Source organism: Nocardioides potassii (assembly GCF_021648885.1).
Taxonomy (GTDB): Bacteria; Actinomycetota; Actinomycetes; order Propionibacteriales; family Nocardioidaceae; genus Nocardioides; species Nocardioides potassii.
Map to the genome: position 1 here is coordinate 228,315 of NZ_JAKJHZ010000007.1, position 230,686 is coordinate 459,000.

200 protein-coding genes and 4 tRNA genes (2 of these 204 only partly in view) are annotated in these 230,686 nt (G+C 71.9%); 82 read left to right on the plus strand and 122 right to left on the minus strand.

Translation table 11 applies throughout. The annotated features are described in order from the left end of the window. Positions 1-1,644, minus strand: partial view of a lysophospholipid acyltransferase gene (locus L2K70_RS11850; protein WP_236402153.1) — the 5' portion only. The gene continues 258 nt to the left of window position 1, outside the view; only the first 1,644 of its 1,902 coding nucleotides appear in the window; its start codon is at positions 1,642-1,644; its stop codon lies beyond the left edge, outside the window. 156 nt (positions 1,645-1,800) lie between these two features. Here L2K70_RS11850 and L2K70_RS11855 point away from each other — a divergent pair. Beyond that, positions 1,801-1,890: transfer RNA gene (locus L2K70_RS11855), tRNA-Ser, on the plus strand. 170 nt (positions 1,891-2,060) lie between these two features. Then, positions 2,061-3,098 (plus strand): zinc-binding dehydrogenase, encoded by a 1,038-nt coding sequence (locus L2K70_RS11860; RefSeq protein WP_236402155.1) that lies wholly within the window; start codon positions 2,061-2,063, stop codon positions 3,096-3,098. 33 nt (positions 3,099-3,131) lie between these two features. On the opposite strand, the gene L2K70_RS11865 is transcribed toward L2K70_RS11860, so the two are convergent. After that, complete coding sequence (locus tag L2K70_RS11865) at positions 3,132-3,599, minus strand: aminoacyl-tRNA deacylase (protein WP_236402159.1); 468 nt, start codon at positions 3,597-3,599, stop codon at positions 3,132-3,134. 78 nt (positions 3,600-3,677) lie between these two features. Between L2K70_RS11865 and L2K70_RS11870 the strand changes: the two genes are divergently transcribed. Genes L2K70_RS11870 through L2K70_RS11880 form a run of 3 tightly spaced genes read left to right on the plus strand, consistent with a single transcriptional unit; the run spans position 3,678 to position 7,743 of the window. Continuing rightward, complete coding sequence (locus tag L2K70_RS11870) at positions 3,678-4,337, plus strand: TetR/AcrR family transcriptional regulator (RefSeq protein ID WP_236402160.1); 660 nt, start codon at positions 3,678-3,680, stop codon at positions 4,335-4,337. A 59-nt stretch (positions 4,338-4,396) separates the two neighbouring features. After that, positions 4,397-6,901, plus strand: a complete 2,505-nt coding sequence (locus L2K70_RS11875) for an MMPL family transporter (RefSeq protein ID WP_236402163.1) — start codon at positions 4,397-4,399, stop codon at positions 6,899-6,901. Positions 6,902-6,933: 32 nt separating this feature from the next. Continuing rightward, positions 6,934-7,743 (plus strand): HAD-IIA family hydrolase, encoded by an 810-nt coding sequence (locus tag L2K70_RS11880; protein WP_443689306.1) that lies wholly within the window; start codon positions 6,934-6,936, stop codon positions 7,741-7,743. A gap of 154 nt (positions 7,744-7,897) precedes the next feature. Here L2K70_RS11880 and L2K70_RS11885 read toward each other — a convergent pair whose 3' ends face one another. From L2K70_RS11885 to L2K70_RS11915, 7 genes are all read right to left on the minus strand, one after another. Beyond that, entirely contained in the window at positions 7,898-8,140 is a 243-nt protein-coding gene (locus L2K70_RS11885) for a hypothetical protein (protein WP_236402164.1), read from the minus strand. 109 nt (positions 8,141-8,249) lie between these two features. Next, positions 8,250-9,167 carry a cation diffusion facilitator family transporter gene (locus tag L2K70_RS11890; RefSeq protein ID WP_236402165.1) on the minus strand — a complete coding sequence of 306 codons (918 nt, stop codon included), beginning with the start codon at positions 9,165-9,167 and terminating at the stop codon, positions 8,250-8,252. A 40-nt stretch (positions 9,168-9,207) separates the two neighbouring features. After that, on the minus strand, positions 9,208-9,993 hold the full coding sequence (locus L2K70_RS11895; RefSeq protein WP_236402166.1) for a hypothetical protein: 786 nt from the start codon (positions 9,991-9,993) through the stop codon (positions 9,208-9,210). Between the two features lie 2 nt (positions 9,994-9,995). Beyond that, positions 9,996-10,862 carry a DUF2705 family protein gene (locus L2K70_RS11900; RefSeq protein ID WP_236402169.1) on the minus strand — a complete coding sequence of 289 codons (867 nt, stop codon included), beginning with the start codon at positions 10,860-10,862 and terminating at the stop codon, positions 9,996-9,998. Continuing rightward, positions 10,859-11,830, minus strand: coding sequence for an ABC transporter ATP-binding protein (locus L2K70_RS11905; RefSeq protein ID WP_236402170.1), 972 nt, complete (start codon positions 11,828-11,830; stop codon positions 10,859-10,861). The genes L2K70_RS11900 and L2K70_RS11905 overlap by 4 nt, the downstream gene beginning before the upstream one ends. Before the next feature lie 56 nt (positions 11,831-11,886). Further along, the gene (locus tag L2K70_RS11910; protein ID WP_236402171.1) at positions 11,887-13,323 is read right to left on the minus strand and encodes a sensor histidine kinase; all 1,437 of its coding nucleotides are present in this window, start codon (positions 13,321-13,323) and stop codon (positions 11,887-11,889) included. Further along, a complete protein-coding gene (locus L2K70_RS11915) occupies positions 13,320-14,003 on the minus strand; it encodes a response regulator transcription factor (RefSeq protein WP_236402172.1) in 684 nt (227 codons plus the stop codon). Before L2K70_RS11915 ends, L2K70_RS11910 begins: the two co-directional genes overlap by 4 nt. A 90-nt stretch (positions 14,004-14,093) precedes the next feature. Here L2K70_RS11915 and L2K70_RS11920 point away from each other — a divergent pair, with 90 nt between their 5' ends. After that, complete coding sequence (locus L2K70_RS11920) at positions 14,094-15,356, plus strand: COG4705 family protein (RefSeq protein ID WP_236402173.1); 1,263 nt, start codon at positions 14,094-14,096, stop codon at positions 15,354-15,356. Between the two features lie 37 nt (positions 15,357-15,393). After that, positions 15,394-16,143 carry an ABC transporter permease gene (locus L2K70_RS11925; protein ID WP_236402177.1) on the plus strand — a complete coding sequence of 250 codons (750 nt, stop codon included), beginning with the start codon at positions 15,394-15,396 and terminating at the stop codon, positions 16,141-16,143. A 135-nt stretch (positions 16,144-16,278) separates the two neighbouring features. On the opposite strand, the gene L2K70_RS11930 is transcribed toward L2K70_RS11925, so the two are convergent. Beyond that, positions 16,279-17,622: a sensor histidine kinase gene (locus tag L2K70_RS11930; RefSeq protein WP_236402179.1), complete on the minus strand. Its 1,344-nt coding sequence runs from the start codon at positions 17,620-17,622 to the stop codon at positions 16,279-16,281. Then, positions 17,622-18,287 carry a response regulator transcription factor gene (locus L2K70_RS11935; protein ID WP_236402181.1) on the minus strand — a complete coding sequence of 222 codons (666 nt, stop codon included), beginning with the start codon at positions 18,285-18,287 and terminating at the stop codon, positions 17,622-17,624. Before L2K70_RS11935 ends, L2K70_RS11930 begins: the two co-directional genes overlap by 1 nt. Positions 18,288-18,414: 127 nt before the next feature. Here L2K70_RS11935 and L2K70_RS11940 point away from each other — a divergent pair, with 127 nt between their 5' ends. Further along, complete coding sequence (locus L2K70_RS11940; RefSeq protein ID WP_236402182.1) at positions 18,415-18,891, plus strand: DUF2231 domain-containing protein; 477 nt, start codon at positions 18,415-18,417, stop codon at positions 18,889-18,891. 53 nt (positions 18,892-18,944) lie between these two features. Next, positions 18,945-20,216, plus strand: coding sequence for an MFS transporter (locus L2K70_RS11945; protein WP_236402184.1), 1,272 nt, complete (start codon positions 18,945-18,947; stop codon positions 20,214-20,216). Between the two features lie 109 nt (positions 20,217-20,325). Here L2K70_RS11945 and L2K70_RS11950 read toward each other — a convergent pair whose 3' ends face one another. The 5 genes from L2K70_RS11950 to L2K70_RS11970 form a co-directional block, all read right to left on the minus strand. Next, a complete protein-coding gene (locus L2K70_RS11950) occupies positions 20,326-21,336 on the minus strand; it encodes an aldo/keto reductase family protein (protein ID WP_236402185.1) in 1,011 nt (336 codons plus the stop codon). A 10-nt stretch (positions 21,337-21,346) separates the two neighbouring features. Beyond that, positions 21,347-21,991 (minus strand): Pr6Pr family membrane protein, encoded by a 645-nt coding sequence (locus tag L2K70_RS11955; RefSeq protein ID WP_236402186.1) that lies wholly within the window; start codon positions 21,989-21,991, stop codon positions 21,347-21,349. Between the two features lie 39 nt (positions 21,992-22,030). After that, the gene (locus L2K70_RS11960) at positions 22,031-22,258 is read right to left on the minus strand and encodes a biotin/lipoyl-binding carrier protein (RefSeq protein WP_201933072.1); all 228 of its coding nucleotides are present in this window, start codon (positions 22,256-22,258) and stop codon (positions 22,031-22,033) included. 69 nt (positions 22,259-22,327) lie between these two features. Continuing rightward, positions 22,328-23,554, minus strand: a complete 1,227-nt coding sequence (locus tag L2K70_RS11965; RefSeq protein ID WP_236402187.1) for a hypothetical protein — start codon at positions 23,552-23,554, stop codon at positions 22,328-22,330. An 11-nt stretch (positions 23,555-23,565) separates the two neighbouring features. Then, the gene (locus L2K70_RS11970; protein WP_236402188.1) at positions 23,566-24,333 is read right to left on the minus strand and encodes a carbon-nitrogen hydrolase family protein; all 768 of its coding nucleotides are present in this window, start codon (positions 24,331-24,333) and stop codon (positions 23,566-23,568) included. A gap of 32 nt (positions 24,334-24,365) precedes the next feature. Here L2K70_RS11970 and mobA point away from each other — a divergent pair, with 32 nt between their 5' ends. The 4 genes from mobA to L2K70_RS11990 all read left to right on the plus strand — a co-directional run bounded on the left by mobA (position 24,366) and on the right by L2K70_RS11990 (position 27,026). Further along, a complete protein-coding gene (gene mobA, locus L2K70_RS11975; RefSeq protein ID WP_236402189.1) occupies positions 24,366-24,941 on the plus strand; it encodes a molybdenum cofactor guanylyltransferase in 576 nt (191 codons plus the stop codon). 40 nt (positions 24,942-24,981) lie between these two features. Beyond that, positions 24,982-25,305, plus strand: coding sequence for a DUF6457 domain-containing protein (locus L2K70_RS11980; RefSeq protein WP_236402190.1), 324 nt, complete (start codon positions 24,982-24,984; stop codon positions 25,303-25,305). 4 nt (positions 25,306-25,309) lie between these two features. Beyond that, the gene (locus L2K70_RS11985; protein ID WP_236402191.1) at positions 25,310-26,278 is read left to right on the plus strand and encodes an NAD(P)H-quinone oxidoreductase; all 969 of its coding nucleotides are present in this window, start codon (positions 25,310-25,312) and stop codon (positions 26,276-26,278) included. Between the two features lie 100 nt (positions 26,279-26,378). After that, positions 26,379-27,026, plus strand: coding sequence for a bacterial proteasome activator family protein (locus tag L2K70_RS11990; protein WP_303645863.1), 648 nt, complete (start codon positions 26,379-26,381; stop codon positions 27,024-27,026). 182 nt (positions 27,027-27,208) lie between these two features. On the opposite strand, the gene L2K70_RS11995 is transcribed toward L2K70_RS11990, so the two are convergent. Genes L2K70_RS11995 through serS form a run of 4 tightly spaced genes read right to left on the minus strand, consistent with a single transcriptional unit; the run spans position 27,209 to position 30,755 of the window. Next, entirely contained in the window at positions 27,209-27,781 is a 573-nt protein-coding gene (locus L2K70_RS11995; RefSeq protein ID WP_236402192.1) for a hypothetical protein, read from the minus strand. Positions 27,782-27,791: 10 nt separating this feature from the next. Beyond that, positions 27,792-28,613 (minus strand): HAD family hydrolase, encoded by an 822-nt coding sequence (locus tag L2K70_RS12000; protein ID WP_236402194.1) that lies wholly within the window; start codon positions 28,611-28,613, stop codon positions 27,792-27,794. Further along, positions 28,595-29,497, minus strand: a complete 903-nt coding sequence (locus L2K70_RS12005; RefSeq protein WP_236402195.1) for an HAD family hydrolase — start codon at positions 29,495-29,497, stop codon at positions 28,595-28,597. The genes L2K70_RS12000 and L2K70_RS12005 overlap by 19 nt, the downstream gene beginning before the upstream one ends. Next, positions 29,487-30,755 (minus strand): serine--tRNA ligase, encoded by a 1,269-nt coding sequence (gene serS, locus L2K70_RS12010; protein ID WP_236402196.1) that lies wholly within the window; start codon positions 30,753-30,755, stop codon positions 29,487-29,489. Before serS ends, L2K70_RS12005 begins: the two co-directional genes overlap by 11 nt. A gap of 59 nt (positions 30,756-30,814) precedes the next feature. On the opposite strand from serS, the gene L2K70_RS12015 reads away from it, so the two are divergent. Next, complete coding sequence (locus tag L2K70_RS12015; protein WP_236402198.1) at positions 30,815-32,389, plus strand: bifunctional phosphatase PAP2/diacylglycerol kinase family protein; 1,575 nt, start codon at positions 30,815-30,817, stop codon at positions 32,387-32,389. A gap of 30 nt (positions 32,390-32,419) precedes the next feature. On the opposite strand, the gene L2K70_RS12020 is transcribed toward L2K70_RS12015, so the two are convergent. The 6 genes from L2K70_RS12020 to L2K70_RS12045 form a co-directional block, all read right to left on the minus strand. Next, complete coding sequence (locus L2K70_RS12020) at positions 32,420-33,097, minus strand: response regulator (RefSeq protein ID WP_236402201.1); 678 nt, start codon at positions 33,095-33,097, stop codon at positions 32,420-32,422. Continuing rightward, the gene (locus L2K70_RS12025; RefSeq protein WP_236402204.1) at positions 33,094-35,619 is read right to left on the minus strand and encodes an ATP-binding protein; all 2,526 of its coding nucleotides are present in this window, start codon (positions 35,617-35,619) and stop codon (positions 33,094-33,096) included. The genes L2K70_RS12020 and L2K70_RS12025 overlap by 4 nt, the downstream gene beginning before the upstream one ends. Positions 35,620-35,623: 4 nt before the next feature. Then, a complete protein-coding gene (kdpC, locus tag L2K70_RS12030; RefSeq protein ID WP_236402679.1) occupies positions 35,624-36,208 on the minus strand; it encodes a potassium-transporting ATPase subunit KdpC in 585 nt (194 codons plus the stop codon). An 18-nt stretch (positions 36,209-36,226) separates the two neighbouring features. Then, positions 36,227-38,332 (minus strand): potassium-transporting ATPase subunit KdpB, encoded by a 2,106-nt coding sequence (gene kdpB, locus L2K70_RS12035; protein WP_268930487.1) that lies wholly within the window; start codon positions 38,330-38,332, stop codon positions 36,227-36,229. After that, positions 38,329-39,987 carry a potassium-transporting ATPase subunit KdpA gene (gene kdpA, locus L2K70_RS12040; protein ID WP_236402205.1) on the minus strand — a complete coding sequence of 553 codons (1,659 nt, stop codon included), beginning with the start codon at positions 39,985-39,987 and terminating at the stop codon, positions 38,329-38,331. Before kdpA ends, kdpB begins: the two co-directional genes overlap by 4 nt. A 197-nt stretch (positions 39,988-40,184) precedes the next feature. Continuing rightward, the gene (locus tag L2K70_RS12045; RefSeq protein ID WP_236402206.1) at positions 40,185-40,577 is read right to left on the minus strand and encodes a DUF4446 family protein; all 393 of its coding nucleotides are present in this window, start codon (positions 40,575-40,577) and stop codon (positions 40,185-40,187) included. Positions 40,578-40,646: 69 nt separating this feature from the next. Between L2K70_RS12045 and L2K70_RS12050 the strand changes: the two genes are divergently transcribed. The 8 genes from L2K70_RS12050 to L2K70_RS12085 all read left to right on the plus strand — a co-directional run bounded on the left by L2K70_RS12050 (position 40,647) and on the right by L2K70_RS12085 (position 47,375). Next, entirely contained in the window at positions 40,647-41,483 is an 837-nt protein-coding gene (locus tag L2K70_RS12050; RefSeq protein WP_236402207.1) for a prephenate dehydratase, read from the plus strand. Positions 41,484-41,576: 93 nt separating this feature from the next. Then, positions 41,577-42,176 (plus strand): TMEM165/GDT1 family protein, encoded by a 600-nt coding sequence (locus tag L2K70_RS21680; protein ID WP_236402210.1) that lies wholly within the window; start codon positions 41,577-41,579, stop codon positions 42,174-42,176. Continuing rightward, on the plus strand, positions 42,158-42,661 hold the full coding sequence (locus tag L2K70_RS21685) for a DUF6058 family natural product biosynthesis protein (protein ID WP_236402211.1): 504 nt from the start codon (positions 42,158-42,160) through the stop codon (positions 42,659-42,661). Before L2K70_RS21680 ends, L2K70_RS21685 begins: the two co-directional genes overlap by 19 nt. After that, complete coding sequence (locus L2K70_RS12065; protein ID WP_236402214.1) at positions 42,628-43,290, plus strand: GNAT family N-acetyltransferase; 663 nt, start codon at positions 42,628-42,630, stop codon at positions 43,288-43,290. The genes L2K70_RS21685 and L2K70_RS12065 overlap by 34 nt, the downstream gene beginning before the upstream one ends. A 158-nt stretch (positions 43,291-43,448) precedes the next feature. Then, a complete protein-coding gene (locus L2K70_RS12070; RefSeq protein WP_236402216.1) occupies positions 43,449-44,375 on the plus strand; it encodes a hypothetical protein in 927 nt (308 codons plus the stop codon). Between the two features lie 204 nt (positions 44,376-44,579). Continuing rightward, a complete protein-coding gene (locus L2K70_RS12075; protein WP_236402218.1) occupies positions 44,580-45,836 on the plus strand; it encodes an arginine deiminase in 1,257 nt (418 codons plus the stop codon). A gap of 44 nt (positions 45,837-45,880) precedes the next feature. Continuing rightward, the gene (locus L2K70_RS12080) at positions 45,881-46,255 is read left to right on the plus strand and encodes a cyclic nucleotide-binding domain-containing protein (protein WP_236402219.1); all 375 of its coding nucleotides are present in this window, start codon (positions 45,881-45,883) and stop codon (positions 46,253-46,255) included. Positions 46,256-46,262: 7 nt separating this feature from the next. Then, a complete protein-coding gene (locus L2K70_RS12085) occupies positions 46,263-47,375 on the plus strand; it encodes an adenylate/guanylate cyclase domain-containing protein (RefSeq protein ID WP_236402221.1) in 1,113 nt (370 codons plus the stop codon). Positions 47,376-47,684: 309 nt separating this feature from the next. On the opposite strand, the gene L2K70_RS12090 is transcribed toward L2K70_RS12085, so the two are convergent. From L2K70_RS12090 to L2K70_RS12105, 4 genes are all read right to left on the minus strand, one after another. Further along, entirely contained in the window at positions 47,685-48,617 is a 933-nt protein-coding gene (locus tag L2K70_RS12090; protein WP_236402222.1) for a DUF5926 family protein, read from the minus strand. 10 nt (positions 48,618-48,627) lie between these two features. After that, complete coding sequence (locus tag L2K70_RS12095; protein WP_236402223.1) at positions 48,628-49,464, minus strand: glycerophosphodiester phosphodiesterase family protein; 837 nt, start codon at positions 49,462-49,464, stop codon at positions 48,628-48,630. Between the two features lie 66 nt (positions 49,465-49,530). Beyond that, positions 49,531-49,896, minus strand: a complete 366-nt coding sequence (locus tag L2K70_RS12100) for a UBP-type zinc finger domain-containing protein (RefSeq protein WP_236402225.1) — start codon at positions 49,894-49,896, stop codon at positions 49,531-49,533. A gap of 17 nt (positions 49,897-49,913) precedes the next feature. Continuing rightward, the gene (locus L2K70_RS12105; RefSeq protein WP_236402227.1) at positions 49,914-50,375 is read right to left on the minus strand and encodes a DUF2087 domain-containing protein; all 462 of its coding nucleotides are present in this window, start codon (positions 50,373-50,375) and stop codon (positions 49,914-49,916) included. A 297-nt stretch (positions 50,376-50,672) separates the two neighbouring features. Between L2K70_RS12105 and L2K70_RS12110 the strand changes: the two genes are divergently transcribed. Next, entirely contained in the window at positions 50,673-51,164 is a 492-nt protein-coding gene (locus L2K70_RS12110) for a hypothetical protein (protein ID WP_236402229.1), read from the plus strand. A gap of 144 nt (positions 51,165-51,308) precedes the next feature. After that, the gene (locus L2K70_RS12115; protein WP_236402233.1) at positions 51,309-51,932 is read left to right on the plus strand and encodes a LysE family translocator; all 624 of its coding nucleotides are present in this window, start codon (positions 51,309-51,311) and stop codon (positions 51,930-51,932) included. Between the two features lie 40 nt (positions 51,933-51,972). Here L2K70_RS12115 and L2K70_RS12120 read toward each other — a convergent pair whose 3' ends face one another. Further along, positions 51,973-52,959: a TerC family protein gene (locus tag L2K70_RS12120; RefSeq protein WP_236402234.1), complete on the minus strand. Its 987-nt coding sequence runs from the start codon at positions 52,957-52,959 to the stop codon at positions 51,973-51,975. A gap of 195 nt (positions 52,960-53,154) precedes the next feature. On the opposite strand from L2K70_RS12120, the gene L2K70_RS12125 reads away from it, so the two are divergent. Next, complete coding sequence (locus L2K70_RS12125) at positions 53,155-54,579, plus strand: dihydrolipoyl dehydrogenase family protein (protein WP_236402235.1); 1,425 nt, start codon at positions 53,155-53,157, stop codon at positions 54,577-54,579. A 101-nt stretch (positions 54,580-54,680) separates the two neighbouring features. On the opposite strand, the gene L2K70_RS12130 is transcribed toward L2K70_RS12125, so the two are convergent. Beyond that, positions 54,681-55,883: an ATP-binding protein gene (locus L2K70_RS12130; protein ID WP_236402237.1), complete on the minus strand. Its 1,203-nt coding sequence runs from the start codon at positions 55,881-55,883 to the stop codon at positions 54,681-54,683. Positions 55,884-55,967: 84 nt separating this feature from the next. On the opposite strand from L2K70_RS12130, the gene zwf reads away from it, so the two are divergent. Continuing rightward, a complete protein-coding gene (gene zwf, locus L2K70_RS12135) occupies positions 55,968-57,473 on the plus strand; it encodes a glucose-6-phosphate dehydrogenase (RefSeq protein WP_236402239.1) in 1,506 nt (501 codons plus the stop codon). A 7-nt stretch (positions 57,474-57,480) separates the two neighbouring features. Here zwf and L2K70_RS12140 read toward each other — a convergent pair whose 3' ends face one another. Then, positions 57,481-57,744, minus strand: coding sequence for a hypothetical protein (locus tag L2K70_RS12140; protein ID WP_236402240.1), 264 nt, complete (start codon positions 57,742-57,744; stop codon positions 57,481-57,483). Positions 57,745-57,789: 45 nt separating this feature from the next. Here L2K70_RS12140 and L2K70_RS12145 point away from each other — a divergent pair, with 45 nt between their 5' ends. Then, positions 57,790-58,671, plus strand: coding sequence for an Fpg/Nei family DNA glycosylase (locus L2K70_RS12145; protein ID WP_236402241.1), 882 nt, complete (start codon positions 57,790-57,792; stop codon positions 58,669-58,671). 112 nt (positions 58,672-58,783) lie between these two features. On the opposite strand, the gene L2K70_RS12150 is transcribed toward L2K70_RS12145, so the two are convergent. From L2K70_RS12150 to aat, 3 genes are all read right to left on the minus strand, one after another. Next, positions 58,784-59,164 carry a ClpX C4-type zinc finger protein gene (locus tag L2K70_RS12150; protein WP_236402242.1) on the minus strand — a complete coding sequence of 127 codons (381 nt, stop codon included), beginning with the start codon at positions 59,162-59,164 and terminating at the stop codon, positions 58,784-58,786. Between the two features lie 91 nt (positions 59,165-59,255). Further along, positions 59,256-59,738, minus strand: coding sequence for a hypothetical protein (locus tag L2K70_RS12155; RefSeq protein ID WP_236402243.1), 483 nt, complete (start codon positions 59,736-59,738; stop codon positions 59,256-59,258). 55 nt (positions 59,739-59,793) lie between these two features. Beyond that, on the minus strand, positions 59,794-60,486 hold the full coding sequence (aat, locus tag L2K70_RS12160) for a leucyl/phenylalanyl-tRNA--protein transferase (protein ID WP_308195799.1): 693 nt from the start codon (positions 60,484-60,486) through the stop codon (positions 59,794-59,796). A 99-nt stretch (positions 60,487-60,585) separates the two neighbouring features. On the opposite strand from aat, the gene L2K70_RS12165 reads away from it, so the two are divergent. Then, on the plus strand, positions 60,586-61,263 hold the full coding sequence (locus L2K70_RS12165) for an EcsC family protein (protein ID WP_236402244.1): 678 nt from the start codon (positions 60,586-60,588) through the stop codon (positions 61,261-61,263). A gap of 4 nt (positions 61,264-61,267) precedes the next feature. On the opposite strand, the gene L2K70_RS12170 is transcribed toward L2K70_RS12165, so the two are convergent. Both L2K70_RS12170 and L2K70_RS12175 read right to left on the minus strand, forming a co-directional pair. Next, positions 61,268-61,804 (minus strand): NUDIX hydrolase, encoded by a 537-nt coding sequence (locus L2K70_RS12170; RefSeq protein ID WP_236402245.1) that lies wholly within the window; start codon positions 61,802-61,804, stop codon positions 61,268-61,270. A gap of 284 nt (positions 61,805-62,088) precedes the next feature. Further along, positions 62,089-63,351, minus strand: a complete 1,263-nt coding sequence (locus tag L2K70_RS12175; RefSeq protein ID WP_236402246.1) for an HNH endonuclease signature motif containing protein — start codon at positions 63,349-63,351, stop codon at positions 62,089-62,091. A gap of 140 nt (positions 63,352-63,491) precedes the next feature. Here L2K70_RS12175 and L2K70_RS12180 point away from each other — a divergent pair, with 140 nt between their 5' ends. Next, entirely contained in the window at positions 63,492-64,187 is a 696-nt protein-coding gene (locus L2K70_RS12180; RefSeq protein WP_236402247.1) for a hypothetical protein, read from the plus strand. A 12-nt stretch (positions 64,188-64,199) separates the two neighbouring features. On the opposite strand, the gene L2K70_RS12185 is transcribed toward L2K70_RS12180, so the two are convergent. The 9 genes from L2K70_RS12185 to L2K70_RS12225 all read right to left on the minus strand — a co-directional run bounded on the left by L2K70_RS12185 (position 64,200) and on the right by L2K70_RS12225 (position 74,800). After that, complete coding sequence (locus tag L2K70_RS12185; RefSeq protein WP_236402249.1) at positions 64,200-64,814, minus strand: maleylpyruvate isomerase N-terminal domain-containing protein; 615 nt, start codon at positions 64,812-64,814, stop codon at positions 64,200-64,202. 4 nt (positions 64,815-64,818) lie between these two features. Then, positions 64,819-66,009, minus strand: coding sequence for a hypothetical protein (locus L2K70_RS12190; protein ID WP_236402251.1), 1,191 nt, complete (start codon positions 66,007-66,009; stop codon positions 64,819-64,821). After that, positions 66,006-67,169 (minus strand): hypothetical protein, encoded by a 1,164-nt coding sequence (locus L2K70_RS12195; protein ID WP_236402253.1) that lies wholly within the window; start codon positions 67,167-67,169, stop codon positions 66,006-66,008. Before L2K70_RS12195 ends, L2K70_RS12190 begins: the two co-directional genes overlap by 4 nt. After that, entirely contained in the window at positions 67,166-68,251 is a 1,086-nt protein-coding gene (locus L2K70_RS12200; RefSeq protein ID WP_236402254.1) for a hypothetical protein, read from the minus strand. The genes L2K70_RS12195 and L2K70_RS12200 overlap by 4 nt, the downstream gene beginning before the upstream one ends. Before the next feature lie 81 nt (positions 68,252-68,332). Continuing rightward, positions 68,333-69,265, minus strand: coding sequence for a hydroxymethylglutaryl-CoA lyase (locus L2K70_RS12205; RefSeq protein ID WP_236402255.1), 933 nt, complete (start codon positions 69,263-69,265; stop codon positions 68,333-68,335). Then, a complete protein-coding gene (locus L2K70_RS12210) occupies positions 69,258-71,177 on the minus strand; it encodes an acetyl/propionyl/methylcrotonyl-CoA carboxylase subunit alpha (RefSeq protein ID WP_236402258.1) in 1,920 nt (639 codons plus the stop codon). The genes L2K70_RS12205 and L2K70_RS12210 overlap by 8 nt, the downstream gene beginning before the upstream one ends. Before the next feature lie 110 nt (positions 71,178-71,287). Beyond that, positions 71,288-72,889, minus strand: coding sequence for a carboxyl transferase domain-containing protein (locus L2K70_RS12215; protein WP_443689307.1), 1,602 nt, complete (start codon positions 72,887-72,889; stop codon positions 71,288-71,290). A gap of 19 nt (positions 72,890-72,908) precedes the next feature. Then, the gene (locus L2K70_RS12220; protein WP_236402261.1) at positions 72,909-74,096 is read right to left on the minus strand and encodes a sensor histidine kinase; all 1,188 of its coding nucleotides are present in this window, start codon (positions 74,094-74,096) and stop codon (positions 72,909-72,911) included. Next, positions 74,093-74,800, minus strand: coding sequence for a response regulator transcription factor (locus L2K70_RS12225; protein ID WP_268930488.1), 708 nt, complete (start codon positions 74,798-74,800; stop codon positions 74,093-74,095). Before L2K70_RS12225 ends, L2K70_RS12220 begins: the two co-directional genes overlap by 4 nt. A 398-nt stretch (positions 74,801-75,198) precedes the next feature. On the opposite strand from L2K70_RS12225, the gene L2K70_RS12230 reads away from it, so the two are divergent. After that, positions 75,199-75,750, plus strand: coding sequence for an SACE_7040 family transcriptional regulator (locus L2K70_RS12230; protein WP_236402262.1), 552 nt, complete (start codon positions 75,199-75,201; stop codon positions 75,748-75,750). Positions 75,751-75,772: 22 nt separating this feature from the next. Here the strand turns inward: L2K70_RS12230 and L2K70_RS12235 are convergent, their stop codons facing one another. Both L2K70_RS12235 and L2K70_RS12240 read right to left on the minus strand, forming a co-directional pair. Continuing rightward, a complete protein-coding gene (locus L2K70_RS12235; RefSeq protein WP_236402263.1) occupies positions 75,773-76,489 on the minus strand; it encodes an SWIM zinc finger family protein in 717 nt (238 codons plus the stop codon). Beyond that, positions 76,486-79,224 carry a DEAD/DEAH box helicase gene (locus L2K70_RS12240; protein WP_236402265.1) on the minus strand — a complete coding sequence of 913 codons (2,739 nt, stop codon included), beginning with the start codon at positions 79,222-79,224 and terminating at the stop codon, positions 76,486-76,488. The genes L2K70_RS12235 and L2K70_RS12240 overlap by 4 nt, the downstream gene beginning before the upstream one ends. An 80-nt stretch (positions 79,225-79,304) precedes the next feature. Here L2K70_RS12240 and L2K70_RS12245 point away from each other — a divergent pair, with 80 nt between their 5' ends. The 4 genes from L2K70_RS12245 to L2K70_RS12260 all read left to right on the plus strand — a co-directional run bounded on the left by L2K70_RS12245 (position 79,305) and on the right by L2K70_RS12260 (position 84,037). Further along, the gene (locus L2K70_RS12245) at positions 79,305-80,513 is read left to right on the plus strand and encodes a dipeptidase (RefSeq protein WP_236402266.1); all 1,209 of its coding nucleotides are present in this window, start codon (positions 79,305-79,307) and stop codon (positions 80,511-80,513) included. Positions 80,514-80,660: 147 nt separating this feature from the next. Continuing rightward, positions 80,661-82,241, plus strand: a complete 1,581-nt coding sequence (locus L2K70_RS12250; protein WP_308195800.1) for a DHA2 family efflux MFS transporter permease subunit — start codon at positions 80,661-80,663, stop codon at positions 82,239-82,241. A gap of 187 nt (positions 82,242-82,428) precedes the next feature. After that, the gene (locus tag L2K70_RS12255) at positions 82,429-82,794 is read left to right on the plus strand and encodes a YciI family protein (protein ID WP_236402271.1); all 366 of its coding nucleotides are present in this window, start codon (positions 82,429-82,431) and stop codon (positions 82,792-82,794) included. A 25-nt stretch (positions 82,795-82,819) separates the two neighbouring features. Then, entirely contained in the window at positions 82,820-84,037 is a 1,218-nt protein-coding gene (locus tag L2K70_RS12260) for an RNA polymerase sigma factor (RefSeq protein WP_236402274.1), read from the plus strand. A gap of 146 nt (positions 84,038-84,183) precedes the next feature. Here L2K70_RS12260 and L2K70_RS12265 read toward each other — a convergent pair whose 3' ends face one another. Then, positions 84,184-86,358: a RecQ family ATP-dependent DNA helicase gene (locus L2K70_RS12265; protein WP_236402275.1), complete on the minus strand. Its 2,175-nt coding sequence runs from the start codon at positions 86,356-86,358 to the stop codon at positions 84,184-84,186. Positions 86,359-86,441: 83 nt separating this feature from the next. Here L2K70_RS12265 and L2K70_RS12270 point away from each other — a divergent pair, with 83 nt between their 5' ends. Next, a complete protein-coding gene (locus tag L2K70_RS12270; protein WP_236402277.1) occupies positions 86,442-86,996 on the plus strand; it encodes a hypothetical protein in 555 nt (184 codons plus the stop codon). 4 nt (positions 86,997-87,000) lie between these two features. On the opposite strand, the gene L2K70_RS12275 is transcribed toward L2K70_RS12270, so the two are convergent. From L2K70_RS12275 to L2K70_RS12290, 4 genes are all read right to left on the minus strand, one after another. Continuing rightward, positions 87,001-87,501: a sigma-70 family RNA polymerase sigma factor gene (locus L2K70_RS12275; RefSeq protein ID WP_236402278.1), complete on the minus strand. Its 501-nt coding sequence runs from the start codon at positions 87,499-87,501 to the stop codon at positions 87,001-87,003. After that, complete coding sequence (locus L2K70_RS12280; RefSeq protein WP_236402280.1) at positions 87,498-88,448, minus strand: hypothetical protein; 951 nt, start codon at positions 88,446-88,448, stop codon at positions 87,498-87,500. Before L2K70_RS12280 ends, L2K70_RS12275 begins: the two co-directional genes overlap by 4 nt. Positions 88,449-88,481: 33 nt before the next feature. Continuing rightward, positions 88,482-89,489, minus strand: a complete 1,008-nt coding sequence (locus L2K70_RS12285; RefSeq protein ID WP_236402282.1) for an SGNH/GDSL hydrolase family protein — start codon at positions 89,487-89,489, stop codon at positions 88,482-88,484. Between the two features lie 90 nt (positions 89,490-89,579). Continuing rightward, positions 89,580-90,377: a 2-phosphosulfolactate phosphatase gene (locus tag L2K70_RS12290; RefSeq protein WP_236402283.1), complete on the minus strand. Its 798-nt coding sequence runs from the start codon at positions 90,375-90,377 to the stop codon at positions 89,580-89,582. Positions 90,378-90,524: 147 nt separating this feature from the next. Here L2K70_RS12290 and L2K70_RS12295 point away from each other — a divergent pair, with 147 nt between their 5' ends. Further along, positions 90,525-91,091, plus strand: coding sequence for a hypothetical protein (locus L2K70_RS12295; RefSeq protein WP_236402286.1), 567 nt, complete (start codon positions 90,525-90,527; stop codon positions 91,089-91,091). Positions 91,092-91,160: 69 nt separating this feature from the next. Here the strand turns inward: L2K70_RS12295 and L2K70_RS12300 are convergent, their stop codons facing one another. The 7 genes from L2K70_RS12300 to L2K70_RS21420 all read right to left on the minus strand — a co-directional run bounded on the left by L2K70_RS12300 (position 91,161) and on the right by L2K70_RS21420 (position 100,122). Next, positions 91,161-91,571, minus strand: coding sequence for a putative endonuclease domain-containing protein (locus L2K70_RS12300; protein ID WP_236402290.1), 411 nt, complete (start codon positions 91,569-91,571; stop codon positions 91,161-91,163). 738 nt (positions 91,572-92,309) lie between these two features. Continuing rightward, positions 92,310-94,223: a M13 family metallopeptidase gene (locus L2K70_RS12305; RefSeq protein ID WP_236402685.1), complete on the minus strand. Its 1,914-nt coding sequence runs from the start codon at positions 94,221-94,223 to the stop codon at positions 92,310-92,312. Between the two features lie 109 nt (positions 94,224-94,332). Further along, positions 94,333-95,310 carry an NADPH:quinone oxidoreductase family protein gene (locus tag L2K70_RS12310; protein ID WP_236402291.1) on the minus strand — a complete coding sequence of 326 codons (978 nt, stop codon included), beginning with the start codon at positions 95,308-95,310 and terminating at the stop codon, positions 94,333-94,335. Positions 95,311-95,415: 105 nt separating this feature from the next. Next, positions 95,416-96,642 carry a M15 family metallopeptidase gene (locus L2K70_RS12315; protein WP_236402300.1) on the minus strand — a complete coding sequence of 409 codons (1,227 nt, stop codon included), beginning with the start codon at positions 96,640-96,642 and terminating at the stop codon, positions 95,416-95,418. 9 nt (positions 96,643-96,651) lie between these two features. Then, positions 96,652-98,052, minus strand: coding sequence for an MFS transporter (locus tag L2K70_RS12320; RefSeq protein ID WP_236402301.1), 1,401 nt, complete (start codon positions 98,050-98,052; stop codon positions 96,652-96,654). A 16-nt stretch (positions 98,053-98,068) separates the two neighbouring features. Further along, complete coding sequence (locus L2K70_RS12325) at positions 98,069-98,629, minus strand: TetR/AcrR family transcriptional regulator (RefSeq protein WP_236402302.1); 561 nt, start codon at positions 98,627-98,629, stop codon at positions 98,069-98,071. Between the two features lie 20 nt (positions 98,630-98,649). Beyond that, positions 98,650-100,122 (minus strand): fatty acid desaturase, encoded by a 1,473-nt coding sequence (locus L2K70_RS21420; protein ID WP_303645864.1) that lies wholly within the window; start codon positions 100,120-100,122, stop codon positions 98,650-98,652. A gap of 268 nt (positions 100,123-100,390) precedes the next feature. On the opposite strand from L2K70_RS21420, the gene L2K70_RS12340 reads away from it, so the two are divergent. Both L2K70_RS12340 and ppgK read left to right on the plus strand, forming a co-directional pair. Further along, a complete protein-coding gene (locus tag L2K70_RS12340) occupies positions 100,391-102,052 on the plus strand; it encodes an alkaline phosphatase family protein (RefSeq protein ID WP_236402311.1) in 1,662 nt (553 codons plus the stop codon). Positions 102,053-102,141: 89 nt separating this feature from the next. Continuing rightward, positions 102,142-102,897 (plus strand): polyphosphate--glucose phosphotransferase, encoded by a 756-nt coding sequence (gene ppgK / locus L2K70_RS12345; protein WP_236402312.1) that lies wholly within the window; start codon positions 102,142-102,144, stop codon positions 102,895-102,897. A gap of 2 nt (positions 102,898-102,899) precedes the next feature. Here ppgK and L2K70_RS12350 read toward each other — a convergent pair whose 3' ends face one another. Then, positions 102,900-103,394 (minus strand): MarR family winged helix-turn-helix transcriptional regulator, encoded by a 495-nt coding sequence (locus L2K70_RS12350; protein ID WP_236402313.1) that lies wholly within the window; start codon positions 103,392-103,394, stop codon positions 102,900-102,902. Between the two features lie 101 nt (positions 103,395-103,495). Between L2K70_RS12350 and L2K70_RS12355 the strand changes: the two genes are divergently transcribed. Further along, positions 103,496-105,610, plus strand: a complete 2,115-nt coding sequence (locus L2K70_RS12355) for an MMPL family transporter (RefSeq protein ID WP_236402316.1) — start codon at positions 103,496-103,498, stop codon at positions 105,608-105,610. A 161-nt stretch (positions 105,611-105,771) separates the two neighbouring features. Here L2K70_RS12355 and L2K70_RS12360 read toward each other — a convergent pair whose 3' ends face one another. Continuing rightward, positions 105,772-107,151 (minus strand): NAD-dependent malic enzyme, encoded by a 1,380-nt coding sequence (locus L2K70_RS12360; protein ID WP_236402317.1) that lies wholly within the window; start codon positions 107,149-107,151, stop codon positions 105,772-105,774. 61 nt (positions 107,152-107,212) lie between these two features. Here L2K70_RS12360 and L2K70_RS12365 point away from each other — a divergent pair, with 61 nt between their 5' ends. Beyond that, positions 107,213-107,491: a GNAT family N-acetyltransferase gene (locus L2K70_RS12365; protein ID WP_236402318.1), complete on the plus strand. Its 279-nt coding sequence runs from the start codon at positions 107,213-107,215 to the stop codon at positions 107,489-107,491. A gap of 6 nt (positions 107,492-107,497) precedes the next feature. Here L2K70_RS12365 and L2K70_RS12370 read toward each other — a convergent pair whose 3' ends face one another. The 14 genes from L2K70_RS12370 to L2K70_RS12435 all read right to left on the minus strand — a co-directional run bounded on the left by L2K70_RS12370 (position 107,498) and on the right by L2K70_RS12435 (position 126,873). Beyond that, positions 107,498-108,535, minus strand: a complete 1,038-nt coding sequence (locus L2K70_RS12370; protein ID WP_236402327.1) for a hypothetical protein — start codon at positions 108,533-108,535, stop codon at positions 107,498-107,500. Further along, entirely contained in the window at positions 108,532-109,008 is a 477-nt protein-coding gene (locus L2K70_RS12375; protein ID WP_236402329.1) for a glutathione peroxidase, read from the minus strand. The genes L2K70_RS12370 and L2K70_RS12375 overlap by 4 nt, the downstream gene beginning before the upstream one ends. 24 nt (positions 109,009-109,032) lie before the next feature. Then, positions 109,033-110,070 carry a PASTA domain-containing protein gene (locus tag L2K70_RS12380; RefSeq protein ID WP_236402331.1) on the minus strand — a complete coding sequence of 346 codons (1,038 nt, stop codon included), beginning with the start codon at positions 110,068-110,070 and terminating at the stop codon, positions 109,033-109,035. Positions 110,071-110,082: 12 nt separating this feature from the next. Beyond that, on the minus strand, positions 110,083-110,385 hold the full coding sequence (locus tag L2K70_RS12385) for a hypothetical protein (RefSeq protein ID WP_236402333.1): 303 nt from the start codon (positions 110,383-110,385) through the stop codon (positions 110,083-110,085). A 38-nt stretch (positions 110,386-110,423) separates the two neighbouring features. Next, positions 110,424-110,918 (minus strand): hypothetical protein, encoded by a 495-nt coding sequence (locus L2K70_RS12390; RefSeq protein WP_236402336.1) that lies wholly within the window; start codon positions 110,916-110,918, stop codon positions 110,424-110,426. Beyond that, entirely contained in the window at positions 110,915-111,277 is a 363-nt protein-coding gene (locus L2K70_RS12395) for a response regulator (protein WP_236402354.1), read from the minus strand. Before L2K70_RS12395 ends, L2K70_RS12390 begins: the two co-directional genes overlap by 4 nt. Beyond that, on the minus strand, positions 111,274-111,753 hold the full coding sequence (locus tag L2K70_RS12400) for a chemotaxis protein CheX (protein WP_236402355.1): 480 nt from the start codon (positions 111,751-111,753) through the stop codon (positions 111,274-111,276). The genes L2K70_RS12395 and L2K70_RS12400 overlap by 4 nt, the downstream gene beginning before the upstream one ends. Continuing rightward, complete coding sequence (locus tag L2K70_RS12405; protein ID WP_236402356.1) at positions 111,750-112,139, minus strand: response regulator; 390 nt, start codon at positions 112,137-112,139, stop codon at positions 111,750-111,752. The genes L2K70_RS12400 and L2K70_RS12405 overlap by 4 nt, the downstream gene beginning before the upstream one ends. 2 nt (positions 112,140-112,141) lie before the next feature. Next, on the minus strand, positions 112,142-113,059 hold the full coding sequence (locus L2K70_RS12410; protein ID WP_236402359.1) for a CheR family methyltransferase: 918 nt from the start codon (positions 113,057-113,059) through the stop codon (positions 112,142-112,144). Further along, positions 113,056-114,198, minus strand: coding sequence for a chemotaxis-specific protein-glutamate methyltransferase CheB (cheB, locus tag L2K70_RS12415; RefSeq protein ID WP_236402360.1), 1,143 nt, complete (start codon positions 114,196-114,198; stop codon positions 113,056-113,058). The genes L2K70_RS12410 and cheB overlap by 4 nt, the downstream gene beginning before the upstream one ends. A gap of 26 nt (positions 114,199-114,224) precedes the next feature. Next, positions 114,225-115,916, minus strand: coding sequence for a methyl-accepting chemotaxis protein (locus L2K70_RS12420; RefSeq protein WP_236402365.1), 1,692 nt, complete (start codon positions 115,914-115,916; stop codon positions 114,225-114,227). Continuing rightward, positions 115,913-116,344: a chemotaxis protein CheW gene (locus tag L2K70_RS12425; protein WP_236402369.1), complete on the minus strand. Its 432-nt coding sequence runs from the start codon at positions 116,342-116,344 to the stop codon at positions 115,913-115,915. Before L2K70_RS12425 ends, L2K70_RS12420 begins: the two co-directional genes overlap by 4 nt. A gap of 8 nt (positions 116,345-116,352) precedes the next feature. Continuing rightward, the gene (locus tag L2K70_RS12430; RefSeq protein WP_236402370.1) at positions 116,353-118,692 is read right to left on the minus strand and encodes a chemotaxis protein CheA; all 2,340 of its coding nucleotides are present in this window, start codon (positions 118,690-118,692) and stop codon (positions 116,353-116,355) included. 240 nt (positions 118,693-118,932) lie between these two features. Continuing rightward, a complete protein-coding gene (locus tag L2K70_RS12435) occupies positions 118,933-126,873 on the minus strand; it encodes a PxKF domain-containing protein (protein WP_236402377.1) in 7,941 nt (2,646 codons plus the stop codon). Positions 126,874-127,082: 209 nt separating this feature from the next. Here L2K70_RS12435 and L2K70_RS12440 point away from each other — a divergent pair, with 209 nt between their 5' ends. Next, on the plus strand, positions 127,083-127,793 hold the full coding sequence (locus L2K70_RS12440; protein ID WP_236402379.1) for a hemerythrin domain-containing protein: 711 nt from the start codon (positions 127,083-127,085) through the stop codon (positions 127,791-127,793). 10 nt (positions 127,794-127,803) lie between these two features. Here L2K70_RS12440 and L2K70_RS12445 read toward each other — a convergent pair whose 3' ends face one another. The 5 genes from L2K70_RS12445 to L2K70_RS12465 form a co-directional block, all read right to left on the minus strand. Then, complete coding sequence (locus L2K70_RS12445) at positions 127,804-131,148, minus strand: ATP-binding protein (RefSeq protein WP_236402381.1); 3,345 nt, start codon at positions 131,146-131,148, stop codon at positions 127,804-127,806. Between the two features lie 41 nt (positions 131,149-131,189). Beyond that, entirely contained in the window at positions 131,190-133,742 is a 2,553-nt protein-coding gene (locus L2K70_RS12450) for an ATP-binding protein (protein WP_236402383.1), read from the minus strand. A gap of 36 nt (positions 133,743-133,778) precedes the next feature. Continuing rightward, positions 133,779-134,339 (minus strand): AfsR/SARP family transcriptional regulator, encoded by a 561-nt coding sequence (locus L2K70_RS12455; RefSeq protein WP_236402385.1) that lies wholly within the window; start codon positions 134,337-134,339, stop codon positions 133,779-133,781. Continuing rightward, positions 134,312-134,602, minus strand: coding sequence for an AfsR/SARP family transcriptional regulator (locus L2K70_RS12460; RefSeq protein ID WP_236402386.1), 291 nt, complete (start codon positions 134,600-134,602; stop codon positions 134,312-134,314). The genes L2K70_RS12455 and L2K70_RS12460 overlap by 28 nt, the downstream gene beginning before the upstream one ends. Before the next feature lie 102 nt (positions 134,603-134,704). Next, positions 134,705-134,791 (minus strand) — tRNA-Leu (locus L2K70_RS12465). Between the two features lie 307 nt (positions 134,792-135,098). On the opposite strand from L2K70_RS12465, the gene L2K70_RS12470 reads away from it, so the two are divergent. The 7 genes from L2K70_RS12470 to pknB all read left to right on the plus strand — a co-directional run bounded on the left by L2K70_RS12470 (position 135,099) and on the right by pknB (position 143,741). Further along, the gene (locus L2K70_RS12470) at positions 135,099-135,815 is read left to right on the plus strand and encodes an FHA domain-containing protein (RefSeq protein ID WP_236402387.1); all 717 of its coding nucleotides are present in this window, start codon (positions 135,099-135,101) and stop codon (positions 135,813-135,815) included. Further along, positions 135,808-136,284 (plus strand): FHA domain-containing protein FhaB/FipA, encoded by a 477-nt coding sequence (locus L2K70_RS12475; RefSeq protein ID WP_236402390.1) that lies wholly within the window; start codon positions 135,808-135,810, stop codon positions 136,282-136,284. The genes L2K70_RS12470 and L2K70_RS12475 overlap by 8 nt, the downstream gene beginning before the upstream one ends. Further along, positions 136,284-137,546: a PP2C family protein-serine/threonine phosphatase gene (locus tag L2K70_RS12480; protein ID WP_236402392.1), complete on the plus strand. Its 1,263-nt coding sequence runs from the start codon at positions 136,284-136,286 to the stop codon at positions 137,544-137,546. The genes L2K70_RS12475 and L2K70_RS12480 overlap by 1 nt, the downstream gene beginning before the upstream one ends. 13 nt (positions 137,547-137,559) lie before the next feature. After that, positions 137,560-138,966: an FtsW/RodA/SpoVE family cell cycle protein gene (locus L2K70_RS12485; protein WP_236402394.1), complete on the plus strand. Its 1,407-nt coding sequence runs from the start codon at positions 137,560-137,562 to the stop codon at positions 138,964-138,966. 64 nt (positions 138,967-139,030) lie between these two features. Then, on the plus strand, positions 139,031-140,491 hold the full coding sequence (locus L2K70_RS12490) for a peptidoglycan D,D-transpeptidase FtsI family protein (RefSeq protein ID WP_236402395.1): 1,461 nt from the start codon (positions 139,031-139,033) through the stop codon (positions 140,489-140,491). Further along, positions 140,488-141,966, plus strand: a complete 1,479-nt coding sequence (locus L2K70_RS12495) for a serine/threonine-protein kinase (RefSeq protein ID WP_236402399.1) — start codon at positions 140,488-140,490, stop codon at positions 141,964-141,966. Before L2K70_RS12490 ends, L2K70_RS12495 begins: the two co-directional genes overlap by 4 nt. Further along, on the plus strand, positions 141,963-143,741 hold the full coding sequence (pknB, locus tag L2K70_RS12500; RefSeq protein ID WP_236402401.1) for a Stk1 family PASTA domain-containing Ser/Thr kinase: 1,779 nt from the start codon (positions 141,963-141,965) through the stop codon (positions 143,739-143,741). The genes L2K70_RS12495 and pknB overlap by 4 nt, the downstream gene beginning before the upstream one ends. A gap of 68 nt (positions 143,742-143,809) precedes the next feature. On the opposite strand, the gene L2K70_RS12505 is transcribed toward pknB, so the two are convergent. Beyond that, complete coding sequence (locus L2K70_RS12505) at positions 143,810-144,562, minus strand: DUF881 domain-containing protein (protein WP_236402410.1); 753 nt, start codon at positions 144,560-144,562, stop codon at positions 143,810-143,812. 79 nt (positions 144,563-144,641) lie between these two features. Here L2K70_RS12505 and L2K70_RS12510 point away from each other — a divergent pair, with 79 nt between their 5' ends. Further along, the gene (locus L2K70_RS12510; protein ID WP_236402411.1) at positions 144,642-145,094 is read left to right on the plus strand and encodes a cell division protein CrgA; all 453 of its coding nucleotides are present in this window, start codon (positions 144,642-144,644) and stop codon (positions 145,092-145,094) included. Between the two features lie 289 nt (positions 145,095-145,383). Here L2K70_RS12510 and L2K70_RS12515 read toward each other — a convergent pair whose 3' ends face one another. Then, a complete protein-coding gene (locus L2K70_RS12515) occupies positions 145,384-146,334 on the minus strand; it encodes a rhomboid family intramembrane serine protease (RefSeq protein WP_236402414.1) in 951 nt (316 codons plus the stop codon). 21 nt (positions 146,335-146,355) lie between these two features. Beyond that, positions 146,356-146,868, minus strand: a complete 513-nt coding sequence (locus tag L2K70_RS12520) for a peptidylprolyl isomerase (protein WP_236402416.1) — start codon at positions 146,866-146,868, stop codon at positions 146,356-146,358. Between the two features lie 186 nt (positions 146,869-147,054). Here L2K70_RS12520 and L2K70_RS12525 point away from each other — a divergent pair, with 186 nt between their 5' ends. Continuing rightward, positions 147,055-147,843 carry a hypothetical protein gene (locus L2K70_RS12525; RefSeq protein WP_236402419.1) on the plus strand — a complete coding sequence of 263 codons (789 nt, stop codon included), beginning with the start codon at positions 147,055-147,057 and terminating at the stop codon, positions 147,841-147,843. A gap of 140 nt (positions 147,844-147,983) precedes the next feature. Here L2K70_RS12525 and L2K70_RS12530 read toward each other — a convergent pair whose 3' ends face one another. The 18 genes from L2K70_RS12530 to dnaA all read right to left on the minus strand — a co-directional run bounded on the left by L2K70_RS12530 (position 147,984) and on the right by dnaA (position 165,619). After that, entirely contained in the window at positions 147,984-149,018 is a 1,035-nt protein-coding gene (locus L2K70_RS12530) for a 1-acyl-sn-glycerol-3-phosphate acyltransferase (protein WP_236402420.1), read from the minus strand. Between the two features lie 4 nt (positions 149,019-149,022). Beyond that, positions 149,023-149,853 carry a patatin-like phospholipase family protein gene (locus L2K70_RS12535; protein ID WP_236402421.1) on the minus strand — a complete coding sequence of 277 codons (831 nt, stop codon included), beginning with the start codon at positions 149,851-149,853 and terminating at the stop codon, positions 149,023-149,025. 70 nt (positions 149,854-149,923) lie between these two features. Next, positions 149,924-150,304 (minus strand): DUF3817 domain-containing protein, encoded by a 381-nt coding sequence (locus L2K70_RS12540; RefSeq protein ID WP_236402422.1) that lies wholly within the window; start codon positions 150,302-150,304, stop codon positions 149,924-149,926. A gap of 10 nt (positions 150,305-150,314) precedes the next feature. After that, positions 150,315-151,064 (minus strand): SURF1 family protein, encoded by a 750-nt coding sequence (locus L2K70_RS12545; RefSeq protein ID WP_236402423.1) that lies wholly within the window; start codon positions 151,062-151,064, stop codon positions 150,315-150,317. Between the two features lie 35 nt (positions 151,065-151,099). Then, positions 151,100-152,335: an RNA polymerase sigma factor gene (locus tag L2K70_RS12550; protein WP_236402426.1), complete on the minus strand. Its 1,236-nt coding sequence runs from the start codon at positions 152,333-152,335 to the stop codon at positions 151,100-151,102. After that, entirely contained in the window at positions 152,332-152,664 is a 333-nt protein-coding gene (locus L2K70_RS12555; protein WP_236402428.1) for a YciI family protein, read from the minus strand. The genes L2K70_RS12550 and L2K70_RS12555 overlap by 4 nt, the downstream gene beginning before the upstream one ends. A 139-nt stretch (positions 152,665-152,803) precedes the next feature. After that, a complete protein-coding gene (locus L2K70_RS12560) occupies positions 152,804-153,358 on the minus strand; it encodes a P-loop NTPase family protein (RefSeq protein ID WP_236402429.1) in 555 nt (184 codons plus the stop codon). A gap of 259 nt (positions 153,359-153,617) precedes the next feature. Further along, positions 153,618-153,693, minus strand: a tRNA-Ala gene (locus tag L2K70_RS12565). Positions 153,694-153,751: 58 nt separating this feature from the next. After that, the gene (locus tag L2K70_RS12570; RefSeq protein WP_236402431.1) at positions 153,752-153,877 is read right to left on the minus strand and encodes a DLW-39 family protein; all 126 of its coding nucleotides are present in this window, start codon (positions 153,875-153,877) and stop codon (positions 153,752-153,754) included. 32 nt (positions 153,878-153,909) lie between these two features. Next, positions 153,910-153,983 (minus strand) — tRNA-Ile (locus L2K70_RS12575). Between the two features lie 67 nt (positions 153,984-154,050). Next, positions 154,051-154,611 carry a DUF3566 domain-containing protein gene (locus L2K70_RS12580; RefSeq protein WP_236402436.1) on the minus strand — a complete coding sequence of 187 codons (561 nt, stop codon included), beginning with the start codon at positions 154,609-154,611 and terminating at the stop codon, positions 154,051-154,053. A gap of 3 nt (positions 154,612-154,614) precedes the next feature. Then, complete coding sequence (gyrA, locus tag L2K70_RS12585) at positions 154,615-157,350, minus strand: DNA gyrase subunit A (protein ID WP_236402437.1); 2,736 nt, start codon at positions 157,348-157,350, stop codon at positions 154,615-154,617. A 56-nt stretch (positions 157,351-157,406) separates the two neighbouring features. Further along, on the minus strand, positions 157,407-159,506 hold the full coding sequence (gyrB, locus tag L2K70_RS12590; RefSeq protein ID WP_308195815.1) for a DNA topoisomerase (ATP-hydrolyzing) subunit B: 2,100 nt from the start codon (positions 159,504-159,506) through the stop codon (positions 157,407-157,409). A gap of 392 nt (positions 159,507-159,898) precedes the next feature. Then, the gene (locus L2K70_RS12595) at positions 159,899-160,468 is read right to left on the minus strand and encodes a DciA family protein (protein WP_236402439.1); all 570 of its coding nucleotides are present in this window, start codon (positions 160,466-160,468) and stop codon (positions 159,899-159,901) included. Further along, positions 160,458-161,603 (minus strand): DNA replication/repair protein RecF, encoded by a 1,146-nt coding sequence (gene recF, locus L2K70_RS12600; RefSeq protein WP_236402444.1) that lies wholly within the window; start codon positions 161,601-161,603, stop codon positions 160,458-160,460. Before recF ends, L2K70_RS12595 begins: the two co-directional genes overlap by 11 nt. Beyond that, positions 161,604-162,578, minus strand: coding sequence for a phosphogluconate dehydrogenase (NAD(+)-dependent, decarboxylating) (gene gnd / locus L2K70_RS12605; protein WP_236402446.1), 975 nt, complete (start codon positions 162,576-162,578; stop codon positions 161,604-161,606). A gap of 57 nt (positions 162,579-162,635) precedes the next feature. Further along, the gene (gene dnaN / locus L2K70_RS12610) at positions 162,636-163,769 is read right to left on the minus strand and encodes a DNA polymerase III subunit beta (RefSeq protein WP_236402454.1); all 1,134 of its coding nucleotides are present in this window, start codon (positions 163,767-163,769) and stop codon (positions 162,636-162,638) included. Between the two features lie 404 nt (positions 163,770-164,173). Further along, entirely contained in the window at positions 164,174-165,619 is a 1,446-nt protein-coding gene (gene dnaA / locus L2K70_RS12615) for a chromosomal replication initiator protein DnaA (RefSeq protein ID WP_372477486.1), read from the minus strand. 527 nt (positions 165,620-166,146) lie between these two features. Between dnaA and rpmH the strand changes: the two genes are divergently transcribed. The 6 genes from rpmH to rsmG are packed head-to-tail and all read left to right on the plus strand — an operon-like array spanning position 166,147 to position 169,249. Continuing rightward, a complete protein-coding gene (gene rpmH, locus L2K70_RS12620) occupies positions 166,147-166,284 on the plus strand; it encodes a 50S ribosomal protein L34 (protein ID WP_011758123.1) in 138 nt (45 codons plus the stop codon). Positions 166,285-166,309: 25 nt separating this feature from the next. After that, positions 166,310-166,660: a ribonuclease P protein component gene (gene rnpA / locus L2K70_RS12625; RefSeq protein ID WP_236402458.1), complete on the plus strand. Its 351-nt coding sequence runs from the start codon at positions 166,310-166,312 to the stop codon at positions 166,658-166,660. Next, positions 166,657-166,914 carry a membrane protein insertion efficiency factor YidD gene (gene yidD / locus L2K70_RS12630; RefSeq protein WP_236402460.1) on the plus strand — a complete coding sequence of 86 codons (258 nt, stop codon included), beginning with the start codon at positions 166,657-166,659 and terminating at the stop codon, positions 166,912-166,914. Before rnpA ends, yidD begins: the two co-directional genes overlap by 4 nt. After that, entirely contained in the window at positions 166,915-167,913 is a 999-nt protein-coding gene (gene yidC / locus L2K70_RS12635) for a membrane protein insertase YidC (RefSeq protein WP_308195802.1), read from the plus strand. A 50-nt stretch (positions 167,914-167,963) separates the two neighbouring features. Then, on the plus strand, positions 167,964-168,515 hold the full coding sequence (locus L2K70_RS12640) for a Jag family protein (RefSeq protein WP_268930491.1): 552 nt from the start codon (positions 167,964-167,966) through the stop codon (positions 168,513-168,515). Continuing rightward, positions 168,512-169,249, plus strand: coding sequence for a 16S rRNA (guanine(527)-N(7))-methyltransferase RsmG (gene rsmG, locus L2K70_RS12645; RefSeq protein WP_236402469.1), 738 nt, complete (start codon positions 168,512-168,514; stop codon positions 169,247-169,249). The genes L2K70_RS12640 and rsmG overlap by 4 nt, the downstream gene beginning before the upstream one ends. 190 nt (positions 169,250-169,439) lie before the next feature. Here rsmG and L2K70_RS12650 read toward each other — a convergent pair whose 3' ends face one another. Continuing rightward, positions 169,440-169,601 carry a hypothetical protein gene (locus L2K70_RS12650; RefSeq protein WP_236402695.1) on the minus strand — a complete coding sequence of 54 codons (162 nt, stop codon included), beginning with the start codon at positions 169,599-169,601 and terminating at the stop codon, positions 169,440-169,442. Positions 169,602-169,610: 9 nt separating this feature from the next. On the opposite strand from L2K70_RS12650, the gene L2K70_RS12655 reads away from it, so the two are divergent. Together L2K70_RS12655 and L2K70_RS12660 are read left to right on the plus strand one after the other, a co-directional pair. Then, entirely contained in the window at positions 169,611-170,408 is a 798-nt protein-coding gene (locus L2K70_RS12655) for a ParA family protein (RefSeq protein ID WP_308195803.1), read from the plus strand. Positions 170,409-170,469: 61 nt separating this feature from the next. After that, positions 170,470-171,477 (plus strand): ParB/RepB/Spo0J family partition protein, encoded by a 1,008-nt coding sequence (locus tag L2K70_RS12660; RefSeq protein WP_236402472.1) that lies wholly within the window; start codon positions 170,470-170,472, stop codon positions 171,475-171,477. Between the two features lie 105 nt (positions 171,478-171,582). On the opposite strand, the gene L2K70_RS12665 is transcribed toward L2K70_RS12660, so the two are convergent. After that, positions 171,583-172,356, minus strand: a complete 774-nt coding sequence (locus L2K70_RS12665; RefSeq protein WP_236402474.1) for a lysophospholipid acyltransferase family protein — start codon at positions 172,354-172,356, stop codon at positions 171,583-171,585. Between the two features lie 63 nt (positions 172,357-172,419). Beyond that, the gene (locus L2K70_RS12670) at positions 172,420-173,634 is read right to left on the minus strand and encodes a pyridoxal phosphate-dependent aminotransferase (RefSeq protein ID WP_236402476.1); all 1,215 of its coding nucleotides are present in this window, start codon (positions 173,632-173,634) and stop codon (positions 172,420-172,422) included. Positions 173,635-173,676: 42 nt separating this feature from the next. Here L2K70_RS12670 and L2K70_RS12675 point away from each other — a divergent pair, with 42 nt between their 5' ends. Further along, positions 173,677-174,321 carry a GNAT family N-acetyltransferase gene (locus L2K70_RS12675; protein ID WP_236402477.1) on the plus strand — a complete coding sequence of 215 codons (645 nt, stop codon included), beginning with the start codon at positions 173,677-173,679 and terminating at the stop codon, positions 174,319-174,321. Positions 174,322-174,366: 45 nt separating this feature from the next. Here the strand turns inward: L2K70_RS12675 and trxA are convergent, their stop codons facing one another. Continuing rightward, positions 174,367-174,690 carry a thioredoxin gene (trxA, locus tag L2K70_RS12680; RefSeq protein ID WP_201933333.1) on the minus strand — a complete coding sequence of 108 codons (324 nt, stop codon included), beginning with the start codon at positions 174,688-174,690 and terminating at the stop codon, positions 174,367-174,369. A 141-nt stretch (positions 174,691-174,831) separates the two neighbouring features. Between trxA and L2K70_RS12685 the strand changes: the two genes are divergently transcribed. The 18 genes from L2K70_RS12685 to L2K70_RS12770 all read left to right on the plus strand — a co-directional run bounded on the left by L2K70_RS12685 (position 174,832) and on the right by L2K70_RS12770 (position 203,295). Beyond that, entirely contained in the window at positions 174,832-175,269 is a 438-nt protein-coding gene (locus L2K70_RS12685) for a MarR family winged helix-turn-helix transcriptional regulator (RefSeq protein WP_236402478.1), read from the plus strand. A 53-nt stretch (positions 175,270-175,322) separates the two neighbouring features. After that, complete coding sequence (locus L2K70_RS12690) at positions 175,323-175,901, plus strand: hypothetical protein (protein ID WP_236402479.1); 579 nt, start codon at positions 175,323-175,325, stop codon at positions 175,899-175,901. Between the two features lie 242 nt (positions 175,902-176,143). Continuing rightward, positions 176,144-178,447 (plus strand): ATP-binding protein, encoded by a 2,304-nt coding sequence (locus L2K70_RS12695; RefSeq protein ID WP_236402480.1) that lies wholly within the window; start codon positions 176,144-176,146, stop codon positions 178,445-178,447. A gap of 34 nt (positions 178,448-178,481) precedes the next feature. Next, positions 178,482-179,126: a helix-turn-helix transcriptional regulator gene (locus L2K70_RS12700; RefSeq protein WP_236402482.1), complete on the plus strand. Its 645-nt coding sequence runs from the start codon at positions 178,482-178,484 to the stop codon at positions 179,124-179,126. Between the two features lie 166 nt (positions 179,127-179,292). Beyond that, complete coding sequence (locus L2K70_RS12705; RefSeq protein ID WP_236402484.1) at positions 179,293-185,343, plus strand: Ig-like domain-containing protein; 6,051 nt, start codon at positions 179,293-179,295, stop codon at positions 185,341-185,343. A 23-nt stretch (positions 185,344-185,366) separates the two neighbouring features. Then, on the plus strand, positions 185,367-186,341 hold the full coding sequence (locus L2K70_RS12710; protein WP_236402485.1) for an AAA family ATPase: 975 nt from the start codon (positions 185,367-185,369) through the stop codon (positions 186,339-186,341). A gap of 22 nt (positions 186,342-186,363) precedes the next feature. Next, the gene (locus tag L2K70_RS12715) at positions 186,364-187,686 is read left to right on the plus strand and encodes a DUF58 domain-containing protein (RefSeq protein ID WP_236402487.1); all 1,323 of its coding nucleotides are present in this window, start codon (positions 186,364-186,366) and stop codon (positions 187,684-187,686) included. After that, positions 187,683-189,995, plus strand: coding sequence for a transglutaminase TgpA family protein (locus L2K70_RS12720; RefSeq protein WP_236402488.1), 2,313 nt, complete (start codon positions 187,683-187,685; stop codon positions 189,993-189,995). The genes L2K70_RS12715 and L2K70_RS12720 overlap by 4 nt, the downstream gene beginning before the upstream one ends. Beyond that, positions 189,992-191,020 carry an RDD family protein gene (locus tag L2K70_RS12725; protein WP_236402489.1) on the plus strand — a complete coding sequence of 343 codons (1,029 nt, stop codon included), beginning with the start codon at positions 189,992-189,994 and terminating at the stop codon, positions 191,018-191,020. Before L2K70_RS12720 ends, L2K70_RS12725 begins: the two co-directional genes overlap by 4 nt. Further along, entirely contained in the window at positions 191,017-191,880 is an 864-nt protein-coding gene (locus L2K70_RS12730; protein ID WP_236402491.1) for a PP2C family protein-serine/threonine phosphatase, read from the plus strand. The genes L2K70_RS12725 and L2K70_RS12730 overlap by 4 nt, the downstream gene beginning before the upstream one ends. Then, a complete protein-coding gene (locus L2K70_RS21190; RefSeq protein ID WP_268930492.1) occupies positions 191,877-193,517 on the plus strand; it encodes an FHA domain-containing protein in 1,641 nt (546 codons plus the stop codon). The genes L2K70_RS12730 and L2K70_RS21190 overlap by 4 nt, the downstream gene beginning before the upstream one ends. Beyond that, entirely contained in the window at positions 193,514-195,070 is a 1,557-nt protein-coding gene (locus tag L2K70_RS12740; RefSeq protein WP_236402492.1) for a serine/threonine-protein kinase, read from the plus strand. The genes L2K70_RS21190 and L2K70_RS12740 overlap by 4 nt, the downstream gene beginning before the upstream one ends. Beyond that, positions 195,067-195,804, plus strand: a complete 738-nt coding sequence (locus L2K70_RS12745) for an FHA domain-containing protein (RefSeq protein WP_236402494.1) — start codon at positions 195,067-195,069, stop codon at positions 195,802-195,804. The genes L2K70_RS12740 and L2K70_RS12745 overlap by 4 nt, the downstream gene beginning before the upstream one ends. Continuing rightward, positions 195,801-200,210 (plus strand): type VII secretion EssC family protein, encoded by a 4,410-nt coding sequence (locus tag L2K70_RS12750; protein ID WP_236402496.1) that lies wholly within the window; start codon positions 195,801-195,803, stop codon positions 200,208-200,210. The genes L2K70_RS12745 and L2K70_RS12750 overlap by 4 nt, the downstream gene beginning before the upstream one ends. Before the next feature lie 113 nt (positions 200,211-200,323). After that, complete coding sequence (locus L2K70_RS12755; RefSeq protein WP_236402499.1) at positions 200,324-200,581, plus strand: WXG100 family type VII secretion target; 258 nt, start codon at positions 200,324-200,326, stop codon at positions 200,579-200,581. A 76-nt stretch (positions 200,582-200,657) separates the two neighbouring features. Beyond that, positions 200,658-201,623 carry a WXG100 family type VII secretion target gene (locus L2K70_RS12760; protein ID WP_236402501.1) on the plus strand — a complete coding sequence of 322 codons (966 nt, stop codon included), beginning with the start codon at positions 200,658-200,660 and terminating at the stop codon, positions 201,621-201,623. 11 nt (positions 201,624-201,634) lie between these two features. Continuing rightward, a complete protein-coding gene (locus tag L2K70_RS12765) occupies positions 201,635-202,258 on the plus strand; it encodes a hypothetical protein (protein WP_236402504.1) in 624 nt (207 codons plus the stop codon). After that, the gene (locus L2K70_RS12770) at positions 202,258-203,295 is read left to right on the plus strand and encodes a WXG100 family type VII secretion target (RefSeq protein ID WP_236402505.1); all 1,038 of its coding nucleotides are present in this window, start codon (positions 202,258-202,260) and stop codon (positions 203,293-203,295) included. Before L2K70_RS12765 ends, L2K70_RS12770 begins: the two co-directional genes overlap by 1 nt. A 28-nt stretch (positions 203,296-203,323) precedes the next feature. Here the strand turns inward: L2K70_RS12770 and L2K70_RS12775 are convergent, their stop codons facing one another. The 7 genes from L2K70_RS12775 to L2K70_RS21690 all read right to left on the minus strand — a co-directional run bounded on the left by L2K70_RS12775 (position 203,324) and on the right by L2K70_RS21690 (position 212,444). Further along, complete coding sequence (locus L2K70_RS12775) at positions 203,324-203,836, minus strand: hypothetical protein (RefSeq protein WP_236402506.1); 513 nt, start codon at positions 203,834-203,836, stop codon at positions 203,324-203,326. Between the two features lie 96 nt (positions 203,837-203,932). Beyond that, positions 203,933-204,946: a thioredoxin-disulfide reductase gene (trxB, locus tag L2K70_RS12780; RefSeq protein ID WP_236402511.1), complete on the minus strand. Its 1,014-nt coding sequence runs from the start codon at positions 204,944-204,946 to the stop codon at positions 203,933-203,935. 95 nt (positions 204,947-205,041) lie between these two features. After that, on the minus strand, positions 205,042-205,746 hold the full coding sequence (locus L2K70_RS12785) for a hypothetical protein (RefSeq protein ID WP_236402512.1): 705 nt from the start codon (positions 205,744-205,746) through the stop codon (positions 205,042-205,044). Between the two features lie 57 nt (positions 205,747-205,803). Further along, complete coding sequence (gene sigM, locus L2K70_RS12790) at positions 205,804-206,478, minus strand: RNA polymerase sigma factor SigM (protein ID WP_236402514.1); 675 nt, start codon at positions 206,476-206,478, stop codon at positions 205,804-205,806. Further along, the gene (locus L2K70_RS12795; RefSeq protein ID WP_236402516.1) at positions 206,475-208,415 is read right to left on the minus strand and encodes a protein kinase domain-containing protein; all 1,941 of its coding nucleotides are present in this window, start codon (positions 208,413-208,415) and stop codon (positions 206,475-206,477) included. Before L2K70_RS12795 ends, sigM begins: the two co-directional genes overlap by 4 nt. 77 nt (positions 208,416-208,492) lie before the next feature. Next, on the minus strand, positions 208,493-210,124 hold the full coding sequence (gene murJ, locus L2K70_RS12800; RefSeq protein WP_236402519.1) for a murein biosynthesis integral membrane protein MurJ: 1,632 nt from the start codon (positions 210,122-210,124) through the stop codon (positions 208,493-208,495). A 7-nt stretch (positions 210,125-210,131) separates the two neighbouring features. Then, entirely contained in the window at positions 210,132-212,444 is a 2,313-nt protein-coding gene (locus tag L2K70_RS21690) for a DUF6049 family protein (RefSeq protein ID WP_236402520.1), read from the minus strand. Between the two features lie 68 nt (positions 212,445-212,512). Here L2K70_RS21690 and L2K70_RS12810 point away from each other — a divergent pair, with 68 nt between their 5' ends. Further along, the gene (locus L2K70_RS12810) at positions 212,513-213,964 is read left to right on the plus strand and encodes a CCA tRNA nucleotidyltransferase (RefSeq protein WP_236402522.1); all 1,452 of its coding nucleotides are present in this window, start codon (positions 212,513-212,515) and stop codon (positions 213,962-213,964) included. Between the two features lie 104 nt (positions 213,965-214,068). On the opposite strand, the gene L2K70_RS12815 is transcribed toward L2K70_RS12810, so the two are convergent. The 6 genes from L2K70_RS12815 to L2K70_RS12840 all read right to left on the minus strand — a co-directional run bounded on the left by L2K70_RS12815 (position 214,069) and on the right by L2K70_RS12840 (position 223,167). Continuing rightward, complete coding sequence (locus L2K70_RS12815; protein WP_236402523.1) at positions 214,069-217,827, minus strand: PKD domain-containing protein; 3,759 nt, start codon at positions 217,825-217,827, stop codon at positions 214,069-214,071. A gap of 83 nt (positions 217,828-217,910) precedes the next feature. Next, on the minus strand, positions 217,911-218,849 hold the full coding sequence (locus tag L2K70_RS12820) for a carbohydrate ABC transporter permease (RefSeq protein WP_236402525.1): 939 nt from the start codon (positions 218,847-218,849) through the stop codon (positions 217,911-217,913). A 70-nt stretch (positions 218,850-218,919) separates the two neighbouring features. Then, positions 218,920-219,882 (minus strand): carbohydrate ABC transporter permease, encoded by a 963-nt coding sequence (locus tag L2K70_RS12825; RefSeq protein ID WP_236402527.1) that lies wholly within the window; start codon positions 219,880-219,882, stop codon positions 218,920-218,922. Then, a complete protein-coding gene (locus L2K70_RS12830; RefSeq protein ID WP_236402532.1) occupies positions 219,879-221,255 on the minus strand; it encodes a type 2 periplasmic-binding domain-containing protein in 1,377 nt (458 codons plus the stop codon). Before L2K70_RS12830 ends, L2K70_RS12825 begins: the two co-directional genes overlap by 4 nt. A gap of 189 nt (positions 221,256-221,444) precedes the next feature. Further along, positions 221,445-222,527, minus strand: a complete 1,083-nt coding sequence (locus L2K70_RS12835) for an inositol-3-phosphate synthase (protein ID WP_236402535.1) — start codon at positions 222,525-222,527, stop codon at positions 221,445-221,447. Positions 222,528-222,600: 73 nt separating this feature from the next. Further along, positions 222,601-223,167, minus strand: coding sequence for a PadR family transcriptional regulator (locus tag L2K70_RS12840; RefSeq protein WP_236402536.1), 567 nt, complete (start codon positions 223,165-223,167; stop codon positions 222,601-222,603). Positions 223,168-223,238: 71 nt separating this feature from the next. Here L2K70_RS12840 and L2K70_RS12845 point away from each other — a divergent pair, with 71 nt between their 5' ends. Both L2K70_RS12845 and L2K70_RS12850 read left to right on the plus strand, forming a co-directional pair. Then, positions 223,239-225,575, plus strand: a complete 2,337-nt coding sequence (locus tag L2K70_RS12845) for a transglycosylase domain-containing protein (protein WP_236402539.1) — start codon at positions 223,239-223,241, stop codon at positions 225,573-225,575. Positions 225,576-225,577: 2 nt separating this feature from the next. After that, entirely contained in the window at positions 225,578-226,852 is a 1,275-nt protein-coding gene (locus L2K70_RS12850) for a glycosyltransferase family protein (RefSeq protein ID WP_236402540.1), read from the plus strand. On the opposite strand, the gene L2K70_RS12855 is transcribed toward L2K70_RS12850, so the two are convergent. Both L2K70_RS12855 and L2K70_RS12860 read right to left on the minus strand, forming a co-directional pair. Next, positions 226,763-227,842: an alanine racemase gene (locus tag L2K70_RS12855; protein ID WP_236402541.1), complete on the minus strand. Its 1,080-nt coding sequence runs from the start codon at positions 227,840-227,842 to the stop codon at positions 226,763-226,765. The genes L2K70_RS12850 and L2K70_RS12855 overlap by 90 nt on opposite strands. After that, on the minus strand, positions 227,839-228,975 hold the full coding sequence (locus L2K70_RS12860; RefSeq protein WP_236402542.1) for a lipid II:glycine glycyltransferase FemX: 1,137 nt from the start codon (positions 228,973-228,975) through the stop codon (positions 227,839-227,841). Before L2K70_RS12860 ends, L2K70_RS12855 begins: the two co-directional genes overlap by 4 nt. A 283-nt stretch (positions 228,976-229,258) precedes the next feature. Here L2K70_RS12860 and L2K70_RS12865 point away from each other — a divergent pair, with 283 nt between their 5' ends. After that, the gene (locus L2K70_RS12865; RefSeq protein WP_236402544.1) at positions 229,259-230,518 is read left to right on the plus strand and encodes a hypothetical protein; all 1,260 of its coding nucleotides are present in this window, start codon (positions 229,259-229,261) and stop codon (positions 230,516-230,518) included. Then, positions 230,511-230,686: the start of a class F sortase gene (locus L2K70_RS12870; protein WP_236402546.1), read on the plus strand. The gene runs 469 nt beyond the window's last position; only the first 176 of its 645 coding nucleotides appear in the window; it begins with the start codon at positions 230,511-230,513; its stop codon lies beyond the right edge, outside the window. The genes L2K70_RS12865 and L2K70_RS12870 overlap by 8 nt, the downstream gene beginning before the upstream one ends.

Sequence of the window (230,686 nt, forward strand, 5' to 3'; positions counted from 1 at the left end):
GGCGAGCGAGTCCTGGAGCAGGTCGTCCTCGTCGATCGGGCTGTCGCCGCGGTCGGCGAGCCGGTCGGCCACGACGAGGTAGGCGTCCAGGAACGGGCGCAGCACGAGGTGCGAGAGGTGGGGGCGCGCGGAGACGAGCAGCTCGCGCGCCCTCGTCGGTGACAGGTCGCTGACGTCCTCGCCGACCAGCAGCTGGAGCTCGGTGCGCAGGTCGTCCTCGAAGCCGGCGCGGCCCGGGAAGAAGAACTCGAACTTGAGGAGGTCCCGCATCCGCTTGGCCTCCTCCCAGCCGACCTGCAGCTCGCCGCCGGCAGGCAGCTCTGCGTCGGGCTCCAGCTCGCTGACGGTGAGCAGCGCGAGCTCACCGATCGCGCGCTCGACGAGGATGTGGATGACCGTGTTGCGGTAGAACGCGGCGACCAGGTGCTGGTCGTCCCCGATCTTCCAGACCGGCTCGGTCCCGGCGTCGTACGCCGTCAGCACACCGCTGCGGGCCAGCTCGGCGAGCGCGCGGCGGATGGTCGAGCGGTCCCGCAGGTCGGCGGCGCCCGCGACCGGCCAGTGTCGCGCCTCGATGTAGGCCGCGAGCGGCTCGACGGTGTCGAGGACCTCGTCGACGGTCAGTGCGCGGTCGGCGCCGAGCAGCGCGAGGCTCACGATGGCCGTCACCGTCACCGGCGTGGCGCGGTTGAGCCGGTGGGAGATGTCGAGCGCGACCCGCTCGACGGCCGCGTGCCCGGTGACGCCGTCCGCCTCGAGCTCGGCCATCCGCTCGCGCAGCGAGAAAGGCTCGCCGACGGTGAGGTAGGCGCGGCCGAGGCGGTTGCGCTGGAGACGGGCGAAACGGACCAGCCAGCGCCAGTCCTCCGGGGTCTTCGTGGCGCCGCGCGCCTCGTCGGTCATCAGCGAGACCTCGTGGAGCTGGTCGTAGACCACGGACATCGGCACGACCTGGACGTCGGGCGCCTCGTCTCCCTCGACGGTGTCGGTGAGGTACTTCAGGATGCCGTGCACCGGCGGGCGGAGCTTGCCGGTGCGGGTGCGACCGCCCTCGATCGACCATGCGAGGTTGCGCTTGTTGGTCACCATCTGGCGGATGTAGGAGCGCAGGGCGAGCCGGTAGACCGGGATCTCCTGCGTCGAGCGGCGGATGAAGATGAGGCCCGTACGACTGGCGATGGTGCCGATGACGGGCAGGTTCAGGTTGGCCCCGCCGAACGTGTACGTCGGCGAGAACCGCCGGGCCGCCAACGCGTTGGGGATCACCATGCCGTCGAGGTAGGACCGGTGGCTGAACGCGAGCGCGAGGCTGTGGGAGCGGTCGAGGCGCTTGAGGGCGTGCATGTCGTCCTCGTCCACCAGCACGTCGTACGCCCGGAGGAACCACTCGCCCAGCCGCACCCACCCCTGCGCGGTGCGGTCGTCGTGGTCGGCGGCCATCTCGTGCAGGTAGCCCTTCGCCTCCTCCCAGACCTCCGCCTCGGGACGGCCCTGCTCGGTGGCCTGCTCGGCCACCGCGGCCTGGAACCGCTTGTCGTGGACGAGCTCGGTGACCTCCTGCGGCGGGGCGGCCGGGAGCCGCTCGCCGACGCTCCTCGGCAGCGCGGAGCGGGCCAGGTCACGGGCTCGTCGGACGGCAGTCACGTCTTCCCACCGCTCCTTCCCGCTCGCGCGCAACGGCGAGCACAGGTGTGCGCCGAAACGTACCGCCGCGCGCGCTCCCTGACCACGGCCCCGCGGGGATTCGCGGACCCGCTGCCGTTTTCCTGGTGCCCCACGCCCTCCGGTATGGTCTCCCGCGGTGGCGTGTCCGAGCGGCCGAAGGTGCAACACTCGAAATGTTGTGTGGGGTCACACCCACCGTGGGTTCAAATCCCACCGCCACCGCCATTGATCGGGCCGGTCCTCCATGGGCCGGCCCGATCTGTGCGTCTCGAGGACGTCGGTCGCAGACGCGCAGGCATTGGTGCTCGTACGACGCCCGCCCCACGCTCGCGCCCGTTCGGCCGTCCGACCAGTGCCCGCGCGTCTCCGTGATTCGCGTGCGGCAGGATCGCGGCATGCGCGCCGTGGTCGTCGACGAGGTCCGTTCGCAGCCCGAGGTGCGGGAGGTGCCCGATCCGTCGGCGCCGGCCGGCGGGGTCGTCGTACGGGTCGCGGCGACGGGGGTGTGCCGCAGCGACTGGCACGCGTGGGCCGGGCACGACGACATCGTCTTCCCGCACGTGCCGGGCCACGAGCTCGCCGGGGAGGTGGTCGAGGTCGGGACGGGCGTCGAGCGCTGGCGGGCGGGCGACCGGGTGACCGTGCCGTTCGTCTGCGGCTGCGGAAAGTGCGAGTGGTGCCGGCAGGGCGACGCGCAGGTGTGCCCCGACCAGCACCAGCCGGGCTTCACCCACTGGGGGTCCTTCGCCGAGCGCGTCGCGCTGCACGCCGCCGACACGAACCTCGTCGCGATCCCCGACGGCGTCGAGATGACCGCCGCCGCCAGCCTGGGCTGCCGGTTCGCCACGGCCCACCGCGCGCTCCTCGCCCGTGCCCGCGTCCGACCGGGCGAGTGGGTCACGGTCGTCGGCTCCGGCGGCGTCGGGCTCAGTGCGGTGATCATCGCCAAGGCCGTCGGTGCCCGCGTGGTCGCGGTCGACCGCAACCCCCAGGCCCTCGCCGCGGCCGCGAGCCTCGGCGCGGACCACACGGTAGTCGCGGACGGCACCGACGTACCGGCCGCCGTCGCCGACCTCACCGGAGGCGGCAGCCACGTCTCGGTCGACGCGGTCGGCAGCGAGCAGACCGGTGCGGACGCGATCCTCGCCCTCCGCCGCCGCGGCCGGCTCGCGCAGGTCGGCCTGCTGCCGCCGATCGAGGGCCACCCTCGGGTACCGATGGCGCGCGTCATCGGCTGGGAGCTCGACCTCCTCGGCAGCCACGGCATGGCCGCCGCCGACTACCCCGCGATGCTCGCGCTCATCGAGTCCGGCGACCTTCGGCCACAGCTGCTCGTCGAGCGGGTCATCGGCCTCGAGGAGGCGGCCGCCCTGCTGCCGGTCTTCGACTCAGCGATGGTCGCCGGGATGACGATCGTCGACCCCGCCCGCTGAGGTGGGGATCCATCACGCGCGGCACAGGAGCGGTCAGACCGGGTCGGTGACGTCCGCGACCTGCGCGTCGAAGTGGCGTACGACGTCGTCGGCGGCGAGCGTCGCGGCGACGCCGTGCCCGCCGGCACCCAGCGAGATCGTGCGGCCGACGATGCGTTCGTCGGCGACCACCGGCAGGGCGGCGCGTGAGCCGAACGGCGTGATCGTGCCGCGCTCGTAACCGGTCACCTCGCGGGCGGCGTCGGCGTCGGGCATCGAGATCCGGTTGACGCCGAGGAGGGCGCGCAGCTTGGGCCAGGAGATCTGGCGGTCGCCGGGGACGAGCACGAAGAGGTGGTCGCCCTCGCCGCGCCGCACGACCATCGTCTTCACGATCGCGGACGGGTCCACCCCGCGCGCGGCGGCGGCCTCGGCGAGCGAGCCGACCCGGCCGTGCCGGGTGACGGTGTGCTCCAGGCCGGACTCGGCCAGCGCGACGGTCGCGGGTGTCTCGTCGTCCACGGGTCGAGCGTACGACCGCGGGCGCAGGTGGACCCCGTCGATTCGGAACTATTTGCACTGAGTGCAACAATCGACGGCATGTCCACCTCGCCCGCCGCCGACGGTCGGGGCGCCCTGCGCCTCCAGCGCCGGGACGCCATCGTCGCGGCCGCCCGCACGCTGGCCGGGACGGGCGGGGCGGCCGGCTTCACGGTCGACCAGGTCGCACAGCTCGCAGGCGTCTCCCGGCGCACGGTCTTCAACCACTTCGCGACCGTCGACCATCTGCTGGTGGCGGTGTGCGAGCAGATCCTCGCCGAGGCGACGGCCGACATCCTCGCGCACGTGGACCGCGACACCTCGGCGCTGCCCGAGGGCGCCGCGGGTGGCTGCGCCGCGCTCGACGCGATGGGCGAGGCCGCGCGCCAGGTCGACCTGGCCTCCGCGATCGTCACCATCCACCGGATGCTCGGGTGCCCCGAGCCCGGGGACGACCGGGCGCAGGCCATCTCCCGCACGGCCTTCGACCACGTCGGCGGGCTGCTGCGCGAGCGCCTGCGCGAGCGGGCCCCGGGCCTCGACGCCGTCGACCTCGAGCTCGGGCTGTCGCTGATGTTCGCCGGGATCACGACCATCGCCGAGCTCTGGCTCGCGGCGCATCCCGAGCTCGAGCACGAGCTGACGCCGTCCGCTCGCGTGGACTGGGATCGGCTGCTCGACCGGCTCGTCCACCGACTCCGCACCGGCAACGCCGGCTGAGACCACTCCGGCAACAACACCGGCAACAGCACCAGCAACCGAAAGGCCACCCGTCCGTCATGGCTGAGCTCCTCTACCGCATCGGTCGCCTCGCAGCGCGCCGCCACTGGTCCGTGATCGGCGCCTGGCTCGCGGTGCTGGTCGTGACCGGCGTGACGTACGCGTCGTTCGCCGGCACGCTGTCGTCGTCGATCACCCTGCCCGACACACCGACCACCCAGGTGTCCGGGCAGCTGGAGCGCGACTTCGACGGCACCGGCGGGGGCAACGGCACGATCGTCGTGGAGTCCACCGACGGTTCGGCCCTCTCGACCGAGCAGCAGCGGGCTGTCACGGACCTCTTCGACCGCATCACGGCGGTCGACGGCGTCTCCGAGGTCACCGACCCCTTCGCCACGCAGCAGCGCGTCGACGACGGCGCACGAAAGGTGGCCGAGGGTCGTACGCAGCTCAACGAGGGGCTGGCGAAGCTGAGCCAGGCGCAGGGCCAGATCGACGGCGGCCGCGCGGCCCTGGAGCAGCAGCGGCGGCAGGCCCGCGCCAACGGCACGCTGGCCGCCGTACGCCCGCAGCTCGAGGCCGCGGAGCAGCAGCTCGACGACGGCCAGGCCGAGCTCGACCGCCAGCGCGCCAAGGTCGACGAGCAGCTCCCGCAGCTCGAGCAGGGAGAGACCCTGTCGCGGCTGTCGTCGGGCTACCGCACCGTCTCCGAGGACGGGTCGGCCGCCGTCGCCAACGTCGTCTTCGACGTCGCGATCAACGAGGTCCCGGTCGAGACCAAGACCGCCATCGAGGACCTCGTCGCGGACGCCGACATCGCCGGCGTCGCGGTCCACCCCTCGCAGGACATCGCGCAGACGGTCCCCTCCATCCTCGGCCCCGGCGAGGTCGCCGGTGTCGTGATCGCCGCGATCGTCCTGTTCCTCATGCTCGGCACGGTCCTCGGCGCCGCCCTGCCGCTCGTGACCGCGCTGCTCGGCGTCGGCGTCGCGTCGCTCGCCTCGCTGTCGTTCTCGGGCCTCGTCGAGTTCGTCTCCGTCACCCCGGTGCTCGGCGTGATGCTGGGCCTCGCGGTGGGCATCGACTACTCGCTCTTCATCATCAACCGCCACCGCCGCCAGCTCATGGAGGGCACCGAGCTCCACGACTCGATCGGCCTGGCCAACGGCACGTCCGGCAACGCCGTCGTCTTCGCCGGCGTCACGGTGATGGTCGCGCTGCTGGCGCTCAACGTCACCGGCGTCCCCTTCCTCGGGCTGATGGGCACCGTCGGCGCGGTCGCCGTGATGGTCGCGATCCTCATGGCCGTCACCCTCACCCCGGCGATCCTGTCGCTGGTGGGCCGGCGCATCCTCCGCAAGCGCGAGCGCACCAGCCTCGGCGCCGGCGAGACGTCCCGCGACGCGGCCATCACCGACCAGGACCGCCCGATGAGCAACCGTCGCGCGTGGTCGGTCCTCGGACTCGGCGTCGCCGTGCTGCTGGTCATCGCCGCACCGGCCACCCAGATGCGGCTCGGCCTTCCCGACGGCTCGACGCAGCCGCCGGACTCGCCCGCCTACCAGGCCTACGAGGTCCAGGCGGACAAGTTCGGCGAGGGCTCCAACGGCCCGCTGCTGGTCGTCGCCGACCTCCCCGGCGCCATCAGCGAGGACGACGTCACTGCCGAGCAGGCGACGATCGGCTCACAGATCGGCGACGTCTGGAACGTCCACGCCGTCGTGCCGATCGCCGCGTCCAAGGACCGTACGGCGCTCGCCTTCCAGGTGGTGCCCAACGGGTCGCCCACCGACCAGTCGACCGCCGAGCTCGTGCAGAACCTCCGCTCGACCACCCTCAGCACCACGTCGGGGGGCGACGTCACCCTCGGCGTCGCGGGCAACGCGAGCGCGGGCATCGACATCTCCGACCAGCTGTCCAGCGTGCTCCCGGTCTACCTGCTGCTCGTCGTCGGCCTCTCGCTGCTGATCCTGGTCGTGGTGTTCCGCTCGATCCTGGTCCCGTTGACCGCGACGGTCGGGTTCGTCCTGTCGCTGCTCGCCGCCTTCGGCGGGATCACCGCGATCTTCCAGCTCGGCTTCCTCGGCAGTGTCTTCGGCGTGCACGCGCCTGGCCCCGTACTGAGCTTCCTGCCCATCATCGCGACGGGCATCCTCTTCGGGCTGGCGATGGACTACCAGCTCTTCCTCGTCTCGGGGATGCGGGAGGCCTACGCCCACGGTGCACCGGCCCGCGTCGCGGTCCAGCACGGCCTGCGCGCCGGCCGGTCGGTCGTCACGGCCGCGGCGATCATCATGATCTCCGTCTTCGCGGGTTTCATCTTCTCCCACGACGCGACCATCAAGCCGATCGGCTTCGGCCTCGCCTTCGGCGTGCTGCTCGACGCGTTCGTGGTGCGGATGCTGCTCATCCCCGCCGCGATGCACCTGCTCGGCGAGGCCGCCTGGTGGCTGCCGACGTGGCTGGACCGGCTGCTGCCGGACGTCGACGTCGAGGGCGCCAGGCTCGAGCGGAGCCACGCGCCGCAACCCGACGCGGACGCCGCAGCGCCGGTGTCGTCGTAGGCGACCGCGCCGACGTGCCCGACAATGGTCCCGTGACCGAACCGCGACCCGTCCGCACCTGGCTGACCGACATGGACGGGGTGCTGGTCCGCGAGGAGGACCCGATCCCGGGCGCGAAGGAGTTCATCGCGAGCCTCCGCGAGCACGGCATCCCGTTCCTGGTGCTGACGAACAACTCGATCTTCACCCCACGCGACCTGCGCGTGCGGCTGCTGCGCAGCAGCGGCATCGACGTGCCGGAGGAGTCGATCTGGACGTCAGCGCTGGCGACGGCGCAGTTTCTGGACGACCAGCGTCCGGGAGGCTCGGCGTACGTCGTCGGCGAGGCAGGCCTGACGGCGGCGGTGCACGACATCGGCTACGTCATGACCGACCAGGACCCCGACTACGTCGTGCTCGGCGAGACCCGGACCTACTCGTTCGAGGCGATCACGCGGGCGATCCGCCTCATCAACGGGGGCGCGCGGTTCATCGCCACGAACCCCGACCCGAGCGGGCCGAGCGCGCAAGGGATGCTGCCGGCGACCGGCTCGGTGGCGGCGTTGATCAGCACGGCGACGGGACGCCAGCCGTACTTCATCGGCAAGCCCAACCCGCTCATGATGCGCAGCGCGCTCAACCAGATCGAGGCGCACTCCGAGACGACCGTGATGATCGGCGACCGGATGGACACCGACATCATCAGCGGGCTCGAGGCCGGGATGCGCACGATCCTCGTCGCCACGGGCGCGACCGAGCGCCACCAGGTCGAGGACTTCCCCTACCGCCCCACCCGGGTCGTCGACTCGATCGCCGACGTCGTGCCGCTCGTCAGCGAGATGTACCTGCCCGAGGACGTCTGAGTCCCTCCGGGCCTCACAGGACGAAGATCGCGATGACCACCGCGGTGATCAGCAGCGAGACCAGCAGGGATCCGGCACAGCCGAGGCGGTTGCTGAAGAAGAGGAACACGGCGCCCCCGTACCCAGGCGCCCTATCGTCATCCTCGGGGGTCGCCTATGCGGCGTGGCTCGGGAGCAGCCGGCGCACCAGGCGGCGCAGTGAGCTCTCCGGGGCCGTGGACCGCTGCAGCGGCAGCAGGTGGGTCAGTCCCTCGCGCTCGGCCATGAGCTGGATCGCGTCGTCCTCGTAGGACTGCGCCAGCTGCTCGGCCAGGTCCAGGTCGTCGCGGGCGACGGCACCCTCGATGGCGCGGGCGTAGGAGTCGTGCAGGTCGTTGAGCTCGTCGATGAGACGCATGGAACTCTCCTCGGTTCGGGTCCTCACCTCCAGTGTGGAGAACCGATTGGAACGATCCAAGACCTCGACCGTGTGAGATTGCCCAATGGCGTCCGTCACGCCGCTCGTGTCACCAGGTGGCTTCGCGGCACTCCCGGGCCGGACTCACCTCGACCTGGAGCGTCGCGTGCTCGATGCCGTGCACCTCGCGCAGCGTGGCCTGCGCCCCGGTCAGCACGGCCTGGGGATCCGCGCCGACCCCGGTGACGAGGTGGGCCGTCGCGACGTTCATCCCCGAGGTCAGCGTCCAGGCATGGAGGTCGTGCACCTCCGCGACGCCGGCGACCCCCTCGAGGTCGCGCACGACCGCGTCGAGGTCGAGGCCGTCGGGCGCGTGCTGGCCGAGGACGGCGAGCACCTCGCGACCGAGCATCATGGCCCGAGCCGCCACGAAGACACCGATCGCCACCGCGACGATGGTGTCCCACCGCGCGGCGCCGGTGAGGGCGACCAGGACGCCGGCGGCGATCACGCCGACACTGCCAGCGGCGTCGGCCATCACCTCGAGGTACGCACCCTTGACGTTGATCGACTCCTGCGCGCCGCCGCGCAGCAGCGCCAGGCAGACCAGGTTGACCCCCAGTCCGACGACGCCGACCACCAGCATCGGCCCGGAGGACACCGCGGCGTCGTCGCCGATGCGTCGTACGGCCTCCACCACGACGTAGACGCTGACGCCCAGCATGATGAGGACGGTGAACCCGGAGGCGAACACCTCGGCCCGGTAGGAGCCATACGTACGACGACCGCTGTCGTCGGGCCGGGTGGCGATCTTCGTCGCGACGAGCGCGGCGCCGAGAGCCACCACGTCGGCCGCCATGTGACCGGCGTCGGAGATCAGGGCCAGCGAGCCGCTGACCAGGCCGACCGCCAGCTCGACGCCGAAGAAGGCCGCGACGAGGCCGAAGGCGACGGCGAGGCGCCAGCGGTGCCGGCCACCTGCGTGCGCACCGCCGTGGGAGTGGCCGTGCGCGTGTCCGTGCCCCATCGATCCTCCGTCGAGCTGCCCTCGAGCTGGTCGCTCGATGCTAACCGGGCGGCATCTCCAGGGTGACCGGCTTGGTCGGTCCGACGCCTGTCGTCAGGTGGAAGGTGAAGGTCACCTCGGGCGCACGGTGCGGCACGGCGGTCGGGAAGGAGAACGTCTCGGTCTGCTCCTCGTGGACCGTGACGGGCACGGTGCCGAGGTCGGCGTCGCCGGCGGTCGCGGTGACGGTGCCTTGGCACCCACCGGCGCCCGTGCCGCAGGTGACCTGGATGGCCACGTGTCCCGTGCTGTCCGGGCGCAACGCCGTCGTCGTGACGCTGAGCAGCGAGGGGAGCTCAACGCCGGTCGGGGTGTTGTCGCCGTTCGGGTCGAAGCAGCCGTCGAACTCCGCGACCGGGTTGGTCACCTCACGGCCCTTCGTGTCGGTGAGCGTGGCGAACCCGACGAGCTTGCTCGGGGCGCTGGCCGTGTAGCAGCCGTTGCTGTGGACCTGCAGCTCGAGCTTGCCGTAGCCCTCGGGCGGCATCGGGTTGGTGGGATCGGTCCAGCTGACCAGGCAGTTCCAGTTGCTGCCCGCCCCGACGTCGGGCTCGACGGCACCGCCCTTGTCGCACATGGCGGAAGCGTGGAGGGACTCGGGGGTGATGCCCCCGTGGCCGAGGAGCGTGGCCCGCTGGGCGTACAGGTTCGAGAAGGTGGCCGGGAGCGAGCGTTCGAGGCGGGCACGGGTGATCGAGCTCCCGCCGCCCGAGCCGGCGACGACGGCGCCGCCGACCGCGAGCACGACGGCGATCGCGGCGACGAGACTGATGACGAAGCGACGCATGGTCAACCTCCGGTGATGTCGCGGTGGCGGACGACGAGGAAGGCGGCGAGCAGGCTGACCGCGGCCCACACGGCGCTGGTGGCGGCGCCGTCGAGGATCGGCCCGGTGAACCTGGGCTCCGCGAGGAGGCCGTGCCAGGCCTCGAACGGGGTGGTGAGCAGGTAGGGGCGGATCGCCTCGACGCCGCCCAGCGAGCCGACGAGCTGCATCACCATGGCGATCACGACCGGTGCGGCGATGCCGACCGCCGCGTTGCGCGACCAGACCGAGAAGAGCAGCGCCAGGCAGGTGAAGGCCACCAGTGGCGGCGCCATCGTGGCCCAGCTCGCGGCGACCAGTGGGAGGGCCGTCGACGGCTGGATCACCTGCCCGGACAGGCCGATCAGCGGCCCGTGCCCGACGATGAGCAGGCTGGCGCCGATGGTGGCCGCCGCCAGCAGGACGAGCGCGAGCAGCCCGAAGACGATCGCGACGACGACCTTGGCCCAGAACAGCCGGGACCTGCTGACCGAGCGGGTGAGAACGGTCTTCCAGGTGCCGTGCTGGTCCTCGCTGGCGAAGATGTCGCCGGCGACGACCGCGGTGACGAGCGGCAGGATCCACTGGCTGGCGAAGCCCAGGACGAGCAGGGCCATCGCGAAGCCGTTCACCGTCGAGAAGCGCCCGAAGAGGCTGTCCTTGGGCGGGCGAGACTGGGCGCCGACGACCACGACGACCGCGATCGGCGCGACCAGCGAGCCGATGAGGAGCGCCTTCGAGCGGAGCTGGGCCCGCAGCTTGCGGGTCTCCCAGCGGATCGCGTCACCGAGGCTCGCCTCGCGGCGTCGTACGTCGGTCCGCGCCGCCGGAGCCAGGGTCGCGGTGGTCATCGGACCACCTGCTTCTCACGGGGGAGGTGTACGTCGTCTGGGCGGGCGTCGGTGAGCATGAAGAACAAGGCGTCCAGGGGCGTGCGGGTGGGGGTGAAGGCGAGGAGCGGCACCTCGGCGCGGACGAGGTCGGCGACGTAGGCGGCGAGGTCGCGCTCCGACCCCGTCGCGACGAGACCACCCTCGGGTGCGTGCTCGACCCCGACCGCCGGGTGGCGGGTGCGGCCGATCGACATGGCCTGCGTGTCATCTCCTGTGCGGAGCACGTGGCCCGGATCGGGGGCCATTGCGCGCAGGTCGTCGATCGTGCCGTGGAACGCGACCGTCCCGCGGTTCATGATCGTGACGTTGTCGCAGATCTCCTCGACCTCGTCCATGTGGTGCGACGAGAGCAGCACCGTCAGGCCGCTGGCCGCGAGCCGCTTGACGAGCGCCCGCATGTCGCGGATGCCGGCCGGGTCGAGGCCGTTGGCCGGCTCGTCCAGCACCAGCAGGCCCGGGCTTCGCAGCAGGCTGGCGGCGACGCCGAGCCGCTGCCGCATGCCGTAGGAGTAGCCGCCGACTTTGTCGCCGTCGCGCCCGGTGAGGTCGACGACCTCCAGCACCTCGTCGATCCGCTCGGGCAGGCCGGAGCCGTCGAGCAGCGCGAGGCCCTCGAGGTTCTGCCGCCCGGTGAGGTACGGGTAGAACTTCGGGCTCTCGATGAATCCGGCCACGTCGTCGAGGGTGTGGACGCCGGCCTCGTCCCACGTCCGACCGAAGACGCGGATCTCGCCGCCGTCGGGCCGGATGAGCCCGAAGAGCATCCGCAGGAGTGTCGTCTTGCCCGCACCGTTGGGGCCGAGGATGCCGTACACCTCCCCCGGCGCGACGCGCACGGACACGTCGTCGACGGCCACGAGCGGGCCGTACATCTTGGTCACGCCGACGACGTCCACGGCGGCGCCGACTGCTGCTGTCTTGGTCATGTCGGACACCGTAGGAATCCGAGGATGAAGGAACGATGAAGAGCCGCGCGGGCGCCTCAGCCGACCAGCGGGAGAAGCACCGTCACCGTCATCCGCCGGTCGTGGCCGCACATGATGTCGGTCGCCACCCCGGTCGACGCGTGGTGCCCGTCGTGGCACAGCCGCAGCTCGCCTCCCGCTCGAGCGACGAGGTGCTCGACGAGGGACAGCCCCAGCCCCGCCCCTGGACGCGAACGCGCCTCCGGCGCCCGGCTGAACCTGTGGGTGGCCCGGGCCAGCATGTCCGCCTCCATCCCCGGCCCGGCGTCGGCCACGGTCAGGACGGCGTACGCACCGTCACGTCGTACGCCGACCCGGACCGGCGGCGCCCCGTGGGACAGACCGTTGGCGAGGAGGTTCGACACGATGCGGGTGTGGGAGTGGCCGTCGGAGGAGACGCGGACCGCGACGGCCGGGACGTTGAGCAGCACGTCCTCCGCCCGGTCGGGGTGGGCAGCGTGCCACCGCTCGACCTCGTGCAGCGCCACGCCGCCGAGGTCCGTGCCGCCGCCGTCGCGCCCGGTGTCCGGGTGGACGGTGTCGAGCTCGAGCAGCTGCTCGGCCAGGGCGGCGAGGCGGTCCACGTCGACGGCCAGCTCGTCGAGCACCGTCTCGTGCTCGGCCACGGTCCGCTGACGACGGCGCGCGACCTGGATGCGCGAGCTCAGCAGGGTGAGCGGGGTCCGCAGCTCGTGGCTCGCATCGCCGACGAACTGCCGCTCGCGGGCGAGCGCGTCGTCGAGGGCGGCCAGCATCTCGTTGAGGGTGTCGCCGAGGCGTGTCACCTCGTCGTCGCGCTCGGCGGGCACGTCGAGGCGCAGGTGGCTGGCGCCGGTCGCGATCTCGGCGGCTCGCCGCCGGTAGCGTTCGACCGGACGCAGCGCCGACCGCGCGAGCTGGTCGCCCACCAGCGAGGCGACCACCAGGGCGCCCAGCCCGGCGAGCCCCATCTGCAGCAGCAGCTCGCGCAGCGCCTCGTCCCGGTGGTCGCGCCGGACGCCGACCAGCAGGTAGGCGGCCGTGTCGTTCCGGTCGACGGTGCCTCCCAGCGAGGTGACCTCGACCCGGTAGGGGGTCCCGTCCACCGGCAGCATCGTGCCCACGTCGACGGTCGTCGAGCCGCTCCCGGGCAGGTCGGCTGCCGGCACGAGCGAACGATCGGGAGCGGGACCGCCTGAGTCGAGGACCGTGCCGTCCGCGTCGAGCACCTGCCAGCCGGTGCCGGTCGCGTCCGCGGCGTCGGTCCGGGCCACCGTGCCGTCGCTGCCCACCAGCGGGGTGATGACCGCGGTCGCCGACGCGAGCTCGGAGTCCAGGCTGCGGTCCAGGGCGTACTCCACCCGCCAGTAGACGACGGCCCCCGCGACGACGAGCAGCACGAGCATCGCTGCCGAGAAGCCTGCGACGAGCCGCACCCGCAGCGGCAGCGCCCGCAGGCGCGAGAGTGTCGTCACGACGTCCCCGGCGGGTCCAGCCGGTAGCCCGCGCCACGGACCGTGGTGATCGACGTGGTGCCGAAGGCACGGTCCACCTTGGCGCGGATGGCGGCGAGGTGCACGTCGATGACGTTGCTGCGCAGGTCGGTGTCCCCGTCCCAGACCTCATCGAGGATCGTGAGGCGCGAGACGACCCTGCCCGCCCGGCTCGCGAGCAGCCAGAGGATGTCGAACTCCCGCGACGACAGCTCGATCGGCACACCGTTCCGGCTCGCCCGCCTGGCGCCGGCGTCGACGACCAGGTCCCCGACTGTCACCGCCGGCTGGTCGTCGTACGACGCCCGCCGGACCAGGGCTCGCAACCGCGCGAGCAGCTCGTCGAGGTCGAACGGCTTGGCGAGGTAGTCGTCCGCTCCCGCATCGAGGCCGTGGATCCGGTCGCGGACCTCGCCGCGGGCCGTCAGCACGAGCACCGGTGTCGTGACGCCGACGGCGCGCAACCGGCGGCACACGGTGAGGCCGTCGCTGCCCGGCAGCATCCAGTCGAGCAGCAGCACGTCGGGCGGGTCGTCGGCGAGCGCGCGTGAGTAGGCGGCGTTTCCGTCGCTCACGGTCTCGACCTCCCACCCGGCCTCCAGCAGTCCTTGGGCCAGGACGGCGGCGAGCCGGACGTCGTCCTCGGCCACCAGCACGCGCATACGGCCACTGTGCACCGCCAGCCGTGAAGCAGCGCCCTCCCGGCCGCACCAGTCAGGTAGCGGGCAGGTTGTCGCCCGCACCGTGGTCGCATGACCACACGCACTGCTCCCCCGTCGAGCGCCCGGAAGCTGCTCAACAAGGTCCCCGAGGTCACCATCTGGTTCTGGGTGATCAAGATCCTCTGCACCACCGTCGGCGAGAGCTTCGCCGACTGGATCAACATGACGCTCGGCGTCGGGCTGGTGAACACCGCGATCCTCTTCACCGGGGTGTTCGCCGTCGTCCTCGCCATCCAGATGCGGCTGCGTCGCTACGTGCCGGCAGCCTACTGGCTGACGGTGGTGGTCGTGAGCGTCACCGGGACGCTCTACACCGACATCCTCACCGACCAGCTCGGGGTGCCCCTCTGGATCAGCACCACCGTGTTCTCGATCCTCCTCGCGGCGACGTTCGCGGTCTGGTGGGCGCGCGAGCGGACGCTGTCGATCCACAGCATCAACACCACGCCGCGCGAGGCGTTCTACTGGTTCGCCGTCCTCGTCACCTTCGCGCTCGGCACCGCGACCGGCGACTGGACGCTCGAGCTCACCGGCTGGGGTCCCGGACTCTCGATCCTGCTCCCGCTCGGCCTGATCGCTCTCGTCACCGTGCTCTGGGCCTCGGGCGCCGACGCGGTGCTCACCTTCTGGGTGGCCTACATCCTCACCCGACCGCTGGGCGCCAACATCGGCGACTTCCTCGGCGGCTCGAAGAGCGAGCAAGGGCTGGGCATCGGCACGTTCGGCACCAGCCTGATCTTCCTCGGCGCGATCCTGGCGACCGTCGTCTACCTCTCGTGGAGCAAGGCGGACGTCATCGAGGTGCAGGACGAGCCGGCATACGTCCCCACGTCCACGCCACAGCGACGTCGCGCCACCCTCGGCGTGATGATCGCGGCGGCGGTGGCGACCGTCGCTCTTCTCGCCTGGGCCGACGCGCAGCCGCACCAGAGCGCGCTCGCCGACGAGGGCCCGGCACCGTCCTGCAGCAGCGGCGCACCGCTCGACGAGGCCGCAGCGACGCGGCAGGTCGCGACGGACTTCCCGGCGGCATCGGTGGCCCGCTACCGGACCATCGTCGACGACGCCAAGAGCCTGGCCGACGGCGGGGACGACCAGGCGGCGGCGACGCGGATCACCGACCTCGAGACGGCGTGGGACGCCGACCAGTCGACGATCCAGCCGGCGAGCTGCCAGGCGTGGACCTTCGTCGACGGACAGGTCGACGACGTGCTGAGCGCGGTGCGCACCTCGCACCCCGACCGTGCGACCGAGGACCGGGCGATGACCACCTTGCTCACGACTCTCGGCTGACCCGGGCCGGCCCGACGCAGGCGACTACGGTCGGGTGGTGACCTCCGCCGTGGACTACGCCTGGTTCGGGGCCGGGCTGCTGGTCGTCGTGCTCGCGACGGTGCTCGTGGCCTGGCGTGCGGGCATCGGTCTCGGGTGGACGCCGCTCATGTCCCTGGCTCGTGCCGTCGTCCAGCTCGGCGTGGTCGCGCTGCTCCTCCGCGGCATCCTCACGGTGCCGTGGACGGTGGTCGCGTTCCTCCTGCTGATGCTCACCACGGCGTCGTGGACGGCGGCCGGTCGGCTGCGCGAGCTCTGGCACGGGCGACGGATCGCCGTCTCGGGCGTGGTCGTCGGTGCCGGCGTGGCCCTCACCCTGGTGTTCGCCCTCCGCCTGGTCGACCTCGAGGTGCGCTACCTGGTCGCGGTCGCCGGCATCATCATCGGCAACGCCATGAGCGCCGCGACGCTGTCTGGTCGCAACTTCCTGCGAGGCGTGCGCCACCGGCGCGACGAGGTCGAGGCCTGGTTGTCCCTGGGTGCGACCCCGGCCCGGGCGCACCTCGAGATCGGCCGGGAGGCGGTCCGCGAGTCGCTGCTCCCGAACCTCGACCAGACCCGGTCGACGGGCCTGGTGACCCTGCCCGGCGCCTTCGTCGGCGCGCTCTTCGGCGGCGCCAGCCCCGCTGTCGCCGCACAGTTCCAGCTCGTCGTGCTGGCCGGCATCGCGCTGGCGATGACGGTGACCGGGGTCGTCGTGACCCGCCAGCTGGGCCGCTCGCCCTACCTGCCGGCCGCGCCGTCCTGACAAGGGAACGGACCCACCACCCTCGGGGGGTTGGGGTGGCGGGCCCGCTCGTTTGCAGGCCAGCCCCGGGGGAAGGCAGGCCCGCTCAGCCTCATCGTGCGACAGCGAACCTGCACGCAACCTGACTGCTCGACGTCACCGACGCGGCAGGCGGAAGCGGAACCGCGCGCCCGCCCCGCCGGAGCCGTCCACCTCGACGTCCCCGCCGAAGGACTGCGCCACCCGTCGGGCGATGCCCAGGCCGAGGCCTGCCCCTCCACCGCCGGAGACGCCGGGCCTGAAGAGGGTGTCCCGGACTGCCGCCGCCACGCCCGGTCCGTCGTCGGCGACGACCAGCTCGACCCGGTCCGGGTGGTCGGTCGCCTCGACAACGATCATGCCGCTCGCGTGCCGGGCGGCGTTGTCGACGACCGGCGACAGGGCGCGTACGACGAGCGCAGCGGGGGCCGCGACCCGCGCCGTCGAGCCCGACGTCCGGTCGACGACCTCCGCCCGTCCGGCTGCGGCGGCGACGATCGCGGGCACGAGGTCCGCGACACGGCACCCGTCGCGCCCGGACGTCGTACGGTCGCGGGCGAGGTCGAGCAGCGTCGTGATCACGGCCCCCATCTCGCGGGCGGAGGCGGCGATCTGCTCGAGGTCCGCGCGCACCGTGGGGTCCTCGACACCGCGCAGCAGCGCGAGGTCGGCCGAGCCCTGGATGCCGGTCAGCGGCGTGCGCAGCTCGTGGGCGAGCTCGGCGGTCAGGCGCTGCTCCGAGCGGATCGCGGACGCGACCCGGTCGAGGAGGTGGTCGAGGGTCTCGCCGAGGGCGGCGAGCTCGTTGGTCGGCGGGCCGAGACCGAAACGGTGGGCGAGGTCGTGCTCGCTCCACTCCGAGGCGCGGTCGGCCATCACCGTGACCGGCTTGAGCGCCTGGGCCGTCACCCGCCACGCCATGAAGCCGGTGGCGGCGACGACCAGCACGCCGAGGACGACCGAGGCGAGCAGCGCGTAGAGCTCGGAGAGCTCGTAGGGCCCGGTCTCCTCGCTGGCGACCAGCACCCCCGTCGTGCCGTCGCTCGTCGTGAAGGGGGTGGCCAGCAGCTGGTTCTCGTCGTCGGCCGTGGGGACGAGGCGGGCCCGGTCGGACGTCGCCAGCCCGTCGGCAGCCTCCTGCAGTGTGCTCCCGAGCGACCCCGCGACCCGCTCGCCGGCGAGGTAGACCACCATGCCGGGCTGCAGGTCGTCCGACGACAAGGCCCGCGGGTCGTTCTCCTCCAGCGTGTCCACCACCGTCCGCGACCGGTCCTCGAGGACCTGCCGGATGTCGCGCTGGGCGGCGTACTCCAGGACGAGGTGGGTGCCGAGGATGACGACGATCATCGCCAGCGACATGAACCCGACGGTGGAGGCGACGATCGAGGTCCGGAACGACCGCGGCGTGAACCGGCTGCGGAGCCCGAGCGGCTCGTCCTCGGCACGCGCGGTCTCGTCCATCACCTCAGTGTGTAGCCGACGCCGCGCACCGTGGCGAGCTCGAGCGGTGAGTCGACCTCGCGCAGCTTGACCCGGATCCGCCGGACGTAGGAGTCGACGGTGTTGTCGCTGACGATCCCGCCGTGCGGCCACGCCGCGGCGACCACCGCGCGACGTCGTACGACCTCGCCGGGGCGCGAGGTGATGGCCGCGAGCATCCGGAACTCGGTCGGCGTCAGCATCGACTCCTTGCCGTTGCACGACACGGAGTGCCGCGCCGGGTCGAGGACGAGGTCGGTCGGCGCCTCGGCGACGACGAGGCGGCCGCGCTTGGCGAGGGCCTCGACGCGGGCAATCAGCTCGAGCACGTCGAACGGCTTGGGGAGGTAGTCGTCGGCGCCGGCACTGAAGCCCGCCAGCTTGTCGTGGACCGAGCCGAGCGCGGTCAGGAACAGGACGGGCGCCGACTGGCCGGCGCTGCGCAACGCCTGGCACACGTCGCGGCCGTCCGCATCAGGCAGGCCGATGTCGAGGATCACCACGTCCAGTGCGTCGTCCTCGACGAAGGTCCGGAGCGCCTCGCCGCCGTCGTGCGCGACGACGACCTCGTGACCGGCGAGACGCATGGCGTCGCCGACGACGCGCCGGATCGTCGCGTCGTCCTCGCAGAGTCCTATGCGCGCCATCGGGGCTCGCTCGGGGCTTCGGGGCACCTCACAGGCCAAGCGTGCCCCATCGTGCCTGCACAGAACCTGACTGCGCGCCGCGACGTGGTCAGGTTCGGTGCAGGTTCGTGCTCCTAGCGTCGGCGACATGTTCGACCTCATCAACGGCCTGCCGGTGCACCCGCTCGTGGTCCACGCCGTCGTCGTGCTCCTGCCCCTGGCCACCCTCGGGACCATCGCACTCGTCGTACGCCCCGCCTGGCGGCGACCCTACGGCCCGTTGCTGCTGGCGATCACGGCCGTGGCGACGGTGCTCATCCCCGTCGCCACGTCGAGCGGAGAGGCGCTGGAGAAGCACGTCGGCGACCCTGGCGAGCACGCCGAGCTCGGTGACCAGCTGATCTGGTTCGCCCTGCCGATGCTCGTCCTGCTCGCGGCGCTCGTGTGGCTCGACCGTCGTACGCCACCCGGCACCGACACCGCATCCCGCGTGCCGCAGACCGGTGCGCTCAAGGCCGTCGCCGTCCTCGCCCTCGTGGCGGCGCTGGCGACCAGCGTGCAGGTCTACCGCGTCGGCGACTCCGGCGCCCGGGCGGCATGGGGGGACCAGGTCGCGTCGAAGTGACCCCGGGGTGACCTGCCGCTCGACCCGGTAGGCCGGTCACCTAGCCTGCCGAGGTGGAGAGGCGACTGCTGGCGGACACCCGTCCGCTCGCCAACCCCCACTTCCGCCGGCTCTGGCTGGCCAACATCGTCACGGTCATCGGCGCCCAGCTGACCGTCGTGGCCGTGCCCGCCCAGATCTATGCGATGACCGGCTCGTCGGCCTACGTCGGCCTGACGGGCATCTTCGGCCTGGTCCCGCTCGTCGTCTTCGGCCTGTGGGGCGGTGCGCTGGCCGACGCCTTCGACCGCCGGACGCTCCTGCTCATCACGACGACGGGGCTGATCCTCACGTCAGCGGGCTTCTGGCTGCAGGCCGCGCTGGGGGCGGAGGACGTCTGGCTGCTGCTGTCGCTCTTCGCGGTCCAGCAGGCCTTCTTCGCGGTGAACCAGCCGACGCGCTCGGCCCTCCTGCCGCGGCTGCTCGACCACGACCTCCTGCCCGCGGCCAACTCGCTCAACATGACCGTGATGCAGGCCGGCGGCATCGCGGGCCCGCTCGTCGGCGGGGCGCTGATCCCGATCATCGGCTTCTCGTGGCTCTACCTGCTGGACACGATCACGCTGTTCGCCACCCTGGGCGCGGTGGTCGGCCTGCCCGCCCTGCCGGTCATCGGCACGGCCGTCGCCCCTGGGCTCGCGGCCGTCGTCGACGGCTTCCGCTACCTGCGGACCCAGCCGGTGCTGATGATGTCGTTCGTCGTCGACATCATCGCCATGGTCTTCGGGATGCCGCGCGCGCTCTTCCCCGAGATGGCCGACGTCGACTTCGGCGGTCCCAGCGAGGGCGGTCTCGCCTTCGCGCTGCTCTTCGCCGCGATCCCGCTCGGCGCGGTCGTCGGGGGCGTCCTGTCCGGCTGGGTGTCGCGCGTCGAGCGGCAAGGGCTGGCGGTGATCGTCGCGATCGTCGTCTGGGGCCTGGCGATGGTCGGCTTCGGCGTCGCGGCGATGCTGGCGTCGTACGCCCCCGCGCTGATGCTCGGGGTCGCGGTGCTCATGCTCGCGATCGGCGGTGCCGCCGACATGGCTTCCGCCGCGTTCCGTACGTCGATGCTCCAGTCCGCCGCGGCCGACGAGGTCCGCGGCCGCCTGCAGGGCATCTTCATCGTCGTGGTCGCCGGCGGCCCCCGCATCGCCGACGTCGCCCACGGTGCCACTGCCGCCGCCACCGGTGCGGCCGTCGCCGCCGCCGGTGGCGGGGTGCTGGTCGTCGTGCTGACGGTCGCCGCCGCCCTCGCCGTACCGGCCTTCGTGCGCTACCGCATCACGCGGCCGTCGTACTCCTGACCCGTCGCTCGTTCACCATGGGATGTCGGTGAATGTGCACTCCCCCGCGTCAATTGACGTGGGGAAGTGTCCGTTGGTCGACATCCCATGGTGAAGCAGCAGCGGAGCGTCAGACCACGCGGCCCTGGGGCGCGTTGGCCGCCGTCATCCCCGGGTCCCGTACGACGACCGCGCCGAGGGCGTCGTCGATCCGCTTCATCACGTCGTCGTCCAGCTTCACGCCGGCGGCCTTGACGTTGTCGGCGACCTGCTCGGGGCGGGAGGCTCCGACGAGGGCGGCGGCGACGTTGTCGTTCTGCAGGACCCACGCGATCGCGAGCTGCGCCATCGTGATGCCGCAGTCCTGGGCGATCGGCTCGAGGCCCTGGACGGCGGTCAGGACGTCGTCCTTCATGAAGCGCGAGATCATGTCGGCGCCGCCCTTGGTGTCCGTGGCGCGCGAGCCCTCCGGCGGGGCCTGGCCGGGCTTGTACTTGCCGGTCAGCACGCCCTGGGCGATCGGGCTCCACACGATCTGCGAGACGCCGAGCTCACGCGACGCCGGGACGACCTCGTCCTCGATCACGCGCCACAGCATCGAGTACTGCGGCTGGCTCGAGATCAGCTGGAAGCCGAGCTCCTTCGACAGCTCGACGCCGGCGCGGATCTGGTCGGCGGTCCACTCGCTGACGCCGATGTAGAGCGCCTTGCCCTGCCGCACCACGTCGGCGAAGGCCTGCATCGTCTCCTCGAGCGGCGTCTCGGTGTCGAAGCGGTGGGCCTGGTAGAGGTCGACGTAGTCGGTCTGCAGCCGCTCGAGCGAGCCGTTGATCGACTCCATGATGTGCTTGCGGGACAGGCCGGTGTCGTTCTTGCCCTTCGGACCGGTCGGCCAGTAGACCTTCGTGAAGATCTCCAGCGACTCGCGGCGCTCGCCCTTCAGCGCCTCGCCGAGGACGGTCTCCGCCGCCGTGTTGGCGTACACGTCCGCGGTGTCGAAGGTGGAGATCCCCTCGTCGAGCGCGGCGCGCACGCACTGCGTGGCGACGTCGTTCTCCACCTGGGAGCCGTGGGTGAGCCAGTTGCCGTAGGTGATCTCGGAGATCTTGAGACCGCTGTTGCCGAGGTATCGGAATTCCATTCCTCCGACACTAGCGAGGGGTGGGTCGCAGCCTCCGGTCGAGCCACCGGTAGAGCGCGAACAGCCCCAGGAACAGCACCGTGATGCCGAGGCTCACGACGACGACGGAGCCCCAGCCCTCCTTGTCGGCGTTGAGGAACGGGTAGGGCACCCAGCCGTTCACCTCGGCCACGACCAACGTCCACGCGAGCCACGCGATCGGCCAGAGGAGCCCGTACGCCGCCTCGCGCCACGTGGTCCGCGGGCGGGGTCCGACCCACGCCCAGGCCGCGACGGCGAGGACCGGCACGACCATGTGCAGCAGCTTGTCGACCACCCAGTTGGCGCCGTCGAGGTCGAGCAGCGGCCGCAGCAGGAAGAAGTGCACCAGGCCGGTGACCGTGATGCCGACGATGCCGGCCAGCCGGGCGACGCGCCACCCGGTCCGGTCGAGGAGCGGGTCACGCGCCAGCGCCGTCGAGGTGACCGCGACGAGGATGTTGCTCTGGATCGTGAAGTAGGCGAAGTACTGGTAGATCCGCTGCGCCAGGCCGGGCGGGTCCGTCTCGACGAGGATCGCCTCGCCGGTGAAGACGAGCACCAGCTGGAACACCAGCGCGAACCACGCGACGGCTGCCACGACGAGGTGGACGTGGCGGGCGCGCTCGGGAGTCATGGCAGGAGCGTAGGGCTCGGGCCCACCCGGAGGGAGGGGTCAGTCGAGGACCACCAGGACGTCGCCGTCCTGGACCACGTCGCCGACGGTGACCTTGACCGCGGTGACCGTGCCGGCGCGCTCGGCGAGCATCGGGATCTCCATCTTCATCGACTCCAGCAGCACCACGGTGTCGCCGGCCTCGACGCGGTCGCCCTCGGCGACCTCGATCGTCAGCACGTTGGCGACGAGCTCGGACACGATCTCGAGTGAGGTGCTGCGGGCCATGGGGCCGACGCTAGCGGTTACCGGTACGTAGCCGCTGATCGGCCGACCCGGAGCCTCACCGCCGCGGGCTCAGAGCTCGGCGAACCGGCGCGGCTCGGGCCGGTGGGGTCCGGCCTCCTCCGCACGGCGGCCGCGCCGGCCCTTGGGACCGGTGAGCGCGAGGTCGACGCGGATCACCAGGTAGCCGAGGACCAGGCCGAGCACGACCGAGTAGAGCGCCCGCAGCCCCGCCTCGGCGTACGAGCTGTCAGCCGCCATCAGCCCCGACGCGATCGGCACGGTCGCGGCGACGCCGAAGGCGCACACCCACCAGCCCTGGCGTCGGCGCGCGCGGACGTGGGTGCCCCACACGATGGCGGGGATGCCGAGCAGCACGACGAGCGGGCGCGGGAACGCGCCGATCCGCTCGGCGGTGTCGTCGGCGAAGTCGAGCACGGACGAGACGAAGGTCTGCGCGCCGTAGCGCCGGAGCAGCTCGGCGTAGGCCAGCGTCACGACGAGCACCGCGAGGCCGATCGCGACGATGACGAGCCCCCGGCGACCGAGGCCGTGGAGGCCGGCGCCGAGCCGGTAGACGATCGTGAACACCAGGGCCAGGGCGAGCAGCAGGGCTGCGATGTCGAAGCGCTCCGAGGCCACGGTGGGCTCGAAGCCGACGGCCGCGAAGGCGGTGACGACCGCGACCACCGCGGCGATGAGGGCCTCGCGCACGGCCTTGAGGAACGTCACCGCGGGCACGGTCACCATGACGGCGTACACGCTGCCCACGACGCACGTCAGCACCGCCGCACCCGTCGGCAGCACCCGGCCGCCGACCAGCAGGCTCGCCACGCCCAGCACGAGCGCGAGGCCGGCCGAGACCAGCGCGCGGCCGGCCGTACGGGTCGCGAGGAGCCAGGACAGCGAGGTCACCACGGCGACCGCACCGGCTCCGTCGAGCCAGGCGGGGAGGTTGCTCAGCCCGCCGATGGTCGCCTCGCGGCCCAGCACGCCGACGGCCGCCGACGCGGCCAGGGCGGCAACGCCGACCAGCAGCACCACGAACCAGGAGAGCAGCAGGACGGGCCGCGGCCCGTCGGGCGGGGGCGTCGGCCCCGTGGTCGCCACCGGGGTCGGCGCAGTGGCAGGCGCGGGGGCAGGCGTGGGACGCGGGGACGCCTCGCTGGCGGGAGGCGCCGGGGGCGCCGACGTCACCTCCGTCGCCGCCTCACGCCGGCGCCGGAAGCGCGACGGCGGTCGCTCCGCAGCCCGCTTGCCGCGGGACCCGCGGGGGCTGTCGGAGGAGGGGGAAGGCACGACCGAGGAGGTTACAGCCGGCGGTTGGCGAGGGACGGGTTGGTACGACGGGTCGCGAGCAGGTCGTCGCGGTCGAGGACGGCCTCGAACGTCGCCTCGCCGCCGGCGGCCTCGCCCAGCACCTCGCCCATCGGACCGATGACCGCCGAGTGCCCGCAGTAGCGCGGCTCCGGCTGGGCGGCGCCGACCACGAAGCAGGTGTTCTCGATCGCCCGGGCCGCGAGGAGCGTGCGCCAGTGCTCGACCTTGCGGGGGCCGGGCAGCCAGGCCGCGGGTACGACGATGACCTCGGCGCCCGCATCCACGAGGCTGCGCGCGAGCTCGGGGAAGCGCAGGTCGTAGCAGGTCATCAGCCCCACCCGCCACCCCGCGACCTCCACCACCACGGGCTCGGTCGCGCCGCCGCTGATCCGGTCGGACTCGCGGTAGCCGAAGGAGTCGTACAGGTGGATCTTGCGGTAGGTCGCGCTCCCCGTTCCGGCGGCGACGAGGGTGTTGTGGGGGCGCGCCGGGTCCTCGGAGACCTCGAACATCCCGGCCACGGTCGTGCACGAGGCGTCGTACGACACCCGGGCGAGCTCGCTCGCGAACGGGCCGTCGACCGGCTCGGCGAACTCGCTGACGTCGGAGCCCGCCTCCCCGAAGTCGCGCGCGAACGCCTCGGGAAGGACCACGAGGTCGGCGCCGGGCGTGACGCCCTGGGCCAGACGGGCCCGGTTGGCGGCGGGGTCGAGCCCGCTCGCCCACTGGTGCACGCGGACGCGCAGCTGGTCACCCATGAGGCCCAGCGTAGGGCTGCGAGACTGCCGCCATGGACCTCGACCTCACCGGCGGCTTCTGCGGGGTGGTGCTCGCGGGCGGGACGGCGGCGCGGATGGACGGCATCGACAAGGCCTCGGTCGAGCTGCACGGCCGCACGCTGCTCGAGCTCGCGGTCGACGCCTTCCTCGACGCCGACGAGGTCGTCGTCGTCGCGCCGGCGAGCGTGCCGACCGAGCGGCCGGTGACCTTCGTGTGCGAGGACCCGCCCCGCGGCGGCCCGGTCGCCGGGTTCCTCACCGGTCTCGATGCGCTGCTGCGCCGGCCGGCGCACGTCGGTGTGCTCGCCGTCGACATGCCGCGCGTGACCCCGGCGACCGTACGACGCCTGCGCGAGGCAGCGGCCGGGCGGGACGGCGCGTTCCTGGTGGGCGCCGACGGGCGCCGGCAGCTGGCCGGCGTGCTCGACGCGGCCCGCCTGGCCGCCGTACGTCCCGGGCACGAGGAGCAGCACGGCATGGCGCTGCACCGCCTGCTCGCGCCGCTCGACCTCGCGCTCGTGCCGGCCACCGGCGACGAGGCGGTCGACATCGACTCGTGGGCGGACCTGCGCGACCTGGGCGGGTGAGCCTTGCCGCACGGCGGTGTGCGTGAGCAAGATGGGCTTCGTGAACCTTCACGACTGGATCGATGAGCTGGCCGACGTGCTCGACGTCGAGACCGAGGTCGACGAAGGACTGATCCTTGACCTCGCCCGCGTCGCCGCGCACAACGTGCAGCGGACCGCCGCTCCCATCACCGCCTACGTGCTCGGCTTCGCCGCGGGGGCCGGTGGGCTCGACCCGGAGCAGGTCGAGCGACTGGCGGCCAAGGCACAGCAGCTCGCGGAGAACTGGGACCGGCCGTCCGATGCCCGCGACCCTGACGACGTGGACGACGACGTGCCCGACGACTCCACGGTCGACCACTCCACCGACCGCTACGAGGACTGAGCGCGTGCGAGCAGTCGTCGCCGCCGGCACCGGCGGTCCCGAGGTCCTGTCCGTCGGTGAGGTCGATGCGCCCCGCCCCGCCTCCGGCGAGGTGGTCATCGAGGTCGTCGCCACCGCGGTCAACCGCGCCGACACCCTGCAGCGACAGGGGTTCTACCCGCCGCCGCCGGGCGCGTCCGACACCATCGGCCTCGAGTGCAGCGGCCGGGTCGCCGAGGTCGGCGACGGCGTCACCGGCTGGTCCGTGGGCGACGAGGTGTGCGCACTGCTCGCGGGCGGCGGCTACGCCGAGCGGGTCGCCGTACCGGCCGGGCAGGTCATGCCGGTCCCCGGCGGCGTCTCGCTCGTCGAGGCGGCCTGCCTGCCCGAGGTCGCGGCGACCGTCTGGTCCAACGTGTTCATGACCGCGCACCTCACGAAGGGCGAGCGGTTCCTGGTCCACGGCGGCGCGGGCGGCATCGGCACGATGGCGATCCAGCTCGCGGCGGCCCGCGGCGCGGAGGTCTTCGCGACCGCCGGGTCGCCCGAGAAGCTCGAGCTGTGCCGCTCGCTCGGAGCGGCGCACGCGATCAGCTACCGCGAGGACGACTTCGTCGAGGTGCTCTCCGAGGCCGGCGGCGCCGACGTGATCCTGGACAACATGGGCGCGAAGTACCTCGGTCGCAACGTCACGGCCCTCGCCACCGGCGGGCGCCTCGTGATCATCGGCATGCAGGGCGGCGCCAAGGGCGAGCTCGACATCAACGCCCTCCTGCGCAAGCGCGCCTCGGTCACCGCGACCTCCCTGCGCGCCCGGCCCGTCGGGGAGAAGGCCGTCATCTGCTGCGGCGTGGTCGAGAACGTCTGGCCCCTCGTTTCAGCAGGCGCCGTGCGGCCGATCGTCGAGACGACGATGCCGCTCGAGGACGTCGCCCGCGCCCACCAGCTGATGGAGGACGGCAGCCACTCCGGGAAGATCGTCCTCACCCTCTGAGGTCCGTCGTGGGGCGGTGCGTGACGCGGCTTCTGCCGCCCTGGAATCCCCCTCACGCACCGCTCGAAGGGGCTCAGGCCGCCCGAACTAGGGTGGATCCATGACCGAGCAGCAGCAGCCCGAGTCCACCGACTCCCGGGGGGAGGACGTCGTCGTCGTGGTCGGCCCCGACGGCCAGCCGATCGGCACGATCCCGGCGAGCGCGTTGCCCGAGATGGCGCAGGACTCCGACAGGGACGGCGACGGCGACGGTGGGGGCGGCGAGCGCCACATCACCGAGCTGGTCGAGCAGCCGGCGAAGGTGATGCGCATCGGCAGCATGATCCGCCAGCTCCTCGAGGAGGTGAAGGCGGCGCCGCTCGACGAGGCCAGCCGCCAGCGCCTCAAGGAGATCCACGCGGCCTCCATCAAGGAGCTCGAGTCGGGCCTCGCGCCCGAGCTGGTCGAGGAGCTCGACCGCCTGTCGCTGCCGTTCACCGACGACAGCACCCCGTCCGAGGGTGAGCTCCGGATCGCGCAGGCCCAGCTCGTCGGGTGGCTCGAGGGCCTCTTCCACGGCATCCAGACCGCGATCTACGCCCAGCAGATGGCCTCGCGCGCCCAGCTCGAGCAGATCCGGCGCGCACTCCCCGCCGGCCAGGGCGGCCCGCACGGCCAGGGACAGCCCGTCGGGATGCCGAACATGCCCGGCGGCCAGCAGCCGGAGCCCGACGAGTCCAACGGGCCGGCCAACGGCATGTACCTCTGACACCCACCCCGGCCGACGGCGTGCTCCGGACGCGGTCCCGGCCCGGTGTAGTCCGCATCAGAATTCATCTCGCCAGGTCGTGCAGGGTGACGATTGATACGGACTACGCCGCGGGGGCGCGGGAGCCGGACGGGGCGCCGATGACCGATCGCGGCAGCCCGTCTGATGGGGACCACCGGCGGTCAGGCGCGGGACAGGCGGCGTACGACGACCAGGCCGAGGAGGCCGACGAGGACGGCCGCGGCCCCCGGCGCGGCGGCCCGGGCGAAGCCCGCTGGCGGCGACTGCTCCACCTTGGTGCGCTGCGCCGTCGGCGGAGGTGGCGGCTCGACCGCGGTGCCGGCGCCGAGGACGGCCTCGACCTTGTCGATCTTCGTCGGGTTGGCGGGGCCGCTGCCACCGCAGGCGTCGGCGGCGTACGGCGTCTCGGTGCCGGTCGCGAAGAAGATGTAGCTGGTCCCGACCCCGAGCTCACCCAGGCCGCAGGCGTCCCGGCCGCCGGCCGAGAGGATCTCGGTCTTCCGGTCGGGTGAGCCCTGGTAGGTGCGGCTGGCGGTGATCTCGTAGAGGAAGCCGTTGCCCTGCCCCTCGACCTTGTCGACCGTGCCGACGAAGACCAGGTCCGCCTTGGCCACCTGCTTGTCCAGGCCTGCCTGCTTGCAGGTGCAGTCCGCGGACGCCGGGGCGCTCACCGTGAGCACGAGCCCGAGGCACGTCAGCAGCAGGGCTGCGGCAAGGCGGACGGCTCGGAACACGATCGACACCCTAGCGATCCAGCCCGAACAGGTCGGCGAGCACCGTGGCGACGCCGTCCTCGTCGTTGGGGGGCGCGAGGTGGTCGGCGAGGTCGCGCACGGAGTCGTGGGCGTTCTCCATCGCGTAGGACAGGCCGGCCCACTCCAGCATCGGCAGGTCGTTGGGCATGTCACCGAAGGCCACGACGTCCTCCCGGCCGACCCCCAGCTCGGTGGCGATGCGCTCCAGCGTGGTCGCCTTGGTGACGCCCGCGGCGCTGATCTCGACGAGGGCGAAGGTCGAGGACCACGTCGTGGTCACCAGCTCGCCGACGGCCGCGTCGACCCGGCGCCAGAACTCCTCAGGGTCCAGGTCGCGGTGCACGACCAGCACCTTCACCACGTCGTCGACGTAGATCGACTCCCACGGGCCCTCATGGACCGTCTCGGTGTCGTCGGGGTGGCGGGGGAACCCGTCCTCGCGCGCCCAGCCCGAGGTGTGCTCGATGGCGAACGTCGTCCCCGGTACGGCGGCGCGCACCAGGTCGGCGACCTCCAGGCCGACCGCGCGGGGCACCGCGCTGAAGTCGCGCACCCGCCGCTCGGCGACGTCGTACACGATCCCGCCGTTGCTGCAGATCGCCAGTCCGTGGCCGCCGACGGCGTCCCAGAGCTGCTCCATCCAGCGGACCGGGCGCCCGGTGGTGAAGACGACGGGCACGCCACGCTCGTCGAGCTCGTCGAGCACCGCGCGCGTGCGGTCGGTGACCGTCCCGTCGGCGTGCAGGAGGGTCCCGTCGAGGTCGGTCGCGACCAGGCGGGGCCGGGCCCCGCTCAGCGAGGCGGGAACCATCGCGACATCTCGACCGCCGCGCCCTCGTCGTGGACGGAGTCGGTGACGAAGTCGGCGGCCGCCTTCACCTCGTCGACGGCCTGGCCCATCGCGACGCCGCGGCCGGCCCAGCGGAGCATCTCGATGTCGTTGCGGCCGTCGCCGATCGCGAGCACGTCGGCCGCGGTGAGGCCGCCGATGGCGTCGCACACGTGCTGGAGGCCCGACGCCTTCGAGACGCCGACGGGCGAGAGGTCCATCCAGGCGGTCCACCCGATGACGTAGTCGGTGCCGTGCAGGCCGAGCCTGGCCGACAGCTCGATGAAGTCGTCGGCGGTGGCCTCGGGGTCGCGGATGATGACGCGGCTGACCGGCTCGCCCACGATGTCCTCGACCCGCGTGATCACCTGCTCGCCGGACAGCTCGCCCTCCGGGAACACCCGGTTGACGCGGTAGCCGCCGACCTCGCGCTCCTCGACGGCGACGAGCGCGTCGGGGTGGTGCTCCAGCACCGCCGCGACGGCCGGGGCGGCGTCGAAGGTCTCCTCGTGCACGACCTCCATCGGCGGGTAGCGGAACACCACCGCGCCGTTGGACGCGACGACCCAGAGGCGGTCGGCGCCCTCGCGCGGGAGGTGCAGCAGGTCGGCGATCCGCGTCATCCCGTGCGGGGACCGGCCGCTCGACAGCACGATGTGCGCGCCGGCGTCGAGCGCACGGTGCACCGCGTCGTGGACCGGTGCCGTGATGGTCTCGTAGTCCTCGGTCTGCCCGTCGACCCACTTGAGCAGGGTGCCGTCGATGTCGAGCGCGACGACCTTGGGGGTCCAGTCGGCGGAGTGGTTGGGGTTCGAGCGGTCCTCAGGAGACTGAGCGGCTCGCTGCGCTCGCGGCTCAGTCTCCAAGGGGCTTCAGCACTTCCACGCCGCCCATGTAGGGGCGCAGCGCCTGCGGCAGGGTGACCGAGCCGTCCTCGTTCTGGTGGGTCTCGAGGATCGCGACGATCGCGCGGGTGACCGCCGTGAGGGTGCCGTTGAGGGTCGCGACCGGGGTGGTCGAGCCGTCGACGCGGGTGCGTACGTCGAGGCGCCGGGCCTGGAACTCGGTGCAGTTGGAGGTCGAGGTCAGCTCGCCCCAGCCGTTGCGGGTCGGGATCCAGGCCTCGCAGTCGAACTTCCGCGCGGCGCTCAGGCCGAGGTCGCCGGCAGCGGTGTCGATCACGCGGTAGCAGAGCTCGAGCTTGTCGAGGAACTCCTTCTCCCACGCCAGGAGCCGCTGGTGCTCGGCGTAGGACTCCTCGAGCGTGGTGTAGACGAACATCTCGACCTTGTCGAACCAGTGCACGCGCCAGATCCCGCGGGTGTCCTTGCCGTGCGAGCCGGCCTCCTTGCGGAAGCACGGGCTGAAGGCGGCGTAGCGCAGCGGCAGCGAGGCGGGGTCGAGGATCTCGTCGGAGTGGAAGGCCGCCATCGGCACCTCCGAGGTGCCGACGAGGTAGAGGTCCTCGCCCTCGATCCGGTAGACGTCGTCGGCCGCCTGGCCGAGGAACCCGGTGCCCTCCATCGCGCGGGGCCGTACGAGCGAGGGGGCCGCCGCCTGCACGAAGCCGGCCGCGCGGGCCTGGTCCATCGCCATGTTGACCAGCGCCAGCTGGAGCTGCGCGCCGACGCCGGTGAGGAAGTAGAAGCGCGAGCCCGAGACCTTGGCGCCGCGCTCGAGGTCGAAGGCGCCGAGCAGCTGGCCGAGCTCGACGTGGTCGCGCGGCTCGAAGTCGAACTCGCGCGGCGTGCCGACCTGCTCGATGACGGTGTAGTCGTCCTCCAGGCCGGCGGGGGCGTCCTCGTCGGCGATGTTGGGGATCGCGCGGATCGCGTCGTCCCAGGCCGCCTCGGCGGCGGCGCGGGCGGCCTCGGCCTCCTTGACCGCGGCGGCGAGCTCCTTCACCTCCGCGAGCAGGGCCTGCTTCTCCTCGCCCTGCGCCTTCGCGACGAGGGCGCCGCGGGCCTTCTGCTCGGCCCGCTTGGACTCGAAGTCGGCAATCGCCTGGCGCCGGGCGGAGTCCGCCGCGAGGGCCGTGTCCACCACGTCGTCGGACAGCCGACGCTTGGCCTGGGCGGCGCGGACGCGGTCGGGGTCGTCACGGAGGAGGCGAGGGTCGATCACGAACGAAGGCTATCCGTCCGGGCGTGGGGCAGCGGAATCGGTTTCGGCATACTGCGCGGGTGACCCCCGCCTCCCGCACCCGCTCCTTCGGCCTGGGCTTCCTGGCCGTGGCGCTCTTCTCGGTCCTCGGGTACCTCGTGACCCAGGACCGGGCGCCGCTGGACGGCTTCGACGTCTCCGGGAAGCGGCTCGAGGACTGGGCGGACGACTCGTCCCTCTTCATCGACTTCCTGCGGGTAGTCGAGGAGGCCTTCGGCACGATCGGCATGACCGTCCTGACCGTCGTCCTGGCGCTCGGGCTGCTCGTCCGGCGGCACCGCTGGGCCGCCCTGCTCGTCGTCGTGGTGATGACGGTGACCTCCGTGGCCACGTCGCTGCTCAAGGTCTGGCTGGGCCGGGACCGGCCCGACTGGCAGGACAAGCTGGGCCTGCTCAGCTCGTTCAGCTTCCCGTCCGGGCACGCGTCGTCGACAGCGGCGTACGCCTCCCTGCTGGTGATGCTGCTCGTCATCTTCGTGCGCCGCGCGAGCCTGCGCCGGCTCGGCATCACGCTGGCCGTCGGATGGTGGCTGCTCGTGTGCTTCGACCGGATGCTGCTCGGGCGCCACTTCCCCAGCGACGTGATCGGAGGGTCGCTGCTCGGGATCGGTGTGTTCCTGCTCGCCCTCGCGGTGATCGACCCGCGCCCCCGGTCGACCGCCGCCAAGGCCGACCCGCTGCCGGAGGTCTTCACCAGCGAGCGCCGCCTCGCGGTGATCCTCAACCCGATCAAGGTGGAGGACGTCGGCCAGTTCCGCTCGCTCGTGAGCGCGATGGCCAAGGAGTCGGGCTGGTCCGAGCCGACCTGGCAGTACACGACCGTCGAGGACCCGGGCACCGGGATGGCCGAGAAGGCGGCCGTGTCCGGCGCCGACCTCGTCATCGTGTGCGGCGGCGACGGCACCGTGCGCGAGGTCTGCGCCGAGCTCGCCGGCACCGGCATCCCGGTCGGCATCATCCCCGCGGGCACCGGCAACCTGCTGGCCCGCAACCTCGACATCCCGCTCTACATCCGCTCGGCCGTCGACGTCGCCCTCAACGGCCAGGACCGGGCGATCGACCTGGTGAAGGTCGGCGGCGACGGGCTCGAGGACACCCACTTCATGGTGATGGCCGGCATGGGCTTCGACGCCGCGATCATGGAGGGCGTCAACGAGGACATCAAGAAGAAGATCGGCTGGGTGGCCTACGTCGTCTCCGGCCTGCGGTCGCTGATGTTCCCCGCGATCAAGGTGGAGATCCAGATCGACGACGAGGAGCCCACGACGCACCGGGCACGCACGGTCGTCGTCGGCAACGTCGGCTTCCTGCAGGCCGGCATGCCCCTGCTGCCCGACGCCACGATCGACGACGGGATCCTGGACGTGGTGATCATCCACCCGCGCCAGTTCCTCGCCTGGATCACCGTCGCCATGCGGGTGCTGCGCAAGAGCCCGGTCGTCGACGAGACCCTCGACCGCCGTACCGGCTCGCGCGTGCGCATCAAGGCGTCGACCGACACGCCCCGCCAGCTCGACGGCGACTCCGTCGGCGAGGGACGCGAGCTGTCGATGGAGTGCATCCACGGCCGCCTGCTGGTCCGCGTCCCTCGCTGAGGTGTCCCCCGCCCGCGCTGTGACGACAGGTCAGCCGGCAGTGAAGCGGTAGCCCATCCCGGGCTCGGTGACGAAGAGCACCGGGCGGGACGGGTCGGCCTCGAGCTTGCGCCGGATGCTCGCCAGGTGCACCCGGAGGTAGTTGGTCTGCGTGTCGTACGCCGGTCCCCAGACCGCGGTCAGCAGCTCCGCCTGCCGCACCAGCCGACCGCGGTGCCGGGCAAGCACCTCGACGAGCTTCCACTCGATCGGCGTCAGGTGGATCTCCGCCCCGTCCCGGGTTGCGCGGGAGTCCGTGACGTCGAGGCGGAGTCCGTCGACCTCGACCACGAGGTCCGGCTCCTCGCGGCCCACGCGGCGTGACGTCGCCCGGACCCGGGCGAGCAGCTCCTCGATGCTGAACGGCTTGGTGATGAAGTCGTCCGCACCGAGGTCGAGCGCCTCGACCTTGTCGTCGGACTCCGAGCGGGCCGACACGACGATGACCGGCACCTGCGTGAACGAGCGCAGCTGCGTGAGCACCGCGATGCCGTCGAGGTCGGGCAGGCCGAGGTCGAGGAGCACGACGTCGGGCATCCGCTCCTCGACCACCTGGAGCGCCGAGCGTCCGTCGCCCGCGGTCTCCACCTCGTAGTCGCGTGCCCGGAGGTTGATCGACAGGGTGCGCCGCATCGCGGGGTCGTCGTCGACCACGAGCACGAAGGTCACGACGCCTCCTGGCGGGTCTGCGGGAGCCGGCCGGCCTGGTGTGCGGGTGCCGGCAGGTCCACGACGAACGTCAGTCCCCCGCCCGGCGTCTCCTCGGTGGCGATCGTGCCCCCCATCGCCTCCACGAGACCGTGGGCCACCGCGAGACCGAGGCCGACACCGTCCTGCTGGGGCACGTCGCCGAGCCGCTGGAACGGCGCGAACAGGCGTTGCTGGTCGTGGTCCTGGACGCCCGGCCCGGTGTCGGCGATCCGCAGCACGACCCGGTCGCGCGCCGTCGTGGCGTCCACCCGCACCTGCGCCGACGCCGGGGTGTACTTGAGCGCGTTCTCGCAGATGTTGGCCAGCACCCGGTCGAGGAGGCCTGCGTCGGCGAGCACCACGACCTCGGGATCCACCGCCACCTCGATGCGCTCACCGCCCGCGAGCGGCGCGATGCTGCTCCGCACGGCGGTGGCGAGGTCGACCTCGACCAGGACGGGGCTCACGGAGCCGGTGTGGATCCGGCTCATGTCGAGCAGGTTGGCCACCAGGGCGATGAGCCGGTCGGTGGACTCCTCGATCGTCTCGAGCAGCTCCGCGCGGTCCTCGGGGGAGAAGGTGACGTCGGTCGAGCGGAGGCTTGCGACGGCGACCTTGGCCGCCGCGAGGGGGTTGCGGAGGTCGTGCGAGACAGCGGCGAGCAGCGCCGTACGCGTCCGGTCGGCCTCCTTCAGCCGCGAGCGCTCCACCTCGGCCTCGGTCGCTCGCCGCCGATCGGCCATCACCTTGGCGTAGGCGGCATAGGCGTTGAGCAGGCCGCGGTCCGACGCCGGGAGCCGCGCACCGGAGAGCACCAGCGTGCTGCTCCCATCGATCGCAGCCACCATGTCCGCCCGGTCCACGGAGGACGGCGGCAGTCCACAGCTCGCCACGACCTCCTCCTCACCCGTGCCGCTCCGACGTACGACGGCCGCGCCGGCCGCGCCGAAGAGCCGGCACGCCGAGGAGAGGAGGCCCTCCACGTCGTCGCCCGAGGTCAGCAGGCTGTGGGCGAGCACGGTCAGCGCATCGGCCTCGGCCCGGGCGGCACGCGCCTGGGCGGTGCGGCGGGCAGCGGTGTCGACGACGCTGGCGACGGCGATGCCGACCGCGACGAAGATCGCGATCGTGACGACGTTCTCCGGCTCGGCGATGGTGAGGGTGTAGAGCGGCGGGGTGAACAGGTAGTTGAGCAGGATCGCGCTCACGAGCGCCGCGACGACAGCCGCGGACAGCCCCCCGATGAGGGCCGTCGCCACGACCACGACCATCAGCGACATCGCCTCGATGGGGAGTCCGTGGAGGTCGGCGGTGAGGTAGAGCAGGCCGCTGAGGACCACCGGCGCGACCACGCCGAAGACGATCCCGGCCACACGACGGCGAGTGCCGAGGTTGTCGACCGTCGGCCTCGCGGCCGACCGGCGGGCGTAGTCGTGCGTGACGATGTGCACGTCGATGTCGCCCGACCCGCTGACCACCCGCTCGCCCACTCCCGGCCTCAGCAGGGTCGACACCCGGCCGCGACGGCTCGCCCCGATGAGGACCTGGGTGGCGTTCTCGGCGCGGGCGAAGGACAGGATGGCGTCGGCGGGGTCGTCCCCGACGACGGTGTGGAAGGTGCCACCCAGATCCTCGGCCTTCGCGGCGAGCTCGGCCAGCCGGTCCGGCGAGGTCCCGGTGAGCCCGTCCTGACGGGTGACGTAGAGCGCCTGCCACTCACCGCCCGATCGGCGCGTGGCGATCCGGGCGGCCCGCCGCATGAGGGTCGATGACTCCGGCCCACCGCTGACGGGTACGACGATGCGCTCGCGGGTCGCCCACGTGGAGTCGATCTCGTGCTGGTCGCGGTAGCGCTCGAGACCCTCGTCGACGCGGTCGGCCAGCCAGAGCAGGGCCAGCTCCCGAAGGGCGGTGAGGTTGCCCTCCCGGAAGTAGCGGGACAGCGCGGCGTCGATCTTGTCGGCGGTGTAGATGTTGCCGTGCGCCATCCGGCGCCGCAGCGCCTGCGGGCTCATGTCGACGAGCTCGATCTGGTCCGCCGACCGGACCACGTGGTCCGGCACCGTCTCCCGCTGGCGCACCCCGGTGATCGACTCGGTCACGTCGTTGAGCGACTCGAGGTGCTGGACGTTGACCGTCGTGATGACCTTGATGCCCGCGTCGAGCAGGGCCTCGACGTCCTGCCAGCGCTTCTCGTGGGCGCTGCCGGGCGCGTTGGTGTGCGCGAGCTCGTCGACCAGCACCACCGCGGGCGCCCGATCGAGGATGGCGTCCAGGTCCATCTCCTCGATGGTCGTGCCGCGGTGCTCGACCGAGCGCCGTGGCACCACCTCGAGGCCCTCGAGCGCCTTCTCCGTCCTGGGGCGGCCGTGGGTCTCGACGTAGCCGACGACGACATCGGTCCCGCGGTCGAGGCGACGGTGCCCCTCGTCGAGCATCGCGTACGTCTTGCCGACGCCCGGGGCCGCGCCCAAGTAGACGCGGAGGCGCCCTCTGTCCATGCGATCAGTCTCCACCACGGGCGGCTGCCGCGAGGGCCACGTTGAGCTCGAGCACGTTGACCGCCGGCTCGCCGAGGAACCCGAACCCGCGACCCGTCGTGGCGTCGGCGATCAGGTCCTCGACGTCACCGAGCGGCAGGCCGTTGGCCCTCGCCACGCGGGGCGCCTGCAGGTTGGCGTACGCCACCGAGACCTGCGGGTCGAGACCGGAGCCGGACGCGGTGACCGCGTCGGCGGGCACCTCGGACTCGTCGACGCCCTCGCGGGCGGCGACCTCGGACCTGCGCTGCTCGATGCTCGCGACGAGGTCGGGACTCAGCGGGCCGAGGTTGCTCGGTGCCGAGGCGAGCGTGTCGTAGTCGTTGACGGAGGGGCGCGACATGAACCACTCCTGGCCCTCGAACTGCTGGCCGAGGAGGCGGGACCCGACCACCTGGCCGTCCACGCGGACCGGAGATCCGTCCGCCCGGTCGCCGAAGCCCTGTCCGGCGGCCCACACGGCGGCCGGGTAGAGGACACCGGTGAGGACGGTCATGACGAGGAGGAGGCGGAGACCGGCGAGGGACTGCCGGGAGAGGTCAGTGAGCATGTGGGTCACCAGGTCCTTCTAGGAGCCGAGTCCGGGGAGGGTGGACACGACCAGGTCGATGAGCTTGATCCCGACGAAGGGCACGACGATCCCGCCGAGCCCGAACACCAGGATGTTGCGGCGCAGCACCGAGGTCGCGGATGCAGCACGGAAGCGCACCCCGCGCAGCGCCAGCGGGATGAGCCCCACGATGACGAGGGCGTTGAAGATCACCGCCGACAGGATCGCCGACTGGGGGGTCGCCAGGTCCATCACGTTGAGCTTGTCCAGCGAGGGGTAGGCCACGACGAACATCGCAGGGATGATCGCGAAGTACTTCGCGACGTCGTTGGCGATGGAGAAGGTCGTGAGGGCACCTCGGGTGATGAGCAGCTGCTTGCCGATCTCGACGATGTCGATGAGCTTGGTCGGGTCGGAGTCGAGGTCGACCATGTTGCCGGCCTCCTTGGCGGCGGCCGTACCGCTGTTCATGGCCACGCCGACGTCGGCGGCGGCGAGCGCCGGTGCGTCGTTGGTGCCGTCGCCGGTCATCGCGACGAGCCGACCGCCCTCCTGCTCACGGTGGATGTAGGCCATCTTGTCCTCGGGCGTGGCCTCGGCGAGGAAGTCGTCGACACCGGCCTCCTTGGCGATCGCCTGAGCGGTGAGGGCGTTGTCGCCGGTGATCATGACCGTCCGGATGCCCATCGAGCGGAGCTCGGCGAACCGTTCGGCCATGCCTGCCTTGACGACGTCCTTCAGGTGGATCACGCCGAGCACCTGCCCGGCGCCGTGGCGGTCCTTGCGGCCGATCACCAGCGGGGTGCCTCCGGCTCGGGAGATCTCCTCGACGATGTCGTGCACCTCCGCGGGCTGCTCGGCCCCGAGCCAGGCCGCGATCGCCGAGCCCGCACCCTTGCGGACCTCCGTCCCGTCGGAGAGGTCGACGCCGGACATCCGCGTCTGTGCGGTGAACTCGACGAAGGTCGCGCCGGTCGGCAGGTCCCTGTCGTCGGCACCCTGCGTGAGCGCGAGGTCGACCACGGACCGGCCCTCGGGGGTCTGGTCGGCGATGCTGGAGAGCCGTGCCGCGTCGCGCAGCTCGTCGGCGCCAATCCCCGGCGCCGCGACGAACCGGCTGGCCTGCCGGTTCCCGTAGGTGATCGTGCCGGTCTTGTCGAGCAGCAGCGTGCTGACGTCACCAGCGGCCTCGACCGCGCGGCCGGACATCGCGAGGACGTTGACGCGCACGAGGCGGTCCATTCCCGCGATGCCGATGGCCGAGAGCAGGGCCCCGATCGTCGTCGGGATGAGGCAGACCAGGAGGGCGACGAGCACGACGACGTCCTGCGGCGCGCCGGCGTACTGAGCCATCGGGGCGAGCGTCGCGACCGCGGCCAGGAACACCAGGGTGAGGCTCGCCAGCAGGATCGAGAGCGCGATCTCGTTGGGCGTCTTGCGGCGCGAGGTGCCCTCGACGAGCGCGATCATCCGGTCGAGGAACGTCTCGCCCGCGGCAGCCGTGACCCGTACGACGATGCGGTCGGACAGGACGCGCGTCCCTCCGGTGACGGCGCTGCGGTCACCACCGGCCTCCCGGATCACCGGGGCCGACTCGCCGGTGATCGCGGACTCGTCGACCGAGGCGATGCCCTCGACGATGTCGCCGTCGCCCGGGATCACCTCCCCGGCCTCGACGACGACCCGGTCGCCCACCTCCAGCTGGGTCGCGGGGACCTCGCTCTCGGAACCGTCGTCGGCGAGGAGGCGGGCGACGGTGTCGGTGCGCGTGGCGCGCAGCGACGCGGCCTGCGCCTTGCCGCGGCCCTCCGCGACCGCTTCGGCGAGGTTGCCGAAGACGGCCGTGAGCCACAACCAGGCCGTGATCGAGATCGTGAAGACGCCGGGGTCGGCGACCGCGGCGACGGTGGTCGCCGCGGAGCCGAGGAGCACCAGGAACATCACGGGCGATCGCCACAGGTGGCGCGGGTCCAGCTTGCGCAGGGCCTCGGGCAGCTGCTGGCCGCCCTGGGCGAGGAGCGCGCCGACCGTGGTGCCCGCGGCGGGACGGTGGGTGTGGTGGGTGTGGTGCTCACGCGGATCCGGCGTGGGGGGCGTGATGGTGGCGCTCGGGGTGGTGGTCATACCAGGGCCTCAGCAATCGGTCCGAGTGCGAGCGACGGGAAGTAGGTGAGGCCGGTCATGATGACGATGACTCCGACCAGCATCCCGACGAACAGGGGCTTGTGGGTGGGGAGGGTCCCCGCCGTGGCGGGCACGGTGCCCTGCTCGGCCAGCGAGCCGGCGAGCAGCAGCACGAGCACGATCGGCACCAGGCGGCCGATGAGCATCGCGAGGCCCAGGGTGATCTGGAAGAAGTCCGAGGTGACCGTGAGGCCACCGAACGCGCTGCCGTTGTTGTTGGCAGCCGACGTGAACGCGTACAGCACCTCCGAGAAGCCGTGGCCACCGGAGTTGCCCATCGCCTCCGACGTCGGGTCCAGCGCGATGGCCACCCCCGCGCCTACGAGCACGAGCGCGGGCGTGGTGAGCGTGTAGAGCGCGACGTAGGTCATCTGCTGCGCGCTGATCTTCTTGCCGAGCAGCTCGGGGGTCCGGCCGACCATCAGGCCGGCGACGAAGACCGCGAGGATCGCCATCATCAGGATGCCGTAGATCCCGGCGCCGACGCCGCCCGGGACGATCTCGCCGAGCATCATGTTGACCAGCGCCGCTCCGCCGCCCACTGGCGTCAGCGAGTCGTGCGACGCGTTGACCGCACCGGTCGAGGTGGCCGTGGTCGACGCCACGAAGAGGGCCGAGGCCCACTCGCCGAACCGGGTCTCCTTGCCCTCCATCGCAGCACCCGCGGCCTGGGCGGCGGCGCCCTGGCCGGTGACCTCGGCCCAGGTCGCGGCGACCAGCGTGAGCGTGTAGAGGACGCCCATGACGCCCAGGATCGCCAGACCCTGTCGGCGGTTGCCGAGCATCGTGCCGAGGGTGCGGGTCAGCGCCACCGGCGTCACCAGGATCAGGGAGACCTGCAGGAAGTTGGTGTAGCTGCTGGGGTTCTCGAACGGGTGGGCCGAGTTGGCGTTGAAGAAGCCGCCACCGTTGTTGCCCAGCTCCTTGATCGCCTCCTGGCTCGCCACCGGACCGCCGGTGAGGACCTGGGAGTGGCCGGCCAGCGTCTGCATCGTCAAGTCGCTGAAGCTCTGCACCACACCACCCGCGACGAGGAGCACGGCCGCGACGAACGAGATCGGCAGCAGGATGCGGATGGTGCCACGGGTGAGGTCCACCCAGAAGTTGCCGAGGGAGCCGCTGCGTGAGCGGACGAAGCCGCGGATCAGGGCCACCGCGATCGCGATCCCGACGGCGGCGGAGAGGAAGTTCTGCACCGCCAGGCCCGCCATCTGGGCGGCGAAGCCCAAGGTCGACTCACCGGAGTACGACTGCCAGTTCGTGTTGGTCACGAAGGAGACCGCGGTGTTGAACGACATCCAGAACGGCACGTGGGGCAGGCCGCGGTCCATCGGCAGCACGGCCTGGCCGAGCTGGATCCCCATCAGGACGACGATGCTCACGAGGCTGAAGCCGACGACGCTGGTCGCGTAGGACCGTGCGCCCTGCTCGGCGTCGGGGCTGACGCCGCTGAGGCGATAGACGAGGCGCTCGACGCGCAGGTGGGTGGTGCTGGTGTAGACCCGCGCCATGTAGTCGCCGTAGGGGACGTACACGGCGGCGAGGAGCGCCACCAGGAGGGCGATCGTGAGGAGACCGCCAAGGGTGTCGGACACTAGAAACGCTCCGGGAGGACGAGCGCTGCGAGGACGTAGAGCGCGACGCACACGACCGCGACCACGAGGAGGCTGGACAAGAGGCTCATGCGCCGAGCGTCCACCGGCCGACAGCCGGCACCCGGCGTCTTGACGCGATCTTGGCGCCGGTTGACGCGCACTTGTCGGGCGTGTGGCCCGGGTCTCGCCGACCCGGGTCAGGGACGCGCGTGCTCGATCGCCTCTTCCTCCTCCGGCGAGAGCTGCTGCTCGCACGACCAGGAGGCGACCGACTTGGCGTACGTGCGGGCCTCGCTCCGCCCGTGGATGGAGGTCAGCACCACGCCGTGGCCGGCGTCGTCGAGCAGGGCGAGGCTCCAGCTGAGGTGGCCGCCGACGTCGCCGAAGGCGTCGTACCGCACCACCGAGAGGTGCCGCAGCGCGTCGCGGTTCTCGGCCTGGAGGGCCGCGACCTCCTGCCGGAGGCCGTGGACGTCCTGGGGCAGCGCGTCCACGCCGTCGCCGGCGGGGCGTGACGTCGTACGACGGAGGGCGAGGACGGCCAGCACGCAGGCCAGCGCGGCGAGGACGACGGCGACCAGATCGAGCATGCGGCGACCCTATGTTCGGCGGCTGGTCAGAGCCGGTCGGACACGGCGGCGCGTGGAAGACTCGCGGCCGTGACCCGCCGCATCGCCTACCAGGGAGAGCCCGGAGCCAACTCCCACCTGGTCTGCCAGCAGGCCTACCCCGACTGGGAGCCGGTGCCGTGCGCGTCGTTCGAGGACGCCTTCGCGGCCGTCGAGTCCGGCGACGCCGACCTCGCGATGATCCCGATCGACAACTCGATCGCCGGGCGGGTGGCCGACATCCACCACTTCCTGCCGACGTCCGACCTGCACATCGTGGGCGAGCGGTTCCTGCGCATCCAGTTCTCGCTGATGGCGTTGCCGGAGGCGAGCGTCGACTCGATCCGCACGGTCCACAGCCACGTCCACGCCCTCGGCCAGTGCCGCGGCGTGATCCGCGAGCTCGGGCTGACGCCGGTCGTCGCGGGTGACACCGCCGGCGCGGCTCGCGAGGTGTCCGAGTCGGGCGACCCGACGCAGGCGGCCATCGCCCCGCCGCTCGCGGCCGAGATCTACGGCCTGCAGGTGCTGCGCGAGGAGATCGAGGACGAGGACCACAACACGACCCGCTTCGTCGTGCTCTCGCGCGACTTCGAGCAGGCGCCGCGTGGCAACGGGCCGGTCGTGACGACGTTCATCTTCAACGTCCGCAACCTGCCGGCCGCGCTCTACAAGGCGCTCGGCGGCTTCGCGACCAACGGCGTCAACATGACCAAGCTCGAGAGCTACATGGTCGGCGGGCAGTTCACCGCCACGCAGTTCCTCGCCGAGGTCGACGGCCACCCCGACGACCCGCCGGTGCGCAACGCCCTCGAGGAGCTGGAGTTCTTCACCACCGAGGTCAAGGTGCTCGGCGTCTACCCCGCCGACGCCTTCCGGGCTTCGTAGCCGAGTCCTACGGTTGTCGGCCGAGATCTCGGCTGACAACCGTTGCGGTCACCGGATGTCCGGAGACTCCAGCCCCGGTGACAGACTCCCCCGGTGATCGATCTCCTCGTCGTGGCCCTCGCCTTCGGCGCCATCTTCGTCGTCGAGCTGCCGGACAAGACGTTCATCGCCACGCTGGTGATGTCGACGAAGATGCGACCGCTCTTCGTCTGGATCGGCGTCGCGCTGGCGTTCTTCGTCCAGACGGCCGTGGCGGTCGGCGTCGGCAAGGCCGCGTCGTTCCTGCCGGAGGACCTCATCCACGTCGTCGCGGCGCTGATGTTCGTGATCGGGGCGATCATCCTGTTCCGCGAGGCGCGCTCGGCCGACGAGGAGGAGAAGGAGTCCGAGGAGGAGTACGCCGCCCGGTCCACCGCGCAGGGCCTCCGGGTCATCGTGACGTCCTTCCTCGTCCTGTTCGCCGCCGAGTGGGGCGACCTGTCGCAGCTGCTGACCATCTCCCTCGTCGCGAAGTACGACGACCCGGTGTCGGTGTTCCTCGGCGCGTGGGGCGCCCTGCTGGCTGTCTCCGGCCTGGCCGTGATCGTCGGGCGGATCCTGCTCCAGCACGTCAGGCTCGCGGTCCTCCACTACGTGGGTGCGACGGTCTGCGTCCTCATGGCAGCCTTGACGGTGTGGGAGATGACTCGCTGACGCAGGTCCGGGACCGCTTCGTCGCCGTCAACGGCGACCACCCGATGACCCCCGAGGACGACGCCTACGTCCGGAAGCACTTCGTGCCCGCCGCGCCGGGGGCGATCGACCTCATGCTCGAGGGCCGCCTGCCGCTGCCGTCGTACGTCCTCTCGGACGGCACGCCGATGGTCCCCGCCACCCACGGCACCCTCGCGGAGGTGGCCGGCGGCCTCGACCGGCTGCACGACTGGTTCGTCGCCTTCTGGGACGACCGGGCGACCGGCGAGGAGGAGTGGGCGGCCTACCTCTCGGGCCAGTACGTCTGCCTCCGCGAGGTCACGCCCGCGCGGATCATCGCCAAGACCGAGCGGATCGCCGACGCGACCCGCGCCGAGGGCTGCTGCGCCGCGACCCGCACGACGAGGTCGGCCGCGGCCTGCTCGGCCAGGCGGTCGATGGCGTCCTCGCGGTGGCCGGGCTCGACGAGCTGCTGCTGCCCATGACGGCGTACGACCGCCTGCGGTTCGGCGGCCCGACGAGCCGGGAGCGGTGGGTGGACCGGATGCGCGCGGAGTACCTCACGCCGGTGCCGCCGGACCTGCCGCTGCGCACCGAGCGACTGGTGCTGCGGCCATGGCAGCCAGGCGACGAGGCGGCGTTCGCCGAGGCGTGGGCCGACGAGGACTACGCCAGCCTGCTGCTGACCCGCACGATGAACGCCGCGGAGGTCGCCGACATGGTCCGCCGCCGGATGGACCCCGGCGACGGCCGGTTCGTCGGGCTGGTGGTCGAGCACGACGGCGAGCCGGTCGGCGACACGATCCTGATCCTCCAGGGCACCGGCCTCAGCGAGGGCGAGATCGGCTGGACGATGATCCCCCGCCACGCCGGTCGCGGCTTCGCCACCGAGGCCGCGAACGCCGTGCTGCAGATGGGCTTCGAGCACTACGGCCTGCGCCGGATCGTCGCCAACCTCGACGCCCGCAACGACCGCTCCGCCGCCCTCTGCGAACGGCTCGGCATGCGCCGCGAGGTCCACCGGCTCGGCGACTTCTGGTCGAAGGGCCGCTGGACCGACTCCTACGAGTACGCCCTCCTCCGCGACGAGTGGCTGGCCACGCGCGGGCGCTAGGTGGGCGGGTTGCGCGAGCCCATCGCCGTACACGTGTCCGCGAAGTGGCCCGTGTGGGGCCGGTCTGGGGGCCACGTCTCGGACACGTGTACGCCGGCGGCGCCGGGCCTGTGGAGGACGGCCGACGCCCGGGCTCGGAGATCACGGAACCTGTGGTCATGGCCTTCGACCCCCAGCAGCCGTTCCTCCGCGCCGTCGGCCTCGAGAACGGCGTGACGCCCAAGGCGCTGCGCGGTCCCGGGTACCGGCGGCTGTTCCGCAACGTCTTCGTCGCCAGCGCGTCGGTGCCGACGCCTCTCCAGCGCGTCCGTGGAGCGCTCGCCCTGCAGGTGCCGGAGGCATGGGCCAGCCATGCCTCGGCTGCGCGGGTGAAGGGAGCCCCGATCCCGACGATCGCGGACGAGCACGTGAGCGTCCCCCACCAGAAGCTGCGCCGGCACCACCGCGGGCTGCGCTGCCACGTCGGTGATCCCGCGGGGGTCGTCTTCGAGAACGGCGTGCGCGTGTCGGGGGACGTGCAGATGTTCGTCGAGCTGAGCGGTCAGCTGACCCTCGTCGATCTGGTCGTCGTCGGGGACTGGCTGGCGCGCCGGCGCGGGGTGACGCCCGAGCAGCTGGTGCGCGCCTGTCGACGCAGCCGGCACAAGGACCGGCGCAAGGCCCTGGCCGCGGCTCGCTACGTCCGGTCCGGGGTCGACTCGCCGATGGAGACCCGGCTGCGCATGCTGCTGGTCCTCGCGGGCCTGCCGGAGCCGGAGGTCAACCTCAAGATCCGGGCGCAGGACGGAGAGGTGATCCGGATGTACGACCTCTGCTACCCGGCCGTGCGCGTGGCGGTCGAGTACAACGGCAAGCTCCACGTCGAGGTGATCGCGACCTGGGAGGCAGACCTCGAGCGGCGCGCGGACATGGACGACGAGGAGTGGCGCCTCGTCGTGGTGACCAGCTCGGGCATATACCAGGACCCGGTCCGGACGCTCCGGCGGGTGCACCGGGTGCTGCTCGCGCGGGGGATGCCGGATGTCCCGCTGCGCCTCCTCGACGACTGGCGACCGCACTTCCCGGGATTCGCCGACGCCGCGTGACGCCGTACGACCACACGTGTCCGCGACATGGCCCCCAAACCGGCCGCGCAAGGGCCACTTCCCGCACACGTGTCGCGGCGGGGCACCCGGGGCGCCGCGTGACGCCGTACGACCACATGTGTCCGCGACGTGGCCCCCAGACCGGCCCCGCAAGGGCCACTTCCCGGACACGTGTCGCGGCGGGGCACCGCTAGAGTCCGGGGCATGGTCTCGACCCCTGCTCCCCACGGCGCCGACAGCGAGGTCGGCCGGCTGGCCACCGTGATGCTGCACCGGCCCGGCAACGAGCTCAAGCGGCTCACGCCCCGCAACAACGACCGGCTCCTGTTCGACGGCATCCCGTGGGTCAGCCGGGCCCAGGACGAGCACGACGCGTTCGCCGCGACCCTGCGCGAGCGGGGCGTCGAGGTGCTCTACCTGACCGAGCTGCTGACCGAGACGCTCGAGAGCGAGCTGGCCCGCAACCACGCGATCACCAGCGCGCTGTCGGGCCTTCATCTCGGCGACACCATGCGCCGCTACCTCGCCCAGGCCCTGCGCGACCAGTCGCCCGCCGAGCTCACCGACACCCTCACCGCAGGCATCCGCAACGACGAGGTCCGCGGCGGCCACGGCCTGGTCACCAGCCTGCTCGACCCCCATGACTTCCTCATCGACCCGCTGCCCAACCTGCTCTTCACGCGCGATTCCAGCGTCTGGGTCCAGGACCGGGTGGCCGTGACCAGCCTGGCGATGCCCGCGCGCAAGCGCGAGACGCAGCTGACCGAGCTGATCTACACCGAGCACCCCCGCTTCGCCGGCACGCGCAAGATCCACGGCTGGCACAACGAGCACGTCGAGGGGGGCGACGTCCTGCTGCTGGCGCCGGGCGTGATCGCGGTCGGCGTCGGGGAGCGTACGACGCCCGCGGGCGTGGAGCGCCTCGCCCGCCAGGTCTTCCACGCCGGGCTCGCCCACACGGTGCTGGCCGTGCCGATCGCGCAGGAGCGCGCGACGATGCACCTCGACACGGTGTGCACGATGGTCGACGTCGACAAGGTCGTGATGTACCCCAACGTCGCCGACACGCTGCGCGCGGTCACCGTGACGATGGGCGACAGCGGCTCGGACGAGTCCGACCTCACGCTCGACGTGAGCGGGTCCGAGCCCTTCCTCGTCGCGGCCGCCAAGGCGATGCAGATCGACACGCTCCACCAGATCGACACCGGGCTCGACCCGGTGACGGCCGAGCGCGAGCAGTGGGACGACGGCAACAACACCCTCGCCCTCGCTCCCCGGGTGGCGGTGGCCTACGAGCGCAACGACGAGACCAACGACCGGCTCGAGGCGGCCGGCATCGAGGTGGTCAGGATCGCCGGGTCCGAGCTGGGCTCGGGGCGCGGCGGCCCGCGCTGCATGAGCTGCCCGATCTCCCGCGAGCCGCTGGCCGCGGACACCGGTGCGGCCGCCGGCGTGGAGTGAGACACATGCGCATCACGTTCCCCACGGTGGATCGTTGAACCGGCATGACTGACTCCATCCTGGACGCCCTCGACCCCGCCGACGCCAGGCGCGTCCTCGCCGCGGGCACCGAGCTGACGCTGCCGCAGGGCTGGTCGCCGATCGCCGCGGGCACGACGGCTGACAAGGCGTACCTCATCACCGAGGGCGAGGTCTCGGTCCGCAAGGGCGGCGTCGAGATCGCCACCCTCGGCCCGGGCTCGGTCGTCGGAGAGGCGGCCATCGTCAACCGCACCCTCCGCTCCGCGACCGTCGTGGCCCTCACCCCGCTCAAGGTCGTGCACTTCACCAGCGAACGGATCGAGCAGCTCGCCGACCAGGTGCCGGCCTTCGGTGCCGCCCTCCGCGCAGCCGCCGCAGGGCGGACGTCGGGGAGCTGATCCTGCGGTGGCCGACGAGCACGAGCCGCCCGCCGGCCAGGAGGCTGACCAGGACATTCCCCGGGACGGGCCCACCGCCGGAGGTCTCGAGGTGGGTGACGTCGCCCGCGTCGTCGAGGCCCACCTGCTCGGCGAGGAGCCGAGCCTGACGCGCGTCGAGGTCGCCGAGCGCGCCGGCGTGCCGCTCGACCTGGCCGAGCAGCTCTGGCACCAGCTCGGCTTCCCCCACCGCGGCGACGACGACGCCGCCTTCGCCGAGAGCGACGTCGAGGCCCTGCGGCTGACCTCCGACCTGGTCCGCCTCGGCATCCTGCCGACCGAGTCGCAGGCCGCCCTGGTCCGCACGTGGGGCCGCAGCTTCGCCCGGCTCGCGGAGTGGCAGACCACACTGCTCGCCGAGGTGGCCGCCGCGGGCGGCGACCCCGCCACCGCCCTGACCGGGCTCGCCTCCGACGTCCTCCCCCGTGTCGAGGCCCTCCAGACCTACGTCTGGCGACGGCACCTCGCCAGCGCCGCCCAGCACCTGCTCCAGGACGCCGACGGCCTGTCGAGCACCGAGGCCCGGCTCGCCGTCTGCTTCGTCGACATCGTCGGCTACACCACGCAGAGCCGCAGCCTCGACGGAGCCGAGCTCGTCGAGTGGGTGGACCGCTTCGAGCAGGACACCACGAACCTGGTCGTCGACCACGGCGGCCAGGTCATCAAGACCATCGGCGACGAGGTGCTGTTCACCGTGGCCGACCCGGCCGCCGCCGTGGAGGTCGCCCTCACCCTGACCGCCCGCGGCGACGACGCGGACGACCCCTTCCCGGCGGTGCGGGCCGGGATCGCCCACGGCACCGTCGTACGACGCCTGGGCGACGTGTTCGGCTCGACCGTCAACGCGGCCTCCCGACTGACCTCGGCCGCGCGTCCCGGGAGCGTCCTGGTCGACGCGGGCGTGCACGAGGCACTCACGCCGGACTCCGACGACGCCACCGACGGGACCCGCGGCGCGGGAGACCACGACGCCGACGGCATCGACGACGGGCCCACCTGGCGGTTCCGCCGCGTGCGCCGGGTGACGGCGAAGGGGTTCCACCACCTCGAGGCGTGGCGGGTGCGAGCGCCGAAGTCCTGAGCGCGGACCGGCATCCGATCGCGCCGTCTGGGTACCTCACCCAGCAAGTCCGCCCGGCATTCATGAGTGTCGGACGGACGAGGCCCGGGGGCTCAAGACGCGGGCTCCCGGGCCGCCACATGACGGGCGGTCACCTCGCCGAGCGGGCCCGGACAGAGCTCGGGCAGTGAAAGGCCCGGCCGTTGTCGACGGGGGAAACGACAACGACCGGGCAGCACCCAAACTACTCCGCCCGCGAGCGGCGACACAACCGTTGGCCCGGTTGTGTTCGCCAACTTCCTCGGCTGTGGCGGGTGCGTGGCCCGGGTATTACCGGATCGTCACCTGACGGTTGGCGAGTCCGGCCCGTGCGGAGCGCTCCTCGGCTGTCAGGTCGCCCTTGGCGAGCGCCGTCTCGAGGTCGGCGGCGAACCGGGCGGCCGGCTCCTCCAGCACCGCGGCACCCGTGCCGACGGGGAGGTCCCACACCGGGGCGAGGAGCCCGTGCGCCCGGAACATGCCGACGAACCGCGACCCCTCGGCGATCGAGTCCTGGCCCGCGGCGTGCAGCCGGGCGAGAGCGTCGAGCAGCTGGTCCTCGGGGTGCGGCATCACCCAGCGCAGGTGCTCCTTGCTGCCCACGCTCGTCCAGTACGCCGCCTCGACCGAGGTGAGTCGCGAGGTCGGCAGCACGCCGCCGTTGGCCTGCTCCAGCGCGGCCTCCATGGCGGCGTCGCGCTCGGGGATGTCGTCGATCCAGTACTCGAAGCCGTCGTGGACGGTGATGTCGAGGCTGGTGTCGCTGATCAGGTCCTGGATGCGCGGTCCCTCGCCGGGGTCGTTCGGCAGCCCGACGATGCCCGGCTCGTCGGTGGCGAGGGCGCGCTCGAGGACGGCGCCGAGGTCACGGGCGGGGTTGCCGTAGGAGTGCTGGACCTGCAGGCCGAGCCACACGTCGCCGGACTCGCGCACCATCGCCGGCGCCGCTCCGGGCAGCAGGGTGGCGAGGCGGATCGTGCGCCCGCCGTCCTTCAGCGTCAGCGGCGTGGTCGCCGCCGGGACCAGCTCGCGGAGCGCGATCACGTCGCACTCGCCGGGCATCCCCTCGAAGGGACGGGCCACGAACGTCGGGGCCGCGCCGCCGGCCGCGCCGTGGCACGCCTTGTAGCGCTTGCCCGAGCCGCACGGGCAGGGCTGGCGCGGGCCGACCTCACCCTCGGCGACGGGGGTGGACGTGCTGGGCTTGCGGGACTTCTTGGCCATGGCCGAGAACCTACTGGCCGAGCAGCTCCAGCATGTACTTCGGCCGGTCGCTGATGACCGCGCTGACCCCGAGGTCGAGGCACACGTCGAGGTCGTCGGCGGTGTTGACCGTCCAGACGTGGATCTCCCGGCCGGCCTTGACCAGGTGGCGCCCGAGCCCCGGGTGGTCGCGCAGCTCCTCGACACCGGGGCCGATGATCCAGTCGTCGGCCACCATCGGGCGCAGCACCGGCCAGTGGTGCGCCTTGTCGACGAGCATCACGACCTGCAGCTCAGGAGCCAGCCGCCGGATGCGGTTCATCGCGTTGAGCGAGAAGCTCATCACCCGGGCCGGCGAGTCGGCGCCGGTCCAGCCGAAGTCGCCGAGGGTCTCGACGAGGCGGCGCTCCACCAGGCCGCCGTACCGCGTCGGGTGCTTGGTCTCGATCGCCAGCTCGACGTGGCGGTCGTAGTCGGCGACGGTCTCGAGCAGCTTGCGGAGCGTCAGCACCTTCCCGTCCTGCGCGGCCCGCTCGGGGGCCTCGTCGTCGAGCTCGGCCCACGGGCTCTTCCACGACGCGAAGTCGAGCTCGTCGAGCTCGGCCAGGTTCATCGTCGAGACGATCCCGGCGTTGGACGCCGTGCGCTTCAGGTTGCGGTCGTGGACGCAGACGAGGTGGCCGTCGGCGGTCAGCCGGACGTCGCACTCCAGCCCCTCGGCGCCTTCGTCCAGCGCCTTCACGTAGGCGGCGAGGGTGTGCTCCGCGGTGTCGTGGCTGCTGCCGCGGTGCGCCACGACCTGCGGTCGCGTGCGCGTCTCTTCCTGGGGGCTCCGACGGGCGCGCCGGATGCGCGGCGTACGACGCATGGGGTGAGCATGGCACGCCCGCCGGGCCCGTCACAGCAGGCTCAGGCAGCGGGATCGGACAGCAGCTCAGTGGATGTGGTCGCGCCAGTCGTCGGGCACGCGCTCCGCCGGCCCCGGGACGGTCTGGTCCTCCGGGTGGTGCTGCGGGTCGGCCAGGCGGGGGCCGGTGAGGCCGACCGACCGCTCGAAGTCCCAGAACCAGTCCTCGCCGGGCTCGTAGCTCTGCATGACCGGGTGGCCCGTCGCCTCGAAGTGGGCCGTCGCGTGCTGGGCCGGACTGCTGTCGCAGCAGGCGACGTGCCCGCACTGCGCGCAGCGGCGCAGGTGCACCCACCACCCGCCGGCCGCCTCGCACTCCACGCACCCGGGGCCGGACGGGGCCACCCCGGGATCGATCCCTGCCTGAGGTCCCTCGCTCGTCCCCTGAGTCATGGCCACAGCCTGCCCCCTCAGCGACCGGCGAGGAAGCCCTCCAGCCAGTGCTCCTCCCAGGCCGGGATCTCCTGCCGCTCGATCACGGACCGCTCCGGCGCCCGGGCGGCGGTCCGGTAGCGGCCGTCCTCACGCTCGAGGTAGTGGTAGTTCACGAGCTCGCGGCGCAGGTAGGCGAAGTCCTCGTGCACGCCGAGCAGCACCTCGTTGACCTCCTTCTCGGAGTACTCGCGGCCCGGCTCGAACCGCCTCAGCACCTCGAGCAGCACGGCTGCGCGCACCTTGCGCTTCGCCGGCACCCGCTCGATGCGCCCGTCGGTGAAGAGCCGGCCGACCAGCCGCCGCTGCTCGGCGCGCGCGACGTCATACGCCTCCTCGCGCGCGCTCCGCTCGAGCGCGGCGCGGGCCGCCGTGTAGGTCTCGCCGGTCTCGGTCATGCGGGCGCGCACGACCTGCTTGAAGTCACTGTCCCTGGTCATCTCGATCGTCCTCGACTGCGCTGCGTCCCCAGCACGCCGCTGCAGCGGGCGTCATCGATGCGACTCATGGAGGTGGTGCGCCCGAGGATCCGCTCCCCTTCGCCACCTCGCTCGGGCTGGGGCCGATGCGCCTGGCTGGGCGTTGGACGACGCCCTCGGCCCTGAGTCTCCCAGAGACTCACGTGCCACGGCAAAGACCTTTCGCGGGGGTTGACCCGGCGCACGGCCTCCTGATCGGGTGGACGCCGAGCGGCGAGCCCATCGGGGGGTTCGCCACTGACGTACGGAGTCATGCGCATGCGCACCACGTCCAGCAAGATCCTCCTCACCCTCCTCGCCTCGCTGATGGCGGTGGCCGGTCTCGCCGGCCCCTCGCACGCGGTCACCAAGCTGACCGACTCCCAGGCGGCGAGCCAGCTCTCGGCCTCGGGCATCACCCGCGTCTCGTCGGGCGGCTGCACGACGCGCAGCATCTCGACCTGCACCTCCTACGAGCAGATCAACCAGGAGACGGTCAGCGGGATCAGGACCTTCAAGTCCGTCAGCGGCTGTGCCGTGACGATCACCGGCGGCACCGAGGTCGGGCACGCGTCCGGCACCTACAGCCACTACAACGGCTACAAGGTCGACATCAGCCCCACCACCTGCGTGTCGAGCTACATCACCAGCCACTACGCCTACTACGGCGTGCGCAGCGACGGCGCCACGATGTACCGCGCCGCGTCGGGCAACATCTACGCCCGCGAGAGCAACCACTGGGACATCACCTACTACACCTGCGGCTGCTGAGGAAGATCGCCGGTCGAGGTGCGAGGAGCCCCAGCGACGAGCCTCGAGACCCGCCGCGAGGGAGGGTTTCGAGGCTCGCTCCGCTCGCACCTCAACCGGCGAAACGCAGGTGAGCGAGGAGGGCTGTGGCCCCACACTGGGGCCATGCCGTCGTCCAACCAGTGGCTCGCCTTCCTCGTCGCCTCGATCCTCTTCATCCAGGTGCCGGGCCCGAGCCTGCTCTTCACCATCGGTCGCGCCCTCACGGTCGGCAGGCGCGAGGCGCTGCTCTCGGTGGTCGGCAACGCTATCGGCCTGATCGCCCAGGTCGCCCTGGTGGCATTCGGGCTCGGCGCGGTCGTCGCAGCGAGCGCGACGGCGTACACGGTGGTCAAGCTGCTCGGCGCGGCGTACGTCGTGTGGCTCGGCATCCAGGCCATCCGCCACCGCTCCGACGCGCGCCTCGCGATGGAGAACGCCGCGCCGGTCCGGCGCGGGCACCCGGTCCGGATCGGCTTCACTGTCGGCGCCACGAACCCGAAGACGATCGTCTTCTTCGTCGCCTTCCTTCCGCAGTTCACTGACCCGACCGGGTCCGTCGGCCCGCAGACGATGGTCCTCGGCCTGGTCTTCGGCGTGCTCGCGATGATCTCGGACGGAGCGTGGGCGCTGGCCGCCAGCGCTGCGCGGACGTGGTTCGCCCGGCGCCCCCAGCGGCTCGACACGCTCAGCGCCACCGGTGGCACGATGATGATCGGGCTCGGCGCCACGATGCTCACCGTCGACTAGCGAGCTCACCCCGGACGGCGTACGTCGCTCGCGCTGAGGGTCAGCCGACCGGCTCCGGTTCGTCGGCCCTGGCCGCCTTCTTCCGCTTGTTGGCGACCAGGCTGGTGACGACGGTGACCGCGAGGATGCCGACGATCACGAACAGCGACATCAGGGTCGGCACGTCCGGCACCGACGGCCAGACCAGGTGCGCCCAGTGCAGCACCAGCTTGAACCCGATGAAGCCGAGGATCGCTGCGAGCCCGTAGCTGAGGTGCTCCAGCGCGCCCAGCGCACCCTCGAGCACGAAGTAGAGCGCGCGGAGGCCGAGGAGCGCGAAGGCGTTGGTGACGAACACGAGGTAGGGGTCGCCCGTGATGCCGTAGACGGCGGGCACCGAGTCGACGGCGAACACCACGTCGGTCGCGAAGACGGCGACGGTGACGAGCGCGAACGGCGTCAGGGCGCGGGCGCCGTCCTTCAGGACCGTGAACTTCGCGCCGTCGTAGTCGTCGCTGACGGGCATGAAGCGCTTCATCACCTTGACCACGCGCATCTCGGACACGTCGACCTCGTGCTCGTTGCCCTTGATCGCGTCGCGCAGGAGCTTGACGCCGGTGAGCAGCAGCACCGCCCCGAAGATCAGGAAGACCCAGTCGAAGCGCGACAGCGCGGCGGCGCCGAGGGCGATGAAGATGCCGCGCAGCACGAGCGCGCCGACGATGCCGTAGAGCAGCACCCGCTGCTTGAGCACCTCGGGCACCGCGAAGGCGGCGAGCAGCAGCATGAAGACGAACAGGTTGTCGATGCTCAGCGTCTTCTCGACCAGGTAGCCGGTGTAGTACTCCAGCCCGCGGTCGCCGCCGTGCGCGTTCCAGACGTAGAGGCCGAACAGCAGCGGCAGCGCGACGTAGAACGCCGACCACGCCACCGCTTCCTTCATCGACACCTCGTGCGGGCGCCGGGTGGCGATGAAGTCGACGACGAGCAGGGCGAGCACCACGCCGATGGTCAGGAACCACAGGGTGGGGGACGCGATGGACGACATGGGTCTCCTCAGGATCGAGCTCCTGAGGTCTCCCCCGCCACGCCCTCGTGCTGTCGGGTGTGGCCGCCGACCGGGGCGCCTGTGGAGGCGCCGTAGTGACCGATCGGACGTTGGTGGGGTACTCCCCTCGTGGATGATTTTAGTTGAACCGGCAAGGGGATCCCAAGTCCGCGGCGTGCACGTATCGTCCACAGCATGGGAACGGACGTGGAGACACAGGAGTACGACGTCGTCGTCATCGGCGGTGGGCCTGCGGGCGAGAACGCGGCGCAGTACGCGGTGGAGGGCACGGGCATGACGTCCGTCGTCGTCGAGCGCGAGCTGCTCGGCGGCGAGTGCAGCTACTGGGCGTGCATGCCGAGCAAGGCGCTCCTGCGACCGATCACGGTGGCGGACCTGACCGGCGACCTCGGGGGCGTCTCGACCGCCCACGTGACGCCGAAGTCGCTGCTCGAGCGGCGCGACTACTGGGTCTCGAGCTACGACGACTCAGGCCAGGAGACCTGGGCGGACGGCGCCGGCATCGGCGTGGTCCGCGGCTCCGGGCGGCTCGTCGGCGAGCGCCGGGTGCGGGTGACCTCGTCGGCCGGTGACGTCGAGCTGGTGGCCCGCCGCGCGGTCGTCCTCGCAACGGGCAGCGACCCGGTCGTGCCCGCGATGTACGCCGACGCCCTCCCGTGGGGCTCGCGCGACGCCACCGCCGTGACCGAGGTCCCCGACCGGCTCGTCGTGGTCGGCGGCGGCGTCGTCGCCTGCGAGGCCGCGATCTGGATGCAGGCGCTCGGCTCCGACGTGACGCTCGTGGTGCGCGACCCGCGCCTGCTCGCGCGCACCGAGCCCTTCGCCGGCGAGGCCGTGCTCGCGGGCCTGCGCGAGCGCGGGATCACGGTGCACCTCGGCACCGAGGTGAGGGATGTACGCCGCGAGGCGCCGGAGGCGACCGGTGACGGCCGGATCCACGGAGGCACGGTCACCCTCGCCACGTCGGCGGGCGAGCTGGTCGCCGACGAGCTGCTCCTCTCGATCGGTCGCACGCCCCGGCTCGACGACGTCGGGCTCGACACGGTCGGCCTCAGCGCCGACGACGTGAAGGCCGGACGCCTCCCGGAGTGGCTCTACGCCGTCGGCGACGCGAGCGGCATGGCGCCGCTGACCCACTGGGGCAAGTATCGCGCCCGGGTCCTGGGCGCCCGGATCGCAGCCGCGTCCGAGGGCGAGGTGGCCTGGGAGCCGGACCGCGAGGCACCCGTCCCGCAGGTCGTCTTCAGCGACCCGGAGGTCGCGAGCGTCGGGATGACCGAGGCCGAGGCCCGCGAGGCCGGGCACGAGGTGGTGACCACCCGGGTCCCGACCTCGTCCGCCGCCGGCACCTCGCTCCTGCGCGACACGGTGGTCGGGGAGTCGCAGCTCGTGGTCGACGCGAAGACCCACCTGCTCCTGGGAGCCACGTTCGTCGGTGTCGAGGCCGGTGAGCTGGTCCACGCCGCAACGGTCGCCATCGTCGGCGACGTCCCCGTCCACGTGCTCCGCCACGCCGTGGCGTCGTACCCCACCGCGGCCGAGCTCTGGCTCCGCCTCCTCGAAGAGCTGCCCGCGGAGTTCCGCCGCCCGCCCCAGTAGCCGCTGGTTGAGGTGCGAGGAGCGCCAGCGACGAGCCTCGAAACCTGCGAGTGGTTTCGAGGCTCGCTCCGGTCGCACCTCAACCACCGACCACCGGAGGATCAGCCGCGCTCGCGCAGGTAGCGGCCGAAGTGGGGGACGGTGAAGGCGATGCGGCCGCGCTCGCCGGAGTAGACGAGCCCCTTCTTGAGGAGCGAGTCGCGCGCCGGCGAGAGGGACTGGGGCTTCTTGCCGAGCCGGGCGGCGACGTCGGCGCTCGGCACGGAGTCCTCGTCGCCCCCCAGACCGGACTGCGCCAGGGCGACGTCGGCCATCGCCATCAGGTAGTCGCGCTCCCCCGGTGTCGCGCGCTCGTAGCGCGAGCCGAAGAACCCGACGGCGAGCTCGGACTCGGCCTCGGGTGCCGCGACGGCGACGTCGGCGGCGGTGATCGGCGAGCGCGGGGCGAGGTCCCACACGGCCTTGCCGTAGGCCTGGATGAAGTAGGGGTAGCCGCCGGTGGCGTCGTACATCGCGGCGAGGGCGTCGGACTCGAAGGCGGCGTCCTCGTCGGCGGCAGGCGCCTCGAGTGCACGGTCGGCGGCCTCGCGGGCGAGCCGGTCGATGCGCTGGTAGCGGAAGAGCCGCTCGCTGTAGGACTTGCTCGCGCTGAGCACTGCCGGCAGGTGCGGCAGGCCGGCGCCCACCACGATCACGGGCAGCCCGGACTGGCTGAGCTCGTGGCAGGCGGCGCACAGGGCCGACACGTCGTCCGCGCCGAGGTCCTGCATCTCGTCGATGAAGATGCCGACTCCCTTGCCGACGTCGGCGGCGAGCCCGCCGAGGTCGGCGAAGAGCTCGACGAGGTCGATCTCGATGTCGCCGGAGTCGGCGCGACCCCGCACGGCCGGTACGTCGATGCCCGGGCTCCACTGGTCCTTGAGCTTCGCGGCCGTGCCGGCGTCGCGGTGCGCGAAGGACTTGATCACCCCGAGCACGTGGTCGACCGACTCCTCGTCACCGTGGCCGAGCTCGCGCACCGCCTGGTGCAGCGCGCTGCTGAGCGGCCGCCGCAGGCCCTGGCCGGGACGCGCCTCGAGCTTGCCGGTCCCCCACCCCCGGCGTACGGCGGCGCCGCGCAGCGCGTTGAGCAGCACGGTCTTGCCGACGCCGCGCAGGCCGGTGAGCACGAGGCTGCGCTCGGGCCGGCCCTTGGCGACGCGCTCGAGGACGACGTCGAACGCGGCGAGCTGCTCGTCACGGCCGGCGAGCTCGGGGGGGCGCTGGCCCGCGCCGGGGGCGTACGGGTTCCGGATCGGGTCCACGATCCGACGGTATCGGTGAATCTAAGGGCCACCGTAGACATCCGGATATTCGGCGAGTCACGACCGAGGTGCCACCATCGAGACGTGACCGACACGTCCGCGCACGTCCCCCAGACCATCTCCTACCCCGCGGAGTCGCGGCCCTCCTCGCGCTGGTCCCAGGACCACCTCGACCCGCACGTGGTCGTCCTCTTCGGGGCGTGCGGAGACCTGGCCCGCCGCAAGCTGCTGCCCGGCATGGCCCACCTCGTCCTGTCCGACCTCGCCCCCGACATCCGGATCATCGGGACCTCGCTGGAGGAGCACGACTCGGCGACCTTCCGGACGTACACGCGCGAGGCCGTCGAGCAGTTCGGCCTGCACCCGATGACCGAGGAGCAGTGGGACCTCTTCGACGACCGCCTGGAGTACGTCCCCCAGTCCGCCGGCCCCGAGGCGCTCGCCGCCGCGGTGGCCACCGCCGAGCAGGCCCTCGGCGAGGGCGTACGTCGTCTGCACTACCTGTCGGTGCCGCCCAAGGCGGCCCTGCCGGTCATCGAGATGCTCCGCGACGCCGACCTCGTAGCCCGCTCGCGCGTAGTGATGGAGAAGCCGTTCGGCACCGACCTCGCCTCGGCGATCCAGCTCAACGCCCGCGTCCACGAGACCTTCGACGAGTCGCAGGTGTTCCGGATCGACCACTTCCTCGGCAAGGAGGCGGCGCAGAACATCCTCGCGTTCCGATTCGCCAACGGGCTGTTCGAGCCGATCTGGAACCGCAACTTCATCGACCACGTGCAGATCGACATCCCCGAGACGCTCGGCCTGGACCAGCGCGCCAACTTCTACGAGTCGACCGGCGCCTACAAGGACATGGTCGTCACGCACCTGTTCCAGGTGCTGGCCTTCGTCGCGATGGAGCCGCCCACCGCGCTCGAGCCGCGGGCCATCTCGGAGGAGAAGAACAAGGTCTTCCGCTCGCTGATGCCGATCGAGCCGAGGGACGTCGTGCGCGGGCAGTTCACCGGCTACACCGACCTCCCAGGCGTCTCGCCCGACTCCGACACCGAGACCTTCATCGCCATGGAGTGCCGCCTCGACAACTGGCGGTGGGCGGGGGTGCCGTTCTACCTGCGGACCGGCAAGCAGATGGCCGAGGGCAAGCGAATCATCTCGATCGCCTTCCGCGAGGCACCCCGCTCGATGTTCCCCGCCAACTCCGGCGTCGGGTCCGCGGGGCCGGACCACCTCACCTTCGACCTCGCCGACGAGTCCAAGGTGTCGCTGTCGTTCTACGGCAAGCGCCCCGGTCCGGGGATGCGGCTGCAGAAGCTGTCGATGCAGTTCTCCACCGGCGAGACCGAGGCCGCCGGTGACGTGCTCGAGGCCTACGAGCGGCTGATCCTCGACGCGATGCGCGGCGACCACACGCTCTTCACGACGGCGGAGGGCATCGAGTCGCTCTGGGACCGCTCGCGCCAGCTGCTCGAGGACCCGCCGCCCGTGAAGCCGTACGCGCCGGGGACCTGGGGACCCAACGCCATCCACCAGCTCGTGGCGCCGCACGCGTGGCGGCTGCCGTTCGAGCGGGAGTGGCGAGCGAAGAAGTAGGCCTGGTTCAGCCGGCCTGCGGCGGCCGCTCGACCCGCGCGACCCGCTCGCGCGCGGTGTCGTACGCCTGGTCGAGGCCCTGGCGCAGCAGCGCGATGAGGTCGGGCACCTCGTCGGCGGCGAGCCGGAAGGTGCCGGCGCACACGTTGTCGCGCCACAGCGACAGCACGACCAGCTGCGACTCGTGGTGCCAGGTGACGCGCAGCGAACGGTCCTCGCCGCGCGGGTCGAGGAAGACCGACCCGGTGCGAGGAGTGCGCGGCTGTGCCATGGGTCATTCTGACCCCGACCGAGGTGATCTGCCTAGACTCGCAGCGTGCCAGAGCTGCCCGAGGTCGAAGCCCTCGTCCAGGACCTGCGCGGTCGCCTGGTCGGCCGCGCGATCAGCCGCGTCGACCTGACGGCGTTCAGCGCGCTGAAGACGTTCGACCCGCCGCTGCACGCGCTGCACGGCACCCTCGTCGACGACGTGACGCGCCACGGCAAGTTCCTCGACATCGACGCGAGCGGCGTCCACGTGGTCATCCACCTCGCGCGGGCGGGCTGGATCCGCTGGCGCGACGAGGTGCCGGCCCTGCCCGCGCGGCCCAACAGCAAGAACCCGCTCGCCGCGCGGGTGGTCATCGACGATCCCGACCTCGACGTCCAGCCGGGCCTCGACATCACCGAGGCGGGCACGCGCAAGGGCCTGGCGATCTACGTCGTCCGCGACCCGCAGCAGGTCGAGGGGGTCGCCCGGCTCGGGCCCGACCCGCTCAGCGACGACTTCACGGTCGAGGTGCTCGGCGAGATCCTGCAGCGCGAGGGGCGCAAGCAGGTCAAGGGCGTGATGCGGATGCAGTCGATCATTGCCGGCATCGGCAACGCCTACTCCGACGAGATCCTCCACGCCGCGAAGATGTCCCCCTACAAGCCGGCCAGCAGCATCGAGGGCGACGAGCTCCAGGGGCTGTACGACGCCGTGCGCGGGACGCTGGGCGACGCCGTACGCCGCTCGAGCGGGCTCGCCGCGAGCGAGCTCAAGGGCGAGAAGAAGACCAACCTGGCGGTGCACGGCCGGACCGGCGAGGCGTGCCCGGTGTGCGGGGACGTCGTGCGCGAGGTGTCGTTCGCGGACTCCAGCCTGCAGTACTGCGCAACCTGCCAGACCGGCGGGAAGCCGCTGGCGGACAGGCGCACGTCGAAGTTCCTGAAGTAGCCGACGGGCCCGAGGGTCCGGGCAGAGCGACGGGCGCCGGTCCGACCCACCCCCGTGAAGTCCGACCGGCGCCCGGCTACGTCAAGCGTACCTTGACTCTGCGCGAATCGTCTCACGCCGTGTGCGTCTTGTCTCCACCTTTTCTGGCGAATCGCTCCCACGCGGCCTGCCGCGAGACGCCCAGGGTGCGGCCGATCTCGGCCCAGGAGATGCTGCGCTCGCGCAACAGGTCGACCCACTCGTGGGCGAACGCGGTGTTCTGCTCTGCCGACGCCATGATCTGCGGGAGCGTGGCGAGCAGCTCCGCGTCGGACATCGTGTCCCAGGGGAACGTCCCCTTCCTGGCGGCCATCTCCTCGGGGTCGTGCAGGATCGCGTGGAAGTCGTCGACGCAGGACACGCAGATCTGCGCACCCAGACCGCCCACGAGCTGGAGGTCCTTGCTTCCCGGTTCACCGCAGAACGAGCAGATCTTGCCCTCGCGCGTGATCATCTGACCCTCTCCGTCTCCCCTCGACCGATGCTACTCGCCCGTACCTGACCGAGAAGAGGTCGTTCGGGTGGTCCGGCACCCCCCGTCCGGGCTAGCCGGAGCCCGGCAGCTCCGGCATGTCGATGTCGTCGAGGGGGTTGCCGCAGGTCTCGGTGAGGTACTTCTCGAAGGCGTCCGCCTGCTTCTTCGCCTCGGCCGAGGCGTCCTTGCCTCCCGCCTCGAGCTCCTCGAGCTTCTCGATCGAGAAGTCGGAGGCGTCGATCTCGCCGGCCTGCTCGACGACCGCCTCGAAGCCCTTGCGCGCGTCGTCGGAGATCCCCTCGGGCGTGCCGACCTCCTCGAGCTTCGCGCCCCAGTCCTTCACCGCCTTCGCCATCTGCTCGTCGCTGGGCAGCACCGGTTCGGACACGTCGTCCGGCATCAGGTCCTCGAGGAGGCTGGACTGCGTCCGGCAGAAGTCCTTCTCGCTCGCGTCGGTGGGAGCCCCGCCCCCGGCCCCTCCGCCGCAGGCGGACGCGGCGGCCCCGACGAGGAGGGCAGCAGTGCTGACGGCGAGACGGGTGCGGGTGGCCATGTGTCCCCTTGTTCTTCCCTCGGTGGCGTTCGGACGGCGCCCACCCTTGCGCGTCTCACCCCCGGTCGTCCACCCGGAAGGGTGACGGCACCGGGAGGCGCAGGCACCCCTCGAGCGCCTCGAGGTACTCCGCTCGCGGACGTCGTACGACGCCCAGGGTGGCGAGGTGCGGCGTCTGCCACTGCACGTCGAGGACCCGGCGGTCGGCATGCTCGTCACGGAGCAGGTCGACCAGCGCGAGCAGCGCGACCTTGGACGCGTCGCGCTCGACGTGGAACATCGACTCGCCCGCGAAGAGGCCGCCGACGCTGACGCCGTACAGCCCTCCGGCGAGGCGGTCGTCGCGCCACGCCTCGACCGAGTGCGCCCAGCCGAGGCGGTGGAGCCGGCCGTAGGCATGCCGGAAGTCGTCGTTGATCCAGCCGTCGGGCCGGTCCGGGCTGCCGCAGGCCGCGACCACCTCGTCGAACGCGGTGTCGATGCGGATCTCGAAGTCCCGCGCGGAGCGCCGCAGCGATCGCGACACCCTCATCCCGTCGAGAGGCAGCACGCCGCGCTCGACCGGGGAGAACCACCCGAGGTGCTCCTCGGCGTCGAGCGTGACCGGCATCGGGAAGAGGCCCAGGCCGTACGCCGTCACGAGCGTGCCGGGCTCGAGGTCCGCGCCCACCGCGACGAGGTCGTCGTCGGGGTCCCACGACGAGCGGGGCGGGAACCCCCACGGCGTCGGAGCGGGGGCGATCGGCACGACTCCGAACGTAGTCCACGACCCGAGGCCGCCCCGCGCGTCGCGCGAGCACCGCGGCGGCCGGGTCGCGCGACTGGCGGCCGACCGTACGATCGGGGCATGGGCCTCAAGTCGACCGTCGGACGCCAGCTCGCGCCGCGCATCCAGGACCTCGCTCCCGGACTCACCTCGGGCTTCGTCCGCGAGGCGCTCAACCGTGCGATCGACGGCGTCGGTCCGCTCGCTCCCGCGGCCGCCGCTGCTGACAAGCAGCTGACGGAGCAGCGTGGCAGCGTCGAGCGCGCGATCCACGAGGTCATCGAGAACAACGTCCGGATGGCCGGCGCGCAGGGCTTCCTGACCAACGTCGGCGGCCTGGTGACGATGGCGGTGACGATCCCCGCCAACGTGACCGGCCTGGCGCTGCTCCAGTGCCGGATGGTCGCCGGCATCGCGCACCTGCGCGGTCACGACCTCGACGACCCGCGCGTGCGCAACGCGATCCTCGCGCTGCTCCTCGGCGAGGACCAGGTCCACGACCTGGTGAAGCGCAAGAAGATCCCGAGCACGCCGATGGCCCTCGCCACCGCGCCTGCCCACGACCCGACGATCGACGGCGTCATCTCGGCCGTCGTGGCCAGCGACATCATCGCCCGGGTCGCAGGCAAGCGGCTCGCGACCACCGTCGGGCGCCGGGTGCCGGTCGTCGGCGGCGTGGTCGGCGCCGGGGCCGACGGCTACGCGACCTGGAAGATCGGGCGGTACGCCGACCGCGAGCTGCTGCCGCGCAAGCGCTGAGCCCTCAGGCCAGCAGCCCCAGCGTCTCAGCGTGGAGGACGACCTCGGCATGGATCGGGTCGTCGACCCACAGGTAGTCGGCCGCCTCGAGCACCGGCAGCGTGAGTACCTCGACGACGTCCTCGCCGTCCGGCGGATTGAGCGGCTCACCCGTGATCTCGACGCGAGCGACGGCATAGGCCCAGTACGAGCGTGGGTGCGGGAAGTGCGGCCGGTACGGCTGCTCCCGTTCGCTGTCCACCTCGTGGGCCGAGAAGTGGTGGAGGTCGCCGAGCAGGGTCGCGCCCGCCTCCTCCAGCAGCTCGCGGCGGGCAAGGTCGGTCAGCGCCTCGCCCTCCTCGCGCGTGCCGCCAGGCAGGAACCGCCAGCCCTCCGCACTTCGACAGACCACGACCTCACGGTCGTGTGTGAGGGCGACGAGATGCAGCCGGGTGACCAGCTCGTGCTTCGCGACGCCGGTGACGTACCTGGTCCTCGCCCGGGCGTAGTCGACGTAGGTCTCGCCGGCGAGCGCGGGGAAGCGGGCGTCCGGGTCGTCCACTCCGTCATTGTGCACGTGGCTGGGCGGTCCCTCCCGTGGCAGCACTCACGGCATGCCGAAGCTTCCCCAACCAGTTCTCGAAGTTGCGTGGAGACACCGAGGGGAGACCGGCAAGATCCACTACCGCTTGCGACGTCCCGACGGAGGCACCAGGCACCTGAACACCCGAGACGGTGACCCTCTGCCCGAGGTTCTCGAACAACACCTCGCTGCCATTGGCTACACAGGTCCCAAGAGCTCCGACGAAGACTCCGGCGAGCATTGACACGTTTGAGCGCCTGCTCTCACGTCCGCCTGGTGAAGAGCACCTGTCCGTGCTTGTCGAGACCGTGCTGGAACGCCGGGTCGTGGACGAGCCGGTGGTGCTTCGGGCACAGCAACCGGCCCGCCGCCACACTCGTGCGTCCACCGCGCGCCCACGCGTCGTCGTGGTGGGCGTGGCAGAACGCCGGCGGCGCATCACAACCGGCCGCGGTGCAGCCGCCATCGCGCACACCCATCGCGACCCGCTGCGCCTCGGAGTGGAACCGCCGCCTCCGGCCGACGTCCAGCACCACCGACGGCCCACCCAGCACCACCGGGACGATCCCCGCCCGGCACGCGATCCGACGCGCCTCACCCGCACTGATCCGACCACCCGTGTCCAGGGAGGCGGCCTTCAGCCCACCGGTCAGGGTGTCGACGTCCATCGTCACCACCACCGTCGCCGGCACCCCACCCGCCGACGGCACCGACGCCTCGGGGCGGGACTCGATGTAGTCCACGAACGCCAGACCCATCCGGTGCCTCGTCACACCCCGTTCGACAGGAGCCGCGCCCACGGCATCGCCACCCGGATCGCGGCGGAACCGGCTCGGGAACGCGATCGCCAACAGGTGCTTGCGCAGCACCTCCCCGTGCAGGGTCGGGATCGAGAACCGGCCATGGGACTGCCCGTGCCCGTCGTCGACCATCGTGAACGACGCCCTCGCCCTCGCGTCCGCTTCCTCCGCCTCGAGGCGGCGGGCCTCCTCCGCATCGGCCGCGACCGGGTCGACCACCTCCAGGACCCGACGACCCAGCACCCGCAACGCCTTCGCGTCGTGCTCGACCGCCTTGTCGAGCAGGAACCGTGTCGCATCCGCAGCCACCACCTCCGACACGTCGACCGGCAACGCGTCCACCGCATCCACGACCACCCGCGCCTGATCGAGCCGCAGGTCACCGGACGCGAGCGCGGCAGCCACGCCGTCGTACCGCTCCAGCGCAGACGCAAGGGATGACAACCGCTGCACCTCGGCCTGCGTCACCCGCGTCTCCCGAGCCCACCAGGCGTGCGTCGACAGACCCACCTCCGAGCCCGTACCGACCGCCGTCGCCTGCCCCAGCACCCGCACCAGCAACGCATCCAGCTGCGACCGCGCCCGCGTCAGCAGCACCAACGCATCACCAGCCTCCGCCGCCGACATCGACCACACCGGCAGCCCCGCCACCACACCCAACGACACGCACAGATCACGCGCAAGAGCGGTGACCCGGTGCTCCTCGGACAGTGGGATCGCTGACATGCCTCCACCCTCGAGACCACCACCGACACTTCCGGAGACCGACGAACAACCCTGTGGAGAAGCCCGGAATGTGCGCCGCTGTGGACGTTGAACGGCCCGACCGTGGGGTGTGAGCCACTCAGTGACGGAGGATGGAACCCATGCCGGGCTACCAGGACCTCGTCGGCGAGGCCCGCACGACGAATGACGAGAAACGGCTGCGCGCGCTGAGCACCCACCGGGTCACCGCGGTGAGGACGGCCGTTGCAGGAAATCCAGCGACCCCCGTGGACGTGCTCGAGGTGCTCGCCGAGGACAAGCACCACCTGCCCCGCTACGAGGTGACCAGCAACCCCCGGCCCGAGGCCGTTGCCGTGTCGATGGCGGCACGGCGATCGGACGTGCGCGTCATCCTCGCTCAACGGCACGACCTGCCGGCCGAGGTCTACGAGGCACTCTTCTCCGACCCTGACCGGCAGGTCCGTGAGAGTCTTGCCACCTCGACGGACAGGGCGGACCTCGTCGCGCGCTTCGCCCAGGACGAGGAGGTGTCGCTACGGGCCCTTGCGGCCATCCACCCGCTGTGCAGCGATGCAGACTTCGAGCGGCTGTCGCGCGATCCGTCGAACCGGGTGCGAGCGACCGTGGCCGGCGAGCGCCGGCGGCTCAGCGAGGACATGGTGCAACGCCTCGCGCGCGACCGCTCGGCCAACGTGCGTTGGCACGTCCTCACCCACCACCGCGATCGGAGGGACCTCGCCGAGCTCCTCGCCCAGGACGCCGACGAGATGAATGCGGCGCAGGCGCGGCACCACCTGGCTGAGCTGGACCGGCGAGACGGGAAGGCGCCCACCTGAGCCCATGCACGGCTAGAGGACGCTGAAGCCCTCCGGCAGCGGGCCGCGGCCGAGAGAGCCGCGGAGCAACGGGCCCGCGAGCCCGCCGGACGCGGCGAGGGCGGCGACCAGTTCGAGGGCGACGGACGCCGGCTCGGCAGGAGGGTCCGCGGGCAGGTCGAGCGCCCAGCAGAGGTCGACGGTGTGGGCGACGAGCTCGAAGGTGCGGGTCGGCAGGTAGTCCGACAGCCGCATCCCGCCGGCGATGGTCTCGATGACCTCGTCGCCGGAGCAGGCAGCCACGAGCGGGAGGACGCGCGACGCGATGCCGGCGACCGACGCCGCGGGGTCGTCACCGAGCGCCGTACCGGCGTCGCGGCCGCGGTCGGCGACACCCGGGCCGTTGGCCAGCTCGCGCGTCACCTCGAAGTAGGCGACGGAGGAGGGGACGTCGACGGACGCCGCGGGACGCGCGAGGTAGGCCTCGACGGTGAGCAACGACCTACTCGTGTGCCCGACCAGGCTGCGCAGGTCCCACTCGCCCAGGCCGGGGGATGACCACGAGCGGTCGACGCGCGCGGCCGTCGCGACGAACCAGTCCGCGGCCTCGGCGAAGGCGCGGCAGGAGTCCTCCCACGGGTGGGCCATCGCGCTACGCCCGTCCTCGTGCCCGCCGGTAGACGTCGAGGGCGCCGCGGCCGGCTGCGCTGTCCTCGAGCGAGGTCACGATCCTGCGCTTGACGCGGTACGACGGCGTGAGCCGGGCCCGGTCGCGCTCCTCGCGGGCCTCGCGCAGCTCCTCGTGGAGCCGCTCCTCGACCGCACGCAGCCTGGCCCCCTCGACCAGCAGCGCCGAGATGGTGTCGAGGGCCGGCGGCAGCAGCTCGTCGGCCGGGACGGTGTCGGGGTCGGCGAACGTGCCGAGGTCGGGGCCGAGGAGGTCGTCGAGCGAGCCGCTGACGTCGTACCCCCGCTCCGACATCGCGCCGACCCAGTCGCGGCACAGGGCCTGCGCCCAGGCGTGGTCGTCGGGCGGCAGGCCGAGGCGGGCCGAGGCGACACCGCGCGAGAGCGTCTGGTGCGCGAGCAGCTCGCGGACGAGCGGGCGGTAGTCGGGCGGCGCGATGATCGAGGTGACCCGCTGGTTGATCGTGCGGAGCAGCGAGGTCTCGGGCACGCCCAGCGAAGGGTTCTCCCGCTCGGCGGCGAGGTCGAGGTCGAGCCCGTCGAGGCCGAACGTGCGGGAGAACCGGCGCCACAGCTCGCCACGGTCCGATCCCGACGGCGGCACGGTCACGAGGTGCACCTGCGAGGGAGGCAGCGACGCGCCCCAGCGGTCGAGGATGTCGGGGATCTCCTGCACCGCCCAGAACCACGAGCCGATCCTCGAGTCGCGCGCCGGGTCGCGGATCGTCTCGAGGAACGCCGCGTAGGTGATGTGGCTGCGGTGCTTGACGTTCTCCTGCCACTCCGCTGGGATCTGGCGCACGAGGTCGCGCACCGACAGCACCAGGTGGACCTCGGCGTCGCCCAGCGACTCGAGCGCGCGGGCCACCTGCGTCGGCGTCGCCCGCGCGAAGATCTCGTGGCTGACGATCGCCGTGCCGTGCCAGTCGCGCACCTGCTCGGCGAGCCGGTCCCAGGCCCCGACGGCCTCGGTCTCCAGGCCGCCCCACGGCAGCGTCATCAGGTCGAGGGCGGCGAGGAAGTGCGCGTCGAAGCGGTCGGCCGGGTAGAGGATGTCGTGCTCGCGCAGGACCTTCTGGTTCCGGAAGAGGACGTCCTGGAGGTACGACGTGCCGGTCTTGGGACAGCCCACGTGGAGCAGCACCCGCTTGCTCACCGCTCCACCTCCTCGTCGCCCTGGTGACCGCCCCGGCGCTCGCGCCAGCCCGGGTCGACGATCATCCGGATCGCCAGGTCCAGCACCTGCCGGTCGTCCGGTCCGGTTGCGCCGGAGGGTGCCCCGGCGCGCGGCTCGAGGCCCGCGAGGTCGCCGACGACAGCGTAGCCAGCACGCTGGACGGCGCGGACGGTGCGGGCGGCGGACCGCTCGACCCACTGGTGCTCGCGAGCCGGTACGCCGACGGGTGCGACGCCGCTGTCCGGGATCCGCCGCTGCAACGTCCGCATCAGCCCCGGACGGTCCTTGCGGTCGACGCGGAGGCCCACCACGGCTGCGACGCGGCGGGCCAGCTCGGCCTGGTCGGCGCCGGGCACCCGTACGGCGGGCAGGGACCGGACCCCTGCCTGACGGGGGAGGAGGTCGAGGTCGGTGACGACCCGGACGAAGGGGCGACGTCCGCCCCAGCGCTGCACGGAGGCCACCAGGTCGGCGCGCGCCGGCAGCTGGTCGCGCTCGCGCCAGAAGCGCAGCCACTCGGCCCACGGCGTCGCGCCGGTCTCGAAGCAGCGCTGCGTCCAGGTGTGGGCGAGCAGCTCGTCGAGCGGCCGGCCGATCGCGACGACGAACGGCCGTGGACCGCCCTCCGGACGACCCTTCCCCAGCAGGTGCTCCCGCGTGGCGGCCGCGACGAGCGGGTCGCCGACCAGCCGGACGCGGCGCCGCCACGGACGCGGCCAGCTCGTCGCCACCGGGTCCGGGCCGAGGGCGACGAGGTCGTCGGCGAGCACGACGCTGGCGACCCGGAGCAGCTCGTGTGCGCTGACCGTCGCGGGGTCGACGGGGGCCGGCCCGAAGCCGCGGTGCGCGGCGCCGACCAGCGCCAGGTCGGCCTTTCCGCGCCCCGCCGCGGGTGCGGCCAGGACGCGGTCGGCGAGCCGAGTGCGCTCGCGGTGGCGGTCACCACGGGACCCCGCGCTCGACCCCGCGGCGAGGTTGATCCGCCGAAGCAGCTCGAGCTGCTGGGCGCCGGGGAGCGGCCCGGGCAGGGGCGCACCGGCGCCGGACCACGCCAGCCAGGGCGTCGTACCGCCGTCACGCAGGTGCGCGACCCAGCCATGGGCGCGTCCTGCTCCGTCGGCCTCGGGCAGCGCGGTCAACGGTCGCGCAGCCGGCGTACGGTCTGGCGGACCTTGTCACCCACGGTGTCGCCCGCCGCGCGGCTGGCGGCCTCCTGGGTCATCACCGTGAGCGCGTCAAGGGCAGCCCCGAGCTCCAGCTTGGCACGCACACGATCGGGGTTGTGCCACGCCTCCCCGTCGGCCGGGCGACGCGGGCGCAGGTCCTCCGCGTCGCCGATCACGTCGACGCCGCTGCCCTTGATGTGGTCGATCCAGAGCTGGGCGCGCTCCTCGGCGAAGTCGAAGCGGTCGGGAGGGAGGCGCACCGGGATCGCCGCGCGGGAGACCAGCACCTCCTGGGCGAGCACCTCGCGGATCAGGTTGTCGTAGGCCGGCTCGCGCCACACGCCCAGCTCGAGGCGGCGGTTGAGCTTGCGCAGCAGCGAGGTCTCGGCGATGCCGAGCGACCGGTTGTCGCGCTCGGAGTCCAGCGGCGCCCAGGCGGGGTCGATGCTGAAGGCACGGCAGAAGCGCAGCCACAGCTCGTCGCCGTTGGGGCCACGGTCGTGCGGGACGGTGACCACGTGCACCCGCTCGGGCGGCAGCTTGGCGCCCCACTGCGACAGCACGCGCGGGAGGTCCATCGCGTTGAAGAACCAGGTCTGGCCACGCTCGACCTTGGTGAGGAAGCGCTTGAACGGCCACTTGCGGCCCTGCTTGATCGACTCCTGCCACGCGGCGGGCAGCTGTCGGCCGAGGTCGCGCGCGGAGTAGACGACGTGCACCTCGTTGCCGGCGAGGTCGTTCATGGCCTTGGCGATCTTGTCGGGCTTGGCACCCGCGAGGATCTCGTGGCTGATGACGACGTTGCCGTCGGCGCGGTTGACCCGCTTCACCATCGCGTCCCACGCACCGTGGGCGTGGCCGGGAGCGCCGCCCCAGTCCTGGTCGAGCAGGTCGAGCGCCGCACGGAAGTGGAACAGGTCGGAGCGACCACCACGCCCGACCGGCACGGTCACGCCGTGGCGGCTCAGCGACGACGCGTTGAGCAGCAGCCGGTCCTGGAGGTACGTCGTCCCGGTCTTGGGCGCACCGATGTGCAGGTGGACGACGCGACTCATGCCGCTGATTGTGCCCGAGCCGGGACAGTCCAGTGACGGTTGGCTGCCCGGACGCGCTGACGACAGCCATCCGTCACTGGACTACCCCACCGAGCCGAGGGCGCGTACGACGGCGCTCGGGCTCGGGCGGCCGAGCTGTCCGGCCATCCAGACGCTGGTGCCGACGACGGCGTCGAGGTCGACGCCGTGGTCGATGCCGAGCCCGGTCAGCATCCAGACGAGGTCCTCGGTGGCGAGGTTGCCGGTGGCCGACTTCGCGTAGGGGCAGCCGCCCAGGCCGCCGGCGCTCGCGTCGAACGTCGTGATGCCGGACTGCAGCGCCGCACACGTGTTGGCGAGCGCCTGGCCGTAGGTGTCGTGGAAGTGCATGGCCAGCCGGTCGGTGCCGACGCCCGCGTCGGCGAAGGCCGCGACGAGCGCGCTGACGTGGCCGGCGGTCGCCACGCCGATGGTGTCGCCGAGGCTGAGCTGGCTCGCGCCGAGGTCGAGCAGCCGCGTCCCGGCGCTGACGACCTGCTCGATCGGTACGGCGCCCTCCCACGGGTCGCCGAAGCACATCGAGACGTAGGCCCGGACGTCCATCCCGGCATCGCGGGCGCGCGCGACGGTGGGCTCGAACATCGCGAACTGCTCGTCGAAGGTGCGGTTGAGGTTCTTGCTCGCGAAGGTCTCGGTGGCGCTGCCGAAGATCGCGATGTGCTCCAGGCCGAGCTCGAGCGCCCGGTCGAGCCCGCGCTCGTTGGGCACCAGCACCGGGAGGTGGCGGCCCTCCTCGCCGAGGCCGGCCATCAGCTCGGCGGCGTCGGCGAGCTGCGGCACCCACCTCGGGTGCACGAAGCTGGTGGCCTCGACGACCGGCAGGCCGGCCGCCAGGAGGCGTCGTACGAACTCCGCCTTGACCTCGACCGGGACGATCGCCTTCTCGTTCTGCAGGCCGTCGCGCGGACCGACCTCGTAGATCGTGACCCGCTCGGGCATCCCCTCGGCGGGCACCCGCATGGGGAGCTCAGTCATCGGACGCCTCCACCGTGAACAGTGCGGCGCCGAGCTTGACGAGGTCGCCGACGCTCGCGCCGACCGCCGTCACCGTGCCGGCGAACGGTGCCTTGAGCGCGAGCTCCATCTTCATCGCCTCCATCACCCCGAGCGTCTCACCCTCGGCCACGGCCTGGCCCTCGGCGACGTTGACCGCGAGCACGGTGCCGGGCATCGGCGCGAGGAGCGTGCCGTCGCCGACGGCCGAGGCCTGGTCGCCGAACGGGTCCGGTCGGTGCCACACCCACCGCTGGCCGCGGTGCACGACGTCCACGACGTCGCGCTGGACGTTGAGCACCGCCTGCTCGGCGCGATCGTCGACGACGAGGTGCACGGTGTGGTCGGCGGCCGACACCATGCGTACGGCGTGGTCGACGCCATCGAGCGAAACGGTCCCGCGGGAGCGGTCGACGAGCACGGTCCTGTCGCCGAGCACGACGGTGTCGGCCGCCGGCTCCCCTCCCATGCGCCAGCCGTCGGCCCGCCACGGACCGGCGGTGCCCGGTCCGACGTGCATCGTGTCGAGCAGGACCTCGGTCCACGCACCGAACACCAGCGCGAGGGAGTCGTCGGGCGCGGGCACCTCGTGGTGGTCGAGCCAAGCCGTGTCGATGGTGGTGTCGCGGAACTCCTCCGACGCGGCGAGCGCGCGGAGGAAGCCCGTGTTGGTGGTGATCCCGAGGATGGCCGTCGCGCCCAGCGCCTCGACGAGCGCCTCCCGGGCGGCCTCCCGGTCGGGTCCCCACGCGATGACCTTGCCGAGCATCGGGTCGTAGGAGGTGCTGACCTCCTGCTCGGGTTCGAGGGCGTGGTCGACGCGGACGTGGTCGCCGCTCGGCCACCTCACGATGGAGGTGCGTCCGGCCTGAGGGAGGAAGCCGTGGAAGGAGTCCTCGGCGTAAACGCGGGCCTCGATCGCGTGACCGTCGAGCGTGACGGCGTCCTGGGCGAAGGGCAGCGGCTCGCCGCCCGCGACGAGGAGCTGGAGCTCGACGAGGTCGACCCGCTCGCCGTCCACCCGGACGACCTCCTCGGTGACCGGGTGCTCGACCTGGAGACGGGTGTTCATCTCGAGGAAGAAGAACTCGCCGGTCGCGTTGTCGAGCAGGAACTCGACGGTCCCGGCGCCGACGTAGCTGCACTGCTGCGCCAGGGCGACCGCGGACGAGGTGATCGCCGCTCGCTGCTCGTCGCTGATCGTCGGGGCGGGCGCCTCCTCGAGCACCTTCTGGTGCCGGCGCTGCGTCGAGCAGTCGCGCTCGAAGAAGTGCAGGACGGTGCCGTGGCTGTCGCCCATCACCTGCACCTCGATGTGGCGGCCGGACTCGACGTACTTCTCCACCAGGATGGTGTCGTCACCGAACGACGACCGCGCCTCGCGCTGCGCGGCGGCGAACGACTCGTCGTACTCCGCCGCCGAGCGCACCACGCGCATGCCCTTGCCGCCACCGCCGGCCGCGGCCTTGACCAGCACCGGGTAGGCGAAGGACGTGTGGTCGTCCTCGAGCGAGTACGACGGCACGACGGGCACCCCGGCCGCCACCGCGACCTCCCGGGCGGCGTCCTTGCGGCCCATCGCGTCCATCACGTCGGCCGACGGCCCGACCAGGGTGATGCCGGCCTCGGCCAGCGCGCGGGCGAACGGCGCCCGCTCGGACAGGAAGCCGTAGCCCGGGTGCACGAAGCCCGCGCCCGACTCCCGCGCGGCCGCGACCACCGCGTCGATGTCGAGGTAGGACCCGACCCTCACCACCCGGTCGGCCTCGCGCACGTGCGGAGCGTCGGCGTCGAGGTCGGTGTGGATGGCGACCGTGGCCCAGCCGAGCCGCTTCGCCGTGCGGATCACGCGTCGCGCGATCTCGCCGCGGTTGGCGATCAAGAGGGTGTTCATTGGTCTCCTTCGACCTGCGCTGGTTGAGGTGCGAGGAGCGCCAGCGACGAGCCTCGGAACCTGCGTGGTTTCGAGGCTCGCTTCGCTCGCACCTCAACCGCCGATGGGTGCTACATCCTGAAGATGCCGTAGGACGGCTCGGGGATCGGGGCGTACGACGTCGCGGCGAGGGCCATGCCGAGCACGCGGCGGGTGTCGGCGGGGTCGATGATCCCGTCGTCCCAGAGACGCGCGCTGGCGTAGTAGGGCGAGCCCTGGGTCTCGTACTGCTCGCGGATCGGGGCCTTGAAGGCCTCGACCTGCTCGTCGGTCTCGAGGTCCCCCCTCGTGTCGTTGCGCACCGTCGCGAGGACCGACGCGGCCTGCTCGCCGCCCATCACCGAGATCCGCGCGTTGGGCCACATCCAGAGGAAGCGGGGGTCGTAGGCGCGCCCGCACATGCCGTAGTTGCCGGCGCCGAACGAGCCGCCGATGACGACGGTGAGCTTGGGCACCACGCTGCACGCGACGGCGGTGACGAGCTTGGCGCCGTCGCGCGCGATGCCGCGGTTCTCGTACTCGCGCCCGACCATGAAGCCGGTGATGTTCTGCAGGAAGACCAGCGGGATCTTCCGCTGGTTGCACAGCTCGATGAAGTGCGCGCCCTTGAGCGCCGACTCGCTGAAGAGGATCCCGTTGTTGGCGACGATGCCGACCTCGTGGCCGTAGATCCGGGCGAAGCCGCACACGAGCGTGTCGCCGTAGAGCTTCTTGAACTCGTGGAAGCGGCTGCCGTCGACGACGCGGCGGATCACCTCACGCACGTCGTAGGGCGTGCGGGTGTCGGTCGGCACGACGTCGTAGAGCGACTCGGCCGGCTCGTGCGGCTCCTCCACCTCCGCAGCGGGCTCGCGGTCCGGGCGGACCGCGGGCAGCGTGTCGACGATCGAGCGGACGATCGCTAGCGCGTGCGCGTCGTCCTCGGCGAGGTGGTCCACGACGCCGGAGGTGCGGGCGTGCACGTCGCCGCCGCCGAGGTCCTCGGCCGTGACGACCTCTCCCGTCGCGGCCTTCACCAGCGGCGGGCCGCCGAGGAAGATCGTGCCCTGGTTGCGCACGATCACCGTCTCGTCGGACATCGCCGGGACGTAGGCGCCACCGGCCGTGCAGGAGCCCATGACGCTGGCGATCTGCGGGATCCCCCTCGCCGAGAGGTTGGCCTGGTTGAAGAAGATCCGGCCGAAGTGCTCGCGGTCGGGGAAGACCTCGTCCTGCATCGGCAGGAAGGCGCCGCCGGAGTCGACGAGGTAGATGCACGGGAGGTGGTTCTCCGCGGCGATGGCCTGCGCCCGGAGGTGCTTCTTGACCGTCATCGGGTAGTAGGTGCCGCCCTTGACCGTGGCGTCGTTGGCCACGATCACGCACTCGCGGCCCGAGACGCGGCCGATGCCGGCGACGACACCGGCCGACGGGACGGCAAACTCGTCCTCGGAGCCGGCGGGGCCGTACATGCCGTAGGCCGCCAGCGGCGCGATCTCGAGGAACGGGCTGCCGGCGTCGAGCAACCGGTCGACGCGGTCGCGCGCGAGCAGCTTGCCGCGGTCCGTGTGCTTCTTGCGGGCACTCTCCGAGCCGCCCTGCCGGACGCGGGCCAGGCGCGCACGCAGGTCGTCGACGAGCTCGCGCATGGTCGGGGTGCTCACCGTGGTGGGCGCTGTCGTGGTCTCGGACACGCGGCTAGGTTAGCGATCGTTAACCTGATGCGTCCAGTGACGGGAACTCCCCGTGGACGGTGGTGCCGCGACCCGGCTGCGAGGTCACGGTGAGGGTGCCGCCGGCGGCGGCCATCCGCGCCTCCATCCCCAGCAGGCCCCCGGGATCGGTGTGGTGGCGGTCGAAGCCCCGGCCGTCGTCCGTCACGCTGAACGCCAGGTGGGGCTGCCCGCGCAGGGTGACGAGGACCGACTCGGCGTGGGCGTGCTTGGCGACGTTGGTGAGCGCCTCGAGGATGCAGAAGTACGACGCCGCCTCGACCTGGGGCGTCTGGCGCTCGTAGCCGGACACCTCGAGGGTCACCGGCACGACCGAGCGCCGGGCCGTCGCCTGGACGGCGATCGCCAGGCCGCGCTCGGTGAGCAGCGGCGGGTAGATGCCGCGCGCCAGCTCGCGCAGCTCGACGAGGACCTCGCGGTTGTCGGTCGCCAGCCGGTCCAGCAGGCCGGAGGCTCCCTCCGGCCGTCCGGCCTGCAGCTCCTTGCGGGCCCGTTCGATGGTCACGCTCATCGCGAGCAGGCGCTGCTGGGCGCCGTCGTGGAGATCGCGCTCGATGCTGCGCCGGGCGGCGTCGGCGACCTCCACGATGCGGGTGCGCGACTCCTCGAGCTGCTCGGTCCGCTCGTGGAGGCGGCGGTAGGCGTCGCGCACCAGGTAGATCACGACGACGACGACGCTCGGCAGGGCGCTGGCTGCGACGATCGCATTGACCCACCACACGTCGTCGAGGGTGGCGGGTCTCCGGTACTCCGCGAGCGCGACGAGCGCCGAGCTCCCCAGCACGGCGAAGGTCCCGAGGCCGTCGAGCCAGCGCCGGGGGACGTACGGGATCGCGACCAGCATCGGGACCAGGACCAGCATCGTCGTCAGCGGGACGAGGATCGGGGTCGCCCACGTGCCGCCGACGGCGAACACCCCGGCGGAGACGGCCAGCGCGCCGATCGCACCCTCGCTCCCCCACCGCCGCGCGAGCGGCGCGCTCGCGACGGCGAGGACGATCGAGACGGCCATCACCGCGAGGTCGACCAGCACGGTCGTGTGTCGGAACCCGGCGACGTACACCACCGCGACGCTCACCGTCGCGACGGTGAGCGCGACGACGTTGATCCGGAGCAGGCGGCCGAGCGCCGGGTCGAGCGCCTCCCACCCGGAGAGCAGGCGTGTCATCGCGGCCGTGACGCGCCGCCCGTGACCCCGCCGCCGACGCCGGCCTCGCTCAGGAAGACCAGGGTGGCCGCGACCCGGCGGTGCACCGGTGAGTCGGCCGGGAGGTCGAGCTTGGTGAGGATCGAGTTGATGTGCTTCTCCACCGCGCGGTCGGTGACCACGAGGTCGTGCGCGATCGCGCCGTTCGTCATCCCGCGCGCCACCATCGAGAGCACCTCGAGCTCGCGCGGGGTCAACCGGTCGAGCAGCGAGTCGTGCCTCCTGGTCCCGGTCGCCACCAGCGCGTCGACCACGATCTGGTCGATCACCGACCCTCCGGCCGCCACGGTGCGGAGCGCGGCCACGAGCTCGTCGACGTCGGCCACGCGCTCCTTGAGGAGGTAGCCGCGACCGTCGCTGCCCTCGCGCACCAGGTCCAGGGCGTACTCCACGTCGGAGTACTGGGTGAGGGCGACCACGCCGGTCCCGGGGTGCGTACGGCGCAGCTCCGCAGCCGCGCGGATCCCCTCGTCGGTGAAGTCGGGAGGCATCCGGATGTCGGTCAGCAGGACGTCGGGCCGGTGCGCGTCGACGGCGGCGAGGAGCTCCGGGAGGTTGGTCGCGGTCGCCACGACGTCGATGTCGTCGAACCCCTCCAGCAGCGCGAGGACCCCGGCGCGGAGGAGGTCGCCGTCCTCGGCGAGGACGACGCGGATCGGCGACATGGCCGCACTGTAGTCACGGGACGCGGACCCCGTCGGTAGAGCAGGCACCACCTCTGGACCACCTCCCGACCACGCGCGCGAGGAACCCGTCGTCCCCCGGCCTTGCACCCTCCTGCCCCGAAACTGCGGGCAAAGGTGGTGGTGCCACCACTGGATTTCCCCGGGAGCGCGAGCAAGACTCGGGAGAGCTACGAGGTGCGTTGATCGTGGGGATCAGCCGGAGGGCCGCTGCGGGGGTGCGGTCGCGTCGGAAGCACCTAGGGGAGGCACGTGTGATTCCGCTCGCCGTCTGGGAGCAACCGAAACGACCGCTGCGCCGCGACGTGGTGCTGCCGGTGCCGCGACCATCGGGCGACGGGATGGACCTCGAGGGGTTAGCAGGCTCTAACCTCGACGACGTGACCAGCCGCCGCCAGCAGATCCTCGACATCGCGGCCGAGCTCTTCGCCGCGCGCGGGTTCCACGGCGTGTCCGTGTCCGAGCTCGGCGCCGCCTGCGGGATCTCCGGTCCTGCTCTCTACAAGCACTTCGAGTCCAAGGACGCGGTGCTGGCCGAGATGCTGGTCAGCATCAGCGAGACGTTGCTGGCCGAGGGCCGCTCGCGCGTCGACGGCGCCGAGGGGCCGCGTCAGGCGCTCGAGGCGCTCATCGAGTGGCACATCGAGTTCGCCCTCGACCACCGCGCGCTCATCGTGGTCCAGGACCGCGACTGGAGCAGCCTGCCCGACGAGGCACGCGAGCGCGTCCGCGCGCTCCAGCGCGCCTACGTCGACGTCTGGGCCACGCAGGTCCGGCGCCACGACACCTCGCTGAGCCCCGAGGCCTCGCGCACCCGCGCGCACGTCCTGTTCGGGCTGCTCAACTCCACCCCGCACAGTGGCCGGCTGCCCGACCCGCAGATGCACGACGTGCTCCGCGAGATGGCCCACGGGGCGCTCGGTCTCGCCTGACCGAGCGGGGGCCGGCGTCGGCTCACCAGGCGTCGAACGGTCGGTCCAGCTCCAGCAGCCGGGCCGCTCGCACCGCTGCGTCCTCGGCGACGACCAGGTCGTCGACCGCGTCCGGCTCGAGCGCGTCCGGCCCTGCACTGGCCGTTGAGTCTCCTGGAGACTCAGGGTCGAGCGCGGGGCGGGTGAGGCGGTGCAGGTCGCGCAGGACCCGGTCGCGCGACAGCCCGCGCAGGTGGGTCAGCACGAACGGGTCGCCCTGGATGAGCCATGCCAGCTGGGTGAGCACGGCGAGGGCGTGCGGGCACGGGTCGAGCCAGCCCTCGCAGCTGCACGCCGACCCCAGCTCGCCGCCGTACGGCAACAGCTCGACGCCGGCCTCCTCGACCGCCTCCACGAAGGCGTGCGGCAGCTGCCCGGCCATCAGGGCCGCGATCCGGCCGGACTCCGCGGCGACCAGCTCGGTGAACGCGGCGGCGTCGGACTCGTCGAGGACCGGAACGGTCACCTCGACGGTGTACGCGTCGTGCCCGTCGGTCACGGCGGCCACCGCACCGCCCTCGGTGACGGCGATCGAGCCGACCGAGCCGGCCCGCGCCAGCGCCCTCCCGGCACGCAGGTCCTTCTCGCCGAACGCCGCCTCCTCGACCGCGCGCAGCACCGCCTTGCTCCACCACGTGCCGGCACCGCCGCCTCGACGGGGAGGCAGCCGGGGATGGGTCGTGGTCGTCCCGTCGCTCATCGGCGGAGCCTCACCAGGTCGTGGAGCTCGGCGTCGGACAGCTCGGTGAGGGCGGTCTCGCCGTGGGCGAGGACCGAGTCGGCGATCGAGCGCTTGCGGGTGAGCAGCTCGGCGATCTTCTCCTCGATGGTGCCCTGGGTGACGAACCGGTGCACCTGCACCGGCTTGGTCTGGCCGATCCGGTAGGCGCGGTCGGTGGCCTGGTCCTCGACGGCCGGGTTCCACCAGCGGTCGAAGTGGAGGACGTGGTCGGCGGCGGTGAGGTTGAGCCCGGTGCCGCCGGCCTTGAGCGAGAGCAGGAAGACCGGGACCTCGCCGGCCTGGAAGCGCGCGACCATCGCCTCGCGCTCGCGCACGGGGGTGCCTCCGTGGAGGAGCTGGTGCGGCACCCCCGTGGTGCCGAGGTGCCGCTCGAGCAGGCGCGCCATGGCGACGTACTGGGTGAAGACGAGGACCGCGCCCTCCTCGGCGACGACCGTGCCGACGAGCTCGTCGAGGAGCTCCAGCTTCTCCGAACGACCGCGCAGCTTGGGGTTGGGCTGGCGCAGGTAGTGGGCCGGGTGGTTGCAGATCTGCTTGAGCCCGGTGAGCAGCTTGAGCACGAGCCCGCGCCGGGTCTCCTCGTCGGCCTCCTCGATGCGGCGCATCGACTCGCGCACGAGCGTCTCGTAGAGGACCACCTGCTCGCGGGTCAGGCCGAGCAGGTGGTCGGTCTCGGTCTTCGCCGGCAGCTCGGGCGCGATGCCGGGGTCGGACTTGCGGCGGCGCAGCAGGAACGGGCCGATCAGGTCGGCGAACTGCCGCGCCTTGGTGGGCTCGAGGCCGGACTCGATCGGTCCCGCCCACACCTTGCGGAAGGCGTTGCGGCTGCCGAGCAGGCCGGGGATCGCCCAGTCGAGGATCGACCAGAGCTCGGTGAGGTCGTTCTCGACGGGCGTGCCGGTCAGCGCCACGCGGGCCGTGCTGGGGATGGTCCGCAGCGCGCGGGCCGCGGCCGACCGCGAGTTCTTGATGTGCTGGGCCTCGTCGGCGACCACCAGGTCCCACGGCACCTCGGCGAGCAGCTCGGCGTCGTTGCGCATCGTCCCGTAGGTGGTCAGCACGAACCCGCTGACGCCGTCGAGGTCGCGGGCGCTCCCGTGGTGGCGTCGTACGGGCACGCCCGGCGCGAAGCGACGGATCTCCGCCTCCCAGTTGCCGAGCAGCGACGCCGGGCACACGACGAGCGTCGGACCCACCTGATCGGTGGTCGAGGTGCGAGCGGAGCGAGCCTCGAGACCACGCCCCTGCCGGTGGAGGTGCAGCGCGATGACGGTGATGGTCTTGCCGAGACCCATGTCGTCGGCGAGGCAGGCACCGAGGCCGAGGCCGGTGAGCTCGGCCAGCCAGCTCAAGCCCCGCCGCTGGTAGTCGCGGAGGTCGGCCTGCAGCGTCGGCGGTACGTCGACGAGGTCGCCGGTCGCCGCAGCGTGGAGACGGTCGCGGACCTTCAGCAGGCTGGCTCCGACGACCGCCTCGTAGGGGACGTCCTCGACGTCGACCACGCCGGTCAGCGTCACGGCCAGCGCCTGCACCGGGGTGATCGTGCGGATCAGCCGCTTGCGGGCGCGCTTGATCACCGAGGAGTCGACGGCGACCCAGTTGTCGCGCAGCTTGATGATCGGGCTCGTCGCGCGCGAGAGCTCGTCCATCTCGTCCTCGGTCAGCTCCTCGCCGTGCAGCGAGAGCTGCCACTCGAAGCCGAAGAGCGCCTGCGGCCCGAACAGGCCGTCCTGCAGCGGCTCCTCGCGGGACCCGGTCGCCGACCTCCCGCCCCCGAGCTCGACGCGCTGGGTGACGTCGCGGTCGAGGTACTTCGGCCACATCACCGGGTGACCGGCCTCGGTCAGGGCGGCCGCGCCGCTGTCGAGCAGCGACAGGATCTCGTCGGAGTCGAGCACGATCTCGTCGGGTACCCGCAGGTCGAGCAGCCGGTCGAGCACCGGCCAGGCGTCGGCGGCCGAGCGCAGCGCGATCGCGGCATGGGTGCGCGCCCGCTCGCCGAACCCGTGCGCCGCGTCGGGACCGGTGTCGGCCCAGAGCTCGGAGGCGTCGGCCATGTGGGCCGCGTTGTCGACCGCGTGCACCTGCAGCACCAGCCGTACGGCGCCCGCGACGAGCTCCTCCTCGTCGGCCTCGATCCGGAAGGAGATGGAGACCAGGTGCGGGCGGTCGTCGCGGCCGCGCGAGCGGATCCGCGCGATCCGCCGCTGGAGCTGGTCGCTGAAGTCGTCCGGGGTGGACGTTCGCGGTGCGGGCCGCGCCGGCAGACGTGCGCCGTGGCGCGAGCGCCCCGGCGTCGTACGCGGCATCGTGTCGACGACCGCGTCGAGCAGCCCGCGGACCATCCCCTCGGCGGTCGCCGCGTCGAACCCGTCGCTCGCGCGCGAGCGGGCCAGGTCGGCGATCCGTCGCTCGTCGGCCGCGTCGAGCCCGGCGACCTGCCAGTGCCGGCCGGCCGGGTCGGGCGCGAAGCGGCCCGAGGCCACCAGCTGCAGGCCCATCAGCGCGGCGCCCGCGAGCAGGGCGACCGAGGGGTGCAGGTCGTCCTGGTCGCGCACCTTGCCGAGCACGGGCAGGGCGCCGCGGATCGGCATGACGATCGTGCGCCGGTCGTCGGTGAACTCGATCGAGCCCTCCCGGGGCGGCTCCCCCACCAGCAACCTGGCAGGACCGGTGACCGGGACAAAGCTCATGCGACCTCCGGGGTGGTACGGGCAACAGGACGCTAACGCGCGGCACCGACAGGGAGTTCCCGGCCACTACGGTCGGTGGCATGACCTCCGACCTGGACATCTCGGCGCTGCTCGCGGACCACCCGGTGATCGACGGGCACAACGACCTGCTGTGGGAGGCGCGCGAGCAGGTGCACTACGACTTCACCCGCCTCGACGTCGGGACCGGAGGCACGCCCACCCACACCGACCTGCCGCGGATGCGGGCCGGCGGGGTGGGCGCGCAGTTCTGGTCGGTCTACGTGCCGACCCGGCTCGCCGGTGACGACGCCGTCAGCGCGACCCTCGAGCAGGTCGACGCGGCGCGCCACCTCACCGGCTCGTACGACGACCAGCTGGCGTGGGCGACCACCGCCGACGAGGTCGAGGCGGCGTGGGCGTCGGGCCGGATCGCCTCGCTCATGGGCGCGGAGGGCGGCCACTCGATCAACTGCTCGCTCGGCACGCTGCGCCGCCTGCACGAGCTGGGCGTGCGCTACCTGACGCTCACCCACAACGCGAACACCCCGTGGGCCGACTCGGCGACCGACCGCCCGGCCGTCGGCGGGCTGACCGCGTTCGGCCGCGAGGTCGTGCGCGAGATGAACCGCACCGGGATGATGGTCGACCTCTCCCACGTCTCGGCCGACACCATGCGGGCGGCGCTCGAGGTGTCCGAGGCTCCGGTGATCTTCAGCCACAGCTCGGCGCGGGCCGTCACGGACAGCCCGCGCAACGCGCCCGACGACGTGCTCGAGCGGATGGCCGCCGGCGGTGGCGTGTGCATGGTGACGTTCGTGCCGAAGTTCGTGAACGCGGCCTGTGCGGACGCGCACCGCGAGATGGTGGCGGCCGCGCTGGCGGAGGGGATCCTCGAGTCGGACGGCGTACGCTTCGCGGCCTTCGAGGCGACCTGGGTGGTCGACCACCCTGCCCCGACCGCGACCCTCGCGGACGTGGTCGCGCACTGCGAGCACGTGCGGGAGGTCGCCGGGATCGACCACGTCGGGCTCGGCGGCGACTACGACGGCGTCGCGGTGCTGCCCGCCGGGCTCGAGGACGTCTCCACCTACCCGGCGCTGCTCTCGGCGCTCGCCGACCGCGGCTGGTCGGCCGACGACCTCGCCCGGCTGACGTGCCGCAACACCCTGCGGGTGATGCGGGAGGTGGAGGAGACGGCGCGCCGGATCCAGCAGGAGCGCGGCCCGAGCCTGGCCCGGATCGAGGACCTCGACGGCGTACCGGCTCTGGAGTCACCGGACATCCGGTGACCGCAACGGTTGTCAGCCGAGATCCGGGCCGACAACCGTAGGACTCGGGCACGAAGGTCCGCTCGTTCCCCGAGGAGTGACCCTCCCACCGTGCCGGGACGGCAAAAGGATTGGTTCGTTGTCCGAGGCAACAATTACCGTTGCCCGGTGACCGACACGCAGATCCAGTCCGGCGAGACCGTGCCCGACAGCTCCGACAAGCTCGACAAGGGCGTCCTGATGGTGGCCGGTGTGGTCGTCCTCGGCGCCATCATGTCGATCCTCGACATCACCGTCGTCTCCGTCGCGCTCAACACCTTCCAGGAGGAGTTCGACGCGACCGCGGCCGAGGTCGCCTGGACGATGACCGGCTACACGCTCGCCCTCGCGAGCGTCATCCCGCTGACCGGGTGGGCCGCCGACCGGTTCGGCACGAAGCGGCTCTACCTGCTCGCGGTGGTCCTGTTCACCGCCGGCTCCGTGCTGTGCGCGACCGCGACGTCGCTCGAGCTGCTCGTCCTCTACCGGGTGCTGCAGGGCCTCGGCGGCGGCATGCTGATGCCGCTCGGCATGACGATCCTGACCCGCGCCGCCGGCCCCGAGCGCGTCGGTCGCGTCATGGCCGTCCTCGGCATCCCGATGCTGCTCGGCCCGATCTTCGGTCCCATCCTCGGCGGCGCGCTCATCCAGTCCGCCTCGTGGCACTGGATCTTCCTGATCAACCTGCCCATCGGCATCGCGGCCATCGTCTACGCCTGGGTGGTGCTGCCGAAGGACGAGGTCGAGCCGTCGGAGAGCTTCGACTGGCTGGGCATGGTGCTGCTGTCCCCCGGCCTCGCGGCGTTCCTCTACGGCGTCAGCTCGATCCCCGAGGAAGGCACCGCGATGGCCGCCCGGGTCCTCGTCCCGGCCGTCGTCGGCCTCGCCCTGATCGTCGCGTTCGTGCCGTGGGCACTGGCGAAGCGCAACATCCACCCGCTGGTCGAGCTCCGCCTGTTCTCCAACAAGAACATGACCGTCGCGATCATCGCGATGAGCCTGTTCGCGATCGCGTTCTTCGGTGCCTCGCTCCTCTTCCCCCTCTACTTCATCCAGGTCCGCGGCGAGGGCACGCTCTTCACCGGCTGGCTGCTGGCCCCGCAGGGATTCGGCGCCATGATTACGATGCCGATCGCCGGCATCCTGGCCGACAAGATCGGCCCCGGGAAGATCGTCCTCACCGGCGTCACGGTGATCACCGTCGGCATGGCGATGTTCACCCAGATCGGTGCGGACACCTCCTACGTCTACATCCTCGGCGCGCTCTTCATCATGGGCCTCGGCATGGGCGGCACGATGATGCCGATCATGACCGCCGCGCTCGCGACGCTGACCGCGCACAACGTGGCCCGCGGCTCGACGCTGCTCAACATCACCCAGCAGGTCGCCGCCTCCATCGGCACGGCGCTCTTCTCGGTGATCCTCACCAACCAGATCAAGGGCAGCGACACGATCGCCCAGGCTGGTGCGGTGCGCGGCGCCGCCGGGAGCGACGACCCGTCAGCCCTCGCGCGGGCGGCCGAGCAGCTCGGGATCGACCCCACCTCGCTCGAGCAGCTCTTCGCCCGTGCCACCTCCGACCTGGCCGACTCGTTCGCGACGGTGTTCATCGTCGCGACGGTCCTGGTGGCGTGCTGCCTGATCCCGGCCGCCTTCCTGCCCCGCAAGAAGGTCGCGCCGGTCGACCCCACGGCGATGATGGGTCACTGACCCCGCACCGCCACGTCGTACGACGACCGCGGCCCGTCCTCCTGCGTGGAGGGCGGGCCGCTGCCGTTCGACGGAGCATGATGGCTCCCAGAAGTTCTTCCGCGAGAGCTGTCGATTTCCGGCTCCGGGCGGCGACGGGCTCGTGACAGGCCCCGACCGGCGGGGCCACAGCACGAGAGGCACCACCATGAAGTACGTCCTGATGTACACCTCCCGCCCCGACCTGGCCGCGGGCACCGACCCCGAGGCCGCGCAGGCGATCTACAAGCGCGTCTACGACTGGTTCGGTGAGAACGCGGGCGTGATGGCCGACTCCGGAGCCGAGCTGCTCGGCGTCGAGACCGCGACCACCGTCCGGCACTCCCCCGACGGCGCGGTCGTCGTCGACGGCCCCTTCAGCGAGGCCAAGGAGGTGATCGGCGGTTTCAGCGTCATCGACGTGGCCGACATGGACGCCGCCATCGCGGTCGTGAAGACGTGGCCGATGCTGGACCTGCCGGGCGTGGCCGTCGAGATCCGTCCGATGGTCGAGGACTACTCGCAGTTCGAGTGACCAGCGGCGCGGACCGGGACGGCCCATGAGCACCACGGACGACCTCCTCGCGCGGACCCTGCGCGAGGAGGCCGGACCGCTGGTGGCGTGGCTGTCCCGACGCTTCGGCGACTTCGACCTGGCGGAGGAGGCCGTGCAGAGTGCGGTCGTCGAGGCGCTGTCGACGTGGCGCCGCGACGGCCCTCCGCAGCGCCCCGGCGCCTGGCTCCAGGTCGGCGCGACTCGCAACGCGATGGACGGGATGCGGCGGCGCGACCGTCAGCGGGCACTGGGCACACGGGTCGACGTACCCGCGCACGACGACGGCGCCCACGCCACCGACGACCGCCTCGCGCTCCTCTTCGCGTGCTGCCACCCCGCCCTCGCCCCGGAGGCGCGGCTGGCACTCACCCTTCGAGCAGTCGTCGGCCTCACCACTCCCCAGATCGCGCGCGCGTTCCTCGTGCACGAGAGCACGCTCGCGCAACGGATCGTGCGGGCCAAGCGCAAGATCGTCTCGGCACACATCGCGCTCTCCGTGCCCTCCGAGTCCGAGTTGACCGAGCGGCTCGCCGACGTGCTCGCCGTGGTCTACGTGATGTTCAACGAGGGCTTCGTCTCCTCGGCCGGCGCCACGCAGGACCGCGACCTCGCCGCGGACGCCGTCTGGCTCGCCGGCGTGATCGCGACCGCGCTTCCCGACGAGGCCGAGGCGTGGGGCCTGGCCGCGCTCCTCACGATCCAGCACGCCCGCAGCCGGGCGCGTTTCGCCGACGGTGACCTCGTCCTGCTGCGCGACCAGGACCGCACGCTGTGGGACGCGGCGGCAATCGCCGAGGGTGAGCGGTTGATCGAGCGCGCAGCCTCGCTGCGTCGGGCCGGCCCGTACCAGCTGCAGGCGGCGATCGCCGCCGTGCACGCCACCGGACCCAGCTGGGCGGAGACGGACTGGCTCCAGATCGCGCTGCTGTACGACGAGCTCGCGCGCTTTGACTCCTCCCCCGTGGTCCAGCTCAACCGGGCGGTCGCCCGCGCCCAGGTCGTCGGGCCGGCCGAGGCGCTGGACCAGCTCGACCACCTCGCCGAACGGCTGGAGGACTACCACCTGTTCCACGCGACTCGCGCACAGCTCCTCAGCGACCTCGGCCGCGACGACGAGGCAGCGACTGCGAACCGACGGGCCCTCGAGCTCACCACGAACGATGCCGAGCGCCGGCTGCTGACCACCCGCCTCCATCGGCGACGTCTTGATGACGGGTCGTGACCGGGTCTGCGTCACACCGATCACCACCCATGGGTGCCCGTTCGCATGACGCTGCGGGGTCCCGGGCTCGGGCGTCATGCGAAGCGTGAGGTATCGGTGCGGGTTCGTACGACCCTCGCGGCGTCAGCCGAGGGCGTCGAGGGTGGTCAGCCCTGGATGGCCAGGGCGAGGGGCAGTACGGCGCTCGCGCCGGCCTCGCGGATCGCGGTGGCCGCGACGGTCAGCGTCCAGCCGGTGGTGACCTGGTCGTCGACGAGGAGCACCGTGGCACCCGGCGGGACGTCGGCATCCAGCCCGCCCCGGCGCCGTACAGCGGCGACGCGCTGCGCGGAGTTGGTCTGGCCGGCCCGGGGAGGGACGGCGTGGTCGCGGATCGCCCACGTGCCGACGACGGGGACCTGCATGACGCGGGACAGGCCGTCGGCCAGGTCGCGGCTGAGCGTCGGCCGAGTCGCGGACTCGACGACCACGATGGCGTCGGGGCGCGACTCCCACTCGGGCGCCCAGTCCTTCATCACCTCCATCACCGCCTGCGCGAGCGGCGGCGGGACGGGGCCGTCGGGGGTGTCCTCGCGGAACAGCGCCCGGAGCGACTGCCCGTGACCGAGGTCGGTGAGCCGGGCGACGGCACGCCCGGTCTCGGCGCCCTCCGCGATCTTGCCCTTGAGGTCGAGGCCGAGGTTGGCGAGCGCGGTCGGCCACATCTTGCGCGGCTCCACCGCGACGCCGGGACGCGCGAGCCGCTCGCCCGCCTCCGCGACGGACGCCTCGCTGACCTCGGTCGAGAGGGTCAGCCCCCCGCAGTTGTCACAGCGCCCGCAGTCGACGGCCTCGGGGTCGTCGAGCTGCTCGCGCAGGAACCGCATCCGGCACTGGTCGGTCGCGAGGTAGTCGAGCATGGCCTGCTGCTCACGCTCGCGGGCCTCCGAGACCCTCGCGTAGCGCTCGGCGTCGTAGTCCCATGTCCTGCCGGTGGCGACCCAGCCGCCCTGGACGCGCTGGACGGCGCCGTCGACGTCGAGCACCTTGAGCATCGACTCGAGCCGGTTGCGGCCGAGCTCGACGCGGGTCTCGAGGGTGGCCGTGGACATCGGCCGGTCGGACTCGGCGAGCGCGGCGAGGGTCTCGCGCACCTGCTCCTCGCGCGGGAAGCCGAGCGAGGCGAAGTAGGCCCAGATGTCGCGGTCCTCGACCTGTGGCAGCAGCACCACGGTCGCGTCGTCGGTGCCGCGGCCGGCGCGGCCGACCTGCTGGTAGTAGGCCACCGGCGACTGTGGCGCGCCCAGGTTGATCACGAAGCCGAGGCTGGCGTCGAAGCCCATCCCGAGCGCGCTGGTGGCGATGAGCGCCTTGACCCGGCCCTCGACCAACGCCTGCTCGAGGGCGTGCCGCTCGTCGGGATCGGTCTGGCCGGAGTAGGCCGCGACCTCGAGACCGCGGTCGCGGAGATAGCCCGCGACCTCCTGGGTGGCCGCGACGGTGAGGCAGTAGACGATGCCGGACCCGGGCTGCTCGGCGAGGTGGTCGGCGAGCCACGCGAGCCGCTGCTGCGGCGTCTTCAGCCGGACCACGCCGAGCCGCAGCGACTCACGGTCGAGGGTGCCGCGCTGGACGAGGACCTCCTGGTCTCGTGACGGGCGCTGCGCGCCCTCCTCGACAGGCGGGGTCTCCGCGGAGCCGTGCACGCCCAGCTGCTCGGCCACGTCGGCGGTCACGCGGGCGTTGGCGGTGGCCGTGGTGGCGAGCACCGGGATCCCCGACGGCAGCTCGGCGAGGAGCGTGCGGAGGCGGCGGTAGTCCGGGCGGAAGTCGTGTCCCCAGTCCGAGATGCAGTGGGCCTCGTCGACCACCAGCAGGCCGCAGGTCGCCGCGAGGCGGGGCAGTACCTCGTCGCGGAAGCCGGGGTTGTTGAGCCGCTCCGGGCTGACCAGCAGGACGTCCACCTCGCCGGCCTGGATCTGCTCGTGGATCGGCTGCCACTGGTCGATGTTGGTGGAGTTGATGGTGACCGCCCGGATGCCGGCGCGCTCGGCCGCGGCGATCTGGTTGCGCATCAGGGCGAGCAGCGGGCTCACGATCACGGTCGGCCCGGCTCCCGCCTCGCGCAGCAGCTTGGTCGCGACGAAGTAGACCGCCGACTTGCCCCACCCGGTGCGCTGCACGACCAGGGCCCGCCGCGCGTCGACGGCGAGCGCCTCGATGGCGTCCCACTGGTCCTCGCGCAGCACCGCGTCGTCGCGTCCGACGAGGGCGCGCAGGTGGCGCTCGGCCGCGGCGCGCGCGGAGCGTCGTACGTCGTCGGTGACGGCGGCGGAAGTCATGTGTCCTGTCTACCAACCACCACCGACGCCTGCACCGGCGCATCCACAGGGGCGCAGGCCCGTCCCGTCTAGGGTGGCGCGCCATGGAGAGCCCGCGCGACGCGTCGTCCTCGGCCACCGTCCTCACGCCGCGGCCGCTCGTGCGCACCCTCGCCCTCTGCGTGCTGGTGCCAGGGGCCGTCCTGGCTCCTTCGACCTGGCTGGCCGGTGGTGAGCACCGCGGGATCCTCACCGCGGCGGTCACGTTGCTCATGGTGCTGCTCCCCCTGTGGGCGCTGTGGTGGCTGACCGGTCGCACGATCGTCGTGCACCCCGACCGTGTCGTGGTGTGCCGTGGAGGCCGCGAGGTGCGCACCTTCGCGTTCGACGACCTCGTCGAGGTCCGGCCCGGCGTCGACGGGTCGGCGGGCGCCGCGACCCCCGAGTTCTGGAACAAGTCCGTCACCGTCATCGGCCGCACCACCTCCGGAAAGCGACGCGGGCTCACGGTGACCGCGCAGACGGTCGAGAGCATCGACCCGCTGCTCGTGGCGCTCGTGCCCGTGGTGGCACGTCGTCCGGGCCTGCTGCCCCACGCGGTCCACCGCACGCTGTTCGACGAGCTCGTCGCGGACCTGGGCGGACCCCAGCGCGAGTGACGACCTAGCCCGCGCTGACTCGCTCACCCATCCGGTCGCGCAGGGTCGCGAGCCCGCGCGAGGAGTGGCTCTTGACCGTGCCCTCGCTGATCGACAGCTCGCGTGCGGTCTCCTCGACCGAGAAGCCGAGCCAGTAGCGCAGCACCACCGTCCGTCGTTGCATGGGCGGCAGCAACCGGAGCTCGGTGAGGAGCTCGAGCCGGTCCTCGGTCGCCGGACCGCTGCGAGCCGGACCGTCCAGCAGCTCGACCGGCACCGACGAGCGGCGCCGGTGCCACTGGCGACGACGCTGGTCCAGGTCCGCGTTGACGATGATGCGGCGCGCGTATGCCTCCTCGCGACCGGTTCCACCCACCCGCGGCCACGCCAGGTAGAGCTTGACCAGCGCCTCCTGCAGCACGTCCTCGGCGCGGGCGTCGTCACGGCAGACGGCGTACGCGATCCGGCGCAGCACGCCCTGCCGTGCGTCGACGAACTCGACGTAGTCGGCGTCGTAGGCCCTCACTTCCAGTTCCCCCGCAGCATGGTGAGGAAGGAGGCGAAGTCGGGCTCCACGTCAGCGGGCCAGTACTGGTACCAGGGCGCACCCTCCTCCGGGTCCACGCCGACGACGTAGAACGTCCGACCGGCGTACTCCACCTCGGCAGCTCCGGCCCGGGTGTGGGTCACCCGACCGGAGCCGAGGTCCACCTCCGCCTCACGGTGCACGACGGTCACGCCCGGTGCCCCGGCGACCATCCGGCCGGTCACCGTGTCGGCGAAGTGGGCGAACCGCTCCGCGAGGGACGGTCGGTCCTGGGCGGCCGCCGTCGCAGTGTCCACCCACAGCTCGAAGTCGTCCGTCGTCCAGCCCGGCGCGTCCATGAAGCCGCCGTCATCGGGCGACGTCCACACCCAGACGACGTCGTCCTCCATGTCCTCGGGCGCACAGGTGCACGTCGCCTCCACGGCGATCGAGGGCTCACCACCGGCCTGGCCGTAGGTGAGCGGGTTCACCACCGCCCGCTGGACGGAGGCATCCGGGGCGATCCAGAGCCGCCCGTCCGGCGCGTAGGACACGGGGCCGTGGCGGCCGTACTCCTGCGCCCACGACGGGATGTCGTCGGTGGTGAACCACTCGACCCCCTCGAGGCCGGGCTGCGCCTCGAGCGGGTTGTTGGGCTCGGGCGCGACGAAGTCCGGGTCGTCGGAGTAGTCGATCGCCGGGGAGGTGGCGGGCCGGGATACCGACGGCTGCTCTGCGATCGACGACTCGCGACCCTGCCCGCCCATGCCGAGCACGGCGACGGCCGCGACCACGGCCGCTGCCGCGACGGGTGCCGCCGCGGCCACCGCGACCGTACGACGACGACGTGCCCGCCGGCCCCGCTGGAGGTACGCCTCCGCCGGGGCGGCGGGCAGGTCGCCGAGCTCGTGGTCGAGACGGGTCAGCAGGTCGGTCTCAGGACTCATGTCCCCTCGACGGCCCGGCATGCCCGGAGGTTGTCACGAGCGCGACTTCTCCATGAACCGCTCGATGTCGACACCGGCCTTGCGTGCTGCCCTGCGAGCGGCGGGCGTGGTCAGGTCGGGGGCGACGAAGACCTCCGGCGCGATCGCGCGGTCCGCGTCGGCGTACTGCTGCTGGAGCGCCGCCTGGTCGTCACCGCTCGCGGCCGAGGCCGCCACCACCTGGGAGGTGGCCGCGACGGCGGCGCCGGTGAGCAACGGGCTGACAGTGGGGGTGTAGCCGTTGGCATGGCCGGTCGTCTTGGGGTGGTAGCTCTCGCTGATCGGGTTGGAGAGGCCGTTGATCCACTCGTCCGAGTCGCAGACGGCGTGGCCGACGAAGCGGCTGGTGGGGTTGGCGAAGGAGAAGCCGGCCGCGGAGGCGGCCGTGGCGAGGCGGCTGTTGAGCAGGTCGGCGGTCTGGTTGAGCCGCGACTCCTCGGCCGGGGAGAACCAGGTGAAGGCGTTGCAGTCCTCGCCGTTGAAGATCCGCGGGTAGCCCACGACCACCACCTTGGCGTAGGGCGCGCGGCTGCGGATGCCGGAGTAGAGGGTGCTCAGCCGCGACGGCAGCGTGGTGTTGATGAACGACTGGGCGGTGTTGATCGCGCCGTCGCAGTTGCTCATCCAGCCCGGCTGGGCGCACTCGGTCAGCACGTCGGCGAAGCCGGCGTCGTTGCCGCCGACCGAGATGGACACGTAGCTCGTCGCCGAGGTGAGCGCGGACAGCTGCGTGTTGGTGACGTCGGCGACCGTCGCGCCGGAGCAGGCGCGGAAGTTGAGTGCGTAGCCGCGGGCCGCGGCGATCAGGCTGGGATAGGCCGCCGTGGAGCGCTGGCAGCTGGTGCCGTCGGCGATGTAGGAGCGGGTGCCGGTGCCCGAGGAGTAGGAGTCGCCGAGGGCGACGTAGGACGGCGCGGCGGCGTGGGTGGCCTGGGCCAGCAGCGGCGTGACGAGGCCGGCGAGTGCGGCGCCGAGCACCGCGATCCGAGACGTGCGGTTCATCTGGTGGTCCTCCGAGACAGGGGCCACCCGAGTGTGGCCACCGTCACACTAGGGACTGGCGCGCTCCGCCACCAGACCCGATCGGTCGGCTCAGTCGCGGACCCGGCGCAGCGTCGGCCCCGTCGGCCGGAGCTCCGTGGCGTCACGGAACGACTCGCCGACCAGCACCGGCACCACCTCGCTGACGTCGCGCTGCCCGGCGATCTCCACGTCGGCGACGAAGCCGGCCTCCGCGAGCTCGACGCCGCTGGCGCAGGTGAGCAGGTCGTCGGGCAGCTGCACCGCACGCCAGGCAGCGGCGGCCATCCGGGCCTCCGGGCTGGCGACCTCGTCGTCGTGGCCGAGCGCGTCGAGGACCGCACCCGCGCCCCACAGGTCCTCGACCGCGGGCCGGAGCGTGTCGTCGTACCACCGCTCACCCGCCGGTACGACGACCACGCTGGCGCCGTCGGCGACCCGGGGTGCGAGCCAGCGCGCGACCGCGCCGGCGTTGCGCAGGCACGCACCCACGACCTGCGCCCCCGTGTCGGCCAGGGCGAAGGCGATGGTCGAGCCGTTGGGCGAGGGCAGGACGAGCCGCTCGATCCCCTCGACCTCGGCCAGGCTGGCGGGCGAGAGGGACACGTGGCGAGCGTTGCCGCGCGACAGCGCCTCGAAGCGTCCGACCGCGAGGGTCGCCCCGTGGCGCATCGCGTGCTCGGCGGCCCGCGCGTCGCGCCAGCGGAACGGGAAGACCTCGATGCCGCGCTCGAGGGCCACGCTCAGCGTGGTGGTGAAGGAGAGGACGTCGACCACGACGGCGTAGTCGGCCGGGACGGCGGTCGCACCGGTCGGCCCCCACTCCATGCGGACCCGCGAGCGGGACTGGTCGTGGCCGGGCAGTGTCACGGACTCATTGAACCGCCCGTCGTGGGGGTTCGGGAACTTTGCCGTTGGTCGGCCCCGGATTGCCCGAATCAACCGCGCGGGCACGCACGTGACCGTCCTTACTCTCAATATGCACTCGGGGTCCACAACACACCTACAGGAGTCACTGTGATCGGAACACCCCGTACGGCACTGACCGTCGCGGTCGCTGCCCTGGCCCTCGTGCTGGCGGCCGGTACGGGCGCGACCGCGTCGCTCATGATCAGCGGCAAGCAGATCAAGGACAACTCGGTCACCAGCCAGGACATCAAGAACAACAGCCTCAAGGTCAAGGACCTGTCGGCCAAGGCGCAGGCCAAGCTCAGGGGCCGCACCGGCGCCACCGGCGCCCGCGGCCCGGCCGGCCCCGCCGGTCCCGCAGGCAGCGTGGGCCTGCCCGGTCTCCAGGGGATCCCCGGCCTCAGCGGCTTCGACGTCGTCACGGTCACCCAGAACATCCCGGCCCTGTCCGGGCTGGTCGGTGGCACGGGCCAGGTCTCCGCGGCCTGCGCCGCGGGTCAGAAGGCGATCTCGGCGACGTCGTCGTACGCCTCCGCGCCGCTCGACCAGCTGGGCAACCTGCTCAGCCAGGTCACGCGCACCGCCGACGACGCCTTCACCGCCAGCGGTCTCAACCTCAGCCTGACCCAGCGCACGCTCACCCTCGACGTGGTCTGCGCGAACGTCGCCGGCTGACCGGACCTCACCTACCGGACGGTCGTGTCGTCAGACCGCGAGATCACGACACGACTGTCCGGTAACACGTCAGCCTGCTCTGGGATCGGGCAGATTCTCGTAGTACATCGCTGCAGCCTCTCGCTCGCTCAGCCAGGTGTCGAGGTCGCCGCTCGAGGAGAGGAGTCGCCATCGTCGCGGCAACGAGGGCCGCGCCAGGGCCCGCTGCCGTACGGCGACCAGCCGGGGCGCGAGCGTCGCCGCGTCCAGCGCCTGGCGGCCGGTCACGCGCGCCACCTCGAAGCCGACCTGGCGCAGAGCCTCCTCCATCGTGATGTCCCACGCCTGGCGCCCGGCGTCGCGGTGGTCGGCGCCGTCGACCTCGATCACTGCCTCTGCGTCCTCGTCGCCGAGGTCGACCTCGCCGATGCGCAACCCTTCCGCCGTGATGACCACGCGATTCACCAGCAGGCGTGGCCAGCCGGCGTCCTCCTCAGCCACCGTCCGCACGCGAACCTCCATCGGGGATCGGATGCCCCCTCGCGCCCGCGGGATGGCCCACTGCACCACGGCCCGGCGCCGGGCGCTTCGATGGGCTTGGGCATAGGCGATCACCCTCTGGAGGGAGGTGATCCGACCGGCGAGGGCCGACTCGAGGACGACCAACGCCTCCCCGCGGGTCGTGCCTGCGCATCTCGTCGAACACGGCGCGCTCAGGCACCACGACTCGTACGCCATGACGCCGCACGACCTCCCACTCGGCAAGCGCCTCGAACGACACCGCGACCCCCGGACTACGCCGCATGGATCCGCGTGGACCGACCACGATCCCGACCGGTTGCTCGGTGACGCCGTCGACGCCCCTCCCGTCGAGGAAGGCTGCACCGTGCAGGAGACAGGCGGCCCACCCCGTGACGGCGGCGTACGCCGGCATGCGGGCGGCCCACTCCACGACGCGCTGCTGGGGCAGCGTGCGGTCGACGGTGCTCGGGACGTACAGCCCCGCACCCGTCTGGGTCCAGCCCCGCCCACGTGCACACCCCGGCGTCAGGTCGTCGCCGAGCCGCCGGGGATGGACCACCGCCACGCGCGCCGCAACGGGATCCCACCGGTGCCTGGCCACCCCGCAGGCTGCACCAGGACGACGTACCTCTGCTGGCGTCCTCCACAGGCCGCCGCTACCGGACAGTCGTGTCGTCAGACCGCGAGATCACGACACGACCGTTCGGTAGCGCTGGGTCACCAGATGCGGACGCGGTCCTCGGGGTCGAGCCAGAGGCCGTCGTCGGGCTGGGTCTCGAAGACCTCGTGGAACTCGTCGAGGTTGCGCACGATGTTGGCGCGGAACTCGGCGGGGCTGTGCGGGTCGATGGTGAGGTACTGCAGCTCCTGCTCCTTGCGGCGCTTGGTGCGCCACACGTGGGCCCAGTTGAGGAAGAGCGTGCGGCGGTCGTCGACCGAGGCGTTGCCGTCCTTGCTGATGACGTAGGCCTTGTGGGCGATGGTCAGGCCGCCGAGGTCGCCGATGTTCTCGCCGACCGTGAGGCTGCCGTTGACGTGCTCGCCGGGCAGGGTGCGCGGCTCGAACTGGTCGTACTGCGCGACGAGCGCCTGGGACTTGGCCTCGAAGGCGGTCTTGTCCTGGGCGGTCCACCAGTCGTGGAGGTTGCCGTCGCCGTCGTACTGCGCGCCCTGGTCGTCGAAGCCGTGGCCGAGCTCGTGGCCGATGACGGCGCCGATGCCGCCGTAGTTCTCGGCCTCCTCGGCGTCGGGGCTGAAGAACGGCGGCTGCAGGATCGCGGCCGGGAAGCAGATCTCGTTGGTGCCCGGGTGGTAATAGGCGTTGACGGTCTGCGGCAGCATCAGCCACTCGTCGCGGTCGACCGGCTGGCCGACCTTCTCGAGCTGGCGGTCGGTCTCGAAGGCCGAGGCCGCCGCGACGTTGCCGAGCAGGTCGTCGGCGGAGACGGTGAGCGCGGAGTAGTCGCGGAACTCGCGGGGGTAGCCGATCTTGGGGTAGAAGCGGTCGAGCTTGTCGAAGGCCTTCTGCTTGGTGTCCTCGCCCATCCAGTCGAGCGTCTCGATCGAGCGGCGGTAGGCCGTGACGAGGTTGGCGACCAGCTCGTCCATCATCTGCTTCGACGTCGGCGGGAAGTGGCGCGAGACGTAGACCTTGCCGACCGCCTCGCCGATCGCGCCCTCGACGAAGTCGACGCCGCGCTTCCACCGGGCGCGGAGCTCGGGGGTGCCGTTGAGGGTGCGGCCGTAGAAGTCGAAGTTGGCCTGGACGAACTCGTCCGGGAGGTACGGCGCCGAGCTGCGCACGATGCGCAGGTGGAGCACGTCGCGCCAGGTCTCGATCGGCGTCTCCTCGAGCACCGTCGAGAGGTGGGAGAAGAAGTCGGGCTGCATCACGATCGTCGTGCGCAGCGTCTCCTCGGTGCCGCCGAGGCCGGTGACGTAGGTGACCCAGTCGAACGCCGGGCACAGCTCGCGCAGCTCGTCGAGGGACTTGTGGTTGGTGGTCTTCTGGACGTCGCGCGTCTCGGCGGCCTCCCAGTGGCCCTCGGCGACGCGGGTCTCGTAGGCCAGGATGCGAGCGGCCGCGCCGGCCGGGTCGGCGTGCTGGCTGAGGGTGAGCAGCGTCGTCAGGTAGTCGAGGTACTTCTCGCGGATCTCGGCGAACTTGTCGTCGCGGTAGTAGGACTCGTCGGGCAGGCCGAGGCCGCCCTGGGCGAGGTAGACGATGTTCTTCGAGGCGTCCGCGCGGTCGGGGGTGATGTAGGAGCCGAACAGGCCGGGGCCCCCGATGCGCTCGAACATGCCGAGGAACGCCGCGAGCTCGGTGAGGTCGGACACCGAGCGGGCCCGCTCGAGCAGGCCCTCGATCGGCTGCAGGCCCTTGGCCTGGATCGTCTCGGTGTCCATGAAGGAGGCGTAGAGGTCGCCGATCTTGCGCTCCTCGTCGTCGAGCTCGTCGGCCGGGCGGTCGGCGAGCTCGGTGATGATGTCGCGCACCTGCTGCTCGGCGGCGTCGGCAAGCGCGATGAACGCGCCCCAGCTCGACTTGTCCGAGGGGATCTCGGTGTCCTGCAGCCACCGTCCGTTGACGTGGCCGAAGAGGTCGTCCTGGGGACGGATGTCGGGGTCCATGCCCGCGCGGGCTGAGTCGAGGATCGTCACGTGGGCGACCCTAACCCCGGGCACCTACCGCGTCGTCGTACGCACTGGCAAGGTTCACCGGCACCGTGGTCCAGACCGGTCAGCGCACCCGCACGACCGACTTGCCCAGCGTGCGCCGCTCGTCCATGTCGACGAGTGCCTGCCCGAAGTCGGCGAGGTCGTAGGTCGCGCCGATCGGCGGCCGGACGACCCCGGACCCGATCATCGGGGCGAGGCGGTGCCACTGCTTCTGCATGTAGCCGGGACGGGTCATGGCGTAGGCGCCCCAGCCGACGCCGCGGACGTCGGTGTTGCCGAGCAGCAGCCGGTTGACCTTGACCTCGGGGATGCCCTGGCCGGCGGCGAACCCGACGACCAGGATCCGGCCCTGCTCGGCCAGGCAGCGCAGCGAGTCGGCGAAGGCGTCACCGCCGACGACGTCGAGCACCACGTCGACGCCGCGGCCGCCGGTGAGCTCCTTGACCGCGTCCTTGAAGTCCGGGCCGATGACGACCTCGTCGGCACCAGCGGACCGCGCGAAGTCGGCCTTCTCCTGCGTGCTGACGACCGCGATGGTGCGGGCGCCGAGGCCCTTCGCGACCTGGAGGGTGGCGGTGCCGACGCCGCCGGCGGCGCCGTGGACGAGCACCGTCTCCCCCTCGCGCAGGCCGCCGCGCTCCTCGAGCGCGAAGAGGGCGGTCAGGTAGTTCATGGGCAGCGCAGCGCCCTCGTCGTACGACATCGCGTCGGGCAGCGCGAAGGTGAAGACCACCGGGTTGGCGACCTGCTCGGCCGCCCCGCCGTGGAGGTTCACCCCCGCGACCCGCTGGCCGACCGTGAAGCCGCTCGACTCCGGCGCTCCCGGGTCGAGCACGACGCCGGCGAAGTCGACGCCGAGGGTGAACGGCGGCTCGGGCTTGAACTGGTACTCACCGCGGCTGAGCAGCAGGTCGGGGAACGAGACGCCGACGCTGTGCACCTCCACCAGCACGTCGTGCGCCCCCGGGGTCGGCTCGGGCACCTCACGCACCTCGACGTCGGACGGACCGGTGAGCGTGACGACCTGGACTGCCTTCATGGGGGCAGCCTACGGATGCTGGAGTCACCGGATGTCCGGTGACCGCAACGCTTGTCAGCCGAGATCTCGGCCACGAACCGTAGGACTCGGCCACGAAGTACGGCGTCAGCCGGCGCGCTTGATCTCGCTGAGCTCGAAGTGCATCGGGTCGGTGTAGCGCCAGTCGCCGCCCCAGGCGAAGCCCCACTTCTTGAAGATCGCCACGACGGCGCGGTTCATCTCGCCGACCGTGCCGCGGCCGTTGCTGGGGACGTTGAGGTCGAGCGCGAGGCCGAACGAGTGGTTGGACAGCGTGGTGGTGTTGGCGATGAAGCGCGGGTAGTAGCAGCCGGCGTACTCGCCGGGGTGGATCTCCGAGGCCAGCCCGGTCTGCTGGACCTCGAGCAGCGCCGCCCGCAGCTGGGGGAACAGGTCCTTGTGGCACGTCACGTCGCCGAGGATCGGCACCGGCTCGGTGCGGATGTTGGCCGCGACCCACGACGAGTCGGGCGCGATCCGGCCGCCGCCGATCACGCGGTAGCGATAGGTGCCGACGACGTTGCCGATGCCGCTGCCGGTGGGGATCGCAGTGAGGGTGGCGCCGGGGTCGAGGCCGATCTGCGAGGCGATGTCGAGCATCTGCACCGACGCGTCCTTGCCGACCAGCTTCTCCAGCGGCTTGCGGATCGTGGCCGGCGTGATCTTGTCGGTCGAGATCAGCAGGCCGTTGTCGGTCGCCATCCCGATGTCGCCGGCCCAGGCGGTGTTGACGACCATGTCGATCGTGGGGATCTGGGGGGTGTAGGCCCCCACGTGCAGGGTCGGGGCCGAGTCCTTCGAGCCGAGGCGGATCATCCCCGCCTTGTCGACCAGCCGCTTGGCGACCTTCTGGTCGATCGCCAGCTCACCACCGGCGACGCGGTCCCAGCCCTCCTGGAAGTCGGCGACCTTGGCCTCCGTGAAGTTGCGGTAGCGGCCGGGATCGACGGAGGCGACCGTGAGCACGCGGTTCTCGAGGCTGACCTGACCGAGGCCGATCCGCTCGGTGTGGGCGACGCCCTTCAGCTTCTCGATCTTCTTCACCAGGTCGGCGTCGATCTCCTTGTCCCACTGCACGAGGATGTCGGCGCTCCACAGCCGACCGTCCCGGCGGCCGGGCGGGTCGACGGCGTGCGCCGGGTCGGCCACCGGCACGGCGGGCTTGGTCTGCTTCGCCGACTTCGGCTTGCCGGTGCTCGACGAGGCCGCCGGGCTCGGGTCCGGGTCCTTCGCGTCGTCGCCCCCGCTGCACGCCGACAGCGCGAGGACGAGAACGGCGGTCGCCGCCGCCCCCACCCCCCGTCGTACGCGCATGGACAGACCTTACGGAGCCGGTGTCCGGACCCGGTGGGGAATGGCGAACCAGGAGACCACGCCACCCACGACGAGCAGCACCGCGCAGGCGACGATCGCCCGGTCGTACGACGCGTCGAAGACGATCGGGTCGCGGTAGTCGTCGCCGGCCAGGCCGACCGCCATCGGGAGCGCGGCGACGGCGAGCAGCGAGCCCGCCCGGGCGACGGCGTTGTTAATCCCGCTGGCGATGCCGGTGACCTCGTCGGGTGCGGCGGCCAGCACCGTCGCCGTGAGCGGCGCGACCATCAGCGCCAGACCGAGGCCGAAGACGGTGAGCCCGGGCAGGACGTCGCGCCACCAGACGACGTCGGGACCGGCGGCGAGGAGCCAGAGGGTGCCGGCCGCCATCACCATGGGGCCGAACGTCATCGGGATCCGCGGGCCGATCCGCTCGCCGAGCGCGCCGCCGCGCGCGGCGAGGAACAGCATGCAGACGGTGATCGGCAGGGTCGACAGCCCGGCCTCGAGGGCGTTGTAGCCGCCGACGGTCTGCAGCTGCAGGACGAGGAAGAACAAGATCGCGCCGAGCGCCGCGTAGACCAGGAGCGTCATCGCATTGGCCGCGCTGAAGGTGCGGTCGGCGAACAGGGCGAGCGGCACCATCGGCTCGCGGGTACGACGCTCCACCACGACGAACGCGATCGCGGCCACCACTCCCACGCCGGCCGCCCACCACGTCGCGCGACCGCCCGCGTCGGTCAGCGCCCAGGTGGTCCCGGCGAGCGCGAGCGACGCCAGCGCGGCTCCGGTGACGTCGAAGCGCGCGTGCGCCCGCGGGTCGCGGGTCTCCGGCACCCAGGTCTGCGCGAGCCAGACGGTGAGCGCCGCGAGCGGCAGGTTGATCAGGAAGATCCAGCGCCACGACGCGTGGTCGACCAGCAGGCCACCGACCAGCGGGCCGAGCGCGGCCGCGATCCCGCCGAGCCCGGACCACGCCCCGATCGCGCGGCTGCGGTCCTCGGAGCGGAAGGCGCCCTGGATCATCGCCAGGCTCCCCGGCGTCAGCAACGCCCCGCCGATCCCCTGGAGCACCCGCGCGGCGATGAGCACCTCGGGGTTGGGCGCGATCCCGCACAGGAGCGAGGCCAGCGCGAACCAGACGGTGCCGATGACGAAGACCCGTCGCCGGCCGAGCCGGTCGCCGAGCGAGCCGCCGAGCAGGATGAGCGAGGCGAGCGAGAGGAAGTAGCCGTTGGTGATCCACTGCAGCTGCTCCAGCGACGCACCCAGGTCGTCGCCCATCGTGCGCAGCGCGACGTTGACGACCGTGCCGTCGAGCAGCGTCAGACCCGAGCCGAGGGTCGCCGCGGCGACGATCCCCCGCGCGGTCGGCGTACCCCACTCCACCCCAGCAGCGACTCCGCTCACGCGGAGAGCCTAGGACTCAACCGCTCAGCACCCGGTCGGCGAGCCACGCGATGTCGGCACCGGTCTCCTCGGGGGAGGACGACGGCTGCATGACGTGGCTCAGCACCACCCGGACGACCATGTCGATCGCGGGGTCGAGGTGGGCGGGGTCGATCCCGGGACCGTACGGCTCCACGCGGGCGCGCACGACCTCCTTGGCCACGCCGAGCAGTGAGCCGGCGTTGGTGGTCAGCAGCGGGAGCAGCTCGGTGTCGGCGCCGTGGGTGGCGCTGACGACGGCGTGCAGGAGCGTGTTGGCGCGGGCGTAGGTCAGCACGTCGCACACCGACGTCTCGATCGCACGGGTGAGGTCGTCGGGCTCGGCGTCGAAGGCCCGCTCGACTATGCCGAGGAAGCGGGCGAGCTCCTCGAGCACCATCGCCTCGGCGAGCGCCGGCTTGGACCCGACCTCGTTGTAGACGGTCTGCCGGCTCACGCCCACGGCCTCGGCCAGGCGTGCCATGGTCACCGAGGCCCAGCCCGACGTGGTGATCATCTCGACGGCCGCCGCGACGATGCGGTCGCGGGTGGAGGCCATGCGCGCAGTGTAGGAGCCCCCTAGGCGACGGACCGCTCGGGCTCGACCGGCACGAAGTCGACCTTCTCGCGCACGCCGCAGTCCGGGCAGCACCAGTCGACCGGGATGTCGGCCCAGGCGGTGCCGGCAGCGAAGCCCTCGTGCTCGTCGCCGGCAGCGACCTCGTAGACGTACTCGCAGCCCGGACAGCGCGCGGCCAGCACCTCGTCGACGGCGCCCGGGAGCACCTCGGCCGCGACCCGGGCGGCCTCGACGCGGGCGGCGTGCCCGGCGGCGTCGTACCGCTCGAGGTACTTCTCACGCTTGCGCGGGCTGATGTTGGCGAGCGTGACGTCGCCGCCGAAGTGGTCGACGACGCGCTGGTCCATCACGCGGCGCCAGACGGCCGGGACGATGGCCAGCACGATCATTCCGGCGTAGCCGGTCGGCAGCACGGGGCTCTCCTCGAAGTCGCGCAGCGACTGGTAGCGCCGGGTGGGGTTCGCGTGGTGGTCGCTGTGGCGCTGCAGGTGGTAGAGCAGCACGTTGGTCGCGATGTTGTTGGAGTTCCAGCTGTGGCCGGGAAGCACGCGCTCGTAGCGCTGGCGGTCGCCCTCGCCGACCTTCTGGCGCAGCATCCCGTAGTGCTCCATGTAGTTGACGACCTCGAGGAGCGAGAAGCCGACGATCGCCTGGATCACGAGGTACGGCGCCACCTCGAGGCCGAACGCGGCGAGGACCGCGGCCCAGAGGACCACCGACATCAGCCACGCGTTGAGCACGTCGTTGTCGAGGCGCCACGGGCTCTGCTTGCGCCGGGCGAGCCGGCGCTTCTCCAGCCGCCAGGCCGACTTGAGGGAGCCGCCGACCGTGCGCGGCCAGAACTGGTAGAAGTTCTCGCCCAGGCGGGAGCTGGCGGGGTCCTCAGGAGTGGCGACGCGGACGTGGTGGCCGCGGTTGTGCTCGATGTAGAAGTGGCCGTAGAAGACCTGCGCCAGCGCGATCTTCGACAGCCAGCGCTCGTTGGCCTCCTTCTTGTGGCCGAGCTCGTGGGCGGTGTTGATGCCGATGCCCCCGATGCAGCCGATCGAGATCGCGAGCCCGACCTTGTCGACGGTGCTCAGGGGCGTGTCGGCGAGCACGCCGAAGGCGTCCCACCCGCCGACGACCGCCATCGCGCCGAGGAAGCCGACGTACTGGATCGGGAGAAAGAGGTAGGTGATCCAGCGGTAGTAGCGGTCCTCCTCGAGCGCCTCGATCACGTCGTCGGGCGGGTTGGACCGGTCGAGACCCGCGATGAGGTCGATCGCCGGGACGATGCCGAGGATCACGATCGGCCCGACCCAGAAGAAGACGCCCCAGCCCGTGGCGACGTACCCGCCGAACGCGACGAAGGCGAGGCTCGGCACGACGAGGCCGATCAGCCACAGGTAGCGCTTGCGGTCCCTCCAGAGCTCGGTGGTGCCCTCGGGCACGGTGCCACTGGGGGCGAGACGGGTGGGGTAGCCGGGCATCTCACGATCTCCTGCGTCGGGGTTTACACGACCATAGGATGTGTAAACCATTTTGACAAGAGGTGGGCATCTGTAAAGCAATGGAGTCGCCGGATGTCCGGTGACTCCTACGCTTGTCAGCCGAGATCTCGGCCACGAACCGTTGCGGTCACCGGACATCCGGTGACCGCAGAGGAGGCGGTCTGGTCTCCCTTCCCGGGGGACGGCGGGAGGGCTAGATTGCCGGGATCGACCGCGGGTGTGGGTCCGCACGACTCCAGGAGTGCTCATGGCCCGTCGCCGCCTGCTCGTGTCCCTGACCGCCGCCGCCTCGCTGGCCGCGATCGCCGCCGTCGGCTCCCCGGGCGCCGCGGCGAAGCCGAAGGCGAGCGCGCCGGACAAGGTCGTCATCATCGTCGTCGACGCACTCAGCAAGCAGATCGTCGAGAAGTACGACATGAAGAACGTCGAGAAGCTGATGCAGCAGGGCGTCGACACCCCGAACAGCTACCTCGGCCACACGGGCTCGGTCACCGTCGTCACCCACAACGTGATCACCACCGGGATGCAGCCCCGGCACATGGGGTGGACCAACGAGGGCTACCGCGACGTCGCCGGGCTGCTCGGCGCGCCGGGTGGGCTCTACCTCACCAGCAACTTCGGCGCCGCGCAGATGACGCCGCTGCAGAAGGCGGCCGGCGCCCCGCACCTGTCCGACTACCTCGACGACACCGGCAAGGTCTTCACGGTGAGCCCCAAGGGGTACGCCGCCTACGGCCTGAGCGGTCCGGGATCGGCGAACACCTCCGTGATCACCTTCGGCAGCAAGACCTGTCCCGTGCCCGGCGACACCACCGGCGCGACGCAGCGGCGCCGCGCGCCGACCGGCGTCAACGTGCCGTCGTACATCTCGGCCGACTGCGGCTCGCGCTACGTCGTCGCGCGCGACACGATCTACGACACCGGCCAGCTGCCGGCCTCGCTCTACCCCGCCACCGACGACCGCTACGTGGTGGGCCACGACCCGGCGCACCGCGGTGGCGACGTGTGGGCGACCGACGCGGTGCTCGACATCATGGGCCACGAGAAGGACGGGTGGAGCGGGATCTTCGTGAGCCTGCCAGGGGTCGACAAGGCGGCCCACATGTGGGGAGGAGTCAACGACCCCGAGGGCGCGACGCCCGGCTACGACCCGATGACGCACATGGAGTACGCCACCCGCACCGCCGACGAGCAGGTCGGCCGGATCATGCGCGCCCTGAAGGACAGCGGCGAGCTCGACAGCACCCTGGTGGTGCTCACCGCCGACCACGGCTCGGTCGCGGCGGACGCGGGCCACTTCCACGGGACGCTCGGCGAGGGCAACGACTACGGCTACTACAACTGGTACTACGGCGACCCCGAGAACGACGTCTTCTACGACAAGCCGCAGCCCGCGCTGCGCCCGCTCGTCGAGACCGGCAACGTCGGCTTCGCCTACAGCGACTCCTCGCTGAACGTGTGGCTGGAGGACCAGACGTCACCGAAGGTCGAGCAGGCCGCCGACCTCATGGAGGTGATGCCGGACGTCACCGCGGTGTGGCGGCGCGACGGCGACCACTTCACCCGCGTGACGCCGGTCCGCTACGAGCTGATGGGCCGGGCGGAGAGGGCGTGGTTCGACGCCAAGGCGCAGGAGCTCGTCGACACCCAGGCGGCGCCCTACGGACCGGACCTGGTCGCCACGCTGCGCGACGACACGACGTACTCCGTCCTGGGTGACCACGGCGGGATCCAGCGCTCGGCGCAGCAGGTCCCGATCGTCTTCGCCGGGTCCTCCCTCTCGCACCGCGACCTCGATGCCGAGGTGAGGTCCATCGACATCATGCCGACGGTGCTGGCGGCGATGGGGATCACGCCCAGTTTCACCCCCGACGGGACGGCCTACCCGCTGCCTCGCAAGAACAAGTAGGGCGCGGGCCGCGTCGCGGGCCGACGGTGGGAGGAGCGCTGGGCGGGACGGTGCTCGCGGTGGTGACGAGCACCACTAGGCTCGTCCCCATGGAGCACCCCATCGGCATCGACTTCGGCGGCACCGGCATCAAGGGCGCACCCGTGGACCTCGGGCGCGGTGACTTCGCACAGGACCGGGTCCGCATCGACACCCCCAGGCCCGCCGACCCGCAGTCGGTCGCCGCGGTCTTCCAGAAGATCGTGGACAGCTTCCCCTCGTCGACCACGCCCGTCGGCGTGACCGTGCCCGGCATCGTGCGGCGCGGCGTGGTGCTGTCGGCCGCCAACATCGACAAGTCGTGGATCAAGGAGGACGCCGACGCGATCTTCACCGAGGCCCTCGGTCGTGAGGTCCACGTCGTCAACGACGCCGACGCCGCCGGCCTGGCCGAGGCGGAGTACGGCGCCGCGAAGGGCCGCGACGGCCTGGTCATGGTCATCACGCTCGGAACCGGCATCGGTTCCGCCCTCATCTGGGACGGCGAGCTGGTGCCCAACACCGAGATGGGCCACCTCGAGATCGAAGGCGCCGTGGCGGAGTCACGCGCCGCCACGAGCGCGCGCGAGCGTGAGGGCCTGTCCTGGGAGGACTGGTCCGACCGGCTGACGACGTACTTCCGGCACCTCGAGCGGCTCTTCACCCCCGACCTCTTCGTCGTCGGTGGCGGCGTGAGCAAGTCGTGGGAGAAGTTCGGGCACCTGATCGAGATCGAGACCGAGATCATCCCCGCCAGGCTCGAGAACCGCGCCGGCATCGTCGGCGCCGCGCTCGTCGCTCACCGCAAGGCCGGCCAGGAGGACTGACCTCAGACCGGTTCCGGTCCGGTCACCTGCTCGAAGGCCTCGGTCGCCCCCCGGAGGTAGCGCTCGACGACCGCCTTCTCCTCGTCGGTGAACTGTCCGTCGAGCCGGTCGAGGGCGACGAACATCGGCAGCAGCTGGCCGACCACCTCGCGGCGTCCCGACGCGGTGAGCACGAGCTGCGTACGACGTCGGTCGTCGGGGTGCGGCTGCCGCTCGACGTGGCCGTGCGAGACGAGGCGGTCGACGATCCCCGTGGCGGCAGCGGTCGACACCTCGAGCCGACGGGCCACCTCGGCCGGTCCGATCTGCTCGCGCGTCAGGTGCTCCAGGGTCGCCAGCTCGGTCAGGCTCATGCCGGCCCGACGGGCGACGACGTGGTTGACCCGGCCGCCGGCGAGGACGAGGTGACGCAACGCCTCGAGGGTCGGCGTCTCCTCCCAGCCCGCGGGCGGACCACCGGGGACGGCTCCGGGGTTCGGCTGCTGGTCGGACGGCATGCGCAGAGTGTCCCCCCTCGCCAGGTTGCACGGCGGATCGATGATCGCTAACTTGCTTAGCAACATACTTCGTGAGTGACCTCATCGTAAGGGACGCAATCATGGGCAGGACCACTTCTCGAGCGGCTCGGTTCATCGCGGGACGGCGCACGGCGTGGCTCGTCGCCCTCGTCCCGCTGCTCATCGCGATCGCGGTGCTGGCCCTCGTGCCGGAGGGGGAGCGGGACGCGAGCCCGACCGACACCCTGCCCGCCGGCGCCGACAGCACCCTCGCCGTCGAGCTGGCCGACCGGCTGCCCGAGGACGAGGGACAGGTCGCCATCGTCCTGTGGACCGCCGACTCCGGAGAGCTCGATCGGGCCGCCCAGGAGGCCATCACCCAGCAGGCGGTCGAGCTGCTGGAGAAGAGCGCCGACGAGTCCGGCACGGCGGGCGGCGATACCGGCGGGCCGCCCCCGGGAGCCGGTGAGTCCGGCCAGTCGGGCCAGTCGGGCCAGTCGCCCGTCGTCGTGGCGGAGGACGGCACGGCCGCGTTCCTCGCGCTGCCGGTGACCTCGTCGTCGGCGACCGACAACATCGACAAGGTCGAGGACCTGCGCTCGGAGCTCCGCGCGGACGCCCCGGACGGCGTCACGGTCCAGGTGACCGGCCCGGCCGGGATCCAGGCAGACATCGGGCAGGTCTTCGACGGCGCCGACTTCCGGCTGCTGCTCTCCACCGCCGCAGTCGTCGCCTTCCTCCTCATCATCACCTACCGCAGCCCGACCCTCTGGCTGGTGCCACTCATCGTCGTCGGCGTCGCCGACCGGCTGGCCGCCGTGGTGTCCACCAACGTGCTCGAGGTCGCCGGCCTCGCCTGGGACGAGTCGACGGTGGGCATCCTCAGCGTGCTGGTCTTCGGCGCCGGCACCGACTACGCCCTGCTGCTCATCTCCCGCTACCGCGACGAGCTCAAGACCAGCGACTCGCGCCATGAGGCGATGGCCCACGCGCTCGCCCGCACGACGGAGGCCGTCGTCTCGAGCGCGACGACGGTCGTGCTCGGCCTGCTCACCCTGCTGCTCTCGGCCATCCCGACGACCCGCGGCCTCGGCGTCGCGTGTGCGGTCGGCGTACTGATCGCGGCGACGTTCGCGCTCGTCGTCCTCCCGGCCGCGCTGGTGCTGTTCGGCCGCTGGATCTTCTGGCCGCGCGTGCCGCACGTCGGCGACACGGTGCTCGTCGAGTCGAACTCGCTGTGGCACCGCGTCGGCGACGCCGTCTCTCGCCGACCGCGCACCTTCGTGGTGGGCACCGTCCTCGGCCTCGCCGTGCTGGCGTCCGGCACGCTCTCGATCACGACCGGCCTCGACCCGGCGGACCAGTTCCTCCAGCGACCGGAGGCGATCTCCGCGGCCGAGCGCCTCGGCCAGTCCTTCCCGGCCGGCACGAGCGACCCGGTCCAGGTCGTCACCCGCGACCAGCCGGAGCAGGTGCTGGAGGCGGTCGAGGGGGTCGACGGCGTCGACTCGGCGCGGATCACGACCAGCGGCGACGGCATCGCCCGCATCGACGCCGTACCGGACGCGGCGCCCGGCAGCGACGCGGCGCAGGCGGTCGTGGTCGACGTACGCGCTGCGGTCGCGGACTTCACCGACACGTACGTCGGTGGTGGCGACGCGGAGTCGCTCGACGCCGGTGACTACGCCGCCAGCGACCGGCTCGTCATCCTGCCGTTGATCCTCGCGCTCGTGCTCGGTGCGCTGCTCCTGCTGCTCCGCTCGATCGTCGCGCCGCTGCTGCTGGTGGCGACCGTGGTGGCGACGTACGCCGCCAGCATGGGCGCGTCGTGGTGGCTGTTCCGGACGGTGTTCGGCTTCGACGCGATGGACACCGGGGTGCCGCTGCTGGCCTTCCTCTTCCTCGTCGCGCTCGGCGTCGACTACAACATCTTCCTCGTCACCCGGGCCCGCGAGGAGGCGCGCGAGCACGGCACCCGCACCGGGATGCTGCGCGCGCTGACGGCGACCGGCGGGGTGATCACCAGCGCGGGCATCCTGCTGGCGGCGGTGTTCGCCGTGCTCGGGGTGCTGCCCCTGGTCGTGCTCGCCCAGCTCGGCGCGATCATCTTCGTCGGCGTGCTGCTGGACACCCTCGTCGTCCGCACGGTGCTGGTGCCCGCGCTCGCGCTGACCCTCGGCGACCGCTTCTGGTGGCCGCGGAAGGTGACGGGCTGAGCGTGCCCGGCGGGAGTCACCGCTGAGCCGGTGACTCCTGCACATCCGGGGCGTTGCAACGGCCGGTCCGCGACAAACTCCCCCCACCTGCGTGACAGGGGAGACAGGAGGGGCCGAATGGCACGAGCGGCGGGCGCCGGCGCGCAGCCTCAGCGGAGAGGTCAGCTCTCCCGGCCGCTGATCGCCGAGGCGACGCGCTTGGTCACGTCGGGGTGGAAGACACTCGGGATGATGAAGGCCGGGTGGAGCTCCTCGGCGCTGACGGTGTCGGCGATGGCCTTCGCGGCGCGGAGCAGCATGTCGATCGTGACGTCCTCGGCGCCGGCGTCGAGCAGCCCGCGGAAGACCCCGGGGAAGGCGAGCACGTTGTTGATCTGGTTGGGGTAGTCCGAGCGGCCCGAGGCCACGACGGCGGCGTACTTCCCGGCCTCGGCGGGGTCGACCTCCGGGTCGGGGTTGGCCAGGGCGAAGACGACGGGCTTGGGCGCCATCGTCGGGATCCACTCGGCGTCGAGGATGTTGGGCGCGGAGACGCCGATGAAGACGTCGGCGTCGACCAGCACCTCCTGCAGCGACCCGGTCGCGCGGCGCGGGTTGGTGGCGTTCGCGAGGTCGGTGTGCGCGGAGGACAGCGAGGAGTCGTCGGCGCAGAGCGCGCCGTCGCGGTCGACGACCACGACGTCCTGCGCACCGGCGGCCAGCAGCAGGGTGACGATGGCGGTGCCGGCCGCGCCGGCACCGGACACCACGATCCGGACGGCTTCGAGGTCCTTGTCGACACAGCGCAGCGCGTTGGTCAGCGCGGCGAGCACGACGATCGCGGTGCCGTGCTGGTCGTCGTGGAAGACCGGGATGTCGAGCGACTCCCGCAGCCGGCGCTCGATCTCGAAGCACCGCGGGGCGGCGATGTCCTCGAGGTTGATGCCGCCGAAGCCCGGCGCGATCATCTCGACCGCGCGGACGATCTCGTCGGTGTCCTGGGTGGCCAGGCAGATCGGCCAGGCGTCGATGTCGGCGAACCGCTTGAACAGCGCGGCCTTGCCCTCCATGACGGGCATCGCTGCGCCCGGGCCGATGTTGCCGAGGCCGAGCACCGCCGAGCCGTCGGTGACGACGGCGACCGAGTTGCCCTTGATCGTGAGCTTGCGGACGTCCTCGGGGTTGTCGTGGATCGCCATCGACACGCGGCCGACACCGGGGGTGTAGGCCATCGACAGGTCGTCGCGGGTGCGCAGCGGCACCTTGCTGTTGACCGAGATCTTGCCGCCGAGGTGCAGCAGGAAGGTGCGGTCACTGACCTTGTGCACCGTCACGCCCTCGACACCGGCGACCGCGGCGACGAGCTCCTCGGAGTGGCTCGCGTCCGAGGCCGAGCACGTCACGTCGACGACCAGCCGGTCGTGGCGCGACTCGGTCACGTCGATCGCGGTGACCACGCCGCCGCTCGCGGCGATCTGGGTGGCGACGGCTCCGACGACGCCGTGGTCGGGTGCGGTGTACAACCTCATGGTGATCGAGTACGACGACGCGGTTGCTGCCATGCCGTGCACCCTTCCCCTCCGCCGGGGTTACGCACAAGTCACCTGCGCCTAGGCTCGGGTTGTGGACATAGTGTTCGTCGACTCCCCCGACCATGACCGCTACGAGCTGCGCGACGGTGACGCCCTCATCGGGCTGATCGCCTACCGGCTCCACGGCGACACCATCACCCTCGTGCACACCGAGGTGCGCGACGAGTACGAGGGGCAGGGCCACGCCGCGCGGCTCGCCCGCGGCGCCCTCGACGACGCCCGTTCACGCGGGCTGACGGTCGTGCCGTCGTGCCCCTACGTGGCGTCGTACATCGAGAAGCACCCGGAGTACGCCGACCTGGTGGCGTGAGCCGCCTCAGCGCACGACGCTGTCGGTGATCGTCCGGCTCGCGCCGAGGAAGAAGATCCCGGGGAGGGTCTCGAAGCCCTCGCTCGGGTTGTCGGTCAGCCGCGAATCGTCGATCGTGAGCGTGCCGGTGCGGTCGTTGGACACGAAGAAGATCGCTCCCCCGCCCTCGCGGGCGTGGTTGTCACCGAACGACGAGCCCTCGATGCGCAGCTGCATCGCGTTGCCGTCGAGGTAGATCGCCCCGCCCGAACCACCGCCGGGTGTGCCGCTGCGCTGAGGGTTCGCGCCACGTCCGACGGCCCGGTTGTGGGTGAACGTCGACGCGGTGATCGTCCACGAGACGCCGATGCTGCTCAGCGCCGCGCCGTTGCTGCACCGGCCACCGGTGAAGGTCGAGCGGCGGACGACCACGGCACGGTCGGCGTACTGGTCGAGGACGCGGACCGCACCGCCGCCGACGTCGGGACCGGCGCGGTCGCAGCGGTTGTCGACGAACTCCGAGTCCAGGATCTTCAGCCGGCCGCCGCGCGCGAAGATCGCGCCGCCCCCACCGCCGTCGGTCGTCTCGCCGGTGGCGTTGCCGTCGGCGAACCGCATCCGCCTGACCACGAGCCGTGGCTCCGCCTGGTCGTCGCAGTGCGACGTCGTCCAGACCTGCGCGCGGTCGCAGGTGTTGAGGTAGAGGATGCGGCGATCGCCCCCGCCGCTGAGCGTGACGAGGCCGCCGCCGTCGAGCACCACCTTCGCCGAGGTGTTGACCACCTTCGCGGTGCGCTTCATCTCGATCGTCACCGGGTCCGCGCCGCAGTCGAACGAGATCGAGCCACCTCGCGCCACGGCCCGCACGACCGCGCGCGACGTGCACGCCGCCGGGGTGCCGGTCCCGACGACCGAGCCGGCACGGGCATCGGTGGTCGCCGTCCGGGCCAGTCCCTCGGTGGTCGAGGTGCGAGCGGAGCGAGCCTCGAGACCACCGGCACCGGCTGGCACGGCCGACGCCACCACCGCGACCACCGCCGCGGCGAGGACGCCGGCCGACCTCACAGCGCCTTCTCGATGTCCTTGCTGAGCTTCTCCGGCTCGGTGGTCGGGGCGTAGCGGTCGATCACCTGGCCGTCACGGCCGACGAGGAACTTGGTGAAGTTCCACTTGATCTTGCTGCCGAGCAGTCCGCCCTTGGAGTCCTTGAGCCAGTCGAAGAGCGGGTGCGCGCCGTCGCCGTTGACCTCGACCTTGCTGGACAGCGGGAACGTCACGCCGAAGTTGCGCTCGCAGAAGTCGGAGATCTCCGCCTCGTCGCCCGGCTCCTGGTTGCCGAACTGGTCGCACGGGAAGCCGAGGACGACGAAGCCCTGGTCGCCGTAGGTGTCCTGGAGCTGCTGGAGGCCTTTGTACTGACCGGTGAAACCGCACTGGGAGGCGGTGTTCACGACGAGGACGACCTTGCCCGCGTACTGGGAGAGGTCCATGTCCGTGCCGTCGATCGCGGTCGCCGAGAAGTCGGAGAGAGTCGTCATGCTCCCGAGTCTGCCAGCCGGTGCTCAACCCCCGTCGGCAGCGCCGCGGCCGTCGAGGTCGTCGAGGTCGTCACGCGTGCGCACCCATGGCGGCGGTCCGAGACCCGTGCCACCCGGGATGACCACCGAGACGACGGCGATCGCGCCGGCAACGTCCTCGAAGAGGTCGATCGTCAGCTGGCACACCTCCCCCTGCCCGTCCTCCCGCGGATCGGCGTCGGCCGTGAGCACCACTCGCGTCGGGTCCGGTCCGACCCCGGACGGTCGCGGCGTCGGCACCGCGCAGGTCACCGGAGGCAGGGGCCCGCGCGTGATCGAGACGACCGGCTGTCCGAGGTCGTTGGCCACGGGACGTACGACGCTGGCAACGACCGGGTCGCGCACCCGCCACCTCCAGTCGGGAGCCGTCGCCGGCTGCCGCCCGTCGGCCGTGCCGGCCGGTTGCCCGTCGACGTACAGCCGCACCTCGCGCGCCAGGCGGGGACGGCCCGACCCGGAGACGAGGAACCGAAGGAAGGCCCAGGCCTCGTCGCGCTGGACGGTGTCGCGCGGGCACGTCCACGCCGGGGTGGCCGTGGCCACGACGGTCACCACCTGCTCGGGCCGGACGGCCCCACCGGCGGGCGGCACGGACCCCAGCACCTGGCCGGCCGGGTCGCACTGGGGCACGGGATCGATCCGCGACGCGATGCCGATGCTCCTCAGGGCGACGACCGCCTCCTCCGAGGTGAGGCCGACCAGCGAGGGCATCGTCCCCGCCTTCCGCTCGACCTCCTCCGGGTCGGGCCCCGCCGTCAGCAGCGGGACCGCGAACGCGGCGGCGACGACCACGACCAGCGCGGCGATCGCGAGAGTGGGCCCGCGGGACGGTCGGCCGAGCACCTCGTCCCGCAACGCCGGTACGACGACCTCGTCGGGGTCGGCGGACCGGAGGATCCGGCGACGCTGGGCCTCGATGACGCGGTCCACCACCTCGGCGGCGCGATCGGCCGGCACACCCAGCCCGGCCGCCACCTCGACGAGGTGGTGGTGGCGCGCGGCGCGGTAGTCCTCGAGGTCCATCGAACGGTCCGATCAGTCCAGGGCGTCCAGCTCGGCCAGCGCCGACTCCCAGCGCGCACGCCGCTCGGTGTCGTCCTGCTCCCACCAGGGCGTGCCGCGCTCGCCCAGCCCGACCTTCGCCAGCTGCGTGCGGTGCCGGGCGGCGGCGAGCTCGTCGTCGTCTGCCGCCGTCCGCACGCCCGAGCGGCCGCGGCCCAGGTGCGACTTGAGGCGCGCGAGCGCGTCGTCGGGGATCGCGGGGTCCGTACGACGCCAGCGCCGGCCGTCGACGACGAGCCACTTCTCGTCGTCGGTCGGCTCGTCGGTGGAGGTCACCCCTCGAGGATGCCACTCACCCGCGTGGGCGCCGAGGGTCAGCGGACGCCGACCACCGAGAGCCGCCCGGCGCCGTACTGCGGGACGGTGACCTGGAGGTCGAGGCGGCGGCCGGGGGTCGCCACGTCGGCCAGCACCTGCGGGTGCGGCCAGCTGTCGACGTGGTGGACCGCGTCGAGCCTGACGTGGGGTGCACCCTCGGCGTTGACGAGGGCGGACATCACGTTGAGCACCTCGGCGAGGTTCTCCTTCAGCATCGGCGAGAGGTCACGCTCGGCGATCGCGTCGGACGCGCCGCCGGCAGGCATCAGCCCGACGGCGGCACCGGCCCAGGCCGACAGGGCGAGGTCCATGACCGCGACCACGCGCGTGGCCTGCTGGTCGTCGACGTAGACCGCGAAGGTCGACCCGACGGACGAGTCGCCGGTGAACGCGTCGGAGAGGACCACCTCGACGTCGCGACCCAGCAGGCCGGAGAGGAGCTCGCGCACCTCCATGGCGTTGGGCGTGCGGGCCAATGTCCACTCGCTCATGCGACCACGGCGTCCAGCTCGTCGCGGAAGGAGTCCGCAGTGAAGGGCTTGGCGATGAGGAACAGTGCACCGGAGGACATCGCGCGCTGCACCATCTCGGGGGTGCCCTCGGAGGTGACGAAGCCGAACGGCACCTGGTCACCGTTCGCCCGCAGCTCCCGGAGCAGGTCGATGCCGTTCATCTCGGGCATGTTCCAGTCCGACAGCACGAGGTCGGGGGCGTGGGTCCGGACGAGCTCGAGCGCCACGGCTCCGTTCTCGGCCTCGATGAGGTCGTGGCCGCCGTAGCCGGCCTGACGCAGGGTGCGGATGACGATCTGGCGCATGACGCGGCTGTCGTCGGCGATGAGGATCTTCATGCGGGGCTCCTGAGGGAGTGGAGGTCGCGCCCCTCGGCGGACCAGACGCGGACGGTGACGGGGTGGTCGGCCCACCAGAGCTCGGTCCGGCAGATCTCGACGCTCGGCTGGTCGGGGTGCTGGTGGTCGGTGACCTCGGGCAGGCCCAGGACGCAGCCGTCGACCAGCAGGCTCTTGACGTTGCCGCCGAGGACGTTGACGAGCTCGCCGACGGCATCACGCACGTCGTCGTCGTCCACGTCGTCGTCGTGGAGCATGCGGCGGGTGAGGTCGTGCGCGGCGGCGCGCGAGACCTCGAGGGTGATCCAGCCGTTCCACGCCCCTCGCACCGAGACGGAGGCGTGGAGCACCCCGGAGCGGCCGTGGTCCGGGTCGCCCGGGCGGTCGTGGTCGAGCAGGAAGGCGGCGAGCACGTCACCGCCGAGCAGCTGCAGGTCCTCGGGCGTCACCGGGGACTCCTGGGCGAACGCGCTCATGCCGCACCCCTTCCCGGCTTGACGCCGAGGTAGTCGAGCTTGTCGACGAAGGCCTCCGCCGAGAAGGGCTTGATCAGGTACTCGTGGGCACCGGCTGCGAGGGCCCGGACGATCTGCCCCTGCTCGGCCTCGGTGGTCACCATCATCAAGGTGACGTCGCGCAGGCCGTTGTCCGCGCGGACCGCCTTCACGAAGTCCAGCCCGTTCATCACGGGCATGTTCCAGTCGACGGTCGCGAGGACCGGCAGGTCGTCGCGGTTGCTCGCGAGCACCTCCAGCGCCTGCTGGCCGTCGCCGGCCTGGAGGACCTCGAACCCGAGGTGCTCGAGCTGGCGAGCGAGCATCATCCGCATGGTGCGGGAGTCGTCGATCACGAGAGCATGCATGGTCAGATCGCTTTCTGTCGGGTCGCGGGGCTCACGCCCGAGAACGTGCGGGGCGGCGGGGCGGCCGGGGCGGCCGGGGCGGCACCGGTGGCAGCGGTGGCCGGAGGTCCGGGGCGGTTGAGGGTCAGTCGACCCACGGGCGTGCGGTGCCACGACTCGTCGATGCCGAGCGTGGTCTCCGCACCGCCGAGGAACAGGTAGCCCTCGGGCGACATGGCCTTGCGCACCCGGCCGAGCACGGAGCGCTTCGTCGGCTGGTCGAAGTAGATGAGGACGTTGCGGAGGAACACCAGGTCGAAGACCGGCATCAGCGGCAGCGGGGCGGCCAGGTTCAGCACCTGCGCGCGCACCATCGAGCGCAGCTGGTCCGAGACCTGCCACTGGGTGCCGACCCGCTGGAAGTGCTTGACCATCAGGGGTGCCGGCAGCCCGCGCCCGATCTCGAGCTGGCTGTAACGGCCCTCCCGCGTCCTCGCCACCATGCCGGGCGCGATGTCGGTGGCCAGGATCTCGACCTGCCACCCGCGCGGCACGACGTGCTCGGCCATGAGCATCGCGATCGTGTACGCCTCCTGCCCGCTGGAGCACGCGGCGGACCACACGGTGATCTTGCGGCGCGTCGCCGTACGGGCGAGCAGGTCGGGGATGACGTGCGAGACGAGCACGTCGAAGGGTTCGCGGTCGCGGAACCAGGAGGTCTCGTTGGTGGTCAGCGCCTCGACCACCTCGGCCCTCGCGCCGTATCCGCCAGGGGACTGCAGGAACGCGACGTACGCGTCGATCCCGGCGGGGCCGTGGGCGCGGGCCAGCGGCTGGAGCCTGGCCTCGACGAGGTACTCCTTGCCCGGCTCGAGCACGATCGCCGCCTCGCGGCGCACGAGGTCGGCGACGTAGGCGAAGGACTGGCTGGACAGGCTCATGCGGGGGCCGCCTCTCGGGGGACGTGGGGACCGCGACGGCCGAGGCGGACGCGGTCGACGATCATGGGACCGATGTGCGCCAGCGGCACGACCTCGGCGGGCAGCCCGGCCACCACGACCGCACGTGGCATGCCCCAGACCACCGAGGTCGCCTCGTCCTGCACGATGGCCGCGCCGCCGGCGGCGACCACCTCGGCGCAGCCGCTCGCTCCGTCCGAACCCATGCCGGTGAGCACGACGGCCAGGACGTTGCCGCCCCAGGTGTCGACCACCGAGCGGAACATGACGTCCACCGCGGGCCGGCAGTAGTTCTCCGGCGTCTCCTGGTCCAGGGTGGCCACCACGGACTGGGTGGCCGCCGACCCCCGGAACCGCAGGTGGTGGTCGCCGGGGGCGATGAGGACGGAGCCGGCGACGGCGGGGGTGCCCGCCTGGGCCTCCACGACGTGCAGCGGGACCTTGCCGTCGAGGCGCAGGGCGAACTGTCGGGTGAAGACGGGGGGCATGTGCTGCACGACCACCACCGGGACCGGGAAGTCGTCGGGGAGGGCCGCCAGCACGGTCGACAGGGCGTCGGGTCCGCCGGTCGAGGCGCCGATGGCGACGACGTCCACGCGCCCGGTCGGTGGCCGTGTCGTGGAGGACGACCGGGACGTCGGGGAGAGGGGGGCAGCCGCCGTCCGCCTCAGCGGAGCGACCCGGTCGAGGACCGGACGACCCGAGAGCACCTTGCTGCAGAGGTGGTGGATCTTGGGCACGAGCTGCTGCCTGACCGCCTCCATCGACGCGGTGACGCTCCCGACGTTGGCCGGCTTCGTCACGTAGTCGCTGGCGCCGAGCTCGAGCGCGTCGAGCGTGGCGTGGGCACCCCGCTCGGTCAACGTGGAGAACATGATCACCGGCAGCCTCGGGTGGGCCGGACGCAGCTCGCGCAGGGTCTGCAGCCCGTCCATCACCGGCATCTCGACGTCGAGGGTGACGAGGTCGGGGTTGACCTGCGCGATCTTCGCGAGCGCCACCCGGCCGTTGGCAGCGGTGCCGACCACGTCGATGTCGGGGTCGGAGCCGAGCACGTCGCTCACCAGGCGGCGTACGACGACCGAGTCGTCGACGACCAGCACCCTGATCTTCCTCGCCATCATCGTCCTCCCGACCCGCTGGCGCGTCAGAACCGGAACTGCCCGACGAGCGAGCGCATCTCGGCCGCCATGCGGGCGAGCTCGTCGGCGGCCTGGCTGGTGCTGGTGGCGGCCGCCTGGGTGTCGGAGGCACTGCGCGCCACACCGGTGACGTTCTGCGCGATGTCGGTCGAGCCGGTCGCTGCCTCCGCCACGTTGCGGCTCATCTCGTTGGTGGTGGCGGTCTGCTCCTCGACCGCGGACGCGATCGTGGTCTGCGCGTCGTTGATCTGGCCGATGATGTCGGCGATCTCCGCGATCGCGGCCACGGCGGCCTCGGTGTCCGCCTGGATCGCCTCGATCCGGCGCCCGATGTCCTCGGTCGCCTTCCCGGTCTCCTGCGCCAGCTCCTTGACCTCGTTGGCGACCACGGCGAAGCCCTTGCCGGCCTCACCTGCCCGCGCCGCCTCGATGGTGGCGTTGAGGGCGAGGAGGTTGGTCTGCTCGGCGATCGAGTTGATGACCTTGATGACGTTGCCGACCTCGGCGGAGGAGTCGCCGAGCTTGGCGACCGTCGCGTTGGTGGACTCGGCCACCACGACCGCCTGGGCCGCGACGCCGGCGGCGTTCGACGCGTTCTGCGCGATCTCGAGGATCGACGCCGACATCTCCTCGGTGCCCGTGGCCACCGTCTGGACGTTGCGTGACACCTGCTCGGCCGCAGCGGAGACCAGCCCGGCCTGCGACGACGACTCCGACGCCGACCCGCTCATCTGACCCGACACCGCCGACAGCTCCTCCGACGCCGACGCCAACGACTGGGCGTTGTGGTCCATCTGGCCCATCGTGGTGCTCAACCGCTCGAGGGCGGCGTTGAGCGACTCACCCATCCGGCCGACCTCGTCGGCCGAGTCGACGGTGAGTCGCTGGTCCAGGCGACCGCCGGCCACCTCCTCCAGCACGGCCACGGTCCGCTGCAGCGGGCGCGCCACGAGGCGTCCGATCCACAGCGCCAGGGCGATGCCGAGCAGGCCGGCGACGACCACCAGGCCGATGACCAGGAGCCGGGAGGACGCGTAGGCCGAACGGGAGTCGGCGAGCGAGTTCCTGGCGATCCCGTTCTCGAGGTCGATGACCGCTTGGAGGTCGTCGGCCAGCTGGTCGCGCAGGGGGTCGAGCTTGTCGTGCTTGACGGCGGCCGCCTGGGCCTCCTTGCCGGCGGAGAGGAGCGCGAACACCTCGTCGTCGCGGACGGACCGGAACACCGGGAGGTCCTTCTCGTACTGCGCGATCACGTCCTCGCGCCCGGTGGTGTCCATGGACGTGTAGAGGTCCCAGTTCTTGTTGACGTCGGCGACGAGCGCGTCCAGCTCGGCCTGGAGCTCGGGGGTGACCTCACCCGCCCCGATGGCCTCCTCGATGGTCGCCGACACCAGGGCCTGGTCGGTGCGCACCTGGGCGACGTACACGCTGGACTGGAAGCTGTGGGAGTACAGGCTCTCGAGGCGGTGCTCGGTCGAGGCCAGCTGCTTCACGCCCAGGGCACCCACGACGGCCATCAGCACGACCAGCAGCAGGTACCCGGCGAGGATCTTGCGGGCGACGGCGAGGTCGCGGAACCGGGCCAGCGCTCCCCGCCGGGCGACTGGACGAGCGACGGGCGACACGGGACCGGTGGTCCGCTGCGGACGCACGGGCGCGTCGGCCTGCTGGCGCGGAGGAGCGGTCAGGACGGTCATGAGGTTCCTCCGGGGGTGACTGCCCGCTCGGTGTCGAGCAGGAGCATGAGGTGGTCGTCGAGCTTGCAGACCTGGGTCACCAGGTCGCGGATGGTGGTCGGCACGGTGTCCGGCGGTGTCTCGAAGGAGTCCCGCGAGGGTTCGAGGACGTCACCGATCTCGTCGACGACGAGGCTCACGACCCCGCCGTCGGGCGTCTTCACCACGACGTTGACCGAGGGAGCGCCCTCGTCGCGCGGCTCGAGCCCCAGGCGCGAGCGCAGCTCGAGCGAGGTGACGATCTGGCCTCGCAGGTTCAGCAGGCCGGCGATGTCCTCGTGGGCGAGGGGCACCCGGGTCAGCCCTTGGGCGCGGAGCACCTCCTGGACCGAGGAGACCGGTACGCCGAACAGGTGGCGGTCGAGGGTGAACGTGCAGTACTGGGACATCGGACCTCCTAGGCCGTCCGCGCCAGGCGGTCGGCGGACGGCAGTCCGGCGAAGACCTGGGAGATGTCGACGAGCTCGGTGACGTGGCCGGAGACGACGGCCGAGCCGGCACCCCCGGTGGAGTCGAGCGGCGTACGGGTGTCGAGGGTGGTCTCGACGATGTCCAGGATGGCCGCGACCACGACGCCCGCGCGCTGCTCGCCCTGGCGGCACACGACCACCTGCAACGTCGACAGGCCGGGGTGGCCGCCGTCGCCGTGCAGGACGTGGTCGAGGCGCACGAGCGGGAGGATCTGGTCGCGGTACTGGACGACCTCGTGGTGCCCGGCGCGCTCGACGCGGCCGCGCTCGATCTCCTCGAGGCGGTCGACGGCGGAGACCTCGATCGCCGCGCGCCGGCCGTCACCGAGCTCCACGAGCAGGATCGATGCCGCCGCCTCGCCGGTCTCGGCACCCGTCACGGTGCCGGCACCGAGCTCCGACTCGGGGCTCATCCCCGCCCGCCGGGCCAGTGCCGTGGCGTCGAGGATCAGGGCGACCGCTCCGTCGCCCATGATCGTCGCGCCGGCGTAGACGGTCTCGGTGTCGACGGCCTGCCTGGCCCGCTGGCCCGACCGCTCCGGCGCGGCGGAGGCACCGGGCAGGTTGCGCAGGTGGTGGCCGAGCGGCTTCACGACGATCTCCTCGGTGTCGAGGATGTCGTCGACGACCAGGCCGTACTGCTGGTTGTCGGCCTTGAGGACCACGATGTACGTCGTCTCGCGCTCCACGTCCGGCAGGTCGAGCTGCTCGCGCAGGTCGACGAGCGGCAGCAGCCGCCCGCGCAGCCGGTAGACCGGGGAGCCGTGGACGGTCTCGATCGCCGTCGCGGCCTGGGTGGCGTCGAGGCGGACGAGCTCGAGCAGGTTGGCCTGCGGGATGGCGAAGCGGTTGCTCGCAGCCGCCACGACGAGCGCCGGGATGATGGCGAGGGTCAGCGGGATCCGGATCCGGACGGTCGTGCCCCGGCCGGGCTCGCTCGTCAGGTCGATCGCGCCGCCGATGCGCTCGATGTTGGTGCGCACGACGTCCATCCCGACGCCGCGGCCGGACACGTTGGTGACGCCCTCGGCGGTGGAGAAGCCGGGCGTGAAGATGAGGTTGACCGACTCCTTGTCGTTGAGCCGCGAGGCGGTCTCGCGGTCCATCAGGCCCTTGGCGACCGCCTTGTCGCGCAGCTTGACGGGGTCGATGCCCGCACCGTCGTCGACGATCTCGATGTTGACCTGGCCGCCCTCGTGGAAGGCGCGCATCGAGAGCGTGCCGGTGGCCGGCTTGCCGGCGGCCTCGCGGTCCGCCGGGCTCTCGATGCCGTGGTCGATGCTGTTGCGGACCAGGTGCGTGAGCGGGTCGCGCACGGCCTCGAGGATGGTCTTGTCGAGCTCGGTCTCGCGGCCGTGGAGGACGAGGTCCACCGTCTTCCCGAGCTGCATCGACAGGTCGCGCACGACGCGCGGCAGCTTGCTCCACAACGTGTCGATCTGCTGCAGGCGCATCTTCATCACGCCCTCCTGCAGCTCCCCGGCCACCAGGTTGAGGCGGTGGGTGGTGCGGGCCAGCTCGACGTCCTCGCGGGTCGCGACCCGCTGCTGCATCTGGTTGCGGGTGAGCACGAGCTCGCCGACCATGTTCATCAGCGAGTCCAGCAGCGCGACGTCGACCCGGATGGTGCTGTCGGCCACCGAGCGGCGGCCCTCGCCGTGGTCCTCCTCGACCGGCGCCTGGACGACGGCCTCGGCCGCGGCCGGCTCGAGCTGGGGAACGACCTCGAGGACGGGAGCGACGGGCACGACGGGCTCCGGGTTGACCGGAGTGACCGGGGTGACCGGCGCGTCCGTCACCTCGACTGCCTCGACGGTTGCCTGGACGATTCCCTCGACGGCGTCCGCGACCGGTGCGGCGGCGGCGGGCTCGGCGGGCTGCTGGCCGTCGAGGACGGCCGAGAGGCGGGCGACCAGGTCGTCGTAGGTCTCGCTGCCCTCGTTGCCGGAGTGCTCGATGCTGGTGAGCAGTGAGCGGACGGCATCGACGACCTCCAGCAGCAGGCTGGTCAGCCCCGGGGTGAGGGCGATCTCGCCGTCCCGCAGGCGGGCCAGGAGGCTCTCCCCCACGTGGGTCACGGACTCGAGCACCGAGAAGGCCAGGAAGCCGCTCGTGCCCTTGATCGTGTGGATCGTGCGGAACACGCTGGCGAGCAGAGCCGTCGACGACGGGTCGCGCTCGAGCGCGATGAGGTCGCGGTCGAGCTGGTCGAGGTTCTCGTGGCTCTCGACCAGGAACTCACCGATGATCTCCTCGAGACCGTCCATGGCGTCCACCGTCGTCTCCGTCCGCAGGGAAATGGTTCGTGCAGGACCATGGATCGGCCCCTGCGGGCCCCACCTGAGCGACGCAGCGGCGTTCCGGGCCGAAGGTCCCGTCCGGGGCGGCCCGCACGACCCAGCAGGCATGGCCCGGTCGGGTGGGTGGATGGCCCGAGTGGGTGGTCGGGGCGAGCTGCGGACGCGCAGGACCCCGGCTCTCCCGAGCCGGGGTCCTGCCGTGGTGGATCAGCGGAAGCGGAACTCCGCTCGGTGCTCCGAACCGTCCTTGAGCCGCAGCACCAGCGTCCGGCACTGGCCGGCCCACGCCTTCGAGGTCTTCCAGACGTAGTGGTAGCGCTGGGTGGTCGGCTCGTAGGTCAGCACCGCCGCCCCCGGGGTGTCGGTCGACTCGATCGCGTCGTAGGTGCCCGCTCCCGAGCAGGTGGTCTGCCCGGACTGCGGGAACCCGGCCGCGAAGATGTCGAGACCGCGATCCCCACCGAGGGAGAACTTCACCGGCACGGCCTGACCCGCCTTGACCGTGTTGACCACGGGAAGGTTGTCGACCGGCTGGAAGAAGCCGTCCCAGGGCCAGCTGACCGGCGCCGGCGCGGTCACCCGCACCGTCACCGCTCGGGTCGTCACGGCCCCGTCGTCGTCGACGGCGGCCACCTCGACGACGTACGACCCGGGCTGGGTCCAGGCGTGGCGCAGGGTGCAGGTGCCGGCCGACGCGGTGCCGGTCGACTGCGTCCCGTCCTTCCAGTCCACGGTGCAGCGCACCGTGTCCTCGGGGACGTCGGAGACCTGACCGGTCAGGGCGAGCTCCTGCCCGACCGTGCGGTCCGCGACCGGGGCGACCACGAGCGTCGGTGCCACGTTGCGCACCGCCACCTCCACGATCCGCTCGACCACGGTGGTCCCGTCGTCGACCGACACGGTCACCCGGCGCGTGGCCGGTCCGTCGCCGACGGTGAGCCGCGCCGAGAGGCCGTCAGGGGAGACCGCCAGGATCCCGCCGTCGACGTGCCAGGTGGTCGTCACGTCGTCGTCCTCCGGGTCGGCGACCACGGCCCGCAGGTCGACCGTCGCGCCCTCGTCCGCACCGGCCGGGGCCTCCACCGACACCGTCGGCGGCTGGTTGGGCTCGGCCGCGCAGCTGGTCGAGCTGCCCAGGTCGAGGAGGAACGAGTCCAGCTCGGTGACGTCTCCGGGCACGAGGTCGTTGGCTGCCGACACGAGCATCAGCCAGCGCCCGTCCTCGGACAACGCGTGCCACGACGGCGTCAGCTGCGCCCCGCCGGTCTGCAGGCCGTCGCGCGGCTCGATGCTCACCCGCCGGGTGCGGCCGTCCTCGTGGAGGAAGACGTCCTCGGACTGGTTGGTGTCCCCCGGCACGAGGTCCGCCCGGGGGGACGACCAGACCGTGCGACGTCCGCAGGCGTCCAGGTCGAAGGCTCCCACCGCTCCGGTGCTCGTCAGCCCTCCGTCCGCCGTCGTCGAGAGCACGGTGGTGGCGCCGGTCGCGGCGTCGACCATGAGCACGTCGGACCGGGCGTCACGTCCTTGGAAGACCGCGAAGCGTGAGCCGTCGTCGTCCACCCAGCCGACCGCCTCGGCCCTCGTCCCGACCGGCATGGTGGTCGTCGTGAGGACTCCGTTGCGACGCACCTGCACGGTCCTGCCGTCCCAGCTCGCCCACGCGGCCGTGTGGCCGCCGGACGACCAGGGCGCGTGGACGTTCTGGTACGTGACCGGCAGCACGTCGAGCAGGATGTTCTCCCCGGACACGAGGTCGGCCTCGAGGAGGTAGGTGCACCCACGGTCGTCCGGGCAGGTCACCGGCTCGTCGCTGAGGGAGGCGTCGTCGGCCGAGAAGAGGACGCGCCCGTCGTCCGTGACGTCGTACGGCGAGGCGCCGTGCACGGCCGGACCCGACGGTCCACGCGACACCAGGACCGTGCGGTCGAGCTGCACGTCGCGGGCGAAGACCTGGCGCCACTGCTTGTCACCGATCCAGACGAGCTCGGTGAACAGCACCCACCGGCCGTTGGGCGACATGGTCGAGGCGTAGGCCGTCGGGCCGACCGGCGTCCCGTCGGGGCGGACCGTCACCACCTCGTGCTCGCCGGTGACCAGGTCGAGCACCGCGGACTGCTCCCCGGGCAGGGCCGGGTCGGTGTCCGGGTCCGAGTCGTCGGCGGTCTGCACCAGTGCCGTACGGCCGTCGGCGCCGAGGGCGGCGACGACGACCGGCTGGCCGCCGAGGGTGATCCGTCGCATCGCCCCGAGCTCCCGGTGCGGCGCGACGTCCACCCGGGCACTGACCACGGTCGAGTGCCCGGCCGCGTCGGTCACCCTCGCGCGCAGGCGCCCGTCGGTGACCGCTGCCGGGTACGTCGTCACGAAGGAGGACCTCGTCGGCTGCCAGTGGTGGTCGTCGACGACCCGCTGGCGCGAGGCGTCCCACGTGCCGTCGGCCTGGAAGTCCACGTCCACCCGTACGACGTCGAGGTCGGCGTCGTTGTGGTCGACCGTCACCCGCAGCGGGTAGTCGGCCTCGCCCCGGACGTCGAGGACCGTGGGTGCCGGCGCGGTGCCGGTCTGCACGAGCATCTCGGCGGTCAGGGTCGCCGGCGCGAGGTCGGCCGTGCCGGAGAAGGTGACGGTCAGCGGCAGCCGTCCGTCCATCACCGGGACGTCGAAGGTCACCGAGTTGCCCTCGGCGAGGTCGGTCGTCCGCACCTGGTCACCGAGGCGGTACTCCAGAGTGCCGCTGTCGACGATCGACGCGTCCTGTCGCAGGACCCGGACGGTGATCCGCTGGGGTGCGCCTCCCTTCAGGGTGGTCGGCGAGGTCAGGTCGAGCAGCGCGGACGCGCGGACGACGCGGATGGTCGTCGTGACGGTCTCGCTCCAGCGGTGCCCGTCCGAGACGCGCCACCGCACGGTGTCCGTCCCGGCGAAGCCCTCGTCGGGGCGGTAGCCGAACGGCGCCGTGCCGGACAACCGGCCGTGCTGGGGCTGCTCGACGACGTCGTACGCCAGCGCGGCGCCCTCGGGGTCGACGGCCCGCATGTGAAGCGGCGTGGTGGTGCTGCCGGGGACGTCCTGCGTGCCGGCGAACGCGATGGGCGCGTCGTCACCAGGACCGTCGTTCACACCGGTCACGTCGACGAAGGCGCTGACCAGTCGGGAGAACCCGCCCCCCGAGGCCCGCACGTCGACGACTGTCGGGCCGGACGCGACACCGGCGGTCAGACCGCTCCAGGTGCCGTCGCCCGCGACCGCGTCCCCGTCCGTGCCGTCGTCATGCAACGACGTGCCGGGGACGACCTGGCCGTCCCGGCCGGTGAACCAGGTCTGCACCTCGCCCGGCGTCACGGGGATACCCGTCACGCGGGCGGTGACGAGCACCTCCTCGGGCCCGGACTGCACGGCCGTGGCCTCGAGCCGGCTCGGCACCTGCTGCACCCAGGTCGACAGCGGCACCGTACGGCGGCGCGCGCCGTGGTTGACCACGGTGACGGTCCATCGACCGGCGGCCGGGTTGTCGGCCACCGCGGTGACGAACGGCGTCGGCCCGTGCACGTCGGGTGAGACGGAGGCGGGGCCGCCGTCGCGCTGGAGGCGTACCTCGAGGTCACCCGCCTCCGGAGAGGGGTCCGTGTCCAGCGCGGTGGCGAGCAGTCGCCCGGCCGCGGGGACCGGCACCTGGGTCGATGCGGAGGCGCCGGGCTCGAGCACCAGGTCGTCGCGGGCGACGAGCTGCGGCTGCTCGTCCGTGCCGGGCTCGGCAGCCAGCGCCGAATGCTGAGCGTCGACCGGCCTGCGGCCCTGGAGCCGCGGCAGGACGTACTGCGTGAACATCGCCTTCGAGGCGGTCATGTCGGTGTGCCAGGTCGCGAAGGTCTGCGTGTCCTCCATCCCACCCTGGCGCGCCGACCACGTGCTGACGACGGAGTCGGAGCCGCCGGGCCACCCGCAGGTGACCGGGATGACGTCGCCGATGCCCACCGAGAACGGCACGCCGTGCCGGGCGGTGACGACCTGGTTGAAGAGCCACATCGCATCGGTGCGGAGCTCGGCCGTCATCGGCACCCGGAAGAGGTCCGCGCAGGGCGAGCCGCCGTTGGGCGTGCCGAGCATGACCAGCCGCCGTACGGCGCGCGGGGCGGAGCCGGTCGCGTCCGAGGGCGGCGTCATGACGCCGTTGATGTAGGAGCGCGAGATCAGTCCGCCCATGGAGTGGGCGACGAGGTCGACCTGGAACGCCCCGGCCTTCCGCTGCGTCTGCGTGACGGCTGCTGCCAGCTCGTCCGCGTTGGCGCGGATCGGGCGGTAGCCCACGGGATCGGTGCGCATGGTGTCGACGGCCCTGCTCGTCCAGCCGTCGTGGGCGGCCTCGAGCATCGCGGGGTACGGCGCCCAGGTCGACGCGTCGCTGTTCATGCCGTGCACCATGACGACGGGGCGCGGCAGCACCGTCGTGGTCAGGGTGCGCTGGTCCCACAGCCCGCCGTCCTCCTCGACGGTGACGGTGAAGTCGACGGGACCCGCCTCGGCGCCCCGGTCCCACGCGAGCCCGTCGAGGGACACGGCGTCGGCGAGGTCGACGGACCGTCCGGGAGCGAGGGACACGTCGTGGGTGGCGACGACGTCACCGGACGGGTCGAGCACCGAGACGGTCCCCTCGTGCTGCTCGACGTCGTCGTTCTGCAGCGTCGTGAGGACCCGTGCCGGGTTGCCCTCGACGGCCGTGTCACCGGCACGGACGAAGGCGGTCGGGTCGGGCCACGCGGCTTCCTGCAGCTGGGCCCCCAGGCACAGCCGGCAGCCGGCGCCGTCCTTCATCAGCACACCGGTGCGCGGGCCGTCGGGTGTCCAGCCCTCGACGACCAGGGTGCCCTGGTCGTTGACGAGCTGGGTGCGGTTGAGGTGCAGGGTGCCGCCGTACTGTTGGACGAGGAGGTCGTGGAGGGCGCTGTCGAGGGTGATCCAGCGTCCACGCCACAGGCGCGCGATCATGGACCCGTCTGCCTCGACGAGGGCTCCGGCCACCTGGCCGGTGGCGTCGGTGTCGAGGGCGACCGTGTTCGCACCCAGGTCGACCAAGGGCCCCACCCCCGGCCAGCGCCACGCGTGCGGCAGCCCGTCGACCATCGCGGTGCCGGCGAGCACGCCGGCGTCGGAGACGCCGACGACGTCCGCGCCGCTCCAGCCGGCGGGAGGCGAGAGCTCGCGCCAGCCGGACCGTCCCCAGGAGAAGAGCACCGGCTGCCCCTGTCGCCGTGCGACGCCGGCGAGCAGCCCCTCGTCGTTGGTGTGCAGGTCGCTGGTCCAGGTCAGGTCCGGCGTGGAGGGGGTCAGCCGGGGGACCGCGTCGTACGACGCCCAGCGCGCGAGGTCGCGGCTGCCGTCGGCGTGCTCGACGAGCCCGACGACCCGGCCGTCGGCGCTGACCGCGGTCGGCGAGGCGACCATGAGCGGCGGGTGGGACAGCAGGATCTCGCGACCGTGGTCGCGCACGCAGCCACCGCCGCCGCACGAACCGACGGCCACGTCGATGGAGCTCATGGCGACCGGCATGAAGCCGTCACGGGTGTCGGCGAGCTCACCGTCGGAGGGACGGAACACCCAGGCGAGGTCCTCGCCCACGGTCGGCGTGTAGGTGCCGGCCACCAGGGAGGTGCCCAGCGACGTCGGACGCCAACCGGCGCCCAGGCGGGGCATGTGCACCCACCGGTAGTCGGTGTCGAGGTGGTTCTCCAGGACGCGCACCTCGACGTCGCCCTCCTCGGTGCGGACGGCCGGCGACGAGAGGACGAGGTCGAGGCGCTCCTCTCCCTCCACCAGCTCGTCGTCGCGCAGGGGCAGCGCGATGCTCGTCGTGAGCTCGCCCGCCGCGATGGTGACGACGCCGGCGCCCGGTCCCGACCAGTCGTCCGCCGACGCCGAGCCGCCGACCGCCCTCCAGTCGATCCGCACCGGCGTGGCCCGCGGCCGGTCGAGGCGCAGCTCCACCCGTGCGGTGTCGCCCTCGTAAGCCGCGGTGTCGCCCGCCGTGAGGCACGACGAGCGGACGAGCGTGACGTCGCCGGCGGTGTAGGTGAGGTCCGACCCGCACGCGGCCGAGCCGTCGAGTGCGCCGAAGCGACCGGTGACCGGGGAACCGGTGAGGATCGTGGCCTCGTCCTCCACGGCGTCGACGTCCTCGACCGAGAGGGTGCCGTCGAGCTCGACGGGACCCGTGACGGTCAGCGAGGACGAGGCGGGGTCCTCGATCGCGAGGGTGCCCTCCGGGTGCTGGGTGTAGTACCCGTCGACGGTGAGCGTCTCGTCCTCGAGGACGACGGTGCCCGTGTTGCGCACGTCCCCGACGAGGAGGCCGTGTCCGGACACCGCGCCGGAGACGTAGACGCCGGCGCCGTCCCCTCCGACCGTGCCGCCCGTGAGCACGAGACGACCCGTGCGCGTGACGTCGACGACCTGACCGGCGGTGACGGCGACGTCCCCGGCGACGTGGAAGGCGCCGACGAGGGTGAGCCGGCCGTCGATCCGCCCGTCGCCGTCCACCGTCGTACGGGCGGCGAGGAGGTTGCCTCCGCCCTCGACCGCGAGGTGCTCGGTGACCAAGGTGGTGGTGGTCAGGCGCGACGTCCCTCGCGCGACCAGACGGCGCGTGGTCAGCAGCGAGTCCGAGCCGGGCTCGCTGAGCAGGGACGCGCCGCCGAGGTCCACGAGGTCGGTGGCGAGCCAGCCGCCCTGCACCACGTCGAGCCGTCCCGCCTGACCGCCGTACGACGCAGTGACCGTGAGCGTGTCGACCTCCCCGTCGACCCGGGTGAGTCGGCCGTGACCTCCCACGGCCAGCACGGGCGTGGCGAGCATGTCCGTGGTGTCGGCAGGAGCGCGCAGCTCGCCACCGGTGCCGAGGTCCACGCGCGTCGTCGCGGCGAGCCGCGCGGCGTCGAGCCGACCGCCGTCGAGGGACACCGTCGTGGCGGAGACTCCGTGCGAGCCGAGGCTGAGCACACCGTCGCTGGTGACCTCGAGGCTCTGCGTGTCGAGGTCGGTGCCGAACGCGACCCGGGCCCGGTCGACGTCGACCTCGGCCGTCGACGGTGCCTGTCCCACGCTGGCGCGGGTGGCCGCGCCGGCGTACTCGGTCGCACCGGCGCCGGTGGCGGTCCCGGTCTGCACGACCTCGCCGCTCAGGACGAGACGGGCACCGCCGCCGACGCGAACGGGCCCGGTGAGGCGGACCGTGCCGGTCTCCGCGCCGAGGACGAGCAGCGTGTCGGTGGTGTTCGGGGTGGACTCGGTCGAGTCCGGCGTGATGGCCACGGTGGCGGGGACCTCGACCGTCTCGGGCCCGACGCGCCAGTCGGCGTCCGCCCGGACGGCGACCTCTCCGGCGAGGTGGAGCCGGCCGCGGCCGTCGATCGAGCCGCCGCCCGCGAGCTCGGTGGTACGCGCGACCTCGAGCGAGCCGGACTCGTCGATGACCATCTCGGCGTCCTGCGTGGCTCGCAGGTGCTGCGTCAGCAGCTGGCGGTCCAGGCGCTGGTACGGCGCCCCGCCGCGGCGGGCTTCGGAGACCAGCGCGGTGCGCTGCGGGTCCGCGTCGTCCGGCTGCCCCACGTAGGTGCGGCCGGTGCCGGTCAGGTCGCCGGCCGCCCAGCGGTAGACGCCGTCGACCCAGATGTCGCCGGGACCGGTGAGGGTGCCGGCGACCTGCTCGACGCGCCCGAAGCGGGACTGCCCCCCGAGCGAGAGCCGGCCGTCGACCAGCGTGAGGTCGGGTGCCTGCACGCCGCCCTCGACCACGAACGACGCGCGGTGCTCCAGGTAGAGGAAGAGCGGGGAGGTCGACACGATCGCCCCGGCGCGGATGATCTCGTCCGCGCCGGAGTGGACCGTGACGGTGACCCCGGGGCCCGCGTCGATGCACACCCGGTCGAGGGACTCTGGCACGACGCCGGTCGACCAGTTCGCGGCCGCGCTCCACTCGTCGTACTGGCCGGCTCCGGTCCAGGTGACGTCGCAGTCAGCGCCCGCCGTCGTCGGCGCCGCATCCGCGCCGGGCGCGACGAGCGCCACGAGGACGGCCGTCGCGCACAGCAGCGCGAGCAGGGGGCGCCGACGGGTCGGCGGCGGGGGGGTGGAGCGGCGGGTCGTGCGCATGGGTCACCTTCGAGGACGTGGTCGGTCGGGATGCGACCACCGTCGACGTCGCTCCTTGGGCCGCGCTTGTGCCGGTCTTGGGCCACGTGGACGCACCTCGGGCCTCGGCCCCAAGCCGCGCGTCAGTCGCGTGCAAGCAGCGCAGCCGAGCCTGAGGTCGGGCAGCGGGGCACCCGGCCCCGGCTGCCACCGACGTCGAGGAGAACGAGATGACCACCACCACGACCCAGCTCCTGCTGCCCGGCCAGGCCGCCGCCCACCCGGGGCCCGTCGACATGAACATCATGTACGTCATGCACCGCGGCTTCCGTCGCGACCTGGACCTGTTCACCGCTGCCGCTCGCGCCACGCCGGTGGAGGACCGCGGGACGTGGCGCCGGCTCGCCGAGAGGTGGGGCGTCTTCGCCGCGATCCTGCACAACCACCACGAGGGGGAGGACACCGCGCTGTGGCCGTTCCTGATGGAGCGTGCCGACGAGGACGACCGGGCGACCCTGGAGGCGATGGAGGCGGAGCACGCCGAGATCGACCCCATCCTGACGGCGTGCGCCGCAGGGCTCGAGCACCTCGCCGGCCATGCCGACGCGGACGCACAGCGCGCGCTCGTCGTACGGCTGACGGCCGCGCGCGAGCGGCTCGGGGCGCACCTGGCCCACGAGGAGTCCGACGCGATCGCCCTCATCCAGCGGGTGATGACGCAGGAGGAGTGGGAGGAGGTCGACCAGGCGTTCAAGGAGCACCTCACCCCGCGGCTGCTCCTGCAGATCGTGCCGTGGGGCCTGTCCGGGCTGCCGGACGAGGCGACGCAGTGGCTCTACTCGCAGCCGGGGGGCGCGGTCTACCGGCTCGTGGGAGCGCTGACCCGGCGTGGCTTCGCGCGTCGCGAGCGGCTGGCCTTCCGCCACGTGCCCGACGCGTGAGGGACCACGGTCAGAAGCCGAGCCGCCGCCGGACGCGGTCGAACCAGGCGGCGGCCACTGGCAGGTCCCACCTCTCCATCAGCGTCGCCGCCTCGTCGGCGTGCCGGGTGGCCAGGGCGAACTCGCCCGCCGCGTGCGCCGCGAGGGCGACGTAGGCATCGACCGGTCCCTCGACCGCACCCGAGCCGGCCTGGGTGCTCTGGCCGGTGAGGGGCACCAGCCACTCGTAGCAGCGGCTGCCAAGGTCGCGGTCGCCGACGTGGGCGGCGGTCTCGGCCGCAGCGGCTGCGTGGAGCTTGGAGAACCAGCTCTCCTCGAGCAGCTCGAGAGGGCGATCGGCGAGCCGGCGGCGCGCCTCCTCGACCTGACCGGAGCGCACCAGGGCCTGGCAGACCAGCGCGTCAAGGGGCAGCGGGGAGGACGGCTCCGCGGACACCAGGTACGGCACCAGGGCGGACGGGTCGCCCTGCCACACCGCGACGGCGAGGGTGGCCCCGAGCAGCGCCTCGTCCATCTGGCGGAGCGTGACGCGGGTACTGGCGTCCTCGAGCCTGCGGCGCGCCTCGACCGCCTCCTCGGCCCGGCCGGCCATCGCCAGCCAGCCGACCACGAGGCTGTCGAGCACCACTACGCCGTACGTCAGCCGGAGCCGCTCCGCCTCGGCGCGCGCCCCCGCCTCGGTCTCCCACATCTCCGCGACGCGACCGAGCTCGCCGAGGACCACGGTGTGGAGGGTCGAGCTGGAGACGAACCGTGCGCCGTCCCCCAGCACGAGGCTCACTTCGGTCGCCTCGCGCGCCCAAGCCTCACGCTGCGGGGCCGTGCTCGGACGCTGGGCCGAGATGAAGGCGGCCAGCAGGGCGTCGACGAGCAGGGACCCGTCCCCCAGCCGTCGGGCCATCGCGATCGCCTCGTCGGCGAGGGCGGCCCGCTCCTGCGCGCTGGACTCGTAGTAGAGCTCGGCCGAGAGCGCGATCATCGCGCGGCAGCGCAGCGGCGAGTCCGTCCCCGACAGCTCCTCCAGACACTCCCGCAGCGCGGCGACCTGACGGTGGTGCACCTCCCCGTAGCGCGTGGTCTGCCAGAAGGCGCCGGCGGTGAGGGCGGACGCCGCGCGGATCCTGAGCTCGACGTCACCGAGCCGCTCGGCGAGGTCGAGCGCCTCCTCCGCGCTCTGCTCGAGGGCCGTCCACCGCCCGCTCGACCACTCGGCCTCGCCCCGGAGCATCAGCAGCTCGAAGAGCTGACGCTCCTCGAGGCCCGCGTCCGACCGCGCGGCCCCGACCGCCTGGTCGAGCAGGGCAGCGGCCTCGTCGTGGGCGTGCAGGTGGCGCGCGACCTCGGCCGCCCGCTCGAGCGCTCGCCAGGCGCGGTGGGCGTGTCCGGGTCCGGCGGCGAGCCAGTGCCGGGCGGCCTCGGTCTCCCGTCCGGTCACCGCCTCGAGTGCCTCGGCGACCCGCGCGTGCGCCCGGGCGGCCCGGCTCGCGCCGAGGCCGTCGTACACCGCCTCCCGGACGAGGGCGTGTGAGAAGGACCAGACGTCGACGTCGTCCTCGCGCACCAGGCCGGCGGCGCGGGCGGCGTCGAGGTGGTCGAGCACGGCGTCCTCGGTCGTGTCACCGCCGCCGGTTCGCGCCGCGGCGAGCGTGGCCGCCAGGTCGAAGGTCCGGCCCACCACGCTCGCCGCACGCAGCGTGGTGACCACCGGCGCCGGCAGCCGCTGGATGCGGCGGGTGACCACGTCGCTCACCGTCGACGGCGTGGTGCTCGAGCCCAGCAGCGAGGTCAGGCCGTCGTCCCTGGCCAGCCGGGCGAACTCCACGAGGTAGAACGGGTTGCCGTCGGTGCGCCGCGCCAGCGCCTCCACCTCGTCCGGGGCGGCCGGGCGCTCGCAGACGGCGCTCACGACCTCGGCCACGGCGGTCTCGTCCAGTCCGGCGAGGTCCAGCCGGACCCCGTGGGCCCGCGCGATCGCCTCCGCGACGTCGGCCAGCGCGTCACCCACGGCGGCGGCGCGCCAGGTGGCCAGGACGAGCACCCGTCCTCGCGCCACCGTCTCGACGAGATGGCGCAGCACCCGCAACGTTGGCACGTCCGCCCACTGCAGGTCGTCGAGGACCACGACGATCAGCTCGCTCCGGGCGGCGTCGCGCACCTGGCGCACGACGGTGTCCCACGTGCGGAAGGCCGCGCCCTGGTCCTCCTCGGGATCGACGTCGAGGTCGTGGCCGAGTCCCTGCAGCACCTGGCGCCACGGCCACAGCGGGGGTGCGCCCTCGTCCTGCGAGCACCGGCCCACCAGCAGGCGGGCGCCCCTCCGCACGGCGCGGGCGGCCAGCTCGGTGCAGAGGCGGGTCTTGCCGATGCCCGGCTCGCCCGTCACGGCCACGAACGACGGTGTGCCCGCGGTGGCCGCGCGCAGTGCCTCCTCCAGCTCCGCGAGCTCGGCGTCCCGCCCCGCGAGGGGCCAGGCGGGGAGGGCGAGCGGTCCGTCCACCCGCGCGGCGACGTGCGGCGTCGCCGTCGCCGTCGGTGTGCCGGCGAGGTGCTTCGCCTGCCAGGCGAGCTGCGGGTCCTGCCGCAGCATGCGCACCTCCAGCTCGCGCGCCTCGGGAGACGGCTCGACGCCGAGCTCGTCGTCGAGCAGGCGAGCGTGCTCGCGCAGGGCGGCGAGCGCGTCGCCCTGTCGGCCGGACGCGTAGAGCGCCAGCGCCCGGAGCAGCCACAGCCGCTCACGGGTCGGGTGGGCAGCCGCGAGGGCTTCGAGCTCGGCCGCCGCCGTGGCCTGCCGGCCGAGGGCCAGCGCGATGGTCAGGTGGTCCTCGAGCGCCACCAGGCGCAGCTCGTCGAGGCGCGCGCGCTCCTGCCGTACGGCGTCGCGGTCGCCAAGGTCGGCGTAGGCCGGGCCGCGCCAGAGCGCCAGCGCGGCCTGCAGGTCCGAGTCCGCGAGCAGCAGCGCGTCCTGCGCCAGCCGCGGGGCGCTGAGCGCGTCGGGCTGGTCGAGGCGCCGGTTGACGTCGGTCACCACACGCTGGAAACGGACGGCGTCGACCGCGTCCTCCGGGACGTGCAGGGCGTACCCCGACCCGGCCGTCACGAGGACCTGTGCGCGCACCCGAGGTGCACGGTCGGGCTCGAGCTGCGTGCGGAGCCGTGCGATGTAGGCGTGGAGGGTCCCGGGAAGGCCCTCCGGCGGCTCGTCGCCCCAGAGCATGTCGACGATCGCGTCGAGCGAGACCGGCCGCCCACCGGCGAGGGTCAGCGTGGCGACGACCTGGCGCGGCTTCAGGTTCATCGGGACGACGCGGTCGTCCGCACCGACGACCTCAGTCGCACCGAGCACGCCCACCCTCACGGACCCGGATCCTAGGGCCACCCGGCCCGCGCGGGCAGGGTTCAGAAGCCGTAACGCTGCCGCTGTCGTTCCACCCAGTCGACGTGGGCCACGTAGCCCCATGCTTGCGCGACGGCCACCGCCTCGTCGGCGGCCCGCGCAGCTGCCCGATCATCTCCGAGGGCGTGCTCGGCCAGGGCGAGGAAGCTGGCCACCGGGCCTGCGGCGACCGCGATGCCCGCCAGTGCGATGCCCGCGCGGTGCTCGCGCAGCAGGTCGACGACCCGCGAGGCCATCGCGGCATCTCCCAGCGCTGCCGCCACCTCCGCGTGGTGAGCGGCCGCCCCGAGCGCACCCCAGTCGTCGGGCGGTGGCGGGATCGACGGGGCGAGGTCGGCCAGGTCGTCGAGGCGACCGAGCCGAGCGAGGGCAGCGCCGGTGATCGCTGCGGTCTGCAGCCGGCCGGCGTCGCTGCGTGCGATCGCCAGCCAGGTGTCGGCGTGCGCTGCCAGCACCGCGTCGTCCGCGAAGCCTCGCGCGAAGGCCACACCGACGCTGAGGAACGACTGGGCGGCGATGGTCGTCGAGCGCGCCGTCGCGAGGAGCTCGTCCTCCAGCGCGTCGGCCTCCTCGTCCCGACGCCGTGCCGCGGCGAAACCCAGCTCGACGAAGCAGAGCCCGATGAGGGCGAACGGCAGGCGTCGGCGGCGCGCGAGGGAGAACGCCTGCGCCATGAGGTCGTCGTGCTGCGACCGGTCGCCGCGGATCATCGCCAGGGCGGCGAGAGTCGTCAGGGCGAAGCAGCGCGACCCGTCGTTCGAGGTGGCCAGCGCCGCGTCGAGCTCGGTACGGGCGAGCTCCTCCATCCGTTCGAAGTGGCGGGGCCGCCACAGGGCGAGGTGCGCCGCCCGGGCGGCCCAGCACCCGAGGTCGTCATCACCGACCCGACGCACCATCGCCACGCCCTCGTCCACCAGCGCGACCGCCTCGGCGGTGGCGCTGTCGTCGTAGTAGAGCTGCGCGGCGAGCGCGAGCATGAGCCGCGCCCTCGTCCCGTGGTCGCCGGGATCTGCCGACCGCAGGGCCCACCGCAGGTCGTCGACGAGGTCGACGTCGACGACGCCCCACTCGGTCGGAGTCCACAGGGAGTAACGCGTCAGCGCTTCTGCGATGCGCGCGACGTCCTTCGCGTCACCGTCCACGCGGGCGAGCGCCACCGCCTCCTTGCTGGCCGAGAGCACCACCGGCATGCGTGCCGCCGCAGCGCCGGCGTCGGCGAGCGCCACCAGCAGGTCGAGGTGCTCGCGCCGCGTCCCGAACGGGTCGAGGGCGTGGCTCTCCACCGCCGACTGCAGGAGATCGGCCGACTCGCGGTGCGCCGACAGTGCGGCTGCCTCCTCGGCCGCGGCCGTCGCAGCGCGCCACGCGCTGGGAGCATGCACGGGCCCGGCGGCCAGCCAGTGGCGGGCGAGCTCGAAGGCGTGCTTGCCCCGCACCCGGGTGCCCGGAGGCATCGCCTCCAGCGCGTGGGCGATCCGTGCATGCACGCGCGAGAGCTGCGTGGGCGTCTGCCCCGCCAACACCGCATCTCGGGTCAGGGCGTGCTCGAAGCGAACCGCCCCGTCACCGACCTCCCGCACGAGGCCGACGTCCGCCGCCGGCTCGAGGAGGTCCTGCACGTGGGTCGGCGGACGCTCGGCGACCGCCGCGAGCACGAGCGGTGAGAAGGACTCGCCCAGGGCAGCGGCCAGCACTAGGAGGTCGCGCGACTCCTCGGGGACGTCCGCGAGCCGGTGTCCCACCACCTGCTGGACGGACGGCGGGACCTCGCCGTGCCAGTCGGGGTCGGTCGCGGCGAGGCGGGCGAGCTCGAGGAGGAAGAACGGGTTGCCGCCGGTGCGAAAGAGCCAGGCCGGAGCCAGGCCGCGCACCTCGGTGCCCGCGACGAGACCGACCAGCTCGGCCGCGTCGTCGGGCTCGAGACCGTCGACGCGCAGCTGGAGGCCGCTCGTCCGAGCCACCATTCCCTCCAGCTCGCGGAGCGCCGGTGGCGGGTCGGCCATCGGGCGCCGTGATGCGACCACCACCAGCCGCACCGGCCTGTCGAGCTGCTCGGCCGACTGCTCCGACGCACGGGCGATCAGGTGGGTGATCGTGCGCAGCGTGGGCACGTCTGCCCAGTGGAGGACCAAGAGGACCTCCCGGTTCCGGGCGAGCGACAGGACGAGCTGCGCCAGGCCCTCGCGCACCTCGAAGGCGGCCTCGAGCGAGGTGGCACCTCCCCGCGCCAGCCGAGCGACGAGGTCCGGCACGTCGGGCCTCGCCCCGCCGGTCGCGTCCGTGAGCTGGGCGACGAGCCGCGCCCACGGCCACAGCGGCGGCGCGTCGTTGTCCTCGCTGCTCGACGCCACGCCCACCACGAAACCCCGCTCGCGTCCCTCAGCCATCAGGGAGCGCAGGAGCGCGGACTTGCCGATGCCCGCCTCGCCGACCAGGAGGCCGGACACCGCGGCGCCGGCCCGGGCCCGGTCCAGCAGGTCGCGCAGCAGGCGCGACTCGCCGTCGCGTCCGACGAGACCCGCGCGGTCGGCCGGTGCGGGGACCGGTGCGAGCACCGCGGCGGGTGGCGGGCGCCGTGCGTCCGGACGCAGTCATCCCTCGAGCACGGCCGCGTCCTGCCGCAGGAGGGCCTCCTCGAGCGAGCGCACCTCGGGCGTCGGGTCGATCCCGAGCTCGTCGTCGAGGAGCCGCCGCAGCTCGCGGAGCGTCTCGAGCGCCTCGGCCTGCCGTCCCGAGCGGGCCAGCGCCAGGGCGTGCAGGCTCCACGACCGCTCGCGCAGCGACGACCGCTGGACCGCCTGCTCGGTCATGGTCACCGTGCTCGCGTGCTCACCGAGGGCGAGCATCGCCAGCACGAGGTCGTCCTCGGCCCGGGCGCGCGCCTCCTCCAGTCCTGCGCGCGCGACCATCACGTCGGGGTGGTCGGGGAGGTCGGCGTACGGTGTCCCGCGCCAGGTCGCCAGCGCCGACTCGAGGCTCTCCACCAGTTCCGTCAACCGCTGGCGCGAGGGCCAGTCCGGGTCCGGCCCGGTGCTGAGCATCGACGCCAGCGGTGCGAGCTCGCGGTGGTGCGCGCGAACGGTGTCGACGAAGCGGTGCGCGTCGACGTACGCCTCGCCGACGTTCAGGCGGTAGCCGTTCTCCACCGACACCAGCACGCTCGGGGTCGCGCGCGGCGCGAGGCCCGGCTCGAGGACACGGCGCAGCCGGAGATGTAGGAGTGCAGCGTGCCGAAGGCCCCCGCCGGCGCGTCGTCACCCCACAGCAGCTCGACGAGGCGGTCCGCGGTGCTCACCCCGACGCGGTCGATGACCAGCGCGGCCCCGAGCCCACGTTGCTTGCGAGCAGCCATCTCGAGGATGCCCGCGGACGTCTCGACCCGGGTGGGACCGAGCACGTGGATCGTGGTGGGCACGGCCGTCACCCTAGGACGCACCAGCCGCTCCGTCAGCAGTCTCGCCGGGCTGGTCCGGCCGAGGACGACGAAGGCCCCGGACGTCGTCCGGGGCCTTCGTGGTGGTGCGCGAGGGGGGAGTTGAACCCCCACGTCCTTTCGGACACACGGACCTGAACCGTGCGCGTCTGCCTATTCCGCCACTCGCGCGAGAAGCGGGCTCAGGCTACCCCACGGCGAGGAGGCCCTCCCAATCGGCCGGGGCGCCGACCATGACCCCCGGATGGACGCTCGACGCGCGGCATGGCGTACGTCGAGCGGCCGGTGGTCCGCTCGACCCCGGGGGTGCGCGCCCCGGCACCTCACCCCGCGGACGGGGCGGCACCCGCGCACCGGGAGGAGCGGCCGGTACGCTCGCTGCCACCGGCCGGGCGGTGTGTGCGGCCTGCCCACCACGACCCCGACCGACCACCCCCGATCGACGACAGCCGGACGACCGCGGACAGGAGGACCGGAAATGAACGCCCTGCAGCGCTTCGAGCAGCGGCTCGAGTCCGTGATCTCCGGCGTCTTCGCCCGCGCCTTCCGCAGCGCCGTGCAGCCCGTCGAGATCGCCGCGGCGCTCCAGCGCGAGTGCGACAACAACGCGCAGGTGATGAGCCGCCAGCGCCGGCTGGTGCCCAACGACTTCCACGTCGAGCTGTCCTCGACCGACCTCGAGCGGATGCTCGGCCTCGGGCGCGCGCTCGAGCAGGACCTGGTCGACCAGCTCCAGGACCACGCCGACGCGCAGGGCTACGTCTTCACCGGGCCCATCACCATCGCCTTCGAGGAGGCCGACGACCTCACGACCGGTCGCTTCCGGATCCGCAGCAAGGCCCAGGCCAGCGTCACCGACAACGACCACCGCACCCGTACCCGCACCTCGCACGCGACCCTCGAGGTCAACGGCACCCGCCACCCGCTGCGCCCGCCGGGCCTGGTGATCGGGCGAGGCACCGAGGCCGACCTGCGGATCAACGACCCGGGCGTGAGCCGTCGCCACCTGGAGCTCGAGGTCAGCCTCGACGGGGTCGAGGCCGTCGACCTCGGCTCGACCAACGGCATCCTCGTCGACGGCGCGAAGGTGGGCCGGGCGCGGCTGCGTGACGGCTCCACCATCAAGATCGGCCACACCGAGATGACGGTCCGCATCGACGGCGGCCGCGACGAGGCCGGGGGCTGGAATGTCTGAGCTCACCCTCTTCCTGATCCGCGCCGCGTTCCTCGCCATCCTGTGGATCTTCGTGCTGTCGGCGATCTCGGTGATCCGCTCCGACATGTTCGGCGCGCGCGTGCCCGAGACCGCCCGCGGGGGAGCGCCGGTGCCCGAGCGTCGCAAGGGCAAGGCGTCGAAGAAGCCGCGCCGCGGAGCGCCCACCCACCTGGTGGTCGTCGAGGGCGAGAACCCCGGCACCCGCGCCGAGCTCGCCGACGCGCCGCTGCTCATCGGCCGCGGCAGCGACGCGGCGATCAAGCTCGACGACGACTACGTCTCGACACGTCACGCGCGGGTCGCCGCCAGCGGCGACGAGTGGTTCGTCGAGGACCTCGGCTCCACCAACGGCACCTACGTCGGGCCGGTCCGCATCACGCAGCCCACCACCATCGGCCTCGGGGTCCAGGTCCGCGTCGGCAAGACCATCCTGGAGCTTCGGAAGTGATGTTCCTCCACTACTCCGCGATCTCCGACGTGGGACGCGTGCGCCGGGAGAACCAGGACAGCGGGTACGCCGGCCCCTGGCTGCTCACGGTCTGCGACGGCGTCGGCGGCGCTGTCCGCGGCGACCTCGCCTCGAGCACGGCCGTGCAGGCGCTGCGCAAGCTCGACCAGCAGCCCGACGAGGACATCCTGGGCCAGGTCGCGGGCGCCGTGCACCGCGCCGACGACCGGATCGCCGAGATCGTCGAGGAGGACCCGGCCCTCAACGGCACGTCCACGACCGCCACAGTCGTGCTCTTCGACGGCGACCGGTTCGGCGTGGGCCACATCGGCGACAGCCGCGCCTACCTCTACCGCCGCGGCGAGCTGCGCCAGCTCACCCACGACCACACCTTCGTGCAGTCCCTCATCGACGAGGGCCGGATCACCGAGGAGCAGTCGCGGACCCACCCGCACCGCAACCTGATCCTCAAGGCCCTCGACGGCATCCGCCACGAGGAGCCCGACCTCTTCGAGTTCCCCGCCGAGGCCGGCGACCGGGTGTTCGTCTGCAGCGACGGCGCGTGCGGCACCCTCACGCACGAGAAGATGAAGGACATCCTCGCCTCCGGGACGCCCGACTTCGCCGCCGTCGAGCTGGTGCGCGCGAGCCTCGAGGCCGGCAGCACGGACAACGTCACGTGCATCGTGGCCGACGTCTCGGAGGAGGCCCCGCCCGAGGAGCTCCAGCCGCTGCTCGTCGGCGCCGCCGCCGACCTGCCGCGCCGGATGCCGATCGGCGGCGGGGTCGCCGGTGCCGTCGGCGGGCTCTTCCGCGGACACCGCTCCGGCGACACGGGTGAGATCCCGCCGGTGGCCGGCGAGGACGTGCCCGCCGGTGCCTACGTCGCCGACCCGATCGACCCCGAGACAGCCCGCTACGCACCACGGGCGCCCGGCCGCTTCGGCTGGCTGCGCCGGCTGATGGTGGCCGCCGTGCTGCTCGGACTGGCCTGGATCGTGCTCGCGGCCGGGTGGTCGTGGAGCCAGCAGCAGTTCTACGTCGGCGACCAGGACGGCAAGGTCACGATCTTCCGCGGCATCGACGCGGACCTTCCCGGCTTCTCGCTGTCGCACGCCTACGAGACCACCGACGTCGACCTCGACCGGCTGAGCGAGATCGACGCCGAGGCCGTCCGCGAGAACATCGAGGCCGACGACCTCGACGACGCCCGCCAGATCGTCGACAACTACGCGGCGCGCCAGGACGTCGAGGCCGGGTGACGGGCGGGCTGCGATGAGTCAGACCGGATCCCTCATGGGCTTCGTGCACCGGCGTCGCCGGGGCGCGGAGCTGTTCCTGCTCGTCCTCGCGCTCGCCGTCGGCGTCGGTGCGTACGCCGCTGTCGGGCTCGGCGTCGAGGGCGCGGTCCCGGCCGACATGGTCGGCTACGGCGGCTGGCTCACCGGCCTGATCATCGCCGCGCACATCACGGTCCGCCTCGTGGCGCCGTACGCCGACCCGGTGCTGCTGCCGCTCGTGGCCGCCCTCAACGGACTCGGCCTCGCGGTGATCCACCGCCTCGACCTCACCTACGAGGCGATGGGCAACGACCAGCACACGTTCGCGCGCCAGCAGCTGATCTGGATGACCCTCGGCGTCGTGCTCTTCGTCGCCACGCTCGTCCTGCTGCGCGACCACCGGGTGCTGCAGCGGCTGACCTACACCGCCGGCCTGGTCGGCATCCTGCTGCTGGTCCTGCCGTTCCTGCCCGTCATCGGGCGCAACATCAACGGCGCGCGGATCTGGATCAACGTCGCCGGCTTCAGCTTCCAGCCCGGTGAGGTCGCCAAGGTCATGCTGGTGATCGCCTTCTCCGGCTACCTCGTGCTTCACCGCGACGCCCTCGCGCTGGCCGGCCGGCGGGTGCTGTTCATCGACCTGCCGCGCGGGCGCGACCTCGGGCCGATCCTGGCGATGTTCGGCGTCTCGATGATGATCCTGGTGCTGCAGAACGACCTCGGGTCGTCGCTGCTCTTCTTCGGGCTGTTCCTCGCGATGCTCTACGTCGCGACCGAGCGGCCCGGCTGGCTCGTCGTCGGCGGGCTGCTCTTCGCCGCCGGCGCGCTGGCGGCGTACACCTTTGTCGGCAACGTGCAGAACCGCTTCAACTTCTGGCTGCACCCGCTCGACTACTACGACGCCTCGCCGGGCAGCTACCAGCTGGTCGAGGCGCTCTTCGGCCAGGGCTGGGGCGGCCTGATCGGCCGCGGGTTCGGCAACGGCTTCCCCGAGCGCGTGCCGTTCGCCTACTCCGACTTCATCATCTCCACGATCGGCGAGGAGCTCGGGCTGACCGCGGTCATGGCGATCATCCTCTGCTACGGGCTCATCGTGGAGCGTGCCCTGCGCATCGCGCTGATCTCGCGCGACGGCTTCGGCAAGCTGATGGCCGTCGGCCTCGGCTCGATCGTCGCGCTGCAGGTCTTCGTCGTCATCGGGGGCGTCACAGGCCTGATCCCGCTCACCGGCCTCACCACCCCGTTCCTGTCCTACGGCGGGTCCTCGCTCGTGGCCAACTGGGTGATCGCCGCGCTGCTGCTGCGGATCTCCGACCAGGCACGCCGGCCCGCGCCGCGCCTCGACCCGGTCGACGACACGTCCGGTGACAGCGAGTCGACCCAGGTGGTGAAGCTCCGGTGACCGCGCCCGAGGTCCATCGCACCCTCCTCACCGAGGTGTGCCAGCCGATGACGAGGAGGGTCCGATGAACAAGCCGATCCGCGTCGTCTCCGTCTTCTGCCTGCTGCTCTTCCTCGCGCTGCTCGTCAACGCGACCTACCTGATGTACGTCCGCTCGGACAGCCTGTCGGCGGACCCCCGCAACCGCCGGGTCGTCACCGCGACGTTCTCCCGCGAGCGGGGGGCGATCCTCGTCGGCAAGGAGGCGGTCGCGCGCAGCGTGCCGTCCGACGACAAGTACAAGTTCCAGCGCACCTACCCCGAGCCGTTCAAGTACGCCCCCCTCACCGGCTACTTCTCGTGGTTCAGCCAGACGGGTGTGGAGCGCTCGCAGAACGCAGTGCTGTCCGGCGACGACTCGCGCCTGTTCGTCACCCGGCTGGTCGACCTGCTCAGCAACAGCGACCCCAAGGGCGGCAACGTCCAGCTGACCATCAACCGGGCCGCCCAGGACGCCGCGTGGAACGGCCTGCAGGCGTTGCCCGGCGACGCGGAGGGTGCGGTCGTCGCGCTCGAACCCACCACCGGCCGCGTGCTGGCGATGGCCTCGACGCCGACCTTCGACCCCAACGGCTTCGCCTCCCACGACTTCACGGCAGTGAAGGACTTCAGCGACAAGCTCAACGCCGACGAGCGCGAGCCGCTCATCAACCGGGGCATCGGTACGACGCTCCCGCCGGGGTCGACGTTCAAGCTCGTCACCGCCGCCGCGGCGATCGAGTCCGGCAACTACGACGCCGACTCGATGGTGCCGGGCGGCTTCCGGTTCCAGCTGCCCCAGTCGAGCGACACCGTCCCCAACTGGGACGGCGGCGACTGCGGTGGGCGCCGGATCACCCTGACGCAGGCCCTCGAGGTCTCCTGCAACGTCACCTTCCTGACCCTGGCCAACGAGCTCGGCAACGACGCGATGGCCGAGCAGGCCGAGAAGTTCGGCTTCAACTCCACCTCGCTCGAGGACCTCGGCGGCCAGGCGAAGTCCCTCTACCCGCGTGACATGGACGCCCCGCAGACCGCGTTGTCGGGCATTGGCCAGGCCAGCGTCACCGCGACGCCGCTGCAGATGGCGATGGTCGCGGCGGCCATCGCCAACGACGGCGACGTGATGCGGCCCTACGTCGTTGACGAGGTGCGCGCGCCCAACCTCTCGGTGCTCGACCGCACCGACCCGCAGAGCATCAGCAAGGCGATCTCCAGCACCACCGCCGACGAGCTCACCAAGATGCTCGTGTCCGTGGTCGACAACGGGACCGCGGCACCTGCCGCGATCCCGGGCGTGGAGGTCGCCGGCAAGACCGGCACCGCCCAGTCCGTCCCGGGCCGCCCGCCCTACGCCTGGTTCGTCTCCTTCGCACCCGCCAACGACCCCAAGGTCGCGGTCGCCGTGCTCGTGCAGTCCAGCGACACCTCCCCCGACGAGATCGGCGGTGGCGTGCTCGGCGGCCCGATCGCCAAGTCCGTGATGGAGGCGGTGATCTCGCCGTGACGGCGCTCGCGCCCGGCGGCCACGTCGACGAGGCCCGCCGCTACGTCCTCGAGTCCCGCATCGCCACCGGCGGGATGGGCGAGGTGTGGTCGGCGCGCGACACCGTGCTCGACCGGCCGGTCGCGGTGAAGGTGCTCAAGACCGAGTACGCCGACGACGCACTGTTCCGGCAGCGGTTCGAGACCGAGGCGCGCCATGCCGCCGCGCTCCAGCACCCCGGCATCGCGGCGGTCTACGACTACGGTGCCAGCTCGCTCGACGACGGCTCGTCGACGACCCGCCCCTACCTGGTGATGGAGCTCGTCGAGGGCCAGCCGCTCTCCGCCCTCCTGCGCCCGGGCGCGCCTCTCGACCCGGAGGTCGCCCGAGGCCTGCTCGCCCAGGCTGCCGACGCGCTCGGCGTCGCGCACGCTGGCGGCATCGTCCACCGCGACGTGAAGCCGGCCAACCTGCTCGTCACCCCCGACCGCCGGGTCAAGGTCACCGACTTCGGCATCGCGCGGGCCGCCGAGGGGATGGCGCTCACCCAGACCGGTGAGGTGATGGGCACGCCGGCCTACATCTCGCCCGAGCAGGCCGAGGGCGGCACGGCCACGGCCGCCTCCGACGTCTACTCGCTCGGCGTCGTCGCCTTCGAGTGCCTGTCCGGTCGCAAGCCGTTCGTGGCCGACAGCCCGGTGGCCACCGCGCTCGCCCACCTGCGCAACCCGGTGCCCGAGCTGCCCGGATCGGTGCCTGCCGACCTCGCCGCGGTCGTGCGCCGCGCGCTGTCCAAGGCGCCCGCGGACCGGTACGCCGACGGCGCGGACCTCGCGCGGGCGCTGCGCGACCCCGCGTCCGCCGCCACCGTCGTGGCCCCCGTCGTCGCCCCGCCCCCCGCCGACGGGACGCGGGTCATGCCGGCCGCCACCACCCCCGTCCCGACGCCCGTCCCCACGCCTGCCCCCGCACCCGCTCCGCCGGTCGCGGCCGCCTCGCGCGGACGTCGTACGGGCTCAGGGGTGCCGTGGGGACTCGTCATCGGCATCGCGGCGATCGTCCTCGCGGTGCTGGTCGCGGTGTGGCTCGGGAGCCGTGACACCGACCCGACCGCCGGCACCGACGAGCCGAGCCCGTCGCCGAGCCGGTCGTCGTCCGCTCCCCCGCCGGAGACCCCCAGCGAGAGCACGCCCACCGAGACACCCACCGAGACACCCACGGAGACCGAGCCCGCGCCGGCGACCGTCGAGGTCGACCCGGCGTCCTACGTCGGGCGCGACCACAAGGACGTCGAGAAGGAGCTGCGCGACCTCGGTCTGGAGCCCACCCCGGTCGAGCTGGAGAACCCCGGTGACCAGCAGGACGGCATCGTGGTCTCCGTGGAGCCGAGCGGCACGCTGGCGGAGGGCGACGCGGTGTCGGTGAGCTTCTACGGCAAGGCGAAGCCGACGCCCCCGGGACAGCAGAAGGACGAGGAAGGGAACCAGGACGGATGACGCAGCCGGAGCCGGTCGTGATCGGCGGCCGCTACGAGCTCGGGGAGCCCCTCGGGCGCGGCGGCATGGCCGAGGTGCGCAAGGGCAAGGACCTGCGGCTCGGCCGCACGGTCGCCGTGAAGCGCCTGCGCACCGACCTCGCCAGCGACGCCACCTTCCAGGCCAGGTTCCGCCGCGAGGCGCAGTCGTCGGCGTCCCTCAACCACCCGGCGATCGTCGCGACCTACGACACCGGCGAGGAGATGGCGACCGACGGGTCCGGCGTCGCCCAGCCCTACATCGTCATGGAGTGCGTCGAGGGGCGCACGCTGCGCGACATCCTGCGTGAGGGCCGCAAGATCCTGCCTGAGCGCGCGCTCGAGATCACCAGCGGCGTCCTTTCCGCGCTCGACTACAGCCACCGCGCCGGGATCATCCACCGCGACATCAAGCCCGGCAACGTGATGCTCACGCCGTCGGGCGACGTGAAGGTGATGGACTTCGGCATCGCCCGCGCCATCTCCGACGCGTCCTCGACGATGACCCAGACCGCGGCCGTCGTCGGCACCGCGCAGTACCTCTCCCCCGAGCAGGCGCGCGGCGAGACCGTCGACTCGCGCTCCGACGTCTACTCGACCGGCTGCCTGCTCTACGAGCTGCTCACCGGCCGGCCGCCGTTCGTCGGCGACAGCCCGGTGGCAGTGGCCTACCAGCACGTCCGCGAGCAGGCCCCGCCGCCGTCCGACCTCGACGACCAGCTCGACCCCGAGATCGACGCGATCGTGATGAAGTCCCTCGCCAAGCGCGTCGAGGACCGCTACCAGAGCGCGGCAGCCATGAAGGCGGACATCGAGCGCTACCTCGCCGGTCACCCGATCCAGGCACCGGCCGTCGTACCCGTCGCCGAGACGCAGTACGTCGCTCCGCCGCCCGACGCCACCACCACGATGGCCGCGGCCGCCGTGGGCGCCCCGCCGCCGCGCAAGGACGAGCCGCACCGCAGCCGCGCGGGCTGGTGGGTGCTGGCGGGCATCCTCGTCGTCGGCCTGCTGCTGGCGGGCGCGTACTTCATGAACGACCTGCTCTTCGACGACGCACCCACCCGGGAGGCCGTGCCCAACCTCGTCGGGCTGACCGAGGACGAGGCGCGGCTCGCCATCGTCGACAAGGGCTTCCAGGTCGGTCGGATCGATCGCGAGCCGTCCGAGACGGTGGCCGCCGACACGGTCATCGAGCAGAGCCCCAACCGCGACACCTTCCAGGACCCGGGCACGTCGGTCAGCTTCACCTTGTCGACCGGGAAACCGGAGGTCGAGGTGCCGTTCGTCGTGGGGAGCCCGCGCAAGGAGGCGCGAGCACAGCTGGTCGCGGCGAACCTCAAGGTGCGCTTCGAGGAGGCGGAGTCCGACGAGCCGCGGTTCCAGGTGCTCAGCACCAACCCGACACCCGGCACCGCCGTCGCCGAGGGCACCACGGTCACTGTCGTCTTCTCCGCCGGCCCCTCGAAGGTCCCCGACGTGCGCGGGCTCAAGCAGGGCGAGGCCGAGCGTGCCATCCGCGAGGCCGGGTTCGTCCCGGACGTCCGCGTCGACGCGACGTCCACCGAGCCCAAGGGCACGGTCGTCGACCAGATCCCGGTCGGCGGGACCCTCGACCAGGGCAGCACCGTGACGATCTTCGTCTCGGAGTACGAGGAGCCCCCCACGCCGACCGAGACCCCGACCGAGACGCCTCCGACCCCGACCGAGACGCCGACCCTCCCCACCGAGAGCCCCACGACACCTCCGCCCCAGTAGCCGGCCCAGCCCACCCGCTGGTCGAGCAGCCCGCGAGGAACGAGCGGGTGTGTCGAGACCCGGGTACGTCAGCCGGGGATCGGGGTCGCGTAGGTGAGGTCGAGCAGGCCCTCGTAGGCCGGCGCGACGGCCGACTCGAGCTCGGTCATGTCCCAGGACACGCCGCCGCCCTCGATGAACGTGTCGTCGCGGTAGGCCGCGAGCATCGGGTCGACGGTCAGCTCGGCCTGCATACGCGCAGGGTCGCCGATCCCCATGATGACGTAGGGCGGCGAGTAGGACAGGCCGTTGATCGTCACCTGGCTGCCGGAGCACTTGATGCCCGTCGTCGAGATCAGCCGCTGTCCCTGGATGGTCACCGCGACCGCGCCGGCGTTCCACATCGCGTTGGCGACGGCCTGGATGTCCTGCTGGTGGACGACGAGGTCGTTGGGTTCGCCCGGGTAGGCCTCGCGGGCCTCGAAGCTCGCGTCGTCGAGCGTGACCTGGACGGCCCGGCCGGCCTTCTCGGTCAGCCCGGCCGGATCGGTGAGCGTCGCGACCTCGCCCTGCACGCGCGCGACCGAGCGGTCCCCGAGGCCGGCGCTGAGCGCCTCGACCTCGGAGTTGAGCTCGGCGACCTGGGCGGTCAGGGTCCCGGCCTCGTCGCGCTGGGCGCGGACCACCGAGGCGAGGTCGGTCAGCCGGCCGCCCCGCAGGTCGAGCCCGTCGCTCTGCTGCGCGCTGACGCCGAAGATCGTCCCGCTCACCAGCACCACCAGCGGCGTGGCCACCCGCCAGGCGCGGCTGCGCCCGGGGGATGAATGGGGCTCGGGCGACATGCCGACTACGCTAACCCCCCGTCGGGCGCATCCCCGCGCCCACGCCCACGTCGTACCGTCGTCGAACCCAGGAGCAGCAGTGTCGAAGTCCAGCGCGATCGCCACCGAGGAGAAGACCTCACTCTTCTCCGTCAGGTTCCTGATCAGCCTGCTCCTGATCATCGCCGGCATCGGGTGGCTGGTCTTCTACTACACCCAGGCGCGCGGCAACCCGCTCGCCTTCCCGCCCGTCGAGGGCTCGCCCAAGGCGGTCGCCGACCTCGGCAGGTGGAACTACGCGATCGGCTTCGGCCTGCTGATGCTCGGCCTGATGGTGTCCGCGCACCCGTCCACCCCGCTGGGTCGCGGCCGCGGCGTCGTGGCGGCCATGCTCGGCTGCTTCCTCGTCGGCCTGCTGTGGATCTGCACCTTCTACGTGTTCTCCGACGACCTGTCCAAGATCTGGGTCTTCAACGACCTCGGCCAGTGGAACCTCGTCGTCGGCATCGCCTTCATGGCGGTCGGGTTCAGCTTCGCGACCAAGTGGGAGTAGGTTCTCCCTCGACCTGAGCGCTCCGCCTGATATTGGGCAGCGATCGGGTCCCGCGCCTCGAGCGGTGAGTGAGGCGCCTTCCTGGGGAAGGGAAGGCGTCTCTCTCACCGCTCGAGTCGATTTCGGGGCACCCGACCGAGCGGTCAGTTCTCCACACTGTGGATAACCGCTGTGGAGAATTACACCGGTGTAGTTGTCCACACCTGTGTGCAGACCTGTGGGAATTGCGGGAGCACGGCGAAGCCCCCGCCACCTCGTCGTACGACGGGGGTGCGGGGGCCGGGACGGGTCAGGACAGCGCCGCGACGCGGACCGCGACGAGGACGAGGAGGACCGCCAGGAAGGCAGTGAGACCGGCCGCCTGGACGACGGTCCGGCGCGCGACGGGCGCGTAGGCGACGATCGCCGCGACCAGGGCGCCGCCGACGATCCCCCCGAGGTGTCCCTGCCAGGAGATGTTGGGGACGGCGAAGGTGATGAACAGGTTCACCGCGAGCAGCGCGCCGATGCTGCGCAGGTCGGCGCGGACCTTGTGGGCGATCACGGCGTAGGCGCCGAAGAGGCCGTAGATGGCACCGGACGCGCCGTAGGTCACCCCACCCGGGGCCGAGAGCCACAGCACGGCGACCGAGCCCGCCAGGCCCGAGAGCAGGTAGAGCGCGAGGTACCGGGTGCGCCCCAGCACGGCCTCGAGCTGCGGGCCGAGGAGCCACAGCGCCAGCATGTTGCTCGCGATGTGCCAGATCTCCACGTGGAGGAACTGGCTGGTGACGAGCTGCCACAAGGCACCGTCCGCCACCCCGGGCACCCAGTGCCCGTCCCCGCCCGTGCCGAGCGTGCACAGCCGCTCGCCGACGGCGGTGGGGTAGTAGCCGCTGCTCGACAGCGACTCGCACGTCCCCCGCGGCACCAGGCCCAGCCGCGGGATCAGGTCGCTCCTGTTCCACCCCGTGGCGACGACCGCCAGCCACACGACGGCGTTGATGCCGACCAGGACGTACGACGTCAGCCGCGGGTCGGCGCTGCGCTCACCGCCGTACATCGCCCGGTTCTGGCGCGAGCCCTTGTTGGCCTGCTTGACGCAGTCGGGGCACTGGAAGCCGACCGCGGCGTCGCGCATGCAGTCCGGGCAGATCGGCTTGTCGCAGCGCTGGCAGCGGATCCAGGTCTCGCGATCGGGGTGCCGGTAGCAGGTCGGCGGCACCCCGGTCGCGGCCGCGCCCTCGGACGGCTCGGTCATCGGCGGGAGGTCAGGTGCGGATCAGTGCTCGATGGTGACGGACTCGATCACCACGGGCTCGGTCGGGCGGTCCATCGCGCCGGTGGAGGTGGTGGCGATGGCGTCGACCACGTCGCGGCTGGCCTGGTCGGCCACCTCGCCGAAGATCGTGTGCTTGCGGTTGAGCCACGGCGTCGCGGCCACGGTGATGAAGAACTGCGAGCCGTTGGTGCCCGGGCCGGCGTTGGCCATGGCGAGCAGGTAGGGCTTGTCGAAGACGAGCTCGGGGTGGATCTCGTCCTTGAACGTGTAGCCGGGACCGCCGGTGCCGGTGCCGAGCGGGCAGCCGCCCTGGATCATGAAGCCGTCGATGACCCGGTGGAAGCCGAGGCCGTCGTAGTACTTCTCCCCGCTGCGGCCCGCGTCGTCGCGGTAGTCCTTGGTGCCCTCGGCCAGGCCGACGAAGTTCTCGACGGTCTCGGGGGCGTGGTTCGGGAAGAGGTTGATGACGATGTCGCCCCGGTTGGTCTTGAGGGTCGCCTTCTGGTCGGCCATGGGATGTGTGCCTCTCGGATCTGGGCCAGGTCGGTCCTGGGGGTCGTTCTGTGCGACTCGATCCTGCCACGCGCGTCCCACTCCGGCGCGGGCACCCGTCGCGCTCCGTCCGCCCACCCGGACGGGGCTGGCCGCCCCTTGGTGTGCATGGTGAGATGGAGACTCACAGACACCAGGAGGTCACGCATGCCTTTCGGCCGCAAGAAGTCCCTGATGGACCGGGCCCACGACTACGTCGAGCAGCTCTCGGAGACGGTCACGGAGACGGTGATCCCCCAGCTGGAGCAGGCGTGGGAGCAGGCCGTGGACAAGGCCGGCCCCGCCATCTCCGACGCGCGGGACAAGGCCACGCCGCTGATCGAGGAGGGCCGGGCGCGCGCCGCCGAGGCCGCCTCCGCCGGTGCGGCCGTCGCCGCCGCGAAGACCGCGGAGGCCCGCGAGAAGGCCGCCCCGCTGCTGGCCGAGTACCGCGCCACGGCAGCCGACCGCGCGTCGTCCGCCGCCTCGGCCGCTGCCGAGCAGGCCGCCGCCGCCCGTGAGGCGGCCGTCGCGAAGGCCAACGAGCTGCGCGGCATCGAGCCCGAGCCCCAGGGCGGCAAGCTCAAGAAGCTCCTGCTGATCAGCGGGCTGCTCGCCCTCGGCGGCTTCGTCTTCAGCAAGCTGCGCTCCAGGCAGGACGCCGACGCCGGCTGGCAGTCGACGTACACCCCGCCGCCGGCGCCGAAGCCCACGCCCGCCGCAGCTCCGGTCACCCCGGCGACGACGACCGTCGACCCCGACTCGGACCCGCTCAACGACCCGATCGACCAGGTCACCGCCGACGACGTCGTGACGGTCGACCCGCCCGCCACGGACGACATCGGTGGCGGCGCCCCCGGCGAGGCGCTCAGCGACCAGGTCGAGGAGGCGCACGAGCCGACCACGCCGGACGCGCCCGCCGAGGTCATCGACATCGACCAGCCGGACAAGAAGTAGTCGCTGCTCCATCCTCGAGAGGTGGTCCACCCACATTGTCGTCGTACGTAATGTGGCTGGGCCACCGCTCGAGTCATGTCCGGAGGTGAAGCGGTGGTGGACCCACCATTGCCGCGGCCGGAACGTGGCTTGACCACCGCTCAGCCGTCGACCCGGTGCTCCTCGATCCAGTCGTCGACGCGCTCCCACCAGCCGTAGAGCCAGTCGATCCGCTCGTCGCGGCCCTCCGGGATCTCGTCGCGGGGCACCTGCCACCACCGCATGGTGATCTGCTTGTCCATCGGCAGCTCGCGCCACACGTCGCTCACCGTCACCAGGTGGTCGAGGCCGGTGTGGCCGACCATGAGCACGTCGGCGTCGGGTGCCGCGTCGAGCGCCGCCAGTACGCCGCCGGGCCGGGGCGCCAGGACGTGGGTCATCTCCTCCGCGCGCTGCGCCATCCGCTCGAGCCCGAGCCTGCGCAGCCGCGAGATCGCCCTCTCGCGGCGCTCGGCGGTGAAGTTGCCGCCCTCGGGGAAGATCACGAAGGCGTCGTCGCGGTCGAGGCCGGTCGCCAGCGCGGCGATCTGCGACTCGAGGTCCTCGCCGGCCACGGGGTCGGGCGAGATGAAGCGGGCCGGGATGCGCCGGAGCACCACGTCGATGGCCGGGTCCCAGGCCAGGGTGTTCTTCAGGACCACGCGCGGCTCGCGGGCGTACCAGTGCAGCAGGGCGTACATGAGGATGAACGAGTCGCCCGGGCCCGCGTGGCGACACAGCACCAGCACCGGGCGCTCGGGGATGCGCGGCGGGTGCGGCCCGTCGGTCCGGATCCGCAGCGCGAGCACCCGTCGCGCCTCCCGGAAGAAGACGATCAGCGTGCCCTGCACGAGGTCGTAGTGGATGCCCGCGAAGTACGGCGACCGGATGCGCCAGCCGAAGCCGCTGGCCAGCCACAGGCCCAGCATGACCGCGAGCAGCAGGCTCTCGAAGGTCAGGTAGACCACCGCGACCCAGAACAGGCGCAGGGCCCGCCACCGCCCGGGCAGGAGCGGCGACAGCGCGGCCGCCCCGAGCAGCCAGAGGGGCAGGGTCACCCAGATCGCCACGGTCAGCCCGATCACCGCGGGCGCGACGACCAGGCGCCGCAGCGCCCAGGTCCAGGGGCTCACGACCGGGCCAGCGGTGGGGCTCACGGGATCACTCGCCGCCGAGGACGTCGTCGAGGTAGCGGCGGGACGCGGCGTACGTCTCGTCGATGCGCGTCTGCACGCTGGAGAAGTCGCGATGGGCGAGGATCGAGTCGTCCCTGGCCGACGTGCCGGCCGCCGGCAGCACGTGGGCCTCGACGCCGTCGGGGATCGTCGCCATGTCGCGCATGAAGCGGTGCCGGCGGGCGACCTCGAAGCTGACCCGCGCGACCTCCCACGGTCGGGTCGGCACCGTGAGCGGTCGGTCGATGCGACCGACCTGGAGGACGAAGACGCGGGTCGCGCCCAGCTCGACGGCGCGGCCGACGGGGACGGAGTTCACCAGGCCCCCGTCGAGGAAGTGCTCGCCGTCGACCTCCGCCGGCGGCAGCAGTCCGGGCACCGCCGCGCTCGCGAGGATCGCCGGCACCAGCGGTCCACTGGTGAACCAGTGCTCGGCGGCTCGTTCGATGCTTGCCGCGCAGACCCCGAGCCTGACCGGCAGGTCCTCGAACGTCCGGTCCCCGAGCTCGTCCTGGAGCCGCTGGCGCAGCGGTCGAGAGGAGTAGATGTGGGTCCCGGAGGTGACGGCCCTCCGTACGGTGCGCAGCGGGCGGTCGCCGTACACGTTCCGGCTGCGCGCCGTCGCCGCCCACAGCTCGGTGAGCCGCTCGACCACGGCGAGGTCGGGCTGCGCCGCCACCATCGCGCCGTTGAGAGCGCCCACGCTCGTGCCGAGCACGAGGTCGGGCACGACCTCACGCTCGAGCAGTGCCCGGAGCATGCCGACCTCGACGGCGCCGAGGATCCCGCCGCCGCCGAGGACGAAGGCGGTCACCATGCCCCGACCCTAGTCACGCCCGCCTCGGCGGTTGAGGTGCGAGCGCAGCGAGCCTCGAAACCTCCGGGAGTCAGGCGAGCTCGGGATGCTCCGCGCGCACCCGCTTGGTCGCGCGGTGCTCGGCCCAGAAGGACAGCAGCGGGATCGTGCCGCACACCAGCGTCACCAGGGTGAAGGGGAGGTCCCAGCGGGCGCGACGCGAGAGCAGGAACGCGCTGAGCAGGAAGATCATGTAGAGCCAGCCGTGCGCCACGCCGAGGTAGGTCGTGATGAGCTCGCCGAGGTGGTTGACGTCGGAGCCGGGCGTCACCCAGGCCGGCGTGCTGTCGAAGACGCCCCACATGGGCGAGCCGTCGAAGTTCGCGAGCGGGACGCCGACGAGGCAGAGCACCACGAGCAGGACGCCGACGATCGTCGCCATCACGCGGTAGGCGGTGAGGTTGCGGGACACGACGGCCAACTTATCCGTCGACCGGTTGCTCGACGGCGGCGACCTCGGGCGCGATCTCGGGGGCCGTGGCGTCCTGGCGCCAGCGCCACCAGATGAAGGCCGCGAAGGCTCCGAAGATCCACCACTCGATCGCGTAGAGCAGGTTCCGGATGGCGGTGAAGCGGCTCGGGCTGGGCAGCGCCTCGAGCTGGGCGGGCTCCAGCCCGGGCCCGGGCTGCTCGCTCACGGCGTAGGCCGAGTAGAGGTCGACGTCGACGCGCTGGACCGCGTCGGCCACGCGGATCTCGGGGAAGACGTCGTCGTTCGGGTCGTCGTCGGTGACCAGGCTGCCCTCGGGCGCCTGGAGCCACCCGGTCACGTCGGCGCTGCCTGATGCTGCGAGCAGGGCCGGGTCCGGCTCCGCGGCCCACCCGCGTACGACGAGCACTGCCGCGTCGCCGACCTCGAGGGGTGCGACGGCCCAGTAGCCGTCGCGGTCGCCGTAGGACCGGTCGCGGACCCAGAAGCCGCCGTCGATCCACTCCCCCGCCATCTCGACCGGGCGGCCCACGTCCTGGCCCGGGAACGGATCGTCGCTGCCCATCACGTCGCTCAGCGGGACGGGTTCGACGTCGGTGAGGTCGCGCGCCTCGGCGGTGCGGTGCGCCTGCCAGGCGCCGTACTGCCACAGGCCGAGCGCCCCCGCAATGCCGACCAGCACCAGCGCAAGGGCTGCCGCACCGAGGTCGGTCAGCAGGCCGGGTCGGCGCGGGGCGGTCACGGTCCCGATTCTCCCAGCCGTTCCTGAGCGGATCCTCAGCGGCCGAGCTCGTCGCGCCGCCGGGTGAGGTACGCCGCCTCGGCGGAGTTGCCGGCCAGCGCGATCGCGCGGTCGTACGACGCCCGCGCATCGGCACTGCGGCCGAGCCGGCGGAGCAGGTCGGCCCGGGCGACGTGGAACGCGTGGTAGCCGTCGAGCTGCTCACCGACGGCGTCCACCTGGGCCAGCGCCACCTGCGGCCCGTCGAGCTCGGCGAGCGCGACCGAGCGGTTGAGCACGACGACCGGTGAGGGGTCGAGCCGGACGAGCTGGTCGTAGAGGGCCACCACCTGCGACCAGTCGGTGTCGCGGACGTCGCGCGCGTCGGTGTGGACGGCGTTGATCGCGGCGAGGACCTGGTAGCGACCCGGGGCCTCGCCGCTGGCGAGGCGCTCGCGCACGAGCCGGTGTCCCTCGGCGACCAGTGCCGGGTCCCACGCCCCGCGGTCCTGCTGGTCCAACGTGACGAGCTCGCCGCTGGCAGAGACCCGGGCCGGGCGACGCGCCTCGATGAGCAGCATCAGCGCGAGCAGCCCAGTCACCTCGCCGTCGTCGGGCAGCAGCTGGCGCGCCAGCCGGGTCAGGCGCACGGCCTCGCCGGTGAGGTCGGCCCGGACGGGGTCGCTGTGGCCGCCGGTGGGGAGGTAGCCCTCGTTGAACACCAGGTAGAGCACGGCGAGCACGCCGGCGACCCGCGCCGGCAGGTCGGCGGCGTCGGGCACCCGGTAGGGGATGCCGGCCGCCTTGATCTTCGCTTTCGCACGGGTGATCCGCTGGGCCATCGTCGTCTCCTGGACGAGGAAGGCGTGGGCGATCTCGGCGACCGTCAGCCCGCCCACCATCCGCAGGGTCAGCGCGACGCGGGCCTCCATCGCGAGGGCCGGGTGCGCGCAGGTGAAGAGCATCCGCAGCCGGTCGTCGTCGATCGCGCCGACCGGTTCGGCCGGACCGGAGAGCTGGTCGCTGAGCACCTGCGCCGCCTCCTCCTTCGCGTCGCGGCGGACCTCGCGTCGTACGCGGTCCAGGGCCTTGTTGCGGGCGGTGGTGGTGAGCCAGCCGCCCGGGTTGGGCGGCACACCGTGGACGGGCCAGTGCTCGACGGCGGTGGCGAACGCCTCAGCTGCCGCGTCCTCGGCGACGTCGAGGTCACCGAACCGACGGGCGATCGTGGCGACCACCCGGGCCCACTCCTCGCGGTGGACCCGGGCGATCGCCTCGTGGACGTCGCTCACGCGAGCCCGTCGAACGGACGCACCTCGATCTTGCGGTGGCAGGCCTTCGAGCCCCCCTCGGCGAGCCGGAGCGCGACGTCGAGGTCGGGCGCCTCGATCACCCAGAACCCGGCGAGGAACTCCTTGGTCTCGGCGAACGGGCCGTCGGTGATCGTGGTCTCGCCCGATCGGGCGTCGACCACGGTCGAGGCCTCGAGCCGCTCGAGACCGCCGGCGAAGACCCAGTAGCCGTCCTTCTTCAGCTGGTCGTTGAACGCCTCGACCGCACCGGGCTCGTCGGCGGGGCCGGGGTTGACGCTGTCGTCGATCACGGAAAGCAGGTAGTGCATGTCGGTCTCCCACCGTCGTCGGCGCCCCTGCTGGGCGGCCTCTCACGAGTACCACGAACGAGGGTGCGCCGATACGACAGCACGACTGCGCGGTGTCGGTGACGCGTCCCGTACGTCAGGGACACCGCGCAGGGGTCGGTCAGGAGGAGACCAGCTCGTCGACCAGCTCGGCAACCGTCCGCGCCGTGTCGAGGCGGACGATCGGGCCGCTGAACCTCGTCATCCACTCCTCGTGCAGCGTCCGGCTGCGACCGGGGAAGTCCGGCACCTCGTAGCCGGCCGCCCATGACACGAACTCCTGGTGCGCGGTCTCGAGGTCGCCGCCGGCGCGGATGCGGTCGCCGTACCGCACCGCCTCCCGGGCGCGCAGGCGCTGCAGACGTACGTCCGGGTCGAGGCTGCAGAAGACGAGCACGTCGACGTGGTCGAGCAGCGGCTCGCCCCAGCCCATCACCGAGCCGGTGAGCACCCACGCGCGCCGCGGCAGGAACATCTCCTGCATCAGCTCGAGTCGTCGGGCCTCGTCGCGCTTCTCGACGAATGGCGGGTCCGACGGCACCCAGAAGTAGTCGTCGGTGTCGGCGTGCGGCACCGACCAGCGGTCGGCCAACGCACGGCCGAGGGTGGTGGTGCCCGAGGCAGTCGCGCCGATGACCAGGACGCGGCACGGTGTCATCGAACGGGAGCCGTTCACGTGGTGGAGCCTAGGGGACTCGAACCCCTAACCCCCCGCTTGCGGAACGGCGGAGCCGCTACCCGTAGCGCCCAACGTCGTCTGGAGTGGTGGAGCCTAGGGGACTCGAACCCCTAATCCCCTGCTTGCGGAACGGCGGAGCCGCTACCCGTAGCGCCCAACGTCGTCTGGAGTGGTGGAGCCTAGGGGACTCGAACCCCTAACCCCCCGCTTGCGGAACGGCGGAGCCGCTACCCGTAGCGCCCAACGTCGTCTGGAGTGGTGGAGCCTAGGGGACTCGAACCCCTAACCCCCTGCTTGCAAAGCAGGTGCGCTACCAATTGCGCCAAGGCCCCGTGTGGTTTCGTGACGGTCGCTGCGCGACCTCCTCAACCAGCGGTCGAGCGGAGAGCCTCAGGCCTTGTGGACGGTGTCCGTGGCCTCGGCCCAGAGGGCCTGCTCGTTCTTGCCCTCGTCCATCTTCTTCTTCGCAACCAGCGCCCCGGCCGCGGCCAGGGCGATCAGCAGGAGCTTCTTCACGAGGTCTCCTCGCAGGTGGAAGGGTGATGGAGTGGGCCTAGGAGGACTTGAACCTCCGACCTCTTCCTTATCAGGGAAGCGCTCTAACCGTCTGAGCTATAGGCCCGCATGTGCCGCGCTGCGGCGACGCCGAAGATTACCTGACCGCGGTCAGGCGGTGCGAATCGAGGGGGTCACTTCTCGTCCTCGGCGAGCGTGACCTCGATGCCGCCGAGGAGCGCGGCGGCCAGGTTGTAGAGGAACGCCGTCAGCGTGGCGATCGCCGTCAGCAGGATCACGTCGATCACCGACACGATCAGCGTGAAGCCCAGCACCCGCGACATGCCGACGTAGTCGGTGACGTCGAAGCTGGAGTTGCCGCTGTCGCCCTCGACGATGCTGGCGACGGCGGAGTTGATCGAGTCCCACACACCGGCGGCGCCGAGCACCGACCACACCATGAAGATCGCCACGAAGGTGACGACGCCGAACGCGACCGACAGCAGGAACGACGTCTTCATCACCGACCAGGGGTCGATGCGGGTCAGCCGCAGGCGCGCCCGGCGGGGCTGGCGACCCGACGCCCGTGAGGCGCGGCGCCCGCGCGGCGACCCGGTCGCGGCGTTGGCGCGGTGCTCCTGCGCGGCGTTGGACATGGTGTCCTGGAGCCGCTCGGTCAGGGAGCGCCGCGCCGGCTGCTGCGCGGTCGGCGTGCGCCGGGCGGTGTCACCACCGGGTGCGGTGCGGTCCGACATGGATCACTCCTCGGTGGTGTCGTCGGCGTTGTCGTCAGTGCTCTCGGAAGGGGCTTCCACAGCGTCCTGGCCCTCGATTGTTGCATCGTCGACCACGTCGGGCGATTCGGCGGCGGCCGCTCGGGCACCTTCCTCGACCTCGGCGGCGCTCGCGGAGACGGCGTCGTCGACCGCCTCCTCGACCTTGGCCTCGACCGACCGGGCGACGACGGCGACCGTGTCGCCCGACTTCGGCGTCACGAACTTCACGCCCATCGTCGAGCGGCCGGTGGGGCGGAAGTTGGCGTCGATCGGGCTGCGGACGACCTGTCCACCGCTGGTGATCGAGAGGACCTCGTCGTCCTCCTCCACGATGAACGCGCCGACCAGGCCGCCGCGGTCCTCGTTGGACAGCGACATCGCCTTGATGCCGATGCCGCCGCGGGACTGCAGGCGGTACTCGCTGATCCGGCTGCGCTTGGCGAAGCCGCCGTCGGTGATCGTGAAGACGTACTGCTCCTTGACCTCGTCGGACTCCGACGCGTCGCCCTCGACGGCCTCCTCGGCCGCGACCTGCTCGGCGCGGATGACCGACATCGAGAGAAGCGAGTCGCCGTCCCGGAACTTCATCCCGCGCACGCCGCCGGTGGCGCGACCCATCGGGCGCAGCTGCTCGTCGTCGGCCTTGAACCGGATCGACTGGCCCTTGCGGGACACCAGCAGGATGTCGTCGTCCTCGTTGACCAGCTCGGCGCCGATCAGCTCGTCGTCGTCCTCGCGGAAGTTGATCGCGATGACGCCGGCCTGGCGCGGGCTGTTGTAGTCGCCCAGCTTGGTCTTCTTCACCAGGCCGGTGCGGGTGGCCAGCACGAGGTAGGGGGCCTGCTCGTAGTCGCGGATCGCCAGCACCTGCGCGATCTCCTCGTCGGGCTGGAACGACAGCAGGCCGGCGACGTGGCCGCCCTTGGCGTCGCGCGCGGCCTCCGGGAGGTTGTAGGCCTTGGTCCGGTAGACGCGACCTGCGGTGGTGAAGAACAGCAGCCAGTGGTGGTTGGTCGTGGCGATGAAGTGCTGGACGACGTCGTCGCCGCGCAGCGTCGCGCCGCGCACGCCCTTGCCGCCGCGCTTCTGCAGCCGGTACTGGTCGGCCCGGGTGCGCTTGGCGTAGCCGCCGCGGGTGATGGAGACGACGAGGTCCTCGTCGGGGATGAGGTCCTCCATGGAGAGGTCGCCGTCGGCGGCGATGATCTGCGTGCGCCGGTCGTCGCCGTACTTGTCGGTGATCTCCTTGAGCTCGTCGGCGACGATCTGCCGCTGGCGGGGCTCGTTGACCAGGATGTCCTCGAGGTCGGCGATCACGCGCTCGAGCTCGGCGAGTCGGTCCATGATCTTCTGGCGCTCGAGGGCGGCCAGGCGGCGCAGCTGCATCTCGAGGATGGCGTTGGCCTGGACCTCGTCGATGTCGAGCAGCGCGATGAGCCCGCTGCGGGCCTCCTCGACGTCGGGGCTGCGGCGGATGAGCGCGATGACCTCGTCGAGGGCGTCGAGCGCCTTGGCGAGGCCGCGGTAGATGTGGGCCTGGCGCTCGGCCTCGGCGAGGCGGAAGCGGGTACGACGCTGGATGACCTCGATCTGGTGGGTGACCCAGGTGGAGATGAACTGGTCGATCGGCAGCGTGCGCGGCACGCCGTCGACGAGCGCCAGCATGTTGGCGGAGAAGTTGCTCTGCAGCTCGGTGTGCTTGAACAGGTTGTTGAGCACGACCCGCGCGACGGCGTCGCGCTTGAGGATGATCACCAGGCGCTGGCCGGTGCGCGAGCTGGTGTCGTCGCGGACGTCGGAGATGCCCTGGATCCGGCCGGTGTCGGCGAGCTCGGCGATCTTGAGCGCGAGGTTGTCGGGGTTGACCATGTAGGGGAGCTCGCTGATGACCAGCATCACGCGACCCTTGGCGTCCTCGTCGATCTCGACGACCGCGCGCTGGGTGATCGAGCCGCGACCGGTGCGGTAGGCCTGCTCGATGCCCTGGCGGCCGACGATCAGCGCGCCGTTGGGGAAGTCGGGGCCCTTGATCCGCTCGATGAGCGCGTCCTGGAGCTCTTCCTTGGTGGCGTCGGGGTGCTCGAGCGCCCACGTCGCACCCTCGGCGACCTCGCGCAGGTTGTGCGGCGGGATGTTGGTGGCCATGCCGACCGCGATGCCGGCCGAGCCGTTGACGAGCAGGTTCGGGAAGCGCGAGGGCAGGATGGTCGGCTCCTGCGAGCGACCGTCGTAGTTGGGGCGGAAGTCGACGGTGTCCTCGTCGATGTCGCGCACCATCTCCATCGCCAGCGGCGCCATCCGGCACTCGGTGTACCGCATGGCGGCGGCGGAGTCGTTGCCGGGCGAGCCGAAGTTGCCCTGCCCGTTGATCAGCGGCGCGCGCAGCACCCACGGCTGCGCGAGGCGGACCATGGTGTCGTAGATCGCCGTGTCGCCGTGCGGGTGGTACTGACCCATCACGTCACCGACGACGCGCGAGCACTTGGAGAAGCCGCGGTCGGGGCGGTAGCCGCCGTCGTACATCGCGTAGAGGATGCGGCGGTGCACGGGCTTGAGCCCGTCGCGTACGTCGGGCAGCGCGCGCCCGACGATGACCGTCATCGCGTAGTCGATGTAGCTCTGCTGCATGAGCGTCTGCAGCTCGATCGGCTGGATGCGGTCGTCTCCGAAGCCGAAGCCGCCGGCTCCGTCGCCGGTGCCGGTAGGGGTCTCGGTCATGTCTGTCTCCTACGTTCTATCGATGTCTAGGGCTGGTCGTAGATGCGGCTAGCGACCTAGATATCGAGGAAGCGGACGTCCTTGGCGTTGCGCTGGATGAAGGAGCGACGCTGCTCGACGTCCTCACCCATGAGGATCGAGAAGATCTCGTCGGCCTGGGCGGCGTCCTCGAGGGTGACCTGCTTCATCAGGCGGGCGTCGGGGTCCATCGTGGTCTCCCACAGCTCGTCGGCGTTCATCTCGCCGAGACCCTTGTAGCGCTGGACCGGGTTCTCCTTGGGCAGCTTCTTGCCCTGCGCCTGGCCGTCGGCGAGCAGCGCGTCGCGCTCGGCGTCGGAGTAGACGAACTCGTGGTCGGCCGGCTTGTTCCAGCGCAGGCGGTAGAGCGGGGGTTGGGCCATGTAGACGTAGCCGTGCTCGATGAGCGGCTTCATGAAGCGGAAGAGCAGCGTCAGCAGCAGCGTGTTGATGTGGTGGCCGTCGACGTCGGCGTCGGCCATCATCACGACCTTGTGGTAGCGCAGCTTCTCGAGGTTGAACTCCTCGTGGATGCCGGTGCCGAGGGCGGAGATGATCGCCTGGACCTCGGTGTTGGCGAGCACCTTGTCGATGCGCGCCTTCTCGACGTTGAGGATCTTGCCGCGGATCGGGAGGATCGCCTGGATGCGGGGGTCGCGACCCTGGCGCGCGGAGCCACCGGCCGAGTCGCCCTCGACGATGAAGACCTCGCACTCCTCGGGGTTGGTCGACTGGCAGTCGCTGAGCTTGCCCGGAAGGCCACCGCCGCCGAGCAGGCCCTTGCGCCCGCGCGCCAGCTCGCGCGCCTTGCGGGCAGCGATCCGGGCGTTGGCCGCGGCCTGCGACTTGCGGACGATCTCCTTGCCCTCGGCCGGGTTCTGCTCGAGCCAGGCACCGAGCTGGTCGTTCATGATCCGCTGGGTGAAGCCCTTGGCCTCGGTGTTGCCGAGCTTGGTCTTGGTCTGGCCCTCGAACTGCGGCTCGCCCAGCTTGATCGAGATGATGGCGGTCAGGCCCTCGCGGATGTCGTCACCCGAGACCCGGTCCTCCTTCTTCTTGATCAGGCCCCACTCCTCACCCCAGTTGTTGACCAGCGAGGTGAGGGAGGCGCGGAAGCCCTCCTCGTGCGTGCCGCCCTCGTGGGTGTTGATGTTGTTGGCGAAGGTGTGGACCGACTCGGTGTAGGAGGTGTTCCACTGCATCGCGACCTCGAGGCTCATGTGCTGGCCGCTCGCACCTTCGGCGGTCTCCGCCTCGAACGAGATGACGCTGGCGTTGGCCGGCGTCTTGCGGCGGTTGAGGTGCTCGACGTAGTCGACGAGGCCGCGGTCGTACTTGAAGACCTGCTCGAGCCCGCCGCCCTCGGCGCGCTTGATCGCGTCGTGGCCGGCGTTGTCGACCGCGTTGTCGATGGTGTCGTCCTCGACGGCGTCCACACGTGAGTCCGCGTCGGCGCGCTCGTCGCGGATGACGAACTCGACGCCCTTGTTGAGGAACGCCATCTCGCGCAGGCGCGAGGTGATGGTCTCGAGGCTGTAGTCGGTGTGCTCGAAGATGTCGGGGGAGGCGTACCACGTCACGGTCGTGCCGGTGCCCTCTCCCGGCTCGAGCGGGCGGACCTGCTCGAGGTCGGCGTCGGGGACGCCGAGCTGGAAGGACTGGCGCCACAGGTGACCGCGGTTCTTCACCTCGGCGACCAGGCGCGTCGAGAGCGCGTTGACGACCGAGACGCCGACACCGTGCAGACCGCCGGACACCTTGTAGCCGCCGCCGCCGAACTTGCCGCCGGCGTGGAGCATCGTCAGCGCCATCGTGAGCGCCGGCATCTCCTGCCCGGGAGCGGTGTCGGTCGGGATGCCGCGACCGTTGTCCTCGACCCGGACGCCGCCGTCCTCCTGGAGCGTGAGCACGATCCGCGTCGCGTAGCCCGCGAGGGCCTCGTCGACACCGTTGTCCACGATCTCCCACACCAGGTGGTGCAGGCCGCGCTCGCCGGTCGAGCCGATGTACATGCCGGGGCGCTTGCGCACCGCCTCGAGGCCCTCGAGGACCGTGATCGCCGAGGCGTCGTACTCGGTGCCCTCGTCGACGGCGGTCGACGAGCGCTTCGTCGTGGCCTCCTCGACGGCGTCCTCCACCGACTGGGCCAGGGCCTCGGCGCGCTCTGCTTCAGAGGGGGCGTCGGCGGGCTGTGCTGGTGGAGCGGAGTCGCTGGTCGGGGTGGTGTTCTCGACGTTGTCTTCGCTCAAGGCGCAGCCTTCTTCCCATCGCCCCATCGGGCGCTCGACATGAGTCGAGTCGCTTGCTGTTGCCACGGCAACCACGCGTGCGACTCGTGCTCCCATACTACCGGTCAGGGGCCCCACAACGAAGCACCCGCCCCGCGGATGGGGTCGATCTGCGGAAAATTCGGCCCTCAGGGGCATCAAGAGGCCGGTTCAGAGCGCCGAACAGGGGGGTCGGTGGGTCCCCCTACCGGCGAGAGGCCCGCAGAACGGCAGATCCGGCCTCCCGGCGTCGGACCGTCCGCCTATCCGTAGGTGTCGCGGGGACCTCGCCCGTCGCGGCTCGACAACCGCCCCTTGGTCCACGTCGGCAGGTGGGGGCCGAGCACCTCGATCACCGTCACGGTCCCGTGGCCGAGGTCCTCGTTGAGGCGTCGTACGACGCTCGGGGCCAGCAGCTTCAGCTGCGTGGCCCAGGCGGTGGAGTCCGTGCGGACGACGAGCCGGCCGTCGTCGAACGACTCCGGGGTGCAGTGGTCGGCGACCTCCTGGCCGACGAGCTCGGCCCACCGGCCGAAGACGCCCTGCACCTTGAGGTCGACCTCCCACCCCTGGTGGGCGATCAGCCGGCCCATCGCGTCGTCGAGGAGCTGCGGGTCGCGGTCGTCCGGCCGCGCGCCGGACGACGTGGTCGTCGTACGACGCCGGGGCGGGCCCGTCCTCCTGCGAGGTACGGATCCCGGGCTGGCCGCCGCGGCCCGCGCGGCAGCCCGCGCCAGGTCGAGGCCGTCGGCCCGGTGCTCGGGTGCCGGCGGGGTCTCGGTCTCCCGGGTGTTCTCGGCGTCCTCGGCCTCGGGCCGGTCGTCACTCGTCACGGGTCACCCGGCCGTCGGCGACGAGGAACCGGACCCCCTGGAGGGAGGCCGGCACGTCGGCGGCCACCGCAGCGGTGACCAGCACCTGCTCGGCACCGGCGACGAGGCCGGCGAGCTGCGTGCGTCGTTCGGCGTCGAGCTCGGCGAAGACGTCGTCGAGCACGAGGATCGGGTCGTCGCCGTCGGCGCGCAGCAGGTCGTACGACGCCAGCCGGAGCGCGAGCGCGAACGACCACGACTCCCCGTGCGAGGCGTACCCCTTGACCGGCAGCCGCAGGTCGTCCGGACCGGACCCGGTGCCGAGCGTGAGGAGCAGCTCGTCGCGGTGCGGCCCGACGAGGGAGATGCCGCGGTCGAGCTCCTCCCGGCGCCTGCTCGCGATCGCGTCGAGGAGCGCCTGCTGCAGGTCGGTCGGCGAGGTCAGGTCGATGCTCGCCTTGTACTCGAGGTCGGCGTCGTCGCGGCTCGCGCCGCGGGCGACCGCCTCGTAGGCCTTGCCGAGGTAGGGGCGCAGGTCGTCGACGAGCTGGAGCCGCGCGCCGAGGATCTCGGCACCGACGCGCGCGAGGTTGTCGTCCCAGATCTCGAGGGTCGCCATCGCGGCGTCGCGCGAGGAGCCCCGCGCGACACCGGCGGTCTTGAGCAGGCTGTTGCGCTGCCTGAGGATGCGGTCGTAGTCCGAGCGCACCCCGGCCAGCCGCGGCGTGCGCAGCACGAGCAGGTCGTCGAGCATCTTGCGCCGGTCGGACGGGTCGCCCTTGACCAGCGTGAGGTCGTCCGGGGCGAAGACGACCGTGCGCACCAGGCCGACGATCTCGCGCGGGCGGGGGAGGGGAGAGCGGTTGATCCGGGCGCGGTTGGCACGACCGGGGTTGAGCTCGACCTCGAGCAGGGCCGTCCGCCCCTCCTTGACCACCGACGCGCGGACGATCGCCTGGTCGGCGCCGGCCCGCACGAGCGGTGCGTCGGTGGCGACGCGGTGCGACGACAGCCGGGACAGGTAGTCGATCGCCTCGACGAGGTTGGTCTTGCCCTGGCCGTTGCGGCCGATGAACGCCGTCGCGCCCGGCTCCAGCGCGACGTCGACGTCGGCGTACGAGCGGAAGTCGTGGAGGGTCAGGTGCGCGACGTGCACTTAGCTCTCGCCGGGCTCCGCGTCGTCGCCCGCGCCGGCCTTCTTCGACGTCTCCGACTGCTCGGCGCCGGCCTGGCCCTCGGCGTCGCCGCCCTTGGGTGCGGACGACCGGACGGCGTGGCCCCCGAACTGGTTGCGCATCGCCGCGACGGCCTTCATGGTCGGGGAGTCGTCCTGCTGGGAGACGAACCGTGCGTAGAGCGCCGCGGTGATCGCGGGCGTCGCGACGCCGTGCTCGATACCGGCCTCGACGGTCCACCGGCCCTCGCCCGAGTCGGCCGCGTAGCCGGCGATCTTGCTGAGCCCCGGGTCCTCGTCGAGCGCGTTGACCATGAGGTCGAGCAGCCAGGACCGGATGACGGTGCCCTCGCGCCAGGAGCGGAAGACCTCGGTGACGTTGTCGGTGAGGTCGGCCTTGTCGAGCAGCTCCCAGCCCTCGGCGTAGGCCTGCATGATCGCGTACTCGATGCCGTTGTGGACCATCTTGCTGAAGTGGCCGGCGCCGACCGAGCCTGCGTGGACCGACCCGAAGTCACCCTCGGGCTTCAGCGCGTCGAAGGCCTCCTGCACCTTGGCGATGTCGTCGGCGTCGCCGCCGTACATCAGGGCGTAGCCGTTCTCGAGGCCCCACACTCCACCGGAGACGCCGCAGTCGACGTAGCCGATGCCCTTCTCGGCGAGCAGCTCGGCGTTGGCGATGTCGTCGGTCCAGCGGGAGTTGCCGCCGTCGACGACCACGTCGCCCTCGCCGAGCAGGCCGGCGAGCTCCTTGACCGTCGCGCGGGTCGGGTCTCCAGAGGGGACCATCACCCACACCACCTTGGGGCTCGGCAGCGCCTCGACGAGCGCCTCGAGCGAGTCGACGTCACTGACGTCGGGGTTGCGGTCGAAGCCGACCACGGTGAGTCCCGCGCGACGCATGCGCTCGCGCATGTTGCCGCCCATCTTGCCGAGCCCGATCAGTCCGATGTCCATGCTCGGAGCCTAGTCCCCCCGCCCCGGTGGTCGAGTGCCGCGCAGCGATGCCGGCGACTACGAGAGCAGGCGGCGCGGCATCAGCAGGTAGCGGAACGACTGGCTGTCGTCGGCGTCGGTGCCGGAGATGACGACCGGCTTCGTGGACTGGGTGAAGGCCAGGTCGACGAACTCGCCGTCGATGGCGGTGAGGCCGTCGAGGAGGAACTGCGGGTTGAAGCCGGTGGTCAGGTCGTCGCCGGTGATGTCGGCGTCGACCGCCTCGGTCGCCATCGCCTCGTCACCCGAGCCGGCGTCGAGCACGATCTGGTGCTCGCCGAACTTCATCTGCACGGCGGTGTTGCGCTCGGCGACGAGCGCGACGCGCTTGACGGTCTCGATCAGCTCGGCCTTGTTGACCTTGGCCACCGTGAGGTGCTCGGCCGGGAAGAGCGAGCGCACCTTGGGGAACTCTCCGTCGAGCAGGCGCGTGGTCGTCCGCCGTACGCCGCCCAGGCCGGTGCCCTCGAACCCGATCAGGCCCTCGCCGGCACCACCGGACGACAGGGCGATCGTGACCTCGGCGCCTGAGGTGAGCGACTTCGCGGTGTCGCCCAGCACCTTGGCGGGGACCAGCGCAGCGACCGACTCGTCGGGCGACTGGGGGTTCCAGGTCAGCTCACGGTGGGAGAGGCGGAACCGATCGGTGGCGAGCAGCGCCATCGTCGAGCCGTCGATCTCGATCCGGACACCCGTGAGGACCGGGAGCATGTCGTCGCGGCCGGCCGCGGTGACGGCCTGGGCGACGGCGTGCGCGAAGTCGGCGCTCGAGACCGTGCCGGTGGCGGACGGCATCTCCGGCAGCGTCGGGTAGTCGTCGACCGGCATGGTCTGCAGGCTGAAGCGCGCGGAGCCGCAGGTGAGCGAGACGCGCGGACCCTCGAGGGTGAGCTCGACGGGCTTGGCCGGCAGGCTGCGGCAGATGTCGGCGAGGAGGCGGCCGCTGACGAGCGCCTTGCCCTCGTCGATGACCTCGGCGGTGAGGGTCGCCCGGGCCGAGGTCTCGTAGTCGAAGGTGGACAGCACCAGGCCGGCGTCGCTCGCCTCGATCAGCAGTCCTGCCAGGACCGGAGAGCTGGGACGGACCGGGAGGCTGCGGGCAGCCCAGGCAACGGCATCGGCGAAGACGTCGCGTTCGACGCGGAACTTCACAAGGGTCTCCTCAGCGAGAGAGCTGCTCACGACAAGTTGTGGGGCGCTGCGGGCGCAGCACGGGGTCACGCGAGGCCGCGTGGGAAGTGCATCCTGCCACGCGCCCGCGACGCTGCGGCAGGGTTCTCCCCAGAGGAGCGGTCGTTCGTCGTTCGTGGGTGATCGGACCAGTCTCTAGGTCCATAGTGGTCATAGCGTCCGTGGAAACTGTGGACAACCGCTGTTCGTGCAGGTCAGAGCGCTCAGCCCCTGTGCACGGAAGGTGTGGAGCGTGCGGGACCGGCTGGTGCGGTGTGTGGAGACGACACGGGTCCGTGTGGTTCGTCCCGGGCCGTCCACAGGGGCTGGGGACGAACAACGGACCCGAACCACATGTTCTCCACACGTGGGCCGGCCGGGCCGGTTCAGCCCTGGCGTGCCTGCATCTTGACCCGGTTGGTGAGCTCGCTGACCTGGTTGAAGACGGCACGACGCTCGGCGAGGAGCTGGCGGATCTTGCGGTCGGCGTACATCACCGTGGTGTGGTCGCGGCCCCCGAACTCGCGGCCGATCTGCGGCAGCGACATGGAGGTCAGCTCGCGGCAGAGGTACATCCCGATCTGGCGCGCCATCACCAGGTGCCGCCCGCGCGAGGGGCCGGTGAGGTCCTCGAGCGAGACGCCGAAGTAGGCGGCCGTCTGGGCGATGATCAGGGCGTGCGTGATCTCGGGCTCGCCGCCCTCGGGGATCAGGTCCTTCAGCACGATCTCCGCCAGGGTCATGTCGACCTCCTGGCGGTTGAGGTTGGCGAAGGCGGTGACCCGGATCAGGGCACCCTCGAGCTCGCGGATGTTGGTCTGGATCTTCGAGGCGATGAACTCGAGCACGTCCGGCGGCGCGGTGAGGCGATCCATGGCCGCCTTCTTGCGCAGGATCGCGATGCGGGTCTCGAGGTCCGGGGGCTGCACGTCGGTGATCAGGCCCCACTCGAACCGGTTGCGCAGCCGGTCCTCGAGCGCCTCGAGCCGCTTGGGGGCGCGGTCGGACGTGAGCACGATCTGCTTGTTGGCGTTGTGGAGCGTGTTGAAGGTGTGGAAGAACTCCTCCTGCGTCTGGGTCTTGCCCTCGAGGAACTGGATGTCGTCGATGAGCAGCACGTCGACGTCGCGGTAGCGCCGCTTGAACCGGTCCTGCCGGTCGTCGCGGATCGCGTTGATGAACTCGTTGGTGAACTCCTCGCTGGAGACGTAGCGCACCTTCGCGTTGCTGTAGAGGCTGCGGACGTAGTGGCCGATCGCGTGGAGCAGGTGGGTCTTGCCGAGGCCGGAGTCGCCGTAGACGAGGAGTGGGTTGTACGCCTTGCCGGGCGCCTCGGCGACCGCGACGGCGGCCGCGTGCGGGAACCGGTTGGACGAGCCGATGACGAACGTCTCGAAGGTGTACTTGGGGTTGAGGCGGGTCTCGAGCACCGACGCGCGCCGCTCGCCATTGCTGGCGGGCTCGTGGCTCTCGGCGAGGGCGGTCGGGGCCGCGGGCTCGACCGGCGCCTCGAATGTCGACAAAGCGACAGATCCATCTGTCGATTCATCGATGAGCGGCTGCTCGGCCGGCGGGTCCGACTCGAGGGCGGGGTTGACGGTGACGAGCATCCGGATCTCGCGGCCGAAGCCCTCGGTGAGCGCGTCCTCGATGTGGTTGCGCAGGCGGCCCTCGAGCTGGTTGCGCGTGAAGTCGTTGGGGACGGCGATGATCGCGGTGTTCTCGTGGAGCGTCATCGGCACGCTGGGCCGCAGCCAGGCGCGCTGGTTGGGCTGGAGGTCCTCGACGATCTGCTGCCACGCCGTCCCGAGATCTACCTGCTGGTCGTCCACCCGGGCCGCCTTCGTTGTCACTGTCGTCGTGCGCTTGTCGTGCGTGGTCGTGGGGCTCTCCCCGGGGCACCTCGTGGACCCGTCCACAGAGTTGTCCACAAGCTGTGAACTGCCCGTCCCGACCCCTCGGGCCGGCCGCCCCGACCTGCTGCCACCGGTGGTCCCGCCGTTCATCTGTGCAGGTCAGAGGCACTGTGGCAGGGCGTATGACCCGGGACACCGTACGCTGTGATCCCTGGTGGGACCGCGGTTTCGAGGAAGTCGCGGCACCCGGAACGTAACAACCCCGCGCGGTCCCCGGCAAGACGTCATCCACAGGCACGGCCGGGGGCGGTGCCCGCGGGTTTGACCCCCTCTTCCGCCACCGCGTACCGTTGGCCGGTCGCTCCATGTCGACGGGTGCCGCATGTCCACGATCCGCCACCAGGCGGCCGCGTGGGTGGGCGGTGCCGGCCGAAGCAACGCAGCACGCCAGCACTGATCTCGCTGTGGAGTGGACATCCCTCGAAACCTTCGGAGAAATACCCGTGAGCAAGCGTACGTACCAGCCGAACAACCGTCGCCGTCACAAGGTGCACGGCTTCCGTCTGCGCATGCGGACCCGCGCCGGCCGCGCGATCCTGTCCAGCCGCCGCCGCAAGGGCCGCAAGAGCCTGGCCGTCTGACGGCCCCGGGCTCGCGGCGACGCGTGTGCTCCCCGCTGTCCATCGCCTGACCGACAGCGACGACTTCCGTCGCGCTGTCCGCAGCGGACGGCGTGCCGGCAGCTCCACGATGGTGGTGCACCTGTGGGTGGACCCCGAGCGGGACGGACCGGCGCGGGTGGGGTTCACCGTCAGCAAGGCCGTGGGCAACGCCGCCACACGCAACCGTGTGAAGAGACGACTTCGACACCTGACCCGGGAGCACCTCCCCTCGCTGGAGGAGCTTCCGGGTCGTGCTGCTCTCGTGGTACGCGCGCTGCCTGCCGCAGCCGAGGCGTCGTACGCCGCGCTGGGTGACGACCTGGGTCGTACGCTCGCCCGCGTGAGCCCGTCATGAAGCACCTCCTGATCGGGTTCATCCGTGCGTGGCGCTTCGCCATCAGCCCGCTCTACGGCCAGGTGTGCCGCTACCACCCCACCTGCTCGGCGTACGCCCTCGAGGCCGTCACGCAGCACGGGGCCGTTCGTGGCACCTGGCTCTCCGTACGCCGCATCGCTCGCTGCCACCCGTGGGCGGCCGGCGGCTACGACCCCGTTCCCTCCCGCGCCACGCCGGCCGCGGACCAGTCACCTGCAACTCGAGGAGCTTGAGTGCTCGACTTCCTAGGATCCATCGGCCACGCGATCATGGTGCCGCTCTACTACGCGGTGTCCTTCGTGCTGGTGGGCTTCCACAAGTTCTTCTCGATGTTCCTCGACGAGGCCGGCGGCGCCGCGTGGGTGCTGTCGATCATCGGTCTCACGCTGACGATCCGTGCCGCGCTGATCCCGCTGTTCGTCAAGCAGATCAAGTCGAGCCGCAACATGCAGCTGATCCAGCCCAAGGTGCGTGAGCTGCAGAAGAAGTACGGCCACGACCGCGAGCGGCTCGCCCAGGAGACGATGGCGCTCTACAAGGAGTCGGGCACCAACCCGTTCGCCTCCTGCCTGCCCATCTTGCTGCAGATGCCGATCTTCCTGGCGCTGTTCCGGATGCTCGACCAGGCCTCGAAGAAGGGCAAGGCGCACGGGTTCCTCAACGAGACGCTTGCGCAGCAGTTCGGTGACGCCAAGCTCTTCGGCAAGATCCCGGTGTCGGGCACCTTCCTCGACACCAAGGGCGTCACCGAGGTCATGATCCTCGCGGCCGTCCTCGTCGTGGCGATGACGGCGACGACGTTCCTCACCCAGCGCCAGCTGATGAGCAAGAACATGCCGGCCGACGCGCTGTCCGGTCCCTACGCCCAGCAGCAGAAGATGCTGCTCTACGTGCTCCCCGTCGTCTTCGCGGTGGGCGGCATCGCGTTCCCGATCGGCGTGCTCGTCTACTGGACGGTCTCGAACCTGTGGACGATGTGCCAGCAGTTCTACGTGATCCGCAACAACCCCGCGCCCGGCACCCCCGCCGCGAAGGCGAAGGAGGAGCGGGACCGCGCCAAGGGCAAGCTGCCCGCGGCGGAGGCGACGCCGGCCTCGCAGGCGGTCATGGTCGAGGACACCCCGCAGCCCCAGCGCCAGCAGCCGCAGCGGCAGACGAAGGCGCAGCGCCAGGCGAAGGCGTCGGGCAAGCCCCCGACCAAGGGCAACGCCACCAAGAAGAAGAAGCGCTGACCCCACGATTTCGGCGGTGCTGCGGCGCCGCGTCCCGAGTGAAGCAGGAGTTGCACGTGACTGAGCAGACGACCGACGGCGCGACCGTCGAGATCGACGACGCCCCCACCGACACGGCCGAGGCTGCCTCGAGCCGGCCGTCGAAGATCGAGCGCCTCGAGGCCGAGGGCGACATCGCCGCGGACTACCTCGAGGAGCTGCTCGACATCGCCGACCTCGACGGTGACCTCGACATGGACGTCGAGGGCGACCGTGCGAGCGTCCAGATCGACGGAGCGGACCTGCAGCAGCTCGTCGGACGCAACGGCGAGGTGCTCGAGGCGCTCCAGGAGCTGACCCGGCTGGCCGTCTACCGCGAGACCGGCGAGCGGTCGCGCCTCATGCTGGACATCGGCGGCCACCGTGCCGAGCAGCGGACCCGTCTGGTCGCACTCGCGGAGACGTCGATCGCCGAGGTCAAGGAGAAGGGCGAGCCCCTCGCCCTCGAGCCGATGAGCGCCTTCGAGCGCAAGGTCGTCCACGACGCCGTGGCGGCTGCCGGTCTGTCGTCCGAGTCCGAGGGCGCGGAGCCGAAGCGTCACGTGGTGATCCTTCCGGCGTGAGCGACGACGTTTCACGTGAAACGCCCTCCGTGCCCGAGGCGGCGCGGAGGGCGTTCACGTCTGACCGCCTGTCCGTGGCCGAGCAGTACACCGAGCTCCTCGCAACCGAGGGAGTCCTCCGTGGCTTGATCGGTCCTCGCGAGGCCGACAAGCTCTGGGACCGGCACGTGCTGAACTCCGCGGTGCTCGGCGAGGCGATCCCGTCCGGCGCCACGGTCTGCGACATCGGCACCGGCGCCGGCCTCCCCGGCATCGTCGTGGCGATCGCCCGTCCTGACGTCACCATGACGCTGGTGGAGCCGCTGCTTCGGCGCACCACGTTCTTGTCCGAGGTGGTGGACGAGCTGGGTCTCGACCACGTGGACGTCGTCCGAGGCCGAGCGGAGGACCTGCATGGTGAGCGGACGTTCGACATCGTCACGTCGCGAGCGGTCGCCCCCCTCGACCGGTTGCTCGGCTGGTCGATGCCTCTGGTGGCGCCGACCGGCGCGCTGGTGGCGATGAAGGGGAGGTCGGTGCACGAAGAGGTGGAAGCAGCCCGGGGTCTCCTCGAGACCTGGAGGTGCAGCGATCCGGAGGTGGTCGAGCTGGGGCGCGACGTCGTCGACCCACCGACGACCGTGCTGCGGGTGTCCTGGGCGGATCCGAGCCGGATAGGTTGGCCGCTTGCCCGGATCCCGGATCGCGGTCGTCAGCAGAAGAAGCGACGCAGAACTCGACGAGAGGCGCAATGACGTGAGTGACAACAACCCTGACGCATGGGGTGGGCGGCACGCCTCCGAGCAACCGGAACGAGAGTTTTCCACCGCGGCCAGCACGCCTGCTGAGCGGGGTTCTCCACAGGACCAGTCCGTTTCTCCACAGATGGTGGATGAAGGGGATGGGGGCGCCGAGGGCGTTTCACGTGAAACACCCGAGGTTGTTTCACGTGAAACACGACCGTCGTGGCAGGTACGTACCGCGGCCGACCTCGCCGAGCAGCCGGACCCGTACGCCGACGCGGGCACTCCCCTGGCGCAGGCCGCTCAGCACTCCGTGCTCGCTCGCTCCGGCGGGCTTCGTCGACAGGGCGTCCCTCGCCCGCATGCGACACGCGTGCTCGTCGTCGCGAACCAGAAGGGCGGGGTCGGCAAGACGACCTCGACAGTGAACGTCGCCGCCGGCCTGGCGCAGCTCGGCCAACGAGTGCTCGTCATCGACCTGGACCCGCAGGGCAACGCCTCCACCGCCCTCGGCGTCGAGCACCACCGCGGCGTCCCGTCGACGTACGACATGCTCGTAGACGGCCGTCCCCTGGCCGAGGCGGTGACCGAGTGCGCCGACCTCCCCGGCCTGTGGGTCGTGCCGGCGACCATCGACCTGGCGGGCGCGGAGATCGAGCTGGTGAGCGTGGTGGCCCGGGAGCAGCGGCTCGCCCGGGCGATCAACGCTCACCCGCTCGTCGGCACGGCGGACGAGATCGGCGACGATCGGTTCGACTACGTGCTCGTCGACTGCCCACCCTCGCTCGGGCTCCTCACCCTCAACGCCCTCGTGGCCGGTCGCGAGATGTTCATCCCGATCCAGGCGGAGTACTACGCCCTCGAGGGTCTCGGTCAGCTGCTCGAGACGGTCGAGATGGTCCGCCAGCACCTGAACCCGCAGCTGGTCGTGTCCACGATCCTGCTGACGATGTACGACGCCCGCACGAGGCTCGCGGCTGGCGTGGCCGAGGAGGTGCGCGGCCACTTCGGCGACCAGGTGCTCAAGACCGCTGTGCCCCGCTCGGTACGGGTCTCGGAGGCACCGTCCTACGGCCAGACCGTGATGACCTACGATCCGGCGTCGGCCGGGGCGCTGTCCTACCTCGAGGCCGCCCGTGAGATCGCCAGCAAGGGAGCACCCCAGTCATGAGCACCCCACGACGTTCTTCTCCGCCACTCCGCTCCCCCGAACAACGCCGCGAGGACCCCGCATGAACGCCAACCCGCCCCGTCGCGGCCTCGGCCGCGGTCTCGGCTCCCTGATCCCGACCGCCCCGACCCACCAGCCTCCTGCGGGTTCGGCGTCGTCGGTGGAGGTGCCGGGCCCCGACTCCCCGCACACCGCCCCGGTCGGCGACACGAACGGCGCCGGCGGCGCAGCCGCCGACGTGACTCCGCAGATGGTGGCGGGCGCCTACTTCGCCGAGCTCCCGATCACCCAGGTGCGTCCCAACGCACGGCAGCCGCGGCACGTCTTCGAGGAGGAGGCGCTGGCGGAGCTGGTCCACTCGATCCGCGAGATCGGGCTGCTCCAGCCGGTCGTCGTACGGAAGACCGGGGACGAGTCCTACGAGCTCATCATGGGAGAACGTCGGTGGCGCGCCTCGCAGGAGGCCGGACGCGACACGATCCCCGCGATCGTCCGGGAGACCGACGACGACGACATGCTGCGCGACGCGCTGCTGGAGAACCTCCACCGCTCGCAGCTCAACCCGCTCGAGGAGGCGGCTGCGTACGGACAGCTGCTCGAGGACTTCGGCTGCACGCACGAGGAGCTCGCCCAGCGGATCGGTCGGTCGCGCCCGCAGATCTCCAACACGCTCCGCCTGCTCAGGCTCTCCCCGGCCGTCCAGCGTCGCGTCGCGGCGGGCGTCCTGTCCGCCGGCCACGCCCGGGCGCTGCTCGCCGTCGAGGACCCCGCCCTCCAGGACAAGCTCGCCGCCCGCGTCACCGCTGAGGGCATCTCGGTCCGAGGCCTCGAGGAGATCGTCTCGATGGGTGTCGAGCCCGACGCCCCCGCCCGGGTCGTCCGCAACAAGCCGGTCGCGCCGGGCCTGGCCGAGCTCGCCGACCGCCTCTCCGACCGCCTCGAGACGCGCGTGAAGGTCGACCTCGGCAAGGCCAAGGGGAAGATCACCGTCGAGTTCGCCAGCCTCGACGACCTCCGCCGGATCGTCGACATCATGGATCCCCGGAACCGCAGCGACCGCCCGATCTGAGGCCTCCGCGCTGGCGCGGGATCGCGGCGGCTTGTCAGGCACCGCTGCACATCAATGTCGACAAAACATCAAATAGACTTACCGACAAAGCGATCTGTCGATGAGTCACTTCCGCCGCTTCGCGCGCTTCTCGGCCCGCTTGCGGGCGCGCTCGCGCTTCTCGGCGGCGTCGAGGGCGACCGCCTCCTGGGGCGTCGGCGCCGTACCCCCCATCGAGGCCGGCACCCACCAGGAGCCGGGCGGCTGCTCGTCGACGGGGTAGCCGGCGACGACCTCCGCGAGCATCTCGCTCATCCGGGCGCGGAGCTCGGCCGTCTCGGCCACGGGGTTGGCGGCCGTGGGGTGCATCGGCTCGCCGACCTTGATGGCGATCGTCTTGCCGCGCGAGAAGTCGCGCGGGTGGCCCTTGGTCATCATCCGCTGGGTCCCCCAGAGGATGACCGGCACGATGGGGACGCCGGCCTCCGCCGCGATCCGTACGGCTCCGGACTTGAACTCCTTGAGCTCCATCGACCGCGAGATCGTCGCCTCGGGGAAGATGCCGACGGCCTCGCCCCGGCGCAGGTAGTCCACGGCGGTGTGGAAGCTGGCGATCCCCTCGCCACGGTCGACCTCGATGTGGTGCAGCGAGCGCATGAGCGGGCCGACCCAGCGGTGGTCGAACAGCTCGCGCTTGGACATGAACCGGACCAGCCGGCGCGAGGGGTGTGCGGCGAAGCCGCCGTAGATGAAGTCGACGTAGCTGATGTGGTTGAACGCCAGCAGCACGCCGCCCTCGCGCGGCACGTGCTCGGTCCCGGTCATCTGGAACGTCTGGCCGAGGGCACGGAACCCCACCTTGGCCGTCACGATGATCGGGGGGTAGGTGACGTCGCGCATGGGCGAAGCCTAGGGTCGCACCACCCCGCACGCGAGGGGTGGTGACGAGGGACTCACGGACCGTCAGCGCCGCGTGGCGAGGAAGTCGGCGATCCGCCCGATGGCCTCCTCCAGCACGCTCGCCTCGGGGAGCGTGACGAGGCGGAAGTGGTCGGGCGTGGGCCAGTTGAAGCCGGTCCCGTGCGTGACGAGGATCTTCTTGGCGCGCAGGAGCTCGATGACGAAGTCCTGGTCGTCCTCGATGGGGTAGACGGCCGGGTCGAGCCGCGGGAAGCAGTAGAGGGCACCGCGTGGCTTCACGTTGCTGACACCGGGGATCTCGTTGAGGAGGCGGTGGGCGAGCATCGACTGCTCGTAGAACCGCCCTCCCGGACCGATGAGCTCCTCGATGGACTGGTAGCCCCCGAGGGCGGTCTGGATCGCGTGCTGCGCCGGCACGTTGGCGCACATCCGCATGTTGGCGATCAGGGTGAGGCCCTCGAGGAAGTCGGTGGCGAGCTCCTTGGGACCGGAGATCATCACCCAGCCCGCCCGGTAGCCGCAGACGCGGTAGGCCTTCGAGAGCCCGGAGAACGTCAGCGTCAGCACGTCGTTGCCGCCGTACGTCGCCGCGTGGTGGTGCTGCGCGTCCTCGAACAGGATCTTCTCGTAGATCTCGTCCGCCATCACCACGAGCTGGTGGCGGCGTGCGATGTCGACGAGCCCCTTGACCGTCTCCTCGCTGTAGACCGCGCCCGTCGGGTTGTTGGGGTTGATGATCACGAGAGCGTGCGTGTTCTCGGTGATCTTCGACTCGATGTCGGCGAGGTCGGGGTTCCAGTCGTCGTCCTCGTCGCAGCGGTAGTGCACCGGGATGCCGCCGGCGAGCGTGACGGCGCCGGTCCAGAGCGGGTAGTCGGGAGCGGGCACGAGGATCTCGTTGCCGTCGTCGACGAACGCCTGGAGCACCATCGAGATGAGCTCGGAGACGCCGTTGCCGATGTAGATGTCCTCGACGCCGACGTCACGCAGCCCATGGGACTGGTAGTAGTGCATGACCGCGGTGCGAGCCGACCAGATGCCCTGGCTGTCGGCGTACCCCTGCGACTGCGGCAGGTGGTGCATCATGTCGGCGAGGATCTGCTCCGGTGCCTCGAAGCCGAACGGCGCGGTGTTGCCGATGTTGAGCTTGAGGATCCGGTGGCCTTCCGCCTCGAGCCGCTGCGCCTCGACGAGGATCGGCCCGCGCACGTCGTAGCGGACACCTTGCAGCTTCTTGCTCTGTCGGATCGGGCGCACGCCTCATCCTCGCAGGCCGCGAACCGCCGTAGCATGGGATGCGTGTCACGCAAGACCGCACGCCTGACGGTCGACCACCTCGCGGAGCTGGCCGACCCGGTGCGGTCGTGCCTGTTCTGGGAGCTCGGGCCGGTGGACCGCGCCCGCCTCGACGAGCAGGAGCGCGTCGCCGAGAAGGAGAGCTGGCTCTCCGGCGTGCTCCGCGAGTGGGGCTCGTGCGGTCGCGTCGTACGCATCGACGGCCGGACCGTCGGGCACATCGTCTACGCGCCGGCGGCGTACCTCCCCGGGGCGGCGGTCCTGCCGACCGCTCCGGCCTCACCCGACGCGATCATCGCGGCGACCGCGTGGATCGAGCCGGGACTGCGCGGCGGCGGGCTCGGGCGGCTGCTGGTGCAGGCGATGGCCGCCGACCTGGTCCAGCGCGGCCACACCGCGATCGAGGCGTACGGCGACACGCGGGGGCGGGCCGACGGGTGCGTCCTGCCGACGGAGTTCTGGGGTGGCGTGGGCTTCAAGACCCAGCGGGCGCACCCGACCACGTCGCGGATGCGGATGGAGCTGCGCACGGCGCTGAGCTGGAAGGACGAGGTCGAGCTCGCGCTCGAGCGGGTGTGGGGCGCCGTACGCCCCACGCAGAAGGCGGCCCGCCCGATCGGATCGGTGCGGGCCGCCTCGAGCGACTGATCGTGCTTCGCTGGTTGAGGTGCGAGCGAAGCGAGCCTCGAAACCTCAGATGAGGCCCTCGAGCTCCTTGAGGAGCGCGGCCTTCGGCTTGGCGCCGACGATGGACTTCACGACCTCGCCACCCTGGTAGACGTTGATCGTCGGGATGCCGGTGACGCGGTAGGACGAGGGGGTGACCGGGTTCTCGTCGACGTTCATCTTGAGGAAGGTGAGCTTCTCACCGTGCTCGGCGTTGAGCTCGTCGAGGATCGGGGCGACCTGGCGGCACGGGCCGCACCACTCCGCCCAGAAGTCGACGAGGACGGGCTTGTCCGACTTCAGGACCTGGGTCTCGAACTCGGCGTCGGTGACAGCGGCGATGTTGGCCACGGGGATTCCCTTTCGTAGTGCCCGCGCGGGTGCGGGGTGTCAGCTCGGAGGCTTAGTACAGACGACCCAACACCAGCCCTCCGACAGTTGTTCCCGGCCAGCGAATGGTGCAGTGGAGACATCGTGAAGTATGTTCACTACATGACCGACACGACCGTCGTCCTCGACCGGGTGCTGCTCCTGGCCACGCTCGTGCAGGCAGACCTCGCGCGTTTCGAGCGCGAGGAGGGGCTCAGCACGGCGCGGGTCCACCTGCTGTGGGTGCTGGGCGCCAGCGGCCCGACGACCCAGCAGGCGCTCGCGCAGGCCCTCGACGTGACGCCCCGCAACGTGACCGGCCTCGTCGACGGTCTGGTCGCGTCCGGACACGTGACGCGGGAACCGCACCCGAGCGACCGGCGGGCCACGCTCGTGACCCTCACGGCGCTCGGCACGCGCACCGTCGACGGCCTTGCCGCCTCGCACGCGGACCTCGCCGCGAAGCTGTTCGGCGACGTGGACCCGGGCCGGCTCGCGGTCTTCGGTGACGTCCTCGACGAGACGACCCAGCGGTTCGCCCGGCTGATGGAGAAGGCGTGATGGAGCTCGTGCGACGTGTGCGACGGCTGGCGTGGTCGGCCCTCAGGCTCGAGGTGACTCTCTACCTGGCGCTCGGACGCTGGGTGACCCGGCGCCCGGACGTGCCGGCCGGCACGACGCCGATCGGCTACTCCCGGCTCGTGGCGCCCATGCTGTGGCTCTGGATCTTCGGCTCGGCCACCGAGGTCGTCGTCCTCGACGTGCTGCTGAGCCGGTGGTGGACGCCGTTGCGGATCCCGCTGCTGGTGGTGGGCGTGTGGGGCCTGGTCTGGATGCTCGGCCTGATGGCGGCCTATCGCACCCGGCCGCACCTGCTCGGCGAGGAGTCGCTCCAGGTGCGTGACGGCATCCACGCCCGCGTCGACGTACCACTGGATCGGATCGCGAGCGTCCGCTCGGCCGGCCACGACCTCCCGGGGCTGCTGCGGTCGGTGCACGTCGAGGGCGAGGGCGACGAGGCGGTGCTGCTGGTCGGCGTCAGCAGCCGGACCAACCTCGAGCTGGTGCTCACCGCTCCGACAACCTTCGAGACGCTGCACGGCCCCACGACCGTCGGGCGCGTCGGCCTCTGGGTCGACGAGCCGCGCGAGGTGGCTGAGCTGCTCAGGCGGACGATCAGGCAGGGTGTCTGACGAGGTTCCGGGAGGGCCGAGGAGGAGCGGAGAAGACCGCGAGACCCCCGTGGTCGCGGTCTCCTCCGCGTGCCCCGTGACGGTCACCCCAGGGGGACCGTTGCGCGACGTCTGGTCCCGAAAGTGGGGATGTCACAGGGACGGTAAAGAATCCATCAAGCGCTGAGACTCGGGGGGTGCACGGGCGTGCACCGACCTAGCATCGAGCCCTCGTATCGCCTGACGACCTCGGGGGGCCCGCCGTGTCCTGGCCTGTCTGGGCTGCCGTCACCACGCCCCCGCCGGTCCCGTCGACGACCTCGGGCAGCGCGTACCGGATGTACCGGAGCATCCTGGGGGCGCACACCGCCATCCTGGTCAGCCTGTGCGCGTTCTCGGTGCTGCCCTGGATCGGGCGGATCGGCCCGGGTACCCCCACCTTCGCAGTGCGGACCGTCATCGCCCTGGTGCTGCTCACCGCGGCGACCACGGTCTTCCGGGTCGGTGAGCGTCGGTGGCTCCTGGGCATGCTGTGCGTCACGTTCCTCCTAGCGACCCCGTCGCTGGGCATCGATCCCGTTCCGAACGACAGCACGGTGGGGATGGTGCTCTCAGCGGTCGGCGTCATGGCGGCCCGGCTGCTCCCCCTCATCCGGGCCATGGCACTGGTGGCGCTGCTGAGCGGGGTCCACGTGCTCACGCAGTGGCTCCTCGGCCTGCCCACGAGCGGCCTGTCCCTCGACGCGACCGTCCTGTCCCTCGGAACCGCGGCGGCCGCGGTGGGCATGGTGAACGCCATGCAGGCGAGCGCCATCGCCACCGAGGCGATGTCGGTCGACAACCGCGCCCGCGAGCTGGAGCTGGTCCACGCCGAGGCCGAGCTGAGGGCCAGCACGACGAGCCGCCGCGTGCTGCACGACGACGTGCTCGGGACCCTCCACCTGGTCTCGGACGGTGTCGCCCCGGCGGACCGGATCCGACGCCAGTGCCGTGCGACCGTCGACGCGATCCTGGCGGTCATCGCGAGCACCGGCGACGAGGATGAGGGCGACGACCGCCGGGAGGTCCGCGGACCGGACGGTCTGCCGGAGTCCTACGCAGTGCTGGTGGACGCTCTCCAGCACGCCTCCCCGATCCCGGTCGAGGTGTCGGTCGTCGGCCGTCCGCAGAGGCTGCCCGGGCTGTCCGACGCGCAGCGCGCCGCGCTGCTCAGGGCGAGCTCCGAGGGTGTCCGCAACTCGGCGCGACACGGGAAGGCCGACCGGGTCACCCTGCGCATCTCCTCCGACCGCGACGTCACACGGTTCGAGGTCCTTGACCGCGGCGTCGGTCTCGCCCCGTCGCACAGCAGGGGTTTTGGGCTCCAGGAGTCGGTCGAGCGGCCCCTCGCCGAGGTCGGCGGCAGGTCGGCCCTGCTGCCCCGGCCGGACGGAGGGGCAGCGCTCGTCCTGGTGCTGCCGCGCGAGCAGCGCGTCGGGAGCCGCCTGCTCGACGCCCACGGTCGCACCACCGACGGCCTCGGCTCGGTCCGTACGCTCTCGCGTGCCGTGGCGATCCCCCTGGGGACTGCGTGGTGCGTCATCGCCGTCCACGCGGTGGTCATCGATCCCCGGCTCTGGACCTCTCTCCCGGTCGGACTGGGCTGGTTGCTCGCCACGGCCTTCGTGATCCGGAGCGCCGAACGGGGCGCCCCCGGGACCCGCTGGGTGGTCTTCATCGCGTCGATGACCATCGCGCTGCAGGTCATCGGGATCGCCCTCCTCCCCGATGGAGCGATGCTCGACTTCAGGTCGTGGTCGATCGGCATGAGCGCCCTGCCGTTGGTGGTGTTCGTCCTGAGCCTCCCCACGTCAGTGGCCTGCGTGGTCCTGCTGGCACACATCGGCGTCGTGCTGGTCGCGCCGGTGCTGAGGCCCGAGCTGACGGCAGGGCTGGTCCCGTGGGGGTCGCTCAACGCCGTCATCACCTGTCCGGTCCCGTCGATGGTGCTGGGCTCGCTCATCCGCCGGCAGGGCCGATCACTGGAGGAGCAGCAGGCGAGGGAGCGCACGCTCGAGCACCGGCGGGCGGTGGAGGCGTGGCAGGCAGCGATGACCGACCTCTACTTCGCGCACGTCCGCCTCGAGGTGCTGCCCTGGCTCGAAGCCGTTGCCGACGGCTTGCTCGACCCGGACACGGACGAGGTGAGGAAGCAGGCGACCCTCCTGGCGGTCGCCGCCCGCGACGACCTCTACGCGCCCGGCTTCTTCGATGACTCCCTGCGTGCCGACGTCGCCCACTTCCGGTCACGAGGCGGAGCCGTCGAGCTGCGGGCGGGTCTGGTGCCAGGCGGCTTCGAGCGTCCCGTCGGAGACGTGCTGCGCGGCCTGCTGCCTGTCTCCCATGGGCGCCGGATCATCGTGTCGCCGCCGGCGCCGTCGGAGCGGCACGTCCGCATCTCGGTCGTCCCGGCCCCGCACGTCGGTGACATCGAGCGCCTCAGGACGACGGGACCGTCCCCGTTCGAGGCAGACGTCGACGCCTTCCGCGCCGTGCTGCTCGTCGACGACCTCCCCCTTTCAGGGTAGAGACAGTGCCGCGCGCGACCGGTATCCACTCCTCATGACCTCTGAGCGGACTGGCCGCGCCACCGTCGCCGTCCTCGACAACCAGGAGGTCGTCCGGGACGGGATGGCGGCCGCCGTCGCGCGCCACTCCGACGAGCTCGTGATGACAGGCGTGTATGCCGCGGTCACGGAGGTCGACCCGTCGTCACCCGGACCCGATGCGCTGGTCCTCGACCTCTATCTCGGCCGCGACGACGAGGTCGTGCTCGAGCACATCCCGATGCTCGTCCAGTGGGCGGGTGTCGTGGTGCTGCACACCGCGGAGGAGAAGCCCGTGCCGCTGCGGCGGGCGCTGGCGCTCGGCGTGCACGGCGTCGTGCTCAAGAACGACGGCACCGAGGCGCTCATCAGCGTCGTACGACGTGCGCTCGCGGGCGAGTTCGTGTGCAGCAGCGTGCTGGCCGAGGCGCTGATCAGCGACGCCGACATCGTGCCGAGGCTGACGACGCGTGAGGTGGAGGTGCTCAGCAACCTCCGCGACGGACTGACGCAGCGCCAGGTCGGCTCCCGGCTCAAGGTCGCCGAGGAGACGGTGCGGGCGCATCTGAAGTCCGTGCGGGCCAAGTACATGGAGGCCGACCGCGACGTGACGAACACCGGCAGCCTGGTGCGCGAGGCCGGTCGCGACGGCTGGATCTGATTCGTGCTGAGCTCGGCATTGTCGCCCGGCGCGGCGCCGACGTCCTGATTTCGGGCCACGTGGCCGGTCCCCACTTGTGGGGAGCGACAGGGCCCACGCGTGTCGGTGATCCTCAGTGCGGCTCGTCCGTGGGGGAGGAGCGACCGGCAGGCACGACGGGGTAGGAATGCGACTTCGCGGACACCACCGCGGTCAGGCTGTGCTCGCAGCCCTGACGCTCGGTGTGGGCATGATGGCCACGCTCTACGACGGGGTGCCGACGTCCGACCTCGAGCTGCACGACGGTGGGGTGTGGGTCACCAACCTCGACAAGCGTGTCGTCGGGCACCTCAACTACCCGTCGATGACCCTCGACGCGATGGTGACGGCCACCTCGCCGGAGTTCGACGTGATGCAGGAAGCCAACACGGTGACCCTGCAGGACACCGGCAGTGGGACGGTCACCCCCGTCGACTCCGCGACCCCCGCCCTGGGCTCAGCGGCAGTGGTGCCGGCCGGCTTCGACGTGCGCCAGGGTGGCGACAGCGTCGCGATCTCCGATCCCGTCAGCGGTGCGGTGTGGGCGCTGACGGCGGACGAGGTGGAGGGCTTCAGTGAAGAGCAGGAGCCGACGCTGACCAAGGCGGTCGGGGCTCGGGCCGCCGTGGGCAAGGACGGCACGATCTTCGTCGTCGGCGACTCCGGCGCGTTGAGCTCGATCGAGCCGGGGACGACCGGGTGGACGACGACGAAGGTCGGCTCGTTCGGCGCGCTCACGTCCGGCGAGTTCGACCTGACGGCGGTGGGGGCGACTCCGGTGCTGCTCGACCGCGCGGCCGGTGAGGTCCGCACGCTCGACGAGACGACGAAGGTTGACAGAGCCGACGAGCTGGTGCTGCAGCCTCCGGGCGACGCGAGCCAGACGGTGGCGCTGTCCTCGCCGGACACGCTCCTCCTCGCTCCGCTGTCGGGTGGCGACGTCATGCGGGTGCCCGACGGCGCGGCCGAGGCCGGCACCCCGGCGCCGCCGGTGCGGCTCGCCGGCTGCACCTACGCCGCGTGGGGCGGCAGCGGTCACACCCAGCGCGTGTGCGACGACAGCGCGGACGACAAGGTGCAGGAGGTCGAGCGCCTGCGCCGCTCGACCGCGCCCGTGTTCCGGGTCAACCGCGACGTCGTGGTGCTCAACAGCACCGACAACGGCGACTCCTTCCTCGCCCAGGACAACATGCAGCTCGTCGCCAACTGGGACGACCTGCTCGGCCAGGTCGAGGACGAGGAGAAGAAGAAGGAGGAGACCGAGGAGCAGGACCTCCAGCTCAACGCGAACCGCTCCGAGCAGAACCACCCGCCCAAGGCCAACCCGGACTCCTACGGCGTACGCCCGGGGCGCTCGACCACGCTTCCGGTGCTCGACAACGACACCGACCAGGACGGTGACGTGCTCACCGCGTCCGCCGAGGAGGATCCTCGGATCGGCACGGTGCTGCCGGTGCGCGGCGGCGAGGCGCTCCAGATCGTCACCGGTCCCGGTGCAGCCGGTGCCGACACGTTCGAGTACGCCGCCGCCGACGGCCGCGGCAAGCCCGCGACCGCTCGGGTGCAGGTGGAGGTCCACCCCTGGTCGGTCAACGCCGCGCCTGTGCGGAAGGACCGCGCCTCGGTGGTGGTCGTCGCCGGTGGCGCCGAGGTGAAGTACAACCTGCTGCAGGACTGGATCGACCCCGACGGCGACCCGATCTACCTCGAGTCGGTCGAGGGCACCGACGACATCCTCGCGCAGAGCCGCGAGGACGGCACCGTCACCATCACCGACCTCGGCCGTGCGAAGCCCGGCCTGCACCAGGTCGACGTACGCGTCTCGGACGGGCGCGAGACGGCGACCGGCACCCTCGACATCGACCTGCGCAGCTCCGACAACGTCGCCCCGACCGCGAACGCCGACCACGTCATCGCGGTGGTCGGCGAGGAGACGACGGTGCGTCCGCTCGACAACGACACGGACGCCAACGGCGACGAGCTGCGGCTCGCGCAGGTGCCCAGCCCGGGTGGCGGTGCCAAGGTCCTGATGGATCCGGCCGCCGGGACCTTCACCTTCACCGGGTCCAGAGCCGGGACGGTCTACGTCGAGTACACCGTCTCCGACGGTCCGTCGACCGCCAAGAACATCGTGCGCGTCGACGTCGTCGACGGCACCGAGAACGGCGAGCCGCCGGTCGCCGACAACGACCTGGCGCTCCTGCCGGCGGGACAGTCGGTGCTCGTGCCGGTGTTGTCCAACGACTACGACCCCGCGGGTGGTGTGCTGGTGGTGCAGTCGGTCTCGGCCCCGCCGGAGGCGCGGCTGCAGCTCGACATCGTCAACCACGAGTTCGTCCGGGTGCGGGCCGTCGGCTCGCTGCGGGCGCCTGTGGCATTCACCTACACCATCTCCAACGGCGCCGCCTCGTCGTCGGCGCAGGTGACGGTCGTGCCCATCCCGGACCCGGGCTCGGACAAGGCGCCGATCGTGGAGGACGACTCGGCCACGGTGCGTGCGGGTGACATCGTCACGATCCCGGCCCTCGCCAACGACCGGTCACCGGCCAACCTCGAGCTCCGGATCGGGCCCAGGCTGCAGCTGCTGCCCCAGGACTTCGCCGGGGATGCGTTCGTGGCCGGTCGCGACGTGCGGTTCAAGGCCGGCAACGAGCCCGGGCGCGTGCGGGTGACCTACACCGTCTTCGACTCCGCGGAGAACTACACCTCCGGCACGATCACCGTGACCGTCGTCCCGAAGGACGCGCCCAACACCCCGCCCACGCCACGACCGCTGGTCGCCCGCGTGCTGGCCGGCGGGTCCGTCACCATCCCGGTGCCGACCGACGGTGTCGACCCAGAGGGGGACTCGGTGACCCTCCTGGGTGTCGCCCGGCCGGCGCCGACCAAGGGCGTCGTGTCGGTCGTGGGCGGATCGCTGAAGTACGTCGCCCCCGCCTCGTCGTCGGGTACGGACAAGTTCCGCTACCTCGTCGAGGACGCGAGCGGAGCGCAGGCCAGCGGCAGCATCCGGGTCGGCATCGCCCCGCCGTCGGCCACCAACCAGCTCCCGACCGCGGTCGCGGACCTGGTCAAGGTGCGGCCCGGTCGCAAGCTCTCGGTACCGGTGACCGCCAACGACACCGACCCCGACGGGGACACCCCGCTGCTCATCCCGGACTCGGTCACCCCTGCCGACCGCACGACGAGGACGAAGGCCCGGACCGACGGTGCCCAGGTGCTCCTCACCACGCCCGGCTCGAGCGGGGACCTCAACTACTACTACCGGATCACCGACGCACCCGGCGGTCAGCCCGTCGACGGCGTCCTGACCGTGCAGGTGCGCGACAAGGCGCCGCTGCGGGCGCCGATCGCGCGTGACGACGTGGTGACCGCGGCCGAGACCCTCGGCCGGAACACCGCCAGCGTGGACGTGCTCGCCAACGACTCCGATCCCGACGGGGTCGCGGAGGACCTCGAGGTGAGCTCGACCGAGCGAGGCGTCACCGTCTCGGGCGGCAAGCTCGCGATCACCCTGGACAAGGCGCGCCGCGTCGTCCTCTACACCGTCACCGACGTGGACGGCCTCACCTCCCGCGCCGTCGTCACCGTGCCGGGCACCAGCGACCTGCGACCGGTCGTCGACCCGGGAGCTCCCGCCGTGAAGGTCGTCGCCGGGAAGACCGTCGAGGTCGCGCTCGCCGACCACGTCGTCGTACGTGACGGGCGGAGCCCGATCCTCACCTTCGGCAACACCGTGCAGGCCGGGCCGGGTGGCGTGGCCAAGGCAACCAGCCAGCGCGCGATGTCGTTCACGGCCGACCGGACCTTCTCGGGCCCCTCGGCGATCACCTTCGAGGTCACGGACGGCACGGACGCCGACGACGCCACGGGACTCGTGGCCACCCTCTCCATCCCGGTCGAGGTGCTGCCCGCGACGACCAAGGACGAGGACGACCCCAAGAAGGTCCGCACCCAGCCGACGTTTACGCCTACAGGCCTCCAGGTAGCTCCGGGCGAGGACGCGGTCGAGGCCGACCTCCGGGCGATGGTCACCGATCCCGACGAGGGTGACCGAGACCGTCTCGCCTTCGAGCTGGGCGCCGTGGAGGGGGACACCGCGAAGGTGAAGGTGTCGCTCTCGGGCTCGACCCTGCGAGCCGAGGCCGCGTCGGACACGCCGGCAGGTACGTCGTTGCTGGCGGCGGTCACCGTGACGGACGGGTCTACGGACCCGGTCACCGCCAAGGTGCCGATCACCGTGGTCTCGTCCACGCGACCGCTGCTCCAGGTCCGTCCGATCGAGATCGCCGACGCCTCGGCCGGCGTCGCGGAGACCGTCGACGTCGCGGACTTCGTCGTCAACCCGTTCGCGTCCGACGGTGAGCCGATCACGGTGCTGAGCGCCGACCTGGCCGGCGGCGACGCGACCGGCAAGGTCTCGCTGTCCGGCACGGTCGTGACGATCACCCCGGACAAGGCGACCCACGGACAGCTCAACGTCAGGATCTCCGTCGGCGACGCCACCAAGGACCCGGCGCGCCAGGTGGACAGCCTGATCCGGGTGACCGTCCGCGACCGTCCCGACGCGCCCACAGGCCTGAAGGCGCAGGCGATCGAGTCCAACACCGTCACCCTGAGCTGGACGGCACCGCCCAACAACGGCTCCCCGATCACGGGCTACACCGCCCAGTGGGCCGGCGACACCTTCGACTGCGGCCAGGCGACCACCTGCACCGTGACCGGGCTGAAGAACGCCGTGGAGTACACCTTCACCGTCACCGCCACCAACGAGATCGGCACCTCCGACAAGTCGGCAGCATCCAACCCGGTCAAGCCCGACCAACGCCCCGACCCGCCGAGCAGCGTCTCCGGCGAGTTCGGCGACAAGTCGGTCAAGCTGCAGTGGAACCAGCCGGTAGGCGACTTCAGCGCGGTGACGTCCTACAGCATCCTGATGAGTCCCGGGAATGCCGCCGGCGTCATGCAGCTCGACAACCTCACCGGGACCAGCGCCACCGTGGACAACCTGGTCAACGGCACGGCCTACACGTTCCAGGTGATCGCCCACAACGACCACCCGGAGCCGAGCGACCCGTCGCCCGCCTCGGCGGCGATCGTCCCGGCCGGCCTGCCGTTCGCCCCGGCGGCACCGACCGTGCAGAAGCGCGCAGCAGACGCCACCCAGCCATCCGCCACCGTGACGTGGGTCGCGCCCAACGGAAACGGGGACGACAACCTCGTCTACACGCTCGCGTCGAGCAACGGGCGGACGTGGAACGGCATCACCGGCACCAGCCAGGAAGTCCTGATGGACGCCTCGACCACCGACGTGACCTTCACGGTCCGGGCGACGAACAAGGCGGGTCAGGGCGACGCGTCGCCCGCCTCGGCGCCGCAGCGCTTCTTCCAGAAGCCAGGTCCGGTCAGCAACCTCCAGGCGGAGGAGACGGGCGAGAACAACACCGTCCGGATCACGTTCGGGGCAGCAGCGGGCAACGGGGCCTCCCCCAGCGAGATCACCTACCGATGGCGGGTCGGTGGTACCTCGGGAACCCTGCCCGCGGGAGGCGGCACGGTCACCAACGGAGCGTTCCCCAACGGCACGAACGTCACGGTCGAGGTCTGGGCGACCAGCACGGTGCGGGGCGAGAGTGTGGCCGGTGACACCCGGTCCGATGGGGCGAACGCCTACGGCCCGCCGACCGCACCCCAGGTCTCGCACTCCGACGGGTATCGCGCGGTGACGTTCTCGTGGAACGCCTCGTCGACTGGCAACGGCCGCTCGGTAACCGGTACGCAGATCAGCATCAACGGCGGCGGGTGGGAGAACGTGGGCGTCACCGGCAACCGGCTCGTGAACACCGGGCCAGGTCAGCGGGTCGAGTTCCGGGTGCGATCGGAGAACCAGGCTGGCTGGGGCGCTGAGGCCGCAGATGCCGGTACCGCTTGGGCGGATGCAACCGCCCAGTGGCGGAAGACCGGTCAGCAGGCTCCGAACGGCTGGTACTACGTCGAGCTCCGGCTGGAGAGGTTCAGGCCGGGATCACAGGTGTACTGCTTCGTCGGCGGCCAGAACGCCCCGAACTGGGACGAGACGCTCACGGTGGACGGTGCGGGCAACTGGGGTTGGGCCATTCCCTCCAGCTCGGAAGGTCGTCCGAGCGCCGCTGGGAGCTTCAACGTCGGCAACGACTTCGGAACGTGTCAACAGCGCTAGAGCGCCTTCGAGATGAGAGACCAATGACCATCACCACTGACGACGCCGCGTGGTTCGCGGACTCGTTCGGCAAGCTCACCGACAACGTGGGCCAGGCCCTCCTGGGCAAGGCCCCGGTCATCCGGCTGGCGCTGACCTGCATGCTCGCCGAGGGGCACCTGCTCCTCGAGGACGCACCCGGCACCGGCAAGACGGCGCTGGCGCGCGCGATGGCGGCGACGGTGCAGGGGAGCCACAGCCGGATCCAGTTCACGCCGGACCTGCTGCCCTCCGACATCACCGGCACGACGATCTACGACCAGTCGTCGTCGCGGTGGGAGTTCCACAAGGGCCCGATCTTCGCCTCCATCGTGCTCGCCGACGAGATCAACCGGGCCTCGCCCAAGACGCAGTCGGCGCTGCTCGAGGTGATGGAGGAGGGCCACGTCACCGTCGACGGCACGTCCTACGAGGCCGGCCGGCCCTTCATGGTCATCGCCACGCAGAACCCGATCGAGCAGGCCGGCACGTACCGGCTGCCCGAGGCGCAGCTGGACCGCTTCCTGATGAAGACGTCGGTCGGCTACCCCGACCGGGCGGCCGCGGTCCAGGTGCTCGCGGGCTCCGCTGACCCCGACCGCACCCGGACACTGCCGCCGATGATCTCGACCCAGGCCGTGGCCGAGATGGCCGACCTGGTCAAGGCCAACCACGTCGACGACGCGGTGCTCGACTACGTCCAGCGGCTGACCGAGGGGACGCGGGACGACTCCGACACGACCCTCGGCGTCTCGACGCGCGGTGCGATCGCGATGGTGCGCGTCGCTCGCGTCTGGGCCGCGGCGCGCGGGCGCAACTACGTGCTGCCCGACGACATCAAGGAGCTCGCCCTTCCCGTCTGGGGCCACCGCCTGGTGATGTCGCCGGAGGCCGAGTTCGCCGGGGCCTCCGCCGAAGGCGTGATCGGACGGGTCCTCGACCGGGTCGAGGCCCCCATGCTGCGCGGAGCCGGCGTCTGATGCAGCACGCAGGAGCAGGCGCATGAGCGCGGCGACGCCGGCGGTGGCCGGTCGCCGGCGGCTGCCGCGACCGGACGTGTCGGGTCGCATCACCGGGATCGTGTCGGACCTCGGTCGGTCACGCGCGGTGACCGGCGCGCGCCGGGCCGCGGACACCGCGTGGGCACGCACCGCGCCCGTTCGTGCGCGCATCGCCCCGATCGGCGCGTTCGTGCTCCCGCTCGGCTGGGTCGCGCTGGCCAGCCTCGTCGTCGCGGTGGTCGTCGGCCTCGACCGGTCGTGGTCCGAGCTCACCGCGGTGGCCGTCGCGCTCGCCGTCGTCCTGCTCGCCGCGGTCGCGTGGGTGGCCGGCAAGACGGCGTACGACGTCGACATCGCGCTGGACAACGAACGCGTCCAGGTCGGCGACGACGCCCTCGGGCGCCTGCTCATCCGCAACCGCGGCACCCGGTCCCTGCTGCCGACGAGCATCGAGCTCCCGGTGGCGCGCGCCGTCGCGTCGTTCGACCTCCCCGCCCTCGGACGCCGGGACGAGCACGAGGAGATGTTCGCCGTCCCCACCAGGCGACGGGGCGTCATCCCGGTCGGTCCGGTCGTCTCCGTGCGCGCGGACCCGCTGCACCTGCTGCGCCGTGCGCAGCGCTGGACCGAGCAGGTCGAGCTCTTCGTGCACCCGCGCACCCTCGTCATCGACTCCGGTCACGCCGGCTTCCTGAAGGACGTCGAGGGCGTCACCACGCAGGACCTGTCGAGCTCCGACGTGTCCTTCCACGCGCTCCGCGACTACGTTCCCGGTGACGACCGGCGCGCGATCCACTGGAAGACCACGGCTCGCACGGGACGGTTCATGGTCCGCGTGTTCGAGGAGACCCGCAGGTCGCACCTGCTCCTCCTGCTGTCCTTGCGTCCGGAGAACTACGCCACGCCCGACGACTTTGAGATGGCCGTCTCGAGCGTCGGCTCGCTCGGGCTGCAGTGCCTGCGCGAGGACCGGGACCTGTCGGTGGTGACGCAGGCCGGGCGCCTGCGCTTCCCGAGCGCTCGCGGCCTCCTCGACGAGCTGTCCCGGATCGAGCTGGTCCCCGGTTCGGCGCCCGTCCCGACCCTCGCCGAGGAGGGCGTCGCCGCGGTCCCGGGCGCCTCGATCGTCGCGCTCGTCACCGGAGGTGGCGCGGAGGCGGCCGAGCTGCGCGCGGCCGACCGAGCAGCTCCGCTCGACGCGTTCACGTTCGCCGTGCGGTGCGCCGACGGTCAGTCCGTCGCTCGGCGCAGGATCGGCCGCCTCACGGTGCTCGACCTGTCGACACTCGACGACCTGCCCCGCGCGGTGAGGACGATGCGATGAACCCGTTCACCCGACCCTCGCTCACCGAGCCCGGCACCACCCAGGTCACGCTGGGGCAACGTGCCCGCGGTGGTGCGCGCGCCGAGCTCGTCGACGTCGTCGCCATGCTCGTCCTGCTGGGCACGGGCGTCGTGGCCTTCGGTCCCGTCTTCGCCGACGTGTCGGGCTACGTCGCCGCCGGCGGTGGGGTGCTCGCGGGCGCGGCGGTCGCCGTCCTCGGCGCGTGGCGTCGGTGGTCGGTCTTCGGCGTGGCCGCCGCGACGCTCGCCGCCTTCGTCGTCCTCGGTGGCCCGCTCGCGCTGCCGTCGACCACGATCGGCGGCGTCGTGCCGACCCCGGAGACGGTGAACCGCCTGCTCGTCCTCACCTACCAGGCGTGGCGCGACCTGCTCACCGTCAGCGTGCCGGCTTCCTCGTTCACCGGCCCTGCCGTGGTCCCGTACCTCTCCGGCCTCGTGTGCGCGGTCCTCGCGCTGAGCCTGGCGCTGCGCGCACGTCGCCACCTCTGGGCGCTCGCGCCCACCGCCGTGCTCCTGCTCGTCGGCATCCTGTGGGGCACCAAGTCCGCCCCCGCGGCAGCGCTCCAGGGTGCCGTGTTCTGCGTCGCTGCACTTGCCTGGGCCGGATGGCGTACGGCGCTGCAGCAGCACCGCGACAACGCTCACCTGCTGATGAACCGGCGTACGAACACCGGCGCCCAGCGCCAGCGGCTCCTGGCCGCCGCCGCGATCCTGGTCGTCGCCGCCGGCGCCTCGGTCGGGCTCGGTGGAGGAATGGTGTCCGCCGCCGACCGCTACGTGCTGCGCGACGACGTCGTGCCGCCCCTCGACCTGCGGACCTATGCCAGCCCGCTGACGAAGTACCGGTACTACGAGCGCGACCAGAAGGAGGACACCCTCCTCACGGTGACCGGCCTCCCCGAGGGGTCCCGCCTGCGACTGGCGACCCTCGACGGCTACGACGGCCACGTCTACAGCGTCGACGCGGCGTCCGCGCAGTTCCGTCGCGTGGGCGACCGGATCGGGGTCGACCCTCCTGCGGGGGCCCGCACGGTGGGCATCGAGATCGACGACTACTCCGGCTACTGGATCCCCGGGGGAGGCGACCTCGGTGGTGTCGACTTCTCGGGACCGCGCGCCGACAGCCTGGCGGCGAGCCTCTACTACAACGCCGACTCCGGCACGCTCCTCAGCCCGGCGGGGGTCTGGGGCGGGGAGACGTACGACGTCACCATCGTGCCCGACGCGGCACCCAGCGACGACGAGCTCGCCGAGGACTCGATCGCCACCCAGACCGGTGAGGCCTCGGTCGAGGTCCCCGACGCGATCGCCGGCATCACCTCCGAGTTCGCCGAGGCAGGTGAGAGCCAGATCGACCAGCTCAGGAAGCTCGAGTCGAAGTTCCAGGAGACCGGGTTCTACTCCAACGAGGGCAAGGTCTCCGCCTCTGGTCACTACGACGGTCGGCTGACCCAGCTGTTCAGCGGTGCCCGGATGATCGGGGACGACGAGCAGTACGCGACGTCGATGGCGCTGATGGTGCGCCAGCTGGGCTACCCGGCCCGGGTCGTGCTCGGGTTCTACCCCGAGAAGGCGACCACCGCCTCGCGCCTCGAGCTGACCGGCAACGACGCGCATGTCTGGGTCGAGGTGCCCTTCGAGAAGGCCGGGTGGGTCGTCTTCGACCCGACCCCCGACCGGGACAAGACCCCGGACACCAAGGTGCCCAAGCCCGACGAGGTGCCCCAGCCGCAGGTGCTGCCCCCGCCGGTCCCCCCCGAGGAGCCGGTGGACCCGCCCGAGGACCGGACCGACGACAGCTCGACGACGAAGAAGGACGACGAGGAGACCTCGATCCCGGAGGGGGTCAAGATCGCCGGTTACGTGATCGGTGGGGCCGGGCTCCTGGTGTCGCCCTTCCTCGCGATCGCGCTGCTCAAGAAGCGGCGCCGACTCCGTCGTCGGCTCACCGGCCGGACCGCCGACCGGATCTCCGGTGGGTGGGACGAGGTCGTCGACACCGCCCGTGACCTCGGCGTCGTGGCGCCCGCACGGGTGACGCGCCAGGAGTCCGCGCGCGACCTCGCCGAGACCTTCCCCTCCGCAGGGCCGGTGGCCGTCGCCGAGCGGATGGACGCCCACGTCTTCGGGCAGGGCGAGCCGAGCAGCAAGGACGTCGAGGCGATGTGGCGCCAGGTCGACGAGCTGCGCAGCGGCATGGCGCGCTCCATGCACCCCGTACGACGACTGCGTGCCGCGGTGTCGCCGAAGTCCCTGCTGTCCGGTCGACGCAAGAGGAGCACGCCATGAACCAGTCCGCGCCCGCCGCGCCGGCGACCATGGGTCGCCGGGTCGCGGCACGCTCCATCGACGTGGGCGTCTCGATGGTGCTGTTCCTCCTCGTCAACCTCATCGCCCTCTCGGCACTGCAGTCAGGTGGCGGCGGCGGCCTGGTGCTGGTCCTGTTCGGCCTGCTCGGTGCCTGGAGCGTCTTCTCCTTCTGGGCGATGTTCGCCCGCGCCGCCCTCCCGGGCCAGCTCATGCTGGGACTGCACCACGTGGACGACTCCGGTCGGCGTGCCGGTGGCAGGACATTCGTGAAGTACCTCCTGCAGGCCCCCACCTTCGGCCTCGCGCTCCTCATCACACCCCTGAGCATCCAGGCGCCCAACCGGTCGTGGTTCGACCGCGTGGCGGGGGTGACGCTCGTGGACTCCACCGCCTCGCAGCACGACGCCGCGGCCGGTCCGCAGGTGGCGGCCCCGCCCGCGGGATGGCGCACCGACGAGTCGGAGCTCACCCAGGGCGGCCACGTGGCCACCGACGCGTCGACGGGCGGGATGATCAGCGCAGTGCCGTTCGAGGGCGCCGGGTCGCAGGTCATGCGCAACACCCCGCCCGCCGTACGGCGAGAGCCCGCCGTCGTCGACCCGCGTCCGGCCGCACCGGCGGTCGGCACGCCGGCCCCGGCGCCGGTCGCGACTCCGGTCGCACCGCCGCCCGGTCGCGCGCCGCGACCGGTCGCCGTGCTCGACTCCGGCGACACCTTCGAGATCTCACGCCTGCTCGTGCTGGGACGCGCGCCCCGACAGAGCGCCAGCCTCGGCGAGGCGGAGCTGGTGATCGTCCTGGACCAGTCGGTCTCGGCCAACCACCTCGCGCTCGGCGTCGATGGCGGCGCGCCGTGGGTGATGGACCTCAGCTCGACCAACGGATCGTGGCTGGAGCAGGACGGCCGCGCACCCGTGCGCCTCGAGGGCATGCGCAGGACGCCGGCGTCACCCGGAGCGGTCATCAAGCTCGGCCGCCGGACCGTCACGGTGCAGGCCCGATGAGCGGACGGGAGCAGCCGGTGCTGAGGGTGCGGGCCGGCGCGGCGACCGACGCCGGCGCCGTACGCGAGCGCAACGAGGACGCGTTCGTCGTCTCCGGACCGGTGTACGCCGTCGCCGACGGCATGGGGGGTCACACCGGAGGTGCGGAGGCGTCCGCCATCGTGGCGGACGAGCTGTCGAGCATCACGAGCACCCCGTGGGTGACCGCGGCCGGGGTGCACGCGTCGATCGCGCGTGCCGCCCGCCGCGTCGCCGACCTCGCCGACGGCGAGGGCCGCGCGCCGGGCTCGACGCTGAGCGGCGTCGGGCTCGCGCAGCAGGACGGGATGCCGTGCTGGCTGGTGTTCAACGTCGGCGACTCACGCACCTACCGCCTCCAGAACGGCGCCATCGAGCTCATCACGGTGGACCACACCCGCGTGCAGGAGCTCGTCGACGCCGGTCGGATCACCGCGGACGAGGCGCGGACCCACGCGCAACGCAACGTGATCACCCGGGCGATCGGGGCCGGGTCGGGCGGCACCCCCCACGTGGACCTGTCGCTGCTGGTGGCCGGTCCCGACGACCGCCTGCTGATCTGCTCGGACGGCCTGACGGGGGAGCTGACGGAGCAGCTGATCGCAGCTCTCCTCCTCGACATCGCCGACCCGTCCGCCGCCGCGGAGGCACTCGTCCGCGAGGCGGTCACCGCAGGTGGGCGCGACAACGTCACGGCGGTCGTGGTCGACGTGGTCGATCTGACGAGCTCGGCGCACGACGCGGACTCGGACGACACCCGTCCCGACCTGCAGGCCGTTCCGGAGGAGGGACACGGCACGCTCCCGGACGCCGTGTTGGCTGGGACGGAGGCCCCGTCATGAGCCGCACCGAGTGGACCACCGGGTCCCACCACCTGCTGGTCCTGGACGGCCTGGCCGTCCTGCTCCCCGCCGAGGTACCGAAGGAGCAGGTCGTCCAGATGTGGGACGTGCTCGGCGACGCCGGGACAGTCGACGGGCTCGGGGAGGTGCTCGACGTCCTGCGGACGGTCACCGGTCGAGGGCTCGGGTCGCTCCCGGACTTCGCGATGTCGGTCACCGACGACAGTGGGCTGCACGTGGCCGCGAGAGGCACCTTCAACGTGGACGTGACCACGGCCGACGGCCGGCAGGTCATCCGGGGTGACGAGGCCTCGCTCTGGGTGGAGCGGAACTTCGACCCGGCTACGGTGGTCGACGTCCTCCTCGCGACGGATGATCCCGATGGCACCTGGCTGCCGGTCGTCGGCGGGGTACTGCCGGCCGGCGCCGTCCGTCAGTCGTACGTCGACCGCGTCCCGGCCGACGTCCCGGCCTCCGATGACGGCGTACCCGAGGAAATGGCACGGCCAGCGCAGGAGACCCACGTCGATCCGGTCGCAGAGCCGGTCCGGACACCGGCGACCGAGACGTGGGTCGAGGCAGACGCCGACGAGCAGCCCGAACAGGCCGACGACCAGGACGGTGCTGGACCCGTTGCAGCAGAGATGCAGGACGAGCCCGATCAGCCCGCCGACGTGCCCGAGGACGACGCGATCGAGGACGGCGAGAGCGCGGTCGCAGAGGTCGTCCAGCCCGCGCGAGGCCGCTTCTCCTCCCTGCTGTCCCCGCACACCGTGATGCACGACGTGGAGGAGGCGGCGGTCCGCCCCGACGACGACGCGGACGACGACGCGGACGTGGAGCCGGGAGGACAGGCCGAGTCGGGGCAGCCGGCACCGGCGCCGGTCGTCGAGACGCCGAGCCCCATCGCCACCGCTGCTCCTCACCCGGTCGCGCCGCCCGCGCCGACATCTCCCGCCGCGCCTGCCGTGCCTGCCGCGTCGCCCTCTCCCAGCTTCATCTCCGGTGTCCCCAGCCGGTCGGCACCCGCCCCGGCCGTACCGGCCGCCGCTGCGTCCGCACCTCCCGTGCACGCACCGGCGGTCTCCGACGACGGACCCGAGCACCACGACGGCCACACGATGTTCGAGGCCCCCGACAGCACCGAGCTCGACGCGTACCTCGCGGACGGACCGCCGACGAGCGGCGCCGACTCGGTGCTCGGGGTGATGTGCCCGGCCGGTCACGGCAACCCGACGCACCGCACCGAGTGCCGGGTCTGCGGGCAGCGGCTCACGGGTGACAGCGTCCGGTTCGCCCGGCCTGGTCTGGGCTGGATGCACACGTCTGCGGGCGAGTCCATCGAGCTCGTCCAGAACGTGCTCGCGGGACGCAACCCGCGCGCGTCGCGGATCCAGGGCACGGTCATGCCGCGGCTGCTCCCGCTCCCGCACAGCCACGTCTCGGGCACGCACCTCGAGATCCGGCTGGAGGGCTGGAGCGTGATGGTGGCCGACCTCGGCTCGACCAACGGCACGTTCCTCCAGCGCCCCGGGCAGCCGACCGTCCGCGTCTCCGAGACCCCGCAGCTGCTCCACTCCGACGACGTCGTGCAGCTCGGCCACGGGGTCGACCTCCGGTTCGAGGCGCTGCCGTGAGCCGGCGCGCGGCGGCGGCGCCGCCCGAGATCCCGGGCCTGCGCTTCATCGAGCCCCTCGGCGTGGGCGGGTTCGCCGACGTCTACCGCTACGAGCAGCTCGGCCGCACGGTCGCCGTCAAGGTCCTGACGGCCGACCTCTCCCACAACTCGCAGCAGGCCTTCGAGGCCGAGGCCAACCAGATGGCCCGGCTCTCCAACCACCCTTCGATCGTGAGCATCTACCACGCCGGGGCGGCACCCGACGGCCGCTCCTTCCTCGTGATGGAGGTGTGCCAGCCGCGCACGCTCGACGACCGGATCAAGGTGCGGACCTACCCCGTGCCGAAGGCGCTCGAGATCACGATCCAGATCGCCGGAGCGGTCGAGTCGGCCCACCGGCTGGGGGTCCTCCACCGCGACATCAAGCCCGCCAACATCCTCTTCACCGAGTTCGGTCGCGCCGCGCTGACGGACTTCGGCATCTCCGTCTCCACCCAGGACGGCCAGCAGGGCGTGGGCATCGGCGTGTCTCCCGCCTGGGCGCCCCCCGAGCAGGTCACGAGGGGCCAGCCGATGGGCCCGGCCAGCGACGTGTACTCCCTGGCCGCCACCTGCTGGGCGATGCTCGGCGGTCGCAGCCCGATGGTCGTGCCGGGTGGCGACAACTCCAATCTCGCCCTGATGGCGCGCGCCCGCAACGAGCCGGTGCCTCCGCTGCGCCGCGAGGACGTCCCCGAGGCACTCGAGCGGGTGCTGCGCACGGCGATGGCGAAGTCGATGGACCAGCGCTACCCCTCGGCGCTCGAGCTCGCTCGCGCCCTCCAGGCGATCCAGACCTCGCTCCACCTCCCGGTCACGCCGATCGAGGTGGGCGAGGACACGCCCGACGTGTCGTCGTACGTCGACGAGACCGGGGTCGAGGACGCCGGCTCGACCCGCATCTCGACCTTCAAGGTGATCGACCCGGACGGCCCACCGGTGTCACCTCCCGCCCCGGCTCCGGTGGTCCCGACCAGCCGGAGCACGGGACCGGACTTCACCGGGCCTGCGATCCCGGCGTCGGTCACGGACGCGACGGTGGTGCCCCAGCAGCCGGACGCAACCGTCACCCCGCCGGCCGTCTTGGCAGGTGCGGGATCCGGCGAGGAGGCCGAGGTCCGGTCCTCGTCGCGCCCCAAGGTCGTGGCGGGGATCGCTGCCGCGGCCGTCGTCGCGGCCCTCGTGGGCTGGCAGGTCCTCGGTGGCGACACCGCGGGGACGACGCAGGACACCGAGGTCGATTCCGAAGCGCCTCCCGCCGACGCGATCGGCTCAGCGGTGCCCACTCCGCAGAAGGTCCGGCTCACGCGACAGGGCAAGCGGGTCGAGGTGACCTGGCAGAACCCGGACCCTGAGGACGGCGACACGTTCCTCTACCGGGTGGCCGACCCGTCACGCGAGCGTCCGTTCGCCGGCCCGGTCGACGCAGCGCCGGTCACGGTCCCGGCCCAGGCGGGGCGCACCTGCGTCGAGGTCGTGCTGCGGCGCAGCAACGGCCAGGCGTCCGAGGGCACGACGGAGTGCACCCGGTGACGGCGCCGGTCACCACGAGCGCCGCGCTCGCGATCGATTTCGCCGGCGAGGTCACCGAGCTGAAGCCCGGCTCGACCTTCACGATCGGCAGGGAGGGTGATCTCGGCCTCGACGACAACCCCTACCTGCATCGCACGTTCCTCGTCATCTCGTTCCACGACGGGCTGTGGTGGGTGCACAACGCCGGGTCGCGGCTCGCCGCCGGGCTCACCGACGTCGACGGCCTGATGCGTACGACGCTCGCCCCCGGCGCACGACTCCCGGTCGTCTTCGGTCGCACCAGCCTCACCTTCTCCGCCGGGACGACCTCCTACGAGCTCCTGCTCGAGTGCGCCAGCGCCGCCTACCTGCCGTCCCGTGCGACGGGCGGCACGCCCGAGGGAGACACCACGATCGCGCCGACCAGCTTCACCGAGTCGCAGCTGCTGGTGGTCCTGGCGCTCGCCGAGCCCGTGCTGCGACGGGTGGGCACCGGCTCCTCGAGCGTCCCGACGGCGGTCGAGGCCGCGCGCCGTCTCGGCTGGGCGCAGACCCGGTTCAACCGCAAGCTCGACAACGTCTGCGACAAGCTCGACCGGGCCGGAGTCTCGGGGCTGCGCGGGACCGGCAGCACCAGTGCGGCGAATCGACGGCTGCGGCTCGTCGAGTACGCCGTCTCCTCGCTCCTCGTCACGGCCGCCGACCTGCGGCTGCTCGACGCGACACCCACCGACCCGCCGGGAGGCGACGCGTGAAGCTCAAGCTCACCCTGCACCAGCCCGGCTCGCAGTCGCCCGAGCGTCACCTCCTGGTGACGGCCGACGCGACCACGACCGCCGGTTCGCTGGCGCAGACGCTCGCCGGCGCGAAGGAGTTCACCGGCCACGTACCGGGTGGTGAGCTCACGCTGCGCGGCACCGTCGGGGCGCGGGAGGTGGTGCTCGAGCCCGGGCTGCCGCTCATCGACTCGGGCCTGAGGTCCGGGGCACGCGTCGAGCTGGCGTCCGCCGCCCAGGACGGCGCCACCAAGCCGGCCGCCGCGTTGTTGACCGTGATCTCCGGACCCGACGCTGGCCTGCAGGTCAGCCTCCCGTCCGGCAGCGTCACCATCGGCCGGGCCGCCGACTGCGACGTCCGCCTGACCGACACGATGGTCTCCAAGCGGCACGCCCGGCTCAACATCGGCGGACACGTCGAGATCCTCGACGAGAACTCCGCCAACGGCGTCCTGGTGGGCGGGATGCGCGTCGCCCGCATCGTCCTCGGCCATGGCGACGCCGCCCAGCTGGGAGCCTCCGAGATCACGGTGTCGCTCACTGGACCGTCGTCGACGGCCAGCGCCAGCACGGACATCGCGTTCACGCGGTCGCCGCGCGTGCTGCGCCGACCGCGCCACGTCCAGCGTGAGCTGCCGACCGCTCCCACCGAGCCCGACCCCGCGCACCTCCCCGTGCTCGCCCTCGTCGCTCCGCTCGTCATGGGCGCGGCGCTGTTCGCCTTCACCCGCTCGGCCATCGCCGTGCTCTTCGTGGCCCTCAGCCCGCTGCTCATGATCGGGTCCTACCTCGACCAGCGCCGGCAGAGTCGCAAGAAGCTCGAGGCCGTCCGGGCGTCGTACGAGGCGTCGCTGGACCGGCTCGACGAAGAGCTGGCCGGCCGGCACGAGCAGGACCGGCTCTCGCTCGAGGAGCTGCACCCGACCCTCGCCCGGTGCGTCGATGCCGCCGACCGGCGCACCGACGTGCTGTGGTCGCGCCGCCCCGAGCACCCGGAGTTCCTCTCCGTCCGGCTCGGCACGGGTGACGTGGCGCCGTTCGTCACGTTCGACGAGCGGCAGGCGTCTGCCGACGGCATCCCGGACCTCGTGGCGCGCGGGGAGCAGCTGCGCGCGAAGTACACCGTCATGCCGGCCTCGGCGGTGACCTGCCACCTCCCCAGCGCCGGCAACGTGGGTGTCTCCGGTGGATCAGACGCGATGCGCGGGGTTGCGGCAGGCCTGGTCGCCCAGCTCGCGATCCTGCACGCGCCGTCGGAGGTCGTCCTCGTCGCTCTCGCGTCGCCCGGCAGCCGGGGTGCCTGGGAGTGGTTGGAGTGGCTGCCGCACACCAGCTCGCCGCACAGCCCGCTCACCGGCAGCCACCTCGCGGCCGATCCCGCCTCGGCCGCCGCGGTGCTCGACCGGCTCGAGGAGGTCGTCGCGTCGCGTCTCGCCGAACGGTCCGAGGACGCACCGGACCGCGGTCCGTCGGACTCCGAGTCCGAGCACCGCGCGCAGGTGCCGGCCGTCGTCGTGGTCGTCGACGAACCGTCGACAGACCTGGCGCGGCTCACCCGGCTCACCGAGCAGGGCCCCGACGCGGGCGTGCACGTCGTGTGGTGCTCCGAGCGCCGGCAGGACCTGCCGGCGAGCTGCCGGAGCTTCGTCGACCTGGCGGACAGCGCGTCGCCGAACGCGGGAATGGTGCGGCAAGGACTGGTGGTCACCCCGCTGCGGGTCGAGAGCATGGCCCGCGCCGACGCCGGGCACCTGGCCAGGATCCTGACCCCGGTCGTCGACGCAGGGAGCCCGATCAGCGACGAGTCCGACCTCCCGCGGTCGGTACCCGTGGTCGGCCTGCTGGGCCAGGAGGCCAGCGACGACCCGTCGGTCGTCGTCAACCGCTGGCGTGAGAACGGCTCGCTCACGGACCGTTCGGCGCCGCCCGTTCCGCGCGAGCAGCCGGTGAGCCTGCGGGCGCTGGTCGGGCATGCTGGCAGCGAGCCCTTCGCGCTCGACCTGCGGCTGCAGGGTCCGCACGCCTTGGTCGGCGGCACCACGGGCGCCGGCAAGAGCGAGTTCCTCCAGGCCTGGGTGCTCGGGCTGGCACACGCCCTCAGCCCGGACCGCGTCACCTTCCTGTTCGTGGACTACAAGGGCGGCGCCGCCTTCGCGCAGTGCGTGGAGCTGCCCCACTGCGTCGGCCTCGTCACGGACCTCTCGCCGCACCTCGTACGCCGCGCGCTCCGCAGCCTGCGGGCCGAGCTCCACCACCGCGAGCGGCTGCTGCGCAGCAAGCGGGCCAAGGACCTCATCGAGCTCGAGAAGACCGGCGACCCGGACTGCCCACCGAGCCTGATCATCGTCATCGACGAGTTCGCCGCTCTCAAGACGGAGGTGCCGGAGTTCGTCGACGGCGTCATCGACGTCGCCCAGCGCGGCCGCAGCCTGGGCCTGCACCTGATCATGGCCACCCAGCGGCCGACCGGTGTGATCAGCGACAGCCTCCGCGCCAACACGAACCTGCGCGTCGCGTTGCGCATGGCGGACGAGGTCGACTCCACCGACGTCCTCGACACACCGATGGCGGCCCACTTCGACCCGGCCACCCCCGGGCGGGGAGCCGCGAAGACCGGCCCCGGCCGCCTGGCTCGCTTCCAGTCGGGCTTCCCCGGCGCCCGGACGCCGGCGGAGATCCCGCCGGCCCAGGTGCTCGTCGAGGAGCTCGACTTCGGTCGCGGCCGGACCTGGACGACGCCGAAGCCGAGCGTGTCGCTGGAGGGGGTGGACACCGACATCACGCGCGTCGTCCGCACGGTCCGCCAGGCGTGCCGGCAGGCGGCGGTCCCGGACCCGCGCAAGCCGTGGATGGAGCCGCTGGCGCCGTCGTACAACCTCGAGCGCCTGCGCCAGCGCAGTGATGCGGAGGTCGTGCTCGGCGTCCTCGACGACCCGGACCACCAGCAGCAGGTGGTCGAGTACTACCGCCCGGACACGGACGGCAACATCCTCTTCATCGGCACGAGCGGCTGCGGCAAGACCACCGCCCTCCGCACCCTTGCCGTGGCGTCCGCGATCAGCCCGCGTGGCGGCGGTGCGCACGTGTACGGCCTCGACTTCGCTGGTGGCGGCCTCCGTCTCCTCGAGCCGATGCCGCACGTCGCGCCCATCATCGCCGGCGACGACGAGGAACGACTCGTGCGACTCCTGGACCGGCTGGTCCTGACCGTGGAGGAGCGCTCTGCGCGCTACGGGGCTGCGAACGCCGACACCCTCTCGCGCTACCGGAGCCTGGCCGACCAGCCGGACGAACCCCGGATCCTGCTGATGATCGACGGCTTCGCCGCGATGCGTGAGGCGTACGAGACCGCGAGCCGGCACCAGCGCACGTGGATGAACTTCCAGCGCCTCCTCGCCGAGGGCCGCTCGGTCGGTGTGCACGTGGCCATGACGGCCGACCGGGACGGTGCCGTGCCGATGGCGATCCAGGCGTCGTTCCAGCGCCGGATCGTGATGCGGCAGCCCGACGAGGACAGCTACCTGTCGCTCAACGTCCCGCGCGACGTCCTGGGCCCGGACAGCCCGCCGGGTCGCAGTGTGCAGCCCGAGAACCCGCAGGAGCTGCAGCTGGCGATCCTCGGCGACGACGACGCGGTGGCCGCGCAGGCGCGGCTGATCGAGGAGCTGGCCGTCGAGGTGTCGCCGCTGGTGCGCTCCCGACCGGCTCCCGTCGAGGTGCTGGGCAGCCACATCCCCGGCACGACGGTCCCGGCCTCCGTGGCGGGCCGGCCTGTGCTGGGTGTCGCCTACGACACCCTGCTGCCGGTGGGCCTGGACCTCGCCTCCGTCATGATCCTGGCGGGGCCGCCGGGCTCGGGCCGGACGACGGCGGTGCGCTGGCTGGCCGAGTCCGTACGGCGCGCCCGCCCGGACGTCCGTCGTGCGTTCGTCACGATGAGGCGCTCGCCGCTCGTCGTCACGGGTGGGTGGGACTGGACGGCCTGCGGCGCGGACGAGATCGCGGACGTCGTCGAGGCCCTCCGGCCGCTGGTCGAGCAGGACGGCGCGATCAGCCCCGTGATGGTCGTGCTCGAGGCCATGCCCGAGCTCGTCGGCACGCTGGCCGAGATGGACCTCGAGGCGCTCGTCGTCTCCGCCCGCCGCAACGGACACCTCGTCGTCGCCGAGGGCGAGACCGCCTCGTGGAGCTCGGCGTACGGCGGCCTGGGGGACGCGGTCAAGGCCGCACGCACGGCATTGCTGCTCCAGCCGGACGCCAACGACGGCGACACGCTGGCGAAGACCACCCTGCCCAACGTCAAGCAGGCCGACTTCGCCGTCGGGCGTGGCTACTGGGTGCGCGGTGGCGTCGCGACCCAGGTCCAGGTGCCGTTCCCGTCGTAGCCCCTCGTCCGAGCCGCCTGATGGGTCGGTCAACCCATCGACGCCCTCGCCGAGGGCCCGCAGGATCAACGCAACACCAACCACACACCAGAAGGAGAACCACCATGGCCGGCATGATCGGAATGAACGTCGAAGAGGTCCGCCTGCTGTCCCGCCAGCTGCAGCAGGCGTCGGAGCAGGTCAAGCAGATCCAGTCGCAGCTGACCTCCAAGCTCGGCTCCACCACCTGGGTCGGGCAGGACCAGGCCCGTTTCAAGAGCGAGTGGGACGGCACCCACTCGACCAACCTCCGCAACGTCGCCGAGGCGCTCGCCCAGGCCTCGCAGGCAGCGTCGCAGAACGCCAACGAGCAGGACCAGGTCTCCCGCTGACCCGACGTGTGGACGTGTGGTGGCTCGGGCCACGCACCCACCCGCACACCGCTCTCACCAGGACTGAGGAGGACCCATGAGCGGCATGATCGGTGCCGATCCAGATGCACTGGAGCGCCTGGCCGGCGACTTCGATCGCGGCGCAGGCTCGCTCGAGTCGATCGCGCTCAAGGTCCGCACCTCGGTCCACGCGAACCCGTGGGCGGGCGCCCGGGCGACGCGCTTCCGCGCCGACTGGGACCAGCGCCACGGTCCCCAGCTCAAGCGGACGGCCCTCGCCCTCCGGACTGCGGCCAAGCAGCTGCGCATCCAGGCCCAGGAGCAGCGTCAGGCGAGCAGCGCGGGCGGGGGCGTGTTCGGGGGGCTGTGGGCTGCGGGTCGCGACGGATCAGCGTCGCGTCCGAGCCTGGATGACCTCGCCGACGCCCTCTGGATGGTCAAGACCAGCGCTGCGATCACCGCGGCTCTCGGACGTTGGAACATGTACCAGAACTATCCGGCTCACTACAGGGATCTCCTGTCCCACCTCGAACGCCTGCCGAGAGTCGGACAGCTGTTCCGCGACGGACGCATCCCTGACTTCTTCCGTTACAACAAGTCGCCCGTGCTGCAGATGCTGGCGCGCGACGGCATCACCAGCACCCTCAAGCCTGCTGCCGGTGTTCTCGGCAACGTGGCCAAGGGAGCGGGCGTTCTCGGCACCGCCGCCAGTGTGGTCGACAACGTCGTCAAGGCCGCCGACGCGGCCCAAGGTGATTCCTTGTCGGCCAAGATCACCGCGGGCACATACGCCCTCGACGCAGCGTCGGACGCCGCCATCGAGTCGAAGGCCGGATTCTTGTACGGCACGGCCGGCAAGGCGGTCGCGATGGCGGTGCGGGAAGGGGCAAAGGCCGACTTCTCCTCCGCAGGCCAATCCCTCGTCATGGGCGAGATCGCCCGCAACCCCGGAGTCGTCGGTGAGGAGCTGGGCAAGGCGACCCTGCAAGTAGGTCAGACCGTCGTCAGCTGGTTCGCTCCCATCCCGGCGGCCTTGAAGTGAAGGAAGTGCACATGCGATTCACCGACGACGAGCTGTTGTCCATGGCCATGGACGCCGAGGCGCCTGTGCCCGTCGTTCTGTCGACGGTTGACCTCGCCGACGCCGACGCGGTGCTTGCGTCGGCCGTGCGCGGCCAGCGCAGTCTCGCGGTTCGCGGGCTGGTGTCGGCTGACCGGGTCGATCAGGGCGTCGCGGAAGTCCAGCGTGCGATGGGGGCGCCGGCGCGGTTCACCGTGTTTGCGGGCAATCGCGAGCTGGATCGTGTCATCGGCCTTCCTGCCACGACGTGGCTGCCGCTGCGAGATGGCTTGGTGCGGCTCGAGGAGGAGGCGGTGGGAACCTTCACCGTGCTGGACGACACCGTCGACGACGCGATGGACGAGATCACCGCGTTCTTCGACGCGGCGCGCGAAGCCACCGCGGACGGTGACAGCGCCGGTCCGGAGCTCTGGATCTGCCTCGCAGCGGTCACCCGGGCGGGTGTGGCTGGCATGTCCGCTCGCACCGGGCAGTTGAGCGCCACGACGATCACCCCGAATGGCGAGGTGTCGACGGAGTCGCGCGACTTCGCGACGGCGCACGACCTCGTCCGCGACTTGCTCGCCAGCGCGGTCCCTGCCGAGGATGCGACCTGATGGTCGCGATGGTCGGCGCGAACCTCGAAGAGGTCCGCGCGCTCGCTGCCGCGTTCGACCGGTCGGCCGCCCAGCTCAACCAGACCAGCGCCAAGGTGCGCAATGGCATCCAGATCTCGGCCTGGGTGGGCCCGTTCGCGGTGAGGTTCCGGCACACGTGGGACTCGGAACACTCGGTCAAGCTCCGCCAAGCGGCGAATGCGCTGACGGCGCAGGCGAAGCAGCTGCGAGCGGAGGCGGACCAGCAGGAGCGCGCCAGCCGAGCGGTCACCGGGGCGACCGGCGTGCGTACCGGCGGAACCACCGCGCCACGCACCGGCACTGACACGCGGAGCCTGCTCGGCACCAGCCCCAATCCCGACGGTGGCGACGGCGATGGTGTGCGCATCCAGAAGGTCCGCGGTGCGGACGGGGTCGTCCGCGTGATAGTCCACATCCGCGGGACCGAGTTCTTCGGCGACGCCCAGGGCAAGCACAGCGTGGGCGAGAACGTCCTGGCCGCGATGGGTCAGGACAACGCGACCCAGACGATGATCGAGGAGAAGCTGGAACGAGCGGGAGTGGGGCGCGACGACCACGTCCTCTTCGTCGGTTACTCGCAAGGAGGCCTGCACGCGCAGAACCTGGCGCGATCGGGGAACTACGGCGATGCGGTGGTCATCACCCGAGGGTCACCCGAGGTGGCGGGTGGCATGGGTCCGTACGACGTCCTTCGCTTCGAGGTCGAGGGCGACATCGTCGTCGAGCGACTGGCAGCGTTCGACGCCGCCAACGGTCTGGTGCGCGCGGTCGGTGGCGGTGGTTCGGGTACCGACCTCGTGGTGCGAGGCGGTGCCGGGGCAGAGCCTCGGTCATGGGTCGACCACGTGGGCTTCCTGGGGCGTGAGGCATCGATCCACATGGGTGCGAGCGTGGCGTTCTACCAGCAGCTCGCCGACGACTTCGACCGGTCGACGAGCCCGGAGGCCAGACTTCTGCAGGACCGCATCAAGCCGTTCCTCGACGCTCAGGTCCTCGAGGACTCCGACCCCGAATGATGGTCGATCGCCGCGCAAGCGGGGTCGATCAGCCCCGCGCGACCTCGAGCGAACCGAAGTGGTCGCTGCGGTCGTACACCCGACCCCACTGCGCGTAGAAGTGGTTGGAGTCGTAGGGGCCGTACTTCGAGCACGACCACGCGAAAGTTGCGGTCACCCGATTCCGCTCGGTGCTCCAGGTGCCTCGCGTTCCTGGGCACGGGACCGTCTTCATCCCCTCGTACGTCTCGTCGTAGAAGCGAACAGTGACGACGCCCTTCGCGCGCCGGACCTGCACTCCGCCGCCGTACTCGCCGTCGTAGGGGTCGACGAAGCTCAGGAACACCACACCCGACTTCGGCAGGTCGGCCACGGTCAGCGCCATGGTGGCTCGCTCGGTGCCGTTGTCGATTCGCAACGTGCGGAAGTCGACCCCGGACATGCCGTCGCCGCGCCTGTCCGCCTTCATGTCACTGGCCGCGCCGGCAGCGAGTGGCGTCAGGATCGATGCGACGGCCAGTCCGCCGATCACGGCCGTTCGAGCCATCAGTCGCAGACGCATCGGCCTCTCCTCCATCGGTGGTCCTGGACGGGTGAGGCGAACGTATCGAGGTCCGATGGCGGCGGAGAATCCCCACAAAGGGGGGCTTCGCGTGGCTCAGGCGCCGGCGGTCTGCACTTCCTCAGCAATGGCCTCGACGGTCGCGGCGGCCTCGCCGGCGGTGGACGCCTCGTGGTCCAGCGCAGCGATGAAGCGCTCGGCGTCGAGGGCGGCGGCGCAGCCCGTGCCGGCGGCGGTGATGGCCTGGCGGTAGTGGTGGTCGACCAGGTCGCCGGCGGCGAAGACGCCGGGCAGGTTGGTCGCGGTGGACGGGTGGTCGACGAGGACGTAGCCGTCGTCGTCGAGGTCGACCTGGCCGGTCAGCAGCTCCGAGCGCGGGTCGTGGCCGATCGCGATGAACAGGCCGGTCACGTCGAGCACGCGCTCCTCGCCGGTGACGGTGTCGCGCAGGGTGATCGACTCGAGCTTGTCCGTGCCGTTGATCGAGGCGACCTCGGAGTTCCACACCATCTCGAGCTTGGGGTCGGCGAAGGCGCGCTCCTGCATGATCTTGGAGGCGCGCAGCTCGTCGCGGCGGTGGATCAGGTAGACCTTCGAGGCGAAGCGGGTCAGGAAGGTGGCCTCCTCGACGGCGGAGTCGCCGCCGCCGATCACGGCGATGGCCTGCTCGCGGAAGAAGAAGCCGTCACACGTGGCGCACCACGAGACACCGCGGCCGGAGAGCTCCTCCTCGCGCGGGAGGCCGAGCTTGCGGTAGCCGGAGCCGGTCGCGAGGATCACCGACCGCGCGGTGTAGGTGTCGGTCGCGGTCCTGACGACCTTGACGTTGCCGGTGAGGTCCACCTCGACGACGTCGTCGGCGATGAGCTCGGCGCCGAAGCGCTCGGCCTGGGCGCGCATCTCGTCCATGAGGGCGGGACCCATGATGCCGTCGCGGAAGCCGGGGAAGTTCTCGACCTCGGTGGTGTTCATCAGCGCGCCACCGGCGGTCACCGAGCCCTCGAAGACCAGCGGCTCGAGCGCGGCGCGGGCGGCGTACACGGCAGCGGTGTAGCCCGAGGGCCCCGATCCGATCACGATGACGTTGCGCGGTTCGGTGGTCTGGCTCATGGGGCGGGTCACTCCTGCGGGGCGGTATCGGTGGGTCGTGCGTACGACATGCTCAACCGATCGTAGGCCAGCGTTGTTCCGGCGTCAGGCTCGCGTCACGGCGCCGGCAGCGTGAGCGTGCGTACGACGGCGGCGTCGCCGCAGACGTAGAGGTCCACCCGCTGCGTCGAGTCGTCCGGCCGGCGGAACACGACCAGGCCCGGCACGCCGTCGACGTCGACGCCGACCTGCCGGCCGCGGCCGACGCCGGGGACGGCGCAGACCGCTGCGCGCGCGGACTCGCTCGAGGCGGACGCCGCCGGCATGGTGTCCCGGAGCAGCAGCAGGTCGTCGTCGAGGTCGTCGTCGGTGGTGGACAGCTGGGGCTGGTCCATGAGGTCGGGGCTGAGCTGGGCCTTCGGCTGCTGCGACATGCTGCTGTCGGCACCACCGTCCGCGCCCGAGTCGCTGAGCTCCTGGGAGGACCCGCCGGCGGAGGACGCGCTCGAGTCGTCCGACCCCCTGCTGATGGATGGCAGTCCGTTGCCGACGGCCACGCCGGCGACGACGACCGCAGCCGCCGCGAGCAGTCCGATGCCGGCCATCCGGCGGCGCCTCGCTCCGAGGTCGACGACGGGGGCCTTCGTCGCACCAGTGGGCGCGGGCGATGCGTGACGCTCGCTGGCGAGCGCGGCCAGGGTGGCGTCGAGGCGGGCGACGACCTCGGGAGGGGTGGCGCCGTCGTGACGCGCGTCGGCGAGGAGGCGGCGTACGGCGTCCTGCTCGGGCGGCAGGCCGGTCTGGTCGGTGCTGTCGGTCATCGGGTCACCTCCTCGCGCGGGACGGGACGGTTCGGGGAACGGGCGTGGGCGGACGGCTCAGGGCGCGGGCGGGCCGCGCGGCCGCCCGGTGGGTTGGACGGGACCGTCCGGAGGCGGGTTCCCGTGAGCCGGGTCACCGACGGGGCGGTCCGCGTCCGTGAGGAGGTCGGCGAGGAGGCCGGCGAGCCTGGTGCGTCCGCGCGAGCAGCGCGACTTCACCGTGCCCTCCGCGCACCCCAGCATCTCGGCCACCTCGGCGACGGGGTAGCCCTCCATGTCGACGAGCACGAGCGCCGCGCGCTGGTCGGGCGGCAGGGTGCCGAGGGCGTCGAGCACCCGCCGCCGGCGCTCGGTGGTCTCGGCCGCCGCGTCCGGGAGGTCGTCGTGCTGGGCGGTGGCGACCAGGGTGCCGCGGTCCTCGACGTCGTCGGGGAGCGCGTCGAGGCGGCGGATCTTCGCCGCCCGGATCCGGTCGAGGCAGGCGTTGACGACCACGCGGTGCAGCCAGGTCGTCACCTGGGCCTCGCCGCGGAAGGAGCCGGCTCGCCGGAAGGCGGCGATCATGCCGTCCTGGAGCCCGTCGGCGGCGTCCTCGGGGTTGCCCATCGTGCGCAGCGCGACCGCCCAGAGCCGGTCGCGGTGTCGGGCGAACAGCTCGCCGAAGGCATCGGCGTCGCCGTCGACGTGGGCCTGGAGGAGCTCACGGTCCGACCGCTGGTCGGGGGCATTCATCCCAGCACCTGCACCTCGGAGATCGTGCCGCGGAAGCCGTCGGAGACCTGGGGCAGGATCGTGAGCCAGACCGTGACGAAGCGCCCCGACACCGCCTCGTCGACCGAGATGGTGAGCTCGCCCGAGCCGGAGGCGGTGCCGATGGGGGTGAGGCCGGCGACGCCCGTCGGTGCGGTCGAGGTGACGTACGCCGCCAGGGACGTCTCGCCGTCGACGCTCACCGTCACCTCGCGCACGCCCTTGGTGGCGCCGAGGTCGACCATGATGCCGACGCCGGTCTTGAGGCCTCCCGGGCCGAAGTTCTGCTCGTAGGTCGACGTGCTCCACGTCGTGGCGGGGTCGCCGTCGACGACGTTGGGCGCGGAGGAGGAGTTCTCCTCGCCGCCGTCGGTGCCCTGCGGGTCGAACGCCGAGGCCGTCAGGCCGGTGAACGGCGTGGGCGCGGCGACCGAGGGGCTCGACGTGGTCGACGGGGTCGGTTCGTCGTCGCCGGAGTCGGTGACCTGCGGCAGGCCGAGCTGGTAGGCGAAGACCGCCGCCACCATCACCAGGACGCAGATCCCGACGATGATCGCCAGCCGGAACCAGCTGCGCCCGGGGACCTGGTCGCCGGTGTCGTCGACGCCCTCGCCGGTGCCCCAGCGGTCGTCGGACCAGGAGCCCGAGCTCCACGAGCCGGTGTCGCGGCCGACCGGCCGCACACCAGAGTCGCGGGCCGGGTCGATCGAGGAGTCCTGGGAGGCGTCCCACGGCCAGTAGTCCGGATTGGCCGACGCGGCGCGGCTGCCGGGGCGCGGGCGTCGTACGGGCTCACCCGCGGGCGGGTCGGGCGCGAAGAGCGGCTTCGGCGGCAGCTCCTCCAGAGGCGGCGGGGGCTCCGGCTTGTCGGCACGCGCGCGCAGCCAGTCGACCTCGTCGTCGTCGTGGAACACCGGCATCCCGGCCTCGGTGGGCAGGTCGACCTGTCCGGTGTGCGGGAGCGGGGGCGGCGCGGCCGGCGGCTGCCGGTCGGGGACGGCCGGCTGCACCTCGGTCGCGTCGGGAGCCGCCTCGGGAGGGGGCTCGGACGCGAGCTCGGGCGCCACCGGGACCACCGGGACGGTGGTCGTCTCCTGCGCGGCCAGCGGGGTGGGAGGTCGGGGCGCCTGGACGGGCACGTGGGTGCCGGTGAGCTCGCCGACGTAGTCGAGGAGCAGGTCGCGGATCGCGCGGGCGCTGAAGTCCGACCCGTCGCCGCCGGGGGCGTGCTGCGGGTTGAGGACCTGGTCGCAGAGCGCGTCGAGCATGCGGGGGATGCCGGCGCGGACCCGGCGCGGCCGGAGCACCTCGCCGTGGACCTCCGGTGCGGGAGGTACGGCGGACTCCGACGCCCCGGCCCACTTGCCGGTCAGCGCGCAGTAGAGGAGGCCGGCCAGGTCGACCTCGTCGACCCCGGTCCGGCGCGGCGCCAGCCCGCGGAGGGCGGCATCCACACCGAACCCGATGATCCGGACCTGCCCGTGCTGGTCGACCAGCACGTTCTCGGGGACGAGGTGCCCGTGGGCCAGGCCGGCCGCGTGCGCCTCGGCCATCGTGTCGGCGACCTCGCCGACCAGCCAGGCCGCGCGCCGCGGCGGCAGCGGACCCTCACGGGCGACGAGGATGTCGAGGGAGTCGCCCTGCCCCCACTCGTTGACGACGAAGCACCGGCCGTCGAGCGTCTCGGCGTCGAGCACGCGCAGCAGCCGGCGGTCCATGACCGGACCGACGCTGCGCGCCGCCTCGAGCACGGCACCCGCCCGGTCGTCGTCGGCCGGAAGCAGGTGCACCGAGACCGGACGGTGCAGCACCAGGTCGTGGGCGCGCCAGAACCGGCCGGTCCCGTTCTCGGCCAGGAGGTCGTCGAGTCGGTAGCGCTCGGCGAGCACGTCACCGGCCTGCATCGACGTCGGCACCACTCACCTCCCGTTCCGGCTCACGTCCGCAGTGCCCCCAGACACCGCAGGCACCGTCCCAGTGGCCACTCTAGGGACTCTCAGCCACGGCGCACCCGCGCCGCGACGGTGTCGACGACGCTCGTCACCTCGCGGATCCGCAGCAGCCGCGCGCCCGCGAGGACGACCAGCACCCCGGCGAGCCCGCTGAGCCCGCCGCGCAGGAGGGCGACCGGAGGAGCGGGCTCGTCCCCGAGGCCGGCCATCGACCACTCGACCAGCCAGGTCACCGCGCCGGCGACGACCAGGACGATCGCCATCCGCACCAGGAAGCGGAGCAGCTGCGGGGTCTCGAGCCCACCGACCGTGTGCCGCAGCAGCACGAAGCTGACCGCGGCCCCCACGACGTACGACGACAGGTAGGCGACGACGAGCATCGGGGCCGTCTCCTCCGGCGGGCGGGACGGCACGAGGGCGAGGGCCACGACGATGTTGGTCAACGAGACGGCGAGCTGGATGAAGAAGACCCGCTTGGTCATCTCCATCGCGTAGAAGCCGCGCAGCATGAAGTAGTGGACGGTGAAGAACACCAGCGCCGGGCCGAACAGGGCGAGGGTGGGTGCGAAGGTCGCCCCGACGCCCCGGTCGGCCCACGAGAAGGCCGCCGAGGCGACGTCGCCGGCGACGATCGGCAGCAGCACCGCGAACGGCAGCACCAGCGCGAGCGCCGTACGCAGCGTGGACCCGACCGTGCGGCCGAGGTCGGCGAGCCGGTCCTCGTGGGCGTACGACGACAGGCGCGGCAGGATCGCGGTCGCGAGCGAGACGGTGACGATCGAGTGCGGGACCATCATCACGAGCAGGCTGCTGCTGTAGACGGTGTAGCCGCTGCCCCTGCCGTCGGCGTTGCCCGCCGACGCGAGCTTGACCACGACGAAGTAGGCCACCTGGGTGGCGACGACGAACAGCACCGTCCAGATGCCGAGGGAGAGCGTCCGCCGCAGCTCGGGGTCGCGGAAGTCGAAGCGTGGTCGATAGGTGAACCCCGACGCGCGCAGGTAGGGCACGAGCACCAGGCACTGGGCGACGATGCCGAGCGTCGAGCCGAGGCCGAGCAGCACCTCCTGGCTGGTGTCGAACGGCGCCTGCTGCTGCGGCCCCACCGCCTTGCCCCAGACGAGGAGGTACGCGATGAGCATCAGCACGGCGATCGCGTTGTTGGCGATCGGCGCCCACATCATCGGACCGAAGCGGCCGCGGGCGTTGAGCACCTGCCCGACCAGGACGTACATCCCGTAGAAGAACACCTGCGGCAGGCACCAGCGCGTCAGGTCGACGATCGACTCGAGGTGCGCCGCGCGGGCCGGCTGGAGCAGCTCGTCGCTCAGGTAGAGGCGCAGCAACCATGGTGACGCCACCACGAGGAGCACTGTCACGGTGCCGAGGAACAGCGCCGACAGCGTGATCACCCGGCTGGCGTACGCGTCACCGCCGTCGGGGTCCTCCTTGATCCGCCGGACCAGCTGCGGCACGAGGACGGCGTTGAAGATGCCGCCCGCCAGCAGGATGTAGACCATGTTGGGCAGCGTGTTGGCGATCGTGAACAGGTCCGCGCGCAGGTAGGCGCCGAGCGCGGCGACCAGCAGCGCGGCACGGATGAAGCCCGAGGCACGCGAGAAGACGGTGCCGGCCGCCATCACCGCGGAGGAGGCCAGGATGCGCTGGTCGCTCATCGATCGGTCACGGCCGACCGGGGACGAGGGGTGCGGCCGGCGCCGGCTCGTGACGTACGTCGGCCGGGGCATCGTCGCGGACGTGCTCAGCCGGCTGCTCGTCCGGCTGCTCTGCCGGCTGCTCCTGAGGCAGCGCGGCGGGGTCCTCGCCGGCGGCCGCAGCCGCCCGCTCCGCGCGCCGGGCGCGGATCTGGCCCGGCAGGCGGTAGCCGATCATCCCGAACAGCAGGAGCGCGCCACCGGCCATCGTGGCCCAGACGAGCGCACTGACCCGGGCCACACGGATCGGGACGGAGTCGGAGGCGCCGAGGGGGGCACCCTCGAGCGAGGTGACCGAGAAGCGGACGTTGTGCACTCCGAGCTGGTCGGAGTTCGCCTCGTAGCGCAGCACCGTGCGGGCCGACGGGCCGAGCGTCCGCTCGCCGTCGAGACCGCTGATGGTCAGCTCGCCGTCGGTCGTCGGGCGCACCTGGACGGTGACGGGCTGGTCGAGGTAGTTGACCAGCGTCGCCCCGAGCTTGCCGGACGCGCTGAACAGCGTCACCGCTCGCGGCGCCTCGATCTGGACCTGGTCGAGGTAGTCCTGCGTCGCCTGCTCCAGGCGAGCCGCCGACCGCAGTGCGACGCCAGGCCGGGACCGGTGCTGCTCGGACAGCGTCACGAGCGCCTCGTCGCGCACCTGCGCCTCGATGGTCGTCTGGAGCGTGAGCACCTGCTCGAGCACGGTGGCCGCGTTGGTGGCGCGGGTGGCGGCGGTGAAGCTGCCCGCGCCCAGCTCGGCCGCCTGGTCCTTGGTCGTGTAGTTGAGGGCGGACGCGGGCTGGCCGACGGCGTTCCCGGGCTGGTCGGCGATCTGCTCCACCGGGACGATGTCGAGCCACGGCTGCTCGAGGTCCTCGAAGAAGGCCGCGGCGTCCTCGCCGCGCCACACGGTCGGCATCGTGATGATCAGCGGTGCCGAGTCGTCGTCGAGCGCACGGAGCGCCGCCTCGCTGAGCAGGCGCTGTCGCATCGCCAGTGGATCGGTCGCCGCAGTGGGACCGGGACCGCCCGACTCCGCTGCGGTGCTGGTGACGAGCACCTTGTGCCCGAGCATGCGGACCACCGAGTTGGGCGTCTCCGGCGGGAGGTCGAACGCGCTGTCGCCGAGCAGGACCACGGTCTCCGGCGCGAGGACCTGGAGCGCCTCGGGGCTCAGCAGGTCGTCGGCCGGCGCCACGGCGGGACGCGACGGGAGCCGCAGGACCTGCATCACCTCGGTGCTGCGCGCGACGGCCTGGTCCAGGCGGGTCCGGTCGTTGCGGACCGCGGCGGAGACGTCCAGGTCGCCGAAGGGCAAGGTGAGCACGGGCTGGGTGTCGACCAGGTCGCGGAACCGGTTGAGCCACGCGGAGGCGGCACTGGCGAGCGCCTGCTCCTGGCCGGTGGGCTCCGCGTCGGGTGAGGTCGGCGGAGCGAGGGTGTCCCAGCCGCCGGCCGTGGGGCCGCCGTCCGTCCCGGTCGAGGGGGCCTCGGTCGGCTCCTGGCCGGGCACGTTGGGGTCCGGGACGATGGTGCGTGCCGGGTTGCCGCGCTCGAGCCGGGTCAGCGCCACGAGCACCGCGGGGTCGACGAGCCAGCTGTACGGCGTTCCGTCGGCGGACTCGGCCATGTCGAGCACGCCGTCGAGGCTGCCGCCCTCGGCGAGCCGCCGGGCCCACCGGTCGAGGCCGGCGACCTTGCCGTCGTCGGTGAACCAGACGGGGCTGCGCACCGACAGCACGACCGAGGCCTCCGCCGAGGCCCCCGAGCGCGGTCGCGCGGGGATGAACGTGCGGGCCCGCCCGTCGGCGATGATGTCGCGCGGCACCGTGCTGCTGTCGCCGAGGGCGTGGATGCCGATCCAGTAGACCCCCTCGACCCGCGGGTCCATCTCGAGCAGGTCGACGGGCACGCTGTCGGAGAAGTACGCCGTCTCGCCGGGAGCGAGCTCGTCCACGGTGTAGAAGGTGCCGGGGTCGGTGACCCGCTCGCCGACCGCCTGGACCGGGTCGCTCGCCGCGGAGGTGACCAGGTTGGCCGACTCCAGGATGGGCTGCGCGGAGGAGAAGGCGTGCAGGTTGATCCGGGTGTAGGTGTCCTGGCTGACGTTGGTGACGGTCCCGGTGATGACGACGTCACCGCTGCGGGGCAGCACCGGATCGATGGTGTCGATGTGCACCAGGAGCGGGTCGGCCTCGTCCGCGGCAGCCGCTGCCGACGGTGCCTGGGCGCCCACGCTGGCGAGCCCGGCCGTGAGGAGCCCCGCGAGGGCAGCACGGAACGCGGACGAGCGGGGCACGCCCCGACTGTAGTTGTTCGCGCCACCAAAGCCGGACTCCCGCGGGCGCGCACGTAGACTGCCCCGTCGTGTCCGACGCCGCCACGCCTCCGCTCACGATCGTCGAGATCCAGCGCCGCGTCGGCGCCGAGCTCGACCGCATCGGGTCCGTGATCGACGAGCTGGGAGCCCTCTTCGCCGAGGCCGGCGAGGAGCTCGCGCTCGTCGGCGGTCCGGTGCGCGACGCGATGCTGGGACGGCTGCAGAACGACCTCGACTTCACCACCTCCGCGCGCCCCGACACCACCGAGTGGCTCGTGTCGGGCTGGGCCGACGCGGTATGGGACATGGGCCGCGACTTCGGCACCATCGGGTGCCGCAAGGGTCCGTGGCAGGTGGAGATCACCACCTACCGCTCGGAGTCCTACGACCCGACGTCGCGCAAGCCGGACGTCGACTTCGGCGACAGCATCGAGGGCGACCTCGGGCGCCGTGACTTCAGCGTGAACTCGATGGCCGTCCGCGTGCCGAGCAGGGAGTTCGTCGACCCGTTCGGCGGCATCGTGGACCTGGCCGAGCGCGTGCTCCGCACACCCGGCACTCCCGAGGACTCCTTCTCCGACGACCCGCTGCGGATGATGCGGGCGGCGCGCTTCGCCGCGCAGCTCGGCTTCGCCGTCGCGCCCGAGGTCGTGGCCGCGATGACCGAGATGGCCGGGCGGATCGAGATCATCTCGGCCGAGCGCGTGCGTGACGAGCTGGTCAAGCTGGTGTGCGCGCCGCATCCGCGCCTGGGGCTCACGCTGCTCGTCGACACCGGTCTGGCGGCGTACGTCCTGCCGGAGCTGCCCGCCCTCGCGCTCGAGCGCGACGAGCACCACCGCCACAAGGACGTCTACGAGCACACCCTCACCGTGCTCGAGCAGTCGATCGACCTCGAGCACCGCCTCGGCAACGGCCCCGACTTCGTCAGCCGCTTCGCCGCCCTGATGCACGACGTCGGCAAGCCGAGGACGCGCCGCTTCGAGGCGGGCGGGACGGTGACGTTCCACCACCACGACGTCGTCGGCGCCAAGCTCACCCGCAAGCGCATGAAGGCGCTGCGCTTCTCCAACCACGACATCGACGCGGTCTCGACCCTCGTCGAGCTCCACCTCCGCTTCCACGGCTACGGGTCGGGGGAGTGGACCGACAGCGCCGTACGACGCTACGTGCGCGACGCGGGCGACCAGCTCGAGCGGCTGCACATCCTCACCCGCGCCGACTGCACGACCCGCAACCAGCGCAAGGCCGACCGGCTGCGCCGGACCTACGACTCCCTGGAGGAGCGGATCGAACGGTTGTCGGAGGAGGAGGAGCTCGCCGCGATCCGACCCGACCTCGACGGCAACCAGATCATGGAGATCCTCGGTCTCGGCCCCGGCCGCGAGGTCGGCGAGGCCTACAAGTTCCTCCTCGAGCTGCGGATGGACGAGGGGCCCCAGACGCCCGAGGCCGCCGAGGCCGCGCTGCGCGAGTGGTGGGCGTCCCGCCCGGAGTGATCCCCCTGATGCGCTGTAACGCCGGGTTACTGGCTCTATCCCCTACGGAGGAACATAGGGGGTAGAGCTCCTAACCCGGCGTTACAGCGCGGAGGTCGCCTGACTCAGCGGGCGACGCGGAACCCCTCGACGTACGCCGTCCCCCGCTTGACCACGAGCCGGAGGCGGTGGGGGCGGTCGGTGCCGAGCCCGCTGACGACCGCGTGCCGGTCGAGGCGCGGGCTCGTACGACGTCCGGCGAACGAGACGGTGCCGACGCGGGTGCCGTCGACGAACAGCACCGCCCTGCCGCCACGCTTGGCCGTCCCGAAGACCACGTCGACCGCGTCACCCTGGAAGCCGACGCGCAGCACGTCGCGCCCGGGGCGCTTGCCGCGGTTGTCGCAGTAGGAGCCGCCGGGCGCGTCGCCCTGCATCACCCGCCAGCTGCCGAGGTGGCCGACCGAGCGTCCCTGGCACGGCAGCGCCCGGGTGAGCGTGGCCGGCGCCGCCGAGGCGACCGTGACGCTCGCCTGGTCCGCGCCGGCACCCGATCCCGAGCCCGTGCCCGGGGTCGGGGTGGTCGTCGGGGTGGGTGTCGGCTGCCCCGGCTGGGTGATCGTGATCCGGACCGTCGCGGTGTCGGTCAGACCGGCCGCGTCGGACACGGTCACCGTGGCGTCGTACGTCCCGGGGTTGCCGTAGGTGTGCGTGACGACCGCCCCGGTGGCGTCCTTGGTGGAGCCGCCGTTGCCGAAGTCCCACGAGAACGTCAGTCCGTCGGGCGTCTCGGCATCGGTGCTGCCGCTGGCGTCGAGCGTCACCTTCGTGCCGGGCGTGCCGGTGGTGGGCGTGGCGGTCGCCATGGCGTCGGGCGCGGTGTTGGCCGGGGGGACCGGCTCGTCGCCGTAGCCGTAGTCGAAGTCCGCGCAGCCGGCACCCATGTCGAACCGGACGTCGCCGGTCAGGTCGCCGTCGGAGGCCTGCGGGCCCTCGCCGGCGACGGTGCCGTCACCGTTGCCGGTCATGTCGAGCACGTCGAAGGTCAGGCAGTCGTAGTCGAACTCCCAGTTGCCCGAGGTGCTGCTGGGGTCGGCGTAGTTGTCGGTCCACCCGTCCCCGCCGTCGGAGAAGTGCGAGTCGTCGGCCGCGTCGGTCCACGCGGCGTCGTTGAGGTCGGGCGTGTCGCTGCCCGGCTCGGGCTGGCTGTCCAGCGGCGACTGCGCGGGCGGGTCGTCGGTGCCGGCGTTGCCGTAGCCGTGCGCCTCGTCGGTGTACGACGTGTAGAACCCGGACGCGAACTCCGGGGCGCCGCGGTCGGCCTGGCCGTTGCCGTCGAGGTCGAAGCCCGAACGGTCGCGCATCTCCATGTAGTAGGCGTGGTCCGAGGGACCCTCTGCGCCGCCGGCGACGTACTGCCACCCCTGGCCGCACGTGCCCGGACCGTCGGCCCGGCAGCCGCCGTTGAAGACCCGGGGGTCCTCGGTCGTGCCGCTGGTCTCGAAGTCCGTCGCGTAGATCTCGCGCGTGCTGCCGTCGGGCAGCGTGGCGGTGATCGCGACGTCGTCGATGAACCAGCCGGGGCGTGCCAGGCCGGGATCGGTGGCGTAGCTGAACCGCAGGACCGGGGCCTCGGCGCCGACCAGGTCGGAGATGTCGTAGCGGTCGGCGAGGAACACCATGTCGGGGGTGTTGCCGAGCTTGCGGTCGGTCGCCTCCGTGCCGGCGTCGTAGGAGCCGGACGTGCCGGTGATGCCGTTGTCGTAGGCCGCCTGGCAGCCGTTCTGGTTGGGGTTCCCGGCGAGCGGGTCGGTGTTGGAGGTGGTGTAGCCGTTGGCCGACGGGTGCGAGGTGAAGTCCTTGCCGCCGTCCTCCGACGTCAGGACGAAGCCGTAGTCGAAGTCCCACTCGATGTCCCACATCGACTTCATGTCGAGCGAGAGCGTCGTGCCGGCGGGCAGCGACGCCGCCTCGGGGATCGCCAGGTCGAAGTTGTGCCCGCCGTCGTCGGTCGAGCAGCCGAAGTCGTTGCCCGAGCGCGACCACCAGGTGTGCGACGCCGTTGCCCTGTCACCGGTGTCGAACTTCGCCGGGTCCAGGAGGACGCGCCCCGGGAGCTTGGCGACGTACATCTGCGAGTTCTGCACACGGCCCACGCCGCCCTGGCCCTCGGTGAGGGTGTACGGCGTCCCGGTGGGCGTCTGCCACGTGATGGTGTCCGTGTCCTGCTTGGAGTCCGTGATGCCGGTCTCGGTGCGGTCGGAGTCGAGCACCTCGGGCACCACCCAGCCGAGCTCCTGGCGGCCGAACGCGTCGATGTTGTGCGACTTGTCGGTCGCCATCAGGTTCCAGTCGCCGTAGGTCTCGCGGCTACCGGTCGAGTAGAAGTCGGGCAGGCCGAGCGAGTGGCCGTACTCGTGCGAGATCACCGAGGCATGGTCGATCGCCGTCTCGGGGTTGAGGTTGTAGGGACCGACGCGGACGAACACCTTGAGTTGGTCGCCCTTGTCGGTGGTCGTCATCGTCGAGTAGCTGTCGTCGGTGTACCAGAGCGGCCGGCCCTCGAGGTCCTTCAGCTGATCGTCGGTGGTGAACCCGGGCAGCCCGGTCCGGGGGTCGGTGTAGTAGAACTCCAGGCTCGACGAGTGCGGCCAGATGTTGTCGTACGGCGCGTCCGGCAGGCCGGTCGTCGGGTTCGGCAGGTCGCAGCCCGCGACGCTCAGCTGGGACGCGCCGTTGCCGCCGCAGCCGGCGAAGACGGCCATGAAGAAGTCGACCACGCCGTCCTTGTCGGTGTCGTAGTCGGAGTAGTCGATCTCCGGGTCGGCGATGGCGGCCGCGTCGACGACGATCTTGCCGGTCGGTCCGCACCCCGAGTCGATCTGCTGGAGCGCGCCGACGCCGGCGAGGGAGCCGATGACCGCCGAGCCGTTGGCGTCCGAGCCGTAGTAGCCGGTGGTGCCGGGCAGCTGGTAGACGCCGTTCTTGATCCGCTGGGTGTAGAGCGGGGCGGCCGGCAGGTCCTCGTTCGTGAAGCCGGCACACGTCTGGCCGGGCACCACCTTGGTGAAGGGGAACGGCTTGCCGCCGCCGGTCAAGGTGTTGGCCCCGGGGTAGTCGAAGCCGGCGGTCGTGATGCCCGTCGAGGGGACCGTGCCGTGGGGGTAGAGCTGGCCCAGGCTCATCTCTTGGAAGAGGTTGAAGGTGGAGCCCTCGTAGGTCGGGTCGTTGATGACGGTGTCGAGCGAGCGGTCGTGCGTGCCGTAGCCGCGGTCGGTGTAGGCGACGGGCACGACCGGGAACGGCCGGTCGCCGTAGCGCGCGGTGTCGTACTCCGAGCCCGGTGGGATGACCTTGGGGCCGTGGCTGGTGAGCGCCTCGGAGGCGCCGCCGACGGTGACGGTGGCGGTCGTCGACAGGTCGCGCCACACGATCGTGGACAGCTGCTGGGTGGTCGCCGCCTCGCTCTCCAGCACGAGGGTCCGGCTGGCGCCGGCGGCGAGGCTGCCGACGCTCCACGTGTACGACGGACCGTTCACGGTCGTCGTACCGGCCTTGAGGATCGTGCTCCCCACCGGCGCGGCGACGACGACGGACGCGCCGGTGACGGGCAGCTGCGAGGTGTTGCGGACGATGATCCGCGAGGGGTAGGTCTCGCCGGGCTTGACCCAGCCGACGGCGGAGACGAAGGAGTTCTCGACCTCGAGCCCGCCGACCACCCCCTCGGAGACGACGGCCCGGGTCGCGGGTGCGGCGGCGGCGGCGGGGGCGGGCGAGGCGGTGGCGGAGCCGGACGTGACCGTGGTGACGGTCAGCAGTCCGGCGAGGAGCGCGGTCGCGGCGGCCGTGGTGCGGCGGGCGGCGATCCGATGGGATGCGGTCATCGGTTTCCTCGGGTGACGGGCGCGTTCTCGGGACGCGTCGATGTCCCGAGAACGACGTATCGCGACCGAGGGTTACGCCGGGCTCATCCTTTGGTACCGGTGCTCGCGACGCCCTGGATGATCTGCCGCTGGCCGATGAAGAACACGATGACCATCGGCAGGGTGGTGATCACGCTGGCCGTGACGATCAGCTCCCAGTGCCACTCGCCGCCGAAGCCGAACTGGTCGAGCATCGACTTCAGTCCGCGCGGGACGGTGAAGTCCTCGCGGTCGCGGAGGTAGATCAGTCCGCGCATCAGGTCGGTCCACGCCGCCTGGAACTCGAAGAGGGCGACCACCACCAGAGCGGGCCGGGTCAGCGGCAGGGCGATGTGCCAGAAGACGCGCCAGTGACCGGCCCCGTCGATCTCGGCGGCGTCGAAGAGCTCGGGCGGCAGGCCGAGGAAGAACTGGCGGAGCAGGAAGATGTAGAACGCCGTCCCGAAGACGTTGCCGGCCCACAGCGGCGTGAGCGTCCCGACGAGGCCGAGGGAGTTCCAGATCAGGTAGGTCGGGATCATCGTGGCCGCGCCGGGGATCATCATCGAGGCGAGCACGAGCCCGAACAGCAGGTTGCGGCCGCGGAACTGGTAGCGGGCGAAGCCCCAGGCGACCAGCGCGCTCGAGATCGTGACGGTCAGCGTCGCCATCACGGTCACGAAGGCGGTGTTCACCAGCCAGGCCGCCATCGGTGCGGCGTTCCAGACCTCGACGTAGTTGTCGAAAGTGAGGGTCTCGGGGATCAGCCGGTTGTCGAAGACGTCGCTGCGTGGCTTGAGCGACGCGCTGACCAGCCAGACGAACGGGTAGACGAACGCGACCGTCATCAGCACCAGCGCAGCGCCGACGAGGACTCGCGCGACGGTCCCGCGCTGCCGCGGACTGCGCTGGGGCTCGGCCGGTACGGCGTCCTCGGTCGCCAGCCGCTCCGGCGTCACGCTCGTGGTCGGCCCGGCCTCGCTCGCCCGGTCCAGGGTGCTCATCTCGGGGTCCCTGCGGCGTTGTCCGACGGGAAAGTGAAGCGGAGGAGGCGGGGAACGTCGTGGGGTGAGTTCATCGCGCACCACCCGTGTAGTGGACGTAGCGCCGGCTCAGCATCACCTGCACGGCGGTGACCACCATGACGATCGCGAAGAGCAGCACCGCCATCGCCGAGGCGTACCCCATGTGCAGGAACTCGAAGGCCTGCTGGAAGAGGTAGATGGCGTAGAAGAGGGCCGCGTCGTTGCTGTACGTCGTGTTGCCGGCGCCGAAGAAGGCCGTGTAGGCCTCGGTGAACGACTGCAGCGACGCGATCGTGTCGACGACGACGATGAAGTAGATGGTGGGGCTGATGATCGGCAGGACGACGTGCCACAGCCGTCGCCACCAGCTCGCGCCGTCGACGCGGGCCGCGTCGAGCAGCTCGTCCGGCACCTGCTGCAGCGCGGCGAGGAGGATGATGACGGACGAGCCCACGGTCCACAGCGAGGTCACCACGAGGCCGGGCTTGACCCAGTCGGGGTCGGTCGTCCAGTTCGGCCCGTTGATGCCGAACCAGCCGAGGAGCTCGTTGAGCAGGCCGCTCTGCCCGTTGAGCAGCATGAGCAGCAGCACGCCGACCGCCACGGGAGGCGTCATCTTCGGCAGGAAGAACGCGGTGCGGAAGAAGCCGGCCGCGCGGCCGGCCCGCTGCAGCAGGAGCGCGAGCACGAGCGAGAAGACCAGCTGCGCCGGCACCGACATGAGCGTGTAGACGAAGGTGTTGCGCAGCGCCAGCATCACCTTCTCGTCGGACACCAGCTCGCGGTAGTTGTCCAGGCCGAGGAAGGTCGGGTCGTTGATGACGTCGTAGTCGGTGAGCGAGAGGTAGCCGGTGTAGACGACCGGGTACGCCATGAACACCAGGAACCCGACCAGCCACGGGCTGATGAAGAGGAGCGGGATCCACGCCCGGTGACGGCCGCTGCCGCCCCGGCGCCGCGGGGGACGCGCCGGGGCGGCAGTGCCGGTCGAGGCGGGGGCCGCGAGGCTCACTTCTCGTCCCAGGTCGCCCACGCCTCGTCGAGCGCCTGCTGCGCTGCCTCCCGGGCGTCGGCCAGCGCGTCGGCAGGGTCCTTGTCACCGGTCAGCACCTTGTTGACCTCGTCCTGCCAGGCCTGCTCGAACTCGTCGCCCGCCGGGTTGGCCGGCATCGAGAAGGTGTGGTCGTTCGCCTCGTACATCGCGGCGACCGCCTGCGACCAGGCGTCGTCGCCGTCGGTGGGCGCCATCGCCCTGATCTGCTCGTCCGCGTCCTCGTTGGCCGTCAGGATGCCGGTGAAGAGGCCTCCGTCCTTCTTGCGCATCGCGACCCGCGCCTCGGCGGCCGCGATCCACGAGTCGGTCTCGGTCATCACCCGCGCCATCCGGCAGGCCGCCTCGGGGTCGGGGCTGCCCTTCGGGATCGCCCACGCCGAGCCGGAGGCCCACGCGATCGGCTCGCCCTGCTCGTCCCGGACGGTGTCGAAGGCCATCGGCGCGTTGGGCGAGACGTCGTTGAGCACGTTGACGTACCACTGCTCCATGGGCATCGCGCCGAGCGTGCCGCTCGCGAACTGGTTGCCGTCACCGAAGAAGTCGGCGGAGTCGCGTAGCGCCTTGACCTCGCCGAACCCGCCCTGGGCGTCGTACACCGAGACCGCCCACTCGAGCGCCTCGACCACCTCGGGGTCGTCGAGCTGGGCGGTGCGACCGTCCGCGGAGATCAGGTCCGCGCCGTTGGCCTTGGCCCACAGCGGCAGGAACTCGGGCAGCTTGCTGTCGTAGCCGATGGTCTGCAGGTCGCCGCCCTGCGTCTTCGTCATGTCCTTGTCGGCCTGCAGGACCGCGTCCCAGTCCGAGCCGTTGACGTCGTCGATCGTGTGGCCCGACTGCTGGAGCAGGTCGGCGTTGGCCTGCGTGAGCTGGACGACGTTGAACTCCGGGATGCCGTAGACCTCGTCGTCGAACGTCACCTCGTCGAGTGCGGACTTCCGGAAGACCGAGGTGTCGATGCCCTCGCCCTCGATGCAGTCGGTGAGCGGTACGACGGCGCCGCGGGAGGCGAACGTGCCGATCTGGCTGCGCTCGGCGTACACCAGCGACGGCGGCTTGCCCGAGGCGACGGAGGAGAGGAACTGCTGGATGTCGAGGTCGCCCTCGACGAGCTCGACCTTCGCGTCGCCGAGCTCCTTCTTGGCGCGGTCGAGCCGCGTGGTCGCGATCTCGTCACCGGCACCGAAGCCCATGACCTCGACCGTGCCGCTCAGCGTCGCGTTGCTGTCGAACGAGGCGTCCGAGGTCTCCTCCTCCGAGTCGCCCGTCCCCTGGGCGCACCCGGCGACCAGGCACGACGCTGCGAGGACCCCCACCACTCCACCGAGTCGCATGATGTTCTCCCTCCACGGCCCGGCGGGTCCGGGACCGGGGATTCGGTACCCGGGAGAAGCGCTTCTATCCGCGGGCGGCCGGGAGGCGGGCCACGAGCCGGGTACGACGACGGCCCCGCGGGTCCGGGACGTGGACCTGCGGGGCCGTCGGTGTGTCGGGTGTCGCTCAGGCGTGGAGCGACGAGGGCGTCACTCGCCCGCGATGAACTTCTCGAGCTCGGCGCGACCGATCTCGTCGGGCATCTGCACCGGCGGCGACTTCATCAGGTAGGTCGACGCGGGGATGATCGGGCCGCCGATGCCGCGGTCCTTGGCGATCTTCGCGGCGCGGACGGCGTCGATGATGATGCCGGCCGAGTTCGGGGAGTCCCAGACCTCGAGCTTGTACTCGAGGTTGAGCGGGACGTCGCCGAACGCGCGACCCTCGAGGCGGACGTAGGCCCACTTGCGGTCGTCGAGCCACGCGACGTAGTCGGACGGGCCGATGTGGACGTTCTTGCTGTCGATCTTGTCGGCCAGCTCGCCCTTCAGGTTGGAGGTCACGGCCTGGGTCTTGGAGACCTTCTTGGACTCCAGGCGCTCGCGCTCGAGCATGTTCTTGAAGTCCATGTTGCCGCCGACGTTGAGCTGGTAGGTGCGGTCCAGCGCGACACCGCGGTCCTCGAAGAGCTTGGCCATCACGCGGTGGGTGATGGTGGCGCCGACCTGGCTCTTGATGTCGTCGCCGACGATCGGGACGCCGGCGTCCTCGAACTTCTTGGCCCACACCGGGTCGGAGGCGATGAAGACGGGGAGGGCGTTGACGAAGCCCACGCCGGCGTCGATCGCGCACTGGGCGTAGAACTTGTCGGCCTCCTCCGAGCCCACCGGGAGGTAGGACACGAGGACGTCGACCTCGGCGTCCTTGAGCGCCTGGACGACGTCGACCGGCTCGGCTGCGGACTCCTCGATGGTCTGGCGGTAGTACTTGCCGAGGCCGTCGAGCGTCGGGCCGCGCTTGACCTCGACGCCGAGGGTCGGGACGTCGGCGATCTTGATGGTGTTGTTCTCGGAGGCGTTGATGGCCTCGGAGAGGTCCTTGCCGACCTTCTTGTCGTCGACGTCGAACGCGACGACGAACTCGACGTCCTTGACGTGGTAGTCGCCGAAGACGACGTGCATGAGACCCGGGACGGTCTGCGACGGGTCCGCGTCCTTGTAGTACTCAACGCCCTGGACGAGGGAGGTGGCGCAGTTGCCGACTCCGACGATCCCTACTCGTACCGAACCCATGGGGCTCTCCTTCTCATCTACGGTCGTGCTTCTTGACGGGTGGTGGCCTTGCAGTGGCTTGCTGGTCGATCTGTCAGTCGGTGGGGGCCGACGGCGCGGGACGGGGCTCGCGCTCGGCCTGGATCAGGTCGGAGAGCCAACGCACCTCGCGCTCGACCGATTCCACGCCGTGGCGCTGGAGCTCGGCGGCGTAGCGGTCGACCTCGGCCTGGGTCCGCTCGAGCTCGCCCTGCACCCGGGCGAGGCGCTCCTGCAGCCGCGAGCGGCGACCCTCGAGGACGCGGAGGCGGATCTCCATGTCGGTGGAGGAGAAGAACGCGAAGCGGATGTCGAAGTTGTCGTCCTCCCACGCGGTGGGGCCGACCTCGGCCATCAGCCGCTGGAAGTGCTCGTTGCCGGCGGGCGTCACCTCGTAGGTGATGCGGGGGCGACGGCTCGAGGGGCTCGCCGGTCCGGCGACCTCGCGGATCAGGTCGGCCCGCAGCATCTTCTTGAGCGCCGGGTAGAGCGAGCCGTAGGACAGCACACGGCCCCATCCGAGCATGAGGTTGAGGCGCTTGCGCAGCTCGTAGCCGTGCATGGGTCCCTCGTGCAGCAGTCCGAGGACTGCGAGCTCGATGGTGTCCGCACGACGTGCCATGAGACCTATCGTACCGATATATCCGCGCGTGACGAATCGGGCTGGCAGGTCGATCCCCGTACCCTGTTGCGGTGACCGCCAAGAAGCGCAGGGCCGACGGCAAGGCCCAGACCCGACGGCCCAGGCAGAGGCGTACGACGAAGCAGCGTCTGGCCAAGGTCGCGAAGGTCCTCGGGGTCCTCGCCGTCGTGGGCGCGCTCGTGGCCGCCGGGATCGTCGTGGTGCTCTACCAGGCGATCGGCATCCCCACGCCGAACTCCGCCTTCCAGGCCCAGACGACCTTCGTCTACTACAAGGACGGCAAGCAGCAGCTCGGTACGTACTACGAGGACCAGAACCGCGAGTCGATCCCCTACGCGGAGATGCCGGACACCATCAAGGACGCGGTGGTCGCGGCGGAGAACCGCACCTTCTGGACCGACAAGGGCATCGACCCCAAGGGCATCCTCCGCGCCCTCTTCTCCAACGCGAGCGGCAACGCGCGCCAGGGCGCGTCGACGATCACCCAGCAGTACGTGAAGATCCTCTACCTGACCAGCGAGCAGAGCTACAAGCGCAAGATCAAGGAAGCGGTCGTCTCGCTCAAGATCCAGCAGCAGCTCAGCAAGAAGGAAGTCCTCGAGGGCTACCTCAACACCATCTACTTCGGCCGCGGCGCCTACGGCATCCAGGCCGCGTCGAAGGCGTTCTTCGACCACGACGCCCAGGACCTCTCGCTGCGCGAGGCCGCTGTGCTGGCGACGGTGCTCAACAACCCGAGCAAGTACGACCCTGCCAACGGCAAGGAGGCCCGCGAGGACCTCAAGGGCCGCTACGCCTACGTCCTCGACGGCATGGCCGACATGGGCACGATCACCACCGAGGAGCGCGACAAGGCCGAGAAGCGGCTGCCCAAGTTCCCGAAGGTCGCTGCCCAGAGCCAGTTCGGCGGCCAGAAGGGCCACATGCTCGCCCTGGTGAAGAACGAGCTGCTCGCCAAGGGGATCGCGACCGAGAGCCAGATCGACGGCGGCGGCCTGCGGATCACCACGACGTTCGACCCGCAGGTCATGGCCGACGTCCAGGAGGGGGTGCTCGACGAGAAGCCGGAGGGTTTCGGCGACAAGCAGCTCCACATCGGTGCCGCCACGATCGAGGTCGGCACCGGCGCGGTCCGCGGCTTCTACGGCGGCCAGGACTACCTCCAGTCCCAGATCAACTGGGCCGCCACCGGCGGCATGGCGGGCTCGACCATCAAGCCGCTGACCGTCGCCGCGGCGATCAAGCAGGGCTTCTCGATCGAGGACACCTTCGAGGGCAACTCCCCCTACGAGTTCCCCGACGGCACCGAGGTGCGCAACGAGGGCACCGGCAGCGACGGGCTCGGCAACGACTACGGCGACCAGGTGACCCTTGTCGAGGCCGGCGAGGAGTCCATCAACACCGCCTTCGTCGACATGTCCGACTCGATGGACGACGGCCCGCAGGCGATCTACGACATGGCCCGCGCCCTCGGCATCCCCGGCGAGGAGGCGTCGTCGAAGTACCCCGGCATCCCGTCCAGGTCGGTCGACTTCAGCCCGCAGGACACGCTCATCACCCTCGGGAAGGGCCGCGTCAGCCCGATCAACATGGCCAACGCCTACGCGACGATCGCCAACGGCGGCGAGCGCGCGGACGCGCACGTGGTGGAGAAGGTCGTCGACAAGGACGGCAAGGTCATCTACGAGTGGAAGAACGCCACGCGCAAGGCCGTCGACGAGGACATCGCCGCTGACACCTCCTACGTCATGCAGCAGATCGTGCAGAACGGCACCGGCCAGGCCGCGCTCGACCTGGGCCGCCCCGCCGCCGGCAAGACCGGTACCGCGACCGGCGGCGAGGACGAGCACGTGTCGTCGTCGTGGTTCGCCGGCTACACCCCGCAGATGGCGACCGCGGTGATGTACGTCCGCGGTGACGGCGACGACCAGATCGACGGCTGGCTGCCGAGCTACTTCGGCGCCGTCTACCCGGCGCAGACGTGGACGGGGATCATGCAGCGCGTCATGGACGGCATGGAGGTCGAGGACTTCCCGCCGCCGGCCTACGTCGATGGCGACGCACCCGAGGACGGCCACGAGTACACCCCACCGCCGAGCCCGACCTCCACCCCGACCTCCAGGCCGACGAAGAGCCCGACCGAGACCGGCGGCGTGCCGACCGAGACGCCCACGGAGACCCCCACGGAGACGCCGACGGAGACGCCGATCCCGACGGAGACCCCGACGTTGACGCCGACCCCCACGCCGACACCGACGCCCACCCCGACGCCGACGCCGACGCCGACGCCCACCCCGACCGACCCGACCACGCCTCCGCCTTCCGACCCGCCGGCGACGCCGACCGGCCGGTACCAGCCGCGGGCCGTCCTCGACCACCGGCCCTGATCGTGCGCGGGCAGCCGGGGGAGGCGCCGAGCCGGACCGACCCGGTCGTCGCCGCGATGTCGGAGGTCCTCGGCGGGCCGCTGGGGGACCACTCCTCGCGTCATCGCTGGTGGACGCCTGCGAGGGTGCTGCTCGGTGCGACCGCGGTCGCGCTCGCCGCGGGCATGGTCGGCAAGAGCGCCTGCGTCCCGTCCGGGTGGGGCAAGGACGAGCAGCCGTTCCGCCAGCTCTGCTGGACCGAGCTCGCCGGCACCTCGGTGACCGCCGGCACCCCGCCGCACGTCACCACCTGGCTCGAACGTCTCGCCGGCCTGCTCCCCGGCAGCGGGAGCGTGGCGACCGTGGCCGGGCTCGCCGTGCTGCTGGCCCCGCTCGCCCTCGTGGCGACTGCCCTGCTCGTGCGGGTGGACCCCCGCCGACCCTGGGCCGCCGCCGGCTGGGCGATGGGCCCGGTCCTCGTCGCCCACTGGCTGTCGTGGGAGCTGCTGGCCGCGGTCGGGGTCGCCGTGCTGCTCTTCGGCTGGACGACCGGACGGTCGTGGCTCGCCGGCATCGGGGCAGGTGTCGGTGCCGCGTTCGCGCTCCCGGTCGCGGTCGCGTTCCTCGGCGTCGTCGCGGTGGGCGGGCGCACCCGCGATCGCGTCGACGCCCTCCTGTCGGCGGCGGCCGCCTACGTCGTGATCACCCTGCCCGGCCGCGCGACGGGCGAGGGGTTCGGGGACGTCGACACCGGTTCGGTGTGGCAGCTGCTCACGCAGGCCGGGGTCGACGCATCGACGACGACGCGGTCGGTCGTCCAGCTGGTGGTGCTCGCAGCGGCGGCCGTCGGCGTTGCCTGGATGGTGCGCCGGTCCGGGCAGGTCACCCCCACGACGAGCGCCCGGTCCGGCCTCGTCATGGTCTGCGCGGCGCTGGTCGTGGCGCCGTCGGCGCCGCCGGAGCTGGCCCTCGTGGCGCTGCCCCTGGCCGCGGTCGCCGTACGGCGGTGGCGCGACCTGCTCGTGTGGCAGGGCCTGCACCTGGTGGGATGGGTCATCACCGGGTGGTACGTCGGCGGCGGCCTGGTGCCGACCATCGCCGACGACCAGCGTGCCTACTGGCTCGCGATCGTGCTCCGGGTGGCCGGCCTGGTGTGGCTGGCGGTCGCAGTGCTGCGCGACGTGCCGGGCACCGGGACGGAGGTCGCCTCAGGAGACAACGACGCGGTCGAAGCCGGTCGCGGTGAAGCGGACCCGGACCTCGATCTCCTCCCCGACGCGGGGCACCCGCGCCCCTGAGGGCACGAACAGCATCGAGGCCTGCATGTGCGGCGGCTCGGCGAAGAGCCGCTGCTTGCCGTCGATGGAGAAGGGCGAGCGGACGAAGCCGACCGCGTCGAGGCCGCCCCGGGCGAGGGTCGCCGCCCGTGCCTTGAGCGACTGGTCGCCGGTCGGCGCCTCGAGACCGATCCCGTGCGCGGTCCCGCCGCTCACGACCACGATGTGGCCGTGCTTGGGCGCGCTGCGCCCCCGGTAGCCGAACGTGTCGCCGCGGTCGACCTCGTGCACGTCGAGCACCGTCGCCGCGACGCGGAGGGCGCCGCGGTCACCGAGCCAGAGGTCGGTGCCGATGCGCGGGCGGACCGTGAAGTCGGGGTAGGTGCTTGCCAGCGTGGTCATCTCGGCGTGCGTCAGGTGGGAGACGAAGACCGTCCGGGTCGGCAGCCCCGAGGCGACGATCTCGTTGATCAGCCGGGTGACCTCGCCGAGGTGGGAGGTGGTGTTGAGGGGGAGGTGCATCGCGACGCCGCGCAGGCCGCTGCGCCCGGCGCCGAGATCGGCGGCCGCGGTCGCGAGCTCGCGCCTGGTCATCCCGTGGCGACGCATGGAGGTGAGCTGCTCGAGCACGAAGCGCGCGTCCGGGTCACGCCCACGCAGGGCCGCGAGGTCCTGCGGCCGGCTCACGGTGTGCACGACGCGCCGGGCGAGGCGCGGGTCGAGGTCGACCGCGGCGCCGAAGGGCCGCCACGGCGTGAGGACCAGCAGGTCGCCGCCGTAGCGCGTCGCGACCTGCTCGATCTCGTCGTACGTCCCGACGGCGACCGTGTCCAGCGCCGCCCCGGTCTGCTCGGCGTGGTCGGCCAGCCACTGGGCACGGCGGGCGAGCCGTCCGAGGCCGAAGCCGTAGCCGTTGCCCTTCGTCACCGGGACGATGCCCGGGTGCCGGGTCGCCGTGGACAGCAGGTGTGCGCGCCACCGCTCGCCGTCGACGCGGAGGGTCAGGCTCATCCGCGCCTCGCGAGGTAGAGCTGGAACGCCTTGTAGATCGCCCGGTTGATCGGCAGGTCCCACTCGCCGGCGTACTCGACCGCCTGGCCGCCGGTGCCGACCTTGAACTGGATCAGCCCGACGTGCGGGTCGTCTGCGTCGAGGGTCTCGGTGATGCCGCGGAGGTCGTAGACGTGGGCGCCGGCGTCGAGGGCGTGGCGCATCATCGCCCACTGGACGGCGTTGGACCCGCGGACCTCGCGCTTCTCGGTCGAGGAGGCGCCGTAGGAGTACCAGGCGTGCGTGCCGACGCGGATCGCGATCGTGGCGGCGACCAGGTCACCCTCGTGGCGGGCCAGCCAGAGCTGGATCCGGTCGGGGTCCTCGGCCAGCAGCGCGTCGTACATCGTCTGGAAGTAGGACAGCGGCCGCGGGGTGAAGTGGTCGCGCTCGGCGGTGTGGACGTAGAGGGCGTGGAAGGCCTCGAGGTCATCACGTCCCCCGCGGGTGACCTCGACGCCGGACTTGTCGGCCTTCTTGATGTTGCGGCGCCACAGCTGGTTCATGCCCTTGAGGACGTCGTCCTCCGAGCGCGGTGCACCGTCGGCGTCGACCAGCGGGACCTGGAAGTTGAATTGCGGCTGCCCGGCGGAGAAGCCACCCTCCGCCGCCTGCTGCTGCCACCCGAGCTCGTGCAGCTGGGCGATGACGCGCGCGCCGTCCTGCGACCGCTCGAGGGGCGGTACGTCGCCGAGCCGGCGCACGGACTCGTCGGCCACGCCCGCCTTGACCTGCTCCGCCGACCACCGGCGGGTGACGACCGGCGGTCCCATGCGGACCGCGAACGCACCCTGCGCCTTGAGGTGCGACACCATCGGCGCGAGCCACGTCTCCAGGTCGTCCCCGCCCCAGTCGATGACCGGGCCCTCGGGCAGGTAGGCGAGGTAGCGCTTCACCTTGGGCAGCTGCCGGTAGAGGACGAGACCCACGCCGACCAGGTCGGAGCCGCGGAACCAGCCGATCGACTCGGCCCTCCACTCGGCCTTCACCTCGGCCCAGGCGGGCGTCTGGAGGAAGCTCGCGGACGACCGACCGGCGATGAACTCGCGGTGCTGCGGCGCTGAGATCGGTCGCAGGCTGAGGGGGGTCGTCACCCCGACACGCTACAAGGGACCAGACACGACCCCCGTACGTGTCTGGTCCCTTGTGAGTAGAGACGCAGCAGCACCCCGATCGGTTGCATCCGAAGGCGACGTTCTTCGGAGCCTCGAGCCGGCCACCTTGGACAGACCTCATCGGCGTCATCACCCGATCGGGCTAGGGCCTCGTAGCCCGGTGTGACCACCGTCGTTCCGTGAGTACCGGTGGCTCCACCCGAGCTGCCGTCCACCACTGGCGGCGCCACCGCGCCGCCGCAGATTCCTTTGGGGAGGAACCATGAACAGCACCGCTCGCATCCGCTCACCACGGCTCGCCGTCGCCGCACTCCTGTGCCTCGGCACCGTCACCCTCGCGCCTGCCGCAGCTCACGCCGAGCCCGGCAACGGCCAGGGCCAGGGCCAGGCCAACGCTCCGGCCGAGGTGCCCGCCCAGCAGCAGCACCCGACCCCTGCCGCGCCGGACGGTCAGCCCGGCACCGGCCAGGGGGCCACGAAGGAGACGGGCCGCCACGGCAACGCCGGGCGGGGCGATGTCGGGAGCGCCAAGCCTGGCAAGGGCAACCCCGGGCAGGGCAACCCCGGGCAGGGCAACCCCGGGCAGGGCAACCCCGGGCACGGCAACCCCGGGCACGGCAACCCCGGGCAGGGCAACCCCGGGCAGGGCGACCAGCCGGAGGTCCCGGGTGAGCCGGGTGACGACAACGGCAACGACAACGGCGACGGCAACGGCGGCGGTGGCACCCCCGGAGGTTCCGGGGACCCGGCCGGCAACAACGGCACCGTGAAGATCGCTCCCTACGGCGAGGCCGACGGGATCCCGGACAACACCCCGCACCCGGGCTGCACCTTCCAGGTGGAGTGGTACGGCTTCGACGAGGGGGCGGACATCGTCTCGACGGTCACCTTCGAGCCGCAGGCGCCGACCGCGGACGTGGTCATCGGCGGCACCGAGCCGTCGCAGGTGTTCGTGGGCGGTGACCCCGCGTCCGGCGCCGGGACCGCGACCGGGCTCGACGGCACCCAGGCGTACACGCTGTCCTTCACCGGCGCCCCGCACCCCCAGCAGGGCTACCACGTGAAGCTCACCGTGCACACGCCCGGATCCATCGGGAACGACACCAAGACCAAGGTGTTCTGGGTGGAGGGCTGCGCGCCGTCGACGTCCCAGCCCACTCCGTCGGCCGCCGTGCCCGAGGTCGGACCGGTGGCGTCGACGCCCGAGGTGCTCGGCGAGCAGGCGTCCGCTCCTGCCCAGCCGCAGTCGCATGCCCAGACCCAGCCGCAGTCGCAGGCGCAGGCGCAGCCGGAGGTGCTGCCGGCGCAGGCGGAGGTCCCGGTGGCGGCGCAGCCGCAGTTGCTCCCGGTGCAGGCAGGAGCGCAGCCCGAGGCGCAGCAGGCCCTGCCCACCGCGGTGAACGCCGGTGCGTCGGGGGCTCCCCGCACCCCCGTGTCCGGTGCGACCTCCCTGCTCGGCCTGGTGCTCGTCCTGCTGGGTGCGGCGAGCGCGCGGCTCGCGTGGAGCCGCGCACGTGGCTGAGACGGGCCGGAACCGACTGGCGACGGCGCTGCTCGTGGTGGCAGCGCCGTTGCTGGTCCTCGGCGGCCTGTCGCTGACCACCTCAGGTCCGGACGGCCCCCGTCCCGGCCCGTCCGCCGACCAGCCGGCACCCGCGGGCTCGTCGGTCGTGCGCCCCCCGGCCCCGGC

Excerpts from the sequence above, each read along its gene's own strand:
- L2K70_RS11860 (WP_236402155.1), top strand. The coding sequence starts at position 2,061 with ATGCGCGCCGTGGTCGTCGACGAGGTCCGTTCGCAGCCCGAGGTGCGG.
- L2K70_RS11870 (WP_236402160.1), top strand. The coding sequence starts at position 3,678 with ATGTCCACCTCGCCCGCCGCCGACGGTCGGGGCGCCCTGCGCCTCCAG.
- L2K70_RS11875 (WP_236402163.1), top strand. The coding sequence starts at position 4,397 with ATGGCTGAGCTCCTCTACCGCATCGGTCGCCTCGCAGCGCGCCGCCAC.
- L2K70_RS11885 (WP_236402164.1), bottom strand. The coding sequence starts at position 8,140 with ATGCGTCTCATCGACGAGCTCAACGACCTGCACGACTCCTACGCCCGC.
- L2K70_RS11890 (WP_236402165.1), bottom strand. The coding sequence starts at position 9,167 with ATGGGGCACGGACACGCGCACGGCCACTCCCACGGCGGTGCGCACGCA.
- L2K70_RS11895 (WP_236402166.1), bottom strand. The coding sequence starts at position 9,993 with ATGCGTCGCTTCGTCATCAGTCTCGTCGCCGCGATCGCCGTCGTGCTC.
- L2K70_RS11900 (WP_236402169.1), bottom strand. The coding sequence starts at position 10,862 with ATGACCACCGCGACCCTGGCTCCGGCGGCGCGGACCGACGTACGACGC.
- L2K70_RS11905 (WP_236402170.1), bottom strand. The coding sequence starts at position 11,830 with ATGACCAAGACAGCAGCAGTCGGCGCCGCCGTGGACGTCGTCGGCGTG.
- L2K70_RS11915 (WP_236402172.1), bottom strand. The coding sequence starts at position 14,003 with ATGCGCGTGCTGGTGGCCGAGGACGACGTCCGGCTCGCCGCCGTCCTG.
- L2K70_RS11920 (WP_236402173.1), top strand. The coding sequence starts at position 14,094 with ATGACCACACGCACTGCTCCCCCGTCGAGCGCCCGGAAGCTGCTCAAC.
- L2K70_RS11930 (WP_236402179.1), bottom strand. The coding sequence starts at position 17,622 with ATGGACGAGACCGCGCGTGCCGAGGACGAGCCGCTCGGGCTCCGCAGC.
- L2K70_RS11935 (WP_236402181.1), bottom strand. The coding sequence starts at position 18,287 with ATGGCGCGCATAGGACTCTGCGAGGACGACGCGACGATCCGGCGCGTC.
- L2K70_RS11940 (WP_236402182.1), top strand. The coding sequence starts at position 18,415 with ATGTTCGACCTCATCAACGGCCTGCCGGTGCACCCGCTCGTGGTCCAC.
- L2K70_RS11950 (WP_236402185.1), bottom strand. The coding sequence starts at position 21,336 with ATGGAATTCCGATACCTCGGCAACAGCGGTCTCAAGATCTCCGAGATC.
- L2K70_RS11955 (WP_236402186.1), bottom strand. The coding sequence starts at position 21,991 with ATGACTCCCGAGCGCGCCCGCCACGTCCACCTCGTCGTGGCAGCCGTC.
- L2K70_RS11960 (WP_201933072.1), bottom strand. The coding sequence starts at position 22,258 with ATGGCCCGCAGCACCTCACTCGAGATCGTGTCCGAGCTCGTCGCCAAC.
- L2K70_RS11970 (WP_236402188.1), bottom strand. The coding sequence starts at position 24,333 with ATGGGTGACCAGCTGCGCGTCCGCGTGCACCAGTGGGCGAGCGGGCTC.
- mobA (WP_236402189.1), top strand. The coding sequence starts at position 24,366 with ATGGACCTCGACCTCACCGGCGGCTTCTGCGGGGTGGTGCTCGCGGGC.
- L2K70_RS11990 (WP_303645863.1), top strand. The coding sequence starts at position 26,379 with ATGACCGAGCAGCAGCAGCCCGAGTCCACCGACTCCCGGGGGGAGGAC.
- L2K70_RS12000 (WP_236402194.1), bottom strand. The coding sequence starts at position 28,613 with ATGGTTCCCGCCTCGCTGAGCGGGGCCCGGCCCCGCCTGGTCGCGACC.
- L2K70_RS12025 (WP_236402204.1), bottom strand. The coding sequence starts at position 35,619 with ATGGACAGAGGGCGCCTCCGCGTCTACTTGGGCGCGGCCCCGGGCGTC.
- kdpC (WP_236402679.1), bottom strand. The coding sequence starts at position 36,208 with ATGCTCACTGACCTCTCCCGGCAGTCCCTCGCCGGTCTCCGCCTCCTC.
- kdpB (WP_268930487.1), bottom strand. The coding sequence starts at position 38,332 with ATGACCACCACCCCGAGCGCCACCATCACGCCCCCCACGCCGGATCCG.
- L2K70_RS12045 (WP_236402206.1), bottom strand. The coding sequence starts at position 40,577 with ATGCTCGATCTGGTCGCCGTCGTCCTCGCCGCGCTGGCCTGCGTGCTG.
- L2K70_RS12070 (WP_236402216.1), top strand. The coding sequence starts at position 43,449 with ATGGCCTTCGACCCCCAGCAGCCGTTCCTCCGCGCCGTCGGCCTCGAG.
- L2K70_RS12075 (WP_236402218.1), top strand. The coding sequence starts at position 44,580 with ATGGTCTCGACCCCTGCTCCCCACGGCGCCGACAGCGAGGTCGGCCGG.
- L2K70_RS12080 (WP_236402219.1), top strand. The coding sequence starts at position 45,881 with ATGACTGACTCCATCCTGGACGCCCTCGACCCCGCCGACGCCAGGCGC.
- L2K70_RS12090 (WP_236402222.1), bottom strand. The coding sequence starts at position 48,617 with ATGGCCAAGAAGTCCCGCAAGCCCAGCACGTCCACCCCCGTCGCCGAG.
- L2K70_RS12095 (WP_236402223.1), bottom strand. The coding sequence starts at position 49,464 with ATGCGTCGTACGCCGCGCATCCGGCGCGCCCGTCGGAGCCCCCAGGAA.
- L2K70_RS12100 (WP_236402225.1), bottom strand. The coding sequence starts at position 49,896 with ATGACTCAGGGGACGAGCGAGGGACCTCAGGCAGGGATCGATCCCGGG.
- L2K70_RS12105 (WP_236402227.1), bottom strand. The coding sequence starts at position 50,375 with ATGACCAGGGACAGTGACTTCAAGCAGGTCGTGCGCGCCCGCATGACC.
- L2K70_RS12110 (WP_236402229.1), top strand. The coding sequence starts at position 50,673 with ATGCGCACCACGTCCAGCAAGATCCTCCTCACCCTCCTCGCCTCGCTG.
- L2K70_RS12115 (WP_236402233.1), top strand. The coding sequence starts at position 51,309 with ATGCCGTCGTCCAACCAGTGGCTCGCCTTCCTCGTCGCCTCGATCCTC.
- L2K70_RS12120 (WP_236402234.1), bottom strand. The coding sequence starts at position 52,959 with ATGTCGTCCATCGCGTCCCCCACCCTGTGGTTCCTGACCATCGGCGTG.
- L2K70_RS12125 (WP_236402235.1), top strand. The coding sequence starts at position 53,155 with ATGGGAACGGACGTGGAGACACAGGAGTACGACGTCGTCGTCATCGGC.
- L2K70_RS12140 (WP_236402240.1), bottom strand. The coding sequence starts at position 57,744 with ATGGCACAGCCGCGCACTCCTCGCACCGGGTCGGTCTTCCTCGACCCG.
- L2K70_RS12150 (WP_236402242.1), bottom strand. The coding sequence starts at position 59,164 with ATGATCACGCGCGAGGGCAAGATCTGCTCGTTCTGCGGTGAACCGGGA.
- L2K70_RS12155 (WP_236402243.1), bottom strand. The coding sequence starts at position 59,738 with ATGGCCACCCGCACCCGTCTCGCCGTCAGCACTGCTGCCCTCCTCGTC.
- L2K70_RS12165 (WP_236402244.1), top strand. The coding sequence starts at position 60,586 with ATGGGCCTCAAGTCGACCGTCGGACGCCAGCTCGCGCCGCGCATCCAG.
- L2K70_RS12175 (WP_236402246.1), bottom strand. The coding sequence starts at position 63,351 with ATGTCAGCGATCCCACTGTCCGAGGAGCACCGGGTCACCGCTCTTGCG.
- L2K70_RS12180 (WP_236402247.1), top strand. The coding sequence starts at position 63,492 with ATGCCGGGCTACCAGGACCTCGTCGGCGAGGCCCGCACGACGAATGAC.
- L2K70_RS12185 (WP_236402249.1), bottom strand. The coding sequence starts at position 64,814 with ATGGCCCACCCGTGGGAGGACTCCTGCCGCGCCTTCGCCGAGGCCGCG.
- L2K70_RS12200 (WP_236402254.1), bottom strand. The coding sequence starts at position 68,251 with ATGAGTCGCGTCGTCCACCTGCACATCGGTGCGCCCAAGACCGGGACG.
- L2K70_RS12205 (WP_236402255.1), bottom strand. The coding sequence starts at position 69,265 with ATGACTGAGCTCCCCATGCGGGTGCCCGCCGAGGGGATGCCCGAGCGG.
- L2K70_RS12210 (WP_236402258.1), bottom strand. The coding sequence starts at position 71,177 with ATGAACACCCTCTTGATCGCCAACCGCGGCGAGATCGCGCGACGCGTG.
- L2K70_RS12220 (WP_236402261.1), bottom strand. The coding sequence starts at position 74,096 with ATGACACGCCTGCTCTCCGGGTGGGAGGCGCTCGACCCGGCGCTCGGC.
- L2K70_RS12225 (WP_268930488.1), bottom strand. The coding sequence starts at position 74,800 with ATGTCGCCGATCCGCGTCGTCCTCGCCGAGGACGGCGACCTCCTCCGC.
- L2K70_RS12235 (WP_236402263.1), bottom strand. The coding sequence starts at position 76,489 with ATGAGCGACGGGACGACCACGACCCATCCCCGGCTGCCTCCCCGTCGA.
- L2K70_RS12240 (WP_236402265.1), bottom strand. The coding sequence starts at position 79,224 with ATGAGCTTTGTCCCGGTCACCGGTCCTGCCAGGTTGCTGGTGGGGGAG.
- L2K70_RS12245 (WP_236402266.1), top strand. The coding sequence starts at position 79,305 with ATGACCTCCGACCTGGACATCTCGGCGCTGCTCGCGGACCACCCGGTG.
- L2K70_RS12255 (WP_236402271.1), top strand. The coding sequence starts at position 82,429 with ATGAAGTACGTCCTGATGTACACCTCCCGCCCCGACCTGGCCGCGGGC.
- L2K70_RS12260 (WP_236402274.1), top strand. The coding sequence starts at position 82,820 with ATGAGCACCACGGACGACCTCCTCGCGCGGACCCTGCGCGAGGAGGCC.
- L2K70_RS12265 (WP_236402275.1), bottom strand. The coding sequence starts at position 86,358 with ATGACTTCCGCCGCCGTCACCGACGACGTACGACGCTCCGCGCGCGCC.
- L2K70_RS12270 (WP_236402277.1), top strand. The coding sequence starts at position 86,442 with ATGGAGAGCCCGCGCGACGCGTCGTCCTCGGCCACCGTCCTCACGCCG.
- L2K70_RS12280 (WP_236402280.1), bottom strand. The coding sequence starts at position 88,448 with ATGAGTCCTGAGACCGACCTGCTGACCCGTCTCGACCACGAGCTCGGC.
- L2K70_RS12285 (WP_236402282.1), bottom strand. The coding sequence starts at position 89,489 with ATGAACCGCACGTCTCGGATCGCGGTGCTCGGCGCCGCACTCGCCGGC.
- L2K70_RS12305 (WP_236402685.1), bottom strand. The coding sequence starts at position 94,223 with ATGGACCCCGACATCCGTCCCCAGGACGACCTCTTCGGCCACGTCAAC.
- L2K70_RS12310 (WP_236402291.1), bottom strand. The coding sequence starts at position 95,310 with ATGAAGGCAGTCCAGGTCGTCACGCTCACCGGTCCGTCCGACGTCGAG.
- L2K70_RS12315 (WP_236402300.1), bottom strand. The coding sequence starts at position 96,642 with ATGCGCGTACGACGGGGGGTGGGGGCGGCGGCGACCGCCGTTCTCGTC.
- L2K70_RS12325 (WP_236402302.1), bottom strand. The coding sequence starts at position 98,629 with ATGGCCTCCACCCGCGACCGCATCGTCGCGGCGGCCGTCGAGATGATC.
- L2K70_RS21420 (WP_303645864.1), bottom strand. The coding sequence starts at position 100,122 with ATGCCCGGCTACCCCACCCGTCTCGCCCCCAGTGGCACCGTGCCCGAG.
- L2K70_RS12340 (WP_236402311.1), top strand. The coding sequence starts at position 100,391 with ATGGCCCGTCGCCGCCTGCTCGTGTCCCTGACCGCCGCCGCCTCGCTG.
- ppgK (WP_236402312.1), top strand. The coding sequence starts at position 102,142 with ATGGAGCACCCCATCGGCATCGACTTCGGCGGCACCGGCATCAAGGGC.
- L2K70_RS12350 (WP_236402313.1), bottom strand. The coding sequence starts at position 103,394 with ATGCCGTCCGACCAGCAGCCGAACCCCGGAGCCGTCCCCGGTGGTCCG.
- L2K70_RS12355 (WP_236402316.1), top strand. The coding sequence starts at position 103,496 with ATGGGCAGGACCACTTCTCGAGCGGCTCGGTTCATCGCGGGACGGCGC.
- L2K70_RS12360 (WP_236402317.1), bottom strand. The coding sequence starts at position 107,151 with ATGGCAGCAACCGCGTCGTCGTACTCGATCACCATGAGGTTGTACACC.
- L2K70_RS12375 (WP_236402329.1), bottom strand. The coding sequence starts at position 109,008 with ATGACGACTCTCTCCGACTTCTCGGCGACCGCGATCGACGGCACGGAC.
- L2K70_RS12380 (WP_236402331.1), bottom strand. The coding sequence starts at position 110,070 with ATGGACCTCGAGGACTACCGCGCCGCGCGCCACCACCACCTCGTCGAG.
- L2K70_RS12390 (WP_236402336.1), bottom strand. The coding sequence starts at position 110,918 with ATGAGCGAGTGGACATTGGCCCGCACGCCCAACGCCATGGAGGTGCGC.
- L2K70_RS12395 (WP_236402354.1), bottom strand. The coding sequence starts at position 111,277 with ATGAAGATCCTCATCGCCGACGACAGCCGCGTCATGCGCCAGATCGTC.
- L2K70_RS12400 (WP_236402355.1), bottom strand. The coding sequence starts at position 111,753 with ATGAGCGCGTTCGCCCAGGAGTCCCCGGTGACGCCCGAGGACCTGCAG.
- L2K70_RS12405 (WP_236402356.1), bottom strand. The coding sequence starts at position 112,139 with ATGCATGCTCTCGTGATCGACGACTCCCGCACCATGCGGATGATGCTC.
- L2K70_RS12410 (WP_236402359.1), bottom strand. The coding sequence starts at position 113,059 with ATGAGCCTGTCCAGCCAGTCCTTCGCCTACGTCGCCGACCTCGTGCGC.
- cheB (WP_236402360.1), bottom strand. The coding sequence starts at position 114,198 with ATGGCGAGGAAGATCAGGGTGCTGGTCGTCGACGACTCGGTCGTCGTA.
- L2K70_RS12420 (WP_236402365.1), bottom strand. The coding sequence starts at position 115,916 with ATGACCGTCCTGACCGCTCCTCCGCGCCAGCAGGCCGACGCGCCCGTG.
- L2K70_RS12425 (WP_236402369.1), bottom strand. The coding sequence starts at position 116,344 with ATGTCCCAGTACTGCACGTTCACCCTCGACCGCCACCTGTTCGGCGTA.
- L2K70_RS12430 (WP_236402370.1), bottom strand. The coding sequence starts at position 118,692 with ATGGACGGTCTCGAGGAGATCATCGGTGAGTTCCTGGTCGAGAGCCAC.
- L2K70_RS12435 (WP_236402377.1), bottom strand. The coding sequence starts at position 126,873 with ATGCGCACGACCCGCCGCTCCACCCCCCCGCCGCCGACCCGTCGGCGC.
- L2K70_RS12440 (WP_236402379.1), top strand. The coding sequence starts at position 127,083 with ATGACCACCACCACGACCCAGCTCCTGCTGCCCGGCCAGGCCGCCGCC.
- L2K70_RS12470 (WP_236402387.1), top strand. The coding sequence starts at position 135,099 with ATGAACGCCCTGCAGCGCTTCGAGCAGCGGCTCGAGTCCGTGATCTCC.
- L2K70_RS12475 (WP_236402390.1), top strand. The coding sequence starts at position 135,808 with ATGTCTGAGCTCACCCTCTTCCTGATCCGCGCCGCGTTCCTCGCCATC.
- L2K70_RS12480 (WP_236402392.1), top strand. The coding sequence starts at position 136,284 with ATGTTCCTCCACTACTCCGCGATCTCCGACGTGGGACGCGTGCGCCGG.
- L2K70_RS12485 (WP_236402394.1), top strand. The coding sequence starts at position 137,560 with ATGAGTCAGACCGGATCCCTCATGGGCTTCGTGCACCGGCGTCGCCGG.
- L2K70_RS12490 (WP_236402395.1), top strand. The coding sequence starts at position 139,031 with ATGAACAAGCCGATCCGCGTCGTCTCCGTCTTCTGCCTGCTGCTCTTC.
- pknB (WP_236402401.1), top strand. The coding sequence starts at position 141,963 with ATGACGCAGCCGGAGCCGGTCGTGATCGGCGGCCGCTACGAGCTCGGG.
- L2K70_RS12505 (WP_236402410.1), bottom strand. The coding sequence starts at position 144,562 with ATGTCGCCCGAGCCCCATTCATCCCCCGGGCGCAGCCGCGCCTGGCGG.
- L2K70_RS12515 (WP_236402414.1), bottom strand. The coding sequence starts at position 146,334 with ATGACCGAGCCGTCCGAGGGCGCGGCCGCGACCGGGGTGCCGCCGACC.
- L2K70_RS12520 (WP_236402416.1), bottom strand. The coding sequence starts at position 146,868 with ATGGCCGACCAGAAGGCGACCCTCAAGACCAACCGGGGCGACATCGTC.
- L2K70_RS12525 (WP_236402419.1), top strand. The coding sequence starts at position 147,055 with ATGCCTTTCGGCCGCAAGAAGTCCCTGATGGACCGGGCCCACGACTAC.
- L2K70_RS12535 (WP_236402421.1), bottom strand. The coding sequence starts at position 149,853 with ATGGTGACCGCCTTCGTCCTCGGCGGCGGCGGGATCCTCGGCGCCGTC.
- L2K70_RS12555 (WP_236402428.1), bottom strand. The coding sequence starts at position 152,664 with ATGCACTACCTGCTTTCCGTGATCGACGACAGCGTCAACCCCGGCCCC.
- L2K70_RS12580 (WP_236402436.1), bottom strand. The coding sequence starts at position 154,611 with ATGTCGGACCGCACCGCACCCGGTGGTGACACCGCCCGGCGCACGCCG.
- gyrA (WP_236402437.1), bottom strand. The coding sequence starts at position 157,350 with ATGACCGAGACCCCTACCGGCACCGGCGACGGAGCCGGCGGCTTCGGC.
- gnd (WP_236402446.1), bottom strand. The coding sequence starts at position 162,578 with ATGGACATCGGACTGATCGGGCTCGGCAAGATGGGCGGCAACATGCGC.
- yidD (WP_236402460.1), top strand. The coding sequence starts at position 166,657 with ATGAAGCACCTCCTGATCGGGTTCATCCGTGCGTGGCGCTTCGCCATC.
- L2K70_RS12650 (WP_236402695.1), bottom strand. The coding sequence starts at position 169,601 with ATGCGGGCGAGGGACGCCCTGTCGACGAAGCCCGCCGGAGCGAGCGAG.
- L2K70_RS12660 (WP_236402472.1), top strand. The coding sequence starts at position 170,470 with ATGAACGCCAACCCGCCCCGTCGCGGCCTCGGCCGCGGTCTCGGCTCC.
- L2K70_RS12665 (WP_236402474.1), bottom strand. The coding sequence starts at position 172,356 with ATGCGCGACGTCACCTACCCCCCGATCATCGTGACGGCCAAGGTGGGG.
- L2K70_RS12685 (WP_236402478.1), top strand. The coding sequence starts at position 174,832 with ATGACCGACACGACCGTCGTCCTCGACCGGGTGCTGCTCCTGGCCACG.
- L2K70_RS12700 (WP_236402482.1), top strand. The coding sequence starts at position 178,482 with ATGACCTCTGAGCGGACTGGCCGCGCCACCGTCGCCGTCCTCGACAAC.
- L2K70_RS12705 (WP_236402484.1), top strand. The coding sequence starts at position 179,293 with ATGCGACTTCGCGGACACCACCGCGGTCAGGCTGTGCTCGCAGCCCTG.
- L2K70_RS12710 (WP_236402485.1), top strand. The coding sequence starts at position 185,367 with ATGACCATCACCACTGACGACGCCGCGTGGTTCGCGGACTCGTTCGGC.
- L2K70_RS12715 (WP_236402487.1), top strand. The coding sequence starts at position 186,364 with ATGAGCGCGGCGACGCCGGCGGTGGCCGGTCGCCGGCGGCTGCCGCGA.
- L2K70_RS12720 (WP_236402488.1), top strand. The coding sequence starts at position 187,683 with ATGAACCCGTTCACCCGACCCTCGCTCACCGAGCCCGGCACCACCCAG.
- L2K70_RS12725 (WP_236402489.1), top strand. The coding sequence starts at position 189,992 with ATGAACCAGTCCGCGCCCGCCGCGCCGGCGACCATGGGTCGCCGGGTC.
- L2K70_RS12730 (WP_236402491.1), top strand. The coding sequence starts at position 191,017 with ATGAGCGGACGGGAGCAGCCGGTGCTGAGGGTGCGGGCCGGCGCGGCG.
- L2K70_RS21190 (WP_268930492.1), top strand. The coding sequence starts at position 191,877 with ATGAGCCGCACCGAGTGGACCACCGGGTCCCACCACCTGCTGGTCCTG.
- L2K70_RS12755 (WP_236402499.1), top strand. The coding sequence starts at position 200,324 with ATGATCGGAATGAACGTCGAAGAGGTCCGCCTGCTGTCCCGCCAGCTG.
- L2K70_RS12760 (WP_236402501.1), top strand. The coding sequence starts at position 200,658 with ATGAGCGGCATGATCGGTGCCGATCCAGATGCACTGGAGCGCCTGGCC.
- L2K70_RS12765 (WP_236402504.1), top strand. The coding sequence starts at position 201,635 with ATGCGATTCACCGACGACGAGCTGTTGTCCATGGCCATGGACGCCGAG.
- L2K70_RS12770 (WP_236402505.1), top strand. The coding sequence starts at position 202,258 with ATGGTCGCGATGGTCGGCGCGAACCTCGAAGAGGTCCGCGCGCTCGCT.
- L2K70_RS12775 (WP_236402506.1), bottom strand. The coding sequence starts at position 203,836 with ATGCGTCTGCGACTGATGGCTCGAACGGCCGTGATCGGCGGACTGGCC.
- trxB (WP_236402511.1), bottom strand. The coding sequence starts at position 204,946 with ATGAGCCAGACCACCGAACCGCGCAACGTCATCGTGATCGGATCGGGG.
- L2K70_RS12785 (WP_236402512.1), bottom strand. The coding sequence starts at position 205,746 with ATGACCGACAGCACCGACCAGACCGGCCTGCCGCCCGAGCAGGACGCC.
- sigM (WP_236402514.1), bottom strand. The coding sequence starts at position 206,478 with ATGAATGCCCCCGACCAGCGGTCGGACCGTGAGCTCCTCCAGGCCCAC.
- murJ (WP_236402519.1), bottom strand. The coding sequence starts at position 210,124 with ATGAGCGACCAGCGCATCCTGGCCTCCTCCGCGGTGATGGCGGCCGGC.
- L2K70_RS12815 (WP_236402523.1), bottom strand. The coding sequence starts at position 217,827 with ATGACCGCATCCCATCGGATCGCCGCCCGCCGCACCACGGCCGCCGCG.
- L2K70_RS12820 (WP_236402525.1), bottom strand. The coding sequence starts at position 218,849 with ATGAGCACCCTGGACCGGGCGAGCGAGGCCGGGCCGACCACGAGCGTG.
- L2K70_RS12830 (WP_236402532.1), bottom strand. The coding sequence starts at position 221,255 with ATGCGACTCGGTGGAGTGGTGGGGGTCCTCGCAGCGTCGTGCCTGGTC.
- L2K70_RS12835 (WP_236402535.1), bottom strand. The coding sequence starts at position 222,527 with ATGGGTTCGGTACGAGTAGGGATCGTCGGAGTCGGCAACTGCGCCACC.
- L2K70_RS12840 (WP_236402536.1), bottom strand. The coding sequence starts at position 223,167 with ATGGCACGTCGTGCGGACACCATCGAGCTCGCAGTCCTCGGACTGCTG.
- L2K70_RS12855 (WP_236402541.1), bottom strand. The coding sequence starts at position 227,842 with ATGAGCCTGACCCTCCGCGTCGACGGCGAGCGGTGGCGCGCACACCTG.
- L2K70_RS12865 (WP_236402544.1), top strand. The coding sequence starts at position 229,259 with ATGAACAGCACCGCTCGCATCCGCTCACCACGGCTCGCCGTCGCCGCA.